This is a genomic window from Dactylosporangium sp. CA-139114, from assembly GCF_050955725.1.
In the GTDB taxonomy this organism is placed as follows: domain Bacteria; phylum Actinomycetota; class Actinomycetes; order Mycobacteriales; family Micromonosporaceae; genus Dactylosporangium.
The window spans coordinates 1,366,218-1,596,903 of record NZ_CP192080.1 but is presented as its reverse complement, the minus strand read 5'-3'; the positions used below and the strand labels follow the sequence as shown (position 1 = coordinate 1,596,903).

At 73.0% G+C, this 230,686-nt stretch carries 192 protein-coding genes, 2 tRNA genes, 1 pseudogene and 1 riboswitch (1 of these 196 running past the window's edge); of the genes and pseudogenes, 66 read left to right on the top strand and 129 right to left on the bottom strand.

Annotated elements, in window-relative coordinates; translation table 11 throughout:
• Positions 1–262 precede the first annotated feature (262 nt).
• The 8 genes from ACQP2P_RS07165 to ACQP2P_RS07130 all read right to left on the bottom strand — a co-directional run bounded on the left by ACQP2P_RS07165 (position 263) and on the right by ACQP2P_RS07130 (position 8,418).
• Positions 263–1,534, bottom strand: a complete 1,272-nt coding sequence (locus ACQP2P_RS07165; RefSeq protein WP_433614119.1) for a DivIVA domain-containing protein — start codon at positions 1,532–1,534, stop codon at positions 263–265.
• Positions 1,531–2,721, bottom strand: coding sequence for a 23S rRNA (adenine(2503)-C(2))-methyltransferase RlmN (gene rlmN, locus ACQP2P_RS07160; protein WP_433084328.1), 1,191 nt, complete (start codon positions 2,719–2,721; stop codon positions 1,531–1,533). The genes ACQP2P_RS07165 and rlmN overlap by 4 nt, the downstream gene beginning before the upstream one ends.
• 111 nt (positions 2,722–2,832) lie before the next feature.
• Entirely contained in the window at positions 2,833–3,999 is a 1,167-nt protein-coding gene (locus tag ACQP2P_RS07155) for a phosphatidate cytidylyltransferase (protein WP_433614118.1), read from the bottom strand.
• Positions 3,999–4,556, bottom strand: coding sequence for a ribosome recycling factor (frr, locus tag ACQP2P_RS07150; RefSeq protein WP_433614117.1), 558 nt, complete (start codon positions 4,554–4,556; stop codon positions 3,999–4,001). The genes ACQP2P_RS07155 and frr overlap by 1 nt, the downstream gene beginning before the upstream one ends.
• Entirely contained in the window at positions 4,553–5,344 is a 792-nt protein-coding gene (gene pyrH, locus ACQP2P_RS07145; protein WP_433614116.1) for a UMP kinase, read from the bottom strand. The genes frr and pyrH overlap by 4 nt, the downstream gene beginning before the upstream one ends.
• An 88-nt stretch (positions 5,345–5,432) precedes the next feature.
• Positions 5,433–6,260: a translation elongation factor Ts gene (gene tsf, locus ACQP2P_RS07140; RefSeq protein WP_433614115.1), complete on the bottom strand. Its 828-nt coding sequence runs from the start codon at positions 6,258–6,260 to the stop codon at positions 5,433–5,435.
• 21 nt (positions 6,261–6,281) lie between these two features.
• Positions 6,282–7,178, bottom strand: coding sequence for a 30S ribosomal protein S2 (gene rpsB, locus ACQP2P_RS07135; protein ID WP_433614114.1), 897 nt, complete (start codon positions 7,176–7,178; stop codon positions 6,282–6,284).
• A gap of 856 nt (positions 7,179–8,034) precedes the next feature.
• Complete coding sequence (locus ACQP2P_RS07130; protein WP_433614113.1) at positions 8,035–8,418, bottom strand: hypothetical protein; 384 nt, start codon at positions 8,416–8,418, stop codon at positions 8,035–8,037.
• 1,345 nt (positions 8,419–9,763) lie between these two features.
• Between ACQP2P_RS07130 and ACQP2P_RS07125 the strand changes: the two genes are divergently transcribed.
• Positions 9,764–10,906, top strand: coding sequence for a pyridoxal phosphate-dependent aminotransferase (locus ACQP2P_RS07125; RefSeq protein ID WP_433619028.1), 1,143 nt, complete (start codon positions 9,764–9,766; stop codon positions 10,904–10,906).
• A 5-nt stretch (positions 10,907–10,911) separates the two neighbouring features.
• Here the strand turns inward: ACQP2P_RS07125 and dprA are convergent, their stop codons facing one another.
• The 4 genes from dprA to ACQP2P_RS07105 all read right to left on the bottom strand — a co-directional run bounded on the left by dprA (position 10,912) and on the right by ACQP2P_RS07105 (position 15,133).
• Complete coding sequence (gene dprA, locus ACQP2P_RS07120; RefSeq protein WP_433614112.1) at positions 10,912–12,183, bottom strand: DNA-processing protein DprA; 1,272 nt, start codon at positions 12,181–12,183, stop codon at positions 10,912–10,914.
• Positions 12,180–13,694, bottom strand: a complete 1,515-nt coding sequence (locus tag ACQP2P_RS07115; protein WP_433619027.1) for a YifB family Mg chelatase-like AAA ATPase — start codon at positions 13,692–13,694, stop codon at positions 12,180–12,182. The genes dprA and ACQP2P_RS07115 overlap by 4 nt, the downstream gene beginning before the upstream one ends.
• Positions 13,694–14,047, bottom strand: coding sequence for a YraN family protein (locus tag ACQP2P_RS07110; RefSeq protein ID WP_433614111.1), 354 nt, complete (start codon positions 14,045–14,047; stop codon positions 13,694–13,696). Before ACQP2P_RS07110 ends, ACQP2P_RS07115 begins: the two co-directional genes overlap by 1 nt.
• Before the next feature lie 162 nt (positions 14,048–14,209).
• Positions 14,210–15,133, bottom strand: coding sequence for a bifunctional helix-turn-helix transcriptional regulator/GNAT family N-acetyltransferase (locus ACQP2P_RS07105; RefSeq protein ID WP_433614110.1), 924 nt, complete (start codon positions 15,131–15,133; stop codon positions 14,210–14,212).
• Between ACQP2P_RS07105 and ACQP2P_RS07100 the strand changes: the two genes are divergently transcribed.
• The 4 genes from ACQP2P_RS07100 to ACQP2P_RS07085 all read left to right on the top strand — a co-directional run bounded on the left by ACQP2P_RS07100 (position 15,132) and on the right by ACQP2P_RS07085 (position 18,601).
• Positions 15,132–15,518 (top strand): ACT domain-containing protein, encoded by a 387-nt coding sequence (locus tag ACQP2P_RS07100; protein ID WP_433614109.1) that lies wholly within the window; start codon positions 15,132–15,134, stop codon positions 15,516–15,518. The genes ACQP2P_RS07105 and ACQP2P_RS07100 overlap by 2 nt on opposite strands.
• Entirely contained in the window at positions 15,515–15,877 is a 363-nt protein-coding gene (locus ACQP2P_RS07095) for a hypothetical protein (protein ID WP_433614108.1), read from the top strand. The genes ACQP2P_RS07100 and ACQP2P_RS07095 overlap by 4 nt, the downstream gene beginning before the upstream one ends.
• 482 nt (positions 15,878–16,359) lie before the next feature.
• Positions 16,360–17,247 (top strand): tyrosine recombinase XerC, encoded by an 888-nt coding sequence (locus ACQP2P_RS07090; protein WP_433619025.1) that lies wholly within the window; start codon positions 16,360–16,362, stop codon positions 17,245–17,247.
• 196 nt (positions 17,248–17,443) lie between these two features.
• Positions 17,444–18,601: an aminotransferase class V-fold PLP-dependent enzyme gene (locus tag ACQP2P_RS07085; protein WP_433614107.1), complete on the top strand. Its 1,158-nt coding sequence runs from the start codon at positions 17,444–17,446 to the stop codon at positions 18,599–18,601.
• A gap of 29 nt (positions 18,602–18,630) precedes the next feature.
• On the opposite strand, the gene ACQP2P_RS07080 is transcribed toward ACQP2P_RS07085, so the two are convergent.
• The 20 genes from ACQP2P_RS07080 to ftsY all read right to left on the bottom strand — a co-directional run bounded on the left by ACQP2P_RS07080 (position 18,631) and on the right by ftsY (position 38,484).
• Positions 18,631–19,227, bottom strand: coding sequence for a M23 family metallopeptidase (locus tag ACQP2P_RS07080; protein WP_433614106.1), 597 nt, complete (start codon positions 19,225–19,227; stop codon positions 18,631–18,633).
• A 129-nt stretch (positions 19,228–19,356) separates the two neighbouring features.
• Complete coding sequence (locus ACQP2P_RS07075; RefSeq protein WP_033357832.1) at positions 19,357–19,677, bottom strand: DUF2469 domain-containing protein; 321 nt, start codon at positions 19,675–19,677, stop codon at positions 19,357–19,359.
• Complete coding sequence (locus tag ACQP2P_RS07070) at positions 19,674–20,420, bottom strand: ribonuclease HII (protein WP_433614105.1); 747 nt, start codon at positions 20,418–20,420, stop codon at positions 19,674–19,676. Before ACQP2P_RS07070 ends, ACQP2P_RS07075 begins: the two co-directional genes overlap by 4 nt.
• Position 20,421: 1 nt before the next feature.
• On the bottom strand, positions 20,422–20,880 hold the full coding sequence (locus ACQP2P_RS07065) for an NUDIX hydrolase (protein WP_433614104.1): 459 nt from the start codon (positions 20,878–20,880) through the stop codon (positions 20,422–20,424).
• Between the two features lie 21 nt (positions 20,881–20,901).
• The gene (lepB, locus tag ACQP2P_RS07060; RefSeq protein ID WP_433084293.1) at positions 20,902–21,543 is read right to left on the bottom strand and encodes a signal peptidase I; all 642 of its coding nucleotides are present in this window, start codon (positions 21,541–21,543) and stop codon (positions 20,902–20,904) included.
• Between the two features lie 21 nt (positions 21,544–21,564).
• Positions 21,565–22,422: a signal peptidase I gene (gene lepB / locus ACQP2P_RS07055; protein WP_433619024.1), complete on the bottom strand. Its 858-nt coding sequence runs from the start codon at positions 22,420–22,422 to the stop codon at positions 21,565–21,567.
• Positions 22,423–23,236: 814 nt separating this feature from the next.
• Entirely contained in the window at positions 23,237–23,596 is a 360-nt protein-coding gene (rplS, locus tag ACQP2P_RS07050; RefSeq protein ID WP_350621052.1) for a 50S ribosomal protein L19, read from the bottom strand.
• Positions 23,597–23,726: 130 nt separating this feature from the next.
• Positions 23,727–24,443 (bottom strand): tRNA (guanosine(37)-N1)-methyltransferase TrmD, encoded by a 717-nt coding sequence (gene trmD, locus ACQP2P_RS07045; protein ID WP_433614103.1) that lies wholly within the window; start codon positions 24,441–24,443, stop codon positions 23,727–23,729.
• Positions 24,440–24,988 (bottom strand): ribosome maturation factor RimM, encoded by a 549-nt coding sequence (rimM, locus tag ACQP2P_RS07040; protein ID WP_433619022.1) that lies wholly within the window; start codon positions 24,986–24,988, stop codon positions 24,440–24,442. Before rimM ends, trmD begins: the two co-directional genes overlap by 4 nt.
• A gap of 6 nt (positions 24,989–24,994) precedes the next feature.
• A complete protein-coding gene (locus ACQP2P_RS07035) occupies positions 24,995–25,252 on the bottom strand; it encodes an RNA-binding protein (RefSeq protein WP_033357826.1) in 258 nt (85 codons plus the stop codon).
• Complete coding sequence (gene rpsP / locus ACQP2P_RS07030; RefSeq protein ID WP_433084290.1) at positions 25,227–25,688, bottom strand: 30S ribosomal protein S16; 462 nt, start codon at positions 25,686–25,688, stop codon at positions 25,227–25,229. The genes ACQP2P_RS07035 and rpsP overlap by 26 nt, the downstream gene beginning before the upstream one ends.
• Positions 25,689–26,662: 974 nt before the next feature.
• Positions 26,663–27,286, bottom strand: a complete 624-nt coding sequence (locus ACQP2P_RS07025) for a DUF402 domain-containing protein (RefSeq protein ID WP_433619020.1) — start codon at positions 27,284–27,286, stop codon at positions 26,663–26,665.
• A gap of 484 nt (positions 27,287–27,770) precedes the next feature.
• Positions 27,771–28,421, bottom strand: coding sequence for a DUF402 domain-containing protein (locus ACQP2P_RS07020; RefSeq protein WP_433614102.1), 651 nt, complete (start codon positions 28,419–28,421; stop codon positions 27,771–27,773).
• 596 nt (positions 28,422–29,017) lie between these two features.
• Complete coding sequence (locus tag ACQP2P_RS07015) at positions 29,018–30,118, bottom strand: amidohydrolase family protein (RefSeq protein WP_433614101.1); 1,101 nt, start codon at positions 30,116–30,118, stop codon at positions 29,018–29,020.
• A gap of 361 nt (positions 30,119–30,479) precedes the next feature.
• Complete coding sequence (gene ffh, locus ACQP2P_RS07010; protein ID WP_433614100.1) at positions 30,480–32,018, bottom strand: signal recognition particle protein; 1,539 nt, start codon at positions 32,016–32,018, stop codon at positions 30,480–30,482.
• 160 nt (positions 32,019–32,178) lie between these two features.
• Complete coding sequence (locus ACQP2P_RS07005; protein ID WP_433614099.1) at positions 32,179–34,434, bottom strand: [protein-PII] uridylyltransferase; 2,256 nt, start codon at positions 34,432–34,434, stop codon at positions 32,179–32,181.
• Positions 34,435–34,461: 27 nt separating this feature from the next.
• On the bottom strand, positions 34,462–34,800 hold the full coding sequence (locus ACQP2P_RS07000; protein ID WP_190249674.1) for a P-II family nitrogen regulator: 339 nt from the start codon (positions 34,798–34,800) through the stop codon (positions 34,462–34,464).
• 27 nt (positions 34,801–34,827) lie between these two features.
• Positions 34,828–36,219, bottom strand: a complete 1,392-nt coding sequence (locus ACQP2P_RS06995) for an ammonium transporter (RefSeq protein ID WP_433614098.1) — start codon at positions 36,217–36,219, stop codon at positions 34,828–34,830.
• Positions 36,220–36,393: 174 nt separating this feature from the next.
• Positions 36,394–37,182, bottom strand: coding sequence for a phosphotransferase (locus ACQP2P_RS06990; protein WP_223101822.1), 789 nt, complete (start codon positions 37,180–37,182; stop codon positions 36,394–36,396).
• Positions 37,183–37,287: 105 nt separating this feature from the next.
• Positions 37,288–38,484 carry a signal recognition particle-docking protein FtsY gene (gene ftsY / locus ACQP2P_RS06985; protein WP_433614097.1) on the bottom strand — a complete coding sequence of 399 codons (1,197 nt, stop codon included), beginning with the start codon at positions 38,482–38,484 and terminating at the stop codon, positions 37,288–37,290.
• A 118-nt stretch (positions 38,485–38,602) separates the two neighbouring features.
• Here ftsY and ACQP2P_RS06980 point away from each other — a divergent pair, with 118 nt between their 5' ends.
• A complete protein-coding gene (locus ACQP2P_RS06980; protein WP_433614096.1) occupies positions 38,603–40,261 on the top strand; it encodes an alkaline phosphatase D family protein in 1,659 nt (552 codons plus the stop codon).
• Here ACQP2P_RS06980 and ACQP2P_RS06975 read toward each other — a convergent pair.
• Positions 40,248–40,682: an NUDIX domain-containing protein gene (locus ACQP2P_RS06975; RefSeq protein WP_433614095.1), complete on the bottom strand. Its 435-nt coding sequence runs from the start codon at positions 40,680–40,682 to the stop codon at positions 40,248–40,250. The two genes, ACQP2P_RS06980 and ACQP2P_RS06975, sit on opposite strands and share 14 nt — an antisense overlap.
• Before the next feature lie 43 nt (positions 40,683–40,725).
• Between ACQP2P_RS06975 and ACQP2P_RS06970 the strand changes: the two genes are divergently transcribed.
• Positions 40,726–41,208, top strand: coding sequence for a glutathione peroxidase (locus tag ACQP2P_RS06970; protein WP_433614094.1), 483 nt, complete (start codon positions 40,726–40,728; stop codon positions 41,206–41,208).
• A gap of 24 nt (positions 41,209–41,232) precedes the next feature.
• On the opposite strand, the gene ACQP2P_RS06965 is transcribed toward ACQP2P_RS06970, so the two are convergent.
• From ACQP2P_RS06965 to ACQP2P_RS06955, 3 genes are all read right to left on the bottom strand, one after another.
• Positions 41,233–41,850 (bottom strand): HAD family hydrolase, encoded by a 618-nt coding sequence (locus ACQP2P_RS06965; RefSeq protein WP_433614093.1) that lies wholly within the window; start codon positions 41,848–41,850, stop codon positions 41,233–41,235.
• Positions 41,847–45,419 (bottom strand): chromosome segregation protein SMC, encoded by a 3,573-nt coding sequence (gene smc / locus ACQP2P_RS06960; protein WP_433614092.1) that lies wholly within the window; start codon positions 45,417–45,419, stop codon positions 41,847–41,849. The genes ACQP2P_RS06965 and smc overlap by 4 nt, the downstream gene beginning before the upstream one ends.
• Before the next feature lie 240 nt (positions 45,420–45,659).
• On the bottom strand, positions 45,660–45,854 hold the full coding sequence (locus ACQP2P_RS06955) for a hypothetical protein (RefSeq protein ID WP_360369483.1): 195 nt from the start codon (positions 45,852–45,854) through the stop codon (positions 45,660–45,662).
• A gap of 297 nt (positions 45,855–46,151) precedes the next feature.
• On the opposite strand from ACQP2P_RS06955, the gene ACQP2P_RS06950 reads away from it, so the two are divergent.
• Both ACQP2P_RS06950 and ACQP2P_RS06945 read left to right on the top strand, forming a co-directional pair.
• A complete protein-coding gene (locus ACQP2P_RS06950; protein WP_433614091.1) occupies positions 46,152–46,793 on the top strand; it encodes a CAP domain-containing protein in 642 nt (213 codons plus the stop codon).
• Positions 46,794–46,819: 26 nt separating this feature from the next.
• On the top strand, positions 46,820–47,599 hold the full coding sequence (locus ACQP2P_RS06945; protein ID WP_433614090.1) for a spherulation-specific family 4 protein: 780 nt from the start codon (positions 46,820–46,822) through the stop codon (positions 47,597–47,599).
• Here the strand turns inward: ACQP2P_RS06945 and mutM are convergent.
• The 11 genes from mutM to ACQP2P_RS06890 form a co-directional block, all read right to left on the bottom strand.
• Entirely contained in the window at positions 47,535–48,389 is an 855-nt protein-coding gene (mutM, locus tag ACQP2P_RS06940; RefSeq protein ID WP_433084264.1) for a bifunctional DNA-formamidopyrimidine glycosylase/DNA-(apurinic or apyrimidinic site) lyase, read from the bottom strand. The genes ACQP2P_RS06945 and mutM overlap by 65 nt on opposite strands.
• Before the next feature lie 9 nt (positions 48,390–48,398).
• A complete protein-coding gene (locus ACQP2P_RS06935; protein ID WP_433614089.1) occupies positions 48,399–49,547 on the bottom strand; it encodes a mannosyltransferase family protein in 1,149 nt (382 codons plus the stop codon).
• Positions 49,531–50,310 (bottom strand): ribonuclease III, encoded by a 780-nt coding sequence (gene rnc / locus ACQP2P_RS06930; protein ID WP_433619018.1) that lies wholly within the window; start codon positions 50,308–50,310, stop codon positions 49,531–49,533. The genes ACQP2P_RS06935 and rnc overlap by 17 nt, the downstream gene beginning before the upstream one ends.
• 50 nt (positions 50,311–50,360) lie before the next feature.
• A complete protein-coding gene (locus ACQP2P_RS06925; protein WP_433614088.1) occupies positions 50,361–51,461 on the bottom strand; it encodes a phosphate acyltransferase PlsX in 1,101 nt (366 codons plus the stop codon).
• 13 nt (positions 51,462–51,474) lie between these two features.
• Entirely contained in the window at positions 51,475–51,648 is a 174-nt protein-coding gene (gene rpmF / locus ACQP2P_RS06920) for a 50S ribosomal protein L32 (protein WP_259861936.1), read from the bottom strand.
• A 6-nt stretch (positions 51,649–51,654) separates the two neighbouring features.
• The gene (locus ACQP2P_RS06915) at positions 51,655–52,221 is read right to left on the bottom strand and encodes a YceD family protein (protein ID WP_433614087.1); all 567 of its coding nucleotides are present in this window, start codon (positions 52,219–52,221) and stop codon (positions 51,655–51,657) included.
• Positions 52,222–52,309: 88 nt separating this feature from the next.
• Positions 52,310–52,810, bottom strand: a complete 501-nt coding sequence (locus tag ACQP2P_RS06910; protein ID WP_433614086.1) for a hypothetical protein — start codon at positions 52,808–52,810, stop codon at positions 52,310–52,312.
• A 90-nt stretch (positions 52,811–52,900) separates the two neighbouring features.
• Positions 52,901–53,386, bottom strand: a complete 486-nt coding sequence (gene coaD, locus ACQP2P_RS06905) for a pantetheine-phosphate adenylyltransferase (RefSeq protein ID WP_350621100.1) — start codon at positions 53,384–53,386, stop codon at positions 52,901–52,903.
• Positions 53,387–53,432: 46 nt separating this feature from the next.
• Positions 53,433–54,011, bottom strand: a complete 579-nt coding sequence (gene rsmD, locus ACQP2P_RS06900) for a 16S rRNA (guanine(966)-N(2))-methyltransferase RsmD (protein ID WP_433614085.1) — start codon at positions 54,009–54,011, stop codon at positions 53,433–53,435.
• 76 nt (positions 54,012–54,087) lie between these two features.
• Positions 54,088–56,295: an ATP-dependent DNA helicase RecG gene (recG, locus tag ACQP2P_RS06895; protein WP_433619017.1), complete on the bottom strand. Its 2,208-nt coding sequence runs from the start codon at positions 56,293–56,295 to the stop codon at positions 54,088–54,090.
• Positions 56,296–56,302: 7 nt separating this feature from the next.
• A complete protein-coding gene (locus tag ACQP2P_RS06890) occupies positions 56,303–57,916 on the bottom strand; it encodes a DAK2 domain-containing protein (RefSeq protein ID WP_433614084.1) in 1,614 nt (537 codons plus the stop codon).
• Between the two features lie 193 nt (positions 57,917–58,109).
• Between ACQP2P_RS06890 and rpmB the strand changes: the two genes are divergently transcribed.
• A complete protein-coding gene (gene rpmB, locus ACQP2P_RS06885) occupies positions 58,110–58,301 on the top strand; it encodes a 50S ribosomal protein L28 (protein WP_190249618.1) in 192 nt (63 codons plus the stop codon).
• Positions 58,302–58,365: 64 nt separating this feature from the next.
• On the opposite strand, the gene ACQP2P_RS06880 is transcribed toward rpmB, so the two are convergent.
• Positions 58,366–58,833, bottom strand: a complete 468-nt coding sequence (locus tag ACQP2P_RS06880) for a GNAT family N-acetyltransferase (RefSeq protein WP_433614083.1) — start codon at positions 58,831–58,833, stop codon at positions 58,366–58,368.
• Between the two features lie 21 nt (positions 58,834–58,854).
• Positions 58,855–59,817, bottom strand: a complete 963-nt coding sequence (locus ACQP2P_RS06875; protein ID WP_433614082.1) for a thiamine-phosphate kinase — start codon at positions 59,815–59,817, stop codon at positions 58,855–58,857.
• A gap of 141 nt (positions 59,818–59,958) precedes the next feature.
• On the opposite strand from ACQP2P_RS06875, the gene ACQP2P_RS06870 reads away from it, so the two are divergent.
• The gene (locus ACQP2P_RS06870) at positions 59,959–60,192 is read left to right on the top strand and encodes an Lrp/AsnC family transcriptional regulator (protein WP_433057384.1); all 234 of its coding nucleotides are present in this window, start codon (positions 59,959–59,961) and stop codon (positions 60,190–60,192) included.
• An 8-nt stretch (positions 60,193–60,200) separates the two neighbouring features.
• Positions 60,201–60,734, top strand: coding sequence for a DUF3515 domain-containing protein (locus ACQP2P_RS06865; RefSeq protein ID WP_433614081.1), 534 nt, complete (start codon positions 60,201–60,203; stop codon positions 60,732–60,734).
• Positions 60,735–60,827: 93 nt separating this feature from the next.
• Here ACQP2P_RS06865 and ACQP2P_RS06860 read toward each other — a convergent pair whose 3' ends face one another.
• The 3 genes from ACQP2P_RS06860 to ACQP2P_RS06850 form a co-directional block, all read right to left on the bottom strand.
• Positions 60,828–61,964: a cystathionine gamma-lyase gene (locus tag ACQP2P_RS06860; protein WP_433614080.1), complete on the bottom strand. Its 1,137-nt coding sequence runs from the start codon at positions 61,962–61,964 to the stop codon at positions 60,828–60,830.
• Between the two features lie 204 nt (positions 61,965–62,168).
• Positions 62,169–63,200: an NAD(P)H-dependent glycerol-3-phosphate dehydrogenase gene (locus ACQP2P_RS06855; RefSeq protein ID WP_433614079.1), complete on the bottom strand. Its 1,032-nt coding sequence runs from the start codon at positions 63,198–63,200 to the stop codon at positions 62,169–62,171.
• A complete protein-coding gene (locus tag ACQP2P_RS06850; RefSeq protein WP_433614078.1) occupies positions 63,197–63,979 on the bottom strand; it encodes a lysophospholipid acyltransferase family protein in 783 nt (260 codons plus the stop codon). The genes ACQP2P_RS06855 and ACQP2P_RS06850 overlap by 4 nt, the downstream gene beginning before the upstream one ends.
• A 73-nt stretch (positions 63,980–64,052) precedes the next feature.
• Here ACQP2P_RS06850 and ACQP2P_RS06845 point away from each other — a divergent pair, with 73 nt between their 5' ends.
• Positions 64,053–64,943: a hypothetical protein gene (locus ACQP2P_RS06845; RefSeq protein ID WP_433614077.1), complete on the top strand. Its 891-nt coding sequence runs from the start codon at positions 64,053–64,055 to the stop codon at positions 64,941–64,943.
• Between the two features lie 5 nt (positions 64,944–64,948).
• Positions 64,949–65,146, top strand: coding sequence for a cold-shock protein (locus tag ACQP2P_RS06840; protein WP_433614076.1), 198 nt, complete (start codon positions 64,949–64,951; stop codon positions 65,144–65,146).
• 373 nt (positions 65,147–65,519) lie between these two features.
• Here the strand turns inward: ACQP2P_RS06840 and ACQP2P_RS06835 are convergent, their stop codons facing one another.
• Positions 65,520–65,990, bottom strand: a complete 471-nt coding sequence (locus ACQP2P_RS06835; RefSeq protein ID WP_433619599.1) for a hypothetical protein — start codon at positions 65,988–65,990, stop codon at positions 65,520–65,522.
• Here ACQP2P_RS06835 and ACQP2P_RS06830 point away from each other — a divergent pair.
• From ACQP2P_RS06830 to ACQP2P_RS06820, 3 genes are all read left to right on the top strand, one after another.
• Complete coding sequence (locus tag ACQP2P_RS06830; protein ID WP_433619016.1) at positions 65,989–68,292, top strand: RNA degradosome polyphosphate kinase; 2,304 nt, start codon at positions 65,989–65,991, stop codon at positions 68,290–68,292. The genes ACQP2P_RS06835 and ACQP2P_RS06830 overlap by 2 nt on opposite strands.
• 93 nt (positions 68,293–68,385) lie before the next feature.
• Positions 68,386–69,912, top strand: a complete 1,527-nt coding sequence (locus tag ACQP2P_RS06825; RefSeq protein ID WP_433614075.1) for a CHAD domain-containing protein — start codon at positions 68,386–68,388, stop codon at positions 69,910–69,912.
• Positions 69,900–70,775 carry an NUDIX hydrolase gene (locus tag ACQP2P_RS06820; RefSeq protein ID WP_433614074.1) on the top strand — a complete coding sequence of 292 codons (876 nt, stop codon included), beginning with the start codon at positions 69,900–69,902 and terminating at the stop codon, positions 70,773–70,775. Before ACQP2P_RS06825 ends, ACQP2P_RS06820 begins: the two co-directional genes overlap by 13 nt.
• Before the next feature lie 61 nt (positions 70,776–70,836).
• On the opposite strand, the gene ACQP2P_RS06815 is transcribed toward ACQP2P_RS06820, so the two are convergent.
• From ACQP2P_RS06815 to leuC, 3 genes are all read right to left on the bottom strand, one after another.
• A complete protein-coding gene (locus tag ACQP2P_RS06815; protein WP_433614073.1) occupies positions 70,837–71,433 on the bottom strand; it encodes an HU family DNA-binding protein in 597 nt (198 codons plus the stop codon).
• Between the two features lie 136 nt (positions 71,434–71,569).
• Positions 71,570–72,157 carry a 3-isopropylmalate dehydratase small subunit gene (leuD, locus tag ACQP2P_RS06810; protein ID WP_433084232.1) on the bottom strand — a complete coding sequence of 196 codons (588 nt, stop codon included), beginning with the start codon at positions 72,155–72,157 and terminating at the stop codon, positions 71,570–71,572.
• A gap of 17 nt (positions 72,158–72,174) precedes the next feature.
• Entirely contained in the window at positions 72,175–73,593 is a 1,419-nt protein-coding gene (gene leuC, locus ACQP2P_RS06805) for a 3-isopropylmalate dehydratase large subunit (protein ID WP_433614072.1), read from the bottom strand.
• 49 nt (positions 73,594–73,642) lie between these two features.
• Here leuC and ACQP2P_RS06800 point away from each other — a divergent pair, with 49 nt between their 5' ends.
• The 3 genes from ACQP2P_RS06800 (at position 73,643) to ACQP2P_RS06790 (ending at position 77,275) form a co-directional block, all read left to right on the top strand.
• A complete protein-coding gene (locus ACQP2P_RS06800; RefSeq protein WP_223101757.1) occupies positions 73,643–74,329 on the top strand; it encodes an IclR family transcriptional regulator in 687 nt (228 codons plus the stop codon).
• 569 nt (positions 74,330–74,898) lie between these two features.
• Positions 74,899–75,162, top strand: a complete 264-nt coding sequence (locus ACQP2P_RS06795; RefSeq protein ID WP_433614071.1) for a hypothetical protein — start codon at positions 74,899–74,901, stop codon at positions 75,160–75,162.
• A 121-nt stretch (positions 75,163–75,283) separates the two neighbouring features.
• Positions 75,284–77,275: a hypothetical protein gene (locus ACQP2P_RS06790; protein WP_433614070.1), complete on the top strand. Its 1,992-nt coding sequence runs from the start codon at positions 75,284–75,286 to the stop codon at positions 77,273–77,275.
• A 241-nt stretch (positions 77,276–77,516) separates the two neighbouring features.
• Here ACQP2P_RS06790 and ACQP2P_RS06785 read toward each other — a convergent pair.
• The 6 genes from ACQP2P_RS06785 to ACQP2P_RS06760 all read right to left on the bottom strand — a co-directional run bounded on the left by ACQP2P_RS06785 (position 77,517) and on the right by ACQP2P_RS06760 (position 82,011).
• A tRNA-Glu gene (locus ACQP2P_RS06785) sits at positions 77,517–77,589 on the bottom strand.
• Between the two features lie 65 nt (positions 77,590–77,654).
• Positions 77,655–77,726, bottom strand: a tRNA-Gln gene (locus ACQP2P_RS06780).
• A gap of 74 nt (positions 77,727–77,800) precedes the next feature.
• Positions 77,801–78,589, bottom strand: coding sequence for a fumarylacetoacetate hydrolase family protein (locus ACQP2P_RS06775; RefSeq protein ID WP_433614069.1), 789 nt, complete (start codon positions 78,587–78,589; stop codon positions 77,801–77,803).
• 10 nt (positions 78,590–78,599) lie between these two features.
• Positions 78,600–79,838: an FAD-binding protein gene (locus ACQP2P_RS06770; RefSeq protein WP_433614068.1), complete on the bottom strand. Its 1,239-nt coding sequence runs from the start codon at positions 79,836–79,838 to the stop codon at positions 78,600–78,602.
• 786 nt (positions 79,839–80,624) lie between these two features.
• Entirely contained in the window at positions 80,625–81,182 is a 558-nt protein-coding gene (locus ACQP2P_RS06765) for a DUF305 domain-containing protein (protein WP_433614067.1), read from the bottom strand.
• Between the two features lie 70 nt (positions 81,183–81,252).
• Positions 81,253–82,011, bottom strand: a complete 759-nt coding sequence (locus ACQP2P_RS06760) for a lytic polysaccharide monooxygenase (protein ID WP_433614066.1) — start codon at positions 82,009–82,011, stop codon at positions 81,253–81,255.
• Positions 82,012–82,440: 429 nt separating this feature from the next.
• Here ACQP2P_RS06760 and ACQP2P_RS06755 point away from each other — a divergent pair, with 429 nt between their 5' ends.
• The gene (locus tag ACQP2P_RS06755; protein WP_433614065.1) at positions 82,441–83,262 is read left to right on the top strand and encodes an alpha/beta fold hydrolase; all 822 of its coding nucleotides are present in this window, start codon (positions 82,441–82,443) and stop codon (positions 83,260–83,262) included.
• Here the strand turns inward: ACQP2P_RS06755 and ACQP2P_RS06750 are convergent, their stop codons facing one another.
• Positions 83,263–84,168 carry a LysR substrate-binding domain-containing protein gene (locus ACQP2P_RS06750; protein ID WP_433614064.1) on the bottom strand — a complete coding sequence of 302 codons (906 nt, stop codon included), beginning with the start codon at positions 84,166–84,168 and terminating at the stop codon, positions 83,263–83,265. It abuts the gene before it with no gap.
• A 139-nt stretch (positions 84,169–84,307) separates the two neighbouring features.
• Between ACQP2P_RS06750 and ACQP2P_RS06745 the strand changes: the two genes are divergently transcribed.
• Positions 84,308–85,237: an FAD-dependent oxidoreductase gene (locus ACQP2P_RS06745; RefSeq protein ID WP_433614063.1), complete on the top strand. Its 930-nt coding sequence runs from the start codon at positions 84,308–84,310 to the stop codon at positions 85,235–85,237.
• Positions 85,238–85,651: 414 nt separating this feature from the next.
• Here ACQP2P_RS06745 and ACQP2P_RS06740 read toward each other — a convergent pair whose 3' ends face one another.
• Positions 85,652–86,107, bottom strand: coding sequence for a hypothetical protein (locus ACQP2P_RS06740; protein ID WP_433614062.1), 456 nt, complete (start codon positions 86,105–86,107; stop codon positions 85,652–85,654).
• A gap of 83 nt (positions 86,108–86,190) precedes the next feature.
• Positions 86,191–87,018 carry a 3-methyladenine DNA glycosylase gene (locus ACQP2P_RS06735; RefSeq protein ID WP_433614061.1) on the bottom strand — a complete coding sequence of 276 codons (828 nt, stop codon included), beginning with the start codon at positions 87,016–87,018 and terminating at the stop codon, positions 86,191–86,193.
• Positions 87,019–87,051: 33 nt separating this feature from the next.
• Between ACQP2P_RS06735 and ACQP2P_RS06730 the strand changes: the two genes are divergently transcribed.
• Complete coding sequence (locus ACQP2P_RS06730; RefSeq protein ID WP_433614060.1) at positions 87,052–88,389, top strand: PQQ-dependent sugar dehydrogenase; 1,338 nt, start codon at positions 87,052–87,054, stop codon at positions 88,387–88,389.
• A gap of 30 nt (positions 88,390–88,419) precedes the next feature.
• Here ACQP2P_RS06730 and ACQP2P_RS06725 read toward each other — a convergent pair whose 3' ends face one another.
• From ACQP2P_RS06725 to ACQP2P_RS06700, 6 genes are all read right to left on the bottom strand, one after another.
• On the bottom strand, positions 88,420–90,561 hold the full coding sequence (locus ACQP2P_RS06725; protein ID WP_433614059.1) for a glycogen debranching N-terminal domain-containing protein: 2,142 nt from the start codon (positions 90,559–90,561) through the stop codon (positions 88,420–88,422).
• 3 nt (positions 90,562–90,564) lie between these two features.
• On the bottom strand, positions 90,565–91,251 hold the full coding sequence (locus ACQP2P_RS06720; protein ID WP_433614058.1) for a hypothetical protein: 687 nt from the start codon (positions 91,249–91,251) through the stop codon (positions 90,565–90,567).
• Positions 91,252–91,280: 29 nt separating this feature from the next.
• Positions 91,281–91,538 carry a hypothetical protein gene (locus ACQP2P_RS06715; protein WP_433084197.1) on the bottom strand — a complete coding sequence of 86 codons (258 nt, stop codon included), beginning with the start codon at positions 91,536–91,538 and terminating at the stop codon, positions 91,281–91,283.
• Positions 91,535–93,097, bottom strand: a complete 1,563-nt coding sequence (locus ACQP2P_RS06710; protein ID WP_433614057.1) for a radical SAM protein — start codon at positions 93,095–93,097, stop codon at positions 91,535–91,537. The genes ACQP2P_RS06715 and ACQP2P_RS06710 overlap by 4 nt, the downstream gene beginning before the upstream one ends.
• Positions 93,094–93,462: a hypothetical protein gene (locus tag ACQP2P_RS06705; protein ID WP_433614056.1), complete on the bottom strand. Its 369-nt coding sequence runs from the start codon at positions 93,460–93,462 to the stop codon at positions 93,094–93,096. The genes ACQP2P_RS06710 and ACQP2P_RS06705 overlap by 4 nt, the downstream gene beginning before the upstream one ends.
• A 70-nt stretch (positions 93,463–93,532) precedes the next feature.
• Positions 93,533–94,291: a prolipoprotein diacylglyceryl transferase gene (locus tag ACQP2P_RS06700; protein WP_433614055.1), complete on the bottom strand. Its 759-nt coding sequence runs from the start codon at positions 94,289–94,291 to the stop codon at positions 93,533–93,535.
• A 74-nt stretch (positions 94,292–94,365) separates the two neighbouring features.
• On the opposite strand from ACQP2P_RS06700, the gene ACQP2P_RS06695 reads away from it, so the two are divergent.
• Both ACQP2P_RS06695 and ACQP2P_RS06690 read left to right on the top strand, forming a co-directional pair.
• A complete protein-coding gene (locus ACQP2P_RS06695) occupies positions 94,366–95,376 on the top strand; it encodes an endonuclease/exonuclease/phosphatase family protein (RefSeq protein WP_433614054.1) in 1,011 nt (336 codons plus the stop codon).
• Between the two features lie 115 nt (positions 95,377–95,491).
• The gene (locus ACQP2P_RS06690; protein ID WP_433614053.1) at positions 95,492–95,980 is read left to right on the top strand and encodes a hypothetical protein; all 489 of its coding nucleotides are present in this window, start codon (positions 95,492–95,494) and stop codon (positions 95,978–95,980) included.
• Positions 95,981–96,104: 124 nt separating this feature from the next.
• Here ACQP2P_RS06690 and cimA read toward each other — a convergent pair whose 3' ends face one another.
• Positions 96,105–97,706, bottom strand: a complete 1,602-nt coding sequence (cimA, locus tag ACQP2P_RS06685) for a citramalate synthase (protein WP_433614052.1) — start codon at positions 97,704–97,706, stop codon at positions 96,105–96,107.
• Positions 97,707–98,042: 336 nt separating this feature from the next.
• Here cimA and ACQP2P_RS06680 point away from each other — a divergent pair, with 336 nt between their 5' ends.
• On the top strand, positions 98,043–98,573 hold the full coding sequence (locus tag ACQP2P_RS06680; RefSeq protein WP_433614051.1) for a carboxymuconolactone decarboxylase family protein: 531 nt from the start codon (positions 98,043–98,045) through the stop codon (positions 98,571–98,573).
• Positions 98,574–98,871: 298 nt separating this feature from the next.
• Positions 98,872–99,141: a hypothetical protein gene (locus ACQP2P_RS06675; protein WP_433614050.1), complete on the top strand. Its 270-nt coding sequence runs from the start codon at positions 98,872–98,874 to the stop codon at positions 99,139–99,141.
• Between the two features lie 218 nt (positions 99,142–99,359).
• Here the strand turns inward: ACQP2P_RS06675 and ACQP2P_RS06670 are convergent, their stop codons facing one another.
• The 3 genes from ACQP2P_RS06670 to serA form a co-directional block, all read right to left on the bottom strand.
• Complete coding sequence (locus ACQP2P_RS06670; RefSeq protein ID WP_433614049.1) at positions 99,360–100,457, bottom strand: branched-chain amino acid aminotransferase; 1,098 nt, start codon at positions 100,455–100,457, stop codon at positions 99,360–99,362.
• Between the two features lie 283 nt (positions 100,458–100,740).
• Positions 100,741–101,769, bottom strand: a complete 1,029-nt coding sequence (locus tag ACQP2P_RS06665; protein WP_433084182.1) for a 3-isopropylmalate dehydrogenase — start codon at positions 101,767–101,769, stop codon at positions 100,741–100,743.
• 479 nt (positions 101,770–102,248) lie between these two features.
• Positions 102,249–103,859, bottom strand: coding sequence for a phosphoglycerate dehydrogenase (serA, locus tag ACQP2P_RS06660; protein WP_433614048.1), 1,611 nt, complete (start codon positions 103,857–103,859; stop codon positions 102,249–102,251).
• A 382-nt stretch (positions 103,860–104,241) separates the two neighbouring features.
• Between serA and ACQP2P_RS06655 the strand changes: the two genes are divergently transcribed.
• A complete protein-coding gene (locus tag ACQP2P_RS06655; RefSeq protein ID WP_433614047.1) occupies positions 104,242–104,673 on the top strand; it encodes a TipAS antibiotic-recognition domain-containing protein in 432 nt (143 codons plus the stop codon).
• A gap of 138 nt (positions 104,674–104,811) precedes the next feature.
• Here ACQP2P_RS06655 and ilvC read toward each other — a convergent pair whose 3' ends face one another.
• The 3 genes from ilvC to ACQP2P_RS06640 are packed head-to-tail and all read right to left on the bottom strand — an operon-like array spanning position 104,812 to position 108,216.
• Entirely contained in the window at positions 104,812–105,825 is a 1,014-nt protein-coding gene (ilvC, locus tag ACQP2P_RS06650; RefSeq protein ID WP_433614046.1) for a ketol-acid reductoisomerase, read from the bottom strand.
• A gap of 22 nt (positions 105,826–105,847) precedes the next feature.
• Positions 105,848–106,366: an acetolactate synthase small subunit gene (ilvN, locus tag ACQP2P_RS06645; protein ID WP_344613581.1), complete on the bottom strand. Its 519-nt coding sequence runs from the start codon at positions 106,364–106,366 to the stop codon at positions 105,848–105,850.
• Between the two features lie 14 nt (positions 106,367–106,380).
• A complete protein-coding gene (locus ACQP2P_RS06640) occupies positions 106,381–108,216 on the bottom strand; it encodes an acetolactate synthase large subunit (RefSeq protein WP_433614045.1) in 1,836 nt (611 codons plus the stop codon).
• Positions 108,217–108,430: 214 nt separating this feature from the next.
• Between ACQP2P_RS06640 and ilvD the strand changes: the two genes are divergently transcribed.
• Together ilvD and glyA are read left to right on the top strand one after the other, a co-directional pair.
• Complete coding sequence (ilvD, locus tag ACQP2P_RS06635; protein ID WP_433614044.1) at positions 108,431–110,284, top strand: dihydroxy-acid dehydratase; 1,854 nt, start codon at positions 108,431–108,433, stop codon at positions 110,282–110,284.
• Positions 110,285–110,301: 17 nt separating this feature from the next.
• Positions 110,302–110,388, top strand: a riboswitch (ZMP/ZTP riboswitch).
• A 16-nt stretch (positions 110,389–110,404) separates the two neighbouring features.
• Positions 110,405–111,643 carry a serine hydroxymethyltransferase gene (gene glyA, locus ACQP2P_RS06630; RefSeq protein ID WP_433614043.1) on the top strand — a complete coding sequence of 413 codons (1,239 nt, stop codon included), beginning with the start codon at positions 110,405–110,407 and terminating at the stop codon, positions 111,641–111,643.
• 50 nt (positions 111,644–111,693) lie between these two features.
• On the opposite strand, the gene ACQP2P_RS06625 is transcribed toward glyA, so the two are convergent.
• Positions 111,694–116,511 carry a hypothetical protein gene (locus ACQP2P_RS06625; protein WP_433614042.1) on the bottom strand — a complete coding sequence of 1,606 codons (4,818 nt, stop codon included), beginning with the start codon at positions 116,509–116,511 and terminating at the stop codon, positions 111,694–111,696.
• A gap of 221 nt (positions 116,512–116,732) precedes the next feature.
• Here ACQP2P_RS06625 and ACQP2P_RS06620 point away from each other — a divergent pair, with 221 nt between their 5' ends.
• Entirely contained in the window at positions 116,733–117,176 is a 444-nt protein-coding gene (locus tag ACQP2P_RS06620) for a PH domain-containing protein (protein ID WP_433614041.1), read from the top strand.
• A 5-nt stretch (positions 117,177–117,181) separates the two neighbouring features.
• Here the strand turns inward: ACQP2P_RS06620 and ACQP2P_RS06615 are convergent, their stop codons facing one another.
• Positions 117,182–118,099 carry a 2-hydroxyacid dehydrogenase gene (locus tag ACQP2P_RS06615; RefSeq protein WP_433619014.1) on the bottom strand — a complete coding sequence of 306 codons (918 nt, stop codon included), beginning with the start codon at positions 118,097–118,099 and terminating at the stop codon, positions 117,182–117,184.
• A 130-nt stretch (positions 118,100–118,229) separates the two neighbouring features.
• Here ACQP2P_RS06615 and ACQP2P_RS06610 point away from each other — a divergent pair, with 130 nt between their 5' ends.
• Both ACQP2P_RS06610 and ACQP2P_RS06605 read left to right on the top strand, forming a co-directional pair.
• The gene (locus ACQP2P_RS06610; protein WP_433614040.1) at positions 118,230–119,417 is read left to right on the top strand and encodes a PQQ-dependent sugar dehydrogenase; all 1,188 of its coding nucleotides are present in this window, start codon (positions 118,230–118,232) and stop codon (positions 119,415–119,417) included.
• Positions 119,418–119,602: 185 nt separating this feature from the next.
• Positions 119,603–121,114 carry a metallophosphoesterase family protein gene (locus ACQP2P_RS06605; protein WP_433614039.1) on the top strand — a complete coding sequence of 504 codons (1,512 nt, stop codon included), beginning with the start codon at positions 119,603–119,605 and terminating at the stop codon, positions 121,112–121,114.
• A 314-nt stretch (positions 121,115–121,428) separates the two neighbouring features.
• Here the strand turns inward: ACQP2P_RS06605 and gatB are convergent, their stop codons facing one another.
• The gene (gatB, locus tag ACQP2P_RS06600) at positions 121,429–122,922 is read right to left on the bottom strand and encodes an Asp-tRNA(Asn)/Glu-tRNA(Gln) amidotransferase subunit GatB (protein WP_433614038.1); all 1,494 of its coding nucleotides are present in this window, start codon (positions 122,920–122,922) and stop codon (positions 121,429–121,431) included.
• A 76-nt stretch (positions 122,923–122,998) separates the two neighbouring features.
• On the opposite strand from gatB, the gene ACQP2P_RS06595 reads away from it, so the two are divergent.
• Positions 122,999–123,175 (top strand): DUF4236 domain-containing protein, encoded by a 177-nt coding sequence (locus ACQP2P_RS06595; RefSeq protein WP_350624267.1) that lies wholly within the window; start codon positions 122,999–123,001, stop codon positions 123,173–123,175.
• Between the two features lie 11 nt (positions 123,176–123,186).
• Here ACQP2P_RS06595 and gatA read toward each other — a convergent pair whose 3' ends face one another.
• The 4 genes from gatA to ACQP2P_RS06575 form a co-directional block, all read right to left on the bottom strand.
• Positions 123,187–124,662 carry an Asp-tRNA(Asn)/Glu-tRNA(Gln) amidotransferase subunit GatA gene (gene gatA, locus ACQP2P_RS06590; protein ID WP_433614037.1) on the bottom strand — a complete coding sequence of 492 codons (1,476 nt, stop codon included), beginning with the start codon at positions 124,660–124,662 and terminating at the stop codon, positions 123,187–123,189.
• A gap of 3 nt (positions 124,663–124,665) precedes the next feature.
• On the bottom strand, positions 124,666–124,965 hold the full coding sequence (gene gatC / locus ACQP2P_RS06585) for an Asp-tRNA(Asn)/Glu-tRNA(Gln) amidotransferase subunit GatC (RefSeq protein WP_433084154.1): 300 nt from the start codon (positions 124,963–124,965) through the stop codon (positions 124,666–124,668).
• 68 nt (positions 124,966–125,033) lie between these two features.
• On the bottom strand, positions 125,034–127,106 hold the full coding sequence (locus tag ACQP2P_RS06580) for a putative bifunctional diguanylate cyclase/phosphodiesterase (protein ID WP_433619012.1): 2,073 nt from the start codon (positions 127,104–127,106) through the stop codon (positions 125,034–125,036).
• Between the two features lie 398 nt (positions 127,107–127,504).
• Positions 127,505–128,101 carry a dihydrofolate reductase family protein gene (locus ACQP2P_RS06575; protein ID WP_433614036.1) on the bottom strand — a complete coding sequence of 199 codons (597 nt, stop codon included), beginning with the start codon at positions 128,099–128,101 and terminating at the stop codon, positions 127,505–127,507.
• A gap of 71 nt (positions 128,102–128,172) precedes the next feature.
• Between ACQP2P_RS06575 and ACQP2P_RS06570 the strand changes: the two genes are divergently transcribed.
• Entirely contained in the window at positions 128,173–130,758 is a 2,586-nt protein-coding gene (locus ACQP2P_RS06570; RefSeq protein WP_433614035.1) for a LuxR C-terminal-related transcriptional regulator, read from the top strand.
• A gap of 821 nt (positions 130,759–131,579) precedes the next feature.
• On the opposite strand, the gene ligA is transcribed toward ACQP2P_RS06570, so the two are convergent.
• From ligA to ACQP2P_RS06535, 7 genes are all read right to left on the bottom strand, one after another.
• Positions 131,580–133,715, bottom strand: a complete 2,136-nt coding sequence (gene ligA, locus ACQP2P_RS06565) for an NAD-dependent DNA ligase LigA (RefSeq protein WP_433614034.1) — start codon at positions 133,713–133,715, stop codon at positions 131,580–131,582.
• Between the two features lie 38 nt (positions 133,716–133,753).
• A complete protein-coding gene (locus tag ACQP2P_RS06560; RefSeq protein WP_433614033.1) occupies positions 133,754–134,731 on the bottom strand; it encodes a methionine synthase in 978 nt (325 codons plus the stop codon).
• A 7-nt stretch (positions 134,732–134,738) separates the two neighbouring features.
• Positions 134,739–135,812 carry a tRNA 2-thiouridine(34) synthase MnmA gene (gene mnmA, locus ACQP2P_RS06555; RefSeq protein WP_433614032.1) on the bottom strand — a complete coding sequence of 358 codons (1,074 nt, stop codon included), beginning with the start codon at positions 135,810–135,812 and terminating at the stop codon, positions 134,739–134,741.
• Positions 135,813–136,473: 661 nt separating this feature from the next.
• Positions 136,474–137,406 carry a chitosanase gene (locus ACQP2P_RS06550; protein WP_433614031.1) on the bottom strand — a complete coding sequence of 311 codons (933 nt, stop codon included), beginning with the start codon at positions 137,404–137,406 and terminating at the stop codon, positions 136,474–136,476.
• 206 nt (positions 137,407–137,612) lie between these two features.
• Positions 137,613–140,417: a glycosyltransferase gene (locus tag ACQP2P_RS06545; RefSeq protein WP_433614030.1), complete on the bottom strand. Its 2,805-nt coding sequence runs from the start codon at positions 140,415–140,417 to the stop codon at positions 137,613–137,615.
• Positions 140,414–141,052 carry a hypothetical protein gene (locus ACQP2P_RS06540; RefSeq protein ID WP_433614029.1) on the bottom strand — a complete coding sequence of 213 codons (639 nt, stop codon included), beginning with the start codon at positions 141,050–141,052 and terminating at the stop codon, positions 140,414–140,416. Before ACQP2P_RS06540 ends, ACQP2P_RS06545 begins: the two co-directional genes overlap by 4 nt.
• Positions 141,053–142,240: 1,188 nt before the next feature.
• A complete protein-coding gene (locus ACQP2P_RS06535; protein WP_433614028.1) occupies positions 142,241–143,404 on the bottom strand; it encodes a cysteine desulfurase family protein in 1,164 nt (387 codons plus the stop codon).
• Positions 143,405–144,268: 864 nt separating this feature from the next.
• Here ACQP2P_RS06535 and ACQP2P_RS06530 point away from each other — a divergent pair.
• Entirely contained in the window at positions 144,269–144,859 is a 591-nt protein-coding gene (locus ACQP2P_RS06530; protein WP_433619010.1) for an RNA polymerase sigma factor, read from the top strand.
• Positions 144,813–145,772: an anti-sigma factor domain-containing protein gene (locus ACQP2P_RS06525; RefSeq protein WP_433614027.1), complete on the top strand. Its 960-nt coding sequence runs from the start codon at positions 144,813–144,815 to the stop codon at positions 145,770–145,772. Before ACQP2P_RS06530 ends, ACQP2P_RS06525 begins: the two co-directional genes overlap by 47 nt.
• An 88-nt stretch (positions 145,773–145,860) precedes the next feature.
• On the opposite strand, the gene ACQP2P_RS06520 is transcribed toward ACQP2P_RS06525, so the two are convergent.
• From ACQP2P_RS06520 to ACQP2P_RS06510, 3 genes are all read right to left on the bottom strand, one after another.
• Positions 145,861–146,799, bottom strand: coding sequence for an electron transfer flavoprotein subunit alpha/FixB family protein (locus ACQP2P_RS06520; RefSeq protein ID WP_433614026.1), 939 nt, complete (start codon positions 146,797–146,799; stop codon positions 145,861–145,863).
• 13 nt (positions 146,800–146,812) lie between these two features.
• Positions 146,813–147,592, bottom strand: coding sequence for an electron transfer flavoprotein subunit beta/FixA family protein (locus ACQP2P_RS06515; RefSeq protein ID WP_433084137.1), 780 nt, complete (start codon positions 147,590–147,592; stop codon positions 146,813–146,815).
• A gap of 257 nt (positions 147,593–147,849) precedes the next feature.
• A complete protein-coding gene (locus ACQP2P_RS06510) occupies positions 147,850–150,465 on the bottom strand; it encodes an ABC transporter permease (protein ID WP_433614025.1) in 2,616 nt (871 codons plus the stop codon).
• 38 nt (positions 150,466–150,503) lie between these two features.
• Here ACQP2P_RS06510 and ACQP2P_RS06505 point away from each other — a divergent pair, with 38 nt between their 5' ends.
• Genes ACQP2P_RS06505 through ACQP2P_RS06495 form a run of 3 tightly spaced genes read left to right on the top strand, consistent with a single transcriptional unit; the run spans position 150,504 to position 151,546 of the window.
• Positions 150,504–150,869 carry a YidH family protein gene (locus ACQP2P_RS06505; RefSeq protein ID WP_433619009.1) on the top strand — a complete coding sequence of 122 codons (366 nt, stop codon included), beginning with the start codon at positions 150,504–150,506 and terminating at the stop codon, positions 150,867–150,869.
• Complete coding sequence (locus ACQP2P_RS06500) at positions 150,866–151,159, top strand: DUF202 domain-containing protein (RefSeq protein WP_433614024.1); 294 nt, start codon at positions 150,866–150,868, stop codon at positions 151,157–151,159. The genes ACQP2P_RS06505 and ACQP2P_RS06500 overlap by 4 nt, the downstream gene beginning before the upstream one ends.
• Positions 151,160–151,186: 27 nt before the next feature.
• Positions 151,187–151,546, top strand: a complete 360-nt coding sequence (locus ACQP2P_RS06495) for a PLDc N-terminal domain-containing protein (protein WP_433614023.1) — start codon at positions 151,187–151,189, stop codon at positions 151,544–151,546.
• A gap of 10 nt (positions 151,547–151,556) precedes the next feature.
• Here the strand turns inward: ACQP2P_RS06495 and ACQP2P_RS06490 are convergent, their stop codons facing one another.
• Positions 151,557–152,441, bottom strand: coding sequence for a diacylglycerol/lipid kinase family protein (locus tag ACQP2P_RS06490; protein WP_433614022.1), 885 nt, complete (start codon positions 152,439–152,441; stop codon positions 151,557–151,559).
• Positions 152,438–153,220 carry a DUF1206 domain-containing protein gene (locus ACQP2P_RS06485; protein WP_433614021.1) on the bottom strand — a complete coding sequence of 261 codons (783 nt, stop codon included), beginning with the start codon at positions 153,218–153,220 and terminating at the stop codon, positions 152,438–152,440. Before ACQP2P_RS06485 ends, ACQP2P_RS06490 begins: the two co-directional genes overlap by 4 nt.
• A 66-nt stretch (positions 153,221–153,286) precedes the next feature.
• On the opposite strand from ACQP2P_RS06485, the gene ACQP2P_RS06480 reads away from it, so the two are divergent.
• From ACQP2P_RS06480 to ACQP2P_RS06470, 3 genes are all read left to right on the top strand, one after another.
• Positions 153,287–154,699: a phosphatase PAP2 family protein gene (locus tag ACQP2P_RS06480; RefSeq protein WP_433614020.1), complete on the top strand. Its 1,413-nt coding sequence runs from the start codon at positions 153,287–153,289 to the stop codon at positions 154,697–154,699.
• Between the two features lie 446 nt (positions 154,700–155,145).
• The gene (locus ACQP2P_RS06475; RefSeq protein WP_433614019.1) at positions 155,146–156,663 is read left to right on the top strand and encodes a phospholipase D-like domain-containing protein; all 1,518 of its coding nucleotides are present in this window, start codon (positions 155,146–155,148) and stop codon (positions 156,661–156,663) included.
• 51 nt (positions 156,664–156,714) lie between these two features.
• Positions 156,715–157,395 carry a phosphonatase-like hydrolase gene (locus tag ACQP2P_RS06470; protein ID WP_433614018.1) on the top strand — a complete coding sequence of 227 codons (681 nt, stop codon included), beginning with the start codon at positions 156,715–156,717 and terminating at the stop codon, positions 157,393–157,395.
• Between the two features lie 4 nt (positions 157,396–157,399).
• Here the strand turns inward: ACQP2P_RS06470 and ACQP2P_RS06465 are convergent, their stop codons facing one another.
• The 4 genes from ACQP2P_RS06465 to ACQP2P_RS06450 all read right to left on the bottom strand — a co-directional run bounded on the left by ACQP2P_RS06465 (position 157,400) and on the right by ACQP2P_RS06450 (position 163,248).
• On the bottom strand, positions 157,400–159,022 hold the full coding sequence (locus tag ACQP2P_RS06465) for an acetolactate synthase (RefSeq protein ID WP_433614017.1): 1,623 nt from the start codon (positions 159,020–159,022) through the stop codon (positions 157,400–157,402).
• Positions 159,023–159,047: 25 nt separating this feature from the next.
• Positions 159,048–160,784, bottom strand: coding sequence for an Hsp70 family protein (locus ACQP2P_RS06460; protein ID WP_433614016.1), 1,737 nt, complete (start codon positions 160,782–160,784; stop codon positions 159,048–159,050).
• A gap of 207 nt (positions 160,785–160,991) precedes the next feature.
• Positions 160,992–162,767, bottom strand: coding sequence for an Hsp70 family protein (locus tag ACQP2P_RS06455; RefSeq protein WP_433614015.1), 1,776 nt, complete (start codon positions 162,765–162,767; stop codon positions 160,992–160,994).
• 10 nt (positions 162,768–162,777) lie between these two features.
• Entirely contained in the window at positions 162,778–163,248 is a 471-nt protein-coding gene (locus ACQP2P_RS06450; RefSeq protein WP_433084116.1) for a DUF6232 family protein, read from the bottom strand.
• A gap of 64 nt (positions 163,249–163,312) precedes the next feature.
• Here ACQP2P_RS06450 and ACQP2P_RS06445 point away from each other — a divergent pair, with 64 nt between their 5' ends.
• On the top strand, positions 163,313–164,086 hold the full coding sequence (locus ACQP2P_RS06445) for an enoyl-CoA hydratase/isomerase family protein (RefSeq protein WP_433614014.1): 774 nt from the start codon (positions 163,313–163,315) through the stop codon (positions 164,084–164,086).
• A gap of 2,184 nt (positions 164,087–166,270) precedes the next feature.
• Here ACQP2P_RS06445 and ACQP2P_RS06440 read toward each other — a convergent pair.
• Entirely contained in the window at positions 166,271–167,056 is a 786-nt protein-coding gene (locus tag ACQP2P_RS06440; protein ID WP_433084112.1) for an ABC transporter ATP-binding protein, read from the bottom strand.
• Positions 167,057–167,135: 79 nt separating this feature from the next.
• Between ACQP2P_RS06440 and ACQP2P_RS06435 the strand changes: the two genes are divergently transcribed.
• Both ACQP2P_RS06435 and ACQP2P_RS06430 read left to right on the top strand, forming a co-directional pair.
• The gene (locus tag ACQP2P_RS06435) at positions 167,136–168,104 is read left to right on the top strand and encodes an ATP-binding cassette domain-containing protein (protein ID WP_433614013.1); all 969 of its coding nucleotides are present in this window, start codon (positions 167,136–167,138) and stop codon (positions 168,102–168,104) included.
• Between the two features lie 79 nt (positions 168,105–168,183).
• Positions 168,184–169,167 carry an ABC transporter permease subunit gene (locus ACQP2P_RS06430; RefSeq protein WP_433614012.1) on the top strand — a complete coding sequence of 328 codons (984 nt, stop codon included), beginning with the start codon at positions 168,184–168,186 and terminating at the stop codon, positions 169,165–169,167.
• Positions 169,168–169,197: 30 nt separating this feature from the next.
• Here ACQP2P_RS06430 and ACQP2P_RS06425 read toward each other — a convergent pair whose 3' ends face one another.
• On the bottom strand, positions 169,198–170,370 hold the full coding sequence (locus ACQP2P_RS06425; protein ID WP_433614011.1) for an ROK family transcriptional regulator: 1,173 nt from the start codon (positions 170,368–170,370) through the stop codon (positions 169,198–169,200).
• 198 nt (positions 170,371–170,568) lie between these two features.
• On the opposite strand from ACQP2P_RS06425, the gene ACQP2P_RS06420 reads away from it, so the two are divergent.
• On the top strand, positions 170,569–172,020 hold the full coding sequence (locus ACQP2P_RS06420; RefSeq protein WP_433614010.1) for a glycoside hydrolase family 3 protein: 1,452 nt from the start codon (positions 170,569–170,571) through the stop codon (positions 172,018–172,020).
• A gap of 177 nt (positions 172,021–172,197) precedes the next feature.
• On the opposite strand, the gene ACQP2P_RS06415 is transcribed toward ACQP2P_RS06420, so the two are convergent.
• A complete protein-coding gene (locus ACQP2P_RS06415) occupies positions 172,198–177,078 on the bottom strand; it encodes an NAD-glutamate dehydrogenase (RefSeq protein WP_433614009.1) in 4,881 nt (1,626 codons plus the stop codon).
• Positions 177,079–177,268: 190 nt separating this feature from the next.
• Here ACQP2P_RS06415 and ACQP2P_RS06410 point away from each other — a divergent pair, with 190 nt between their 5' ends.
• Positions 177,269–179,158 carry a penicillin-binding transpeptidase domain-containing protein gene (locus ACQP2P_RS06410; RefSeq protein ID WP_433614008.1) on the top strand — a complete coding sequence of 630 codons (1,890 nt, stop codon included), beginning with the start codon at positions 177,269–177,271 and terminating at the stop codon, positions 179,156–179,158.
• 606 nt (positions 179,159–179,764) lie between these two features.
• Here ACQP2P_RS06410 and ACQP2P_RS06405 read toward each other — a convergent pair.
• The 10 genes and pseudogenes from ACQP2P_RS06405 to ACQP2P_RS06360 all read right to left on the bottom strand — a co-directional run.
• Positions 179,765–180,949: pseudogene (locus ACQP2P_RS06405) on the bottom strand (arginase family protein); the annotation flags it as partial.
• Positions 180,946–181,842 carry a tetratricopeptide repeat protein gene (locus ACQP2P_RS06400; RefSeq protein WP_433614007.1) on the bottom strand — a complete coding sequence of 299 codons (897 nt, stop codon included), beginning with the start codon at positions 181,840–181,842 and terminating at the stop codon, positions 180,946–180,948. The pseudogene ACQP2P_RS06405 and the gene ACQP2P_RS06400, both read right to left, overlap by 4 nt.
• A gap of 22 nt (positions 181,843–181,864) precedes the next feature.
• Positions 181,865–182,719, bottom strand: coding sequence for an ABC transporter ATP-binding protein (locus tag ACQP2P_RS06395; RefSeq protein WP_350616081.1), 855 nt, complete (start codon positions 182,717–182,719; stop codon positions 181,865–181,867).
• 26 nt (positions 182,720–182,745) lie between these two features.
• On the bottom strand, positions 182,746–185,772 hold the full coding sequence (locus ACQP2P_RS06390; protein ID WP_433614006.1) for an ABC transporter permease: 3,027 nt from the start codon (positions 185,770–185,772) through the stop codon (positions 182,746–182,748).
• Between the two features lie 28 nt (positions 185,773–185,800).
• On the bottom strand, positions 185,801–188,776 hold the full coding sequence (locus ACQP2P_RS06385) for an FtsX-like permease family protein (protein ID WP_433614005.1): 2,976 nt from the start codon (positions 188,774–188,776) through the stop codon (positions 185,801–185,803).
• A gap of 107 nt (positions 188,777–188,883) precedes the next feature.
• Entirely contained in the window at positions 188,884–190,557 is a 1,674-nt protein-coding gene (locus ACQP2P_RS06380) for an acyl-CoA mutase large subunit family protein (protein WP_433614004.1), read from the bottom strand.
• Positions 190,558–190,630: 73 nt separating this feature from the next.
• Positions 190,631–191,275: an Asp23/Gls24 family envelope stress response protein gene (locus ACQP2P_RS06375; RefSeq protein ID WP_433614003.1), complete on the bottom strand. Its 645-nt coding sequence runs from the start codon at positions 191,273–191,275 to the stop codon at positions 190,631–190,633.
• 92 nt (positions 191,276–191,367) lie between these two features.
• Positions 191,368–192,021 carry an ATP-binding cassette domain-containing protein gene (locus ACQP2P_RS06370; RefSeq protein ID WP_433614002.1) on the bottom strand — a complete coding sequence of 218 codons (654 nt, stop codon included), beginning with the start codon at positions 192,019–192,021 and terminating at the stop codon, positions 191,368–191,370.
• Between the two features lie 154 nt (positions 192,022–192,175).
• Complete coding sequence (gene meaB / locus ACQP2P_RS06365; protein WP_433619007.1) at positions 192,176–193,132, bottom strand: methylmalonyl Co-A mutase-associated GTPase MeaB; 957 nt, start codon at positions 193,130–193,132, stop codon at positions 192,176–192,178.
• A 2-nt stretch (positions 193,133–193,134) separates the two neighbouring features.
• The gene (locus ACQP2P_RS06360) at positions 193,135–194,322 is read right to left on the bottom strand and encodes an acetyl-CoA C-acetyltransferase (RefSeq protein ID WP_433614001.1); all 1,188 of its coding nucleotides are present in this window, start codon (positions 194,320–194,322) and stop codon (positions 193,135–193,137) included.
• A 75-nt stretch (positions 194,323–194,397) separates the two neighbouring features.
• On the opposite strand from ACQP2P_RS06360, the gene mce reads away from it, so the two are divergent.
• The 6 genes from mce (at position 194,398) to ACQP2P_RS06330 (ending at position 203,859) form a co-directional block, all read left to right on the top strand.
• The gene (gene mce / locus ACQP2P_RS06355) at positions 194,398–194,865 is read left to right on the top strand and encodes a methylmalonyl-CoA epimerase (protein WP_433614000.1); all 468 of its coding nucleotides are present in this window, start codon (positions 194,398–194,400) and stop codon (positions 194,863–194,865) included.
• Positions 194,866–194,991: 126 nt separating this feature from the next.
• A complete protein-coding gene (ccrA, locus tag ACQP2P_RS06350; protein ID WP_433613999.1) occupies positions 194,992–196,341 on the top strand; it encodes a crotonyl-CoA carboxylase/reductase in 1,350 nt (449 codons plus the stop codon).
• 1,825 nt (positions 196,342–198,166) lie between these two features.
• The gene (locus ACQP2P_RS06345; RefSeq protein ID WP_433613998.1) at positions 198,167–199,405 is read left to right on the top strand and encodes a cell division protein DivIVA; all 1,239 of its coding nucleotides are present in this window, start codon (positions 198,167–198,169) and stop codon (positions 199,403–199,405) included.
• A 157-nt stretch (positions 199,406–199,562) separates the two neighbouring features.
• Positions 199,563–201,509 carry a hypothetical protein gene (locus ACQP2P_RS06340; protein WP_433613997.1) on the top strand — a complete coding sequence of 649 codons (1,947 nt, stop codon included), beginning with the start codon at positions 199,563–199,565 and terminating at the stop codon, positions 201,507–201,509.
• Positions 201,510–201,815: 306 nt separating this feature from the next.
• Complete coding sequence (locus tag ACQP2P_RS06335; protein WP_433613996.1) at positions 201,816–203,009, top strand: class I SAM-dependent methyltransferase; 1,194 nt, start codon at positions 201,816–201,818, stop codon at positions 203,007–203,009.
• A 19-nt stretch (positions 203,010–203,028) separates the two neighbouring features.
• Positions 203,029–203,859, top strand: a complete 831-nt coding sequence (locus ACQP2P_RS06330) for a glycosyltransferase (protein ID WP_433613995.1) — start codon at positions 203,029–203,031, stop codon at positions 203,857–203,859.
• 82 nt (positions 203,860–203,941) lie between these two features.
• On the opposite strand, the gene ACQP2P_RS06325 is transcribed toward ACQP2P_RS06330, so the two are convergent.
• Complete coding sequence (locus ACQP2P_RS06325) at positions 203,942–205,432, bottom strand: sugar transferase (protein ID WP_433613994.1); 1,491 nt, start codon at positions 205,430–205,432, stop codon at positions 203,942–203,944.
• A gap of 787 nt (positions 205,433–206,219) precedes the next feature.
• On the opposite strand from ACQP2P_RS06325, the gene ACQP2P_RS06320 reads away from it, so the two are divergent.
• The gene (locus ACQP2P_RS06320; protein ID WP_433613993.1) at positions 206,220–207,143 is read left to right on the top strand and encodes a glycosyltransferase family 2 protein; all 924 of its coding nucleotides are present in this window, start codon (positions 206,220–206,222) and stop codon (positions 207,141–207,143) included.
• Between the two features lie 81 nt (positions 207,144–207,224).
• On the opposite strand, the gene ACQP2P_RS06315 is transcribed toward ACQP2P_RS06320, so the two are convergent.
• From ACQP2P_RS06315 to ACQP2P_RS06290, 6 genes are all read right to left on the bottom strand, one after another.
• Entirely contained in the window at positions 207,225–207,554 is a 330-nt protein-coding gene (locus ACQP2P_RS06315; RefSeq protein ID WP_350616116.1) for a hypothetical protein, read from the bottom strand.
• A 119-nt stretch (positions 207,555–207,673) separates the two neighbouring features.
• On the bottom strand, positions 207,674–209,503 hold the full coding sequence (locus ACQP2P_RS06310) for a 3-hydroxyacyl-CoA dehydrogenase family protein (RefSeq protein ID WP_433613992.1): 1,830 nt from the start codon (positions 209,501–209,503) through the stop codon (positions 207,674–207,676).
• Positions 209,504–209,682: 179 nt separating this feature from the next.
• A complete protein-coding gene (locus ACQP2P_RS06305; protein WP_433613991.1) occupies positions 209,683–210,453 on the bottom strand; it encodes a maleylpyruvate isomerase family mycothiol-dependent enzyme in 771 nt (256 codons plus the stop codon).
• An 81-nt stretch (positions 210,454–210,534) separates the two neighbouring features.
• Complete coding sequence (locus tag ACQP2P_RS06300) at positions 210,535–211,035, bottom strand: DUF456 domain-containing protein (RefSeq protein WP_433613990.1); 501 nt, start codon at positions 211,033–211,035, stop codon at positions 210,535–210,537.
• Between the two features lie 43 nt (positions 211,036–211,078).
• Positions 211,079–212,065: an alpha/beta fold hydrolase gene (locus ACQP2P_RS06295; protein WP_433613989.1), complete on the bottom strand. Its 987-nt coding sequence runs from the start codon at positions 212,063–212,065 to the stop codon at positions 211,079–211,081.
• Positions 212,066–212,121: 56 nt separating this feature from the next.
• The gene (locus ACQP2P_RS06290) at positions 212,122–212,526 is read right to left on the bottom strand and encodes a DUF7144 family membrane protein (RefSeq protein WP_433613988.1); all 405 of its coding nucleotides are present in this window, start codon (positions 212,524–212,526) and stop codon (positions 212,122–212,124) included.
• Between the two features lie 100 nt (positions 212,527–212,626).
• Between ACQP2P_RS06290 and ACQP2P_RS06285 the strand changes: the two genes are divergently transcribed.
• Genes ACQP2P_RS06285 through ACQP2P_RS06275 form a run of 3 tightly spaced genes read left to right on the top strand, consistent with a single transcriptional unit; the run spans position 212,627 to position 214,275 of the window.
• Entirely contained in the window at positions 212,627–212,983 is a 357-nt protein-coding gene (locus ACQP2P_RS06285; protein ID WP_433613987.1) for a DoxX family protein, read from the top strand.
• A gap of 56 nt (positions 212,984–213,039) precedes the next feature.
• Complete coding sequence (locus ACQP2P_RS06280) at positions 213,040–213,543, top strand: MarR family winged helix-turn-helix transcriptional regulator (protein WP_433613986.1); 504 nt, start codon at positions 213,040–213,042, stop codon at positions 213,541–213,543.
• Positions 213,544–213,573: 30 nt separating this feature from the next.
• On the top strand, positions 213,574–214,275 hold the full coding sequence (locus tag ACQP2P_RS06275) for an SDR family NAD(P)-dependent oxidoreductase (protein WP_433613985.1): 702 nt from the start codon (positions 213,574–213,576) through the stop codon (positions 214,273–214,275).
• A 140-nt stretch (positions 214,276–214,415) separates the two neighbouring features.
• On the opposite strand, the gene ACQP2P_RS06270 is transcribed toward ACQP2P_RS06275, so the two are convergent.
• Positions 214,416–215,228: an alpha/beta hydrolase gene (locus tag ACQP2P_RS06270; protein ID WP_433613984.1), complete on the bottom strand. Its 813-nt coding sequence runs from the start codon at positions 215,226–215,228 to the stop codon at positions 214,416–214,418.
• Between the two features lie 104 nt (positions 215,229–215,332).
• Between ACQP2P_RS06270 and ACQP2P_RS06265 the strand changes: the two genes are divergently transcribed.
• Positions 215,333–216,838: an aldehyde dehydrogenase family protein gene (locus ACQP2P_RS06265; RefSeq protein WP_433613983.1), complete on the top strand. Its 1,506-nt coding sequence runs from the start codon at positions 215,333–215,335 to the stop codon at positions 216,836–216,838.
• Positions 216,839–216,848: 10 nt separating this feature from the next.
• Here ACQP2P_RS06265 and ACQP2P_RS06260 read toward each other — a convergent pair whose 3' ends face one another.
• Positions 216,849–217,481 (bottom strand): DUF4126 domain-containing protein, encoded by a 633-nt coding sequence (locus ACQP2P_RS06260; protein WP_433613982.1) that lies wholly within the window; start codon positions 217,479–217,481, stop codon positions 216,849–216,851.
• A 59-nt stretch (positions 217,482–217,540) separates the two neighbouring features.
• Here ACQP2P_RS06260 and nucS point away from each other — a divergent pair, with 59 nt between their 5' ends.
• Positions 217,541–218,200: an endonuclease NucS gene (gene nucS / locus ACQP2P_RS06255; RefSeq protein WP_433084045.1), complete on the top strand. Its 660-nt coding sequence runs from the start codon at positions 217,541–217,543 to the stop codon at positions 218,198–218,200.
• Positions 218,201–218,860: 660 nt separating this feature from the next.
• On the opposite strand, the gene ACQP2P_RS06250 is transcribed toward nucS, so the two are convergent.
• Complete coding sequence (locus tag ACQP2P_RS06250) at positions 218,861–220,843, bottom strand: protein meaA (protein WP_433613981.1); 1,983 nt, start codon at positions 220,841–220,843, stop codon at positions 218,861–218,863.
• Positions 220,844–220,912: 69 nt separating this feature from the next.
• Here ACQP2P_RS06250 and ACQP2P_RS06245 point away from each other — a divergent pair, with 69 nt between their 5' ends.
• The 5 genes from ACQP2P_RS06245 to ACQP2P_RS06225 all read left to right on the top strand — a co-directional run bounded on the left by ACQP2P_RS06245 (position 220,913) and on the right by ACQP2P_RS06225 (position 225,754).
• On the top strand, positions 220,913–221,770 hold the full coding sequence (locus ACQP2P_RS06245) for an ABC transporter ATP-binding protein (RefSeq protein WP_433613980.1): 858 nt from the start codon (positions 220,913–220,915) through the stop codon (positions 221,768–221,770).
• A complete protein-coding gene (locus tag ACQP2P_RS06240; protein ID WP_433613979.1) occupies positions 221,767–222,552 on the top strand; it encodes an ABC transporter permease in 786 nt (261 codons plus the stop codon). The genes ACQP2P_RS06245 and ACQP2P_RS06240 overlap by 4 nt, the downstream gene beginning before the upstream one ends.
• Positions 222,553–222,761: 209 nt before the next feature.
• On the top strand, positions 222,762–224,915 hold the full coding sequence (locus ACQP2P_RS06235; protein WP_433613978.1) for an ATP-binding protein: 2,154 nt from the start codon (positions 222,762–222,764) through the stop codon (positions 224,913–224,915).
• 40 nt (positions 224,916–224,955) lie between these two features.
• Entirely contained in the window at positions 224,956–225,255 is a 300-nt protein-coding gene (locus ACQP2P_RS06230; protein WP_433613977.1) for a hypothetical protein, read from the top strand.
• 28 nt (positions 225,256–225,283) lie between these two features.
• Entirely contained in the window at positions 225,284–225,754 is a 471-nt protein-coding gene (locus ACQP2P_RS06225; protein WP_433613976.1) for a hypothetical protein, read from the top strand.
• A 4-nt stretch (positions 225,755–225,758) separates the two neighbouring features.
• Here the strand turns inward: ACQP2P_RS06225 and murA are convergent, their stop codons facing one another.
• On the bottom strand, positions 225,759–227,042 hold the full coding sequence (gene murA, locus ACQP2P_RS06220; protein ID WP_433613975.1) for a UDP-N-acetylglucosamine 1-carboxyvinyltransferase: 1,284 nt from the start codon (positions 227,040–227,042) through the stop codon (positions 225,759–225,761).
• A gap of 28 nt (positions 227,043–227,070) precedes the next feature.
• Between murA and ACQP2P_RS06215 the strand changes: the two genes are divergently transcribed.
• Positions 227,071–227,643 carry a cob(I)yrinic acid a,c-diamide adenosyltransferase gene (locus ACQP2P_RS06215; RefSeq protein WP_433613974.1) on the top strand — a complete coding sequence of 191 codons (573 nt, stop codon included), beginning with the start codon at positions 227,071–227,073 and terminating at the stop codon, positions 227,641–227,643.
• A gap of 6 nt (positions 227,644–227,649) precedes the next feature.
• On the opposite strand, the gene ACQP2P_RS06210 is transcribed toward ACQP2P_RS06215, so the two are convergent.
• From ACQP2P_RS06210 to ACQP2P_RS06195, 4 genes are all read right to left on the bottom strand, one after another.
• The gene (locus ACQP2P_RS06210; RefSeq protein WP_433613973.1) at positions 227,650–228,105 is read right to left on the bottom strand and encodes a DUF2550 domain-containing protein; all 456 of its coding nucleotides are present in this window, start codon (positions 228,103–228,105) and stop codon (positions 227,650–227,652) included.
• A gap of 16 nt (positions 228,106–228,121) precedes the next feature.
• Positions 228,122–228,403 carry a F0F1 ATP synthase subunit epsilon gene (locus tag ACQP2P_RS06205; protein ID WP_433613972.1) on the bottom strand — a complete coding sequence of 94 codons (282 nt, stop codon included), beginning with the start codon at positions 228,401–228,403 and terminating at the stop codon, positions 228,122–228,124.
• A 263-nt stretch (positions 228,404–228,666) separates the two neighbouring features.
• Positions 228,667–230,100, bottom strand: coding sequence for a F0F1 ATP synthase subunit beta (gene atpD, locus ACQP2P_RS06200; protein ID WP_433613971.1), 1,434 nt, complete (start codon positions 230,098–230,100; stop codon positions 228,667–228,669).
• Positions 230,100–230,686, bottom strand: partial view of a F0F1 ATP synthase subunit gamma gene (locus ACQP2P_RS06195; protein WP_433613970.1) — the 3' portion only. It continues 340 nt past the right edge of the window; only the last 587 of its 927 coding nucleotides appear in the window; its start codon lies off the right edge, out of view; the stop codon is at positions 230,100–230,102. The genes atpD and ACQP2P_RS06195 overlap by 1 nt, the downstream gene beginning before the upstream one ends.

Sequence of the window (230,686 nt, the reverse complement as noted above, 5' to 3'; positions counted from 1 at the left end):
CTCGGGTGACCCACCGCGGACCTGGCAGCGACGGCGCGCCAGCGCCGAGCGGTGTCTGGCGGGAGCGACGGTCCGCACCCCCGCGGACCCGAGTCATGAACCGTCCGCCGGGTCCGACAATTCGGGCACCGTATGACCTCGACCGGTGACGCTGCGTGCCGATCGTCCGATCCTGAGCAAGTGTCATGTTTCGAACTGTGCGAATGACTGAGGGCGCGCCCGGCTCGGCCGGACGCGCCCTCAGTCTACGTTGTGCGTTCGGTCAGCGACGTCGCGTGACGATGTCGCGGACCTCCTTCAGCGCCGCGTCGACCTCGGCCTCGAAGTAGCCGCCGGGCACCAGGTTGAAGTGCGACGGGTCGAGGTCCCCGTCGGTCAGCGGGCCGCCGCGGCCGGTCAGCGAGGCCATCACGCCCTCGAACAGGCGGTCAACCTGGGCACGGTCGTAGCCGCTGCCGAAGCGGCGCAGCTGGAACGTGCGGCGCAGCTGGTCGATGCGGGCCACCTCGCCCGACTGGTGCTGGGGCGGGCCGCCGTAGGGATCGCCCTGGGGCGCGCCGTAAGGATCCCGCTCGGGGGGCGGGGCGCCGTAGGGGTCGCGGTCCGGTCCGGGGCCACCGTAGGCCGGCTCGGGCCGCTCCATGCGGATCTCGGCGGTCATGTCGGCCCGCGGGGCGCGCGGGCCCTGGTCGTAGCCGCGGTCGTCGTCGAAGGCGCCGCCGTAGGTCGGCTCGTCGTAGCGGCCGTAGCCGGGGCCACCGGGGCCGCCAGGACCACCGGGCGGGCCGGCCGGGGGCGGCGGCGTCGGGCGGGCCGGCAGGGGCGCGCCGGGCGGCGGGGGCGCGGGGCGCTCCATCGTGCGGTCGACCGGCCGGTCCATCCCCATCGTCCGGTCGGCGGGACGGTCCATGCCCATGGTGCGGTCCACCGGGCGGTCCATGCCCATCGTGCGGTCGGCGGGGCGGTCCATGGGGCCGCCCATCGGCGGGCCCATGCGGTCCATGCCGGGCGGCGGGCCCATGCGGTCGGGTCCGGGTGGGCCCATGCGGTCCGGGCCGGGGCCCATGCGGTCGGGTCCGGGGGGACCCATCCGGTCCGGGCCGGGCGGCGGGCCCATGCGGTCCGGCGGGGGCGTCATGCCGACCCGGTCGGGCATGCGCTGCGGCTCCATCCGGTCCGGCATGCGCTGCGGCTCCATCCGCTCGGGCATGCGCTGCGGCTCCATGCGCTCCGGAGCCATCCGCAGCTCGCCGCTGCGGGAGTCGAGGGCCCGGCCGAAGCCGCCGCCGCTGCCGCGCTCCTCGTGCTCGGCCAGCTGGCGCTCGACGCGGTCGAGGTGCAGGTCGACCTGCCATTCGTCGTAGCCGCCGAAGCGGACACGGAAGACCACGTCGTGGACTTCCTGCGCGCTCACCGGCGCGCCCATGGAGTCTCCGGAGAGGGTTGCCTCCACCCGGTCGAGGAACGAGTCGACCTCGTCGACCTTGTATCCCCGACGCATCGCACGGCGCCGGAACCGCTGACCCTGACTCACTGTGTCTCCTCGTTCGCTCGCCGTGCTAGCAAGCCGTTCTTACGCTCTCCCACCTTGCCACCTCCGGAGGCCGCAAGCTGCCCGCAGGCACCGTCAATCTCCCGACCCCTGGTGTCACGCACTGTAGTGGGAACACCGGCGGCCCGGAGACGCCGGACGAACTCCCGCTCCACCGGCTTGGGACTCGCGTCCCACTTGCTGCCCGGTGTCGGATTGAGCGGGATGAGATTGACATGCGCGAGACGGCCGGACAAGAGCCGACCGAGCAGATCCGCTCGCCACGGATGGTCGTTCACATCCCGGATCATTGCGTACTCAATGGACACGCGCCGACCGGTGCGAGCCGCATACTCGAACGCGGCATCAAGCACTTCGGCGACCTTCCAGCGTTGGTTGACCGGCACGAGCGTGTCGCGCAGATCATCATCGGGCGCGTGCAGCGACAGCGCAAGCGTCACCGACAGCCCCTCCTGCGTCAACCGGCGCATCGCGGGGACCAGCCCGACGGTCGACACCGTGATGTGGCGCTGCGACAGCCCGAGGCCCTCGGGAGCCGGTTCGGTCAGCCTTCGTACGGCCGCGATCACGCGGTTGTAGTTCGCCAGCGGCTCCCCCATGCCCATGAACACGACCCGGGAGAGCCGGTCCGGGCAGCCGGGCAGCGCGCCGCGCGCGGCCAGCCCCGCGAACCACACGACCTGGTCGACGATCTCCGCCGTGGACAGGTTGCGGGTCAGGCCGGCCTGGCCGGTCGCGCAGAACGGGCACGCCATGCCGCAGCCGGCCTGGCTCGACACGCAGACGGTGACCCGGTCCGGGTAGCCCATGAGCACGCTCTCCACGAGCGAGCCGTCGTGCAGGCGCCAGAGGGTCTTGCGGGTGGTGCCGTTGTCGGTGGCGAGCTCACGCACGGGCTCCAGCAGCTTGGGCAGCAGCGTCCCGGTGATCGCCTCCCGGGTGCGGGCCGGCAGGTCGGTCATCTCCTGCGGGTCGCGCACCAGGCGGCCGAAGTAGTGCGCGGAGACCTGCTGCGCGCGGAAGGCCGGCTCCCCGAGCTCGGCGACGGCGGCCCGGCGGCCGGCGAGGTCGAGGTCGGCGAGGTGGCGCGGGGGCAGCGCGGCGCGACGGCCGTCGGGGGTGGTGCCGGCCGCGCTGGGGGACAGGTTCAGTACGGGAAGCTGCGTCATGGCTTTTCCAGTGTCCCATGCCGCGCCGCATGATCTCCAAGACCGCCGAGCAGCACGGCCGGGCGACGCGTCACGGTCCGTCTACCGCGCGTTCACCCTCGTCTCGGCTGGTCATCGGGTCCACGGCACCAGGAAGGCCAGGACGGCGTAGGCGGTCGGCAGCGCCAGCAGGATGGAGTCCAGGCGATCCATCAGGCCGCCGTGGCCGGGCAGCAGGTTGCTCATGTCCTTCACGCCGAGGTCGCGCTTGATCAGCGACTCGCCGAGATCGCCCAGCACCGACGCGATCGAGACCGCGACGCCGAAGATCGCGCCGTGCCACCACAGGGCGCCGTCGACCAGCAGCGGCAGGGCGACCGCGCTGCCGGCCCCGGTCCACACCACCGAGCCCGCGAACCCCTCCCACGACTTGGCCGGGCTGACCGACGGGGCCATGGGGTGCTTGCCGAGGAAGACACCGGTGGCGTACCCCCCGGTGTCCGACAGCACCACGGCGAGCACGGTCACGAGGACCCGCACGCTGCCGTCGTGGGCCGGATAGGCGAGCAGGGCCGCGAAGGAGCCGAGGAAGGGCACGTACACGGCGATGAGCGCGCCGGCGGTCACGTCCCGCTGGTAGTGCGCGACACCGTCGGCGAAGCGCCACACGAAGACGAGCAGCAGCGTGGCCAGCAGGCCCAGCGGCAGCCGCTCGGCCCCGCCGAACCACGCGAGGCTGACCATGAGCGGCGCGCCGAGCAGGAGCGGGACCAGCGGGGGGCGCGCCTTCTGCACGCTGACGGCGCGGACCATCTCCCAGACGCCGACGGACACGGCCGCGATCACGAGGCCGAGGAAGAGCCACTTCCACACGAACAGGGACACGACGACGACGCCGCCGAGGCCGACGCCGACGCCGATCGCGGCGGGGAGGTTCCGGCCGGCCCGGCTCTTGCGGGGGGCGTTGCTCTCGGTCGCGGCTCTGCTCCCGGGTTCGGCGGCGGTGCCGTTGGCGGCGGCCTCCGCGGGGCGGGTGGGTGCCGCGCCCAGGGTGGCGGGGGGTCCGGGCGGCGCGCCGCCGTTGCGGTTCGTGGTTCCCGCGGCGGGCACGGTGCCGGGAGGCGTCGCGGGCGCGTCGTGCGCCGCGGGGGCGTCGGGAGCCGGGGCGGCGCCGTCCGGTACGAGATCCGGCTCTTCCGCTTGTGGCTCTTCCCCCGACCGTTCGGGCGCGGCACTGTGCTGCCGCGCCCGCGCCGACGACGGGTCGGGGGCCTTCTGAGCCCGGTCCAGATGGGCCATCAGACCTCGAGTAGCTCGGCTTCCTTGTGCTTGAGCAGCTCGTCGACCTGCGCGACGTAGCGGTGCGTCAGGTCGTCGAGCTCCTTCTCCGCGCGACGGCCCTCGTCCTCGCCGGCCTCGCCGTCCTTGACGATGCGGTCGAGCTCCTCCTTGGCCTTGCGGCGCACGTTGCGGATCGCCACGCGGGAGTCCTCGGCCTTGTTGCGGGCCACCTTGATCATGTCGCGACGCCGCTCCTCCGTCATCTGCGGCAGCAGGATGCGGATCTGGGTGCCCTCGTTGTTCGGGTTCACACCCAGGTCGGAGTCGCGGATCGCCCTCTCCATCGCGCCGATCTGCGACGCGTCGTAGGGCTTGATGATCGCCATGCGCGGCTCGGGGATCGCGATCGAGGACATCTGCGGCAGCGGGGTCGGGGTGCCGTAGTAGTCGACCATCACCTTGCCGAACATCGCCGGGGTGGCGCGGCCGGTACGGATGACCGCGAACTCCTCCTTGGCGTGCTCGATCGCACGATCCATCTTCTCTTCGGCCTCGAAGAGTGTCTCTTCGATCACGGGGTCTGTCCTCCTCGATCCGGGACGGGCTCGGCGGTGATGAGCGTGCCGATCCTCTCACCACTCAACGCGCGAGCGACGTTGTCCTCCCCCTCCGCGCCGAAGACCAGCATCGGCAGCGCGTTCTCCTGGCAGAGGCTGAACGCCGTCTGGTCCACCACCCGCAGCCCCTGCAGCAGCGCCTCGGCGAACGTGAGGCTGTCGAGCTTGCGGGCGGTCGGATCGGTGCGCGGGTCGGCGGTGTAGACGCCGTCGACGCCGTTCTTGCTCATGAGCACGGTGTGCGCGTGGATCTCCAGCGCGCGCTGGGCCGCGACCGTGTCGGTGGAGAAGTACGGCAGGCCGGCGCCCGCGCCGAAGATGACGACGCGGCCCTTCTCCAGGTGGCGGATCGCCCGCCGCGGGATGTAGGGCTCGGCGACCTGGGCCATGTTGATCGCGCTCTGCACGCGCGTGTCGATGCCTTCCTTCTCCAGGAAGTCCTGCAGCGCCAGGCAGTTCATCACCGTGCCCAGCATGCCCATGTAGTCCGCGCGCGAGCGGTCCATCCCGGCCCGGGAGAGCTCGGCGCCGCGGAAGAAGTTGCCGCCGCCCACCACGACGGCGACCTGCACGCCGCGGCGCACGACCGCGGCGATCTGGCGCGCCATGCCGCGCACCACGTTGGGGTCGACGCCGACGGCGCCGCCTCCGAACACCTCACCGGAGAGCTTCAGCACGACGCGCCGCGCCCCGAGCGGGACGGGGGTCAGGGACTGCCTGGCCGCTTCGACGGCGGTGTTCGTCATGTGGGCACCCTTCTGTCTGCTTGTGGAAAGGGGGTCACGGTCTCCATCCGGTGGACCGTGACCCCCTCACTGCTGTTGTACCCGCCGGTCAGGCCTGGCCGACCTCGAAGCGCACGAACCGCGTCACTTCGATGCCGGCCTCCGCCAGCACCTGCTTGACCGTCTTCTTGTTGTCGCTGACCGAGGGCTGCTCGATCAGGACGAAGTCCTTGAAGAAGGCGTTGACCCGGCCCTCGATGATCTTCGGCAGGGCCTGCTCGGGCTTGCCCTCCTCGCGGGCGGTCTCCTCGGCGATGCGCCGCTCGGACTCGACCACGTCGGCGGGGACCTCGTCGCGCGTGAGGTACTTCGGCCGCATCGCGGCGATCTGCATCGCCACGGCGCGAGCGTCGGCGACGGCCGCCTCGTCGTTCTTGCCGGAGAACTCGACCGCGACGCCGACCTGCGGCGGGAGGTCGGGGCTCTTGCGGTGCATGTAGATCGCGACCGGCTCGCCGAGCACCGCGATGCGGTTGATGACGAGCTTCTCGCCGATGCGGGCCGACTCGGCCTGCACCAGGTCGGCCACGGTGGCGTCGCCGAGCTTGGAGGCCAGCAGCGCCTCGACGTCGGCCGGCTTGGTCGCGTCGACGTGCGCCGCGAGCTTCTGGCCGAGCTCGACGAACGCCTCGTTCTTGGCCACGAAGTCGGTCTCGCAGTTGATCTCGACCAGACCCGAGCCCGAGTGCGCGACGAGGCCGTTGGCGGTGGTGCGCCCGGCACGCTTGCCGACGTCCTTCGCGCCCTTGATGCGCAGCAGCTCGACGGCCTTGTCGAAGTCGCCCTCGGCCTCCTCGAGCGCCTTCTTGCAGTCCATCATGCCGGAACCGGTCAGTTCGCGGAGCCGCTTGACGTCCGCGGCGGTGAAGTTGGACATGACTCTCTCTCGCTCTGTGGGTTACGCCTGGTTGTTCTCTTCGGCGGCCGGAGCCGCGGCGACGGGAGCCTCGGCAGCGGGGGCCTCGGCGGCGGGGGCCTCGGCAGCGGGGGCCGCCGCGGCGGGGGCGGCCTTGGCGCCACCCTCGAGCAGCTCGCGCTCCCACTCGGCGAGCGGCTCGTCACCGGCCACGACGCCCGGCTCGGGCTTCTGGTCGGCCCGGGTGGCCCGCCCGGAACGAGCGATCAGACCGTCGGCGACCGCGTCGGCGACCACGCGGGTCAGCAGCGCCGCGGAGCGGATGGCGTCGTCGTTGCCGGGGATCGGGAAGTCGACCTCGTCCGGGTCGCAGTTCGTGTCGAGCACGGCGATGACCGGGATGCCCAGCTTGCGGGCCTCGTCGACCGCGATGTGCTCCTTCTTGGTGTCGATGACCCAGATCGCCGACGGGAGCTTCTGCATGTCGCGCAGACCACCGAGGGTCCGGCTGAGCTTCGTCTGCTCGCGGGACAGCTGCAGGGTCTCCTTCTTGGTGTACCCCTGCGCGGTGCCGGTCAGGTCGAGGCTCTCGAGCTCCTTCATCCGCTGGAGGCGCTTGTAGACCGTCTGGAAGTTGGTCAGCATGCCGCCGAGCCAGCGGTGGTTGACGTAGGGCTGCCCCACGCGCGTCGCCTGCTCGGCGATCGCCTCCTGGGCCTGCTTCTTGGTGCCGACGAACAGCACCGAGCCACCCTCGGCCACCGTGTTGCGGATGTAGTCGTACGCCTTCTCGATGTAGTCGAGCGTCTGGCGCAGGTCGATGATGTAGATACCGTTGCGCTCGGTGAAGATGAAGCGCTTCATCTTCGGGTTCCAGCGGCGGGTCTGGTGCCCGAAGTGCACACCACTCTCGAGCAGCTGGCGCATGGTCACGGCCATGTCGGCGGGATCCCTTCGATCCTGGTTGTTCACGGCGAACCGGTCGGCCCGCCGTCCTGGCGCCCGGTCGTCGGCCGTCTCACCCTTCGCACGCGCGGTGGTGCACCACGCGTTCTCTCGGGACCAGGGCGGCCGCCGCCCCGGAATGCTCACCCGGCGCTGGGAATGCGGCGGGCTGGGGAGGGCGCGCGAGGTCGACCGCACGCTGTGCGGTCGCCGGTGAAAGTGTACGCGCCGGGCCCGGGCTTCCACGAATGCCCCCACTGACGTGTAGTTCGCCCGGCTGTAACCGTTTTGGGCTGGTCGCGTCGTTTGTCGTTCTTGGCCCGCTCGGCTCCATCGTCGCTCGCAGCCGTTTCGCGGCGCTTGCGGCTGTTGTGTGCCTCGGCGGGACTCTCGATGCGCCGGTCGCGACGTCACCTGCAACTGTGTCACGGTGCTTGCGCTCGGTTACGACGTCACGGCAGCGGTTTCGCGGGGGCTTGCGCTCGGCTACGACACCACGACAGTTCGTCTTAGCAGCACGTCTCAGCGCGTTTGCTGCTGCGACGTCGACGGCTGGCGGCCGCGGGCTCGCGCCCGGGCGACGGCCTTGACCCGAGGTCTTCGCCGCGCGGCTCGGGCAAGGCTGGCTCTCTACACCGCGCGGCTTGGGCAAGGCCGGCTCTCTACACCGCGCGGCTCGGGCGGGCCTGGCTCTCTACACCGCACGACTCGGGCAGGGCCCTGTTCACCGTGCGACTCGGGGGCAGGCCTTCATTCGCCTCTTCGCCCTTTTTTCGCGCGGTGCCGGTAGGGCCGGTTTCGTGGCCGCCATGCCTCTACCGGCTCGCGACTTTCGCGGCCGGCTGATGCCCTATGCGGCGAGCCCAGCCGCGACGAACAGCAACAACGCCACCGGCAGGTAGGCGAGCGGCGTCCGCAACCAGGCTCGCACCCCGGGCGCCGCCGCAGCCGCCCCACCGATCAGCCCATACAGCCCGAGCGAGAACATCGGCAGCGCCGGAATCATGAACATCCCGGCGAGCGTCGCCCCCGCGGGCACGTCACTCGCGGTCACGGCGTGGATGAACAGCCGCAGCACAGGCAGCTCGAACAGCACCGTCAACACCACCAGCACGACGGCGAGCCCAGGCCGCTTGCTCTGGTACACCGCACCGCCCACCTCCGCCCCGTACTGCTGCCGAGGCGCCGGCACGGCCGCGGTCAACGCCGTAGGACCGGCGAAGGCGTTCGGCATCGATCCGGTGCTCCCGCCCCCGCCGAGCACGCCCTCAGCCCCGGCCCCAACTCCGGCCCCGGCTGGCGCACCCGAGCCCGGCACTCCCGAAACGGGCCCACCGGACACCGGCCCGGCCGCTCCGGCCCCGAGCAGGCTGGTCGCACCGCCCCCGCCGATCCCGCCGGCCACTGCGACCCCTCCAGCTCCGCCGGCCATTCCGGGCCCGCCGGCCATTCCGGGCCCGGCGGCCATTCCGGGCCCGCCGGCCATTCCGGGCCCGCCGGTCGCTACGGCCGCTCCCGCCCCACCTGAACCGAGCGGCCCGGAGCTGGACGGCGTGATCGTCGGCAATCCCTGAATCGGCGACCCCGAGCTGGTGAGCCCCGGAATCGAGGCCCCAGCGAGCCCGCCGGAGGCACCGCCTCCGGAGACCGGCCGCTGCAACGCGCTGCGGTCGATGGCCTCGGAGCGCCGCGACCGGCTGACGAACTCCCCCGAATACTCACCCGAGTCACCGCCCCGCCCGAGGGCCGAGGCGCCGAACTGCCCGCTGGGGCTGTCGCCGTAGCTCAGCGGGTCGGCACCGTATCCACGGCCTCCTCCCCGCGGCTCCGGAACCCGGTACCCGCCGTCGTCGTACTCCCGCTCGTCCGCATACCGCGTCGGGGTGTACCCGCGGTCCTCGCTGTATCCACGATCCTCGCCGTACCCGCGATCCGAGTCGTCGCGGCCCCGCGAGCGCTCGTCCCGGCCCCGGTCACCGCGGCCGCGGTCGTCGTGCCCACGATCGTCACGGCGGTCGTCGTACCCGCGGTCGTCGTATCCACGGTCCTCCGGGTACCAGCGGGAATCCGCATCCGGGTCCGGGGAGAAGTTCCGGCGTCCATCCACGGTCCGTCACGGTAGGCCCTCGGCATGATCCTCGCCACCCGGCAAAGGTGCTTGTAATCTGCGTCGCTGCCGGCCCAACCACGCCCCGCAGCCCCTGACCAGGGCTCTCGGGATCGCAGGCGTTCCTCATGCACGCTCCGCGCTCCTGCCGCACCTGACGCCACATCCACGCCCGCGGCCCTCCCGCACGTGCCACCGCATCCACGCCCCGCGACCCTCCCGCACCTGCCACCGCCTTCACGCTCCACGGTCCTCCCGGACCTGCCGCTCGCCGGTCCGCATTCGGGGCCTTCGTACTCGCGTTCCTCCCCTGGCCAACCGATCCAGCCCTCGGCCCGGGGATGCTCGCCGAGCCCACCGGACCGCACCCGCATCGGCGCCCGCGGGGCCAGGACCACATCGGCCCGAGCGCCGCACCCGGCCGCATACTCGGGGGGTGACTGACGCCTCGCGTGATCCGCTCATCGCCCGCATGCGCCCGTTCGGCACCACCATCTTCGCGGAGATGTCGGCGCTCGCCGTGCGCACCGGCTCCGTCAACCTGGGCCAGGGCTTCCCGGACACCGACGGCCCGGCCGCGATGCTCGACGCGGCGGCCGCAGCGATCCGCGGCGGCCGCAACCAGTACCCGCCGGGCCCCGGCATCCCCGAGCTGCGCGCCGCGATCTCGGCCCACCAACGGTCCTTCTGGGGCCTCGAGTACGACCCGGACGGCGAGATCCTGGTGACCGCCGGCGCGACCGAGGCGATCGCGGCGAGCGTCCTGGCCCTGTGCGAGCCCGGCGATGAGGTCGTCTGCTTCGAGCCGTACTACGACTCCTACGCCGCATCCATCGCGCTCGCCGGAGCCGTCCGCCGCCCGGTCACCCTGCGGGCCGCCGAGGGCCGATACTCCTTCGACCCGGCCGAGCTGCGCGCCGCGTTCGGCCCGCGGACCCGCCTGGTGCTGCTCAACTCCCCGCACAACCCGACCGGCAAGGTCTTCACCGAGGCCGAGCTCACCCAGATCGCCGAGCTGTGCGTCGAGTACGACGTCCTGGCCGTCACCGACGAGGTGTACGAGCACCTGATCTTCAGCGACGCGGCCGCCCCGCACGTACCGCTCGCCGGCCTGCCCGGCATGCGGGAGCGCACGGTGCAGATCTCCTCGGCCGGCAAGACGTTCTCGTGCACCGGCTGGAAGATCGGCTGGGTATGTGGCACCCGCCCGCTGGTGTCGGCCGTGACGCGGGTGAAGCAGTTCCTGACGTACGTCAACGCCGGCCCGCTGCAGCCCGCGATCGCGGTGGCCCTGGAGTCGCCGGCCTCCTACTACCAGGAGTTCCGCGACGAGCTGCAGCGCAAGCGCGACCGCCTGTGCAAGGGCCTGACGGAGGCCGGGTTCGCGGTGTTGCAGCCCGAGGGCACGTACTTCGTCACCGCCGACATCACCCCGCTGGGCGGCACCGACGGCGTCGAGTTCTGCCTGGCGCTGCCCGAGCGCTGCGGCGTCGTCGCGGTGCCGACACAGGTCTTCTACGACGATGCCGAGGCCGGCCGACGGCTCGTCCGGTTCGCGTTCTGCAAACGCGACGAGGTCCTCGACGAGGCGGTCGCGCGGCTGCAGCGGCTCTGACCCGCTCACCACCCCTCCTCTCCGCCGGGCGGTCGGGGCTCCGCGCTCCCCCGGCGGCCCGCCGGGCGCCCGGCCGGCGGCGGTTCGCCCTCGACCGGACCGCGCGGCTCGCTGCTGAGCCGGTAGCCGTCCGGCCCCGACACCACGAACCCGAGCTCCTCCAGCAGCGGCAGATTCCGGCGAGCATCGCGCCCGCTGACCCCGGCCGTGGCGGCGATCTGCTCCGCCGTCGTCGCCCGCCGCGGCCGGACCGCGTCCAGAATGCGAGCCTGCAGCGGATCAAGGACGTCCTCGGGCCGCCCGGCCCCCTGGATCGGCGTGGCCAGCTCCCCGATGCTGCCGATCTCCTCGATGACCTCCTCGACCCGAGTCACCAGCACCGTGCCCGGCTGCCGCAGCTCGACGTGGCAGCCGACCGACATCGGCGAGTTGATCGGCCCGGGCACGACCATCGCGGTGCGTTGGAGCAGCCGTGCGTACCCGAGTGTGCTGCGCGCCCCGCTGCGTGACCCGGCCTCGATCATCACCGTGCCCCTCGTCGCCGCGGCGATCACCCGGTTGCGGGTCAGAAACCGCGTCTTGTGCGGGTGGGTGCCGGGTGGCCACTCGGTGACCAGCAGCCCCTCGTCGCCGATCTGCTCCAGCACCGCCGCGTTCGCCGCCGGGTACGCCTTGTCGATCCCGCACGCCAGCACCGCGACCGTCGCGCCGGCTCCGGCCAGCGCACCCCGGTGCGCGGTCACGTCGACGCCGAGCGCTCCGCCGGACACGACCGTGCACCCGCACTCCGCGAGCCCGTACGCGAACTCCGACGCGACATACGCGCCGTACCCGGTGATCGCCCTCGCGCCCACCACCGACACGGACCGCTCCAGCGTCTCGGCGAACCGCAGCGGTCCGCGCAGCCAGACACACATGGGCGGATCGGTGTCCCGGCGCAGCATGTTGCCCTCGCGGCTGGCCTTGACCAGATCGTCGAGCGCCGACGGCCACTCTTCGTCGACCGCGGTGACGATCCGCGCCCCGAGCCGCTCCGCCAGCTCCTCCATCCGCTCGGCGAGCTGCGTGCCCACGTCCGGCGAGCCCTCCACGCCGGAGCCGCGCACCCGCGCCTGCACCGCCCCCGCCAGCGCGCGCGAGATGCCGAACCCACCGACCACCCGAGCCAACGCCTCCTGTGCGCCGACCGAGCGCACGAGCACACCGAGCTCGCGGCATCCGGGCTCGACGAGCATCCCGAGCGCCATGCGCGCCACCCGCTCCTCCCCCGGCCTCATCGCACGGTCCTCGAACGCAGCTCGAGCGCTTCCCGCACGTCCGCCGCCTCGGGCCGCACCCGCCCATCGAGATCCGCGATCGTCCACGCCACCCGCACGGCTCGGTCAAAGCCCCGCGCGGACAGGCGACCGCGGTCCATCGCGTCGGTCAGTGGCCTCACCACCGGCCTCGGCAGGCGGAACCTGTGATGTCGCAGTAGCGAGCCCGAGACCTCGCCGTTCGACGCGGCCGCGGGCTTCCATCGCTCACCAGCAGCTTCGCGGGCCTTTTGCACTCGATCGGCGACTACCGCCGTCGACTCGACCTGCTCGGCGACGACGAGGGCGGCCGACCGGACGGGATCCAGGTCCACCTGGAGGTCGACGCGATCCATCAGTGGCCCGGAGAGCCTCGCCTGGTAGCGCCGCCGGACGATCGACGAGCACTCGCACAGCTTCTTGCCACCCGGCTTCGCGCATGGACAGGGGTTGGCCGCGAGGACCAACTGTGTCCGAGCCGGATACACGGTCTCGCCGTTGATCCGCCGCAGCCTCACCTCGCCCTCCTCCAGAGGCTGCCGCAGTGCCTGCAGCGCACCATTGGCGAACTCGGCACATTCGTCGAGAAACAGCACCCCGTTGTGGGCCAGGCTGATCGCACCGGGCTTGGCCAGCCCGCTGCCGCCCCCGACGAGCGCGGCGATCGAGGCCGTGTGATGTGGCGCCTGGAGCGGAGCCCGGCGGATGAGGCCACTGCCCGGCGGCAGCGCACCGGCGACCGAGTGCAGTGCCGTCACCTCAAGTGCCTCCTGATCCGCGAGAGGTGGCAGCACGCCCGGAAGCCGAAAGGCGAGCATTGTCTTACCCGCTCCAGGCGGACCGAACATCGCGACATGGTGTCGTCCGGCCGCGGCGAGCTCGATGACACGGCGGCCCCGCTCCTGGCCCAGGACGTCAGCGAGGTCGAGCGGAGCAGCCTCCGCCGGCGGCGCCTGGGGCGTCGGGTCAAGCAGATTTTCGGAGCCGTGCAGGTAGCCGATGATCCGGCCGAGGCTGTCGGTGGCGCGGACCTCGATGTCGGGGACGAGGCGGGCCTCGGTGACGTTCGCCAGCGGCACCAGAGCCAGCTCCTTCCCGGCCCGGCTCGCGGCCAGAACGGCCGGCAGCACCCCGCGAACCGGCCGGACGGTGCCGTCGAGCCCCAGCTCGCCGAGGATCACGGCGCCCTTGAGCCGTCCGATGGGCAGGTCGGCCCCGGCCGCGAGCACCGCGATCGCCACGGCGGTGTCGAAGCCGGAGCCGTGCTTGCGCACGTGCGCCGGGAGGAGGTTGACGGTGATGCGCGCCTGCGGCCAGTACGCGCCGGAGTTCTGCACGGCCGCCCGGACACGGTCGCGGGCCTCGCTCAGCGCCGCGTCCGGCAGGCCGGAGACGACGAGACTGGGCAGGCCGGGGGCCACGTCGGCCTCGACGACGATGACCTCACCGGCCACGCCGTGCAGGGCGACGGAGTAGACGCGGGCGTACCCCATCAGAACGCCCCACGCAGGTGCTGGATGGCCACGCCCCGGCCGACGAGCACGCCGATCACGTCGAACCGGACGCGTTCCCAGCGCACGTCGTTCGCGGCCAGCCACATCTGGGCGAGCCTGCGCAGGCGGCGGACCTTGGCCGGCACAAGCGCCTCGGCGGGCTGGCCGTATCGGGTGCTGCTGCGGGTCTTGACCTCGACGAACACCACGTCGGCGCCGTCGCGGGCGACCACGTCCAGCTCGCCCGCCGGGCTGCGCCAGTTGCGGTCGAGCAGGACGAGGCCCTGTGAGACGAGGTATCGGCAGGCGACTCGTTCACCGAAGCCGCCGACGAGCTGGTTGTGGTTCGTCATGCGGGCGACTCTCGCGGATCGGGGTGATCACTGCGTCGCGCCGAAGCCCAGACCTGTGGACAACGAGGTGCTTGTGGATAAGTTCGAGGGAGTTCGGTGATGTTGGTATGCGGGCGGGTCGCGGCGCAGGCCGGGCGGCTTGGGGCCGCAACCGGGCCGTCGTCAGAAAATTTTCCGCCAGTGCTGGTGTACGAGGTCCTGGCCGTAGGCCGGCTTGCGCTCCTCGTGATCGAGCTCGAACCCGGCTCGCTGGTACAGGCGGCGAGCGGCGCCGAGGATGTCGTGCGTGAACAGGACCATGTCGCGGTAGCCGGCGCTGCGGGCGAAGCGGACGCACTCGTCGACGAGGCGGCCGCCGACGCCGAGTCCGCGAGCCTTGGGCTCGACGAGCAACAGCCGGAGCTTCGCGGTCCCCTCACCCGCGCGGACGCAGAAGATCGAGCCGACGGGCTCGCCGTCGACCTCGGCGATCCAGCCGCGATCCCAGCGCGGGTCGTGCGACTCGGCATAGTCCGCGACGATGCGGGCGACCATCGCCTCGAACTCGTCGTTCCAGCCGTACTCCGCGGTGTAGAGCGCCCCGTGGCGCTGGACGACCCAGCCGAGGTCGCCCGGGCCCGGTGGGCGCAGCACGACCGTGGGCGCGGACGCCGTACGGTCGCCAAGGATCGTCTCGATGGCGTCCATGGCGCCGATGAGGCGCCGCCGGTCCACCTCCGTCACCGCACCCAGCAGGGCCGCCGCCTGCGCGTCCGAGCGCTGGTCGAGCTCGGCCTGGGCCGTCCGCCCGGCGTCGGTGAGGCGGATGCGCTGCTTGCGCGCGTCCGCGTCCGAGCGCTCCCGCACGACCAGGCCGTCGCCCTCGAAGCGGCCCAGGATGCGGCTCAGGTAGCCGGCGTCCATGTCGAGCCCCTGCCGGAGGTCCGCGACGTCCAGCACGCGCGCGGGCGCGGCGGCGAGCTCGTAGAGCACCCGGGCCTCGGCGAGCGAGTACGGCGAGTCGAGCAGTCCGGCCCGCAGCACGCCGATCAGGTTCGTGTAGAAGCGATTGAACCGCCGGAACGCGGCGACCGACTCGATAGTCATGCTTGACATCGTCATCAGATCCTTTGACGTTGTCAACGAATTCTCGGAAAGCCGGGCGACGTGGCGTCGTAACGGCCGGGAAACGCAGCGTCGTCAGGCTTGCCCCATGTCGCTACGTCACGTGATCGTCGAACTTCCCGACCGGCCCGGCTCGCTCGGCCAGGTGACCACGTTGCTCGGCCGCCTCGGTGTCGACATCCGCCAGATGCGCGTCCTCGGCCGCGACGGCACCGTGGCGACGGACGAGTTCGTGGTCAGCGTCCCCGGCCCGGTGATCGACCGGATGCTGCCGGAACTGATCGAAGAAATCCAAGGTGTACGCGTCCGGTCGATTGAGCCGACGCATAGCGATAGCGGGATATCGGGCGCTATCGTGGCGGTATGACTGCTCCGGTCGAGAAACTCGTGGAGCTGCTCGAGACGCTCCCGACCGCGACCCGCCAGGAGATCACCGCCTGGCTGCTCGGACGCACGGTGCCCATGGACCGCAGCGGGCTCTTCGCCACCGCGGCGCTGCGCGGCCGGAACCTCATCGGGCCGCCCGACCTCGGCCAGGAGTCGGCCTCCCACGGCGTCCTGGGTGGTTCGCTGCCGCCCGGTGAGGAGAGTCAGCTGGTCACGTTCCGGCTGCCGGCCGAGCGGCACGCCGAGCTGCGCGTGTGGTGCACCGAGCACGGCTTCACGATGGCGGCCGTGGTGCGCGGGCTGATCGAGCGGTTCCTCGAAGAGCAGCAGCGCCGTTGACTCCGCGCGAGGCATCGCCGGACGGCTCCGGCATCGACGCAGACGCGGGCGCGGACACAGGCGCGGGCGCGACCGCGAGCACCGACACCGCCACACGCGCGAGCGCTGACACAGACGCTGGCGCGGGCACGGGCGCTGGTACAGACGCGGGCGCGGGCGCGGACACAGGCTCAGGCGCTGACACCGGCACAGGCGCGGGCGCTGGCACAGGCGCGAGTGCTGGTGCAGAGACAGGCGCGGGCGCCGGCATGGGCGCCGGAGCACACGCGTCCGAGCGCCTGCGCGACATCACCGCGACGGCGCGGGCGAGCGCGGCGACGAAGGCCGGCACAGCGCCCACCGCCAAACAGCAAGGCGCGGCCGCGCGCGGACGCGGCTCCGCCCCGTCGCGTGGCGGCACCGCGGGCCGCAGCGGCGGACGTGGCCAGGCCGCCGCTCCCCCGCCCGGCACCGCCGAGCTGCACGAGCGGCTGCCCGCGAGCATGCGGGACGCGGTCGACGACTTCGCGCGGTACCTCGCGGCCGAGCGGAACCGGTCGGTGCACACCGTGCGGGCCTACGTCGGCGATGTCGTGTCGCTGCTCGACCACGCCGCGGCCGGAGGCGCGGACGCGCCCGCGGGGCTGAGCCTCGCGGTGCTGCGCGGGTGGCTCGCGCGGAGGCGCGCGGCCGGGGACGCCCGCACGAGCCTCGCCCGGCACGCCGCGGCCGCGCGGACGTTCACCGCCTGGGCCGCGCGCGAGGGACTCATCGAGACGGATCCGGGCCAGCGTCTGGCCAGCCCGAAGGCGCACCGGGACCTGCCGACCGTGCTGCGCGCGGACCAGGCGGAGACGCTGGTGACGTCGCCGTCGGGCCGCGCGGACGCGTTGGGGTTGCGGGACCGGCTGGTGCTCGAGCTGCTCTACGGCACCGGGATCCGCGTCAGTGAGCTGTGCGGCCTGGACCTCGGCGACGTCGACCGGATGCGCCGCGTCGTGCGGGTGGTGGGCAAGGGTGACAAGGAGCGCTCGGTGCCCTACGGGCTGCCCGCCGACGATGCGCTGACCGCCTGGCTCCGGCACGGCCGCCCGGCCCTCGAGGGTGCCGGGAGCGGTGCGGCGCTGCTGCTCGGCGCGCGCGGTGGCCGGCTGCAGGCGGGCTCGGCGCGGCGGATCGTCGACGCGTACGCGCGGGCGGCCGGGCTCCCCCACACCTCGCCGCACGACCTGCGGCACTCCGCCGCCACGCACCTGCTGGAAGGCGGGGCCGACCTGCGCTCGGTCCAGGAACTGCTCGGGCACGCGTCGCTGTCGAGCACCCAGATCTACACCCACGTGTCGATCGAGCGGCTGCGCGCCGCATACGAGCAGGCGCACCCGCGCGCGTAAAACGCGACGCACGCGGGCGAAAGGACGCGACGCACCCGGGCGCGAAGGACACGACGCACCCGAGCGCGAGAGACGCGACGCACGCATACGTGCAGGACGCGAGACAGGCGAGCGCGCAGGACGCGCGGTGGGCGAGCGGGATGGGTCCGCGGCAAGTAGGCGCGGGAGCCGGGGTGGGAGCCCTAAGATCGTGGATGTGTCCGCTCCCGAGCCGATTCCCGGTGCTCGGCTGCTGTTCTCGCACGACGCAGCCGTCGCGCACCTGAACCACGGCGCCTTCGGGATGGTGCCGGTCGCGGTCCAGCGGGCTCAGCAGCGGGTACGCGAGGAGATGGAAGCCAACCCGCACCGGTTCTTCGCCGTCGGGCTCGAGGAGCGCATCGCCCACGTGCGGCGGCACCTCGCCGCGTTCGTCGGAGCCGACCCCGAGGGCACGGCGCTGGTCGAGAACGTCTCCACGGCGACGTCGATCGTGCTCGGGAGCCTTGATCTCGGTACCGAAGACGAGATCGTGACGACCGATCACGGCTATGGTGCCGTCGACCTGGCGGTCGCCGCGACGTGCCGGCGCACCGGGGCGGTGCATCGGGTCGCGCGGGTGCCGCTGGAGGCCGACGACGCGGCGGTCACGGCGGCGGTGCTGGAGGCGACCACGCCCCGGACCCGGCTGGTGATCGTCGATCACATCACCGCCGCGACCGCGCGCGTGTTCCCGGTGCGGCGCATCGTCGAGGCGGTGCGGGAGCGCCGGGGTGAGCAGGTGGCGGTGCACGTCGACGCGGCGCACGTGCCAGGCGTCATCGACCCGCGGGTGAGTGACCTCGGGGCCGACTTCTGGGCCGGGAACCTGCACAAGTGGGCGTACGCGCCGCGCGGCACCGCGCTGCTCGCCGTCGCGCCCGCGCGGAGGGCACGCATCCGGCCGCTGGTCCTGTCGTGGTCCACCGAGGCCGGCTTCCCCGCGAACCTGGAGTGGCTCGGGTCGCACGACTACACGCCCTGGCTGGCCGCGCCCGCGGGACTGTTCGTGCTGCGCACGCTGGGCATCGAGGCGGTGCGGCGGCACAACACGGCGCTGGCGGAGTATGGGCAGCGCGTGGTCGCGGAGGCGATCGGCGCCGAGGTGCCGGCGGCGACCGGGCTGCCGATGACGGTGATCCCGCTGCGCCCGGGCGTGGCGAGCGACCCGGAGGCGGCGGCGGCGCTGCGCCGGCGGATCTCGGACGAGCTCGCGGCCGAGGTCGGGCTGGCGGCGTGGCGCGGGCGCGGGTATCTGCGGCTGTCCGGCCAGATCTACAACCGGGCCGAGGACTATCAGCGGCTGGCGGCGGGGCTGCCGAAGCTGCTCGCATGAGGCGCTCGAACGAGGCGGAGGAGCGCGGGTCAGTGCAGCGGTAGGAGGCGTACGGGCGCCGGGCGGAGCAGGGTCAGCGGGTCGAGGTACACGTTGCCGTCGGTTCTCAGACCCCAATGCAGGCATGCCGCCACCGGGCAGTTGGGGTGGCCCGGTCTCAGCGTGCCGAGGGGCGTTCCGCGCGAGACCGCCTGGCCCCGGACCACGGTCGCGGAGACCGGCTCGTAGGTGGTGCGCACGCCGCCGGGGTGCTCGACGCTCACCACCGGCCGGCCGCCCACCATCCCGGCGAAGACGACCGTGCCCTCGCCGGCGCTGCGCACGGTCTGGCCGGGGGCGCCCGCGAGGTCCACACCCCGGTGGCCCGCGGCATAACGGTCCGAGGGCGGCTCGAAGCCTCTCGTCACGGTCACCGGGCCGTCGAGCGGCGCCTGGAACACGCCGTCCGCCGGCGTCTCGGCCGGGGCCTCAGCAACGGCCTCAGCAGGGCCGGCCGCGAAGGAGGAGGCCGCGGCCCGCCTGGGCGTGGACAAGGCCGAGGCAGCGGCGGCGATGGCCGTGGAGGCCGCGGCGACGGCGGTGGCGGCGAGGACGAGGAGCCCGATGCGGGTCAAGTTCTTCAACATGGCCGCGAGCGTCGCGGATTCTGGCGGCCAGGGCAAACGCGATCTTGCCGCCTGTGGATAACCGACCCCGGCCTGCACAGGGACTGACAGGCCGGGTCGCGGTGTGCTAACGCACCCGCCGCTGACGCATCAGCCGCCGAAGCCGTTGTCGGGCAGCGAGATGTCGGGCTTCTCGAGCTCCTCGACGTTGACGTCCTTGAAGGTCATCACGCGGACGTTCTTCACGAAGCGAGCCGGCCGGTACATGTCCCAGACCCAGGCGTCGTGCATCTCGACCTCGAAGTAGACCTCGCCGTCCGAGTTGCGCACGTGCAGGTCGACCTGGTTGGCCAGGTAGAACCGGCGCTCCGTCTCCACCACGTAGGAGAACTGGCGGACGATGTCGCGGTACTCCCGGTAGAGCTGGAGCTCCATCTCGGTTTCGTACTTCTCGAGATCTTCGGCGCTCATCGCGGTCCGCCTTCCATAGCCACATTGTCGCCCACTTGCGCCGGAACCCGTGCGGCCTCGCCGGGCGCCACGCCGACGTTACCGCGCCGTGAGCCCGGCCGCCCCACCGCCGCCACGTTCGCGTAGGAGAAACGGTGCTCGGGGCACGGCCCGTGGGCCACGAGGGCCGCGCCGTGCACCGGGGTCGCATAGCCTTTGTGCTCGTTGAAGCCGTATTGCGGGTACGTCTCGTGCAATTGCTCCATGATCCGGTCCCGCGTGACCTTCGCCACGACGCTCGCGGCCGCGACGCACGCGGCGACCTGGTCACCCTTCCAGACCGCGAGGCCGGGGATGCCCAGGCCGTCGACCTTGAAGCCGTCGGTGAGCGCGTACTCCGGCCGCACCGACAGGCTCGCGAGAGCGCGCCGCATGCCGGCCAGGTTGCACACGTGCAGCCCGCGGCGGTCGATGTCGCCGGGCGGGATCACGATCGCGGTCCACGCCTCCGCGCGCCGGATCACCTGTTCGTAGACGCGCTCCCGCGCGGCCGCCGTCAGCAACTTGGAGTCGTTGAGCTCCTCGATCTCGCCGCGGCGGCCCTGCGGCAGGATGACGGCGCCCACGACGAGGGGTCCCGCGCAGGCCCCACGGCCCGCCTCGTCGGCCCCGGCGACCCGGTTGAACCCGCGCCGCTGCAGGGCCCGCTCGAGGGCCCACAGGCCCGCGGCGCGGTGCACGACGGTGCGCGGAGGCGCGAGCATCTCAGGCCACCTCCCGCAGCAGGCCGGGAAGGTCGGCGGGGTAGAAGCGCTCCGACGTCGCGGCGAGCTCGTCCGCCGACCACCACCTGGTGGTGTCGACGCTGGTCGCCTCGTAGTCCGCGAGGTGGGAGAGATCAGCGGTGAACGCCTCCGAGCGCACGACGAAGAACGTCTGCTCCTGCGAGTACCGACGGCCGTCGAAGGGAAACTCGACCCGATCGGTGCGGATGGGCCCGACCAGGTCGGACCCGGTGATGCGCAGCCCGGTCTCCTCGTAGACCTCGCGCACGGCCGCGTCGGCGAGCGACTCCCCCGCCTCCAGGCCGCCGCCCACGGTGAACCAGTAGCGGTGCTCGGGCCGCGCCGGGTCGCATCCGCGCATGAGCAGGACGCGCCCGGACGGGTCGAGCAGGAGCACCCGCGCCGCCCGGCGGTCGATGTCTGCCGCGGCCTCCGTCATACCGACGAGACTACGACGCAATCACTTGGAGGTCGGATCCGGCACCTTGTCGAAGGTGTCGGGGACGCTGAGCCACTTGGCCCGGTCGAAGGGCCAGAAGACCACGAAGGCCCGGCCGATCACGGCGTCCTCGGGGATCGTGGCCTGGTTGGGATCTTTCGTGCGGATGAAGTTGTACCGCGAGTCGCCCGAGCGGGACCGATGGTCGCCCATCACCCACAGGCGGTCCTTGGGCACCGTGACGTCGAACTGCTCCTCGCTCGGGAGGTCCTGCAGCCCGTCGGCGTTGGCGTAGATGTAGGACTCGTCCAGCGGCGTGCCGTTGACCGTGATGCGCTGCTTGTCGTCGCAGCACACGACGTGGTCGCCCCCGACGGCGATGACGCGCTTGATGAAGTCCTCTTCGGACGGGTCGTTGCGCCACGAGTCCGGCGCCGTGAAGACGATGACCTCGCCGCGATGCGGGGAGCGGAAGTCGTACACCAGCTTGTTGACGAGCACACGATCCTTGATGAGCAGCGTGTTCTCCATCGACTCGGACGGGATGAAGAACGTCTGCAGGACGAAGGCGCGTACGACGACGGCGACGATGATCGCCACGCCCAGCAACACCGGCAGTTCGCGCCAGAAGCTACTGGGCTTTTTGGTCTGCTCGTCAATCACGCCCTGAAGGGTACGTGCTCGTCACCATCGGCGACGCCTCAACCGCTCCTGACGCGCCGAACGGGTCGAAAGCGAGAACGAGACAGCGATCGGCACAAGTACCATATCTGGGACCAACGGATCGTTGTGCGCACGCGTGACATGCGGCCCGGGTGGCGGCAGAGCCTGCGGTTTCGGGACGTTCTTGAACGTGTCGGGCACGGGTAGCCAGCCCCAGCGGCTGCTCGGCCAGAGGATCACGAACGCGCGGCCGATGACGTTGTCGATCGGCACCTGGCCCTGGCAGCGCGAGTCCTGGGAGACGCCGCGGTGGTCGCCCATCACGAACATCTGCCCGGCCTGGACCTTGATCGGCCCGAACCGGCGCGCCGTGCACTGCCTCGGGTTCGGGGCGGCGTCCAGCGGGGAGTTGTCGTAGAGGTACGCCGACTCGTCGAGCGGATAGCCGTTGACCGTGACGCGCCCGTCGACGTCGCAGCAGGCGACGGTGTCGCCCGGGAGCCCGATCACCCGCTTGATGAAGTCCTTCTCACCCGGCTGGGAGAAGCCGACGAGGTCGCCGACGGTCTGGCCGAGCTCGGCGAAGAAGCCGGCGTTCTTGTCGACCTGGTTCTCGGGCGCCCACGTGTCCGGGCCGGTGAACACGACGACCTCGCCGCGCTCGGGCTCCCGCACGTCGTACAGCACCTTGTTGACCAGCACCCGGTCGCCGACGAGCAGGGTCTCCTCCATCGAGCCCGACGGGATGAAGAACGCCTGCACCAGGAACGTGCGGATGAGCACGGCCAGGCAGAACGCGACGATCAGCAGCAGCGGCAGCTCCTGCCACAGCGGCATGTTCTTGCGCTTGCGGCGGACCTTGCTGCGCCACGTGGACACCGAGTCGTCCTCGAGCGGGGCACCCCGGCGGGGCCGGGCACCCGAGCCCGTCGAGCGCTCGCCACGGTCATAGCCGCGTTCGTACCGATCCGCGCGCTCCCGCTCGCGACGTTCCCGCGGATCGTCGTATCCGGCCTCGTCGTAGCCGCGGTCGCGCTCGAACGCGCGGTCACGCACCATCGGCGGCTCGTCGCGGCCCCATTGGCCGCGCCGGGAGCCGTACGGGTCGTCGTCCCAGGATCGCCCGCGGTTCCAGTCGCCCTGGCCACCGCGATCGTCGCCGCGGCTCCAGCCGCGCTCCGGCTCGCGACCCCAGTCGCCCCGGCCGCCGCCGCCCGAGCTCCAGTCGTCGTCGCGCTGGTAGCCACCCCGGCCCGGCGCGAGGTCGCGCCTGGGCTCCACGTCACGACGACCGGGCACGACGTCGTTGCCGGGCGGCGTCTCGCTGCGCCCATAGGCGTCGCGGGCGTCACGCTGCCAGCCACCGTCGTAGGCGCGCTGCCCCTCTTCGGCGTCCGAGCGCCCCGGGGTCGACCAGTAGTCGTGGCCCGGGTAGCTGACGCCGCCGAAGGGTTGCTGCTGCCCGCGCCGTCCGCCCGCCTGGTCCAGGGGGCGATCGCGCGGGTGTTGGTCGTCGGCGCGATCGTCGTAACCATCGCGGCCGTAGGGGTCACTTGCCATCGGCGTCAGCCTAGATGCACAAGACCACTTTGGGGAGACCGGCTCCAGATGACCGAAAGATCCGGTCCCGGACGCGACGCAGGGAGGGTGCGCGCCGCGCCCCTCCCTGTCGGCGATCCAGCGAAGCCCGAGGTCAGCTGCTGACCTTGGTCTCGCGCTTCTCCTTGATCTTGGCCTTCTTGCCCCGCAGGTCACGGAGGTAGTAGAGCTTCGCGCGGCGCACGTCGCCGCGCGTCACGACCTCGATCCGGTCGACGGCCGGGCTGTTCACCGGGTAGGTGCGCTCGACGCCGACGCCGAAGCTCACCTTCCGGACCGAGAAGGTCTCCCGCAGGCCGGCGCCCTGGCGACGGATCACGACGCCCTGGAAGACCTGGACCCGGGACCGGTTGCCCTCGACGACCCGGGCGTGCACCTTGACGGTGTCACCGGCACGGAAGCTCGGGATATCGGTCCGCTGCGACTGTGCGTCCAGCGCGTCCAGCGTGTTCATCGCGGCTGTTCCTCGTCACTCAAGGCACGCCCGATCTCCGCGGCGCGCGAGGGTTTGTGATCATGGGTGCCGGACACGTCAGGCCGCGGCAACCTCACTACTTTGCCACATCGACGCGCAGAACCTGAAATCAGGCCCCTTGATCACCGTCGGAGGCCCGCCGTTCGAGGGCGGCGATGAGGTCCGGGCGGCGCTCGGCGGTGCGCTGCAGGGCCTGCTCACGGCGCCACCGCGCGATGCGGCCGTGGTCGCCCGAGCGGAGGATGTCGGGCACGTCCAGGCCGCGCCAGCTGGGCGGCTTGGTGTACATCGGCGCCTCGAGGACCCCGTCGGCGTGCGACTCCTCCACCAGCGAGTCGGCGTTGCCCAGCACGCCCGGAAGCAGCCGGGTGACCGCCTCGAGCACCACGAGGACCGCGACCTCGCCCCCGAAGAGCACGTAGTCGCCGAGGGAGACCTCGCTCACGCGCATCCGCGCGGCGGCGTGGTCGAAGACGCGCTGGTCGATGCCCTCGTAACGGCCGCACGCGAACATCAGGTGCTTCTCGCCCGCCAGGGCGCGCGCGGTCGCCTGGGTGAACGGAGCGCCGGCCGGGCTCGGCACGATCAGGTGGGTCTCGGGGCCGGCCAGCGCGTCGAGGGCCTGGCCCCACGGCTCGGGCCGCATCACCATGCCGGGACCGCCGCCGTACGGCGTGTCGTCCACGGTGCGATGGACGTCGTGCGTCCATCTCCGCAGATCGTGTACTGCCAGCTGGAGCGTCCCGTTCGCGCGCGCCTTGCCGATCAGGGACAGATCGAGCGGCGCGAGGTACTCCGGAAAGATCGTGACGACGTCGACCCTCATAGGTCGAAGAGGCCTTCCGGCGGGGTGATCACGATGCGCCGCCCGGGCACGTCGACCTCGGGAACGATCTCGCGCACGAACGGCACCAGGCCGGTGCGCCCGTCGGCGAGCCGCACGACGAGCAGGTCGTGCGCGGGCGCGTGGTCGATGCGCAGCAGCTCGCCCACGTGCTCCCCCGCGGCGTCGACGACGTCGAGCCCGACCAGCTCGTGGTCGTTGAACTCGTCCGGGTCGTCGCTCGGCGGGATCGTGGCGCTGTCCACGCACAGCAGGACGCCGCGCATGTCCTCGGCGAGGTTGCGGTCGTAGATGCCCTCGAAAACCACCAGGAGGCGGCCCTGGTGCGGGCGGACCGTCTCGATGGTGACCGTCGGCGGCGGCCGCCACGCGCCCGGCGGGACGGTCTGCAGACGCCGCACCGCCGTCGAGTCGGTCTCGAGGACCGACCCGACGGCGAAACGCTCAGCCGGCGCGTCCGTGCGCACGTCCACGACGACTTCGCCGCGGACGCCGTGCGCGCGGATGACCTGACCGACGACGAGCAGCATGCGTCAGTACGCGTCGACGATCTCGACGCGCACGCCGCGGCCGCCGATCGACGTGATGACCTGCCGCAGCGCCTTGGCCGTGCGGCCGCCGCGCCCGATCACGGTGCCGAGGTCCTCCGGGTTGACCCGGACCTCCAGCCGCTGACCGCGGCGGGAGTCGACCATCCGCACCCGGACGTCGTCAGGGTTGTCGACGATGCCCTTGACCAGGTGCTCGAGCGCCGGGCGCAGCACGTCAGGCCTCCGCGCCGGCGCCGGCACCGGACTGCTCCTCCGCCTGCGCGGCCGGAGCCTCGGCCTCGGCCTTCTTCTTCGGTTCGGCGGCCTTCTTCGCCTTCGGCGCGTCGGCGAGACCGGCGGCGGCCTGCGCCTCGGCCTCGTAGGCGGCCTTGCGGTCGGGAGCCGCGGCGCGGACCTTCAGCGGCTCGGCCGGGGCCGGCAGACCCTTGAACTTCTGCCAGTCGCCGGTCTTGGACAGGATGGCCTGCACGGCCTCGCTCGGCTGCGCGCCGACGGAGAGCCAGTGCTGGACGCGGTCGGAGTTGACCTCGATGCGCGAGGGCTCCTCCTTCGGGTGGTACAGCCCGACGAACTCGATCGCCCGACCATCGCGCTTGGTGCGCGAGTCGGCGACGACGATGCGGTACTGCGGGTTGCGGATCTTGCCCATCCGCAGGAGCCGGATCTTGACGGCCACTTGGTTGCTCGCTCCTGGATCTGTTGGAAGCCGAGCGACCGCCCGGACACCGTGGGGATGGCGCCGTCGGCTGCTCTGTTGGACTGGCGCGACGCCGGGTTAGAGGGCTCGGACGCACACCGGATACCAGCAGACCATTGTGCCAGACCCGCTACCGTGCGCAAAAACGACCCCGCGTGAGCCCATCCTCTCCCGCGCAACGGCCGCTTGTTCCATATTTCGGCCCTTTTCGCCGGTACCTCCAGTGCAGCCCCCGCCCCTCACCCGAATTCGACCGCCCGGATGCCCTCGACGATGAACGTTTCACGGCCGATCTCCGGAGCGGGTGGCTTCGCCGCGGCTGATCTCCCGAGCGGGTGGCCTCACGCGCGGCCGATCTCCCGCGCGGGGTGGCCTCGCGCGCGGCCGATCTCCCGCGCGGGGTGGCCTCGCGCGCGGCCGATCTCCCGCGCGGGGTGGCCTCGCCCACGACCAATCGCCCGCGCGGGTGGCCTCGCCCACGACCAATCGCCCGCGCGGCTGGCCTCGCACGGCTGATCCCGCACGTCTGGTCTCACACGCGGACGCGTGCGGCTGCCGCTCGGGCTGCGTCATCCGGAGCTCGGTCCGCGCCGCCGGAGGCCGACCACACTGCGGGGCCCGTTCGGCTTCGCTGCCGTGCCACCGGTCGATGACTCAGCCGTCGGCTCGCTCGGTTGCCCCGGTCGCGCGGACGCCCGGACGCCCGGACGCGCGGACGCGGACGCCCGGACGCGCGGACGCCCGGGCGCTTGGACCCTTGGACGCTTGGGAGCTTGGGCGCTCGCCCGACTGCCAGGTCGCCCGGACGTGCGGGTTCTTGGGTCGCTCGGACGCGCGGGTCTCTCGGGTCGCCCGGACGCGCGGGTCCGCTCCGACGCTGGCCTGCTCGGACGCGCGGACGCCCAGGTCGCTCGGGCCCGCCTGTTCGGACGCGCGGAAGCGCCGGGCGGACGTCAGCGAAGCGGGGGCCGATCCCAGCCGGCTTCGAGGCCGGGTAGCTCCCACTCGGGTGGCGGCATGAAGTCCGTCCAGGTGCCGTCGAACGGAAAGCCCCCCGCCTCGATCTCCTTGACGACCCGCAGGCCCTCCTCGCGCACCGCCGCCTCGTCCTCGACCCAGTACTGCTCCGGCAACGCGAGCCGCTCGAGGAACTCCTCCTCGTCCTTCCACTCCCAAGTACGGTCCGGCGCCACGATGATGTCGAGATCCTCGTCGGTCACGTCGACCCCGGACGCGGCCCCCGGATCGCTCCAGCGGATCGCCGGGCGCTCCAGGTTGACGTACCACCCGGTGAACTCGTCCGCATCGTTGCGAAACCACCACACCGAGTGCGCGGGATCGCCGGGCCGGTGCAGCTTCAGCACGCCCGGCCCGTCCCAGGTCCCCTGCTTGAGCGAGGTCCCGCGCGTGACGTAGTCGGCGAACGGCATCGTTCGCATCCCGTACCCGTCACCGGACACCTCGTTGACCACGGGAGTGTGCCGCGCGATCCACAGCAGCAACCCGCGCTCGTCATCGGACACGACGCGCGCGGGCCGTACCCACCCGATCCGCCCCCGCCGCACATTGCGATGCATGATCACCTGGCCGGGCGTGAAGACGACGCTCAACCGCGCTCCCTGGGTAGGCCCCGCCGCGCGGGGTTCCGGTGATATCTGAATTCACTCGCGCCCGGGAGCGGCCATACCCGGCTCGGGAGCGGTCACGCGGGCACTCAAGCCAGCTCGGAGACGGTGGACGCCCGCTCGGGAGCGGCCACACGCTCGGGAGCGGTCACACCCGCTCGGGAGCGGTCACGCGGGCACTCAAGCCAGCTCGGAGACGGTGGACGCCCGCTCGGGAGCGGCCACACGCTCGGGAGCGGCCACGCCCGCTCGGGAGCGGTCACGCGGGCACTCAAGCCAGCTCGGAAACGGTGGACGCCCGCTCGGGAGCGGCCACACGCACCCGGAAACGGCGGACGCCCGCTTGGGAGCGGTGACGCCCGCTCGGAAGCAGTCACGCCCGCCCGGAAGCGAGCAGTCGCGCCCGCCCGGAAGCGAGCAGTCGCGCTCGGGGTCGTCACGCCCGCTCCCGGGGCCGGTCCCAGCCCTCGGTCACCGGCTCCGGGATCGTCCACTCGTCCGGCGGCCGGAAGTCGGTCCACGTGCCGTCGAAGGGCCACTCCCCCGCCTCGATCAGCGGGACGATCGCGCGGCCCTGGGCCCAGACGGCGTCGGGGTCGCTCACCCAGTACGAGTCCGGGTGCGCCAGCCGCTCCTCGAACTCGTCCTCGTCCTTCCAGCCCCAGCGCCGGTCCGGCCAGATCCACATGTCGAGGTCCTGGTCGGTGAGGTCGATCCCCGCGACCGGGCCGTCATCCCAGGTGACTCCGGGCTCCTCGAGGTTCACGTACCACGCGCGGAAGCGCAGCTCGGCGTCGAACAGCCACCACACCGAATACGCGGCCCCGCGCGGGTGGAACTTCAGCGTGCTCGGCCCGCGGTACACGTCATGGATGATCTTCTTCGGCTCGGCGATCCACTGCTCGAACGGCATCCCGCGTGGCCCTTGGCCGTCCTCGTTGACCTGCCGGATGACGGGGCTGCCGGTCGCCAGCCAGAGGCGGGTGCCCTGCTCGTCGTCGGAGACCACGCGCGTCAACGGCGCCCAGACCAGCGTGTCACGCGTGAAATGCCGGTGCAGGACCGGTCTTCCGGGACGCAACGGCACGCGGTCAGTGTATCGGCTCCGCGCTCCCGAGCCCGCCCCGGACGGCCGCCTGGCAGGTCACACCGGGCGGCGACCGACCGGTGGCATCCGGCGCTCGGACGCGCGGCAGCGGCCCGGCGGGGGACGGTCGCCGCCGAATTTGCGGCACCCAGATCATGGCGGGTCGGCGAGGGCATCGGCGCAGCTCGCCGACCTGATTGCGAATCACCTGAACGAGGGACGGTCGGCGAAACGCGGACGCGCGGACGCGTCGCCCGGTCGGTGCGCGGATGCCCAGCAGACCGCCCGAACGCGCGGGCGCGTCGTCTGATCGGCGCGCGGAGAGCTCAGCGGATCGCTCGGCCAGCACCACGATGCGACAGGCCCGCACCACGATGCGACAGGGCCGGAGTAGAGCGGCCAGGCCGGTGCGGGGTGGACAGTCGGTGCTGGGTCAACAGCGCGGTGCGGGGGTGGTCGTGTCGGTGCCGGGCGCGCCGTCCAGTGCGGTGTCCACCAACCTTTGCCGGGTCCGCGACACAGCCGAACGAGCGCTCACGGCGGCCACCAACCCGGTCAACGTTGGCGGTCACCGCACCAGCCGGTGTTCGAAGGGGTCAGCGGACCACTCGGCCGCGCAGGACGATGCGGCGGGGCCGCAGCAGGGTGGTCAGGTCGGTGCGGGGGTCCTCGGCGTACACGACGAGATCGGCCAGGCCACCCTCGACCAGGCCCGGGAAGCCCAGCCACTCGCGGGCGCCCCACGAGCCCGCGCGCAGCACGGCCTCGGCCGGCAGGCCCGCCTCGCGGTGCAGCAGGAGCATCTCCTCGGCGGCCAGCCCGTGGTCGATGCCACCACCCGCGTCGCTGCCGACGTAGATCGGGACGCCGGCCTCGTGGGCGGCGCGCACGATCGACGGGAAGCGGTCGCGGAGGGTGAGCATGTGCCGGGCGTACGCCGGGAACTTGTCCTCCGCCTGGGCCGCGATGCCACCGAACGTCGCGATGTTGATCATTGTGGGGACGAGGGCCGTGTTGCGGCGGGCCATCTCGTCGATGTCGGACTCGTTCAGGCCGGTGCCGTGCTCGACGGAGTCCACGCCCGCGCGGACCAGCGCGGCGACCGACTCCTCGGCGAAGGTGTGCACCGCGACCCGCGCGCCCGCGGCGTGCGCGGCCTCGATCGCGCCGGCCATCGCGGCGACGTCCCACGCGGGGGCGAGGTCGCCGACGCCGCGGTCGATCCAGTCGCCGACGAGCTTCACCCAGCCGCTGCCGAGGCCGGCCTGGCGGGTGATCTCGCCGGCCAGGTCCGCCTCGCCGACCTCGACGCCGATGTCGCGCAGGTACCGCTTCGGGGGCGCGACGTGCCGCCCGGCGCGCACGAGGCGGGGGACGTCGGGATCGTCGTCGAGGGAGGCGTACGGGATCGGGGAGCCCGCATCGCGGATCGCGAGGACGCCCGCGTCGCGATCCACGACCGCGAGCGACCGCGCCTGGTCGATCCCGTCGGACGGCCGGCCGCCGGGCTGGATGCCCAGGTGGCAGTGGGCGTCCACGAGCCCGGGCAGGATGTAGCCCTCGTCCGCGACCGTGAGCGCACCGGCGACCGGCGTGAACGTCACGCGGTCGCCGACCAGCCAGAGATCGCGCCGCTCGCCGGAGGGCAGCAGCGTCCCCCGCACGTGAAGCGCCGGGCCGTCGCCACGCGCGGACACGCCGCGGGAGCCACCCGCGGACACATCGCGGGAGCCACGCGCGGACACATCGCCAGCGCTGACCACGGAAGCGCTGGCGGCGGGCACGGACGCGCTTCCGGCGGCGGGCACGGACGCACCAGCGGCGCCGCGCGCGGGCTCAGCGCCCGCATCACGGGAGCCACGCGCGGACACGTCGCCAGCGCTGACCACGGAAGCGCTGGCGGCGGGCACGGACGCGCAGCCGGCGGCGGGCACGGACGCACCAGCGGCGCCGCGCGCGGGCTCAGCGCCCGCATCACGGGCGGACGTGCCGGAGGAGTCGCCACCGCGCGCGGGGACGGCGTCGGGGCTACGGATGGGGCCGGATGCGGGCAGCGGGTCAGGAGTCCTTGTCACGCTTCTGCAGCTTCGAGAAGTCGATCTTCGGGAGCCGGAAGCCCGGGGGCATGCCCGCCGCGTTGGGGTCCATGGCGGCCGGGTCGAAGCCCGGGGGCAGCTGCGGCATGCCGCCGGCACCGAGGCGCGGCTGGCGCATGCCGGAGTTGCCGCCCTTGGTGCCCTTGCGCTTGTTCTTCGGGCTCTTGGTCGCCTTCCGGCGGGCGCCGGGCAGGCCCATCATGCCGCCCATCTGCTTCATCATCTTCTGCGCGTCGGCGAAGCGGGTGAGCAGCTGGTTGACGTCGGTGACCGAGACGCCGGAGCCGTTGGCGATGCGCACGCGGCGGGAGGCGTTGAGGATCTTCGGGTTGGTGCGCTCCTTCGGGGTCATCGAGCGGATGATCGCGGTGACCCGGTCGAAGTGCTTGTCGTCGATCTCGGCCAGCTGGTCCTTCATCTGGTTCATGCCCGGCATCATGGCGAGCACGTTGGCGATGGGGCCCATGCGGCGGACCGCCTGGAGCTGCTCGAGGAAGTCCTCCAGGGTGAAGTCCTGGCCGCCCATGAGCTTGGCGGCCATCCGCTCCTTCTCGTCGTCGGCGAAGGCCTGCTCGGCCTGCTCGATGAGGGTGAGCACGTCGCCCATGCCGAGGATGCGCGAGGCCATCCGGTCGGGGTGGAAGACGTCGAAGTCCTCGAGCTTCTCGCCGGTGGACGCGAACATGATCGGCTGGCCGGTGACGTGGCGCACGGAGAGCGCGGCGCCACCGCGGGCGTCGCCGTCGAGCTTGGAGAGCACGACGCCGCTGATGCCGACGCCGTCGCGGAACGCCTCGGCGGTGGTGACCGCGTCCTGGCCGACCATGGCGTCGATGACGAACAGGACCTCGTCGGGGTCGACGGCGTCACGGATGTCGGCGGCCTGCTGCATCATCTCGGCGTCGATGCCGAGGCGGCCGGCGGTGTCGACGATGACGATGTCGCGCATCTGGCGCTTCGCGTGCTCGATGGAGTCGCGGGCGACCTGGACGGGGTTGCCGGTGCCGTTGCCGGGCTCGGGCGCGTAGACCTCGACGCCCGCGCGGCCGCCGAGGACCTGCAGCTGGTTGACGGCGTTGGGGCGCTGGAGGTCGGCGGCGACCAGCAGCGGCTGGTGGCCCTGGCCCTTGAGCCAGCGGGCGAGCTTGCCGGCGAGGGTCGTCTTTCCGGAACCCTGCAGACCGGCGAGCATGATCACGGTCGGCGGGTTCTTGGCGAACTGCAGGCGGCGGGCCTCGCCACCGAGCGTCGCCACGAGCTCCTCGTGAACGATCTTGATGACCTGCTGGGCCGGGTTGAGCGCCTGCGACACCTCGGCGCCCCGCGCCCGCTCCTTGAGCCGGGCGATGAACGCCTTGACCACGGGCAGCGCGACGTCGGCCTCGAGCAGCGCCAGGCGAATCTCCCGCGCGGTCGCGTCGACGTCGGCGTCGGTGAGCCGTCCCTTGCTCCGCAGCTTCGAGAAGATGCCGGATAGGCGGTCACTCAGGGTGTCAAACACGGCGGATCCGTCCTCGGTGTAGGAGTCCCTTGAAGGGTACGCGACCGCGGACAGTGCGTCGCGGCCCGCGGCGCAGCGCGGTGGCGGAGCGTAAGAGGACGGAGAGCCACCAAGCGAAAGAGGGCATTAACCAAGGCCCGGGAGCGGGAGGCTGGGGAGGCTAGGCAGGGGTGGCGGCGGCGAGGACGGCTGACTCCACGCGTACGCGCGCGGGCGCGTCCCACTCGCCCTCCAGGTAGAAGGCGTCCACCACCTCGCCGCCGAGGGTGGAGATGCGCGCCGAGCGTACGTCGGCGCCCACATCCTCCAGCGCGCTCGCCACCCGGAACAGCAGCCCGGGCGTGTCCGTGGCGCGCAGCTCCAGCACCGTCGCGTCCGTGGCCGCCGTCGGGGGCTGCCACACCACGCGCGGGGGCGCGGAGGTGGTGCTCCGGCGGGCCGAGCGCTCGCGGGCGGCCAGGCGCTCGGCCACCGGCAGGTCGCCGGTCACGGCGCGGCGCAGATCGGACACGACGGCGTCGCGGTCGATGTCGCCGTAGCGAGGCTGGACGGCGCAGACCATGCGGGCGAGGCCGTCGACCGTCACGGTGTCGGCGGTCACCACGTCGAGGCGGTGCAGGGACAGGCAGCCGGCGACGGCGGCCAGCAGGCCGCGGCGGTCGGGGGCGGTCACCGAGACGGAGTCGGTGTCGAGCTGGACCGCCGGGAGCCGGGACGGGACGGCGAGCCGGGCGGCGGGCGAGGGCGGCGGGGCCACGACGCCGGTGTCCAGGGCGCGCTCGACGTGGCGCACGAGCTCGGCGATGAGCCGGCCCTTCCAGTCCGACCAGGCGGCCGGGCCGGTCGCGGCCGCGTCCGCGCGGGCGAGGGCGTGCAGCAGGTTGAGGGTGGAGGCGTCGCCCACGGCGCCGGCGACCGTGGCGATGGTCCGCGGGTCGGACAGGTCGCGGCGGGTGGCGGTGTCGGGGATGAGCAGGTGGAGGCGCACCACCTGCTCGATCTGGGCCACGTCGGCGGGGCTGAGGCCCAGGCGCTCGGCCGCGGCGGCGGCGATCGGGGCGCCGACGATGCTGTGGTCGCCGGGCAGGCCCTTGCCGATGTCGTGCAGGAGGGCGGCGAGGACCAGCAGGTCGGGGCGCTCGACGTCGCGGGCGAGGCGGGCGGCCTGGCGGGCGGTCTCGACCAGGTGGCGGTCGACGGTGAACAGGTGGACCGGGTTGTGCTGGGGCAGGCTGCGCACCCGGGCCCACTCGGGGAGCCAGTTGACGACGAGGCCGTACCGGTCGCAGGCCTCCCAGACCGAGATCATCGCGGGGCCGCTGCCCAGCAGCGTGAGCAGGGCGTCGCGCGCGGGGGCCGGCCAGGGGTTCGGCATGGGGCCGGCGAAGCCGCCGAGCCACTCCAGGGTGGCGTGGGCGATCGGCAGGTCCGCGCGGGCGGCGGCCGCGGCGACGCGCAGGGGCAGGGCCGGGTCCGGGCGCGGGGTGACGGCGGCGCGGGCGAGCACGACCTCGCCGCGCTGCTCGACCACGTCGCGGGCGAGGGGGCGGCGCTCGGCGTGGCCGCGGGTGCTCGGGGCGGCCCAGCGCTCCACGGCCCGCCAGGCGTCGTCGCTGGCGTAGGCGATGGTGCGGGCGGACTCGGCGATGCGGCGCAGGACGTCGTCACGGTCGCCGTAGCCGAGCACCTCGGCGACCTCGTCGCGGTCCTGGGCGAGGAGGCGGTCGACGCGACGTCCGCGCACCGTGTGGAGGGCGTCGCGCACGTCGAGGAGGGTCCGGTGGGCGCCGCGGACGGCGGGGCGGGGGCCGTCGGCGACCCCGGCGAAGCCGATGCCGCGCAGGACGCCGAAGTCGCGCAGGCCTCCGCGCGACTCCTTGACGTCGCCCTCCAGGAGGAACGCCAGCTCGCCGTGGGCCTTCCAGCGGTCCTGGGTGAGGGTGCGCAGCGACGGCAGCAGGTGGCGGGCCTCGCGGCGCCACTGGGCGACGGCGTCGGCGTGCAGCGTGGCGAGCATCTGCGCGTCGCCGGCGACGAGGCGGGCGTCGAGCAGGCCGAGCGCCACCTTGAGGTCCTGGCGGGCCAGGTCGAGGGCCTGCCCGGGGCTGCGGGTGGAGTGGTCGAGGGCGAACTTGGCGTCCCAGATCTGGTACCAGAGGAGGCTGCCGAGCTCGTCGGCGGCCGCCTCGTCGCCGGGACCGCCCGGGTGCAGCAGCACCAGGTCGAGGTCGCTGCGCGGAGCGCATTCGCGACGGCCCAGGCCGCCTACGGCGACGAGCGAGGCATTGGAGGTACAACCGCCGGCTTTTTGAAAGATCTCGACGAGCCACTCGTCGATCGCGTCCGAGCGCTCGGCTCGCGCGTCGGCGCCCGCCCCGGTGGAAAGGACCGGTGCGGGCGCCGACGGTTGTGTCATGTGATGAGGATAGAGATCAGCAGCGGCTTAGAGCGCGTCGAGCCCGCGCTCGCCGGTGCGGACCCGGACCACCTCGTCGACCGAGGTGACCCACACCTTGCCGTCACCGATCTTGCCAGTGCGGGCGGCGGTCACGATGGCGTCCACGACCTTCTCGAAGTCGAGCTCGTCGGTGACGATCTCGACCCGGATCTTGGGGACGAACTCCACCGTGTACTCCGCACCGCGGTAGACCTCGGTGTGGCCCTTCTGACGGCCGTAGCCCTGAACCTCGCTCACGGTGAGGCCCGCCACGCCGAGCGCGTGGAGCGCCTCCTTCACCGCGTCGAGCTGATACGGCTTGATGACCGCGGTCACCAGCTTCATGCCCATTCCCTCCGACATCCCTCGACGCTATCCGGCAACCTTTTCCGACGCCGGGGCTTCCGCCGCCGGCGCGGGGGCCTTGCTCGTGCCTACGCCCGCCATCGCGAACGCACCCGTGCCGCCACCGCTGCCGGTGCCCGGGGTGAGGTCGTAGGCGCTCTCCGCGTGCTCCGCGATGTCGATGCCCTCGACCTCGGCCTCGGTGCTGACCCGGAAGCCGACCGTCTTCTGGATGACGAAGGCGAGCACGAAGGCGATGGCGAACGAGTAGACGGTGACGATAGCGCTCGCGCCCGCCTGTGCGCCGAGCTGACCCACGCCGCCGCCCATGAACAGGCCGTTCTTGGCCCCGAGGGCGCCGCTGATGGCCGAGTTGAGCTTGTCGTTGGCGAAGAAGCCCAGCCACAGGGAGCCGATCCACCCGCCGACGAAGTGCACGCCGACCACGTCGAGCGAGTCGTCGAAGCCGAAGCGGTACTTGAGGCTGACCGCCAGGGCGCAGACGAGGCCCGCGACGAGGCCGAGCAGCACGGCCGCCCACGAGTCGATGAAGCCACAGGCGGGGGTGATCGCGACCAGGCCCGCGACCGCGCCGGACGAGGCGCCGACGAGGGTGGGCTTGCGGTCGCGGATCCACTCGACGATGACCCAGCCGAGGACGGCGGCGGCGGTGGCCACCTGGGTGTTGACGAAGGCGAGGCCGGTGACGCCGTCGACGGTCAGCTCGGAGCCGGCGTTGAAGCCGAACCAGCCGAACCACAGCAGACCGGCGCCGAGGGCGACGAAGGGCACGTTGTGCGGCTTCATGCTCTCCCGCGGCCAGCCGACGCGCTTGCCGAGGACCAGGGCGACACCGAGCGCGGCCGCGCCGGCGTTGATGTGCACGGCGGTGCCACCGGCGAAGTCGAGCGGGTGCAGCTTCTGGGCGATCCAGCCGCCGCCCCACACGTTGTGGGCGACGGGGAAGTAGACCAGCGTGGCCCAGCCGAACGCGAACAGCAGCCAGCCGCCGAACTTCGCGCGGTCGGAGATCGCGCCGCTGATGAGCGCGACGGTGATCACGGCGAACGTCATCTGGAAGACCATGAAGACGTACGTCGGGATGCCGATCCCGCTCGCGTTGTCCGCGGTCGCGCCCCACATCTGGTCGATGTAGGTCTTGCTGCCGAAGTACTGCCCGAGGTCACCGAACAGCCCACCGGCCGTGTCGGAGCCGAACGAGGCGCTGAAGCCGTAGAACAGCCAGAGGACGCTGACGAGCCCGATCGTCGAGAAGCTCATCATCATCATGTTGAGGACGCCCTTGGAGCGGTTCAGGCCACCGTAGAACAGTGCCAGACCCGGCGTCATGAGCAGCACGAGAGCGGTCGACACGAGCAGCCATGCGGTATGGCCGGTATCGATGGTCGCTGCAGGCACGCTGGCCTCCTAGTAGTCGAGATCCTCCCTCCCGACCTTCGAGGCAGCATTGCCCTTCAGCCGGTTGCGCGAGAGCTTCGCGGGCTCAGGTTTCGCGCACCGGCGCTGCGCGGTTTCTACCGCGTCACGTCATGTTTCCAGCGTGTGAAGAAGGGCTCACACTCTGAAAACGTCCTACCGCAGCGCGTACTCCAGTGTGTGCCGCTCATAATCGATGAGCCGCAGGTCACGCACGGGACGCCGGAGATGCCCCTTGTGCACGATGCGCACGAACGCCGGGTCCCCCGCGGCCGCCATCCGTCGAATTCCCTCGATGTGATCGACGATGCGTTTGCGAATGACGCGCACGAGGCGGTGCCGGTCGCGCGGGGTCAGGCCGTAGGCGTCGGCGAACATGCGCAGCCGGCGCGGGCGGTTCGGGCGCTTCCAGCCCAGGGTGTAGGAGTCGCGGTCGGAGAACAGCGGGACCCAGGTCCACGCGGCATACGCGACGTCGTAGATCCGCGCGCCGGGCGAGGCCAGGTCGAAGTCGATCAGCGACAGGGTCCCGTCCGGGCGCCAGATGACGTTGTGCGGGGCCGCGTCGTGGTGGCAGATGACCTCGGTGTCCGGCGGCGGGGGGCCGAACGAGCGCCAGACGGCGTTCGGGGGCGGCCGGAAGCCCGCCTGGGCGTCGTGGAACATCCGCAGCATGGTCGCGACGGTGACCATCGCCTCGTCGGTCACCCAGTGCGGGGCCAGCGGGTATTCGCCGCACTCCCCCTCGAGGTACTGCAGCACCTCGCGCCCGCGCTCGTCGATGCCGAAGGCGCGCGGGGCGCCGGTGAAGCCGACATACTCCAGGTGGCGCAGCAGCGCGTGCACCGCGGGGGTCCACGGCCCCGCGTTGCGGCGCACGGTGTCGCCCGAGCGCACCACGACGGAGGTGTTCCCGCCGTGGAGCGGGATCTCCTGCTGCGTCACGTCTTCGTCCTTCGCTGACCTGACCGGGGAACCGAGCTGTCCTGCCTTGCGCCGGCCGCCGGAAGTGCGCGGCCGGGCCTTACCGTCTCAAGGTACCGTCCGAGGTTACGCGTCCGCGCCAACGAGGGCGTCCACGAACTGTCGGGCATCGAACGGAGCCAGATCGTCGGGGCCCTCGCCCAGGCCGACCAGCTTCACCGGAATACCCAGTTTGCGCTGGACCGCGATGACGATGCCACCCTTCGCGGTCCCGTCGAGCTTGGTCAGCACGACGCCGGTCACATCGACCACCTCGGTGAACACCCGCGCCTGCTCCAGGCCGTTCTGCCCGGTCGTGGCGTCGAGGATGAGCAGCGTCTCGTCCACGGGCCCGTGCTTCTCCACGACCCGCTTGACCTTGCCGAGCTCGTCCATCAGGCCGACCTTGTTCTGCAGCCGGCCGGCCGTGTCGATGAGCACCGTGTCCACACCCGCGTCAATACCCCGTTTGACGGCGTCGAACGCCACCGAGGCGGGATCCGCCCCTTCGGGGCCCCGCACGACGTCGGCGCCGACCCGCCCGGCCCAGGTGGCCAGCTGCTCGGCCGCGGCCGCGCGGAAGGTGTCGGCGGCGCCGAGGACCACGGTGTGGCCGTCGGCGACGAGCACCCGGGCGATCTTGCCGCAGGTGGTGGTCTTGCCGGCGCCGTTGACCCCCACGACGAGCAGCACCGCGGGGCGGCCGTCGCGCGGGGCGGCGGCCAGGGAGCGGTCCAGGTCCGGCTGCAGCGCCGCGACGAGCTCGTCGGTGAGCATCGTGCGCAGGTCGGACGCGGTGGCGGTGCCGTGGACGCGGGCCCGCTCGCGCAGCTTGGCGACGATGTCGGTGGTCGCCTGGACGCCGACGTCGGCGCCGATCAGCGTCTCCTCGATCTCGTCCCAGGTGTCGTCGTCGAGCCGGTCGCGCGACAGCAGGGCGAGCAGGCCCTTGCCGAAGACGTTCTGCGAGCGGCTCAGGCGCGCGCGGAGGCGCACGAGGCGGCCGGCGGTGGGCTCGGGCCGCTCGATCTCGACGACGGGCGGGGCTTCTTCGACCGGAGGGGCTTCGACGACCGGAGGGGGTTGCTCGACCGGCGGAGCCTCGATGACCGGAGGAGCCTCGGCGACCGGCGGCTCCTTCACCACCACCGGGGCGGAGGGCTCCTTGGGCGGGGCCGACGGCGGCAGCGTCGGGGGCTTGCGGAAACGGGGAGCGATCAGCGCCAGTGTGGCCCCGATTATGACGACGAGCAGCACCAGGCCGAAGACGATGTACGACTCCATGGCAGGAATCCTCCCAGACGCGGCGCGCGGCGGCCTGCAGTGGCGCCGAGACGAGCCGAGCAGGATCATTCGGGATGCAGTCCGGCTCACCCCGCAATGCCCCGGAGGTCGCAACAGCATGTCCGAAACCGAGCTCGACAACGACCGTGGTCCGCTCGTGCTCGGCCCCGTCCTGCGGCGCGTCGAGGGCGACCGGGCGACGATCTGGGTGGAGACCGCGCACCCGGCGACCGTCGAGGTCGACGCCGGGCCCGCGGGCGGGGCGGCCCGGACGTTCAGCGTGCACGGTCACCACTACGCCCTGGTCGTGGTCGCCGGGCTGCCCGAGGGCGCGGTCACGCCGTACCACGTCAAGATCGACGGCACCCTGGTGTGGCCGCTGCCGGACGACCCGTGCCCGCCCCCGGTGATCCGCACCCGACGGCCGGGGGCTCCCGTGCGGCTGGTCTTCGGTTCGTGCCGCGAGGCGAGTCCGCTCAGCGTGACGCGCTACCCCCCGGACGCCCTCGACGCCTACGCGGGACGGCTGATCCAGTCAATCCGCTCGGACGCGCCCACCGAGTGGCCCGATCTCATGGTCCTGCTCGGTGATCAAGTCTATGCCGACGAGACCCCGGAGAAGATCCAGCGCTGGCTCAAGCGGCGCCGCAAGCAGCGCCGCGCGGACGCGCCCACGACGCAGGTGGTGGACTTCCACGAGTACACGAAGCTGTACCTCGACTCGTGGGGCGACCCCGAGATCCGCTGGCTGCTGTCGACCGTCCCGAGCGTCATGATCTTCGACGACCACGAGATCATCGACGACTGGAACACGTCGCAGCGGTGGCGTGAGCAGATGTCCCAGCTCAGCTGGTGGCCGCAGCGCATCCAGGCGGGGCTGGCGTCGTACTGGGTGTACCAGCACATGGGCAACCTGGCCCCGAGCGCCCTGGCCGAGTGCCCCATATACGCGGCCGTGAGCTCGGCCGGGGACGCGACGGAGATCTTCGACGACTTCGGCGCGCGGGCGGACCGCGACCGCGCGGTGGCGTACCGATGGAGCTATGCCCTCGACATCGACCGCACGCGCCTCATCGTGGTCGACAACCGGGCCGCGCGCGAGCTCGAGCAGGGCCGGCGCGCGATGCTGCCCGACAGCGAGTGGGCCTGGCTCGCCAAGCAGCTCCCGGGCGACTACGACCACCTGCTCATCGGCTCCTCGCTGCCGTGGCTGCTGCCGCCGGCCATCCACCACCTGGAGGCCGCGACCGAGCGGCTGGCGGAGTCCCCCCGGGGCTGGGTGGGGCGGTTCGGCGAGAAGCTGCGCCAGGCCGTCGACCTGGAGCACTGGGCCGCGTTCGGGCGCTCCTTCGACGCGCTGAGCGCCCTGCTGACCCAGATCGGCGCCGGGCAGGGCGGCGTGTCGCCCGCGCCCGCCACGATCAGCGTCCTCTCGGGTGACGTTCACCACTCCTACGCCGCGCGGGCCGACCTCGGGCCGGAGGTCGAGAGCGCGGTGCACCAGCTGACGTGCTCGCCGGTGCACAACGACATGCCGCGCCTCGTCCGGCCGGCGATGAAGTTCGGCTGGAACCCGCCGGCGGCCCGGATGATGCGCTCCCTGGCGCGCTCGGTGGGGCTGCGCAAGCCCGTCGTGCGGTGGCGGAAGACCGCGGGCCCGTACTTCGGCAACGCCGTCGGCCTGCTGCTGATCGAGGGCCGGTCGGCGCACGTGTCGATCGAGGGCACCCGGCCGGACAAGTCCCTGGGCGAGGTGGCGTCGCTCAAGCTGAGCTGACGCGCGGGTGCGTCACCGCCGGCTCGTTGAGGTCCGTCCACGTCCACAGCGTCGCCACCCGGGCCCGGCCGGTGAGATATGCCACAGCCGGCTCCCGGATCGGGGCGAACCACATGCGGCTCAGGCGGTCCACGGCCTCGGCCAGGGGCACCCACGCGCCCGAGCCGTCGTGCGGACCGACGCCGGTCACCTCGAAGCCCAGCATCTCGTACTCCACCCCGCCCGCGGGGTAGCGCGCGACCCACAGCAGCCGCTCGGCGAGCACCGATGCGTAGCCGGCCTCCTGACCGACCTTGGCCAGCAGCGGCTCCCCCGCCCCCACGGCGCCGCCCGGGAGCGCCCAGTCCGGCGGGTCGCTGATCAGCAGGACGTCCTTGCCCCGGCGGAGCACGGCGCCGACCGCGAGTTGGTGACCGGTCACGCTTTACCCTAGGCCGCGCGCCGCGCGGCATACGATCACGGGCATGAGCTTTTACGACGTCGAAATCGCCGACCTGCAGGGCAAGCCCCTCGATCTCGGCCAGTTCCGCGGGCGCCCGGTCCTCGTGGTCAACGTCGCGTCCCGGTGCGGCCTGACGCCCCAGTACGCCGACCTCGAGGCGCTGCACAAGGAGTACGAGGGCCGCGGCTTCTCGGTGCTGGGCGTGCCCTGCAACCAGTTCGCCGGGCAGGAGCCGGGCACCTCCGAGGAGATCGCCGAGTTCTGCAGCACCACCTACGGTGTGACGTTCCCCATGACGGAGAAGGTCGAGGTCAACGGCGAGGGCCGGCACCCGCTCTACGACCTGCTGACCCCGGTGCCGGACGCCGAGGGGCACACCGGCGACATCCGGTGGAACTTCGAGAAGTTCCTGGTCGCCTCCGACGGCACCGTCGCCGGCCGGTTCGGCCCGCGCACGGAGCCGAAGTCGGCCGAGGTCGTCCAGGCCGTCGAGGCCAGCCTCTGACGGCTCACCGGCCCAGCGGTCGAGCTACAGGCCCAGCGCCCGGCGCGGATAGCTGAGATCGTCGCCGGGCGTGTAGCGGTACGCCGTGAGGCCCGCCGCCCGCGCGCCGCGGATCATGCGGTCGGTGTCGTCGACCAGCAGGCAGCGCGGCGGCGGGGTGCCGATGAGGGCACAGGCGGCCTGGAAGTACTCCTTGGCGGGCTTGTGCACCCCGAGCTCGGCCGAGAGCGCGACCGCGTCGAACTCGCCGGTGAGGCCGAAGGACTCGAGCACGTCGCGGAACTCGATCGTCGAGTTGGTCGCGAGGCACACGGGCAGGCCGGCCGCCCGCACGTCGCGGACGAAGGCCAGGACGTCGGCCGCGACGTCGCCCGGGTAGACCTGCCACTCCGCCATCAGCTCGGCGGCGCGCTCGGGGCCGCCGACCCGCTCCGCGAGGTCCGCGGCCACGGTCGCGAGCCACTCGGCGCGCGTCATGCGGCCCGTGATGGCCGGCAGCAGGCGATCCCACTCGAGGGCGGTGTCGAGGACCGTCCCGGGCTCCAGACCGTACCGCTGCTCGATCTTGGCGTTCGTCGAGGGGTCGATCGTGCGCAGGACCCCGTCGAAGTCGATGAGCAGGGCCGTGGGCCGTTGGATCACGCTGCCTCTTCCGTCCGCAGGCGCTGGGAGATGACCTCCGTGACGCCGGATCGCATGGTGACGCCGTAGAGGGCGTCGGCGACCTCCATCGTGCGCTTCTGGTGGGTGATGATGATCAGCTGGCTGCGCTCCCGCAGCTGCTCGAAGAGGGTGATGAGGCGGCCCAGGTTGACGTCGTCCAGGGCGGCCTCGACCTCGTCCATGATGTAGAACGGGCTGGGGCGGGCGCGGAAGATCGCGCACAGCAGGGCGACGGCGGTCAGCGAGCGCTCGCCGCCGGAGAGCAGCGAGAGGCGCTTGATCTTCTTGCCGGGCGGCCGCGCCTCGACCTCGATGCCGGTCGTGAGCATGTCCTCCGGGTCGGTGAGCACGAGCCGGCCCTCGCCGCCCGGGAACAGCACCGAGAAGACCTGCTCGAACTCGCGCGCGGTGTCGTGGTAGGCGCTGGTGAACACCTCGAGGATGCGGTCGTCCACGTCCTTGACCACGGTGAGCAGGTCGCGGCGGGTGGCCTTGAGGTCCTCGAGCTGGTCGGAGAGGAACTTGTAGCGCTCCTCCATCGCCGCGAACTCCTCCAGCGCCAGCGGGTTGACCTTGCCGAGCAGGTTCAGCTCGCGCTCGGCCTTGGCGGCGCGCTTCTCCTGGGTGGCGCGGTCGAAGGGGACCGGCTCGGGCACGGGCCGCTTGTCCGCCTCGGCCGCGGCGACCTCGGGCGCGGTCGGCGGGACGGGCAGGTGCGGGCCGTACTCGGCGACGAGGGTGTCGGCGTCGAGGCCGAACTCCTCGGCCGAGCGGCTCTCGAGCTGCTCGATGCGCATGCGCTGCTCGGCGCGGGCCACCTCGTCGCGGTGCACGGCGTTGGTGAGCCGGTCGAGCTCGGCGGTGAGGTGCTTGGCGCGCCCGCGCACGTCGGTGAGGGCCGTCTCGCGCTCGGCGCGCGTGGCCGCGAGGGTGTCGCGGGTCTCCTGCGCCTCGGCGATCGAGTCGACGAGCCGCTCCAGGGCGAACGCGGCGCCGTCGGCCACGGCCTCGGCGATGCGGGCGCCGCGGGCGCGGGTGGCCTTGCGGGCGGCGGCGCGCTCCCGGGCGGCCCGCTCGGCGGCGGCCTGGCGCAGCAGCGCGTCCGCGCGCCCGGCGAGGGCGCCGACGCGCTCCTCGGCGGTGCGCACCGCGAGGCGGACCTCCATCTCCTGCTGCCGCGCGACCGGCACCTCGCCCGCGAGGTCGTCGCGCTCCTGCGTGGAGGGGTCCTCGTCGATCGGGATCTCCTCGGCCGCCGCCAGACGCTCCTCGAGGTCGGCGAGGCTGGCGCGGCCGGACTCCCGGGCCGCCTCCGCCTTGGCCTTCGCCGCGGCGTGCCGCTCGACCTCGGCCCGGGCCGACTTCGCGGCCGCGCCCAGCTCCGCGAGGCGGCGCGCGGCCGCGTTGCGGACGGTGTCGGCCTCCTTCTTGGCCGCGGCCGTCTCGGCGACGACCTGCTTGGCCGCGGCGGCCGCGGCGCGGGCCAGGCCGAGCAGCTCCCGCGCCTCGGCGACGCGCCCCTCGGCGTCGACCTTCTGCTGGCGGGCCTCCTCGACGGCCGCCTGGACCTCGATGAAGCTGTGCTGCTTGCCGGAGCCGCCGGCCGCGGCGTAGGCGCCGATGACGTCGCCCTCGGGCGTGACGGCGCGCAGCGCGGGCGCGTAGGACACGATGCGGCGCGCGGTCGCGAGGTCGGGGGCGAACACCACGTCACCGACGGCCCGCTCCAGGGCCGGGCGCAGCTCCTCCGGGGCGCGCACCAGGTCCATCGCCCACGCCGCGCCCGGGGGCAGCGGCACCCGCTCGACCGGCGGGGCGTCGAGCATCGGCGCGGAGGCGATGAGCAGCGCGGCGCGGCCGGCGTCGTCCTGCTTGAGCATCTCGACCGCGGCGACCGCGCCCTCGACGCCGGAGACGGCGACGGCGTCGGCCAGGGCACCCAGCGCGGCGGCGAGGGCCGCCTCGTGGCCGGCCTCGACCGACAGCAGCGCGGCGACGCTGCCGAGCAGGCCGGGCACGCGGTCGGAGCGGGCCAGCAGGGTGCCGGCCCCGTCCTTGCGGCGCAGGCCCATGGCGAGCGCCTCCTCGCGGGCCTTCCACTGCGCGGCGTCCTTCTCCGCGGCGCGCTCGGCGTCGCTGTGCTGGCGCACCTCGTTGTTGATCGCGTCGAGCTCGCGGGTCGCCTCCTGGTGGCGCATCTCCAGGTCGGCGTTGGCGTTGTCGGCGACCGACGCGCCCGCGCTCGCCTCGTCGTAGAGGCCCTGGGCCGCCTCCGAGCGCGCCTCGGCCTCGGCGAGCTGGACGGCGAGCCGCTCGATCTCGTCGCCGGCGGCGTTCGCGCGGGAGCGGGCGGACTCGACCTGGCCGGTGAGCTTGGCCAGGCCCTCGCGGCGGTCGGCGATGGCCTTGTGGGCCGCGACGATGGCCTTCTCGGCGAAGGCGAGGCGGCGCTCGAGGTCCTGGCGGCGCTCGACGGCCTCGGCGAGGCGCTCCTGGCTCGCCTCCAGCGCGGCGCGCAGCTCCTCCTCCTGCTCCCGGACCTTGTCGGCCTCGGCGGTGAGCTGGTCGGGGTCGCGCCCGGGCCGCTCGTCGACGGGAGCGGCGGCGAGGTTGCGGTGGCGCTCGGCGGCGAGCTGGTGCAGGGAGCGGTACCGCTCCTGCAGCGTCGACAGCTGGAACCACGTGTCCTGGGCGGCGGCCAGGGCCGGGGCGTCGGCGGCGTGCTCGGCCTCCAGGGCGGCCAGGCGCTCGTTGACCGCCTCGACCTCGGCCTCGACCTCCTCGCGCCGGGCGCGCAGGGCCGTCTCGTCGGCGATCTCGCGGTCGAGGGTCTCGCGCAGCGTGTGCAGGTCGTCGGCGAGCAGCCGCAGCCGGGCGTCGCGCAGGTCGGCCTGGATGCCCGCGGCGCGCCGGGCGACCTCGGCCTGGCGCCCGAGCGGCTTGAGCTGGCGGCGCAGCTCCGTGGTGAGGTCGCCGAGGCGGTTGAGGTTGGCCGCCATCGCCTCGAGCTTGCGGATGGCCTTCTCTTTGCGCTTGCGGTGCTTGAGGACGCCGGCCGCCTCCTCGATGAAGGCGCGGCGGTCCTCGGGCCGGGCGTGCAGGACCCCGTCGAGGCGGTTCTGGCCGACGATCACGTGCATCTCGCGGCCGATGCCGGAGTCGGAGAGCAGCTCCTGGATGTCGAGCAGGCGGCAGGAGTTGCCGTTGATCTCGTACTCGCTCTCACCCGAGCGGAACATGCGACGGGTGATCGACACCTCGGTGTAGTCGATCGGCAGCGCACCGTCGTTGTTGTCGATCGTGAGGGTGACCTCGGCGCGCCCCAGGGGGGCGCGGCTCGCGGTCCCGGCGAAGATGACGTCTTCCATCTTGCCGCCGCGCAGCGCCTTCGCGCCCTGCTCGCCGAGCACCCAGGCGATGGCGTCGACCACGTTGGACTTGCCGGAGCCGTTCGGCCCGACGACACAGGTGATGCCCGGCTCGAGCTTCAGCGTGGTGGTCGACGCGAAGGACTTGAAGCCCTTGGCCGTCAGGGTCTTGAGGTGCACGGATCTCCACGGTGTCGAGGTGTGTTACCGGGCAGGCTACCGCCGGGACACTACCCTCCCCTGCAGCACCGCACACCATAATGCGCGTGTCGTGGTCACGCAGCCCACTCGGGCCACTCGGATCACGTGCGCAACCAACCGGACGATCGGATCGTTACATGACTGCGCGCCGAGACCCAGAGGATGTCGGCGCGCGGGTTTACTGTGCAGTTCTGCGCGGGCTGCGGTGACCCGAAAACGTCAGGCCATCGCCGGCTCGGCGAGACGGACCAGGTGGTCCGCTTCCGATGCCGCCGCGGCGAGCCGGTCGTTTTCGGCACGGAGCCGAACGACCTCGAACTCGAGCGCCCGAACCTTGGCACGCAGTTGGGTGACCTCGTCGACAAGGCGCCGGTCGGGCGCGCTGCCTACGTGGCCGTAGAGGGCCTTAGCCATATCGTCTCCTTGTTAAGCGCAGCCGGTCGACTCCGGCAAACGCGCGCCCAGCACCCGCGACCGAAGCACAAGGGCATGAATGGGCGCGACTGGCGACCCCTCTATGTTCCTTCCGGGGCGCGACTTAGTCAAGCGCAGAGGCACGCCAAACGTGCTGGCCAGGGTGTTCTCACTCACCCGGGTGCGTGATCATCACGCCGCGCCGATCGTGGCAGTGTGCCACCGGTTGCCCCGCGGCGCCACTGCAAAGTAGCGTCATGTCCGGGAATTCTGGGGACGACGGGCCGGGAGAGTGCGATGACGGGTCTCACGGCGAGACTCGGCCCGACCGGAATCGCCGCCATCGTCACCGCCGTCCTCATCGTCTTCGGCCTCGGCGCCGTGATCGTCCCGTCGCTCGGCGGCGACGGCGACGCCTCCGCCCCGCACGCGGCCGGTCCCCCGCCCGACGCAGCGCCCCCGAGCCTCGCCGACACGAGCAATGCGCCCCCTCCCGCGCCGACCGCCGAGGACCCGACGCCGACCACGGCCCAGACCACGCTCGTGGCCGCGAACTTCAACACCGGCTACGAGGACCGCGTCGTGCAGCAGATCAACGGCGAGCGGCGCAGGCACCGGTGCGAGGCGTTGCGGGTCGACGGCAAGCTGCGCACCGCCGCCCGGGGGCACGCGGCGGACATGGCGGCCCAGGACTTCACCGGCGCCCGGGGCAGCGACGGCAGCAGCCCGCAGGACCGGATCAGCGCGGCCGGCTTCAGCGGCGGGTTCGCCGACGAGCTGACCGCCAAGGGCGGCGACGCCGGCGACGTGGTCAAGCGCTGGATGCACGACGACGACACGAAGGACATGCTGCTCGACTGCGACATCACATCGATCGGTGTCGGGGCCGCCATGCGCGGCCGCACGGCCTACTGGACCGTGGACACCGGCCGTGCTTGAGGGGGCCCAGCATCGTTAGTCCGGTCGTGGACCGGGTTCCGACGCTCCTGCCACTGCGGGCGCATCCTCTGGCCCGGCCACACGCATGGGAGATCGTCGCGAGACACGGTCCGGCGTTCACCGTCGTCGTCGACGTCGCGAGCGGGCCCGGCAGCGGCCGGGACCCGCTGTGGACCGCGGCCATGAGCCGTCTGGCCGCGGCGGGCGTCCGGCTGCTCGGCTACGTGGACGTCGACTACGGCACGCGCCCGGTCGCGCAGATCCGCGCGGACGTGTACCGCTGGAGCGGGTACCCGGTGCGCGGCGTGTTCCTCGACCGCACGCCGGTCAGCCCGTACGCGATCGGCCCGGTCGCGGTCGTCGCGCAGTCCGCCGCCCGCGCCGACCTGCCCGACGTGGTCCTGAACCCGGGTGAGCCGCCGGATGAGGCGTACCGCGATCTCGGCCTGCCGGTGTGCGTGTTCGACGGCAGCTGGCGGGAGTACCGGCGCTGGTCCGGCGAGGGCGCGCGCCCGGGCGACGGGCACCTGGTGCACGCCGTGCCGCCGTGGGAGCTCGACGAGGCCGCGCGGATGCAGGTGAGCCGCGGGGCCGGCTTCGGGCTCGTCACCGACCTCGGCGCGCCCGACCCCTACGCGGACCTGCCCGCCTGGTGCGGCCTCGTGCCCGGCCTGGCGGAGCTCGGCGCCGAGCGCGACCGGCCCACCCCGGCGCCCCGGCGCCCGCGCCCCTACCGCGCGCTCAGCGTGGTGCGAGACGGGGCCGCGGCTGGCAGCGCGGGCAGGAGTACGAGGACCGGTTCATGAACGCCTCCCGCCGGATCGGGCTGCCGCACCGGTTGCAGGGCAGGCCCTCGCGGCCGTAGGCGTTCAGGGAGCGCTCGAAGTAGCCGCTCTCGCCGTTGACGTTCACGTACAGCGCGTCGAAGCTCGTCCCGCCCTGCCCGATCGCCTCGTTGAGCACGTCGCGGACGTGGGCGAGCAGGCGGCGTACGACGGGCCGGGACAGCTGCGACGTGTCGCGCGCCCCGTGCAGCCGGGCCCGCCACAGCGCCTCGTCCGCGTAGATGTTGCCCACGCCCGAGATCAGCGTCTGGTCGAGCAGCGCCCGCTTGACCTCGGTGCGCCGCTTGCGCAGCCGCTCCACGAACACGTCGTCGGCGAACAGCGGGTCGACCGGGTCGAGCGCGATGTGCGCGAGCTCGCCCGGCAGCACGGCGCCCCCGAGCGAGACGCTCAGGCCGCCGAACGTGCGCTGGTCGACGAAGCGCAGCTCGGGCCCGTCGTCGTCGAAGGTGAGCCGCACCCGCAGGTGGATCTCGGCCGCGGCCTCGGCGGGCTGCATGAGCAGCTGGCCGGACATGCCGAGGTGGCCGACGAGGGCGTCCTCGTCGTCGAGGGGCAGCCAGAGGTACTTGCCCCGGCGCATCACCGAGCCCACGCGCCGGCCCGCGAGGATGCCCGCGAAGTGCTCGGGCCCGGGGACGTGGCGGCGGATCGCGCGCGGGTGCAGCACCTCGACCGTGGCGATGCGCCGGCCGGACACCCACTTGTCGAGGCCGCGCCGGACGGTCTCGACCTCGGGCAGCTCAGGCATGGAATCCCTCTAGATCGCGTAGTGCCAGACGGTGATCAGGTACGAGCCGTACCACAGCCCGAACGCGCCGCAGGCGGCCAACACTAGCGCCGCGGTGCGCGGCCGCGCGCGTCCGAGCGCCACCGCCGGCGGCACCAGGATCAGCAGCGCGGGGACGAGCAGGCGCGGCTTGGAGTGGTAGTACCCGGCCTGGCCGAGCACCAGGACGAGCACGATGAGGCCGTACACGGCCAGCGGCGGCCACACCCGCCGGACCAGCGCGACGACGGCCAGGATCACGACGCCGACGAGCATCCACGCGATGCTGACCTGGATCCAGCCGTCGCCGGCCTTGAACGCGTCGCGCAGGAACGTCAGCGTCGAGTCGCCGTAGTCGAACGTCGTGCCCCAGCCCGCGGTCTGGATGTCGAACCACGCGCGCAGGTCCCCCACCCGCAGCCCGACCCACAGCAGGTACGACGGCACCCCCGCCAGCGCGATGACGGCGCCCAGAATCGGCTTCCAGACCCCTCCCCCGGCCTCCCCGCGGCGCTGCTTGACGATCGCGATCACGGCGGCCACCGCGAGAGCGATCGCCGCGGCCGCGCCCGTGGGCCGGGTGAGCCCCGCGGCGAGCCCGAGGACGCCGGCGAGGAGCCAGGCGCCCCGGTGCGCGCACAGCAGCATGCCCACGACGAAGGCGGTGAACAGCGCCTCGGAGTAGCCCATCGACAGCGCCATCGACATCGGCTGCACGCAGAACAGCGCGGTGAGGGCCAGGCCGGTCCGCTCGTCGTAGAGCCGCGTGCCGAGCGCGCACAGCAGCACGGCCGCGACCGCGCCCGCGAGCCAGGACACCGTGATCGCCGCGGTGCCGTAGTCCAGGCGGGTGATGAGGTGCACGAGGCGGACCGTCATCGGGTAGCCGGGGAAGAACGCCAGGCCGTTGCCGGTCAGGTGGCCCTCGCCGTCGTAGCTGTAGCCGGTCGGGTAGCCCTCCTCGGCGACGCGGACGAAGTGCCCGCCGTCCCAGGCGAGCAGGCGGTCGCGGATCTTGTCGTCGGGTGACATCCACCACAACAGTGCCAGCTGCACCAGGCGGCTCAGCGCATAGACGCCCAGCGGGAGGGCGATGAGCGTGGTGCGGACGCGCTGGGTGATCTCATTGACCGGCGTCATCGTCGTCATCGGGGCGCGGTTCCTCGGCGGTGTCGGTCTCGGTGATGTCCGCGTTCGTGTGCCTGGCCTTGCTGCCCTTGTGCGTGTCGCCGGCCGCCTCGGCGATGGCGTACGCGGCGGACTCCGGCTGGACCCCGGACAGCTCACGCCAGGCCGCCTCGGCCGCGCGCTGCTCGGCCTCCTTCTTGCTGCCGCCCTGCGCCCCGCCGTAACGCTTCCCCGCGACGATCACCCAGGCGGTGAACCGCTTGGCGTGGTCGGGGCCCTCCTCGTCGATGCGGTACTCGGGCACCCCGAGCCCGCGCCCGGCGGTCAGCTCCTGCAGGCTGGTCTTCCAGTCGAGACCGGCCCCGCGCATCGCCGCCTCGGCCATCAGCCCGTCGAAGAGCTTGTGGATCACCTGGGCGGTGGTGTCGAGGCCGTACTGCAGGTAGATGGCGCCGATCAGCGCCTCCAGCGTGTCGGCGAGGATGCTGGCCTTGTCGCGGCCACCCGTCGCCTCCTCGCCGCGGCCGAGCAGCAGGAACGGCCCGATGCCGCCGGGCCCGAGCCGCCGCGCGACGTCCGCGAGGGCGCGCATGTTCACGACGCTGGCGCGTAGCTTCGCGAGCTGGCCCTCGGCCAGCTTCGGGTGGTTCTGGAACAGGGCGGTCGTGATGACCACCCCGAGCACCGCGTCGCCGAGGAACTCGAGCCGCTCGTTGGTGGGCAGACCCCCGTTCTCGTACGCGTACGAGCGGTGCGTCAGCGCCCGCTTGAGCATGTCCGGGTCGAAGTCGACGCCGAAGGCGGCCTCGAGGCTGTTCTGGTTCTTCACGAGCGCTCTCCCAGTGCGTCACGGATGGTGAGGCCGCCGGCCGAGGAGAGTTCGGTCAGCAGGTCGTCGGCGAGTGCCGCGACCGCAGGGGTGATGCGGTCGCGGTGAAGGCGTGCGGCGAGGGCGATACCGTCGGCGATCTCCGCACCGGCGGCCGAGCCGTGGCAGACGACGACGTCGCCGGCCACCCCGAGCAGCACGGCCGCGGCTTCGTGCCGCGCGTGCCCGTCGGGGCCGCTCTGCGCCGCGCCGTCGGGTGATCCGCCGGCCGCGACCGAGCGTTGCGCTGCTGCGAACGCCGGCCGAGCCACGGCCATCGCGCCCTCGAGGCCCTTGAGCAGGACGTTTCCGGTGAAGCCGTCGGTCACGACGACGTCGGCGGGGCCTCCGCGCGGTACGTCGAAACCCTCCACGAGACCGACGTAGCGTCCGCCCGCCGGCAACGGAATGTCCGACAGCGCGATCGACACCGCGCGGCGCAGCCGGTCGCCCTTGCCCGGCTCGCTGCCGATGGACAGCAGCCCGACGCGCGGGCGCGCGATGCCCAGGCCCACGGAGGCGTAGGCGGTGCCGAGGACGGCGTGCTGGACGAGCTCGAGCATGGTCGCGTCGAGGGTCACCCCGACGTCGATCAGGAGCACAGGCCCGTGCGGGGTGGGCAGCTGCGCGGCGAGCCCGGGGCGGCGCACGCCGCGCATGCGCCCGAGCACGTGCGCGGACGCGGCGACGGCGGCGCCGCTGGAGCCCGCGGAGATCATCGCGTCCGCGCGGCCGGTGTAGACCGCCTCCGCGGCCGCGCGCACCGACGTGGAGCGGCGGATGTTGCGCAGCGGCGAGTCGGCCATGCCGATGGCAGCGTCGATGACGCTGACACTGACGCGCTCGCGGTCGGTGACCGGGAGCGCGCCGATGACCTCGTCGGCCACGTCCCGTGGTCCGGCGAGGAGAAGATGGAGGTCTGGATCGGCGCTGCATGCGCGCAGAGCGCCGTCAACCACGACGGCGGGAGCCCCGTCCCCGCCGAGGAGGTCGACGGCGATCCGCGCGACGCCGGACGGGATTTCCCCGCCGTGCGGCGATCGGTCGGATCGCGTCACCCGGATCCGGTAATCAGACCTCGATGACCTGGCGGCCGTTGTACGTGCCGCAGACCGAGCACGCCGCGTGAGGCAGCTTGGGCGAGCGGCACTGCGGGCACGGCTGGGTGGAGACCGCGACGGCCTTCCACTGGCTCCGGCGCGACCGGGTGTTGCTGCGCGACATCTTCCGCTTGGGAACGGCCACGGGACCTTACTCCTCTGACGTCTTGATCTGGGACAGGGCGGCCCAGCGCGGGTCGAGCTGCTCGTGGGTGTGACCCTCGGGCAGTTCGTCGATCGGTGTCCCGCACTCGGGGCACAGACCTGGACAGTCTTCGCGGCACACGGGGTTGGCGGCCAGGGAGAGCACCACCGCGTCCCGCAGTGCCGGCTCCAGGTCGATCAGGTCGCCCTGCAGCCGTCCGACCTCGTCCTCGTCGGTCGTCTCGTCCGTCGTGCTGTGCTCGTAGGCATAGAACTCTTGGATCGGGACGTCCAGCGTGTCGCTGATCGGGCGTAGGCAGCGCCCGCACTCGCCGACCAGCGGGCCGGTGACGGTGCCGGAGACGAGCACGCCTTCTGACACCGACTCCATCCGTAGCTGGAGGTCGAGCTCGGCGCCCTGGGGCACGCCGATCAGCTCCAGGCCGAGGTCCTCGGGCGCCGGCACGCTCCGCCGCACCGCATGCAGAGCTCCCGGTCGGCGTGGGAGGTCTCTCGTCTCGAGGACCAGCGGCGACCGGGGATCCAGGTGCGGGTGCTGTGGTTGATGTGGCATCTTCAGACTCCGGCCAGGTAGGGCCGACGGACTAGGGTACCCGAGCGGCAGATCTCGCGTCGAATCGCCCCCAACGGTACCGCGCCCGTCAGAAGGGCAGCGGCCGGTCTTCCTCACCGTGCGGGGTGAACGAGCCGATCTCCCGCAGGGCGTGCATCTTGTCGCGCCCGCGCTCGATCGAGGCCAGCGACCGGGTGAGGAACTGCTCGAAGTTGGCCAGCGCCGTGTCGACGTAGTCGTCGACCTCGTCGCGCAGCCGCTGCGTCTCCGCGCGGGCCTCGTTGATCATCCGCGACGCCTCGTGCTCGGCCGAGACGACGATCTCGTTGATCGACACCAGGCGCGTGTGCTCGGCCTCGGCCTCGGCGATGATGCGCTCCGCCTCGCGCCGCCCGGCGTCGACGATCTTGTCCCGCTCGTCGAGCAGAGCACTCGCGCGCCGCAGCTCACCCGGCAGGTCGGCGCGCAGCTGGTCGAGCAGGTTGATCATGTCGGCGCGATCGAACACGAAGTTGCTCCGCGACATCGGCGCCGACCGTGCACTCTCGACCATCGCGATGATCTGGTCGATGCTCTCGAGCGGGTCCACCTGCGGTCACTCCTGTTCCAATGTCGAACGACGTAACCATCATGCGGCCCGCAAGCCCGGGCCGCTTCCATCGCCACTCGGGTTTCGCAGTTAGTTTCGGACCGAAGCGAATCGTTCACGCAGGCGATTCGCCACGAGATCGGGTACATGCGGCGAAACGTCGCCGCCCCACTTGGCGACCTCTTTGATCAGGCTCGACGAAACGAACGAGTACTTCGGGTTGGTCGGCATGAACAGCGTCTCGATGCCGCCCAGGCCGTAGTTCATCTGGGCCATCTGCAGTTCGTAGTCGAAGTCCCCGGCCACGCGCACGCCCTTGACGATGGCGCCGATGTCGTTGGCGTGGCAGAAGTCGACCAGCAGCCCCTGGAAGGCATCGACCCGGACATTGGCGTACGGCGCGGTCACCGTCGCGAGCATCTCCAGCCGCTCGTCGACCGTGAACAGTCCCGCCTTGCTCTGATTGATCAGCACCGCGACGACGACCTCATCGAACATCTGCGATGCCCGACCCACGATGTCCAGGTGCCCGTTCGTGACCGGATCGAACGAACCCGGACAGACCGCGCGCCTCATTGCACCAGCCCAAGCCTCATGAGCGGGGACCGTACCAAAGGATCGCTTAACCCGTGCGCAAGCCGTCCTGATCAAGTCGGGCGTACCACAGCGCGGTCTCGCCGTAGCGCCGCTCCGCGACCGCGCGCAGCCCGTCCGGCCAGGCCATCGGCGCGCCGCGGCTGGAGCGCTCGACCACCACGACGGCGTCCGGGGCGAGCCAGCGCGCGGCCAGCGCCTCGAGCACCGCGCGGACGCGCTCGTCGGTCACGGCGTAGGGCGGGTCGATGAACACGGCGTCGTAGGCCTCGTCCGGTTCGCCCGCGAGCAGGCGCTCGACCTTGTCCGACACCAGTCGTACGCGTCCGGCCACCCCGAGCGCCGCGATGTTGCCCCGGATCACGCGGGCCGCCTTGGCGTCGGCCTCGGCGAGCAGCACGTGCACGGCCCCGCGCGAGCACGCCTCGAGCCCGACCGCGCCCGAGCCCGCGTAGAGGTCGGCGAACCGCGCCCCGTCGAGGTCGAGCAGGTTGTCGAGGCTGCTGAACAGCGCCTCGCGCACCCGGTCCGACGTGGGGCGCGTGCCCTGCCCGGCCGGCACGGTCAGCCGGCGGCCACCGAGCGCTCCGGCCACGATCCGCGTCACACGATCCACAGTAGGCGGTGACGTACGCCACTCCGCGCCGCGTCCTCGGCCCCCATCGTGCTCGATGTGATCCGCATCACCCCTTTTCGAGGTACTCGGCCCGCTCCTCGTCCACCAGCCGCGCGATCGTCGCGGCCAGCGCCGGATGCCGCTGCAGCTCCCGGTCCTGCGCGATCAGCTCCGCCGCCTCCGCGCGGGCCTCCCCGATCAGGTCCGCGTCGCGCAGGAGCGACAGCAGGCGCAGGTGCGAGCGGTGCCCGGACTGCGAGGCTCCGAGCACGTCGCCCTCGCGGCGCTGCTCCAGGTCGAGCTCGGCCAGCTTGAACCCGTCGGTGGTCGAGGCGACCGCGTCCAGGCGCGCCCGCGCGGGCGTGCCCTCGCCGGACTCGGTGACGAGCAGGCACAGGCCCGGCGCGCTGCCCCGGCCGACGCGTCCGCGCAACTGGTGCAGCTGGGAGACGCCGAAGCGGTCGGCGTCGAGAATCATCATCATCGTCGAGTTCGGCACGTCCACGCCGACCTCGATGACCGTGGTGGCGACGAGCACGTCGAGGCGGCCCTCGGAGAAGGTACGCATGATCGCGTCCTTCTCCTCGGCCGGCAGGCGACCGTGCAGGACCCCGATGCGCAGGCCGTGCAGCGGCCCCTCCTCCAGCTGCGGCGCGACGTCCAGCACCGCGACCGGCGGGCGGCGCCCGTCGTCGTTGGTGGGCGGCACGTCCTCGCCGTCGGACTTGGCGGCGTCGCCGATGCGCGGGCACACGATGTAGGCCTGGTGCCCCTTCGCCACCTCCTCGCGCAGCCGCCGCCAGCCCCGGTCCAGGAACGCGGGCTTCTCGGTGACGGGCACCACGTGCGAGGCGATCGGCGAGCGCCCGCGCGGCAGCTGGCTGAGCACCGAGGTCTCCAGGTCGCCGAAGACGGTCATCGCGACCGTGCGCGGGATCGGCGTCGCGGTCATGACGAGCACGTGCGGCGGCTGGTCGGCCTTGGTACGCAGGGCGTCGCGCTGCTCGACGCCGAAGCGGTGCTGCTCGTCGACGACGACGAGGCCCAGGTCGGCGAAGTCGACGCCCTCGTAGAGCAGGGCGTGGGTGCCGACGACGATCCCCGCGGTGCCGCTGCGCAGGTCCTCGAGCACCTTCCGCCGCGCGGCCGCGCCCAGGGACCCGGTCAGCAGGGTGACCCGGGTCGCCTCCGGCGCGGCGTCCAGCTCGCCGGCGCGGGCCATCGCGCCGAGCAGGTCGGTGACGTTGCGATGGTGCTGGACGGCCAGCACCTCGGTCGGGGCCAGCATCGCCGCCTGGCCGCCGGCGTCGACGACCTGGAGCATGGCGCGCAGGGCGCACAGCGTCTTGCCGGAGCCGACCTCGCCCTGCAGCAGGCGGTGCATCGGGTGGGCGCGCTCCAGGTCGGCCGCGATCTCGTCGCCGACGTCGCGCTGGCCCCGGGTCAGCTCGTACGGCAGGCCGGCGTCGAACGCCGCGAGCAGCCCGTCGGCGCGGCGCGGGCGCGGCACCGCCGGCCAGTCCTCGGCGCGCTTCTTGCGCTGGATCAGGGTCAGCTGGAGCGCGAACGCCTCGTCCCACTTCAGCCGCCTCCGCGCGACGGCGAGCGACTGCTGGGACTCGGGCCGGTGGATCTCGCGCAGCGCCTTGTCCAGGGAGCTCAGCCGCCGCGTCGCGCGCGTCGAGGCCGGCACCGGGTCGGGCGTCGGCGGCAGCACGTCGAGCACGGTGCGCACGGCCGCGGCGATGCGCCACGTGGGCACGCGCGCGGTCGCGGGGTACACGGGAATGATCGCCCCGGCGAACTCCTCGACCGCCTCCTCGCCCTCGCCCGCGTCGAGCAGGACGTAGTCGGGCTGGTTGAGCTGCAGCTTCTGGTTGAACCGGCCGACCTTGCCGGAGAAGAGGCCCCACCGGCCGGGGCGCAGCTGGTTCTCCCGCCACGGCTGGTTGAAGAACGTGACGCTGATCTCGCCGCCGCTGTCGTCGCCGATGACCGCCTCGACCAGCGAGCCCCGCTTGCCCCGGGTGTTGCCGCGCTGCTGCACGAACTGCCGGGAGTTGACGCGTTTGACCTGCCCGAACACGGTGACGTCGGTGTCGATCTCCAGCGCGCGGATGTCGGTGTGCTCGCCGCGCTCCTCGTACCGGCGCGGGAAGTGGTACACGAGGTCGCCCACCGTGTGCAGGTCGAGGTGCTCGGCGAGCAGCTTCGCGCCGTTGCCCCCGAGGACCTTCGACAGCGGTGTGCTCAGGTCGATGTCGGCCAACTCCAGCTTTCCTCTACTCGACGCCCACCAGGAGTGGGTAGTGCGGCTGGCCCCCTTCGTAGCACTGGACCTCCACGAACGGCCACGAGCCCTCGACATGGGCGCGCAGGGCCGCGCCGAGCCCCTCGGGCGCGTCGCGGCCGGCGATGAGCGTGACGAGCTCGCCGCCGCCGGCGAGCATCCGGTCCAGCAACCGGCAGGCGGTCTGCGGCAGGTCCTGGCCGATGAGGTTGACCTCACCGTCGACGATCGCGAGCACGTCGCCGGGCTGGCAGCGCCCGGCGACCGTCAGCGCCTCCCGCCCGGCGATGGTGACCTCGGCGGACCGGCACCGCGCGGCCGCCTCGGCCATGGCGATCACGTCGTCCTCGAAGCGCCGCGCCGGGTCGCGCACGGCCATGGCGGCGAGGGCCTGCACCGGCGAGCGGGTGGGCACCACGCCCGCGCGGACGCCGGCGGCGCGCGCCTCGCCCGCGGCGGCCGTGGCGACGGCCAGCACGTTCGCGTCGTTGGGCAGCACGACGACGCGCTCCGCCCCCGCGCGCACGATCGCGTCGAGGAGCTGACGCGTGGACGGGTTGCCGGTGAGCACCGTCGCCCCCTCGGCCGCGAGCAGCTCCGCGAGCTCGCGCCCGTTGCACACGACCACGACGGCGCGGTCGGGGTGCCCGTCGCCCTCGCCCGCCGGGGCGGCGGCGTCCGTGCGCGCCGCGATCTGGTCCTCGAAGCGGGTCACGGTGATCCGGCTCGGGCGCCCCGCGGCGATGCCGGCCTCGATCGCCGCCCCGACGTCGTTGACGTGCACGTGGACGTGCCACGTCGGCTCGTCGCCGACGATCACGAGGGAGTCGCCGAGCGCGGTGAGGGCGCCGCGCAGCGTCTCCACCGTGTCCGCGGGCGCCTCGAGCAGGTACTGCACCTCGTAGGCGAAGTCGGCCGACCCGGTCTCCCGTTCGGCGGTCGCGCCCGGGCGGCCACCGGCCGGTACGGCCGCCATGACCGGGCCGTCGGGCGGCTCGTCGCCGGTCAGGGTCTCCACCAGCGCGTCGAGCAGCACCACGAGGCCGCGCCCGCCCGCGTCGACGACCCCGGCCCGGGCCAGCGCCGGCAGCTGCTCGGGCGTCCGCGCGAGCGCCTCCCGCGCGCCCTGCGAGGCCGCCCGGGCCACGGCGACCACGCCCCCGCGCGCCGCGGCGGCGACGGCGGCCTTCGCGGCGGCGACCCCGACGGTCAGCACGGTGCCCTCGACCGGCGCGGCGACCGCGTCGTAGGCCCCGCGGGCCGCATCGTCGAGCGCTCCGGCCAGCACGGCGCCGGTCACCGGGGCCGCGCCCGCGCGCTCCAGGCCGGCCGCGAGCCCCTTGAAGAGCTGGGCCATGATGATCCCCGAGTTCCCGCGCGCGCCGAGCAGCGCGCCCCGGGCCGCGCCGCGCATGGTCTCGGCGGCCGTCGCGCCCACCGCCGCCTCGACGGCCGAGGACATCGTGAGCACCAGGTTGGTGCCGGTGTCGCCGTCCGGGACGGGGTACACGTTGAGCGCGTCGATCTCGGCCTGATGGCGCCGCAGCGCGGCCAGGCCACCGGCACACCACCGGCGGACGGCAGCGGCGTCCACACTGTCTGGCACGCGGCCGAGCCTAACGGTGAAGCCGGTCATTCCCCACCGATGCGGGCGCCGACTGGGCCGATTGGGTGTCGAGGGGTCGGATCAGGTAGCCTTACCGGGTTGCCCGCCGTTCACCCGGCCGGTGACGCCTGGAACGAGAGCCGCGGCGCGGGTCCGTTCCGCTCCGAGACTGCAATCAACCCAGGAGATCCCCGTGGCTAGCGTGTGCGACGTCTGCGGCAAGGGACCGGGCTTCGGCCACAACGTGTCCCACTCGCACCGGCGGACCAACCGCCGTTGGAACCCCAACATTCAGACGGTGCGCACCCCGGCCGGTGGCGGCACCACGCGGAAGGTGCAGGTCTGCACCTCCTGCCTCAAGGCCGGCAAGGTCGTCCGGGGCTGACCCCAGGCACCGCGAAAGGCCCCGTGACACGGTCACGGGGCCTTTCGTCGTGCCCGGGCCGGGGTCAGAGGTCCCGGCCGAACGAGCGGACCTCGGGGTAGCCCTTGTAGTGGCCGAAGTCCTCGATCCGCACGTATCCGCTGCGCTCGTACAGCCCGATCGCCTCCGGCTGCGCGGTGCCCGTCTCCAGCCACATCCGCTTGCGGCCCGCCGCCCGCGCGGCGTCCTCGACGGCACGCAGCAGCGCCTTGGCGATCCCGAGGCCGCGGAACTGCGGCGCGACGTACATGCGCTTGAGCTCGGCCGTCGTCTCGTCCTCGGCGAACGTGCGGAAGCCGACGCAGCCGGCCGGCACGTGGTCCACGTAGGCGACGAGGAACGCCCCCTCGGGCGGGTCGAACTCGACGGGCTCGACGGGGGTGGAGTCGCCCTCCCCGCCGTACCGCTCGCTCAGGTCCGCGAGCGCGGCGGTGGTCAGCTCGGACGCGACCCGCGCGCCGTAGCGGGTCATCCGGATGTCGATCTCGGTCACGAGCGCCGAGCCTACCGGCCCTTACCGGAAGTGATCCCAGCCCGGGGCCCCGCCCGTGTAGCGGCGACCGTCCACGGTCACGCCCTCACCCGCCGTGAACATGCTGGCCGTCACCACGGAGCCGACGACGAGCCACTCGTCGCCCAGCTCGACGCCGGGCGGGAAGGTGGCCGCCAGCGCGTGGTCGTCGCCGCCGGCGAGCAGCCAGCCGTACGGGTCGACGCCCAGCGCCGTCGCGGCGGCGTGCATGGCCTCGGGCACCGTGAACGCGTCGCGGCGCACGTCGATGCCGACGCCGCTGGCCGTGGCGATGTGGCCGAGATCGGCCAGCAGCCCGTCGGAGATGTCGATCATGGACGTCGCGCCCATCCGCGCGGCGACGGGGCCGAGGTGGTACGGCACGTCGGGGCGCCGGTGCGCGTCGACGAGCAGCTTCGGCGAGCGGAAGCCACGGGAGAGGATCGTGTACCCCGCCGCGGCGTGCCCGATCCGCCCCGCGACGGCCACCACGTCGCCGGGGTGCGCGCCCGAGCGCAGGACCGGCGCCTGCCCGTCCAGGTCCCCGAGCGCCGTCACCGCGATGGTCAGCGTCGGGCTGGACGACGTGTCCCCGCCCACGACCGTCGCGCCGGTCTTCGCCGCCTCCGCGGCCAGGCCGTCGGCGAGCTCCTCGGCCCACGAGATCTGCAGGTTCGCCGGGGCGCACAGGGCCACCAGGAGGGCCGTGGGCCGGGCCCCCATGGCCGCGATGTCGGCGAGGTTGGCCGCGGCCGCGCGGTGCCCTACATCACGCGCGCTGGACCAGTCGCGGCGGAAGTGGCGCCCGTCCACGAGCACGTCGGTGCTCGCGACGACGCGCGCGTCCGGGGTCGCGACGATCGCCGCGTCGTCCCCCGGTCCGAGCTGCACCAAGGGCGACGCCGCCCCGAGCCGGGCCGTCACCCGTGAGATGAGCCCGAACTCTCCGGCGGTTGCTACGGTCACCCGTCCTCCAAGCTGATGCTCGATAGTGTCGCCGACGCCGCGTGTCATGGCATGATCACGCACGGCGGTTGATTGCCGATTCCATTCTTGCGGTAGGTTGACGCCTGATCAGCGTGCGGACGGCAGGGAGGGAGTCGTGTCGTGGTACAGGCATACATCCTGATCCAAACAGAGGTCGGCAAGGCCCGTGACGTGGCCACGGCCATTCAGGGGCTCAACGGGGTGGTCCGCGTCGACGCGGTCACCGGGCCGTACGACGTCGTGGTCCTCACCGAGGCCCGCAACATCGACGAACTGGGTCAGCTCATCGTCTCGAAGGTCCAGCTGGTGCCGGGCATCACGCGCACGGTCACCTGCTCGGTGGTGCACTTGTAGTGCCGAGCGTGACGAGCCCGGACGCGCCCGCGCGCCCCGCGCCGAGCCCGGCGAAGCTCGCGACCTTCGCCGCACTGCCCCTGGCGCTGATCGCGGGCCTCGTCGCGTTCTGGGTCCTGGGCGGCTTCCCGTCGGCCCCCAGCACCGCACCGGTCTCCGCTGAGGCGCCCCGGCTCGACTCTTCCCCGGCCGCGGTGTGCCGCGCGCTGGTGTCCCGGCTGCCCGAGGACCTCGGCGGCCTGCACCGTCGCCAGGTGACCGCCGGCAGCGAGCAGAACGCCGCGTTCGGCGACCCGGCGATCGTCCTGTCGTGCGGCGGTGCCGCCCCGGCGGTTCCGCCAAACCCGCAGCTGCTGGGACTGTCGGACGTATGTTGGTACGCGGACGAGCAGTCCGGGCGGACGGTCTGGCACACCGTCGACCGCCAGGTCCCGCTCCAGGTGGTGGTTCCGAAGGGCGCCGAAGGCTCGTGGCTGGTGAATCTTTCACCGGCGATCGTGGCCACCGTTCCGTCCGCGCCGGCCGGCGACCTGCACTGCTGAGTCCGGCGGCGACCGGTACCCGGACGGCGCCCTGCGCAGCAACCTCCACCTCGCCTGACCGCACCGCTGCCACGAGCACGCCGCGCGGTGGCGTCAGCCCAGCGCGGCGTCCAGTGCCCGGCGCACGTCGGCGACCAGGTCCTCGGTGTCCTCGACCCCGCACGAGAAGCGCACGAGCCCCTCGGGCGCGTCGTCGCCCCACTGCGCCCGCCGGTCCGCCGAGGAGTGCAGGCCGCCGAACGACGTCGCCGCGAACACCAGCTCGGACGCGTCCAGGAAGCGCTCGACGGCCGCCTTGTCGGCCAGCACGAACGTCACGACGCCCGGGATGCGGCGCATCTGCCGGGCCGCCGCCTCGAACGCGGGGTCGCCCGGGCGCCCGGGCCACCGCACGGACGCGACCGCCGGGTGCCCGGCCAGCAGCTCCGTCACCGCCGCGGCGTTGGTCGTCTGGCGGCTCAGGCGCAGGTCGAGCGTCCCGAGCGAGCGGTGCGCGAGCCACGCCTCGAACGCGCCCGGGATGCCGCCCGTCCGCGCGCGCCACGTGCGGATCGACTCGACCAGCTGCGGGTCGCGGGCGCAGACGTAGCCGAGCAGCATGTCGGAGTGCCCGGTCAGCGCCTTGGTGGCCGAGGCGACCGAGAAGTCCGCGCCGTGGTCGAGCGGCCGCTGCCCGAGGGGCGTCGGCGTGGTGTTGTCGACCGCGACGAGGCCGCCGCCGGCGTGCGCCCGCGCGGCGAGCCCGGCGATGTCGCACACGTCGAGCCCCGGGTTCGAGGGCGTCTCGAGCAGCAGCAGCCGCACGTCGTCCAGCGCCGGGTACGGTCCCGCCGTCGGCATCGTCCGCACCTCGATCCCGCGCCCGGGCAGGTGCTCGCCGGCGAAGGCGCGGGTCAGGAAGTAGCCGTCGGAGGGCAGCACGACGGTCTCACCCGCGCGCAGCGTGGCCAGCAGGACCGCGGTGACGGCCGCCATGCCGGAGGCGAAGACGACGCACTCGCCGCCCTCGAGGTCCCCGATCGCCTTCTCCAGGTTTCGGTACGTCCGGTTGTCCGACCGCCCGTATCCGTCCACGCCCGGCTTGGGGCCCGCGACCGGATCGAGGTGATACGGCGCCACGAACACCGGCGACGGCAGGAACGGCTCCCCCACGACGGCCGCCGGCACCCCGGCGTGCACGACCCGCGTCCCGTCCCCGCGCCCGGGCGTACCGCTCTCGCTAGCGTCCACGCTGCTGTCCCCCTTCATCAGGCGTCTCACTCCCCCACGCTCGCTCCGCACGCGCGCCGCCACCCGCCTCCGCGCGGAGGCGTTGCCGCCCTCGCTGCCCTCGCCGCGCGGAGGCGCCGTCGCCGTGCGGGGGCATCGTCGCCCTCGCCCCGCGGAGGCGCCGCCGACCGGGGCGGGCAGGTGCTCGGGTGCGGGCGAGCCGCGTCACTGACCGGTCGACGGGACGCCCGGGCGCTCCGGCTTCGTCTCGCGGGCCATCAGCGCCGCCAGGGCCTTGAGCGGGTCGACGCCCTCGTGGCAGACCTGCTCGACCTGCTCGGTGATGGGCATCTCCACGCCGACGCTGTGCGCGAGGTCGCGGATCGACTTGCAGCTCTTGACGCCCTCGGCGGTCTGGCGGGTCGCGGCCTGCGCCTGCTCCAGGGTCTCGCCGCGGCCGAGGCGCTCGCCGAACGTCCGGTTGCGCGACAGGGGCGACGAGCACGTCGCGATGAGGTCGCCCAGGCCGGCGAGGCCCGCGAACGTCATCGGGTTGGCGCCGAGCGCCGCGCCCAGGCGGGCGGTCTCGGCCAGGCCGCGCGTGATCAGGGTCGCCTTGGTGTTGTCGCCGAACCCGAGCGCGGAGGCCATCCCGTAGGCCAGCGCGATCGCGTTCTTCACGGCGCCGCCGAGCTCGCAGCCGACGACGTCGTCGTTGGTGTACGGCCGCAGGTAGCGCGTGCTGATCGCCCGCTGGACGAGCTCCGCGCGGCGGATGTCCCGGCAGGCCACCACGGTGCCCGCGATCTGCTCGGCGGCGATCTCCGGGGCCAGGTTCGGCCCGGTGACGACGGCGACCCGCTCCGGCTCCACGTCGGCGACCTCGACGATCACCTCGCTCATGCGCTTGAGGGTGTCGAGCTCGATACCCTTCATGAGGCTCACCAGCGTCGCGTCCGCGCGAATGGTGCCGCGCCACGCGGAGAGATTGACGCGCAGAGTCTGCGACGGTACCGCCAGCACGACCAGATCCGCCCCGTCGACCGCCTCGAACGCGTCGGAGGTGGCCGTGACCGCGCCCGGGAGCCACGTCCCGGGCAGGTAGTCGGGGTTGTGGTGCTCGTCGCGGATGGCGGCGACGAGCTCGGGCCGGCGCGCCCAGACGGTGACGGAGGGCGTGCCGGCGTCGGCGAGCACCTTGGCGAACGCCGTGCCCCAGGAACCCGCCCCGAGGACGGCCGCGCGCTGGATGCTCATGCCGTCTGCTCTTCGGGGCGCTGGGCGGGCCGCGGCTCTTCCGGGAGCTGGGCGGATCGCCGCTCGTCAGCGCCCGGGGCGGAGCGCTTCGGGGTCCACAGCGGCGGCGGGGTGCCGCCGCGGATCTCCACCAGCATGTCGCGCAGGTGCAGCATGATGTGGTCGGTGATCTGGTTCAGCGTCTGGGCCGTCGGCGGCGCGCCCGACCAGGCCGACAGGTCGATCGGCGGGCCGGTGACGACGGTGACCTTCGCGCGCGGGAACAGCTTGAGCTTCTTCGTCCGGGGGTCGTAGATCTGCTCCGGGCCCCACATGACGATCGGGATCATCGGGGCGCCGGTGTCCAGCCACAGCCGCGCCGCGCCGGTCTTGCCGCGCATGGGCCACAGGTCCGGCTCCCGCGTCGTGGTGCCCTCGGGGTAGATGACCACGGCCTCGCCCGCGCGGACGCCCGCCCGCGCGGCCTCGAGCGCCTTCACGGCGTCGGTGGTGCCGCGGCGCACCGGGATCTGGTGGACGGCCTTGAGCAGGTAGCCCAGCACCGGCACCTCGAACAGGCTGGACTTGGCCAGGAACGACGGCCACCGCCCGGCGTCGAAGATGTAGTGCGCGACGGCCAGCGGGTCCGCGTGGGAGATGTGGTTCACGACGATGATCACCCCGCCGTCGCCCGGGATGTGCTCCATCCCCCGCCAGGTGCGGCGGGTCAGCACCTGGATCGCGGGCTTGACGGTCATGACGGCGAAACGCCGCCAGAAGCCGAGCCTCCGGCGCACCATCTCACCCTCCCCTCACGGTTCTGCTGCGAATCATGCCACTGCCAGGCGCCCGGTGGCCGTGTCAGGATGGCTCATGCATTGCCACGGCCAGCCGACGACCCATGCGACGGCGCCCGAGCGGGTGGCCGCGTGGGTCGCGGTGGTCCCGGTCAAGCCGCTGCGAGCGGCCAAGACGCGCCTGCGGGGCGCCGTGCCCGAGGCCGTCCACCCCGATCTCGTCCTCGCCATGGCACGCGACACGGTAGCCGCCGCGCTCGCCTGCCGCGTCGTCGCCCGCGTCGTGGTCATCTGCGACGACCCGGCGGTGTGCGCGGAGCTGACCGACCTCGGAGCATTCTGCCTGCCCGACGCGCCCGCGGCGGGCCTGAACGCGGCGCTCGCCTACGGGGCCCAGGCCTCCTGGCCGACCGATCCGGTTGGCGTCGGCGCGGACGCGCAGGTCGGCCGGCCGGAGCCGGGCGCTCGCGGGGACCGGTTCCCGGAGGCGCGGGAGCCCGGCACCGATGCGGCGGGGCGCATAGATGCCGGCTTGGACGGTCGCTCGGACACCAGCTCGGACGGCCGCTCGGGCAGGGGCCCGGACGGTCGCCCGGGCAGCGGCTCGGATGAGGCCGGGGACGTGGGGCGGAGGCTGGGCGTGGTCGCGCTGACCGCCGATCTGCCCGCGATGCGGCCCGAGGATCTCGAGTCGGCGCTGGTCGCGGCCGCGCGGGCCGGGCGGCGGGCGTTCGTGCCGGACCTGGAGGGCACCGGGACGGTGCTGCTCGCGGCGCCGGCCGGGGAGGCGCTCGCGCCGCACTTCGGGCCCGGGTCCGCGGCGGCGCACCTGCGCTCGGGCGCGGTACGGCTCGATGGAGCCTGGCCGAGCCTGCGCCGCGACGTCGACACCGCGGCCGATCTCGATGCCGCGGCGCGACTGGGGCTCGGCACACATACCGGACAAGTTCTCTGCACGGTAGCGTGATCGGTATGCAGGGCACGGTCGCGACGTTCGATGACGCGAGTCGCACCGGGACGGTGCTGCTCGACGACGGGGTCGAGGTGCGCTTCCCGGCCGCGGCGTTCGACGCGTCCGGGCTGCGTCATCTGCGGCTGGGCCAGCGGGTGCGGCTCGACCACGACGATGTGGGCACGATCACGAAGGTCACGCTGCCCACGCTTCCGTAGGGGTCGGGCAGCGCGAAGTCTCGCCGGGCCGGCGGGCGCGACGATGTGGGCACGATCACGAACATCTCGCGGTCAACGTCCCGTCGAGGCCAGGCAGCGGGAAGTTCATGTTCAGACCGGCACAAACGGGCCATGATGATCCGGTGGACGAGAGCCCAACCGGTCGAAGCCGCCCGCGCAGCGCCGCCCTGCGGCCCGAACCGGAGAGTGCGCCGCCCAAGACGACGAGGCCCGCTGGGGACGGGGCTCCGGCCCGGGCTCGTCGGGCCACCAAGGCCGCGCGCCCGGCGCCGGCCGACGAAGCCACGGTGAGCGAGGTCACGGTGAACGAGGCCACGACGGAGTCGGCGAAGGCGTCCGAGCGGGTGCCGACTCAGAAGTCCCCGACGAAGGCGCCGGTGACCAAGCCGGCCGAGGCCGCCCGGGCCGAACCCGCTCCCACCGAACCCGCGGCTCCCACCCGGGCCGCAGCCCCCACCAAGCCCGCGGCTCCCACCCCGGCCGCAGCCCCCGCCGAGGCCGCCGCGGCGACCGAATCTGCTGTGGTCGAGCTGGGCACGAGCGCGACGAAGCCGGCCGCCACCGCGCGCCCGGCCGCCCGGCCTGCGGCGGCCGCGAAGGCAACGACTCCGGCCCGGCCTGCGGCCACCGCCAAGGTCACGAGCGCGACCACGAAGCAAGCGCCTGTCGTGGCCAACGGAGCGGCCCCGGTCAAGCCGCCGACCACCTCGGCCGCGATCAAGCCGGCAGCCGCCGCCACGAACGCAGCCGCCTCCACCAAGCCGGCGACCACCGCCGCCGAGAGCACCGCCGCCGAGAGCACCGCGGACGGCACCGCTGCCATGCCGGCGAGCGACGGACCGCCAGCGGCCACCGCGAAGCCGGTAGGGAGCGCCGCACAGGGCACGAGCCGGCCCGGGGCAGGCGCGGGTGAGCCTGCGGCGGCTCAGGACGGTGCGGCGGCTCAGGACGGTCAGCGGGCGAACGAGACGGGCGCGGACGCGATCGAGGGGGACGCGACCGCGCGCGACCGGGATGCCGTCACGGCGTGGTTCGGGTCCGAAGGGAGCGCTGTGCAGGTACCGGAGGAAGAAAAGCCGCTGCCGGAGGACCGGTATCTCAACCGTGAGCTGTCGTGGCTGGACTTCAACGCCCGGGTGCTGACCCTCGCCGAGGACCCCGCGACGCCGCTGCTGGAGCGGGCCAAGTTCCTGGCCATCTTCGCCAGCAACCTCGACGAGTTCTACATGGTGCGCGTCGCCGGGCTGAAGCGGCGGCTGCAGACCGGCCTGCCGGTGCGCCGGCCCCCGGGCTTCCTGCCGCCGACGGAGCAGCTCGAGCAGATCGCCGAGCGCACCACGGGGCTGATGGCGCGCCAGTCGCGGGTCTTCGCCGAGGAGATCGCGCCCGCGATGGCGGCCGAGAACATCCACATCGTGCGCTGGACGGAGCTGGACCCGGCCGAGCGCGAGCGGATGCGCGCCTCGTTCCGCGAGCAGATCTTCCCGGTGCTCACGCCGCTGGCGGTCGACCCCGCGCACCCGTTCCCGTACATCTCCGGTCTGTCGCTGAACCTCGCCGTCGTGGTGCGCGAGAAGGACGGCGGCCCCGAGCTGTTCGCGCGGATCAAGGTGCCCAACAACGTGCCGCGGTTCTTCGCCCTGCACGCCGCGCGCGACGGGGCGCGGGTGATGCGGTTCCTGCCGGTCGAGGAGCTCATCGCGGCGCACCTCGGCCAGCTGTTCTCGGGCATGCAGGTGGTCGAGCACCACCTGTTCCGCGTCACACGCAACGCCGAGGTCGAGCTCGACGAGGACCGCGACGAGGATCTGCTGCAGGCGCTGGAGCGCGAGCTCGCGCGGAGGCGCTTCGGGCCGCCGGTGCGGCTGGAGGTCGCGGCGTCCATCTCCGACCACGTCCTCGAGCTGCTCGTCCGCGAGCTCGACATGGACTCCCACGACGTGCTGCGCGTGCCCGGGTGGCTGGACCTGACCGCGCTGTGGGAGGTCTACAACGGCGTCGATCGCCCGGATCTCAAGGACCCGCCGTTCGTACCGGCGACGCACCCCCACTTCGCCGAGGGCGAGACGCCGCGCAGCGTCTTCGCGCGGCTGCGCGACCACGACATCCTGGTGCATCACCCGTACCACTCGTTCTCCACGAGCGTGCAGCGCTTCATCGAGCAGGCCGCGGCCGACCCGAACGTGCTGGCGATCAAGCTGACGCTGTACCGCACCAGCGGCGACTCCCCCATCGTCGACGCGCTCGTCGACGCGGCCGAGGCCGGCAAGCAGGTCGTGGTGCTGGTCGAGGTCAAGGCGCGCTTCGACGAGAAGGCGAACATCGGCTGGGCGCGGACGCTGGAGCGGGCCGGCTGCCACGTGGTGTACGGCCTCGTGGGCCTCAAGACGCACACGAAGACGGCCCTCGTGGTGCGCCAGGAGGGCAACCACATCCGCCGCTACTGCCACATCGGCACCGGCAACTACCACCCGAAGACGGCGCGGCTCTACGAGGACTACGGGCTGCTGACGGCCGACCCCGAGGTGGGCGCCGACCTGACCGACCTGTTCAACGTGCTCACCGGTTACAGCCGCCAGACGTCGTACCGCCGCCTGCTGGTCGCCCCGCACGGCGTGCGCCGGGGCATCATCCAGCGGATCGAGCGCGAGGTCGCGTACGGCGCCGACGGGCTCGTCCAGATCAAGGTGAACTCGCTGGTCGACGAGGAGGTCATCGACGCGCTGTACCGGGCGAGCCGCGCGGGGACGCGTGTGGACCTGATCGTGCGCGGCATCTGCGCGCTGCGCCCGGGCGTGCCGGACCTGTCGGAGAACATCCGGGTCCGCTCGGTCCTGGGCCGGTTCCTCGAGCACTCGCGGGTGTTCCGGTTCGGCCACGGCGCCCGCGCGGAGTACTGGATCGGCTCGGCCGACCTGATGCACCGCAACCTGGACCGCCGCGTGGAGGCGTTGGTCCAGGTGACCGACCCGGCCGCGATGGACGAGCTGCACCGGGTGCTGAGCCTGATGATGAGCGACGACACCGGCGCCTTCGAGCTCTCGGGCAACGGCGAGTGGCACCGGCGGCCGGGCAAGAATCCGCAGGAGGCGCTGCTGCGCCGCATCGTCGACCGGGTGGAGTGAGCCCGGCGGCCGGGCAGGAGTCGACAGGAGACGCTGCCGCGCCGCATCGTCGACCGGGTGGATGAGCCCGTCTGACCTCTTGAGGGTGACTGGATGCTGGAGGAAGAGCGCAAGTACCTCGCCGACGACGGGTTCACGATGCCTGACCTCGGCGCCGCCGGCCGGGTCAGTGCGCGGGAGCCGGTGACGCTGCGCGCGACCTACTACGACACCCCCGAGCGGCTGCTCGCGCGCCACGGGGTTTCGCTGCGGTACCGCAAGGGCGACGCGTCCGCGAAGGTGTGGACGGTGAAGCTGCCGTCCTCGCGGGCGGGGATCCGCCATGAGTACTCGAGGCCGTCGCAGGGCTCGGGCGTGATCCCGCCGCAGCTGCTCGACCTCGTCACCGCCTACCGGCGCGGGCGCCCGCTCGGCCCGGCGGCGGTCCTGCGCACGGCGCGCACCGTCTACGAGATCACCGACGCCGGCGGGCGGCTGCTGGCGGAGGTCGCCGACGACGCGGTGAGCGTGCTCGACGGCCGCGAGGTGGTGCTGCGCTTCCGCGAGATCGAGGTGGAGCGCGCCGGCGGCGACCGGCGGCTGCTGGACGAGATCGAGGAGCTGCTGCTGGCCGCGGGCGCGCGGGCCGGCGCGTTCGTGGCCAAGCACGTGCGCGCGATGGAGGCGGCCGCGCCGCTGGACGCGCCGGTGCTGGCCGCGCCCGCGCGGCGGCGCACCGCGTACGCGGGTGACGTGGTCACCGGGGCGATCCGCCGCGACGTGGCGCGGATCTTCAAGCACGATCCGTTCGCGCGGCTGCGCGAGACGATGCCCAACGGCGACACCCCGGTGCACCAGATGCGGGTCGGCACCCGGCGCCTGCGCAGCGACCTGCAGACGTTCCAGGCGCTGCTCGACCCGCTCTGGACGGCCAAGTTGCGCGGCGAGCTGGCGTGGCTGGCCGGCGCGCTCGGGGGCGCCCGCGACGTGGAGGTGCTGCGGGAGCGGCTGCACCGCACGGCCGCCGCCGACCCGCTCGTGCCGGCCGACCCGCGCGCGGTGGCGCGGATCGACGCGGCGCTGGCCGCCCGGCAGGGCGCGGCGCTGCGGGAGCTGGACGGGGCGCTGCGCTCGCGGCGGTACGTGAAGCTGCTCAACGCCCTCGTCGGCGCGGTGGAGGCGCCCCGCCTCGCCCCGCCGGCCTGGGAGCGGGCCGAGGACGTCCTGCCGGGCATCGTGCGCAAGCCGTGGCAGCGCCTGGTCGAGGGCGGTGGCGGCGTGGTCGGCGCGGGCGAGCTGACCCCGGACCTGCCCGACGACGACTGGCACGAGGTGCGCAAGCGGGCCAAGCGCGCTCGCTACGCCGCGGCCGCGGTCGCCGCGGTCGTCGGCCCGGAGGCGCAGCTGCTGGCCAAGGCGGTGGCGCGGGCGCAGGGGGTGCTCGGCGAGCACCAGGACGCGGCGATCGCCGCGGACGCGTGGCTGGCGGCGGCCGCGGCCGAGCCGGGCGACCACGACCTCGCGGTGACGGCCGGGCGGCTCTTCGAGCGCGAGCGCGCCGCGGTGACACGGGCCCGCGCGGACTTCCCGGCAGTGTGGGAGACGGTCCTGGAGGATAGGAACATCGCATGGCTGAAGTGAACTCGGTGGTCCGCGCGGCGGGCGGCGTGGTGTGGCGGCGGTCCGCCGATGGGGTCGCGGAGATCGTGCTGGTGCACCGGCCGCGGTACAACGACTGGTCCCTGCCGAAGGGCAAGCTCGATCCGGGCGAGCACGAGCTGACCGCCGCGGTGCGGGAGGTCTTCGAGGAGACGTCGGTCGAGGCGGTGCCGCAGGTGCGGCTGCCGTCGGTGCGGTACCTGACCGGGGAGCCGGGTGTCGAGAAGAGCGTGGACTTCTGGTCGATGCGCGCGATCTCCTGGGCGCCGCGGGCGGCCGACGACGAGATCGAGGAGGCCCGGTGGGTGCCCGCGACCGGCGCGCACACGCTGCTGAGCTACGCGCACGACCGTGGGGTCGTGCGCGCCTTTCTCGACGTGCCGCCGGTGACCGGGGTGGTCGCGCTGGTACGCCACGCCAAGGCCGGCAAGCGCAAGGAGTGGACGGGTCCGGACGCCGAGCGGCCCCTGGAGGCCGCCGGGGAACATGATGCGCAGGGCCTGAGCGGCCTGCTGAAGCTGTTCCGGCCCGACCGGGTGGTGTCGGCCACCCCCCTGCGCTGCCGGCAGACGGTGGAGCCACTGGGGCTGCCGATCGCGGTCGACCCGGCCTTCGACGAGCTGGCCGGGGTGGAACCGGCCGTGGAGGCGCTGTCGGCTCTGGCGCTGCAGGGCGGTACCACCGTGGTCTGCAGCCAGGGAAAACTCATGCCGCCACTGCTCACCGCGCTCACGAAACGGGCCGACGTCAACTTCCACACCCGCAAGGGCTCCGGCTGGGTGCTGTGTTTCGCGGGCGGCCGCCTGGTCGGGCGGGATCGCCTCGCGCCGCTGACGCTGCGATAGCGCCCGGCACGGCGAAAGGGCGGCCCCGCAATCGCGGGACCGCCCTTTGTTGTTGCTTTACCTACTTGGCGGCGGCCTTCTTGGCCGGCGCCTTCTTGGCGGCGGTGGTGGTCTTGGCGGCGGCCGTGGCCGTCGTCGTCTTGCGAGCCGTCGTGGAAGCGGCGGCGCGGGTCGTCTTGGCGGCGGCCTTCTTCGCCGGGGCGGCCTTCGTGGCGGCCTTCGCCGGCGCGGTCTTGGTGGCGGCGGTCTTGGCCGGAGCGGCCTTCGCCGTCGTCGCCTTCGCGGTGGTGGCCTTCGCCGTCGTGGCCTTGGCGGTCGTCGCCTTCGCGGCGGTGGTCTTCGTCGCGACGGCCTTCTTCGCGGCGGCGGCGGCCTTCGGCACCTTGCCGCTGGCGACCATCTCGCGGAAGCTGGCGCCCGCGCGGAAGGCGGGAACCGACGTCTTCTTCACCTTCACCGCTTCACCGGTGCGCGGGTTGCGGGCGGTTCTCGCACCGCGAATGCGCTTCTCGAAGACACCGAAACCGGTGATGGCAACCTTGTCGCCCTTGGTCACGGCGGCCTGGATCTCGGCCAGCACCGCGTCCAGCGCCGCGTTCGCCGACTTCTTGTCGCCCAGGCGAGCGCTGAGCGCCTCGATGAGCTCGGCCTTGTTCACGTTTCCTCCCGTACCAGAATTGAAGTCCCTGTGGGCAAGGTATCCCAACGCACACAGGATACAAACATATGACGGAAAAGAAATCGTTGTGGAGTAACGGATTCGGCCGGAGGCTCATCGAGACGCCCTGCGAGGGCTAGTGAACGACGGGTGTCCACTCCGGACGGCCTTGTTCGAACTCGGTGATAGCGCCTTCGTGGCGAAGGGTGAGGCCGATGTCGTCGAGGCCTTCCAGCAGCCGCCAACGACTGAAATCGTCCAGCGGGAAGTCCCATTCGTGGGCGCCCGCGCGCAACTGGCGACTCTCGAGGTCGACCGTTACCTCAAGCTTGGGGTCGGCCTCGATCGCAGCCCACAGGGTCTCGATGTGCTCGCTGCCGATCTCGACCGGCAGGAGGCCGCCCTTGAGCGCGTTGCCCCGGAAGATGTCGCCGAAACGCGGCGCCACGACGGCCCGGAAACCGTAGTCCTGCAAAGCCCAAACGGCGTGCTCACGCGATGATCCGGTGCCGAACTCGGGCCCGGTGACGAGGATCGAGGCGCCCTCGTACGCGGGATTGTTGAGCACGAATTCGGGGTCCGAGCGCCAGGCGTTGAACAGTCCGTCGGCGAACCCGGTGCGGGTGACGCGCTTGAGGTAGACGGCGGGGATGATCTGGTCGGTGTCCACGTTGGACCGGCGCAGCGGAACGGCCGTGCCGGTGTGGACGGTGAACTTCTCCATGAGTGTCCGTGTCCCTTTTAGTTCAGGTCGGCAGGGGCGGCGAGATGACCGGCGACGGCGGTCGCGGCGGCAACCGGAGGCGAAACCAGGTGGGTTCGGCCACCGCGGCCCTGGCGGCCCTCGAAGTTGCGGTTGGAGGTCGAGGCGGAGCGCTCGCCGGGCTTCAGTGTGTCGGGATTCATACCGAGGCACATGGAGCAGCCCGCGAAGCGCCACTCGGCACCGGCCTCGGTGAAGACCTTGTCGAGGCCCTCCTCCTCCGCGGCCGCGCGCACGGACGCGGAGCCGGGCACGACGAGCATGCGGACGCTCTCGGCGACGCGGCGCCCGCGCAGCACGTCGGCCGCGGCGCGCAGGTCCTCGAGCCGGCCGTTGGTGCAGGAGCCCAGGAAGACCACGTCGATCGCGACGTCGCGCAGCGCCGTGCCGGGGGTCAGCGCCATGTACTCCAGCGCCTTCTCCGCCGCGGCCCGCTCCGCGCTCTCGGTGAAGTCCTCCGGGCGGGGCACGAAGCTGCCCAGCGGCGCGCCCTGGCCGGGGTTGGTGCCCCAGGTGACGAACGGGGTCAGCTGGGAGATGTCCAGCGTCACCTCGGTGTCGAACTTGGCGCCGTCGTCGGTGCGCAGGCTCGACCAGTACTCCTTGGCGCGATCCCAGGCCTCGCCCTTCGGCGCGTACTCGCGGCCCTCGATGTAGGCGAAGGTCGTCTCGTCCGGCGCGATCATGCCGGCCTTGGCGCCCCACTCGATGGACATGTTGGAGATGGTCATCCGACCCTCCATGGACAGCTTCTCGATCGCGGGGCCGCGGTACTCCACCACGTGCCCGCGCCCGCCGCCCGTGCCGACCTGGCTGATGAGCGCCAGCACCAGGTCCTTCGCGGTCACGCCGGGGCCGAGCTCGCCGACGACGTTGACCGCCATGGTGCGCGGGCGCGCCTGGGACAGCGTCTGGGTCGCCAGGACGTGCTCGACCTCGGAGGTGCCGATGCCGAACGCGAGGGCGCCGAACGCGCCGTGCGTTGAGGTGTGCGAGTCGCCGCACACGATGGTCATGCCCGGCTGGGAGAGTCCCAGCTGCGGTCCCATGACGTGGACCACGCCCTGCTGGGCGTCGCCCAGCGAGTGCACGCGGATGCCGAACTCCTCGGTGTTGCGCCGCAGCGTCTCGATCTGCGTGCGCGAGACCGGGTCGCTGATGGTCAGCAGGTTGTCGGTCGGCGTGTTGTGGTCCTCGGTCGCGATCGTCAGGTCGGGCCGGCGCACCGGCCGTCCGGTCATGCGCAGGCCGTCGAAGGCCTGCGGGCTGGTGACCTCGTGCACCAGGTGCAGGTCGATGTAGAGCAGGTCGGGCTCACCGGCGGCGGACCGCACCACGTGCGCGTCCCACACCTTCTCCGCCAGCGTTCGCGGCTGCTGTCGTGCTTCTCCCACCATCTGGACATCCTAAAATTTGGGAGGTATGTTTCGGTCTGTGGGACACAGTATGAGCGGTGTCGGCGTGCTCGACAAGGCGGTGGTCATCCTTGCCGCCTGCGTCGACGGCGCCAGCCTGGCGGAATTGGTCGAACGGACCAAGCTTCCGCGCGCCACCGCGCACCGCCTGGCGCAGGCGCTGGAAATCCACCGCTTACTGGTTCGTGACGCGCAGGGGCGCTGGCGGCCGGGCCCGCGGCTGGGTGAGCTCGCCAACGCCGCGCCGGACGTCCTGCTGACCGCCGCCGAGCCGATGCTGACCGCCCTGCGCGACGCGACCGGAGAGAGCGCGCAGTTGTACCTGCGCCGCGCCGACGAGCGGCTGTGCGTGGCTGCGGCCGAGCGGGCCAGCGGTCTGCGCGACACCGTGCCGATCGGCGCCGTGCTGCCCATGACCGCCGGCTCGGCCGCGCAGGTCCTCCTCGCGTGGGAGCCGCCCGAGGCCGTGATGCCGCTGCTGCCCCGGTGCAAGTTCACCGGGCGAACCCTCGCGGAGGTGCGGCGGCGGGGCTGGGCGCAGAGCGTGGCCGAGCGCGAGCCGGGCGTGGCGAGCGTGTCCGCGCCGATCCGGGACCGCACCGGGCGGGTCATCGCGGCGATCAGCGTGTCCGGGCCGATCGAGCGCCTGGGCCGGCGGCCCGGTGACCGGCACGCGATGGCCGTGGTGCGCGCCGGGCAGCGCCTGTCCGGCCTGTAGACCCCTCACCTTCGACCAAGCCCCCTTCGGCCAAGCCCTCCCCCTCGACGTCGACCGGCCCGGACCTCCGCGTCCGGGCGGTTTCGCGTGGCCGGGCGCGAGCGGGTTGCGGGCGCGCTTGTTGCGGGGTGCGCAGCGCGCGGGTGCGCGGCTTGCGGGGCGCGGCGGGCGGATTGCGGAGCGCGCGGGGCGCGGGCAGCGGCGGTCCTCGACCCGCCGATCCTGGCGGTGTCGGTTGCGGGGCGCGGCTTGCGGGACGCGGCGAGCGGGTTGCGGAGCGCGAGGGGCGCGGGTTGCGGGGCGCGGCGAGCGGGTTGCGAAGCGCGCGGATTGCGAAGCGCGCGGGTTGGGGGCGCGGCCGGCGGGTTGCGGGCGCGCGGGGCGCGGGTTGCGGACGAGCGGGTTGCGGACGAGCGGGTTGCGGACGAGCGGGTTGCGCGGCGCGCGGACGCGCCTACGATCGGCGGGACGTGCCGTGCGGAGTTCCCGGGTGTACCGGCGCGCGGGCGCGTACTGCATCGGCGGATCCGGGGCGCGGTCCCGGAGCGCATCAGCTGGAAGGAACGCCAGTGCCCGAATCGACGACACCCGCCAGCCCGGAGCCGGACGGCTCGGCCGGCCTGCACGCCTCACCCTCGTCGGGGACGCCGTCCAACCCGCCCGGCAACGGCCCGAGCGGCCCGGACGCGCCCGACTCCCCCGCGACGCCGACGGAACCGCAGACCCCGCCCACGCCGTCGGGTGGCGGCAGCAGCCGCGGCGGCTGCATGTCGATGATCATCGCGCTCGTCGTGTTCATCGCGGCGATCCTCGGCATCGCCACGCAGCTCTAGATCGCGTCCGCGCGCCGGTCCGGAGCACGGCCCCGCGCGCCCGCGCCGCCGACTCGGCGGATTCATGACCGTGCACTCCCCCGCTAGCATCTCGGTCACATCCAGCGGGGGAGGCACAACCATGTCATCGACGGACGATCCGTCCCAGCCGGGCACCACCGAAGAGCCGCCCGGCACTCCTGAGGAGCCGCCCGGCACCACCGAAGAGCCGCCCGGCACTCCTGAGGAGCCGCCCGGCACTCCTCAGGAGCCGCCCAGCGCCACCGAAGAGCCGCCCACCGGCGGCGAGGCGGCCGAGCACTCCGACACCCAGCCCGCCGAGGCCGAGCGCCCCGCCTCCGGGAGCTTCACGCCCGTCGACGCCGTGCTCACCGGCGCGATGTCCGCCGACGGCATGCTGGCCGGCCCCGGCGGGGCGGAGGCGCCCGCGCGGCCGCGGCGGCGCCTCGCCCTCCTGCTCGGCGCCTCGGCCGTGGTCGTCGCGGTGCTGGCGGCGGGCGCGGCGTACGCGGTGCTGCAGCGCTGGGACAAGCCGACCGGCGCGCTGCCGGAGGAGCGGCTCCCGGCCTCGGTCGCGGCGTTCGCGCGGGTCAACCTGACGCCGGGGCTGGGCCAGCGGGTCAAGTTCGAGGAGCTGCTGCGCAAGAGCAAGGGCGCGCCCCCGGACCTGGACGGGCTGGAGCGCGAGCTGTTCGAGGACCTTCGGGCGCCGGTGACGTACGCGGATGTGGCGCCCTGGTTCGACGATCGCATCGGTGTCGCGATGTGGGCCGCGCCCGCGCACCCGGACCGGGCGGTGACCCTCGTCGCGGCGTCGGCGCGGGACGAGCAGCAGGCGCGCGGGTCGCTGGACGCGCTGCAGCGCCGGCGCGGGACGGACCACGTGGGCTTCGTGGTCGAGGACGGGTACGTCCTGCTGGCCGTCGGCGACCTGGACGCCCAGGGCACGGCGACGGCCGCGGCCGCGGAGGCGAAGCGGGCGCCGCTGGCGAAGGACCCCGGGTTCCGCGCCGCGATCGCGACGCTCCCGGGCGACCAGCCGGCGATCGGCTGGGCCGACCTGGCGAAGGCGAACCGGCTCAGCCCGGAACTGGGCGAGGAGTACGTGCCGAGCCTGATCGGCGGGGTGGGCTTTGTCGAGGACCCGGTCGCGGGGCCTGTCGCGAGGCCCGGCGCGGGGCCTCTCGCGGGTCCGAGCACCTCGCCGCGACCGGCCGACGTGCCGGCCCTCGACCCGCACGGGGTCGCCGTCTTCGGCCTCCGCGCGGCCGACGACGCCCTCGAGGCGACCGTGCGGCTCATCGGGGTGAACGGGCTGCCGCTCGGTACCAATGCCGGGAAAACGGACGTCGTGGAGGCTCTGGGCGGCCTCTCCGGCGATGCCTCGGCCGCGGGCGTCATCGCGGGGCCGCTCGGTGACCTGACGAAGGTGCTGGGTCCGGGCGCCGCGTATCTCCCGATGAGCCTGTTCGGCACGGCGATGCTGCCGCCGGGCCCGCTCGGGGAGAGCGACCGGGGGGACCTCGGCGGCCCGGGCGACCTGCCGCCGGGCTTCGTCGTGGCCGACCCGGAGACGATCAAGCGGTACATGCGGGAGCACCCGGAGATGTTCGCGGACGTGCCGGAGGGCGACCTGCGGATCATCACCGGCGATGAGGTGGTGGAGCGGCTGCGGGTCGGGGCGCAGCCCGACAAGCTCGCGGCGGCGCTCGCGTCCGGGCTGGGCGCGGCGCGGACGGTGTCGTTTGCGGTGGCCGGGAAGGCCGGCGAGGAGTCGCCGGAGACTCCGTTGCTGCTCGATCTGCGCATGGCGGACGCCGCGGCGGCCGCGCGGACGCAGCAGGAGCTCGCGGACCTCGCGAAGTTCACCAAGGTGAAGTGTGAGCAGCACGAGGACCACGTGGTGCTGCGCTCGGACGCGTACGCGGGTGGGACGTCGCGGCTGGCGGACGATCCGCTGTTCCGGCGCGCGATGGCGGGCGCGGTCGCGAGCCCGGTGGCGGCGGTGTACCTGGCGGGGTCGGCGGTCGGCGAACCGGTCCGGGCGGTGGGGGTGACGGCGGGGCGCGCGGGCGCGGACACCGTGCTGCAGGCCCGGCTGGTCGTGGCCTAGAACGTGCGCGAGGCCCGGCTGGGCGTGGCCTGGACCTGCGCGACGCCCGGCTGTCCGTCGCCTGAACCTGCGCCACGCCCGGCCGGTCGTGGCCTGAACCTGCGCCACGCCCGGCTGTCCGCCGCCTGAACCGAGACCGGGGGCCTGGGGATCACGTCCCCGAGCCCCCGGGCCGGTCCCTGAAAACACAACAGCCGCTTCGAGGTCTGACTCCTCGAAGCGGCTGGATCGTGCGCATCTGTAGCCCCGACCGGATTCGAACCGGCGCTACCGCCTTGAGAGGGCGGCGTCCTGGGCCGCTAGACGACGGGGCCCCAGTACTTTCCTTACGTGCTGACGTGCGGTGAAACACTACCAGTACCGCGATCTTGCTGCGGCGCTGGGGTACCAGGACTCGAACCTAGACTAACTGAGCCAGAATCAGTCGGGCTGCCAATTACCCCATACCCCATTGGCGCTTACCGCGCCGGAAGAGAACTTTACCGGAGAGCCCCTTCCACGCCAAATCGGTTGTCGCCAACACGCCTAATCCAAGGTCAAAGCCTTGTTGCTGAGCGCGCCGATCCCCTCGATCGAGACCACGACCTCGTCGCCGTTGACGATCGGGGAGACGCCGGCCGGGGTGCCGGTGAGGATCACGTCGCCGGGCAGCAGCGTCATCACATGTGACACATATGACACGATCGTCGGCACGTCGAACACCATGTCCTTGGTCCGGCCGAGCTGGCGGACCTCCTCGTTGACCTCGCAGCGGACCTCGACGTCGCTGACGTCCACGCCGGTGACGATCCACGGGCCGATCGGACAGAACGAGTCGAAGCCCTTCGCGCGGGTGAACTGAACGTCCTTGCGCTGCAGGTCGCGCGCGGTCACGTCGTTGGCGCAGGTGTAGCCGAAGATCGCCGCGGCCGCGCCCGCGCGGTCGACCCGCCGCGCGCCGGTCACGCCGATGACGACGGCGAGCTCCGCCTCGTGCTCGACCTGCTGCGACTGCGGGGGCAGCCGGATGGCGTCGTTGGGCCCGATGATGGACGTGGAGGGCTTGAGGAAGAGCAAGGGCTCCTTCGGGACGTCGTTGCCGAGCTCGGCCGCGTGGTCGGCGTAGTTCCGCCCGACGCACACCACCTTGCTGGGCAGGATGGGCGAGAGCAGCCGCACATCGGCGACGGCCCAGCGCTGGCCGGTGAACCGGAGCTCCCCGAAGGGGTGGCCCTCGATCTCGGCGACGGTCAGCCCGGACGCGCCGGCCGACGACTCGCCTTCAACGACCCCGAACGACATGCCACTGCTGTGGGCGAAACGAGCGATACGCACGGGTTGAAATCTACTCCCCGAGCACGTGACGCTCCACGAACGCGTTGCGGAAGGTGCCCGCCGGGTCCAGCCGCGCGGCGAGGGCGGCGAAGTCGCGCCCGCGCGCATACCCGGGCGCGTGCCGGAACACCTTGCCCCAGTGCGGGCGCGGGGCGAACGGCGCGAGTGCCGCTTCGAGCGCGTCAACCGCCCCAAGAACAAGATCATGATTCGGTACCCACGTGAAGTGCAGCGCCACGCTGTCGCGCTCGAAGTGCGGGCTGAGCCACATCGAGTCCGCCGCGACCGTGCGGATCTCGGAGATCTGCAGCGCCGGCACGACCTGGTCACGGACCCGCTCGACGGCCGCGAAGGCCGCGACCGCGTCCGCGCGCGCCACGAAGTACTCGGTCTGCAGCTCCTCGCCGCTGCTCGGGGTGAACTCGAGCTTGAAGTGCGGGAGCCGCTCGTGCCACGGCCCGGGCGCACCGCCCTGCTCGGTGCAGTGCTCGGGCGACATGACGGCGATCGGGTGCCGCTTGCCCGCGGCGGGGACGGCGCCGAACAGCTCCGCGGGCGCGGGCGCGTCCTCGTCGCGCCGCTTGAGCCAGACCTGGTCGACGGTGTCGCCGCGCCAGCTGGTGAAGAGACTCACGCTGTACGCCGCCGACGCGATCTCGTCCCAGTGCGCGTCGAGCTCGGCGCGCGGGAGCTGTTCGTAGACGTGCTGGCTGATGCGGTACCGCGGCTGGATGTCGAGCGTGACCCGCACGACGGCGCCGAGCACGCCGAGCGCGACCACGGCACCGTCGAAGTCCGCGTCCCCGCGCCGCAGCGACACCAGCTCGCCGCCGCCGGTCACGATGTCGACGCCGGCGACCGCGGTGGCCAGGTTGCCGAGCCCGGCCCCGGACCCGTGCGTGCCGGTCGCGACCGCGCCCGCGACCGAGATGTGCGGCAGCGAGCCGAGGTTGTGCAGCGCGTAGCCGTCGGCGTCCAGGCGGCGCGCCAGCTCGCCGTAGCGCACCCCGCCCGCGACGCTGACCGTTCCCGCGCCGGCGTCGATGCGGATGTCGGCGGGCAGCCCGCCCACGCTGAGGAGGTCGGCGTCGGTGTCGGCGATCGTGTTGAACGAGTGGCCGGTGCCGAGCACCCGCACCCGCTCCGCCCGGGCGACGATCTCCTGCACCTGCTCGACGCTCGCGGGCCGGTGCACCCGCGCGGCGCTGAACTCGATGTTGCCGGCCCAGTTCCGCAGCCGCTCGCTCATTTCTGCCGCCTTCCAGCCCCTACGAAGCCCCGTGCTGCCCGCCACGGTAACGACCTCGGGTGACTTCCGCCTCCGCGCGCGTCCTCGGCGCCCGCTTCGACGCTCCGATAGGGCCGCTCGCCTGCACCGCGCTCGGCTCGGGCCGGTTGACGGTCTCCGCCCGCGGCGTCTCGCCTCCGCGCGGTCCCTCGCCTGCGTATCGGGCATGCCGACGGTCGCGGTAGGGCTGCGGTGCGCGCGGGCGCGGGCAGACGGTGCGCGCGGGCGCGACACGGGCGGGAGCGCGGCGCGGCGCGGCACAGACGGTGCGCGGGCTCGGGGCGGCGCGCGGGCGCGGGGCGGCGCAGCACAGACGGTGCGCGCGGGCGCGGGGCGGCGCAGCACAGACGGTGCGCGCGGGCGCGGGGCGGCGCAGCACAGACGGTGCGCGCGGGCGCGGGGCGGCGCCGGGGCGCGGGGGCGCGGGGCGGCGCGGGGGCGCGGGGCGGCGCGGGGCGGCGCGCGGGCGCTGGGCAGACGGTGCGCCCGAGCGCGACACAGGCGGGAGCGCGGCGCGGCGCGGCACAGACGGTGTGCGGGCGCGACACAAGCGGTGCGGGTGCGGCGTGTCCATGGCGGTTGACCCGCGGACGGATCGACTGCCAGCCCGCGAATGGATCGGCTGCCGGCACGGGAACGGCTTGGGTGCCAGCCCGGGAACGGATTGGGTGCCGTGGCCGCGCGTTGCCCGGTGGGCGCCGGGCAACGCGCGGCGGCTCGGGGCGGCGCCGGTGGGCGGATGCGGGGTCAGGCGGGCTGGTTGAGGTACCGGAGCATCTGCTGGATCTCGGCGGTGCGTGACTCGTCGATGCGCTTGGCCAGGTCCAGCGCCCCGGGGTTGACTCCGGAGCCGGTCTCCATGCGCGCGATCTCGATCGCGTTGTGCTGGTGCGCGATCAGCAGGTTCAGGAACTTCGTCTCGAAGTCCGCTCCGGTCGCGGCCCGCAGCGCCTTGATGTCGTCCGGGTTGGCGCCGTGCGCGCCGCCGTGGCCGGCGTGCGCGGACGCGTCGGCGTTGGGCGGCTGGCCCCATGACTCGAGCCAGACCTGCATCGTCTTGAGCTCGTCGGTCTCGGTGGCGTCGATCGCGGCCGCGAGGGTGCGTACGTCCTCGCGTGCGGCCTTCGTCCGGGCCAAGCGCACCATCTCCAGGGCCTGGCTGTGGTGGGCCGCCATCATCTGGCTGAACATGACGTCGGTGTCGTTGAAGACGCGTTGCTCGGTTCCTGCCGGGGCGGGCTGGGCCGGGGCGGCGGCGCAGCCCGCCAGCAGGAACGTCGCGAGCAGGAGCGCGATGCGTTTCATGAGTCTCCCTGCGCGCGGGGGCGTCCCGGGGGTGCCGGGACGCCGCCCTTCTTTCAGCGGTACCGGATGATCAGACGCGCTGCCACAGAGCCGGGACGTTGGGCGGTTCCCAGCCGGGGATGGCGGTGTGCGCCTGGCGGCACTGGTACGTCACGCCGTTGTACGTGACGCGGTCGCCGACCTTGTACGCGGTGCCGGCGGCCCAGGTGGTCGTGCCCGTCGGCGGCTGCGAGGTCGGGGAGGTGGACGGCGAGGGGCTCGGACGCGTCGGCGACGGCGACGGCTGGGTGGGCGTCGGCGTCGGGTTCCCGCCGCCGGTGCCGACCTGCAGGTCGACGCACGAGTAGAACGCGTTGCCGGTGTCGGCGATGTTCCAGCGGGCCAGCACCAGGATGCGGCCGGTACGGCCGCCGAGGTTCACCGTGTGGGAGACGGTCGCGTCGGGCTGACGGTTGCCGCCGTCGATGTTGGCGATGCGGGTGCCGCCCACGAAGTACTCGAAGTTCGTCGTGGTGTGGCGCGCGGTGAACACCCACGTGAACGTGACGGTGTTGCCGACCGACGTCGCGGGCCAGCCCTTGTTCGGGTCGTCCAGCTCCGCGAACCGGCTGTTGCCGCCGCTGCAGCTCGTCAGGCCCTTCGGACCTTCGACGCTCTGCGGTTCGTAGACGATCTCGCCGCAGTTGGCCACGCGGCCCTGGGCGCACATCGCCTGGCGGCTGGGGGGTGAGGAGATGTACCCGTGCGCGGACGCGGGTGACGCCGTCACGAGGAGTGCGGCGGCCACGGCGGCCAGCGTGAGAGGTACCGCAGCGATCGCTTTACGCATTCAATCGCTCCTTCCAACGGTGGGGGGTGATGCCGCCCAATGTAAGGGAAGGATTGTTAACAGTAAATAACCTTTATGAATATTGGTCGATGGAGCGCTCTCACTTCAGGTAGGGTTGACCACCCTTTAAGGTGCGGCCGTGCGCGAGACGCGGCCGTGCGCGAGACGCGGCCGTGCGCGAGACGCGGCCGTGCGCGAGACGCGGCCGTGCGCGAGACGCGGCCGTGCGCGAGACGCGGCCGTGCGCGAGACGCGGCCGTGGGTGCTTCCGTGCGGGCGCCTCGCCGCTTCGCGGCCGGATGCCCGGCACGACATCACGCTCGTGCGCCGGCCACGCGTCCGCGCGGCCACCCCGGTGGGCGAGGTTCGCTCTCCCGATCGCGGGCAGGTCAGCACGGACCCGTCCGAGCCGGTTCGCGAGGAGACGTCATGCCCTACATCGCCACGTCCGACGGCGCGCAGATCTTCTACAAGGACTGGGGCTCCGGCCGCCCGGTCGTGTTCAGTCACGGCTGGCCGCTCAACGCCGACGCCTGGGACAGCCAGATGATGCTGCTCGCGTCGCAGGGCTTCCGCGCGGTCGCGCACGATCGTCGCGGCCATGGGCGATCCACGCAGACGTGGTCCGGCAACGACATGGACACCTACGCCGACGACCTCGCCGAGCTGGTGGACCAGCTCGGGCTCACCGACGCCATCCTGGTCGGGCACTCCACCGGCGGCGGCGAGGTCACCCGGTACCTCGGGCGCCACGGCACGTCGCGCGTGGCGAAGGCGGTGCTGGCGGGGGCCGTACCGCCGCTGATGCTCAAGACCGACGCCAACCCCGAGGGCACTCCGCGCGGCATGTTCGACAAGATCCGCTCCGGGTTGCTCGCCGATCGCTCCCAGTACTACCGGGAGCTGAGCCGTCCGTTCTACGGCGCCAACCGGCCCGGCAGCAACGTCTCGGACGGCCTGCGCGAACAGTTCTGGCGGCTGAGCATGCAGGCGGGGCTCAAGGCCGCGTACGACTGCGTGCGCGAGTTCTCCGAGACCGACTTCACCGAGGACCTCAAGCGCATCGACATCCCGGTGTTCGTCGCGCACGGCGACGCCGACCAGATCGTGCCGATCCAGGCCGCGGCCCTCAAGTCCGTGCTGCTGCTCAAGAACGCGAGCCTGAAGGTGTACCCGGGCGCGCCCCACGGCATCAGCGGCACCTACGAGGCCGCGTTCAACGCCGACCTGCTCGCGTTCGTCCAGGACTGATCACGAGCCTTGGCCAGCCGGTTCACCGAGGTCGTCCAGCGTCGCGAGGAGGCGTTGCACCACGGGGGTCGCGGTGCGGACGTTCCAGGCGAGGCCGATGTCGACCGTGGGAGTCGGCGGGGTGAGGCGGCGCAGCACCACGCCGCGCAGCCGCAGCGCCTTCGCGCGGCCCTCCGGCACCGCCGCGACCACGCCGCCCGCCGCGACCGCGCGCAGCAGCTGCTCGTCGTCCGGCTCGTAGCGGACCAGGTTGAACCCGGACGGCCACACCTGCGCGACGATGCGGTCGAACATGCCGGGGCCGTTCTCGCGCGGCCACATCACCGCCGGCTCCCCCGCGACCTCCTCGCGCGAGACCCGGCGCAGGCGGGCCAGGCGGTGCCCGGAGGGCAGGGCCAGCCGCAGCTCCTCGGTGTCGACCAGCCGCCAGTGGATGCCGGGCTCGTCGAGCGGCGGCCGGACGAATGCCGCGTCGTACCGCCCCGCCAGCAGTCCCGCGACGTTCGGCGCGTGCCAGCCGGTCTCCGGCAGCACCTCGACGTGCGGGTTCTGCGCCCGGAAGCGTTCGATCAGCGCGTCGACCCGCCCGCCGCGGGCCGATCGCGTGTACGCCAGCCGAATCCGCCCGTCCTGCCCCCGCGCGGCCGCGTCGATGTTCTCCCGCGCGGCCCGGGCCTGCGCGAGCAGCAGCGTGGCCTCGGCCGCCACGACTTCGCCGACGGCGGTGAGCGAGCACCCACTCGGGTGGCGTTCGACGAGGCGGGCGCCGACCTCGCGTTCGAGCGTGCGGATCTGCTGACTCAGCGCCGGTTGGGCGATGCACAGCTCCTTGGCCGCGTGGGTGAAGTGCAGCTCCCGGGCCAGCACCACGAAGTAGCGCAGCCGCCGCAGGTCCAGCGGTTCCATCGGGCGAGCATAGGGGCGGGCGCGACGGGTGGTCCAGGTGTGCGGAGGCGGCCTCGCTCGCGGGCCATAAGCGTGGCTTATCGCGCGATAACCCGCGCGACCTGGACAAAGTCGGCCGGCCACTGGTTGCCTGCACTGCATGGATGACGTGACTGTTGTCGGTGCCGGGGTCATTGGACTGACGTGTGCGGTGCGGCTGCTCGAAGCCGGGGCGCGGGTGCGGGTCGTCACGGCCGACGAGCCACTGCGCACGGTGTCGCGCCTCGCGGCGGCCGTCTGGTACCCCACGCACACCGCGGCTGATCCGCGGGTGCTGGTGTGGGCGCACAGGACGTACGACGTGTTGATGGCGCAGGCGGGTGACGGCATTGCCGGCGTCGCGCCGCGGCCGACGCGGATGCTGCTGCGCCGGCCCGCCGGCACGCCGTGGTGGGCCGCGGCGGTGCCCGGCTTCGCGACGCATCCGGGCGAGTGGCGGTTCACGGTGCCGTCGGTGGAGATGGAGGCGTACCTTCCGTGGCTGGCCGAGCGCGTCCGGGCGCTGGGCGGCACGATCATGCTCGGGCGCGTGGAACACCTCGCGGACCTGGGCGGGCAGGCGGGCACCGTGGTCAACGCGACCGGGCTGGGCGCGCGGACGCTCGCGGATGACGCGGCGATGTTTCCGGCCCGGGGGCAGATCGTGGTCGTGGCCAATCCGGGGATCGAGACGTCGGTGCGCGATGAGGAGCATCCGGACGGCATGACGTACATCCATCCGCGCTCGCGCGACGTCGTGCTCGGCGGGACGTTCCAGCCCGGCGACTGGAACGAGGCGCCCGAGCCCGCGACGTCGGCCGCGATTCTGCGACGGTGTGCCGAACTCGTGCCCGAGCTCGCGGGCGTGCGGCCGCTGTGGGAGGCGGCCGGGCTGCGGCCCGCGCGGGAGGGTGGGCCGCGGCTCGAGGTGGACCCGCAGCGGCTGCCGGGCGGCACGCGCGTCGTGCACTGCTACGGCCACGGGGGCGCGGGCGTGACGCTGTCCTGGGGGTGCGCGGACGAGGTCACGGGCCTCGTGGCGCGCAGCTGAAGCCGGCTGCGCGAGGCAACTGCAAGCAGGCCGGCCCCTGGAGAAGCCGCACGGATGACGCGCGGGAGCGGGTAGAGCACGATCATGCGCATCGTGGTCGGCTTGCCCGCCCCGTCGGGCCCGAGGAATCCGGTGACCGGCCCGGGGCGCACGGTGCACGACAGCCCGTCGACGGCGGCACGTCGAACGCGACGGCCGCGTCCCGCGGGCCCCGAGGATCGCCGTAGCGCTTCGTGAGGCCGACAGCCTCGATCATCGCCGCGGTGGCCGGTGCGCCCCCGCGCGGACGCACCGTCTCGTCACCGCCGCGCGCGGGTAGGTGGCCGAACGAGGCCGGCTCCCGCGCGGGCGCGCCGTCGAAGCGGAGGTAGCAGGGTGCTGCTGTGGCGAGGCTCTGCGCGGCTGGGAGCCCGCTCAGCCGCGCGTGTAGGTCAGGTCGAAGTCCTTGGACCACGTGAGGCCGTCCTGGGACATCTCCCAGTACGCGTCGATGCGCTTGCCGTCCGCGGCGATGGTGCCGGTGAAGCGCTGGTTGAAGCCCTCGGCCGCGCGCCAGATGCGCCACATGCCGCCGTCGACGTCCATGCCGTAGGCCCGCAGCACGCCGCGCGCGTCGGAGTACAGCATCGTGAAGGTCTTGCTGCCGTCGTCGTAGCCGATCAGCGACGTCGTCGGGAAGGGCGAGTTCTCGATCCACTCGCGCAGCGCCTCGTCGCCCGGCGGGTCCGCGTCCGCGCGCTGCACGAGGAACTCCCCGTCGTCCGCCCACGCGAAACTCGCCCAGCCGCGCATGGTGACCTTGCCGTTCACGGTGGCGACGGTGTCCCACATGCCCAGCAAGGGCCCCAAGCGCCGCCGTACCTCACTCATCGCCACTCCCCGGATCCGAGTTCCCGCCAGAACATGAACCCGACTTATACACCAGGCGCCCGCGCCCGGACTCCTCCCGGCGGTCAGTCGGCGACGGCCTCCAGGAGCCTCTCGCACTCGGCGATCAGGCGCGCCCGCAGCGGTGCGGCCCGCTCGGCGAAGGAGCGCTGCGCCTCGACGTAGCGGGCGCGGCCGTCGGGGGTCTCGATGCGCACCGGCTCGTAGCCGAGGTCGGCCAGGTCGTAGGGGGAGGCGCGCATGTCGAGCGTGCGCACGTCGCGGGCGAGCTCGAAGCAGTCGGCGATGAGCTCGGCGGGCACGAGCGGGGACATCTTGTAGGCGTGCTTGTAGAGATCCATGTTCGCGTGCAGGCAGCCGGGCTGCTCGTTGGCCGTCTGGGACTCGCGGGTCGGCCGGAGCAGGTTCAGCGGGCGCGCGGGGGCGGTGTAGAAGCGATACGCGTCGTAGTGGCTGCACCGGATCCGGCTACCCTCGACGACCGCGTCGGTGCCGGCCGGGCCCAGGCGCAGCGGCCACGCGTTGTGCCGCACTTCGTCCTGGGTTTGGCGGTACACCATCGCCCACTCGTGCAGCCCGAAGCACCCCAGGTGCGGCGTCCGGGCGGCGGTGGCGACGAGCAGGTCACGGATCCACGCGATCGCCTCCGCGCGGCGGGCCGGCACGGTCGCCGCCTCCGCGCCCGAGCCGGCGAGCTCCACGCCCGCGCCCGGGTGCCAGCGGCGCAGCTGGGCGGGCCGGTAGGAGTAGTACGTGAACAGGAAGTCCTCGACCGGGTGCTTGCGCCCGAGCCGGCGGCGGGCGAGGTGCGGCTCGATCCACGCGTCCACGCGCGCCTCGTGGGCGGCGCGGCGGGCCTCCCAGGTCGGCCGGTCCAGAACGGTGAGCTGCACCGTACAAGTTTACGAAGGGGTAGCGTCGGGGCCATGCGCAAGCTCGCCGCTCTGCTGCTCGCCTGCTCACTGCCCCTCGCCGCGTGCACGGACGCGCCCGGCGGGTCGGCCGAGCCCGCGACCACGCGACCGGGGACCGCGGGCGCGTACGGCACCGCCGCCCCGCCGGCGCTCGGGGCGCCGACCCGGGTCAAGGTCGACGTGCCGCCCGGGCTCGGGGCCGCGCCGTTCAACCAGGACCGGTACCTGCAGCTGCCCACCGGCTGGAAGGCGTCCGTCTACGCGCGGGTCGACAAGGCCCGCTTCATGGCCCTGACGCCGAGCGGGGACCTGCTGGTCTCCCAGCCGGGCGCCGGAAAGGTGCAGCTCGTGCGCGCGGGCGCGGTGTCGGAGTTCGCGACGGGCCTGCGCCAGCCCCACGACATGGTGTTCGCACCGGTCAACGGGCAGACGTTCCTGTTCATCGCCGAGTCGAACCGTGTCGTGCGGTACCCGTACACCAACGGCGACACGAAGGCGGCCCACGGCGAGGTCGTCGTCGACGGGCTGCCCGACACCAGCACGCCGGAGCTGCGCGGCACCTACGCGCACGTGCTCAAGAACATCGCCGTGCACGGCCAGACGCTGTACGTCTCGATCGCCTCCACGTGCAACGCCTGCGTCTCGGACACCGAGAGCGACCCGCAGCGGGCGGCGATCTACACGTACGCCGCGGGCGGCACGAACGCGTCGCGGCACCTGCTCGCCCACGGCATCCGCAACGCCGAGGGCCTCGCCTTCCGCCCCGGCTCCGACGAGCTCTGGGTCGTCGTGAACAACCGCGACAACACACTCGTGCCGGACGACCGCGACGTCGACGGCGACGGCAAGTCGGACAAGGGCAAGCGCATGCCCGAGTTCGTCGACGACTACCCGCCCGAGGAAATGATCAAGGTCCGCGACGGCGGCTTCTACGGGTGGCCGTTCTGCAACCCGAACAGCGACAACGGCCTGCGCAACATGGGCTTCCTGCGCGACTACGAGCTCAACCGCGACGGCTCGAAGGCCGACTGCGCCAAGGCCGACCCGATCGACCTGGGGCTGCCCCCGCACAGCGCGCCGCTGGGCCTGACGTTCTACAACGGCGCGGCGATCGTGCCGCTGCACGGGTCGTGGAACCGCACGAAGCCGGCCGGCTACAAGGTGTTGTTCATTCCGTGGACGGCGAACGGCCCGGGCGACCCCGTCGACCTGGCGACCGGGTTCGTGGGCGCGGACGGGAAGTGGTGGGGACGGCCCGTGGACGCGGCGGTCGACACCGATGGGACGCTCCTGATCAGCGACGACGGCAGCGGTACCATCCTGCGCCTGACGCCTCCGCGCGCCGGCTGACGCTCGGGCCGCCGCGGAGGCACGCAGGCGCTAGGTCGGGCGGGCGATCCGGGCCGGGCGCCCGTCGGCGTCGTGGAACGTCACGCCGACTGGTCCATTGTGGACCGTCACCTCCCCCGCGGCCGTGACGCTCACGTCCAGTTCGCCGTCGGCGACCTTCAGGCCCCGGACGCGGTACGCGCCGACCGGGGACGGGGCGAGCGGGGCGAACGTGATGCGGCCGGCGGGTACGTCGACGTCCAGGCCCAGCAGGGCGATCAGGATCGCGGGCGCCGCGGCGGCGGCCCAGGCCTGGGGGCGGCAGGCGACCGGGTACGGCGTGGGCCGGTCGTCGCCGCCGTACAGCTCCGGCAACCGGTACTCGAACCGCTCCGCCGCGGCCAGCAGGGCCGTGATCACCGCCGACGCCTCCGCGCGGTGGCCGTCGCGCGCCAGGCCCAGCAGGGCGATCGCGTTGTCGTGGGGCCAGACGGAGCCGACGTGATAGGCGAGGGGGTCGTACGCGGCCGAGGCCGGCGACGCCGTGCGGATTCCGAACGGCGAGCGCAGCCCCGCCAGGTGCCCGGCCACGGTGGCGCTCTCCTGCGGCGTCAGCAGCCCGGTGCCCAGCAGATGGCCCATGTTCGACGCCACCAGGTCGACCGGGTGGCCGTCGCCGTCCAGGGCGATCGCCGGATACCCGCCGGGGCACCAGAACGCCGCCCGGAAGCGGGCGCTCAGGTCGTCCGCCCAGGCCCGCCACCGCTTCGCCTCGTCCGCCGCGGACTCGGCTCCGGAGCCGCCCGCGTCCGCGTCCAAGGCGGCCGGGCGCGCAGGGTCCGAGCCCGTGCCGGCCCCCTCCGCGAGCCACGCATCCAGGCTGGCCAACCCGGCAAGGGGCCCCACCGCGCCGGCGAGCCGCGACGACGCCGGGCGGGGAGGCGCGCCGTCCGAGAACTGCTCGATGAGCCAGGCGCCGTCGAGGGCGGCACGGTACGCATACGCCTGCACCTCGCTCAACGCGATCGGCCCCCGCGCCGCGCGGCCGTCCGCGTGCTGGATGGCCTCCGCCGAGTCCTTCCAGCCCTGGTTGGACAGGCCGGGGCCGCCGGTCGAGTGGGTGATGAAGCCGTCGTGGCGCCGCAGCCAGGCCAGGGCGCGGCGGACGTTCGGCAGCAGGGCGCGGACCGCCGCGGCGGGCATGCCCCAGCGGTAGGCCTCGGCGAGGGTGCTCACGAAGAGCGGGGTGGCGTCGACCGTGCCGTAGTAGGTCGGGGGGAAGCTCGGGGCGCTGTCGGCGCGGCGCAGCTCGTGCAGGATGCGGCCCGGCTCCTCCTCCGTCGCCGGGTCGTCGGCGGCGCCCTGGCGGTCCGCGAGGGCGCGCAGGGTGCCGGCGGCGACGTCGTGGCCGAGCGGGAGGGCCAGGCGGGCGGACCACAGGGCGTCGCGGCCGAAGAGGGTCAGGAACCAGGGGCTGCCGGCGGCGTAGTACGCGTCCGCGCCCTCGGTGCGGCGCAGCGCGTCGAGGTCCTGCACGCCGGTGCGCACGAGCGCGTCCAGGCGAGGGTCCTCGGCGGCCACGCGCAGGGTGCTGAACCGCTTGGGCCGCGCGATCGGCGGGATGTCGGTGCGGGTCACGCGCAGTTCGGCGGACCAGCCGGCGCCCGGGGGCACGACCGCCCGCCACTGCAGCGTCGCCTCCGTGCCCGCGGTCGTCACGGCCGCCGGCGGCGTCGCCTCGATCCGGACCGACATGCCATCGGCCGAACGCCATTCGAGCTCGGGCGAGACGGTGCCGGTCACGTCGGCGACGCCGCCCGCGCGGACGACGCCCAGCGGTGCGAAATCGGTCGCGGCCTGCACCCTCACCGTGACCGTGAGCGGCTCCGAAGCGGCGTTGGCCAGCGTGATGGTCTCCGTTGCGCCCGTCGGCTCCGCCAGCCGGTCGCGCCGCAGGGTCAGGGCGGAACCGTCCACTACCGCGGAAAAACGCGCCGACGCGGCACCCGTCCGGTGCGCCTCCGACGCCACGGGCTCGGCGCCGTCGACCGTCACGCGCCAGTGCGACAGCACCCGGCGGTCCTCCACGTAGAGGCCGTCGGCGCCGCCGGACAGGGTGCCCGAGGGCGGCGACAGCCACGTGGCGGGCGCGGCCACGCAGGTGAGGTGCTCGTGGACGTCCGGCGGGCGCATCCCTCAGCCGCCGATGACGTTCACGGCCCGGGCCACCACCAGCAGGACCGTGACCAGGGAGACCACGGACTCGGCCAGCATCAGCAGCTTGGCCCGCACGGTCATCGGCATCGTGTCCGTCGGGCTGAACGCGGTCGCGTTGGTGAAGGCGACGTAGAGGTAGTCGAAGAAGCCGGGCTCCCAGTCGTGGGGCGCTAGGTCCGGCACCTGCATCTGGGTGAACAGCAGGTCGGGGTGGGGGGTGTCCGCGTCCGCGCGGGCGGCGGGACCGCCGCGGTCGATCTCCCAGAACCACAGGGCGAACACGATCACGTTGGTGAGCCAGATCGCGGCGCCCCACAGCAGCAGGTGGGCGGGGGGCAGCTCGCTCTGGTGCTTCTCGAACAGCGCCCGGACGAGCAGCCACACCGACCAGGCGGTGACGACGGTCAGCAGCGCGACGAGGCCGAGCGCGAGGGGGCGCAGGACGCGGGTCTCGCGGTTGATGCGCAGCGGGTTGACGACGACGATCACGAGCAGCGCGGCGCCCTCCAGGCCGGGCAGCAGCCAGCGCGGGCGCGGCGCGAGGTCGGCGGGCAACACCAGGTGGATGACGATGGCGATCGCGATGACGAGCGCGGCGGGCCAGCGCTGCTCCGCCTCCGTGCGGCGCAACCAGCCGGGCACCGGGGCGGGCGGGAGATCACTCACAGATGCCAACCGTAGACCTGCGCGGACGGTCAGGCGAGGAGGTGGTACACCCGCCAGCCGATCGCCACGAAGCCGGCCAGCGCCAGGACGCCGAGGTAGGCCAGGACGAGGCGGGTGTCGCGCAGCACGCACTTGGACCGTGTGAGGCCGCGGCGGCGCGCCCGCACGTACCCGGCGAACCCGAGCAGCGCGAAGCCCACCACCGCGATCGGCCCGAGGAGCCACGCCAGGGCCGCGATCGTGGCGTACACACACAGCCGCAGCGGATCGTAGGGCTGCTCCGTCATCGCGCGGCCGCGCGTGGCAGGCGCTGGGCGGACAGCGCGGGCCAGGCCTGCACGGCGCAGAACGGCGCGCACTGGTCCTGCGGCCCGGACTCGCCGGTGCGGCGGGTCGCGACGTGCACGCAGCACTGCAGCAGCCGCTCCTCGATCATCGTGTGCATGTCCATGAAGGGCTTGACGGTGATGCGCTTGACCCGCTCCCCCAGCATCTTGCGCAGCCGCCGGCGGCCGCCCGGCAGCGACGCCGAGACGAGCGTCGTGAGCGTCGAGATGCCCAGGTCGCAGTTCTCGCAGATGTCACGCCACAGGTCGCCCACGTCCGGGTGGGACAGCGACGACTGCTCCGAGAGCAGCCCGAGCAGCGAGTCCTTGACCGCGCCGCGCAGGGCCGCGGGGAGCTGGACGTCGGCGATGCGGTTGGCGACGAGGTCGGGCGCGAGGTCGAGGAACTCCAGCAGCCGGTCGTGGCCGATGAGCTTGGTCATCGACTGCCACTGGCCCGCGTCGTCGCGCAGCATGTACCCGACCGAGCAGCAGTGCGGGTGCGAGCAGGGCAGCGCCGTGAGGTCGCGCCAGGTGACCAGGTCGCCGGTCTGCGGGCCGAGCCGCGCGAGGACGCCGGTGTGGGTGAGCCGGTCCATCGGGTCGATCGGGCCCGAGCGGCCGGAGCCGAACTGGGGCTGCAGGGAGACGCCGCCGACGTACGGGGTGTCCAGCGCCCGCTTCACGACCGCGCCGATCTCGTCGTCGTTCACGCCGAGCGCGCAGGTCATGGTGAGCGTGGTGAAGATGCCGCGCGCGGAGAGGCGCTCCACGGCCTGGTCCTTGAGCCGGCGCAGGTCGGCGCCGCGGTGGTGGCGGGCGGCGCGCTCGGACACGCCGTCGTACTGCAGGTAGACCTCGACCCGCTCCCGGTGCTCGGTGAGGAGGTCCAGCAGCGCGTCGTCGCGGGCGATCCGCACGCCGTTGGAGTTGACGAGGACCCGCACGACGTTGCGCCGGCCGACCTCGTCGAGCAGCTCGGCGAGCCACGGATAGAGGGTCGGCTCCCCGCCGGAGAGCATGAGCACGTCGATGCGGCCGTTCTCCCGCGACAGCTTCGTGTCGACGCCGGCGAGCACGTCGGCGAGCGGCACGGCGCCCTCGATGGCGGGCGAGGAGTCGGTGAAGCAGGTCGGGCAGCGCAGGTTGCAGCTGTCGGTGAGGTCGGCGAGCAGGATGCAGGTGTGCTGGGTCTGCATCTCCGGCAGCCCGGCGAGGTAGGCCGACGGGACCGGGGCGAAGTTGCCGGCCAGGTCGGGCACGTGGGTCTTCGTGGGGGCGGTCCAGCGCTCGAGGTACCGCAGGATCTGCGGCTCCTCGTCGTAGAGGGTGCGCACCAGCCCGTGCGAGGGGCAGCCGCGCTCGAGCCAGATCCGCCCGTCGCGCTCCGCGAGCCAGCCCGAGAGGCGCTGAACGGTCTCCAGCGGACGATCCGGCCGCTCGGACGCGCAGGAGGGGCAGAACGCGTTGACGTAGCGGTGGATGCGGTCGCCGCGCAGTGGCATTCCGGAGGAGGTCATAGGTGTCCTTGGTGCAGGACGGCGAGGCACACGCCGATGCCGACGACGGGGCAGAGCAGGACGCTGGCGCCCCATCCGATGAGCAGGCCCAGGCCGATGCCGCGGTCCTTGCGCACGATCCAGACGATGCCGAAGGTGAGGCAGGCGGCGAACAGCGCGACCTGCAGCGCGATCTCCAGCCACACGCCGATCAGGCCGCTGTTCGGGTCGGAGCCGGTGTTGCCCACCGCGACCGCGCCGACGCCGATCAGCACGGCGACGAGCTGCGCGCCGAACACGATGCCGATGCCGGCGAACACGCGCCCGGGCCGGATGGGGCGGTCGGGCCCCGGCATGGGCGGCGGGGGCGGGACGGTGAAGCTCATGACGCCTCCGTTTCGCTCCGGCGCCATGAGCCGGCCCCGTGTTCGGCCCCTCGGCTGCGCTGCGGACCGCTCATGTCGCCTCCACGCGCTTGTGGGACCAGACGAAGCGCCCCAGGGTCAGGGGCAGCAGGGCCAGCAGGAACAGCTGCGAGCGGGTCAGGCCCGCCCACACGACCTCGTTGCCGCGCACGAACTCGACGCCGAAGCGGAACGCGGCGTACGCGGCGAGGTAGTACGTGAACATGCGCCCGGGCGCGGTGACCCGCTCGCGCAGGGCGACGATGGCGGCGAACGCGGCCAGGTGGAACAGGATCTCGTAGACGAACGAGGGGTGCAGCGGCACGCCGGCGGGCACGTGCACGGCCGCGGCCTGCGCCTCGTCGAGCCGGATGCCCCAGGGCAGGCGCGTCGGGGTGCCCGGCGGCTCGGCCAGCAGGCAGCCGATCCGGCCGACCGCCATGCCCGCGGCGACGGCGGGGGCGAAGAGGTTGCCCGTCTTGTGCGGGTACCCGCCGATCCGCTTGCCGAGCAGGGCGCCCAGGTAGGCGCCGAGGAGCCCGGAGAGGATGCTGCGGTTGCCGTACGCCCACTGCTCCAGCAACGGGGCGTTGTCGCGCGGGTCGAGGTGCTGTGCCCAGGTGCCCAGCCGCGCGAGGATCGCCCCGCCGACGAGGGCGCCGGCCAGCACGTACCAGAGGCGCTCGTCCTCGGCCCGGCGCCGGCGGATCTCCCGGAGCAGCACGAGGGCGGCGATCCCGACACCGAGCGCCACGAACACGTCGTGGGACAGGATCGCCACCGGGCCGATCCGCATGATCACCGGGTGCACGGTTGCCGAGCCTAGTGCCATCCGGGCGCGCCCGGGCGCGTCTGGCCCTTGCGCCGCTGCCCTACCCTGATGGAATGGCCACCACGCAGGACACCCTGCCGTTGCTGCCCGAGAAGCCGGTCAAGCGGCGCAGCCGGTCGTGGAGCATCGTGATGTGGCTGCTGGCGGTGCCGTTCGTGGCCTGGGCCGCGCTGCGCCTCCTCGGGCTCGACAGCGGCTTCCCGGCCGTCCAGCTCATCGCCTTCACGCCCTACGTCGCGGCCGCGTCGCTCGTCCCGCTCGTCGTCGCGCTGCTGACGAAGCGGGTCTGGCCGGCCGTCATCACCGCCGTCGCGACCGTCGCGCTCGCGGCCTGCGTGCTGCCGCGCTGGATCGCCGACAGCGACCCGGGGCCGCAGGACGGGCCGGGGCTGCGGGTGCTGAGCGTCAACATGCTCATGGGCGGCGCGGACGCGAGCACGATCGTCGGCCTGGTGCGGGATCTGCACGTGGACCTGGTGGCGCTGCAGGAGTACACGCCGGAGGCCAGGGCCGCGCTGAACACCGCGGGGCTGGACGCGATGCTGCCCAACGCGGTGTCGTACCCGCGCCCGGGCGTGACCGGCTCCGCGGTCTACAGCCGTTTCCCGGTGACCGACCTCGGCTACCGCCACTTCCCGAGCGACTTCGGCCAGGCCCAGGCGGGCGTGGCGGTGCCGGGCGCGGCGGACGTGCGGGTCGAGTCGGTGCACCCGTGCGCGCCCTCGGACGCGCACGGGGCGGCGTGCTGGGAGCACGACATCGTGCAGGAGCCGGCCGCGACGCCGGAGGGTGCGGTGAACCTGCTCATCGGCGACTTCAACGCGACGCTGGACCACGAGAAGTTCCGGGCGGTGCTGGACAAGGGCTACCGGGACGCCGCGGACGTCGCGGGGGCCGGGTTCGCGGCGTCGTGGCCCTTCGACGAGCGCTGGTTCATCCCCGGCGTGGTCCTGGACCACGTGGTGGCGGACAAGCGGGTGGGCGTTCGGAAGGTGTCCGTGCACCGCATACCCGACAGCGACCACAAAGCGGTCTTCGCCGAACTCATCCTGCCGAAGGGCTGATACCGGCCGAACGTACCGAAGGCGTACCTCCGGCTATACGCGGTTCGTTGGCCGGGAGTACCTTCACGTACGGATCGGGCCCCCGCCCGAGTGAAGACCACGTTGGAGCGGATGGGTGACACGTACGTTTCGCGGCCTCGCGCTCGCCATTGCCGTCCCGCTGGTGCTGGGCGCGGCGGTCGCCTGCTCGGACAAGCAGGACGGCAAGGCGGACCCCGCGTCGGACCGGCCGACGGTGGAGGTGACCGCGCAGCCGCAGGACGCGCAGTCGGCGCAGGTGACGGCCGAGCAGGTGTTCGACAACCTGTCGGACGGCGACTGGGCCGGCGCCTATGACCTGTGGACCGACAGCGCCAAGTCGGCGATCGGCAAGGACGCGTACATCGACCTGGTCGCCACCTGCACCGGGCAGCAGGGCGAGTACCAGGTCACGGGCGTGACGCCGGTGGACGACTCGACGGCGACGATCAAGTGGACGCACAGCCCCGCCGCCGGGACCGGCCAGACGACGGGGCAGAGCACGGTGAGGTACCAGAACGGGCTCTGGCGTTTCGAGCCCGACGCCGCCGCCCTCGCCGCCTACAAACAGAGCAAATGCCCATAGATCATGGCTCGGGTCCGCGTCAGTAGCTGACCGTTGCTCCCGCCAGACAAAAGGGCGGTCCCGAGGGCCTTCGGCCGGAGGGACCGCCCTAGCCGTGTCCGCGGTGTCAAGGGCGAAGAACGCCTCAGACGCGGACCGCGTGCGAAAGGCCGTAGGTCAGCGCGTCGACCAGCGCCTGCCAGCTGGCCTCGACGACGTTCTCGTGCACGCCGACGGTGGTCCAGTCGTCCCCGGTCGCGTGGGTCTCCACGAGCACCCGGGTCACCGCGCCGGTGCCGTGGCTGCCCTCGAGGATGCGCACCTTGTAGTCGGCGAGCTGGAAGCGGCCCAGCTCCGGGTAGTGGCGGGTGAGGGCGACCCGCAGCGCCTCGTCGAGCGCGTTGACGGGGCCGTTGCCCTCGGCGGTGGCGATGACCCGCTCGCCGCGGACGCGGACCTTCACGGTCGCCTCCGACACGACGGCGCCGTCCTCGCGGTGCTCGACCAGCACCCGGTACGACTCCAGCGCGAACGGCTTCGGCAGCGCTCCCCCGGCCAGCTCGGCCCGGGCGAGCAGCTCGAACGAGGCGTCGGCGGCCTCGAAGGACCAGCCGCGGGCCTCGAGCTCCTTGACCCGGTTCGTGACCCGCGACAGGGCCTCGGGGTTGCCGGCCAGGTCAACGCCGAGCTCGCGCGCCTTGAGCTCGATGCTGGCCCGGCCGGCCATCTCGGTGACCAGGATCCGCATGTCGTTGCCCACGACGACCGGGTCGATGTGGTTGTAGAGCACGGGATCCACTTTGATCGCGCTCGCGTGCAGGCCCGCCTTGTGAGCGAACGCTGACGACCCGACGTAGGCCTGGTGGGTGTCGGGTGCGATGTTGGCGATCTCGGCGATGGAGTGCGAGACGCGCACCATCTGCTCGATGCACCCCTCCGGTAGGACGGGCATGCCGAGCTTGAGCTGCAGGTTGCCGACGACGGCGAACAGGTCGGCGTTGCCGGGGCGCTCGCCGTAGCCGTTGGCGGTGCACTGGAAGTGCGGGACGCCGGCCTCGACCGCGGCGACGGTGTTCGCGACCGCGCACGACGTGTCGTTCTGGCAGTGGATGCCGAGCCGGGCCACGGCCTCCTCCGCGCTGACCCCGAGCGCGACCGCGAGCCGGTCCTTGACCTCGGCGACCGTGCGGGTGATCAGGGAGGGCAGCATGCCGCCGTTGGTGTCGCACATGACGGCGGCCTCGGCGCCGGCGGCGAGCGCGGCCGCGGCGACGGACGCGGTGTAGTCGGGGTCGAAGCGGTACCCGTCGAAGAAGTGCTCGCAGTCGAGGAAGACCCGGCGGCCCTCGGAGACGAAGTACTCCACGGTGTCGCGGACCATCGCGAGGTTCTCCTCGCGCGTCGTGCGCAGCGCGCGCTCCACGTGGCGGATGTCCGACTTGGCCACGAGCGTCACGGCGGGGGTCTCGGCCTCCAGCAGCGCCCGGACCTGGGGGTCGTCCTGGACGCGCACGCCCGCCTTGCGGGTGGCGCCGAACGCGACGAACACCGCGTGTTTGAGGTTGAGCTCCGTGCGCGCCCGGCGGAAGAACTCGGTGTCCTTCGGCATGGCCCCCGGCCACCCGCCTTCGATGAACCCGACGCCGAACTCGTCGAGCAGCCGCGCGACCGCGAGCTTGTCCACGACCGAGTAGCTGATCGCCTCACGCTGGGCCCCGTCGCGCAGCGTCGTGTCGTACACCTGCATGGTTGTGCTCCTTTGGCGGGAAGTGGGGGCCTTCGGGCTCGGCGGGCGGGTCGGGGCCAACAAAAAGACCCCCCGCAAATGCGAGAGGTCTGCGCGTCCGGCGGTGGTTGCCGGGCGCGCTAGGGGCCAATAATGAGCCGAGTCACGTTCGGTAGCTTGCCACCAACCGGCGTTCCGTGACACGTGATTCCGGATTTTGAGATCCGGGGTGATCTGCTTCACGATTCACCCTGTTCGTCACGTCCCCGTAACGAGCGTCGGTCAAGGTTGGAGCCAGTCCGGTACGACGCCCCCGCCCGGGGGCGTTGATCACCGTTGGTGAGGGGGTGAGGTGACATGTCCATCGAGACGCTGAAGGCGGCGGTTCCGCCCTACGCGCACGATCTGCGGCTGAACCTCGAATCCATCCTCGCCACGGAGCTGCTGACCGAGCGTCAGCTGTGGGGCGCCGTGCTCGCGAGCGCGATGACGACCCGCAGCGCGACGGTGATCCGCGAGGTCACCGGCGAGGCGGCCGGCCGGCTCAAGCCGGAGGCGATCGAGGCCGCGAAGGCGGTCGCGTCGCGGATGGCCATCCACAACGTCTACTTCCGCGCCAAGCACCTCATCGGTGACGAGGCGTACCAGAGCCTGCCCGCGCGTCTGCGCCGTCAGGTCTCCTCCACGCCCGGGGTCGGCGCCGCCGACGTCGAGGCGTGGTCAGTGGCAGTATCCGCGATCACCGGGTGCGGGGTGTGCCTGGAATCGCACGAAAGATCGCTTCGTGGTGCAGGGGTGTCCCGCGAAGCGGTCGACGAGGTGTTGCGCGTCGCCGCGGTTGTTCACGCGCTGGCGGTAACCCTCGATGCAGAGGCGGCTTCCTTCTAGGAGCTTTCCTCTTGTACGGGTGTCGGAGTGGCGGCTCCGGCACCCGTACGCATTTTCCGGCCCCGTTCGCCTGTACCCCGCTCGTGCAAGTTGCGCACAGCGTGTCTGCGTCAGTCGCGGATTCACCGTTACCGTTGCTATCGGCACATCCGGTGCGCAATCGGGTGCCCAATCAGTCTCGGGGTCTTTTGGGGGCGCAGCATGTTCGACTCTCGGGTCTTCGGGGGCGCGGCATGACCGACGTTCGGTCCTTAGCGGGCCACGGCATGATCGGCTCTCGGGTCTTCAGGTGCGCGGCATGATCGACGAGGTACCGCGCGAACCGGTCGAGCCGCCCGTGGATCCGCCGCTCGGCTGCGCCGACCCGATGCTGTGGCGCGTGGCGCGCGCCCTGCGCGACGCCCACCGCCCGCGGACCGACAACTTCTGCGAGTGCAAGGCGTTCTGGCCGTGCCCGGACGCGCAGCTGTCCGAGGAGGCGCTGCAGCTGGCCTACGATCGGCCGTCGCCGCGGAGCTTACGGCCGGCGACGGGGCGCAACTCGAATCTGGGCCGCTGGTCGGCGTAGGACGGTGTTGCGCCGGATATGTCGGCCGCTTCGCGGCCGAAGCGGCCAACATATCCGACATTTACCCTGACCGGCGATATATGCGCGGCTCACGTGTGGTGCATTGATCGCACTCGGCGAGCGCCTCGAAACGGCGGCGATTGCCCCGATTCGGAAAAGTCCGGAACAGCACAAACGGCGCCGGGAACGAATCCCGGCGCCGCCGTGTGAACGATGCATTACAAGACGCGATGGACCCAGCCGTGCGGATCCGGCGCGGCGCCGCGCTGGATGGACACGAGCTGCTCCCGCAGCCCCATCGTCACCTCGCCGGCCTTGCCCTCGCCGACCGTGAACTCCCCGTCGGCGTCGCGGACGGTACCGATCGGCGTGATGACCGCCGCCGTCCCGCACGCGAACGCCTCGCGCAGCCGGCCCGAGTTGGCGTCGGCGCGCCACTGCTCATACGAGTACAGCTCCTCGCGCACCGCATGCCCCCGGTCCGCGGCCAGGCGCAGGACCGACTCGCGGGTGATGCCGGGCAGGATCGAGCCGGTGAGCGGCGGCGTGCTGATCGAGCCGTCGTCGAACACGTAGAACACGTTCATGCCGCCGAGCTCCTCGACGTATTTCTGCTCCACCGCGTCGAGGAAGACCACCTGGTCACAGCCGTGCTCCATGGCCTCGGCCTGGGCCACGAGGCTCGCGGCGTAGTTGCCGCCGCACTTCGCCGCGCCCGTGCCGCCGGGGGCCGCGCGGGTGTACTCCCGCGACACCCACACGCTCACGGGCTGCACGCCGCCCTTGAAGTAGCTGCCGACCGGCGAGGCGATGACCAGGAAGAGGTACTCCGAGGACGGCTTGACGCCCAGGAAGACCTCGCTGGCGTACTGGAAGGGCCGCAGGTAGAGGCTGCCCTCCGGGTCCGTCGGCACCCAGTCCCGGTCGGCGCGGATGAGTGCCTCGAGGGAGTCCAGGAAGAGCCGCTCCGGCACCGGCGCCATCGCCAGGCGCCGGGCCGAGTCGCGGAACCGCGCCGCGTTGGCGTCGGGGCGGAACATCGACACCCCGCCGTCGGCCGTCCGGTAGGCCTTGAGCCCCTCGAAGATCTCCTGCGCGTAGTGCAGCACCGCGCTCGCCGGGTCCATCGGGATCGGGCCGCGCGGCTCGACCCGGGCGTCGTACCAGCCCTTGCCCTCGGCGTAGCGCACGGTGACCATGTGATCGGTGAAGATCCGGCCGAAGCCCGGGTTGGCCATGAGCGCGGATCGCTCCGCGGCGGCTACGGGCTGGGGATTCGGACGAATCTCGAAATCGAGCGTTTCACCGCCGTTCATGCATGCCTCCACAAAAGGTCGCGGTGGCACGCTCACGCCGCGTGCCGTGCCGCCAACTTACCCGAACGGACGTTCAATCGCAGCCAGCGCGCGGAGGTTCCAATGGTGTGGAGGATTCCGGCGTTGAGCCCGGGCCGATCGGCCCGGGCTTTCCCTCGTTCGACGCTGTGCAGACGGGGTGTGGCCCTGCTGACGCGTGGTGGGTCGGGCCACCGCGGCCGCGAGCCGGTCGCCGATCGCGGCACCGGCCTCGTCGCCGACGGCCTTGGTCATGCGTGGTGGGTCAGGCCACCGCGGCCGCGAGCCGGTCACCGATCGCGTCGGTGGACAGGGCCGAGCCGGGGGTGCGGCCCGCGACCTCGTTGCCGACGGCCTCGGTCACGCGCGCGGCCGCCTCGGGGTGGCCGAGGTGGTCCAGCAGCAGCGCGGTCGAGAGCACCGCGGCCGACGGGTCGGCGACGCCCTTGCCGGCGATGTCGGGAGCCGACCCGTGCACGGGCTCGAACATCGACGGGAACGCCCGCTCCGGGTTGATCGAGCCGCTCGCGGCCAGGCCGATGCCGCCCGTGACGGCCGCGGCGATGTCGGTGAGGATGTCGCCGAACAGGTTGTCGGTGACGACGACGTCGTACCGCTGCGGATTCGTGACCAGGAACATCGCGGCCGCGTCGACGTGCTGGTATTCGGTCTCGATGTCCGGGAACTCGCCCTTGACCGCGTTGAAGGTCCGCGCCCACAGCCCACCGGCGTGCGTGAGCACGTTGGTCTTGTGCACGAGCGTCACCTTGCGCCGCGGGCGCTTGGCCGCCCGGGCGAAGGCGTCGCGGATGACGCGCTCGACGCCGTGGCGGGTGTTGAGGCTCTCCTCGGTGGCGACCTCGGCCGCGGTGTCGGGGTGCAGGTTGCCGCCGGCGCCGACGTACAGGCCCTCGGTGCCCTCGCGGACCACGACGAGGTCGATCTCGCCCGGCTTCACCCCGGCCAGCGGGCTGGTGGTGCCCGGCCAGAGGCGGGAGGGGCGCAGGTTGACGTACTGGTCGAAGTCGAACCGCAGCTTCAGCAGCAGGCCCCGCTCCAGCACGCCCGGCGGGACGCTGGGGTCGCCGACCGCGCCGAGCAGGATGGCGTCGTGGCCGCGCAGCTCCTCGAGCACGCTGCCGGGCAGGACCTCGCCGGTGCGGTTGTACCGGGCGGCGCCCAGGTCGTAGTCGGTCGTCTCGACGCCGGGCAGGACCACGCGCAACACCTTGAGCGCCTGCGCCACCACCTCGGTGCCGATGCCGTCACCGGCCACAACCGCGATCTTCGCCACCTCTGACCCCTTTCGTAGACCGCTCAACCGTACGCCGCCGTCCTATTCCGTGGACGCGCGTCCCGCTTCATGAGAACACGCGGGGTGATGCCGGGCCGGTCACGGCTGCGTCGGCCCGCGGTGACCGCTCGCGACCGGGCGGGCCACGTGCTCGCCACCGCGGTCACGCCCGCGTGCAGCCCACTCTGCCATTCGCCCTCGCGCGACGATGAGGCACCCACTCCGCCCCGCGTCCGAGCGCTCCCTGCCGCACGCCCCCGAGCGCCGTCGTGCCGTCGCCTGACGCCCCCAAAGCGCCGTCGCGCCGCGTCCGAGCGTCGCCGCGCGGTGTGCCGGTGCCCCCGCCCGCGCGCCCCGCGCCACCACGCATCGCGCCCGCGCGCCCCGCGCCCTAGCGCCCCGCGCCACCGCGACAGGGCCGCGCAAGGAATGAGGGCGGGGAGCGCCGCCACGCTCCCCGCCCTCGTAGGAGGAAAGTCCTAGTCGGCGGACAGGTCCGCCGTGCTCGCGGCCGTCGCACCGATGGCCTGCTGGGCCTCGCCGAGCAGATCCGCCGCCACCGCCTGGTCGACGGTCAGCGTCATGAGCGCCTCCCCGCCGGCCTCGCGCCGAGCGACCTGCATCGAACCGATGTTGACCCCCGCGGAACCCAGTATCGACCCCACCGTGCCCACCACGCCGGGGCGGTCGGCGTAGCGGAAGAACAGCAGCACGCCCTCCGCCGCCAGCTCGAGACTGAAGCCGTCGATCTCCGTCAGCTTCAGCGCCTCACGCGGGCCCGCGACATACGTGCCGGACACCGAGGCTACCCGCCCGTCCGGCAGGGCTCCACGCACGGTCACCAGGTTGGGCTGGTCGGATGAGTCGGTGAAGACCGCGAGTGCTACTTCGACCCCGCGGTCGGCCGCCAGATGGGGTGCGTTGACGTAGGTCACCTGCTCCGCCACCACGCTGCCGAACAGGCCCTTCGTGGCGGCCAGCCGCAGCACCGACACATCGTGTCTGGCCACCTCGCCGTGCACCTCGACGGTCACCGACGCCGCGATGCCGCCCGCGACCGCGGTGAACACGGCGCCGAGCTTCTCCGCCAGCGGCAGCAGCGGGCGCACCTCCTCCGCGACCATGCCGCCGACCTGGACGTTCACCGCGTCCGGCACGAACTCGCCGTCGAGGGCGAGCTTGACGGAGCGCGCGACCGCGAGCCCGGCCTTGTCCTGCGCCTCGACCGTGGAGGCGCCCAGGTGCGGGGTGGCGACCACGCTGTCGAAGGCGAACAGCGGCGAGGCGACGCACGGCTCCTTGCTGAACACGTCGATGCCCGCGCCGGCCACCCGCCCGTCGGCGATCGCGTCGGCGAGGGCCTGCTCGTCGATGAGGCCGCCGCGGGCCGCGTTGATGATGCGCACGCCCGGCTTGACGATCGACAGTTCGCGCACGCCGATCAGCCCGACGGTCTCCGGCGTCTTGGGCAGGTGGATCGAGATGAAGTCACTCTCCCGGAGGAGTTCGTCCAACCCCAGCAGCCGTACTCCGAGCCCCGCCGCGCGCGCCGGCTGGATGTACGGGTCGTAGGCGACCAGCCGGACCCCGAACGCCGCCATGCGCTGCGCGAAGAGCACACCGATGCGCCCGAGCCCGATCACTCCGACGATCTTTCCGGACAGTTCCACGCCGGTGTACTTCGAGCGCTTCCACTCCCCCGCCTTCAGCGCCGCGGACGCGGCGGCGGTGTTGCGCGCGACGGCGAGCAGCAGCGCGACGGCCTGCTCGGCCGCGGAGACGATGTTCGACGTGGGCGCGTTGACGACCATGACGCCGCGCGCGGTGGCGGCCGGCACGTCGACGTTGTCCAGGCCGACCCCGGCGCGGGCGACGACCTTGAGCCGAGGCGCCGCGGCCACGGCCTCGGCGTCGATGCGGGTGGCGCTGCGAACGATCACGGCGCTGGCGTCGGCGAGCTCGGCCAGCAGCGCGGGGCGGTCGGTGCCGTCGATGTGACGAACCTCGTAGTCGTCGGCGAGCACCTCGAGAGCGGACGGAGCCAACTCCTCGGCGATGAGCACCACCGGGCGGTCAGGAGGGAGGGTCATGGGACCTCGACTTCCAGGCTTCGGTTGGCGTCGGCTGCGGGGCGCGCGACACTGCCCGCCACGCACTGGGGGGAAACCGCGACGGGGCCGGGCGGACGGCCTCTTCAGGCGATGGTAGGCCCGCCGCCCCACCCCTTCCCGGCCCAATGAAGTGAGCGCGATCACAGGCTGGGCCGGCCAGGCCCCGCGCCCGCGCGCCCGATATCCCCGTGTAAGAGCGCTTTCCCACCCGAACACCCCACGGCCCCGGCTCCCGCGCGGCCGCCATGCACACGCGCACGCCACAGCGCCGCGCCCCCGCACGGCGGTCCGGCCGCTCGGCTCGGATGTATCCGCGCCGCAAGGTTGACTCTCCAGCGACTGGAGACCTCAGGCTGATGGCATGACGACGAACCTGACACCCGAGGAGAAGCGGGCCCTGTTCGGCTCCTTCGATCCCGATCAGCACGCCGAGGAGGCCGAGCAGCGCTGGGGCTCCACCGAGGCGTACCAGCAGTCCGCCCGCCGCACGGCGCAGTACACCAAGGCCGACTGGGAGCGGATCAACGCCGAGGCGGCCGAGAACACGGCGCGGTTCGCCGCGGCGTTCGACAGCGGCGTCCCGGCCGGCGACGAGCGGGCCATGGATCTCGCCGAGGCGCACCGCCAGCACATCAGCCGCTGGTTCTACGACTGCTCGACCGAGACCCACCAGGGGCTCGGCGAGATGTACGTGTCCGATCCCCGGTTCACCGCGAACTACGACACCGGGCACCCGGGGCTCGCGGCGTACATCCGCGATGCCATCCGGGCCAACGCGGCCCGGATGAGCTGAGCCGGCTCCTCACCACCCACGGACGCCGGGATTCCTGGCGGGAGCGACGGTCCGCAGCCGACGCGGACCCGAGCCATGAACCAGCGCGGCCCCTCTCGAAGCGAGAGGGGCCGCGTTGTCGCGGATCAGGCGGTCTGGTCAGGCGGTCTCGGTGATGGGGCGGTCGACCCAGCTCATCATCGAGCGCAGCTGCTTGCCGGTCTCCTCGATCGGGTGGTTGGCGCCCTGCTCGCGGTACTTGGTGAAGTTCGGGCGGCCGGCGTCGTCCTCGGCGATCAGCTCGCGGGCGAACTCGCCCGACTGGATCTCGCCCAGGATGCGCTTCATCTCCTCCTTGACCCGGGCGTCGATGACGCGCGGGCCACGGGTGTAGTCGCCGTACTCGGCGGTGTCGGAGACGCTGTAGCGCATGCGGGCGATGCCGCCCTCGTACATCAGGTCCACGATGAGCTTGAGCTCGTGCAGGCACTCGAAGTAGGCGATCTCCGGGGCGTAGCCCGCCTCGGTGAGCACCTCGAAGCCGGTCTGGACCAGGGCCGACGCGCCGCCGCAAAGCACGGCCTGCTCGCCGAAGAGGTCCGTCTCGGTCTCCTCCTTGAACGTGGTCTTGATCACGCCGGCGCGGGTGCCGCCGATGCCGGCCGCGTAGGCCAGCGCCAGCTGCAGCGCGTTGCCGGTCGCGTCCTGCTCCACCGCGACGAGACAGGGCACGCCCTTGCCGTCGACGAACTGACGGCGGACCAGGTGGCCCGGGCCCTTCGGGGCGACCATGCACACGTCCACGTCCGCGGGGGGCGTGATCAGCCCGAAGCGGATGTTGAGGCCGTGGCCGAAGAAGAGCGCCTTGCCGGCGGTCAGGTTCGGGGCCACGTGCTCGGAGTACAGCGAGCGCTGCACCGTGTCGGGCGCCAGGATCATGATCACGTCTGCCTCGGCGCTCGCCTCGGCCGGGGTGAGGACGCGCAGGCCCTGCTCCTCGGCCTTGGCGCGGCTCTTGGACCCCTCGGGCAGGCCGATGCGCACGTCGACGCCGGAGTCGCGCAGGCTCAGCGCGTGGGCGTGACCCTGGCTGCCGTACCCCAGCACCGCGACCTTGCGGCCCTGGATCAACGACAGGTCGGCGTCGTCGTCGTAAAACACCTCGGCGGGCATGTGCTTGTTCCTTTCGAGAATTTCAGGAGGCGGCGCGGAGCGCCGGACCGGTCGTGATGGAGCGGGAGCCGCGGCCGATGGCCACGACGCCGGACTGGACCATTTCCTTGATACCGAACGGCTCCAGGTCACGAAGCAGCGCGTCCAGCTTTTCCGACGTGCCGGTCGCCTCGATGGTGAGGGCGTCGGCGGCGACGTCGACCACGCGGGCCCGGAACAGGTTCACGGTCTCGAGGACCTGCGAGCGCACCGGGCGTTCCGCGCGCACCTTCACCAGCAGCAGCTCGCGCTGCACGCTGGCGGTGGTGTCGAGTTCGACGATCTTCAGGACCTGCACCAGCTTGTTGAGCTGCTTGGTCACCTGTTCCAGCGGGGATTCGTCCGCGTTGACCACGATCGTCATCCGGGAGACCTCGGGGTGCTCGGTCTCGCCGACGGCCAGGGAGTCGATGTTGAAGCCGCGGCGGGCGAACAGCCCCGCGACGCGAGCCAGTATGCCGGGCTTGTTCTCCACCAGGACGGAGAGGGTGTGCTTGGCCATGGTCGGTGCTACTCCTACACGTCGTCCTGGTCGAACGCGGGACGGACGCCCCGCGCGAACATGATCTCGTCGTTGCTCGTGCCGGCGGCGACCATCGGCCACACCATCGCGTCCTTGCCGACCACGAAGTCGATGACGACGGGCTGGTCGTTGACCTTCATCGCGGCCTCGATCGTCGCGTCGACGTCGCGCTTGGTCTCGCAGCGCAGCCCGAAGCAGCCCAGCGCGTCGGCGAGCTTCACGAAGTCCGGGATGCGGTGCTTGTGGGTGCCGAGCTCCGTGTTGGAGTACCGCTGGTCGTAGAAGAGCGTCTGCCACTGCCGGACCATGCCCAGGTTGCCGTTGTTGATGACGGCGACCTTGATCGGGATGCCCTCGAGCGCGCAGGTGGCCAGCTCCTGGTTGGTCATCTGGAAGCAGCCGTCGCCGTCGATCGCCCAGACCACCTTGTCCGGCCGGCCGACCTTGGCGCCCATCGCGGCCGGCACCGCGTAGCCCATGGTGCCCAGGCCGCCCGAGTTGAGCCAGGTGGCCGGGTGCTCGTACTTGATGAACTGCGCGGCCCACATCTGGTGCTGGCCCACGCCGGCGGTGTAGATGGCCTCCGGGCCGACCAGCTTGCCGATGCGCTCGATGACGTACTGCGGCGACAGCGTCCCGTCCGAGGGCTCCTCGTAGCCCAGCGGGTAGCGGCCGCGGATGTCGTCCAGGGTCGCCCACCAGTCCGTGAGCACCGGCTTGCGCCCGGCCGCGTGCTCGGCCGCGACGGCGGCGAGCAGCTCCTCGATCACGTGCTTGGCGTCGCCGACGATCGGCACGTCCGCGGTGCGGTTCTTGCCGATCTCGGCCGGGTCGATGTCGGCGTGGATGACCGCCGCGTTCGGCGCGAACGTCGACAGCTCGCCGGTCACCCGGTCGTCGAACCGCGCGCCGATGGTGATGAGCAGGTCCGACTTCTGCAGCGCGTAGACCGCGCCGACCGAGCCGTGCATGCCCGGCATGCCCATGTGCTGCGGGTGCGAGTCCGGGAAGGCGCCGCGGGCCATCAGCGTCGTGACGACCGGGGCGCCGGTCAGCTCGGCCAGCTTCAGCAGCACCTCGGAGGCGTGGGCCTTGATGACGCCGCCGCCGACGTAGAGCACGGGGCGCTTGGCCCCGGCGATCAGGCGGGCCGCCTCGCGGATCTGCTTGCCGTGCGGGTGCAGGGTCGGGTGGTAGCCGGGCAGTTCCAGGGTGGGCGGCCACTTGAACGTGGTCTTGTTCTGCAGCACGTCCTTGGGGATGTCGACCAGGACGGGGCCCGGGCGGCCGGTGCCGGCCAGGTGGAACGCCTCGGCGAGCACCCGGGGCAGCTCCTCGCCCGACTGGACGAGGTAGTTGTGCTTCGTGATCGGCAGCGTGATGCCGGCGATGTCCGCCTCCTGGAAGGCGTCCGTGCCGATCGAGCCGGAGGCGACCTGGCCGGTGATCGCGACCATGGCGACCGAGTCCATGTAGGCGTCGGCGATCGGGGTCACCAGGTTCGTCGCGCCCGGGCCGGAGGTGGCCATGCACACGCCGACCTTGCCGGTCGCCTGCGCGTAGCCGGTGGCGGCGTGGCCGGCCCCCTGCTCGTGGCGGACCAGGATGTGCCGGACGTTCTCGGAGTCGAACAGCGGGTCGTACGCCGGGAGGATCGCGCCGCCCGGAATGCCGAACACGACGTCGGCGCCGAGGGCCTCGAGCGAGCGGACGAGTACCTGCGCCCCGGTGAGCAGCTCCGGCTGGGCCTTCTTGTCGACGGCCGGCGCGGTGGCGGGCGGTGCGGGGTGCCCCCGGTGGGCGAGAACTTCTGGCGTGGGTCTCGTCATCGCTTTCGCACTTTCGCTCGAAGGTGTCTAGGCAAGGCTCCGGACATGAAAAAACCCCACGTGCTCGGCACGGGGGGCTAGCGCGCTGACGGCAGACGTCGGCGCGCTAGATGATAAGTACTCGGAGCGACCTCGACGACATGAGCCCACTTTGGCGCATCTCACGGCCTGAGTCAACCTATCCCAGGATACGGAACGTGTCAGACTCGCAGGTATGCCCGAGCTGCGGTCCAAGACTTCCACTTCTGGTCGCAACATGGCCGGCGCGCGCGCCCTGTGGCGCGCCACCGGCATGACCGACTCCGACTTCGGCAAGCCGATTGTCGCCATCGCCAACAGTTTCACGCAGTTCGTGCCGGGCCACGTCCACCTCCGCAACCTCGGCATGATCGTCGCCGACGCGGTTGCCGAGGCCGGTGGGGTCGCCAAGGAGTTCAACACCATCGCCGTCGACGACGGCATCGCCATGGGCCACGGCGGGATGCTCTACTCGCTGCCCAGCCGCGAGCTCATCGCCGACGCCGTCGAGTACATGGTGCAGGCCCACTGCGCCGACGCCCTCGTGTGCATCTCCAACTGCGACAAGATCACGCCCGGCATGCTGCTCGCCGCCCTCCGCCTCAACATCCCCACCGTCTTCGTCTCCGGCGGCCCCATGGAAGCCGGCAAGACCATCTCGATCGAGGGCGTCGTCCACGAGAAGGACGCCAAGCTCGACCTCATCGACGCGATGATCGCCTCCGCCAACGAGTCCGTCACGGACGAGCAGCTCGGCCAGATCGAGCGCTCCGCCTGCCCGACGTGCGGCTCGTGCTCGGGCATGTTCACCGCCAACTCCATGAACTGCCTGACCGAGGCGATCGGGCTGGCCCTGCCGGGCAACGGCTCGACGCTGGCCACGCACGCGGCGCGCAAGGCGCTCTTCGAGCGGGCCGGATCGCTGATCGTCGACCTCGCCAAGCGCTACTACTTCGCCGACGACGCCTCGGTGCTGCCGCGGGCGATCGCCTCGCGGCCGGCCTTCGAGAACGCGGTGGCGCTGGACGTCGCGATGGGCGGGTCCACCAACACGGTGCTGCACCTGCTGGCCGCCGCCCGGGAGGCCGAGCTCGACTTCTCCGTGGCCGACATGGACGGGATCTCGCGCCGCGTGCCCTGCCTGGCCAAGGTGGCGCCGAACACGCAGAAGTACCACATGGAGGACGTGCACCGCGCCGGCGGCATCCCCGCCATCCTCGGCGAGCTGTCGCGCGGCGGGCTGATCGACGAGTCCGTCTGGTCGGTGCACTCCCCGACGTTCCGCGAGTGGATCGACGAGTGGGACATCCGCGGCGGCAAGGCCTCGGAGCAGGCACTCGAGCTGTTCCACGCCGCGCCCGGGGGCGTGCGCACCACCGAGCCGTTCTCCACGCAGAACCGGTGGAACTCGCTCGACACCGACGCCGAGAACGGGTGCATCCGCAGCGTCGAGCACGCCTACACCAAGGACGGCGGCCTGGCGATCCTCTTCGGCAACCTCGCGCCCGACGGCTGCGTGGTCAAGACGGCCGGCGTGCCCGAGGAGAACCTGACGTTCTCCGGCCGCGCGAACGTCTTCGAGTCCCAGGAGGCGGCGGTCGACGGCATCCTGGCCAAAAAGGTCGTGGAGGGCGACGTCGTCGTCATCCGGTACGAGGGGCCCAAGGGCGGCCCCGGCATGCAGGAGATGCTGTACCCGACCAGCTTCCTCAAGGGCCGCGGCCTCGGCCGCGCCTGCGCGCTGATCACCGACGGGCGCTTCTCCGGCGGCACGTCGGGCCTCTCGATCGGGCACATCAGCCCGGAGGCGGCCGGCGGCGGCCTCATCGCGCTCGTCGAGAACGGCGACCGCATCGACATCGACATCCCGAACCGCTCCATCCAGCTCGTCGTCGGCGACGAGGAGCTGGCCGCGCGCAAGATCGCGCAGGACAAGCGGGAGCGGCCCTACACCCCGCTCGACCGCGAGCGGCCGGTGTCGGCGGCGCTGCGGGCGTACGCGTCGATGGCGACGTCGGCGAGTGACGGAGCTTACCGCCGGGTTCCGTAACTTCCACTAGGATGTGCGTCAGTCATCGCGACTGGCGCACATCAAGGTGGAACCGACCACCGGGGAGCTTCCGATCGCGGGCACCGCGCGCCTGGGTGTCCCGACGTATCAGGAGGCTGCATGTCTTCTTTGCGCTTGGTGGATCCCGAGCTGGCCGCGCTCGTCGAGGGCGAGGAGCAGCGTCAGCACGACACGCTGCGGATGATCGCCTCGGAGAACTACGTATCCCGGGCCGTCCTCGAGGCGACCGGCTCCGTGCTGACCAACAAGTACTCCGAGGGTTACCCCGGGAAGCGGTACTACGAGGGCCAGCGCTTCATCGACCCCATCGAGGAGATCGCGATCGCGCGGGCCAGGCACGTGTTCGGCGTCGAGCACGCGAACGTCCAGCCGTACTCGGGCTCGCCCGCGAACCTCGCCGTCTACCTGGCCCTGGCCAAGCCCGGCGACACCGTCATGGGCATGGCGCTGCCGATGGGCGGGCACCTCACGCACGGCTGGCCGGTGTCGGCGACGGGCAAGTGGTTCCGGCCGGTGCAGTACTCGGTCCGCCGCGAGACCGGCCGCGTGGACCTCGACGAGGTGCGTGACCTGGCGCTGCGGGAGCGCCCGAGGCTCATCTTCTGCGGCGGTACGGCCATCCCGCGCACGATCGACTTCCCGCGCTTCGCCGAGATCGCCCGCGAGGTGGGCGCCGTGCTCGTCGCGGACATCGCGCACATCGCCGGCCTCGTGGCGGGCGGGGCGCACCCGTCCCCGGTCGGGCACGCCGAGATCATCTCGACCACGACGCACAAGACGCTGCGGGGCCCGCGCGGCGCCATGCTCATGTGCACCGCGGAGCACGCGTCCGCCATCGACAAGGCCGTGTTCCCGGGCCTGCAGGGCGGCCCGCACAACCACACCACCGCCGGGATCGCGGTCGCCCTGGGCGAGGCTTCACACGATTCCTTCAAGGTGTACGCCCAGCAGGTGGTCGCCAACGCCCGCGCCCTGGCCTCGGCCCTGCTCGAGCACGGGTTCGACCTCGTGTCGGGCGGCACCGACAACCACCTGCTCCTGCTCGACCTCACCGGCAAGGGCATCGGCGGCAAGCCGGCCGCGAAGGCCCTCGACCGCGCGGGGATCGAGACGAACTACAACACGGTGCCGTACGACACCCGCAAGCCCTTCGACCCGTCCGGTCTGCGCCTGGGTACTCCCGCGCTGACCACCCGCGGCCTCACGGAATCCGCGATGCCCCAGGTGGCCTCGTGGATCTCCCGCGCCGTGGACGCCGCCCTGAAGTCGGACGACGCCGCGCTCGACGTGATCGCCGGTGAGGTTCGGGAGCTGCTCTCGGCCTACCCGCTGCGCTGACGCCCGAGGGGGCTCCGCGCTGCGCGGCGCCCCCTCGTTCGGCCGTTCGATCACTTCCGGCGCAGGAACCTGCGGGTCTTCTCCTTCGGCTCCTCGTCGAGGTTGAGCTCGAGCGGCGCGAGGTCCTCGAACGCGGAGAGCTGCTGCTGCTCGCGCTTGCGCTGCTCCGGGATGCGCTCGCCGTCGTTCCAGCCGTCGTTGCCGGGCTCCTCACTCCGCGGTGCGGCCCCGTCCCAGCCCTGGTTGGGCGGCGCGCCGCGGTCCCAGCCCTCGTTGCCGGGCTCCTCACTCCGCGGTGCGGCCCCGTCCCAGCCCTGGTTGGGCGGCGCGCCGCGGTCCCAGCCCTCGTTGCCGGGCTCCGCGCTCCGGGGCGCGGCGGGGCCGTCCCAGCGCTCGCCCGGCTCGGAGCCCCAGGCGCCGGCGGTCTCCTCCGGGCCGTTGCGCTCCTTCTTGTCCTTGTCCTTGTTGCGCCCCCAGCGGGACTTCTTGGTCTTCTCACCGCTGCCGCCCCCACCGTCGGCGACGGGCGGCGGCACGGGCGCCTGCGCGGGCCCGTCCCACCAGGCCTCTTCACCGCCGCGTCCAGCGGGCGGCGGCGCGTCCTCCCGCGGGGGCCGCTGCGGCCGGGACTCCCACGCGTCGGTGGTACGCCCGTTCCGGCTCGGCCACGCCTGAGTGGCCGGCTCGTCCCGGCCGGACGCCTGAGCCTCCCACGGCTGGGTGGTCGCGGCTCCCCCGGCCGCGTGGTCGGGCTGAACCTGGGCCTCCCGGCCCGAGGAGGGGTGCGGGGCCCACGGCTGGCTGTTCCATCCACCGGCGGCCGGGGCGGCGGGCTGGCCCTGCGCGTCCGGCCCTCTCCCGGCGGGGCTCTCGGACCTGGGGTCCCATGCGTCGGCGGCACGACCACTGCCGGCCTGGCCCTCCCACGCATCGGCGGCACGCCCGCTCCCGGACGCTAGCTGACTCTCCCACGCGTCAGTGGTACGCCCGTTTCCGGACGGAGCCTGGCCCTCCCACGCGTCGGTGGGACGCCCGCTCCCAGACGCTGGCTGACGCTCCCACGCGTCAGTGGTACGCCCGTTTCCGGACGGGGCCTGGCCCTCCCACGCGTCAGTGGTACGCCCGCTCCCGGACGGGGCCTGGCCCTCCCACGCGTCAGTGGTACGCCCGTTTCCGGACGGGGCCGCGGTCGGCTGCCCCATGCCCGTCATCGGATCGGCGTCGGCAGCCGGCACGCTGGGCCAGCTCGCGGTCCGCCCCTGCTCCCGAGCGTCGACGCTCTCACCCTCGGGCGCCTGCTGCCGATCCCGCCGCCGAATCGACCGCGACGCGGCATCGGACGACTCCCAGGACCGCCGCAACTCGAGCGGCTTGGCGACGAGCTCGGGCGCGTCGCCGTCGAACAGACTGCCGGTAAAGGCCGCCCGCTCGGGTCGCCGCCGCGCCTCTCCGGCCGCCGGCTGCTGCTCGCGGCCCGGCTCCGAGTTCCGCCAGTCTTCACCACCGGCGGCCCCCGCCTGAGGCGCCGCGAGCCAGTCACCGGACGGCCCGGCCTCCGCCCCGGGCTGCCAGTCAACGGACGGCCGCGCGGACGCGCCGCTTTCGCCCGCCGGCTGCCATTCCACGGACGGCCGCCCGGACGCACCGTTCTCGCCCGCCGGCCGCCACTCAACCGAGGGCCGCCCGGACGCACCGTTCTCTGCCGCAGGCTGCCACTCAACCGAGGGCCGCCCGCTCGCACCGTTCTGTGCCGCAGGCTGCCACTCGACGGACGGCCGCCCACTCGGCCGCGCCTCATCGGCACCACGCCCGGCCGCGGGCGCCTCGCCGGCTCGCCACTCCACGGACGGCCGCTGCGACGGACCCGCCTCGGACGCGGACCGCCACTCCACGGACGGCCGCTCGGGCGCGGCCTGCCACTCGACCGAGGGCCGCTCGGGCGCGGACGCATCGGGCGCGGACCGCCAGTCAACCGACGGCCGCTCGGGCGCGGACGCATCCGGCGCGGATTGCCACTCGACCGACGGCCGCACGGGCGCGGCCTGCCACTCGACCGACGGCCGCTCGGGCGCGGAGGATTCGGGCGTCCGCCAGTCCACCGGAAGGCGCTCGGCTCCCCGCGACTCGGCCGGCGGCGGCCACTCCACAACCGGCCGCTCGTCCGCCCGCCCCGCGTCCTGGGAGTCGGACGCCCACGGCTCCCGACCCGTCGTACTCCAGTCAGCAACCGGCTCGGGCGCCCGCGTCTGCGCGATCGGCTCGGGGGCCCGGCGATCCCGCCACGGCTCCCGCACTGGCTCGGGAGCCCAGTTCTCACGCCACGAATCGGCCACCGGCTCCGGAGTGCGCGCCTGCCGCCACGAAGGCTCGACCACCGGCTCGGGGGCGCGGTTCTCACGCCGTGAGTCGGCGACGGGCTCGGGCGTGCGCGTCTCCCGCCACGAGGGCTCCACCAAGGGCTCGGGAGCGCGCGAGTCGCGCCACGTCTCCGCTACCGGCTCGGGAGCGCGGTTCTCGCGCCGCACATCCGCGTTCGGCTCGGGAGCGCGGGAGTCGCGCCACGAGTCCGCGTTCGGGTCGGGAGCGCGCGAGTCACGCCAGGTCTCCGCTACCGGCTCGGGAGCGCGGTTCTCGCGCCGCACATCCGCGTTCGGCTCGGAAGCGCGGAAGTCGCCGCTCGCATCGGTGGTGCGCGTCTCGCGCCATGCGTCCGCGCGGGCCGGCTCGGGGTCGGTGGTGGGGTCGGGCCAGTTGCCCGCGTCGTACGCCACGGGGAAGTCGTCCGCCGACTCGCTCGACCAGCGGAAACGCTCGCCCGGGGCCGGGGTCTCGCCGCCCATCGGGGACCAGGCACGCCGCGCGGAGGCGCGGGCGTCGGGATCGGAGGTGTCCTCCGCGGCCCAGGCCGCGAGCCGGCTGGCCGAGTCGTTGTCCCAGTTTCCGACGAGTTCGCGGGTCGAGCGGGCCTCCCACGAGCTCTCGGGGCCGTCGTCGCCGCGCGAGGAGACATCCCCGTCGGCGGAGGCACCGTCGCGGGCGGCGCCACCATCGCGGGCGGTGGCACCATCGCGACCGCGCGCGGAGGCGTCGTCGCCCCGGCGGGAGGAGGCTTCGCCGTTCGGGCGCGCGGAGGCGTCGTAGCCGCGGTCGAAGCCGGACGCCGCGCCGAAATCCGGGTCGCGACCGTGGTCGCGGTCGAAGCCGGACGCCGCGCCGAAGTCCGAGTCGCGGCCGGTACGCGCGGAAGCGCCGAAATCCGCGTCGCGACCGTGGTCGCGATCTAAGCCGGACGCCGCGCCGAAGTCCGAGTCGCGGCCCGCACGCGCGGAAGCGCCGAAGTCCTGGTAGCGGTCGTGGTCGCGGTCGAATCCCGACGCCGCGCCGAAGTCTGCTTCGCGGCCCTCATGCCCGGGGGCGCCGAAGTCCGAGTCGCGGCCGGTGCGCGCGGGGGCGCCGTAGTCGGCGTCGCGGTCGCGGCGGGACGGGGCGCCGAAATCCGCGTCACGGTCGTGATCGCGGTCGGAGCGGGACGCTGGGCCGAAGTTGGAATCGGCATGGGAGCGCAACGCGGCCTCCGGGGTAGCGGGGTCAGGTCCGTTGCCATCCATGGGTGGCTCGGGGGCTGGCTCGGAGCCCGCGATTGTGGCATCCGCATGCTCGCCGCGGGCTGCGGCGCTCTTGGCCAGGCGACTCAGGCGCGCGCGCATGACGCCGTTGCCCGGGCGCCAGGCGGTGGTGGGGGCGGTGGGTTCACCGGTGCCGCCCAGCACCGTCGGCATGCCCGCCGCGGCGGACGGGCCCGAGGGCGAGGACGCCGCGGCGGCGAACGCCGCGTCCGTGGGCGACGTCGCGTCCGAGCGCTCGTCGGACGACGCGGTCGCCTCGCGGGCGAACGTGCGCGGGAGCGACAGGGGCTCCGGCAGCTCGTTGCCGGCCGCGAGGACGAGGAGGCGCTCCATGACGTGCAGGTCGACACGGTAGGGCTCGGCCGCCAGCCAGCGCCCGGCCGCGTCCGCCATCTCGTGGGCGTGCACGAGGTGCAGGTGCTCGCCGGGTGCGACGGAGATCACCAGGTCCTCGGAGACGTCGCCGCGGGAGGGGGCGACCACGAGGTACCCCCGGACGGAACCCCCGACCTTGGCCAGCTGCTCGCGCCAGGTGTGCACCTCCGCGGCCAGGCCGTCGACGTCCTCCGAGCCGGGCACGAACAGGCGGCCGCCCCGTAGCACCTGGCCCGCGGCGTCCATCGTGAACTCGCCGTGGGGCCAGACCGTCGGCAGGAACAGCGCGACGCGGCGGCCGGCGGAGACGAGATGCGTGCAGCCGCCCTCGCCCAGGGCGAAGAAGCGGGAGCTCGGGATGGCCTCGAGCTCCTTCAGGCGCGGGAGCGTGTCGTCGGGCTTGCCCCACCAGCGGCGCCCGCTCACGGCCTCGTCGATGGAGGACCGGGACACCCGCCGCGCGTCCAGGAGCAGGGCGGAAAGAAAAGAGCCCGCCAACGGTACGACATAAGCGAGATTGATCCCGATGAAGCCCAGCACACCGGGGAGGTCGAACCAGCTGTCCGGCAGGCGGCCGCGCGTGGCCACGCCCCAGGCGACGGCGCCCGCGGCGATGGTCAGGATCGCGAAGAGCGGGAAGCCCCGCAGCGTGAGCACCACCACACCGGCGAGCGCCAGGATCGCCGCGGCACCCCACAGGATGCTCAGCTCCTTGATCCCCCAGCCGGCCACGGCCAGCGCGACCAGGACGGACACGCCCAGCAGCCCGGCGGCCACGGCTCCGGTCGGGCGCACGGCGACGCGCTTGCTGCGCTTGATGCCCTCGGCCCACGGGGCGGGTGCGTTTCGACGGAACGTGGAGGTCACGTTCTGCCCTCCCCCCGCGGGCAGGCTCCCACAAAGCCGGACATACTGTCGCGGATCGCTCGACGAGCCCCCCGGCCGGTCGCGATCTCGTCTGACACGGCACCGAGCGTAACCCCGGCCGCCCGTGGCGGCGAAGGGCGGCCGTTCTCATCCCCCACGGCGCTCAGTATGCCCGCCCGGGCGCCCGGGGGCAGTTCCTCGAAAGGTGGGAGGATGGCTTCGTGAGCAACCAGGTCAAGGTCAAGTTCCGGCGCAGCGCAGCCCTCGCCGTGGCGGCGGGCATCACTGTGATCGGCGCCATTCCGCTGCTCGCCGAGAGCGTCTGGTTCCTGCTGGTGCTGCTGGTTCCGCTCGCCGTCGCCATCTGGGCCTGGCGCGCGGGAACCGACGTCGACGAGCGCGGGTTCACGGTGCGCGCCCTGTTCGGCCGCCGCACGGTCCCGTGGAACGCCGTGGACGGTCTCGTCGTCGACGGCGCGCGGGTGCAGGCGCGGCTGGCCAACGGCCACCTGGTGCCGCTGGACGCCGTGCGCGCCGCGGACGTGCCGCGCCTGATCAAGGCCAGCGGACAGCCCCTCGAGACCGACCGCCCCGCGGCCCCCGCCGGCGAGGACGACGCGGACGCGGCGGACGACCCCGAGCGCGCCGCGCAACCTGCCGGCTAGCGCGCTCAGTAGCCGTCGGTGACCACGTTGGCCAGGGGCTCCGCCGCGAGGAAGCGGCGCAGCTGGGAGGCGGCGAGGGTGTAGCCGCGGCGCCACAGGCCCGGCACCGAGCCGGCGACGTGAGGCGTGATGAAGACGTTAGGAAGGCGCCACAGTTCGTGGTCGGGCGGTAGCGGCTCGGGGTCGGTGACGTCCGTGGCGTAGGCGATCCGGCCGGTGCGCGCGGTCGCCGTCACGGCCTCGGTGTCGACCACCGGGCCGCGGGCGGCGTTGACGAGCAGGGCGCCGTCGCGCAGGTGGGACAGGAACTCGCTGGAGACGAGGCCGCGGGTCTCGGGCGTGAGCGGCACCAGCAGCACGACCACATCGGCGTCGGGCAGCAGCCGGGGCAGCTCCTCGACGCCGTGCACGCCCTCGCGCGGGCGCCGCGCGACGCGGGTCACCTCGACGTCGAACGGGGCCAGGCGCGCCTCGGTCGCGCGGCCGATCGAGCCGGAGCCGACGATGAGCACGCGCTTGCCGGCCAGCTCGTCCGTGCGGCGGTACGCCCACTCCCCTCGCTCCTGCGCCCGCGCGAACGACGGGAACTCGCGCACGCACGCGAGGACGGCCCCGACGACCCACTCGGCCGTCGAGGAGTCGTGCACGCCCCGGGCGTCGCAGAGGGTCACACCCGCCGGGACACGGCCCGTCCACGCGTCCGCGCCCGCGCTGAGCAGCTGGATGACCCGCAGCTTCGGCATCTGCTGGGTGATCGCGGTGACCTCGGGCTTGACCAGGAACGGGGGCACCCAGAAGGCCACGTCGTCCGGGTCCGACGGCAGCTCTCCCGGCGCCGGCATGACCTCGACGACCGCCTCCCGCGGCGCGGCCGCGGCGCGAAGGAGCTGCGAGCCGTACTCGTGGGCGACCCAGATCTTCAGCATGCGCTCGATGATGCAGGCCCCCGCGGCAGGGGCAAAACGACGCGTGCGGTGATATGCGCGAGACGCGCGGGGTGGGGAACGACGGTGGAAAAGGTGGCTCCCGCGCGGCAACGCTACGCTTGGCCGGGTGAACGCCCGGACGCACCGTTCTGCCCGCCGGCCCGCTGGTCGGAGCCTCGCCGTGCTCTGCGCGGCCGCGGCGGTCCTTGCCCTCGCGGGGTGCTCGTTCGGGCCACCGCCGCCGGACGAGCTGGGATCGCCGCCGAAGCTTTCGCCGTACCCGTCGCCGTCGAGCTCAGGCGGCAGCGACGAGGGCGGGGCCGAGGTCTCGATCACCGTGCTGGCCAAGGGGCTGGCGGTGCCGTGGGGCATCGCGTTCCTGCCGGACGGCTCCGGCCTGGTCACCGAGCGTGACAGCAAGCGACTGCTCAAGGTCGGTAAGGAGACCACGTCCGACGGCATGCTCGTGGCGGAGCTGCAGAAGATCGACGCCGCGGTGCCGGGGGGCGAGGGCGGACTGCTCGGGATCGCGGTTTCGCCGCAGTACGACACGGACAAAACGGTATTCGTGTACTACACCGCCCAGGACGACAACCGCGTCGCCAAGCTGACCCTCGGGCAGGCGCCGGTGCCGATCCTGACCGGGATCCCCAAGGCGGGCATCCACAACGGCGGCCAGCTGCGCTTCGGGCCGGACGGATTCCTCTACGTGGCCACCGGCGACGGGAACAAGCCCGAGTCCGCCCAGGACCTCAACAGCCTCGGCGGCAAGATCCTGCGCATCCAGCCGGACGGGAAGCCGGCGCCCGGTAACCCGTTCGGCACCGCCGTGTACAGCTACGGACATCGCAACGTGCAAGGGTTCGCGTGGGACAAGAACCAGCGCATGTACGCGATGGAGTTCGGGGCCAGCGATGCCGACGAGCTCAACGTGATCGAGGCGGGCAAGAACTACGGGTGGCCGGCGGTCGAGGGCCGCGGCACCGACCCGAAGTTCACCAACCCGATCATGACCTGGAAGACCGCCGACGCCTCGTGCGCGGGGCTGGCCTACCTGAGCGGCTACCTGGTGACCTCGTGTCTGAAGGGGCAGCGGATGTACGTCATGCAGGTCACCGAGGCCGGCACGCTCCTGGGTGCGCCGGTGCCGCTGCTGCAGGACAAGTACGGTCGCCTCCGCGCGGCCGCGGTCGCGCCCGACGGCAGCCTGTGGGTCTCCACGTCCAACAAGGACGGCCGGGGCGCGCCGAAGGCGGATGACGACATGCTCCTGCGCCTGGTGATCAGCGACGTCGGTGAGGCCGGCAAGAGTTGATCTCGCCGTTCCGCCGTCGCACCGCGCTGGCCGCCCAACGCGCCCGTCGCCGCGCGACCATCATGGCCGCCGGTCGCCGGCGGCACCCGTCCGGGCCCGGGAGCGGCCGCCCCCGGGCGCCGAGGCACCCGCGCCTGCGGCGGATCGGCCGCGGGCTGCTCGTGGGCGCCGTCGCGGTCGTCGGAATGATCATCGGCGTCGAGCTCGGCGGGACCACGACGCAGGACATCGGGCCCTTCCGCGCGCAGCTCTCGCTTGTCCCGTCGTGGCACGGCGACACCTCGGTGGAGATCCCGCCGCTGGGCTCGCTGGAGCTGAACAGCCACGACGGCCCCGTGCACCTGCGCATCCGGCTGGAGTCGCTGGACGAGGCGCGCACCCGCGCGTTCGCGGCGAAGACCGGCAACCTCGAGCAGATCAGCCACGACGCGGTCGACCAGCTCAGCCTCGGCGTGCGGCGGCTGGCGCTGCAGACGGCGGGCTGCGGCCTGCTCGGCGCGATGATCCTGGTCGCGCTGGTGTTCCGGGCGCGGCGCGAGACGGCGGTCGGGGGCCTCGTGGTGATCGGGGTGCTCGCCTCGACCGGGGCCGCGACGCTGCTCACGTTCAACCCCGCGGCGATCCAGGAGCCGACGTACCGCGGCCTGCTCGTCAACGCCCCCGCCATCATCGGCGACGCGAAGCGGATCACCGACCGGTACGAGGAGTACCGCTCGCAGCTGCAGAAGCTGGTGCTCAACGTCAGCAAGCTCTACGGCACGATCTCGGCGCTGCCCGTGTACGAGCCGGACAAGAGCACCACCAAGGTCCTGCACATCTCCGACATGCACCTCAACCCGGCGGCGTGGGGCGTCGTGCGCTCGGTCGCGGATCAGTTCGACATCGACATCATCGTCGACACGGGCGACATCAACGACTGGGGCAGCGAGCCCGAGGCGTCCTACGTCAACGTCATCGGCGATCTGAAGGTCCCGTACCTCTACATCCGCGGCAATCACGACTCGGCCGTCACCGCCGCCGCGGTCGCGCGGCAGCCCAACGCCACGGTGCTCGACGACACGATCGTCTCCGTGAAGGGGCTCACCTTCGCCGGCATCGGCGATCCGCGGTTCACGCCGGACAAGTCGACGAACGAGTCGAACGACGAGCAGCACCAGCAGGTCGTGACCTCGGGCGACATCCTGGCGGAGAAGATCCGCTCCAGCGCCAGGCCGGTCGACGTCGCGATGGTCCACGACCCGGTGGCGGCCCAGGAGCTCGCCGGGCTCTGCCCGCTGGTGCTGGCCGGGCACAAGCACGAGCGCTCGATCACGCGCCTCAACCCGAACCAGGGCGCCGCCGCGCCGGCGGCGGTGCCGGTTCCCGCGACGTCGCCCTCGGCCCCGGCCTCGGCGCCCGCGGCCCTGCGGGCCCTGCAGGAGCGCACCCTGCTCATGGTGGAGGGCTCGACGGGCGGGGCGGGGCTGCGCGGGCTGGAGAGCTCGAAGCCCTTGCCGCTCGCGCTGTCCATCCTGTACTTCGACAAGGACCGCCACCTCTCCGCCTACGACGACATCCAGGTCGGGGGCACCGGGTTGACCGAGGTGGCGCTGCAGCGGCACATCGTGCAGCCGGACACCAAGGGCGCTCCGACACCGGCGCCGTCCGTGTCGTCGTCGTCCTCGTCGCCGGCTCCGTCGCTGAGTCCTACGCCGTAGGGCTCGTTTGGACGCGAAACGTCCTGCGCTGCGAGAGCCGGAGCCGGGCGCGGCGCTGCGAGAGGGCGAAGCGCGAGAGCCGAAGGCGAGAGCGGCTCTGCGAGATGCCGAGGTGCGAGCGCCGGAGCCGGGCGCGCGGGGAGCTTCGGGGCGGCTGGGAGTCGCGGCAGGAGGTACGGCGGGTTTTCGTCCTTGGCACCGCGGGCCTGGCTGGGCGGTCCCTTCCGGCCGAAGGCCCTCCGGGACCGCCCATTTGTCTGGCGGGAGCAACGGTCCGCAAGTGACGCGGACCCGAGCAAAAACGGAACGAAACGTCAGGACAGCCGGGCGATGATCAGCTCGCGCACGGTCTTGGCGTCCGCCTTGCCGCCCGTTGCCTTCATAACCGCGCCGACCAGGGCGCCCGCGGCCGCCACCTTGCCCTCGCGGACCTTCGTGGCGATGTCCGGGTTGGCGGCGATCGCCTCGTCGACGGCCTTCGTCAGGGCGCCCTCGTCCGAGACGACCTCCAGGCCGCGCGCGGTCACGACCTCGGACGGCGTGCCCTCGCCGGCGATGACGCCCTCGAGGACGACGCGCGCGAGCTTGTCGTTGATCTTGCCGCTGTCGACCAGGGACTGCAGCTCGGCGACCGCGGCGGGGGTCACGCCCAGGGCGTCGAGCTCGGTCTCGGTCTCGTTGGCGCGGCGGGCCAGCTCGCCGAGCCACCACTTGCGCGCGGACGCGGCCGACGCGCCCGCCTCCACCGTCGCGGCGATGAGCTCGACGGCGCCGGCGTTGATCACCGACTGCATGTCGAGGTCGCTGAAGCCCCACTCGGACTGCAGGCGCTCGCGGCGCACGCGCGGGAGCTCGGGCAGGGCCGCCCGCAACTCCTCGATCCACTCGGCCGGCGGGGCGAGCGGGACGAGGTCGGGCTCCGGGAAGTACCGGTAGTCCGTCGCCGTCTCCTTGCTGCGGCCCGAGGTCGTGTCGCCGGTGTCCTCGTGGAAGTGCCGCGTCTCCTGGATGATCGTGCCGCCGTCGGTGAGCACGCCCGCCTGGCGGATGATCTCGGAGCGCACGGCGCGCTCGACGCTGCGCAGGGAGTTGACGTTCTTCGTCTCCGTGCGGGTGCCCCACGGCGCGCCCGGGCGGTTGAGCGAGGTGTTCACGTCGCAGCGCATCGAGCCCTGCTCCATGCGCACGTCGGACACGCCCAGGGTGCGGATGACGTCGCGCAGCTCGGCGACGTACGCCTTGGCGATCTCCGGCGCCCGGGCGCCCGTGCCCGGGACCGGCTTGGTCACGATCTCGACCAGCGGGATGCCGGCGCGGTTGTAGTCCACGAGGGACTCCGTCGCGCCGTGGATGCGCCCGGTCGCGCCGCCGACGTGCAGCGTCTTGCCCGTGTCCTCCTCGAGGTGCACGCGCTCGATGCCGATGCGCACCATCTCGCCGTCGACCTCGACGTCGAGGTAGCCCTCGACGCACAGCGGCTCGTCGTACTGGCTGATCTGGAAGTTCTTCGGCATGTCGGGGTAGAAGTAGTTCTTGCGCGCGAAGCGGCCCCACGGCGCGATCGAGCAGTTCAGCGCGAGCCCGATGCGGATCGTGGCCTCGATCGCGGCGCGGTTGGCGACCGGCAGGGCGCCGGGCAGCCCGAGGCACACCGGGCAGACCTGGGTGTTGGGCTCGGCACCGAACCCGGTCGGGCACCCGCAGAACATCTTGGTGTTGGTGCCGAGTTCGACGTGCGTCTCCAGGCCGATGACCGGCTCGAACGCGGCCACCGCCTCCTCGTACGACAAGTGCGTCACGGTGCTCATGAAGTGCCTGCTTTCAGCCTTGGTGTATCAACGCACGACATTGGGTATCCCTCGCACACCTGGAAGGAGCGACGTCATGCCGGTGCAGTTTCGGAAGAGCAAGAAGATCGGCCCGTTCATTTTCCACTTCACGCAGGATGGATTCTCCTCGTGGAGTTTCAAGCTGGGCCCCTGGTCGTGGAACTCCCGTAGCAAGAAGAACCGCGTGGACCTCCCCGGCCCGTTCTCCTGGCGCCAGGGCAGCCGGGGCTGATCCGGCCGCGGTCACAACGCCGGCGGGACGAGTGGCGGCAGCGCTGACTCCAGCGCGGCCGCCACTCGGTACATCCGGTCGTCGGCCATCGTCGGAGCCATGATCTGCAGCCCGACGGGCAGCCCCTCGCTCGTGCCGGCCGGAACCGAGATGGCCGGCCCGCCGTAGAGGTTCGACGGGATCGTGTAGAGGTCCGCCAGGTACATCTGGTACGGGTCCGAGGTGCGCGAGCCCAGCGGGAACGCCACGAACGGCGTGGTCGGCGCGACGAGCACGTCGGCGGCCTCGAACGCGGCGGTGAAGTCGCGCGTGATCAGCGTCCGCACCTTCTGGGCCTGGCCGTAGTACGCGTCGTAGTACCCGGCCGACAGCGCGTAGGTGCCGAGGATGATGCGCCGCTTGACCTCCGGGCCGAAGCCCGCGTCGCGCGTGAGCGACATGACCTCTTCCAGCGAGTGCTTGCCGTCGTCGCCGGTGCGCAGGCCGTAGCGCACGCCGTCGAAGCGCGCGAGGTTGGACGAGCACTCGCTCGGCGCGATCAGGTAGTAGGCCGGCAGCGCGAACTTGAAGCTCGGGCACGACACCTCGACGATCTCCGCGCCCAGCTTCACCAGGGCGTCGACCGACTCGCGGTACGCCGCGGCGACCCCGGGCTCGGCGCCCTCGCCCGCGAACTCCTTCACCAGGCCCAGGCGCACGCCGCTCAGGTCGCCCGTCGCGCCGAGGCGCGCCGCCGCGACGACGTCCGGCACCGGCCGCGGGATCGAGGTCGAGTCGCGGGGGTCGTGGCCACCGATGACGGCGTGCAGCAGCGCCGCGTCCTCGACGGTCCGCGCGCAGGGGCCCGGCGTGTCGAGGGACGAGGAGAAGGCGATCAGTCCGTACCGCGACGTGCCTCCGTAGGTCGGCTTCGCGCCCACGGTGCCGGTGACGGCGGCCGGCTGGCGGATCGAGCCGCCCGTGTCGGTGCCGATGGCCAGCGGCGCCTCGTACGCGGCCACCGCCGCCGCCGAGCCTCCGCCGGAGCCGCCCGGGATCCGCGTGGTGTCCCAGGGGTTGTACGTCGGGCCGTAGGCGGAGTACTCCGTCGAGGAGCCCATCGCGAACTCGTCCATGTTGGTCTTGCCGACCATCACGAGCCCGGCTTCGCGCAGGCGCGTCATGATCGTCGCGTCGTACGGCGGGCGCCAGCCCTCGAGGATCTTCGAGCCCGCGGTCGTGGGCACGCCGCGCGTGGTGATGACGTCCTTGACGCCGATCGGCACGCCGTCGAGCGGGCCCAGCGCGGCGCCCTGGGCGCGGCGCTCGTCGGTGGCGCGGGCGGCCTCGAGCGCGCCCTCGCGGTCGACGTAGAGGAACGCGTGGACCTTGTCCTCGACGGCCTCGATGCGCTCCAGGTGCGCGGTCGCGACCTCGACGGCCGAGACCTCCTTCGCGTCCAGGCGACGGCCCAGCTCGGCCGCGGACAGCTTGGTCAGGTCACTCACGGCTCAGGCCTCCTCGTCCAGGATCCGCGGGACGCGGAAGCGGTTCTCCTCGGCGTCGGGCGCGCCGGCCAGCGCGTCCTCGCGCGCCAGGCCGGGGACGACGACGTCATCGCGGTACACGTTCGTGAGCGGCACCGAGTGCGAGGTCGGCGGCACGTCGGCGGCGGCGACCTCGCCGACCTGGGCGACGGCCTGCAGGATCACGTCGAGCTGCCCGGCGAAGGTCTCGAGTTCTTCATCGGTGACGGCAAGCCGCGCGAGGCGCGCGAGATGCGCCACCTCCTCGCGGGAAATCGTGGCCATCGGCGCGCTTCTCCTTCAGATCGTCGGCTCGGGACGCAGCGTGACATGCGCGCGTCAACCCGACGAGTCTATTTCGTGGTGATGACGGGGCGTGCGGCAGTCTTGGACAGCCAGTCGAGCAGGCGATCCGGCGGCATCGGACGGGCGAAGTACCAGCCCTGCGCGACGTCGCAGCCGGCCTCCACCAGCATCCGCCAGGTGCGCTCGTCCTCGACGCCCTCCGCGACGACGCGCAGGCCGAGCGCCCGGGCCAGATCGATCATGGAGCGCACGATCGCGGCGTCGTCGGGGTCGGTGGCCACGCCGAGCACGAACGAGCGATCGATCTTGACCTCGGCCAGGGGCAGACGGCGCAGGTGGAGCATCGAGGAGTACCCGGTGCCGAAGTCGTCCAGCGCGATCGCCACCCCGAGCTTCTTGAGCCGCGCGAGCGTGGTCAGCACCCGGCGAGGGTCGGCCATCAGCGCGCTCTCGGTGATCTCCAGCTCCAGCCGCGACGGGTCGACCGACATCTGGGCCAGCCGCGCCGCGATCCGGTCCGCGATCTCGCCGGTGTGCAGGTCGCGCACGCTGACGTTCACCGCGACGCGCACGCCCTCGGCCGCGGGCGCGGTGTCGCGCCAGGCCGCGAGCCGCCCGATCGCCTCGTCGATGACCCGCAGCGTCAGCAGCCGCATCACCGGGCTGTGCTCGGCGACGCGGATCAGCTCCTCGGGGTCGATCGGGCCGCGCTGCGGGTGGCGCCAGCGCAGCAGGGCCTCGACGCCGACGACCGTGCCGGTGGCGAGCTCGACCTGCGGCTGGTAGTACAGCTCGATGCCGCCCTGCGGCCCCGACTCGAGCGCCTTGCGCAGGTCCGCGAGCAGGCTGAGCCGCTCCGGGGTGTTGTGGTCGGACTCGGGCGCGTAGACCGCGAGGTTGTCGCCGCGGCCCTTGGCGTCGTACATCGCGACGTCGGCGTGCCGCATGAGCTCGGCGAAGTCGGCGCCGTGCTCCGGATACACGGCCACGCCGACCGACGCGCCCACGTCGATCGGCAGCCCGTCGAGCAGCACCGGCTCGCCGAGCGCGGACATGATCTCCGCGGCGCACCGGCGCGCGCCGGCGACGTCGCGCAGATGCGGCACCACGACCGCGAACTCGTCGCCGCCGAGCCGCCCGACCAGGTTGTCGGCCCCGGACGCGCGCGCGGCCGCGGTGAGCCGCTCGCCGACCTCGACCAGCAGCCGATCCCCGACCCGGTGCCCGAGCGCGTCGTTGACCTGCTTGAACGCGTCGAGGTCGAGCAGCAGCAGCGCGAGGCGCCGCTCGGCCGCCCCGCCCTCGGCCCGCTCGGCGTGCTCCTGCAGCCGGGCCGCCACCTCGCGCTCCAGCGCCTTGCGGTTCGCCAGTCCGGTCAGCGGGTCGAGGCGCCCGGCCCGCGCCCGCTGGGCCGCCAGCTTCGTCATGCGCCGGACGGCGAAGAGCGACAACAGCGCCAGCGGTACCAGCAGTGCGTCGACGTGCGCCGCCGCGACCAGCCCCGGGGCGGACAGCAGCAGCGCCCCGTTCGGCAGCGCGTCGTTGCGGACCGCCCGCGAGAACACGGCCCACCAGCGGCCCCCGAAGCGCAGCCACAGCGCCGTGGAGACGAGCAGGTTGTTCACGATGAACCAGGTCACGGCCGCGGCGAGCACCCACGCGATCCCGCCGGTGTCCAGCAGCGCGTGGGCGTCGCCGCGCGGCCCGGGGGGCAGCAGCATCCCGGCGGCCAGGAACGACAGCATGTACTGCGCGGCGTTGAACGCGGCCCGCCAGAGCGCATGCTTGAGCCAGACCGCGGCGACCACGACGGCGACGAGCTGGACGGCGACGGCGGGGGCGCAGCCGTAGGCGATCAGTACGGCGAACGTGAAGCACACCGACGGGAACGTCTGGATGTTCTCGTCGCGCAAGCCCTGCACGAACGGCGGCGTGTCGGCGATGACCGCGAGCCCGGCGAACACCCAGAACGCGGCGTCGAGCCGAATCCCGTCCCGCAGCTCGTGCACGAAGCTGCCCACGAGCAGCAGCGCCGCGACCGCGACGACGACCGCGACGTACGCGAAGAACCGATGACGATGCCGAGGCGGCGCGACGTTGCGCAGCGCGCTCTGCTCCATCCGTTCCCCCCGCTCGTGCACCAGGCCGGCCGTACCGATTCGGACGCCTTGCGAGCCTGCACCCTCCCCGAGGGAAATTTCCGGAAAGGATGCCGAATCGATGCAGAACAGGACCCGCAATCAACCGACCGGGCGATACCCCAGTAGACAGATCAGCTTGAATATCCCCGCCGCGTGACGACGACCAAACTTTCCGTGACGATTCCGCATTGACTACGATTACCTTGAGTGCACATTACGGATACGACTCCGATCGATTACGCTCCGCCGCTTTCTTGCACCCCGATCGGACTCGGAGCGGTCAGCGCGCGACGGCCGCGTGAGCGAGTCGACGCTGTGAGGCCTCCCAGGCGGCCTCCCCGGGCCACGGTTGGCTCGTGGCCCGGGGCAAAGGGCGGTCAGCGCGCCCGGTCGTACAGCAGGCAAACCGCTCCGGAGTCGGTACTGGCGAGATCGGCGAGCGTCCACCCACTCGCCGGCAGGCCGTCCTCGAACAGCCGGGCGCCGCCGCCGGCCACGGCCGGGCACAGCGTGATGCTCAGCCGGTCCACCTCGTCCGCGGTCAGGAGCGCGCGGATGATGCTCGAGCTGGCCAGGATCACGATGTCGCTGCCCTCCTGGGCGCGCAGCCGGCGGACCTCGGCGGCCGGGTCGCTCGCCACGACCCGCGTACCGCTCCAGCTCGGCGTGGTGCCGGGCAGCGTGGTGGAGAAGACCACCTTCTCCACGTCGTTGAGCCAGGCGGAGAACGCCCGGTCCCGCGGATCGGCGTCCTCGTTGGCGGCCACGCCCGGCCAGAATCCGGCGAAGCCCTCGTAGTTCTTGCGGCCCAGCAGGGCCGTGGTGGCCTTGCCGGTGACCGCGATCATGTGCTCGCGGGCCGCGTCGGTCATCGCGTGCGGGACGATCCACCCCATGTCGTAGTCGCCGGCGGGGCCGTTGATCCGGCCGTCGAGCGAGAGGGAGATGTTGGCAACAACTCGGCGTGTGTTCATGGGGACAAGCCTGTTGGATGGCGCGGCCCGGAACATCTGCCACCTGGGAGATATGCGGGATACTCGCTCGGGTGAGATCTATCCGGCACGCTCCGCCCGAGCTGGCCGCCTTCGTGGGACGGGCGGAGGAGCTGGCCGCGCTCGACCGTCTGGCGGTGCCCGGGCGGCTGCTGACCCTGGTCGGGCCTGGCGGGTGCGGCAAGACCCGGCTCGCGCTGCGGCTGGCCGCCGGGTTCCGCGTGGAAGATCCGCAGGACGCCTGCTGGATCGGGCTGGAGGAACTGTCCCACCCGGACGACGTGGCCGACCACATCGCGGCCACGCTGGAAGTGACCGACGTGCGGGAGTTGCGCGACCGCCGCTTGCTGATCGCGCTGGACAACTGCGAGCACGTGCTCAACGGCGTGGCGGCGGCCGTTGCCGCGCTGCTCGGCGCCTGCCCGGGCGTGCGCGTGCTGGCCACCAGCAGGATCCCGCTGGGGGTGCCCGGCGAGCGGACCTGGCCGGTACCCCCGCTGTCCCTGCCCGACGCGCTCGCGCTGTTCCTGGCGCGCGCGGAGCATCCCGTGGAGCAGGATCAGCGGGGCGCCGCCCGGCGCATCTGCGACCGGCTCGACCGGCTGCCGCTGGCGCTGGAGCTGGCCGCGGCCTGGACCGCGACGCTGACCCCGGCCCAGATCGCCGGTTCGCTCACCGACCCGTACGCCATGCTGGAGGGCGGCAGCCGCACCGCACCCTTCCGGCAGCGCACCCTGGCCGAGTCGATGCGGTGGAGCCATGACCTGCTCGGCGTGCCCGAGCGGGTACTGTTCCGCCGCCTTTGTGTCTTCGAGCCCGGCTTCGACGCCGGCGCGCTGCGCGTCGCGGCGGCCGGCGACCTGGATGAGCCGGCGGCGCTGCGTGCCCTGCGCGGCCTGATCGGAGCGTCGCTCGTCATGGCGGACACGACCGGGCCCACCGCGCGGTACCGGATGCTCGCGACGGTCCGTGACTACGGCCTGGCCCGGCTCGCCGAGGCCGGGGAGACCTCGGCCGCCCGCGACGCGCACCTGAACCTGCAGCTGGCCACGCTCACCGAGCTCGCTCCCGTGCTGAATACCGACCGTGAGGCGTGGCGGACCCGGATCGCCGCCGACTACCCGAACCTGCGCGCCGCGATCGAGTGGGGACTGGCGCGGGACGATCCGACCGACGGCCGCCGGCTCGCGGCCGGCCTGGCCTGGCTGTGGCACGACGAGCAGTACGGCCGGGAGGGGCTGCGGCTCATGCGCCAGGCGGTCGAGCTGGGCCGGGACGAGCGCACCTCGTTGCAGGCGGAGTGCCTGGTCGGCCTGACCATGGTGGAGCTCACGTCGGAGCCCGGCGGCCCGCCGTATCCGTCCGTGCGCGCCGCGCTGGAACTGGCCGAGGAGACCGGCGCGGCGGCCGCGAGCCGGCTGGCCAGGTCGATCGCCGCGGTCGGGCTGCTGGCCCTCGACCCGGACCAGGCGCGGGAGCAGGCGCTGCGGGCCCGGACCGAGGCCGCCGCCGCGGGTGACGTGTTCGTCGCCGGGGCATCGGCCGCTCTGCTGGGCCTGTTGCACCTGCTCCGAGACGAACACCGCGCCGCGACCGACCTGCTCGCCCCGGCCGCGGCCGCGCTGCACGCCCTCGGCGACCGGGGCGTGGCCTCCTCGGCGCTGACCTGGCTGGCCCTGGCCGCCGCCCAGCTCGGTCACCTCGAACGGGCGGCCGGCCTCGCGAGGCAGGCCGTGACGACGGCGGCGCCGCTGCGCGAGGTCCACCGCATCGGCCTCGCCCGGGCCACGCTGGCGGAAATCCAGACCAAGCAGGGGTTGTACTCCGCCGCCGCGGCAACGCTGGCCCCGCTCGATCCGTTCACCACCGGAGCCGACGCCGTGTACGTGCCCGGTTGGGGCCGGGCCCATGCGCTGGTCGCCCTGGCCGTCGATCAGGTGGCGCAGGCGCAGGACTGGCTGGACCGGGAACAGGCATGGGGAGCGCCGCCGACCCCCGCCGGCCAGCTCGTCCGCGCCCGGGCACTGCGCCGTGCCGGCGACACCGCCGCCGCCAAGGAGGTGCTGGCTGCGCTGCTGACGTCCCCGCTGCCGTCGATCCGCGCGACGGCGCTCGCCGAGCAGGCGGCCGCCCTCGCCGAGCACGGGGACGCGGCGCTGGACCTGCAGCACGAGGCATTGCGCGTACGGTCGGCGCACGAGCTCACGCTGGACTGCGTGGACAGCCTGGAGGCGATCGCCGCGCTGCTGGCCGACCGGAACCTGGCCGGCGTGCTGGCCGGCGCGGCCGAACAGGCGCGCGAGGTGGCCGGGTACCACGGCGAACCCGCGCCGCTCGCCGAGCCGTACCCGATCGAGGCGGTGGAGAAGGGCCGGACGATGGAGCTGAGCGACGCCGTGGCCCTGGCGCAACGTGCCCGCGGCCCGCGCGGCCGGCCCGCCTCCGGCTGGGACAGCCTCACCCCGACCGAGCGGTCCGTGGTGGACCTGGCCGCGCAGGGCCTGAGCAACCCGGACATCGCCGCCCGGCTGTACATCGGCCGCGGCACGGTCAAGACCCACCTGGCCCACGTGTACGCCAAGCTGGGCGTGGCCAACCGCACCGAGCTGGCCCGGCTGGCCGCCGAACGGCGGGGCTAGTCCCAACCCGAGCCAGCTTCACCACCGCCCTGCACGCCGCCGACGACCAGATCGTGCCAGCCGCCGGCGTCATCGCCGACACCGTCATCGACCTAGTCGGTGTCATCGGTGAACGCGTCCTGGCCAACCTGCTAGCAGAACGCCGCATCCGGACCAAAACCTGCACCCGACGCCTGGTGACGGAGGGCCGCTCGAACGGCGGCGGTCGCGACGCGGCTGCGGCTCGCCGAGCGCACGGTGGAGGCGCACGCTGAAGCTCCTCGACGCCGAACGCACGAGCCGTCACTGCGCGAGCACAGGAAACCGCCGCCTCCGTCGCAGCGCCCGGCCCTTCCCCATGCGCGGCGCCGGCCTGAGCGACCCCACGGCCGCTCCTGCCCAGGCGCGGGAGGTCGCCGCACCCCTACTCGGCCGCCGCCGCTCTCCGCTTCTGCTGCGGCGCCCACCGGCTGAGCCGCCACCCGCTCCGTCCGCGGGCGCTGGGGGCAGTCGCCGGCGCTGGGTGCTGCCCGTTGGCTTGGTCCTGACCCGCCGAGCCAGGCCGAAGTCCGGAGTTCGCGACACCCGGGCCGGCCCACGGCCCGCGCGGCCGCGGATAGCTTTGGAGCCGCCGCCCTCCGCCTCCACCGCAGCGGCCAGGCCCTTCCCCGTGCGCACCGTCCGCCTGAGCCAGCCGACGCTTCACACCCGGCCATGAGCAGCCGTCGTGCCCTACTCGGCTGCGGCGCCCATCCGCAACGCCCGGCCCTGCCCGTGCACGGCAGCCGACCGACGCCGAACCCATGCGCCACGCCTGCTCGGGCGTGACAAGCCGCCGCGCCCTACTCGGCTGCCGCGGCCTCCGCCTTCGCGGCGGCCTCGGCGTCCGCTGCCGCCTCCTCGTCCGCCGGCTGAGCCGCCGCCCGCGCGGCGTCCGGGCCCTCGGTGAGCAGGACGTCGAACCCCGCCTCGTCCAGGATCGGCACCTTCAGCGACGCCGCCTTCTCCGCCTTCGAGCCCGGCGACTCCCCCACGACCACGAAGTGCGTCTTCTTCGACACGGAGCCCGAGACCTTGCCGCCGCGGGAGGTCACCGCCTCGGTGGCCTGGTCGCGCGAATACCGCTCCAGCGACCCCGTCACCACCACCGTCACGCCCTCGAGCGGGCGCGGGCCGGTGTCGACGCGCTCCTCCTCCATGCGTACCCCGGCCGCGGCCCAGCGCTCGACCCACGCGCGGTGCCAGTCGACCGCGAACCAGTCGTGCACGGCGCGGGCGATCGTCGGCCCGACCCCCTCGACGGCGACGAGCTCCTCGGTGGTCGCGTTGGCGATCGCTTCCATCGACCCGAGCGAACGGGCCAGGGCCTGGGCGGCGGTCGGCCCGACGTGGCGGATGGACAGCGCGACGATCACCCGCCAGAGCGGGCGCTGCTTGACCTCCTCGAGGTTGGCCAGCAGGTTGAGCGCGTTGGTGCCGAGGGCGCCGTTCATGTTGACGAAGAACGGGGACTTGGCGAGGCGCTCGGCGTCGATGTCGAACAGCTCGCTCTCGTTGGGGATCACCGACTCCAGCAGCGCCGCGGCCGCCTCCCAGCCGAGCGCCTCGATGTCGAGGGCACCGCGGGCGGCCAGCCCGAAGAGCCGCTCGCGCAGCTGGGCCGGGCAGTGCTGGGCGTTGGGGCAGCGGATGTCGACGTCGCCCTCCTTGCCCGGGGCGAGGGCCGTCCCGCACGACGGGCACTCAGCCGGCATCACGAACGCGTGCTCGGAGCCGTCGCGGCGCTCCACGACCGGGCCGAGCACCTCGGGAATCACCTCGCCCGCGCGGCGGATCACGACCGTGTCGCCGATCAGCACCCCCTTGCGCACGACCTCCTGCGCGTTGTGCAGGGTCGCCTGCCGCACCGTGACCCCGCCGACGAAGACCGGCTCCATCACCGCGAACGGCGTGACGCGCCCGGTCCGCCCGACGTTGACCTGGATGTCGAGGAGCTTGGTCATCGCCTCCTCGGGCGGATACTTGAACGCGATCGCCCACCGCGGCGCCTTGCTCGTCGAGCCGAGCCGGCGCTGGATCGACATCTGGTCGATCTTCACGACCACGCCGTCGATCTCGTGCTCGAGCTTGTGCCGCCGCTCCCCGTACTCCGCGATATACGCCCGCACCCCCGCCATGTCCTCGCACACCCGGTATCGGGCCGAGGTCGGCAGGCCCCACGCGCGCATCAGCTCGTAGGCCTCGGACTGGCTGGCCGGGTTGAACCCCTCCCGCGCGCCGAACCCGTGCACCAGCATCCGCATCGGCCGGCTCGCCGTGATGTGCGGGTCCTTCTGGCGCAGGCTGCCGCTGGCCGCGTTGCGCGGATTGGCGAACGGCCGCTCCCCCGCCGCCACCTGGGCCGCGTTGACCTCCTGGAAGCCCTCCAGCGTGAAGAACACCTCGCCGCGCACCTCCAGCAGCTCGGGCACGTCGTCGCCGGCCAGCTGCTCGGGGATCTCGCGGATCGTGCGGGCGTTGAACGTGATGTCCTCGCCGGTGCGCCCGTCGCCACGGGTCGCGGCCCGGGTGAGCCGCCCGTGCTCGTAGGTCAGGTTCAGCGCCAGCCCGTCGATCTTGAGCTCGCACAGGTATCGCGGCGGGCTCCCCGCGTCCCGCTCGACCCGCTCCGCCCAGGCGTCCAGCGCCGGCTCGTTGAGCGCGTTGTCGAGGCTGAGCATGCGCTCGCGATGGTCGACGGAGGCGAACTCGGTCGAGAACGTGCCGCCGACCCGCTGGCTGGGCGAATCCGGCGTGACGAGCGCCGGATACTGCTGCTCGATCGCCTCCAGCTCGCGCATGAGCCCGTCGTAGACCGAGTCGTCCACCGCGGGCGCCTGCAGCACGTAGTAGCGGTACTGATGCTCGTCCAGCTCACGAGCCAGTTCCGCGTGCCGCTCACGCGCCTCGACGGTCGGTTCGGACTCAGCGTCGGTCATGGCTGAGAACTTACCCCGCGGGTACGACAAAAACTGCGTCAGTCCAGGTCAGCCGTCAGACGCCGACCGGCCTCGCGGACCGCTGTGAGCGCGGAAGTGATCCGGGCCTCGCCCGGCAGTCCGCACGGCGGCGTCACGACCACCTGCGCGGGCAGGGACTTCGGCGGGAAGCCGAGTTTGCGCCACAGGTCGCGCACCTGGTCGGCCTGCGCGGCGGCCGTGCTCCCGGACACGCCCGCGAACAGGCCCATCCCGGCGTCCAGCTGCTCGCCCAGCGCGTCGAGGTCGCGCAGCAGCGACAGGTCGAGGGCCACCCCGACGGCGCCGGCCTCGCGCAGGAGCGAGAGCGGTACCGACGCAGCACAGCAGTGCACGACGACCGGGACCCCGGCCGCGGCGATGACCGCCGACAGCGCCGACCGCGCGACCGACGGGTCCACGGACCGCAGCGTCCCGAACCCGCTCTCGGTCGGCACGCGTCCGCCCAGCACCGCCGGCAGCGACGGCTCGTCGAGCTGCAGCAGCACGCTCGCGTGCGGGAGCCGGGCCTTGACCTCCGCCACGTGCAGGCGCACGCCCTCGGCGAGCGACGCCGCCAGGTCGCGCGCGGCGCCGGGATCGCGCAGCACCTGCCCGCCGATGGGCAGGCCCAGCGACGCGGCGAGCGTCCACGGCCCGGGCACCTGCACCTTGAACGTCCCGGCGAACTCGCCGGCCTGCTCCGTCATCTGGTCCAGGTCGCGTTCGAGCAGGTCGCGCGCGACGCGCAGGTCGTGGCCGGGCCGCGCCGCGACACGCCACCGCGCGGCGTACAGCTCGATCGGCAACTCGGTCAGGAACGCGCCTCCGCGCCCGATCATGTCCGCCCCGGGCCCCCGCGCGGGCAGCTCCGGCAGGTGCGGCAGGTCGGGCAACTCGCCGAGCACGACGCGCTGCGCCTCGGCGACGTCGGTGCCGGGCATGGAGCCGATGCCGGTCGCCGCCCCGACCGGCCAGGGGAATGAGGTCACTGCCACTCCATGGTCACGAGGTGTGCGAGATGGTGGCCGACCCGAGCACGATGTCGCCCTCGGGTGAGGGCTCGTAGCAGACGATGGCCTGCCCGGTGGCGATCCCGCGCGCGGGGCGCCCGAGCGCGGCGACGAGGCGGCCCTCCTCGAGCCGCACGGTCGCGGGCAGCGTCTCGCCGTGCGCGCGCATCTGCACCTCGCACGCGACCGCGCCGTCGGACGGTGCCGTCCACACCGGCCGCTCCCCGACCACCGTCGACACGTCGAGCGCGGACGCGGGCCCGACGGTCACCGTGTTCGTCACGGGCGTGATCGACAGCACGTAGCGCGGCTGACGGTCCGGCGCGGAGACGCGCAGGTCGAGCCCGCGGCGCTGGCCGACCGTGTACGCGTAGGCGCCCTCGTGCCGCCCGATGACGGCCCCGCTGGTGGCGTCGACGATGTCACCGGGCGCCTGCCCGAGCCGCTCCGCGAGGAAGCGCTTGGTGTCGCCGTCGGCGATGAAGCAGATGTCGTGGCTGTCGGGCTTGTCGGCGACGGCGAGCCCGCGCGCGGCCGCCTCCGCGCGCACCTCGGCCTTGGTCGAGTCGCCGAGCGGGAACATCGCCCGGTCCAGCTGCGCGCGCGTGAGGACGGCGAGCACGTAGGACTGGTCCTTGGCCAGGTCGACGCTGCGCCGCAGCAGCCCGTCGCCGCCGAGCCGCGCGTGGTGCCCGGTGACGACGGCATCGAACCCGAGCGCGACCGCGCGATCGAGCACCGCCGCGAACTTGATCTTCTCGTTGCACCGCAGGCACGGGTTCGGCGTCCGCCCGGCCGCGTACTCCGCGACGAAGTCGTCCACCACGTCCTCATGGAACTGCTCCGCCATGTCCCACACGTAGAACGGGATCCCGATCACATCGGCGGCCCGCCGGGCGTCCCGCGAGTCCTCGAGCGTGCAGCACCCGCGCGCGCCCGTGCGGTAGGTCTGCGGGTTGCGCGCCAGCGCGAGGTGCACGCCCGTCACGTCATGCCCGGCCGCAGCCGCCCGAGCAGCCGCAACGGCCGAGTCGACCCCGCCGGACATCGCCGCTAGCACTCTCACGCTCCCAGCGTACCGGCGCGCGGAGGCGTATTTTCCGGGGCGGCTTTCCATGGCTCGGGTCCGCGTCAGTGACTGACCGTTGCTCCCGCCAGACAAATGGGCGGTCCTGAGGGCCTTCGGCCGGAGAGGACCGCCCAGCCGGGTCCGCGGGGCAAGGACAAACCCGCACCGTCCGCCTCCCCCACCGCGGACGCTGGATGCCCACGCACGGCCGCCGACTCGGCCCCTTGCCGACGCGTGGCCGCGGCTCGCGGGCATCACGCCTGGGCGCGCCGGCTCGTGGGCACGACGCGTGGGCGCGGGCGCGGCTCGTGGGCGACGCGTGGACGCGGCGTGGGGCGGAACGCGTGGGCGCGGACGCGGCCTCGTGGGCGCGTGGGTTCGGCGCGTGGGATGCGGCTCGTGGGCGCGCGCGGCCGGCGCGTGGGCGCATGGAGGCGGCGGGTGGACGTGGGCGCGAGGCCCGGACGCCGCACGCCCGCGTGGACGCGGCGTGGGGCACGACGCGTGGGCGCGGACGCGGCTCGTGGGCGCGTGGGTTCGGCGCGTGGGGGCGGCGCGTGGGTGCGTGGGGCGGCGGGTGGACGTGGGCGCGAGGCCCGGACGCCGCACGCCCACGCGCGGACGCGGCGCGTGGGCGTGGGTGGGTGTGGGCCGGCGATCAGACCGAGATCTCGTAGGTGTCCCCGTACACCCGCCACCGCAGCGGCGGATCGAGATCGAAGTTGCGCGCCGCCAGGAACACGCGCTGCGCGTCCTCGACCCGGCTCTCGTCCTCGTGCGCCTCCTCGGCCTCCATCAGCCCCACGCGGGCGTTGAGGAAGGCCTCGAGGTACGCCGCCTCGTCGCCCCCGCGCGCCGGAGGAGCCGCCTTGGCCGCCGCGGCCCGCCGCAGCTTCGCGAGTCCGTTGGCGCCGTGCATCACGATCGCGTCGTAGTACATGAACTGTCCCAGCACCCGCAGCCCGTCCTGCTTGGCCTGGCTGAGCGCCGGGTTGAAGTACATGCGGTCCCGCTCGGCGTCCTGAGCGGCCCGGAACGCGGGATCGGCCGCGGCCGCCTTCCAGTCCGCGGTGAACGTCGGATCGAGCCCGGTGTGCGCGGCGCTGCCGTTGAGCCGCTTGAGCGCCGGCAGATACTTCGCGAGCTTGTTGCCCGGCGCGGCGTCCGTGTAGCGCTGGATGACGGCGCGCATGTCCCCGGTACCGCTGCAGAACCCGACGATCCCGCCCGTGTACCCCCGCCCGTCGTGAATGTCCTCGATGTAGCCGTACTGCGCCGTCCAGTCGAGCGTCGAGTTCTCCGCACTGGACACCAGCCTCATGGCGATGTCCTTCTTCTGCGGGTCGGACAGATCCCCGGCGGCCTTCTGCATCGGCCCGACGCGCACGGAGCGCCGCCCATCCGGGCTGCTCTGCACCGTCGCACTGTTCCCGGGCGTCGGCACACCGGCCGGCGACGCGTGCGCCGCGGTCTGCTCGACGCCCCCGGCATCCCCGCCTTCGGGCGCCCGTACCGCAAGCGAGGCCAACGCGAGCGACGCCACGATGAACGCCGCGGCGCCGAGCCCCCGGCGCAACGAGATGCGCGGCACTCAGTCCACCTCCCCTTCGACCGCAGCGGGCGGCAATCCCCGCACGACCACGGCCGAATGCGACCGCAACACTCAGTCCTCCTCCCCTCGACCCCGGCCGGCGGCGATCTCCGCCCACCCGAGGCCGAACGCAACCGCGGCACTCGGTCCCCGATCTCGACCGAGCGGCAATCCGCGCCTGGCCGAGGCCGAATGGACCGAGGCGCTCAGTCCTCTTCCCCGTCGGCCTCGGCCGCCCGGGACCGCAGCACCGAGGAGTACGACGCCGCGTACAACACGGCCGTGTGCTCGGAAACCCGATGCCCGGGCGCGGAGGCCTGCGGCACCTGGGCGACCCCGCGACTCTGCGAGCCCTCGCCGTCCTCAGGCACCCGCTCCCGCGCGGAGGCGTCATCGCCCCGCCGCCAGGACCCGGCCCCCTCGCCGCCGCCGTACGCGGATTCGCGGCCATTGCCGCCCCGCGCCCCGTACCCGTCGCGATCGCCCCGCGCGGAGGCCTCATGACGCGGGCGCCCGGACTCGAACCCGCCGTCGTTCCACAACCCGGACCGGTCGCGTCCGGACGCGGGCCCGCCGCCGTCACTCCACGACCGAGACCGGTCCCGTTCGGACCCGAACGCGTCCCCGCCCCCACGCGCGGAGGCGGTCACGTCGCGGCTCACCGAGGCGAAGCCGTCGCCGACCACCGGTGCGCCGTCCTGAGCCGCGGCCGACGAGCCGTGCGCGGACGTCCTGTAGACGGACCCGGGAGCCGCGGACGGGCGCGCGGACGCGACGGGCTCGGACGCGGCCGGCGTCTCCGGGGCGAGCCCGTCGGACGCGGCCGGGCCGGCAGGCGCGGCGGGTGCCGAGGGCTGGGACGGGATCGGGGCGCTCGCGCCCGCCGAGCCCGCGCGGTGCAGCTTGTGCCACCGCAGCCGGGCGCCGGTCAGCGCCGTGCCCAGGGACTGGATGAGGACGATGTACATCAGCTGGCGGTACACGAACTGCTGCAACGGCAGCACCCAGAGCGGCCGCAGCCTCTCCTTGTCGAGGCGGAACGCCACGATCGCGGTGAGCAGCTGCATCAGGAACATGGCGACCCACGAGATCGTGGTGATCTGCCAGCTGGAGAAGAACAGGCCGTAGACGAGCAGGATGTCGATCAGCGGGGCGAGCAGCGGCAGGGCGATGCCGAAGAACGCGATGAACGGCAGTCCCACGCGACCGAAGCGTCCGGACGGGCCGCGGTCCACGATGGACCGGCGGTGCTTCCACATCGCCTGCATCGTGCCGTAGCTCCAGCGGTACCGCTGCAGCCACAGCTGCCGCAGGGTGCTCGGGGCCTCGGTCCACGCGCGGGCGCGCTCCTCGTAGACGACCCGCCAGCCCGTGCGGCACAGCGCCATGGTGGCGTCGGTGTCCTCGGCGAGCGTGTCGTGGCTGATGCCGCCGATGTCGCGCAGGGCCTGCCGGCGAAACGCCCCGATGGCGCCGGGGATGGTGGGCATGACCTGCAGGAGGTCGTACAGCCGGCGGTCGAGGTTGAAGCCGATGACGTACTCGATGTGCTGCCACCGCGCGACGATGGACTCGCGGTTGCCGACCTTCACGTTGCCCGCGACCGCGCCGACAGACGGGTCGGCGAACGGCTGGACGAGGTGCCGTACCGAATCCGGCTCGAACACGGTGTCGCCGTCGACCATGACGATGATGTCGTGCTTGGCCAGGGCGACGCCGACGTTGAGCGCGTTGGGCTTGCCGCCGTTGGGGATGCGCACGACGCGCACGTTGGGCAGCCCCATCGCCACGACCAGCTCGGAGGTGTTGTCGGTCGAGCCGTCGTCGACGACCACGACCTCGATGCCGCCGGGGTGGTCGCCGCCGGCGAGGGAGCGCACCGCGGCCTCGATGCCCTCCTTCTCGTTGTAGGCGGGCACGATGACCGACACCGGCTCCTCGACCGGCGGGCCCCACTGCCACGTCTTCGCGCGCCGCTTCCGCGCGTGGCGGCCGGCGAGCAGGAACAGCGCGACCGTGCGGCCGATCGTCAGGATGCCAACGATCAGGAACAGGACGCGCAGCAGTTCCATGATCCAGTCGGCCACCGAGACGGCGGTGACGAGCGCGAGGGCGCGGCGCTGATCGGTGGGGGTCGCGGGGGCCTCGAGCGCGACGCTCTGCCCGGCGAGGGCCTTGGTCAAAGCCCCGGAAACGGTCGTGAAGGTGTACCCGCGCTGCTGCATCATCGGGATGAAGCGGTCGAGGGCCTCGACGGTCTCCTTGCGGTCGCCGCCGGCGTCGTGCATGAGCACGATCGAGCCCTTGTCGCCCTCGGGCGTCGCGCCGCGCACGATCGCGTCCACGCCCGGGCGGCTCCAGTCGCGGCTGTCGGTACTCGTCATGATCGCCAGGTAGCCGAGGCGCCCGGCGTCCTTGATGAGCGGCCAGTTCGCGTCGTCGATGGCGTCGGCGCTGGAGGAGTACGGCAGGCGCAGGAGCGCGGACTTCTGCCCGGTGGCCTTGACGACCGCGAGCTGGGTCTGGGAGTACTCCAGCTCGCGCTGCCACTGCGAGAGCTGGTCCAGGCGCGGGTGCGTGAAGCTGTGGATGCCGATCTCGTCGCCCCCGCGCGCGAGCTCGGTCACGATGTCGGCGTGCCGGGTCACCTGCGTGCCCACGACGAAGAACGTCGCGTTGACCTGGTGCTTGCGCAGCACGTCCATGATCTGCGGCGTCCACTTCGGGTCGGGCCCGTCGTCGAACGTGAGCGCGATGGTCTTGTCCGGCATCGCGTAGGAGCGCACCTGGTTGTTGCGGGTGTCGATGATCGGGCCGCCGTCGACGATCTCCTGCGGCACGGTCGTCTGGCTGCCGGCGTTCTCGCTGTGGTCGGCCGCGAACTCGGCGTTGACGTACGCCTCGACGAACAGCACGCCCGCGAGCATGCTCAGCAGGACGATGCCGAAGACGAGGCGGGGGTACGAGAACCGCTTCCGCGCGCTCTTCGCGGCCCTCCTCCTGCGGCTCACGCCGCGCCCAGGCTCGCGGTGGCGCTGGGTGTCGCAACGGTACCGGTGGAGCCCTCGCCGCCGCCGACGACGCTCGTGGCGATCGGCGTCGCGGCCGGGAGCCCGCCCGCCGTCTCACCCACGGGCACCGTGCCCGCCGAGCGCGTCGGCGTCGCGCCGGTCGTCGGGATCTCGCCCGGGAGCGCCGTGCCGGCCTCGCTCGTGCGCGGCGTCGGCTGAGCCGTCGTCGGGTCGGTCGTCGGCTCCTTGGTCTTCGTGGCGGTGGGCATGGGCTGTGTCGTCGGCCCGCTGCTCGGCTGCGTCGTCGGCGGGGCGTCCGTCGCCTCCGCGGGCGGGGGTGTCGTCGCGGTCGTACCGGGGCCGGGCCCCCCGGGCACGGTGCCCGACGGCGCCGGAAGCGCGCCGCCGGGGACCGGCTGACCGGTCGCGTTGATCTTCTTCGCCGTGGTGAGCGCGGACTTCTTGACCGCCGGCGTGTTCTTGGCACCCGGCTGCGCCGCGGGCTGCCCCTCGTCGAGCACCGGCAGGTTGTTCACCAGATCCGGGAACGGCACCAGCTGCTGCGGCTTGAGCGGGCCTCCGGCCAGGCTCGTGGCAACCAGGGCCCCATAGACGAGCGTCGCCGCTGCGAGCACCCCGAAAACGATTCGGATTCGCTTTCCCCGGCGACCCGAAGCATCGACGAATACCGGCGAAGAAAGATCGTTATTGGCGATGATGTCGGTTGCTTCATCCATGGAAGGGGTTTCGACAGACACGGCGCAAACATAGGGTGAACGGCCCACTTAAGGCGCAGGAAATGCGTCAAAGAAAGGCCGTAACCAAACCCGCTGCCGCGCTAGCTGGACATATTTGCCGCCGTCGGTGCCGAATCACCCAATCGGATTCACCCCGACGACCGACCTCGTACGGTGCCTCTCACCGACGCCTCACCCTCCTGGAAGCCGTTCGGATGAGGTCGTTCCGGCTGATCAGCGGCCATGTTCGGCCCGGTCGCCGAGATCGTTCCGCGTGCGCGCTCGCCGCCCGGATTCGTGACTCAACCGCTCTCGCGTTGATCGATTCCGGGCGCACCGCCGCGCGGGACCGCGCCCGCGGGCGCCGAGTGCGCCACCTACCCCACCAGCGCTCATGGCGACACCGCACGCTCCTGCCGACACGCACGCGACCGCGCGGAGCGCGAGAACGGCCGGCGCCGGCTCACGCGACCGCGCGGAGCGCGACAGCGGGCAGCGGGCAGCGGGCAGCGCCAGGCCACGCAACCGCCCGGGACCGCACCCGCGGGCACCTTGCGCACCACTCACCAGCGCTCTCGGCGACACCGCACGCTCCTGGCGACACGCACGCGACCGCGCGGGGCGCGAGCGCGGGCTGTGCCGGCTCACGCGACCGCGCGAGACCGCGCCCGCGTGCGCCGTGTGCGCCACCCACCAGCGCCCACGGCGACATCGCACGCTCCTCGCGACACGCACGCGACTGCGCGGAGCGCGAGAACGGCCAGCGACAGCTCACGCGACCGCGCGGGACGCGAGCGCGGGCAGCGCCGGCCCACGCGACCGCGCGAGACCGCGCCCGCGGGCGCCGTGTGCGCCACCCACCAGCGCCCATGGCGACACCGCACGCTCCTCGCGACACGCACGCGACCGCGCGGAGCGCGAGAACGGCCAGCGCCAGCTCACGCGACCGCGCGGGACGCGAGCGCGGGCAGCGCCGGCTGTCGCCGCCGCGGAGATGCCGGGGCGCGCGGACGCGCGGATGCCCGGGTCGGGCGTTGTTGAGCAGCGCCTTCGGCGGCCGGCCGACGCATCCGCGCGCGGGGAGCGTCAGCGGCTCTTCGTCGCCGCCCGATGGGCCCGCTCCACGGCCGCGGGCAGCGCCGCGACCAGCGCGTCCACGTCCGCCATGGTCGACGTGTGGCCCAGCGTGAAGCGCAGCGAGGAGCGCGCCCGCGCGTCGTCGGCGCCCATGGCCAGGAGTACGTGGGAGGGCTGCGCGACCCCCGCCGAGCAGGCCGAACCCGTCGAGCAGGCGATGTCCTGGGCGTCCAGGAGCAGCAGCAGCGCGTCGCCCTCGCAGCCGGGGAAGGAGAAGTGCGCGTTGCCCGGCAGGCGGTCGGACGGGTCGCCGTTGAGGATGGCCTCCGGTACGGCCGCGCAGACCCGCTCCACGAGAGCGTCCCGCAGGCGCCCGATCCGCTCGGCCGACTCGCGCTGGGTCTTGACCGACAGCTCCAGGGCGACCGCGAACGCGACGATGGCCGGCACGTCGAGGGTGCCGGAGCGCACGTCGCGCTCCTGGCCGCCGCCGTGCGCCAGCGGCGTGCAGTCGATCTCGCGGCCGAGCAGCAGGGCGCCCGCGCCGATGGGGCCGCCGAGCTTGTGGCCGCTGACGGTGAGCGCGGCCGCGCCGCTGGCGGCGAAGTCGACGGGCACCTGGCCGACGGCCTGCACCGCGTCGGTGTGGAAGGGCACGCCCGCGCGGGCGGCCAGCGCGGCCAGCTCGGCGACGGGCTGGACGGTGCCGACCTCGTTGTTGGCCCACATGGAGGTGACGACCGCGACGTCACCGCCGGCCAGGACCTCCTCCAGCGCCTCCGGGTGGACGCGCCCGGACGCGTCGACCGGCAGCCAGGTGACCGCGGCGCCCTCGTGGTCCTCGAGCCAGGCCACGGAGTCGAGCACGGCATGGTGCTCGACGGAGCTCGCGACCACGCGCCTACGGCCCGCGTCGGCGGCGCGGCGGGCCCAGAAGATGCCCTTGACGGCGAGGTTGTCGCTCTCGGTGCCGCCGCCGGTGAAAATCACCTCCGAGGGCCGAGCCACCAGCGAGGCGGCGATCCGCTCGCGCGACTCCTCGACCCGGCGGCGGGCGAGGCGGCCGGGGGCGTGCAACGACGAGGCGTTGCCGACTTCGCGCGCGGTGGCGACGTAGGCGTCGAGCGCCTCCGGGAGCATCGGCGTGGTGGCGGCGTGGTCGAGGTACGGCATCGAGGCCAAGCCTAACGGCCGGGCACCCCTTACCTTCCGTCCGGTGGGTCGGCGATCGCCACGCTCCCGCGCGCCGGCGGCGCCCGACCGCCCGGGTGAGGGCACCGGCTGTAACGGGCGCACGCGATCCCGCGCGGACGCGGCCGACCCATCGATTCGGAACAATGCTGGTCGCGGCCCCGGTCCGGCCACCCGGACGCGGCGAGCTGGTCACGAAGCGTGATGATGACAGCGCGGTGCGCCCTCATTCTCGCCATCTGAAGAGATTTTCGTCGCTCGCCGCATCCGCGGCGCCCCCGGGCGCCGAATGCTCGGTCAGGAACTCCCCCCGTGACTGCGCTAGCTTCAGGACGTGCCCGTGCGATGGTGGCGACCGCGGCATCCGGGCGGGCCCCGGTGAACGCCCGGCGCCCGCGCGGCGACGACGGCTTCGCGGAGCCGTCCCGCACCCCGGACGAACCCAACCCGCGCGAGGGCTTCGCCGGGCCGTCCCGCACCCCGGACGAACCCAACCCGCGCGAGGGCTTCGCCGGGCCGTCCCGCACCCCGGACGAACCCGCCCCGCGCGACGGAGGCCTCCTCCCGCCTCCGCGCGCCGACGAGCCGCCGGCCGACCGGCGGAACGCGACCGCGCACGACCGGCACAACGGCAGCTCGTGGGAGGCCGGCCCCGAAGCACGCGACATCCCCGAAGAACGCGAAATCCCCGAAGCGCGCGACGCCGGCCTCACAGGGCCCCAGAAACAGCACGACGCCAGCCTCACAGGGCCTCAAAAGCAGCACGACGCCGGCCTCGCAGGGCCTGAGGAGCAGCACGACAGCAGGCGCGAGGTGTCGAACAGCGGCGTCCGCGCGCCGGACGCGCTGGACGAGCGCGACGACGGGTTCGCGGAGCGGTTCCGGGCCGGGGACGAGCGGGCTCTGCGCGCGGCGTACGAGCAGTTCGGCCCGGCGGTGTATCACCTCGCGGTGCGCGGCGTCGGCAGCGTCACCGACGCCGAGGACGTCACGCAGGCCGTGTTCGTCGCGGCGTGGCTCGGGCGCGAGGGGTTCGATCCCGCGCGCGGGTCCATGCTCGGCTGGCTGCTCGGCATCGCCCGGCGCAAGGTGGTCGACCAGATCCGCGCGTCCGCGCGGGACGGGCGTATCGGCGAGGCGATCCGGCGGCTGGCCGTGCCCGAGCGCGACGGGGCCGGGGACGCGCCGCCGGAGCGCATCGTCGATCGGCTCGTGCTCGCCGACGAGATGGCCCGGCTCCCGGGCGAGCAGCGGCGCGTGCTCGAGTTGGCGTTCTACGACGACCTGACCCATCCTCAGATCGCCGCGCTCACCGGCCTGCCCCTCGGCACCGTCAAGAGCCACCTGCGGCGCGGGATGGCCCGGCTGCGCAGCCGATGGGAGGTGGACGGTGCCGCATCTGGAGCCCGAGCGGCTGGTACTCCTGGCGCTCGGTGAAGAGACCGTCGAGCAGCACGAGACCGGGCACCTCGACGCCTGTGAGCAGTGCCGCGCGGAGATGGACTCGCTGCGCAACGTCGCCGGGCTGGGGCGGCAGGCCTCGCGGCTGCGTGCGCTCCCGCCGCCACCGGAGCACGTCTGGCAACGCATCCGCGCGGAGCTCGCCGCGTCCGGCCGGAACCAGCCCCCGCCCGCCGTGAGCCTGCACAGCGACCCGCCACCCGCCCGACCCGAACCCGCGGCAGCCCCAAACGACCTGCACAGCGACGCACCACCCGCCCGGCCCGAACCCGCGACAGCTCCAGACGACCTGCACAGCGGCCCGCCACCCGCCCGGCCCGAACCCGCGGCAGCCCCAGACGACTTGCCCGCCCGGCCCGAACTCGCGGCGGCTCCGGGCGGCGCGAAGGCGCGAGAGCCGGGCGGAACCGGCGCGCGGAAGCGGCAGAGGAGCCCTCGGTGGCGGGTCACCGTCACGGTCGCAGCCGCGGCGGCCGTCGTCGGGGGGCTGCTCGCGGCCGGAGGCACGGCAATGTGGCTGCGGCGCGGCGAGACCGCAGCCGGCTGCCGGGCGCAGGACGCGCGCGTCACGCTCCAGCCGCTCCCGGGCGCGCCCGCGGGGGCCGGCGGGTACGCGTGCCTGCGTGTGGTCGACGGGGAGCGGCGGCTCGTCGTGCACGCCGAGGGGATGCCCGTGCGGGACGATGCCGACTACGAGGCGTGGCTGCTGGACCGGGACGAACCCACCGTGCGCATGGAGGCGCTCGGGGTGCTCGGCAAGGAGTCCGAGCTGACGGTGCCGGCGTCGCTGGATCTGTCGAGGTACGACATCATCGACATCTCGGTCGAACCGCACGACGGCAATGCCGCGCACTCCGGGCTGAGCATGCTGCGGGGCACCCTGCGCTGAAAAAGCCACGAACAAAAGCCACGAACACACGAACACACGAAAGCGCCCGCCGCGGATCAGGGCGGCGGGCGCTACGCGTACAGGGCTGTTACTTGCGCTTGCGAATCTCGTCCGCCGCCTGCGGCACGACCTTGAACAGGTCGCCCACCACGCCGAAGTCGGCGAGTTCGAAGATCGGCGCCTCCGGGTCCTTGTTGACCGCGACGATCGTCTTCGACGTCTGCATGCCCGCACGGTGCTGGATCGCGCCCGAGATGCCCAGAGCGACGTACAGCTGCGGCGAGACCGTCTTGCCGGTCTGGCCCACCTGGAACTGGTGCGGGTAGAAGCCGGAGTCGACGGCGGCACGCGAGGCGCCGACGGCGCCGCCGAGCAGGTCGGCGAACTCCTCGACCAGCTTGAAGTTGTCCGCGCTGGCCAAGCCGCGGCCGCCGGAGACGACGATCGAGGCCTCGGCCAGCTCCGGGCGGGCGCCCTTGGCCTCGACCTTGCGCTCCACGACCTTCGCGAGGCGGTCGCGGTCGGTCACGTTGACCTCCACGGCCTCCACCGACGGGGTGGCGGGCGCGGGGGTGGGCGTGAGGGAGTTGGGCCGGACGGTGACGATCGGCAGGCCCTTGGTGACCTTGGACTTGACGATCGTGGAGCCGGCGAAGACGACCTGCGTGGCCGTGCCGTCGGCGTCCAGCCCGACCACGTCGGTCAGCACGCCGTTGTCCAGCTTGACCGCGACGCGGGCCGCGATCTCCTTGCCCTCCTGGGAGGAGGCGAGCAGGACCGCCGACGGGGAGACGCGCTGGATGAGCTCGGCCAGGACGGTGGCCTTGGGCGCGACCAGGTATTCGTCGAGGTCCGCGCCGGACGCGGCGTAGATCTTCGCGGCGCCGTACTCGCCGAGCTTGTCCGCGACCGGGGCCGGGTCCCCGAACACGACCGCGGAGACGTCGCCGCCCAGCGTGCGGGCGAGGGTGAGCATCTCGAGAGTGACCTTCTTCAAACTCTCGACGACGACCAGAACTTCAGCCATGTGACGTCTCCCCTTACACGAACTTCTCGGAGGCGAGGTACTCGACGAGCTTCACGCCGCCGTCGTCGCCCGCGTCGACCTTGTTGCCGGCCTGGCGGGGCGGGCGCTTGCTGTGCTCGACCACGGCGCTCGTCGCGCCGTCGAAGCCCACCTCGCCGGCCTCGACGCCCAGGTCGGCCAGCGACAGGGTCTCCAGCGGCTTCTTCTTGGCCGCCATGATGCCCTTGAACGACGGGTACCGCGGGTCGTTGATCGTGTCCCAGACGCTCACGATCGCGGGGGTCGCGGCGGTGACGACCTCGTAGCCCTCGTCGGTCTGCCGCTCGATCGTCAGCTGTGAGCCCTCGACGGTGACCTTGCGCGCGCCGGTGAGCGCGGCGATGCCCAGCCGCTCGGCGATCATGTGCGGCATGACCTGCACGCGGCCGTCGGTCGACTCGGCGCCGCAGATGACCAGGTCGGCGTTCTGCCGGGCGATCGCCGCGGCGAGCACCTTCGACGTGGCGACCGCGCACGAACCGTGCAGCGCGTCGTCGGCGACGTGGACGGCCGAGTCCGGGCCCATCGACAGCGCCTTGCGGATCGACTCCGTGGCGCGGTCGGGACCGACGGTCAGCACGACGACCTCGCCGCCGTGCGCCTCCTGGAGGCGCAGCGCCTCCTCGATGGCGTACTCGTCCATCTCGTTGATCACATTGTTCGCCGATGCGCGGTCGACGGTGTTGTCGTCACTGCGCAGGTTGCGCTCCGCACCGGAGTCCGGCACCTGCTTGACGAGTACGACGATCTTCATCGTGGTCCGAGGTCCTCCTGCTTGACAGTCACCGCGCCGTCGCTGGTGACATGCGCCCCACGTTACGGCTCAAGGGAAGTGGTACTAGGTTGCCCTCCCGTATGTTACTGGGCAGTAGGTTCGCGGTGCGGGTGAAAAGCGTCACGAATCGGGCGCACCCTGGACCGCGGGGGTGGGTGAAATGTCGCCTAAAACGGTCATCTTCGAGCCGCAACGCCCGCTGTCGGCGGCGGTCGCCCAGCACGCTGCGGAATTGGTCACACACCGGCGCCGCGAGGCCCCGGACGACCATCTGTGCACGTGCGGACGCCTGCGGGAGTGCTGCGTCTCCGACGCCGTTCGCGAACTGTGGCACGCGCCGAGGCAGTAGCCGGCAGCAGCGCGGCGAGCGCCGCCGCGGCCGTGGCGAGCAGGGCATACGAGCCCAACCGGCCCACCGGGATCACGGGGTGACCGTGGCCGTACTGCCCGATGAGCCCGAAGGCCGCCGCCGACCCCGCGAGCACCCCCAGCCCGATCCCGGCCACGGCGCCGATGACGGCCATGAACACCGCCTCCAGCACCAGCATCCCCCGCAGCTGCCCGCGCGACAGGCCGAGGGCGCGCAGCAGGGCCGTCTCCCGGGTGCGCTCCAGCACCGAGAGCGCGAGCGTGTTGGCGATGCCGGCCAGCGCGATGACGATCGACATGCCCAGCAGCGCCGAGAAGACCAGCAGCTGGCGGTCGAGGCTCTCGGTCACCTTGGCCCGCCACTCGGCCTGGCTGGACACCTGCAGCCGGGTCCGCTCGCGCACGGCACCGTCCACCGCCGCCCGCGCCGTCTCCGCCGGCACCCCCTCCGCGGCCTTGACCAGCACGGAGTCGGGCCCGCCGGCGCCGAACACGGCCGCGTAGTCGCTCCAGTCCAGCAGGATCTCGCCGGTCGAGGGCGCGTCGTCGTAGACGGCGATCACGCGCAGCGGGCGGCCCTCCAGCGTGATCCGGGCCCCGACCCCGGCGCCCACCGCATCCGCGAGGGAGCCCTTCAGCGCCACGGTGCCGGGCCCGAAGCCCGCGACCGAGCCCCGCATGACCTCCGGGCGCAGCACGGTGTCCAGCGCGCCGGGCTCCATGGACCACGCCTCGGTGGGCCGGCCCCGCACCTCGGTCCGGTGGGCGCGCGCGGCGGCCACGGCGGCGAACTCGGGGCGCCCGCGCAGCGCGTCGACCACGGGGGCGGGCACGGCGGGGGTGCGCTCGTTGAACACGAAGCCGCCGGTGACGACGTAGTCGACCGCGAAGTTCTCGTCGAGCTCGCGCTCGGACTGGGCGCGGGTCGTGGCCAGCAGTACCGCGAACAGGCTCATCAACGCCAGCCCGACCGTCAGCGCGCCCGTGGTCGCCGCGACCCGCTTCGGGTTGCGCCGTGCCTCCTGCACGGCCAGCCGCGCGGGCGCACCGAGGACGCGGGCCGGCAGCCACCCCACCCAGGCCGTGAGCGGGCCGATGACGAAGGGCCCCGCGGCGACCGCGGCCGCGAACAGCCCGATGGCGCCCAGGAACACCACCGGCAGCCCCAGGAACCCCGGCGCCCGCGTGCCGCCCGCGACGAGCAGCGCCCCGCCGCCGGCCAGGATCCGGGCCGCCCGCAGCCGCGAGCGCCGGTGCCCGGGCACGGCCGCCTCCAGCGGCGCCGCCGACAGCGCGGCCATCGGCGGGACCCGGCTCGCGGTGCGCGCGGGCAGCAGCGACGCCAGCACGGTGCACAGGGTGCCCGCGAGCAGCGCGGCGAGCACCGTGGCGGGGCTGACGACGAGGTGCTCGACGCGCACCGACTTGCCGAGCGCGTCGCGGCCGACCAGCAGCACCCAGCCGATCGCCACGCTGATCGCGAGCCCGCCCACGGAGGCCACGAGGCCCACGGCGAGCGCCTCGAGCACCACCGAGCCGAACAGCTGCCGGCGGGACGCGCCCACGCAGCGCAGCAGGGCCAGCTCCCGCACGCGCTGGGCGACGAGGATCGAGAACGTGTTGGCGATCACGAAGACCGACACCGCGAGCGCGACGAGGCCGAAGGCGAAGAGCACGACCAGGAAGCCGTTGACGTACTTCGCCGCCGCCGTCGCGTACACCTCGCGCAGCCGCTCGCCGCCGAGGACCCGCGCCCGGGGGCCGAGCCGTTCGCGCAGCGCGGCGGCGAGCGCGTCCTCGCCCACGCCCGGCCGCGCGGCCGCGACGACCTCGGCGTAGCCGTACGCGCCCGCGACCGAGCGCATGTCACCGGGGGTGAGCGCGGCGACGCTCAGGCCCGCGAAGCGCTTGTTCGCGCCGAGGTCGAACGAGCCGACCAGCGTCAGCGTGACCTCGCGGCCGTCGACGCCGATCACGTGCACGGCGTCGCCGGCGCGGAAGCCGTAGGCCCGGGCCGTCGACGCGTCGATCGCGATCTCGCCGTCGCGCCGCGGCAGACGGCCGCCGGCCACGTCGAACATGCTCAGGCTCGGCTCGCCGGGCGTGGACACGGCCCAGCCGACCTTGCCGAAGTTGGCGATCAGGCGCCCGTGCGGGTCGAGCATCGACAGCCGCTCCGCCATCCGCCCGTCCGCGCGGGCCACCTGCGGCAGGCCACGCACCGCGTCGAGGTCCTCGAGGCCGAGGCGGCGGCTGCTCTCGCTGAACCCGGAGGACTGCTCGCCGAACGGCACCCACGCCGGGCCGGCCGACGCGTCCACGTTGCGGGCCGCCCGGGCGAGGTCGTCGAAGAACGCCGCGCGCGCCGTGTCGCCGTAGACGAGGGTCCCCGCGAGGAATCCCACACCGATCATGACGGCGACGGCGCTCAGCACAAGACGTACCTTGTGAGCACGCAGCCCGGCGAGCGTCGTACGGAGCACGAGGCGACTGTAGTGAGGGGGACTGACGAGCCATGACCATGTGGTCGGCGATCCGATCCTGGTTCGACCCGGACGAGGTCCGCTCGGAGGGCACCACCCCCGACTACCGCTTCTCGCTGGCGAACGAGCGCACGTTCCTGGCCTGGATGCGCACCGCGCTGGCGCTGATCGGCGGCGGGCTCGCGGTCGCGCAGTTCCTGCCCGAGCACCGCCTGCGCATCGTGATCTCGGTCTCACTGCTCGCACTCGGGGGCCTCGTCGCGGTCCGGGCGATCGACCACTGGGCCCGCAGCGAGAAGGCGATGCGCAAGGGCGAGGCGCTGCCACCCTCACGCTTCCCGGCCATCCTCGCGCTCGTGGTCACCGCGGGCGCGGCCGCGCTGCTGCTCGCCACGCTGCTGTGAGCGACACGCCCCCGGGCGCCCAGCTCGAGCGCACCCAGCTGTCGTGGCGGCGGACGCTGGTCTCGGTGACGGCGGTCGCGCTGCTGCTCGCCCGGCTGGCCGCGGTACACCTGCGAGATCTGGCGGCCGCGTGCGCCCTCGCCGCCGTCGGGCTGGTCTGGGCCGCCGCCGTGGCGCTCGCGCTGCGCCGGATGCGGTCGGTGGCCACCCCGATCGGGCGGGAACTGCCGTGGATGGTCGCGCTCATCCTGCTGTACTGCGCGATGGGCACCCTCTTGCTGGTGTCATGACCCCCGTTGCTGCGTCATGATGGCGCCATGGGACGCGCACTGCCCTTCTTGATCGTGCTGGTCGTGACGCTGTACGCGCTGATCGACTGCCTCTCTTCGGAGCGCGAGGACATCCGCGGGCTGCCCCGGCCCGTGTGGGTGCTCGTGATCCTGCTCGTGCCGGTCGTCGGCCCCGTGGCGTGGTTCTTCGCCGGGCGCCCGGTGTCGCTGGAACAGCGCGCGGGCGTCGTCGCGGGCGGGCGGGCCCGCAAGAAGGTGGCCGCCCCCGACGACGACCCCGACTTCCTGCGCGGCATCGACACGGCCCAGTCGCGCAAGGACGCCGAGCTGCTGCGCCGGTGGGAGGAAGACCTGAAACGCCGCGAAGACGACAATCCGGGCGCGTAGCCCGGATCGCTCACGGCACGCAGACGACCAGCGCTCCGGGCCGGACACGTGCGGCCAGCCGCCGCGCGGGCGCGATCACGTCCCCGTCGAGCTCCCGCGGCTCGTCCCGCGCCGCGTGGATCTCGACGGATCGCGCCCGGAACGTCTCCAGCCCGTGCGTGGCCGGGCCGCGCCGGAGCAGTACGCCACCCGCCAGCCGCACCCAGTCCCCCACGTGGCGGGGAGTCAGCACCGCGACGTCCAGGCAGCCGTCGTCCGGCTCGGCGTCGGGCAGCAGCGGCAGCCCGCCCTGCAGCCTTCCGACGTTGGCGACGAGCACGCTGGTGGCCCGCCGGTGCAGCCAACGCCCGCCGTCGAGGCGGATGCGCACCGAGGCCCGGTGGCGGGTGAGATTGCGCAGCCCGGTCGCGACGTAGGCGGCCCAGCCGAAGCGCGCCTTGGCCGTGTCGGGCGTGTCGCCGACCATCGCCGCGTCGAAGCCCATGCCCGCCATCACGGCGAACACGCCCACGCCCTCGACCTCCCCCACGTCGATGCGGCGCCGCGTGCCGGTGATGGCGACCGCGACCGCCTCGGCGACGTCGCGCGGGATGCCGAGGTTGGTGGCGAGCAGGTTGCCGGTGCCGGAGGGCACGAGCGCGACCGCGATGTCGGTGCCGGCCAGCTCCCCGGCGACCGCCATCACGGTGCCGTCGCCGCCGCAGACGAGCACGACCTCCACCCCGGCCGCCGCGGCCTCGCGGGCCATGCCGCAGCCCGGGTCCTCGGGCGTCGTCTCCAGCCACAGCGGCTCGGGCCAGCCGGCCTCGGCGAGCGCCCCGCACAGCTCACGGCGGCGCTCGTCGAGGTCGAGGACCTTCGACGGGTTGATCACCACCGCCGACCGGACGCTCACGAGCCGACCTTGCGGTACTTGGCCTGGAAGAAGCAGTAGACGCCGAACGCGGCCACGCCGAGCGCGACGGCGAGGAGCAGGAACTTGCCGAACGGCTGCCCGGCGAGGGTGTGCAGGGCCGCGTCGAGGCCCCGCGACTTGCCGGGGTCGTTGGTGACCGCCGCGTCGATCAGCAGATAGCCCACGATGCCGAAGGCGATACCCTTGGCCGCATAGCCGATCTGCCCCGCGCGGATGGCCGCCTGGCGCCCGTGCGCCCCGGCGAGGCGCAGCTTCTTGGCGAACTTGCGCTTGAGGCCGTACCACATCATCCCGATGCCGAACCCGAGCACGACGAGCCCGGCCAGCCCGACCAGCCACGCCCCCGCGGGCTTGGCCATGATCCCGGCGGCCGCCGCCTGCTGCTGGTTGGCGCTGGACGCGGGCGCGCCGAGCACCACCTTGCCCGCCGTCCACGCCAGGGCGCCGTAGACGACCACCCGGGCGCCGGAGGAGACGCGCTCGAAGACGCGCTCCTTGCCGTGGCTGTCGCGGTGGCCCCAGACGGCCAGGATGGCCTGCCACACCGCGAGGGCCACGAGACAGACGATCACGAACCACAGCAGCACCTCACCGAAGGGCTGCTCGGCGAGCTTCTGGAAGGCGCCGGACTGGTCGCCCTCCTGCCCGCCCTGACCGAACGCGATCTGCGCGGCGACCCAGGCGAGGGCGAGGTGCAGCAGCCCGTAGCCGATGAACCCGACCTTCGTCAGGTACTTCAGGAGATCGTTGTTCGTCATGTTCTGCCAATCCCCATCCTGGGCATGTTGGCAAACGTGAGACGTGACAAGGCGACTCTGACCAGAATGACAAGTTTCGGCGTCGCGGCCCTGCTGTTCAGCCTCCTGGTGATCGCCGTGCGCGTGCGCTGGCTGCCCCTGGAGTCCGTGGACCGCGGGGTCGCCAACGGCCTCAACGCCTGGGTCGCGCCGAGCGCGTTCCTGGTGCACCTGATGGGCGGGATCAGCCGGCTGGGCAGCTTCGGCGTGCTCTCCTGGCTGATCGTGATCGCCGCCACGGTACTGCTGGGGCGCCGCCGATACCGCCTGACCGGCTTCCTGCTGGCCACAGCGCTCGGCGGGCTCGTGCTCGACCCGGTGCTCAAGCACGCCGTCGGCCGCCTGCGGCCGGTGGTCGAGCAGCCCGTCGCGCACGGGGGCGGCAACAGCTTCCCCAGCGGGCATTCGCTGAACTCGTTCATATGCTACGCCGCGCTGCTGCTCGTCTTCCTCCCGGCGCTCAAGCCCAGGTGGCGCCGCCCGGTGCTCATCGCCGTCGGCGCGATCGTGGTCCTGATCGGCTTCAGCCGGCTCGCGCTCGGCGTGCACTTCGTGTCCGACGTGCTGGGCGGCTGGTCGCTGGGCGTGGCGTGGGTCGGGCTCTGCGCGGCCGCGTTCGAGCTGTGGCGGTACGAACGCGGCCAGAGCGTCACCGCCCCGCTGGCCGAGGGCCTCGAGCCCGAGGCCGCCGACGACCTCCGCCCGACCGAGCAGCACCCGCACGAGCCGGAGCGGGCCGGGCACGGGCGCGCCTGGGTGCTCGCCGGGCTCGGCGTGGCGTGGGTGCTGACGTTCGGGGCGCTGGTCGCGCTCGGCCTCCCGCTCGCGCACTACCGCGACGGCAACGGCAACATCCTGGGCGACCGCACGATCCCGCACTGGTTCGCCGGGCACCGCGCGGACATGCTCGGCCACGTCACGATCGTCGGCAGCGAGGTCGGCAACACCCACGCGATCCTCGCCATCGGCCTGGTCATCGGCGCCCTCGCGCTCGCCGTCGTCCGCCGCTGGCGCCCCGTGATCTTTCTCGTCACGGTCATGTTCGGCGAGCTGAGCCTGTTCCTGGGCGCGGCCGCGATCGTCGGGCGGGCGCGCCCGGACGTGGAGAACATGGACGGGCCGATGCCCACCTCCAGCTTCCCGTCCGGCCACGTCGCGGCGACGATCTGCATCTGGGCCACCGCGGCCGTGCTCGTCCTGCCGCGCACCCGCGCGTGGTGGCGCTGGCTGTTCGTGGCCGCGGCGGTGCTCATGCCGCTGTGGGTGGCGGTGTCGCGGATGTACCGCGGCATGCACCATCCCACCGACATCCTGGGCAGCTGCGTGCTCGCCGGGCTCTGGGTCACCGCCGTGTGGTGGCTGCTGCGGCCCAACCGCGACCTCGCGGCGGAGCCGGACCCCGCGCGGAAGCCGGAGCTGGCCGAGGCGGCCGCGGCATGAGCGGTCCGGAGCGAAGCGGAGGGGCCGCTCATCAGCAGCACAGCGAGACGCTCGTGCGGCCGGAGCGAAGCGGAGGTCGCATGAGCGGCCCGGAGCGAAGCGGAGGGGCCGCTCATCAGCAGCACAGCGAGACGCTCGTGCGGCCGGAGCGAAGCGGAGGTCGCATGAGCGGCCCGGAGCGAAGCGGAGGGGCCGCTCATCAGCAGCACAGCGAGACGCTCGTGCGGCCGGAGCGAAGCGGAGGTCGCATGAGCGGCCCGGAGCGAAGCGGAGGGGCCGCTCATCAGCAGCACAGCGAGACGCTCGTGCGGCCGGAGCGAAGCGGAGGTCGCATGAGCGGTCCGGAGCGAAGCGGAGGTCGCATGAGCGGCCCGGAGCGAAGCGGAGGGGCCGCTCATCAGCAGCACAGCGAGACGCTCGTGCGGCCGGAGCGAAGCGGAGGTCGCATGAGCGAGTGGTTCCTGAGCGCGGAGGAGCGGGGCAACCCGCACACCCGGCTGGCCCCGTGGACCGACGGCAACGCGGTGCGCCCGCTCATCGACGGCCGCGAGTACTACGACGCCCTCCTGCCCGCCATCCGCGGCACCCGCCGCGGCGACCTCATCATGTTCACCGACTGGCGCGGCGACCCCGACCAGCGCCTCGACGGCGACGGCACCGAGGTGTCCCGGGTGCTGTGCGAGGCGGCCGAGCGCGGCGTGATCGTCAAGGGCCTGGTGTGGCGCTCGCACTTCGACCGGCTGCAGTTCAACGAGGAGGAGAACCAGCACCTCGGCGACGAGATCGAGGCGGCGGGCGGCGAGTGCCTGCGCGACATGCGCGTCCGCGCGGGCGGCTCGCACCACCAGAAGTTCGTGGTGCTGCGCCACCCGGGCCGCCCCGAGCGCGACGTCGCGTTCGTGGGCGGGATCGACCTGTGCCACAGCCGGGGCGACTCCCACGAGCACGAGGGCGATCCGCAGGCGATCACGATGGCGCCGGTGTACGGCCCCCACCCGCCCTGGCACGACGCGCAGGTCGAGCTGCGCGGCCCGGCCGTGGGGCAGGTCGAGGCGACGTTCCGGGAGCGCTGGACCGATCCGACCCCGCTGTCGCGCAACCCCTTCTTCCGCCTGCACGACCGGTTCTACCACGAGGACACGCACCCCGATCCCCTGCCGGAGCAGCTGCCGGACCCGCCGCCCGCCGGAGATCTCAGCGTGCAGCTGCTGCGGACGTATCCGCACAGGCGCTCGGGCGCCTACCCGTTCGCCCCCGACGGCGAGCGCAGCGTGGCCCGCGGATACCGCAAGGCCGTCGCGCGGGCGCGGCACCTGATCTACATCGAGGACCAGTACCTGTGGTCGCCCCAGGTCGCCGAGTGCTTCGCCGACGCGCTGCGCACCACGCCGGGGCTGCACCTCGTCGCCGTCGTGCCCCGCCAGCCCGACGCACCGGGCAAGATCGGCAAGATCCCGCAGCTGTACGGCCGCGAGCGCGCCCTCGCGATACTCGACGAGGCCGGCGGCGACCGCGTGCACGTGTTCAGCCCCGAGAACGCCGACGGCACGCCGATCTACGTGCACGCCAAGGTGTGCATCGTCGACGACGCCTGGGCGACCGTCGGCTCCGACAACGTGTCGCTGCGCTCGTGGACCCACGACTCCGAGCTCACGTGCGCGGTCGCCGACCCTACCGGGCGGTACGCACAGTCGCTGCGCCGGCGGCTGGCCCGTGAGCACCTCGGCACCGACATCGACGGCGATGACCACGAGACGTTCATCGGCGCCTTCGAGCGCGCGGCCACGGAGCTGGAGCGCTGGTACGCCGAGGGCCGCACTGGCCCCCGGCCGCACGGGCGCGTGCAGCGCTACGAGGCACCGCGCCTGAACTGGTGGACCCGGCAGTGGTCCGGGCTGCTCTACCGCTTCGTGCACGACCCCGACGGACGCCCGCACGGCATGCGGCGGGCGGGTGCCTTCTGACGGTTTTGTGCCGTTCACGCTCCGGTCTCTTCGCCGTGCTCCCATCGCGTGATGACCGCGTGGCAACTCGCCTGCATCGACATGGCAGGCACTACGGTGCGTGATGACGGCCTGGTCGAGCAGGCCTTCACGGTGGCCTTCGCCGGGGAGGGCGTCGCCCCCGGCACCGCCCGGCACGAGCGCATGCTCGCCGTCTTGCGCAAGACGATGGGGCAGAGCCGGATCGAGGTGTTCCGCCTCCTGCTCGACGGGGACGAGCAGCGGGCCCAGGCCGCCAACGAGACGTTCGAGGAGGCGTACGGGCTGCTCGTCGACGACGGCGCCGTGCTGCCGATCCCGGGCGCCATCGAGGCGATCAAGACGCTGCGCGCGAACGGCGTCAAGGTGGCACTGACCACCGGCTTCGCCCGGGCCACCCAGGAGGCGATCATCGACGCGCTCGGCTGGTGGGGCCAGGTCGACCTGGTGCTCTCCCCCGCCGACGCCGGCCGCGGCCGCCCCTTCCCCGACTTCATGCTCGTCTCGGCGCTCAAGCTCGGGGTCGAGGACGTGCGCCGCATGGTCGTCGTCGGCGACACGCCCCTGGACCTCATCGCCGGCCGGCGCGCGGGCGCGGGCCTGCTCGTGGGCGTGCTCACCGGGGCCGGCGACCGGCAGGCGCTGCTGGCCGCCGGCGCGCACGAGGTCATCGGCTCGATCGGCTCCCTGCCCCGGTTGCTGGGGCTGGAGTAAGCGGCTACGCGAGGTTCGACGAACGCGGGTAGGCGTCCTCGGGGTCCGTCAGGACGTTCACGAGATAGGGCACCCCGGCGGAGAACGCGCGTCCGAGCGCCCCGGCGAGATCCCCGGGCTTCTCGACCGTCTCCCCGGCGCCCCCGAGCGCCTTCACCACGTCGTCGTAGCGCAGCCCCGGCTGCAGGTCGGCCGCGAGGTCGTAGCCGTAGATCTGGCGCATCGGGTGCTTCTCCAGCCCCCAGATGCCGTTGTTGCCGACCACGATCACGACCGGCAGCCGGTGGCGCACGAGCGTCTCGACGTCCATGAGCGAGAAGCCGGCCGCGCCGTCGCCCATGAGCACGCAGATCTGCCGGTCGGGGTAGGTCACCCGCGCCCCCATCGCGTAGCCCATGCCGGTGCCGAGGCAGCCGTACGGCCCCGGGTCCAGCCAGGTGCCGGGCCGCGCGGGCTCGAGGTACTTGCCGGCGTAGGAGACGAAGTCCCCGCCGTCGCCGATGGTCACCGCGTCCTCGGCCAGCACCTTGCGCAGCTCGCCGTAGACGCGGCTGGGCTTGATCGGGTCGGTGTCGGCCTCCAGGGCCTCGGTCTCGCGCCCCCGGGCCGCGTTCTCCGCGGCGCGCAGGGTCGCGATCCACTCCTCGTGGTCCGCCACGAGGCCGCCGTACGCCGCGAAGGCCGACAGCACCAGGCGCAGATCGCCCGTGGGCGCCGCGGCCGGGGTGACGTGCGCGGCCCGCTGCGAGGGCGCGTCGGTGACGTGCACGACCTGGGCCCCGCCGAAGTCACCGAAGTTCAGCCGGAAGTCCAGCGGGGTGCCGACGACCGCGACCACGTCCGCGCCGCCGAACGCGGGCTTGCGCGCCCGCGCGAACGCCAGGGGGTGCCCGGGCGGCAGGCAGCCGCGTCCCATGCCGTTGGCGAAGACCGGAATCCGCAGCGCCTCGGCGGCCTCGCGCAGCGCCGCGGTGGCGTCGCCGGCCCACACGTCCGATCCCGCGACGATGACCGGGCGCTCGGCCGCGGCCAGCAGGCTCACGGCGCGGTGGACCTCGTCGGGGTCGGGCTCATCGGACGGTACGACTGCCGGATCTTGTTCTTGGATACCGTCCGCGGTGGAGAAGACCACCTCGAGCGGCAGGTCGACGAAGACCGGCCCCCGGTGCGGGGTCAGCGCGGTGAGCGCGGCCGCGCGCATCCGCGCGTAGACCTCGTCGGTGGAGAAGATGGTCTCCGCGTGCTTCGTGACCGCCCGGACGATCGGGAGGTGGTCCATCTCCTGCAGGCTGCCCGAGCCCCAGCGGAACTGCGGCGCGCGGCCGCCGAGCACGACCACGGGCGCGCCGTTGAACATGGCACTGGTCAGGCCGGAGACGCCGTTCGTGACGCCGGGGCCGGCGGTGAGCACGGCCAGGCCCGGCCGCCGCTGCAGCTTCGCGACCGCCTCGGCCGCGAAGACCGCGGACTGCTCGTGGCGCACGTCGACGACGCGCACGCCGGCCCGCTTCGCCGCGTCGTACAGCGGGAAGACGTGGCCGCCGGAGAGGGTGAACATCTCGTTGACCCCGAAGCCGCGCAGCGCCGCCAGCGCGAGGTCCCCGCCGTGCCCGTCGATCGTCGTCATGCGCGAATCCTACTCACGTTCGCCGCTACGAGGGGTTCGAGTGCAACCACTCCTGCAGCAGCGGGGGCAGGTGATCGGTCGTCAGGTAGTACGAGATCACGCCGGCGACCAGCGGAACGGCGACGAGCAGCACGACCACGAACAGCACGCGGAAGAACCGGGCGGCCGGGCCGCGGCGCGGCTTGCCGCCGGAGTACACGTGCGCGTGGTCGGCGACGCGCTGCGGCTGCGGCTGCGGTCTCGGTGGCTGCGGCGGCTGCCGCTGGGGCGTCTCGTTGCGGAAGGCGCGGCCGTATTCGTCGTAGCGCGTCACCGACTCGGGCACGCCGCCGCCGGAGCCGTAGACGCGCCCGGCGCTCACGGGCCGGTTCGGCGGCGCCGAGACCGGCGGCGACGACACCGGGGGCGGCGACGAGACCTGGGGCGGCGCGGAGACCGGCGGCGGCACGGAGACCGGGGCGACGGGCGGCGTGTGCGGCCACATCGGGCTCTGGGCGGGCGGGGCCGAGACCGGGGTGCCGAACCGGCTCGGGGGCGGCATCGAGAACGCCGGCGGCGTGGAGACCGGCGGGGCCGAGACCGGCGGCTGCACCGCCTGCTGCTCCGGCCGCTCCCACGGGAAGCCCGGCACCTGCGGCAGCACGCCCGTCGACGGGCCCGGGGCGGGCTGCGCGCTCGGCTGGGTGGACTTGGAGCCGGTGAGCATGCTGCCCTCGGCCACGACGAGCTCCGGCTGCTCGATCGCGGTCGGCGCGGTGCCGAGCATGCGGTGCAGCAGCGTGGCCACGAGCGGCATCCGGCTGGAGCCGCCGACCAGGAACACGCCCGCGACCGAGCCCTCGGCGAGCTGGGCCCAGCGCATCACGCCCTGGGTCACGCGCACGGTCTGCTCGATCATCGGCCGCGCGAGGGTCTCGAGCTCCTCCCGCGTCAGGTGTACGTCGAAGTTGAGCAGCGGAATCGTGAGGTCCGACGCGGGCTGGCGGGAGAGCCGCTCCTTCGCCACCCGTGCGTCGTCCCACAGCAGGCGGCGGTGCCGGCGGTCCTCGACGGTCTGCGGGCTCATGAGCCGCGACCACTCCTGCGGCGCGCGCGGCTCGCAGATGGTGCCGATGTGCTTGACCACGGCGTTGTCCACGTCGATGCCGCCGATGTCGTCGCGGCCGTCGACCGCGAGCGCCTCGAAGCCGTCCGCGGTGCGCGCGACCACGCTGGCGTCGAACGTGCCGGCCCCGAAGTCGTGCACGACCACGACCGAGCCGATCTTCACCTCGTGGCCGAGGACCTGGGTGAAGTAGGCGGCCGCCGCGACCGGCTCGGGCACCAGGCGCACCCGGCCCAGGCCCGCGGCCTCGGCGGCGTCGGCGATCGCGAGGCGGCGGGTCGCCCCCCAGGACGCCGGGATCGTCACCGTCGCCTCCGGCACGACGTCGCCGACCGTGCGCACCCACTCGTCCCGGACCCGGCGCAGGACGGCCGCGATGAGCTCCTGGACCGGCACCTCGCGGTCGCCGAGCAGCACCGTGCCGTCGTCGATGCGCCGCTTCGGGTTGGGCTCGAAGCGGGCCGGCTCCAGGCGCGCGCTGTGCACGGCGTCGCGGCCGACGATGATCGCGCCGCCGGGCTCGGCATAGACGGCCGAGGGCAGCAGCGGCGACCCGTCGAAGATGAGGGGCCGGGAGCGCCCGTCCGGCCACCGCACGACGGCGACGGTGTTCGAGGTGCCGAAGTCGACCCCGAGCCGGATCCCTGGCGTAGGCATGCCGTGCAGTCTAGGCCGCGCTCACGACCCGGCCTGCCTGTCGGCCGGCTCCAGGGCAGCCGCCGTCGCGCGCGCCTGGCGGCCCGGGCCGCCGCCCGGACGTCCGGGGCACGCTCACGACCCGGCCTATCTGTCGGCCGGCACCAGGGCAGCCACCGTCGCGCCCACCTGGCGGCCCGGGCCGCCGCCCGGACGTCCGGGGCGCGGTCACGACCCGGCCTGCCTGTCGGCCGGCTTCGGGGCAGCCGGTTTCGGGGGGCGCCGCGTCCAGCGCCTCGACGCGGGCAGCAGGAGCATCGCCGTCGACAGGCCGAACACCACCGCGGGCACGAGCGTCCAGGGGCCGCCACCGGGCGGGGTCAGCGCCGCGTTGCTGACGGCCACGACGAGGCAGAGCGCGAGGGGGTACCAGTGATGCCCGCTCGCCGGCCGCCGCGCCCGCATGGCACCGTTGATGAGCAGCGTGCCCGCGACCGCGCAGATGCCCGCCCACTCCAGGGCATCGGTGGTGAGCTGGTCGATGCGCGCCTCGTCCCACTCGGGCGGCGGGTTGTCGCGCAGGAGCTGCGGCAGCCCGGCGGCGAGCAGGAGCAGGCCGGTGAGCAGGTAGAGCAGGATGCCGTAGGTCGTCATGAACGCCGCCGGCCAGCGGATCGACCACGGGCCCTTGCGGACCGGGATCGGGGCCACGGGGTAGTACAGGATCTGCGGTGGGGGCGACGGCAGGTAGACGGGCCGCGGAGAGACCGGGTACGGCGGCGGCATCGGGCTGACCGGGACCGGGCTGGCCGGCATCGTGCTGGCGGGTGGTGGGCTGGCGGGCAGTGGGCTGACGGGCGTCGGGCTGACCGGACGCGCGGGTGGCGTCGCGGGCGAGACCGGCAGCGCCATCGGCTCGGAGCGCGGCGCCTGCTCCGGCACGATCTGGCCGGTCTTCGTGGTGCGCACCGCCTTGCCGACCAGCACGGCGCCCTCGGCGACCACCATCTCCGGCTGCTCGATGGTCACCGGCGCCCGCCCGAACTCGCGGTGCAGCTCGGTCGCGACCAGGGGCATCTGGCTCCCGCCGCCGACCAGGAAGATGCCCGCGACCCGGTCGGCGGCCAGCCGCGACAGGCGCAGCGTCTCGGCGAGCGAGCCGACCGAGCGCTCCACCAGCGGCCGGGCGGCGTGCTCGAACTCTTCCCGCGTCACCGGTACGTCCACGTCGAGCACCGGCACCATGACCGTCACCGATGCGGCCCGCGACAGCCGCTCCTTGGCCTCCCGCGCCTCGTCGCGCAGCCGCCGGCTCGCGCGCGGGTCGGCGCTCACCCGGGCCCAGTCGTCCGCGGGGAGGGCCCGGCTCACGAGCCCGACGACGAGCTCGTCGAAGTCGAGGCCGCCGAGGTCGTCGCGTCCGCCAACGGCGCGCACGTCGAAGCCGGCCGCGGTCCTGGCGACCACGCTGCCGTCGAACGTGCCCGCGCCGAGGTCGTACACGACGACGCCCGAACCCACGGGAACCATGTGCTTCAGGACGCTCACGAAGTAGGTGGCCGCGGCGACCGGCTCGGGCACCAGCACGGCCCCGGGCAGCCCGGCCCGGCGCAGGGCCTCGTGCAGCGTCGCGCGCCGCGTCGAGGCCCAGCCGGCCGGGTGAGTGACGGTCACCGCGCCGGGCACGCCGCCGGCGGTTCGGGAGAACTCGGCCAGCACCCGCAGGAACACCGCGGTCATCATGTCGGCCACCGCGACCGTCTGCTCCCCCAGCAGCACCGACCCGTCGTCGATGCGGCGCTTCGGGTTCGGCTCGAACCGCTCGGGCGCGCGGCGGGCGGCGTGCACCGCGTCGCGGCCCACGACCAGCCCCTGCTCCTCGAGCGTCACGGCGGAGGGCAGCAGCGGCGAGCCGTCGAACAGCAGCGGGCGGGTGCGGCCGTCGGGCCAGCGGGCCACCGCGACCGTGTGCGACGTGCCGAAGTCCACGCCGAGGGCCACCATGCCGCGCAGTCTAGGCGGACTGCTCGACCGCCCGCTGGAGCGCTCGATAGATCTGCCCGAATTTGGGGGCGTCGGTGGTCGAGTAGATCATCGAGTCCCCGTCGGTGGTGCGCACCCAGATCTCGTGCACGCCCTTGCCGTGGTCGTGGGCGCGGTCGAGCAGGTCGAGCAGCCCCTCCAGGCAGAACGCGACCACGCCGCCGATGACGATCACGGCGAGGATGCCGCCGGCGATGTACATCGTGCGCTGCTCCCCGCGAAAGTCGATCCGCCGAGCCGCCATCGCGGCCGCGACCAGCAGCCCGATGACGAGGAGCACGGCGCCGCCGCGGGTGCCGATCATGTACGCCCCGTGCCGCAGCCGGCCCGTGCGCTCGTGCCAGATGTAGGTGAGCGTGTCGAGGGGATACCAGGCTTCAGCGACGCGCACACCGCCGGAGCTGATGTGCACCACGTTGTCGCGGTAGTACGTGGTGGCCATGGCACCTCAGACGGTACAGGCGAATACGCTCCGGGCAACGACAACGACGTTGAGGAGACACAAGGTGACTTCTTTGGTCAGGCTCGAGGCCGCGGACGGCATCGGCACCATCCGGCTCGATCGCCCGCCGATGAACGCCCTGAACATCGCCGTGCAGGAGCAGCTGCGCGCGGCCGCCCAGGAGGCGACCGCACGCGACGACGTGCGCGCGGTGGTCATCTACGGCGGCGAGAAGGTCTTCGCGGCCGGCGCCGACATCAAGGAGATGGCCGGCATGGGCTACGCCGAGATGTCCGCCCGCGCGGGCGCGCTGAGCTCCGCCTTCGACGCCGTGGCACGCATCCCGAAGCCGGTCGTGGCCGCGATCACCGGCTACGCCCTGGGCGGCGGCTGCGAGCTGGCCCTGACCGCCGACTGGCGCGTCGCCGCGGAGGACGCCCAGCTGGGCCAGCCGGAGATCACCCTGGGCATCATCCCCGGCGCCGGCGGCACCCAGCGCCTGGCCCGCCTGGTCGGCCCCGCCCGCGCCAAGGACCTGATCATGTCGGGCCGCTTCGTCCCCGCCCCCGAGGCGCTGGCGATGGGCCTGGTCGATCGCGTCGTACCGCGCGCCGACGTCTACGAGGCCGCCCTCGCCCTCGTCCGCCCCTACGTGAACGGCCCGGCCCTGGCCCTGCGCGCCGCGAAGCAGGCGGTGGACGGAGGCCTGGAGATGGACCTCGCCTCGGGCCTGGCCTGGGAGAGCCAGCTGTTCGCGGGGTTGTTCGCGACCGAGGACAAGGCCGAGGGCATGACCGCCTTCGTGGAGAAGCGCAAGCCGTCCTTCGGGGGCCGCTGAGTCTCAGCCGCATCGGGGCGCCGCGACTCCAACGGATCCGGCGCCCCTCGCCACCCCCGCGCGGGCGGTACGGCCCGCGCCGCGACTCCAACGGAGCCGGCGCCCCTTGCCGCCCCGCGCGGTTGGTACGGCCCGCGCCGCGACTCCAACGGAGCCGGCGCCCCTCGCCACCCCCGCGCGGTTGGTACGGCCCGCGCCGCGACTCCAACGGAGCCGGCGCCCCTCGCCACCCCCGCGCGGGCGGTACGGCCCGCGCCGCGACTCCAACGGAGCCGGCGCCCCTTGCCGCCCCGCGCGGTTGGTACGGCCTGACCTCGCCACCGTCGCGCGGCTTCGACCCGCAGGGAGCCCACTGATTCCGGATTGCCGAATGATGACCCGCGGCTTCCGGTTCCAATTGTTCACCATTTGCGCCGAGGCATGTGACGGGATCGCGGGGTTCGGTCGCGGGCTGGGATAATTTTGGCATGGGGCAGATGCAGTTGTTCAGTTCTCGGGAATTGGCTGCTATGCGGGATCGGACAAAGGCGCGGAATTGGTGGCCGGGGAAGGACGAGTTCCGCCGGGAGGCTCAGCGGCGGCGGGAATGGGGGCTGGCGAGACGGCATGCGGAGAAACTGCGCCGCCTCCACGGTCCTGCAGGAACCGCCGGGTCTCGTCCACACCAAATCGTCGGGGAAAATCGCGCCGGCGTCCACTCGAAACTCGCAGCCGCGCTTCCCGGACGCAACGATTCCGCGCATCCGGGCCGCGTAGTTTCACCGCCGGATCGCCATTGCGTGACGCCGGCCGCCGAACGCGATCCGAAATCGACTGGGACACCATCGCCCCATTCACGATCAGTCCGACCTGAACCTATGGCAACGGCGCGGCAGTCGAACAGTCGGACCCGCTTCGACGGTCCCCGCCATATCGGATTTTTCGCCTGTCAGGGTGTTTGTCGCTTCCGTCAGCATGGATCGCCCATCGTGATTGCGCACCCTCGCGAACGCGGGGCAGACACCCACGGACGGCGGCACCCGCACGGAGACGAGCCGCGGCGCGGCCGCGAGGCTGACGCAAACGCAGTGGCCACCTGGGGCACAGGCTGGGTGCGGCACACAGACACTGCGGCACGCAGCCGTGCGACGCAAACGTCACGCCGCGAGGGCGCGGGCGCCACGGGGCACGACGCACGGCACGGCGCACGGCGCACGGCGCGAAGGAGAAGGCGCGAAGGAGAAGGCGCGAAGGAGAAGGCGCGAAGGAGAAGGCGCGAAGGAGAAGGCGCGAAGGAGAAGGCGCGAAGGAGAAGGCGCGAAGGAGAAGGCGCGAAGGAGAAGGCGCGAGGGCGCGGACGCGAGGGGCCAAGGCGCCACGGCGCGAAGGTGCGAACGCCACAGAGCCGCAGCCGGCAGCGACGGCACGGGACGGACACGGCGCACAGCCGGAACGGCACAGCGCAGCGCAAACGCCACTCTGCGAGGCGACGACACGACGGCGCGGACGCCACGGCCCGAGCGCGAGGGCGCGGACGCCGCGACCCGAGCGCGGACGCGCGGCACACGCGGCGCGGACGCGCGGCACACGCGGCGCGGACGCGCGGCACACGCGGCGCGGACGCGCGGCACACGCGGCGCGGACGCGCGGCACACGCGGCGCGGACGCGCGGCACACGCGGCGCGGACGCGCGGCACACGCGGCACGGACGCGCGGCACACGCGGCACGGACGCGCGGCACACGCGGCGCGGACGCGCGGCACACGCGGCGCGGACGCGAGGCACACGCGGCGCGGACGCGAGGGCCAACTTCAGCCCGGGGTGGACTTGACACAAAGGCGCAGCGCACGCCACGGTGCGACGCCAACACCACGGCGCGAGGACGCGGTCCCACGGCACGTCAGCGGGCACGGGCGGCGCGGACGCCACGGCGTGAGGGTGCGCGGCCTTGATGGCCCGGACGCCACCGGGCGTGGGCGCGGACGTGACGGAGCGGCAGCAGGCATGGCCAGCGCGGACGCGACCGGACGCGGCGCACGAACGCAGCGGCACAGGGCGCCAGCAGGCGCGAAGGCGCGAAGGCGCGAAGGCGCGAGATAGGCGCGGCGCGGACGTGAGGGCGCCTACGACAGCGCGACGACGCGGCAGCAGGCGGCGCGCAACCCCGAACGCCACCGGTGGCGAAAGCTCGGCGGCAGGTGGGCGCTACGCCTCGGACTGGGCGTGGAAGCGGCCGTCCACCGTCGTGAGCTTCAGTGGCATGCCGAACGCCTTCGACAAGTTGTCGGCCGTGATTGTGTCGTGCAGCAGGCCCTGCGCCACCACGCCGCCCTCGCGCATCAGCATGGCGTGGGTGAAGCCGGGTGGAATCTCCTCCACGTGGTGGGTGACCAGCACGATGGCGGGAGCGTCGGGGTCGGCCGCCAGATCGGCCAAGCGGCGCACCAAATCTTCCCGGGCGCCCAGGTCCAGACCGGCCGACGGCTCGTCCAGCAGCAGCAGCTCCGGGTCCGTCATGAGGGCCCTGGCGATTTGTACCCGCTTGCGCTCACCCTCCGACAGGGTGCCGTAGACGCGGTCGGCGAGCGCCGCGACCCCGAGCTGGTCGAGCAGGGCCAGGGCGCGGCCCTCGTCCATGCGGTCGTACGCCTCGCGGTAGCGCCCGACCACGGCCCACGACGCGGTCAGTACCACGTCGCGCGCGGTCTCCTCGAAGGGTAGGCGCAGGGCGTTGGAGGAGAAGCCGAGGCGGGTCTTGAGCTCGGCGATGTTCGTCCGGCCCAGCTGTTCGCCCAGCACGGTGACCGTGCCGCTCGACGGGTGCATCCGCGCGCCGGCGAGGTTGAGCAGCGTGGTCTTGCCGGCCCCGTTCGGGCCGAGGATCACCCAGCGCTCGTCCAGCTCGACCTGCCAGCTCACCGATCGGATGAGATGGTTGCCGTTGCGGGTGACCGTCGCATCGTCGACGGCGATGACAAGGTCATCTGACACGTGCCAATCCAATCACGCCGCACATATCGACGACTGGCGGGGCCACGCCGACGTGACGAAGGCCGTATTCTGCGCTCCGATGACACCCGCACTGGAAATCGACGGTCTGGTCAAGACGTACCAGAGCGTGTTCGGCCGACCGCGCGCCGCGCTCGACAAGCTTGACATGCTGGTCGAACCGGGACAGATCCACGGGTTCCTGGGACCGAACGGCTCGGGCAAGTCCACGACGCTCAAGACACTGCTCGGCCTCCTGCGCGCCGACGGCGGGCACATGCGCATCTTCGGCGAACCCGTGCCGCGGTTCCAGGCCGCGATGGCGGCGCGGGTCGGCGCGATCGTCGAGGCGCCGGCGTTCTTCGGCAACCTGACGGGGTACAAAACCCTCTCCCTGCTGGCGAAGGCCGGCGGGGTGCCGAGGCAGCGGGTGGGGGTCGTCCTCGACCAGGTCGGGCTCGCCGATCGCTCCGAGGACATGGTGCGGTCCTACTCCCTCGGCATGCGCCAGCGCCTCGCGGTCGCGTCGGCGCTGCTGAAGAACCCGGACCTGCTCATCCTCGACGAGCCCAACAACGGGCTCGACCCCGCGGGCGTGCGCGAGATGCGGGATCTGCTGCGCGGCCACGCGGAGCAGGGCAAGACGGTCGTCATCTCCAGTCACATCCTGGCCGAGATCGCCCAGATCTGCGACTCCGTCACGATCATCTCCCGCGGCCGTACGGTCGCCGCCGGCCCGGTCTCCGAGGTCCTCGCGGTCGCGGACAAGGGCTCGTACCGTGTGCGCGTCGACGACCACCAGCGCGCCGCCCAGATCCTGACCGAGGCGGGCGCGGACGTGAGCATCACCGGCGACCACCTCGTCGTGCACGACCTCGCGGAGCCGGCCTGGGTGTCGTACACGCTGGGCGTCCACGACATGTGGGTGCGCGAGCTGTCCCCGGTCGCGCAGCTGGAGGACGCGTTCCTGACCATCACGGGCAGCGGCTCCCGCGGCTCCTTCCGGCCCGTGGACGACTCCGAGCGGACCCCGCAGGAGCGGCCGGCATGAGCGGCACGCAGCGACGCGCAGTGGCCACGCATCAGGGAGGCGGGCCGAACGTACGCCGGAGCGAAGCGGAGGTGTCGGCATGAAGCACCTGTTCGCCGCGGAGTGGTCGCGGCTGTTCGCCCGCCGCATCACCCTCGTGACCGGGGTGCTCGTCGGCACGCTGCTGGCCTTCCTCACGTTCGGCTTCACCCTCACCGGCAGCAGCCCGACCGCGGCCGAGCAGGCGGCCGCCGCGGAGCGCGCCGGCCCGCTCGCGCAGCTGTGGGACCAGCGCACCGAGCACTGCGGCCGCGTCCAGAGCGGCCTGGAGCAGGCCGAGCCGGGCGAGGACCTGCCGAAGGCGTGCGACTACGGCCCGCGCCCGACCGCCGACTCGCTGCTGGACTACGGGTTCTCGTTCCACCGCCAGTGGCCGTCGCTGTACTACGGTGCCGCCGTCCTGTTCGCCCTCGCCGGCTTCGTGCTGGGCGCCTCGTTCGTGGGCGTCGAGTGGAGCTCCGGCGGGATGTCCGGTCTCCTGCTGTGGGCCCCCCGCCGCGGCGCCGTGCTGGGGGCGAAGCTGCTGGCCGTCGTCTCCGGCGTCGCCCTCATGACGGTCGTGTACCTCGGGCTGTGGACCGCCGCCTTCCTGGCCCTGGCCCCGGGCGGCGAGAACGTGAGCCGGATGAGCGCGCCCGAGTTCGGCTCGCTGCTGCTCACCGGCCTGCGCGTGGTGTTCGTCGCCATGGCCGGCACCGCGCTGGGCTTCTCGGTCGCGTCGATCGGCCGGCACACGTCCGCCGCCCTCGGCGCCGGCATCGCGTACCTGCTGCTGTGGGAGTTCGGCAGCACCGTCGTCTTCACCGTGGTCGAGACCACCGACTACGCGGAGCCGTACCGCCTGTCGAGCTACGCCCGCGCCTGGCTGAGCCTGGGCGTCCTGCCCGACCCGAACGCCACCGCGACCGTGGCCCGGTCGACCTTCAGGGCGACGTGGGAGACGGGCGGCCTGGTGATCGCGGCGGTGGTGACCGCGGTGGCCGCCGCGGCCTTCCTCGCCATGCACCGCCGCGACGCCCGCTGAACGGCTGAACGGCTGAACGGCGTGAAACTTTCACGCCGTCGAGCCGAAGACCTCCTCGCGCACCGCGTCCAGACCCGTCAGGATCGCGCCGTGCAGCACCGGCTCCGAGGACACCTCGGTCGCCACCACGCGCGGTGAGACCACGGCGATCGCGGCGACCTCGTGCTGCACCCGCTGCGCCAGATCCGCCCCGCCGGCCTGTCCCACGTCGCCCGCGAGGACCACGAGCTCAGGGTCCAGCACGAGGCCGACCGAGGCGACGCCGAGCGAGATGCGCCGCGCCAGCTCGTCGAGGAACGGGCTGCCCGCGGTGCCGGCGGCGATGGCCGCCCGGACCGCCTCCGCCGCCCCCGCCGACTTGAACCCGTGGGTCTTGGCGATCGAGCGCACCGCCGCCGCGTCGACCAGGGTGCGGAAGCCGTTCTTCGAGCGCCGGGACACGTCGCGGCTGATCTGGGTGCCGGCGACCGGTAGGTATCCGATCTCGCCCGCGGCCCCGGCCGAGCCGCGGTGCAGGCGACCGCCGAGCACGACCGCGGTGCCGACGCCCCGGTCCAGCCAGACGAGCACGAAGTCCCGCGCGCCGACCGCCGCGCCCGAGTGCTGCTCGGCGATCGCGGCCAGGTTCACGTCGTTCTCGAACATGACGGGGCGGCCGAGGTCCTCGCGCAGGGCGGTGAGCAGGCCGCGGTGCCAGCGCGGGAGGTCCCAGGCGAACGTGATCTCGCCGCTCTTGGGGTCGACGAGGCCGGGCGTGCCGAGCACGATCCGCCGGATGCGGTCGATCGGCGCGCTCGCGGCCGAGGCCGCCTCCACGACGGCGGCGTGCACGACCTTGACCGGGTCGTCGCCGTCGCCGATGGACACGTCGGTGCGCCCGACGATGGCGCCCGTGATGTCCGCCACCCCGGCGACCACGTGCGCGGGGCCGGCCTCGACGCCGACGACGAACGCGGTGGAGGGCACCACGGCGTACATCTGGGCGTTCGGCCCCCGCCCGCCGGCCTGCTCGCCGACGCGGGCCACGAGGCCGCGCTCCTCCAGCCGCTCGACCAGCTGCGACGCGGTGACCTTGGACAGCCCGGTCAGCTCGCCGAGCTGCGCTCGGGTGAGGGGGCCTCGGCTCAGCAGCAGCTCGAGGGCGGCACGATCGTTGAGGGCGCGCAGCAGGCGAGGCGTGCCGGGCAGTCGGGCGGAACTCATCGTGACGAAGACCCCTAGTATTTAGGAAACTTTCCTATTAGCGTGCCACAAGCAACCTATTCGCAGAGCGTACGGCCGGACCCACCGGTCGGCCTACGCACAACCGGTCAGAAAGCTCTTACGATCGTGGATAGCGCACCGGAACGAGTGTGCGGCGCCCGCGCCGTACCCGCGCCCGCGCTGAGGGGGGAACCAAACGTGTCGACCGATCCCGGACTCCACCGGCTGGCCATGGGCACGCTGCTGGGCGCCTTCCGCGGGGAGGAGGCCCCGGCGTGGGCCCTGGACCTCCTCGCCGAGGGGATGGCCGGACACCTGCTCTTCGGCTTCAACATCGTCGAGCGCGACCAGCTCGCGAAGCTGACCGCGAGCCTGCACGCCGTGCGCGACGGCGTGCTCATCGCCATCGACGAGGAGGGCGGCGACGTCACCCGCCTGGCGCACCGGGCCGGCAGCCCCTACCCGGGCAACGCCGCGCTGGGCGCCCTCGGCGACCCCGCCGTCACCCGCAGGGTGTACCGCACCATCGGCGCCGAGCTCGAGGCCCTCGGCATCAACCTCAACCTCGCGCCCACCGTGGACGTCAACACCGCCGACGACAACCCGATCATCGGCACCCGCAGCTTCGGCGCCGACCCGATCGCCGTCGCCACGCACACCGCCGCCGCCGTGCTCGGCCTGCAGGGCGCGGGCGTCGCCGCGTGCGCCAAGCACTTCCCCGGCCACGGCGCGACGCTCGCCGACTCGCACCGCGAGCTGCCGACCGTGGACATCGACCCGGCCCTGCTGCGCGGCCGCGAGCTGCCGCCGTTCGTCGCCGCGATCGAGGCCGGCGCCAAGTCGATCATGTCCGCGCACATCCGCGTCCCCGCGCTCACCGGCGACGCCCCCGCGACCTTCAGCCGCGCGGTGCTCGTCGACCTGCTGCGCGGCGAGCTGGGCTTCACCGGCGTCGTGGTGACCGACGCGCTGGAGATGCTCGGCGCGGCCCGCTACGCCGGCGGCATCCCCGAGGGCGCGGTGCTGGCCCTGGCCGCGGGCGCCGACCTGCTCTGCATCGGCGCCGACATCGACGAGCAGATCACGCGGGCCTGCGCGGACGAGATCGTCGCGGCCGTGCGCGACGGGCGCCTGCCGCTCGCCCGCCTCGAGGAGGCCGTGGCGCGCGTGGCCGACCTGAGCGCGTGGACGCGCAGCGGCGACCGCACCGACCGCGAGGAGCCGGGCCTGGGCTACCCCGCGGCCCTGAGCGCCGTGCGGATCGAGGGCACCCACGACCGCGCGACCGCGCCGCTGATCGTCCAGCTCGAGTCCGAGTCGTCGATCGCCGCCGGCCGCGTGCCGTGGGGCCTCGGCCCGCACGTCAACGGCACCGAGCAGCTGCGCGTCGTGGCCGCCCAGGCGGACCCGGCCGAGCTGCGCGCCCGCGCGGGCGCCCGCCCGATCGTGGTGGTCGGCCGCAACGTGCACCGCCTCCCGGGCGCCCGCGCGCTGGTGGAGACGCTGGCGCAGACCCACGCGGTGACCGTGGTGGAGATGGGCTGGCCGTCGTCGTGGCGCCCGAGCGGCGCGAAGGCGTTCATCACGACCTGGGGCGCGAGCCACGCCAACGGCCGCGCCGCCGCGGAGACGCTCGGCCTGGCCGCATAACCGCCAAAGCCGAAAACCCAGAAGCCAAAAGGCAAGAACGAAGAGCCACAAGCTTCCTGCTCGGGTCCGCGTCACCTGCTGACCGTTGCTCCCGCCAGACAAAAGGGCGGTCCCTGGAGGGCCTTCGGCCGAAAGGGACCGCCCTAGCCGTGTCCGTGGTGCCAAGGACGACAGCCGCTACGCGGCTGAGGCCCGCACCAGGGTGCGGATCTGGCGCAGCAGCACCGACAGCGCCGCCAGGTCTCCGGGCGACTCCCCGAACTCGCCGATCGCGTTACGCGTCCGCGCGATCGAGGTCGCGTTGCTCTGCTCCCACTCGTGCACCCGCTCCTCCGGGTCCACCTCCGGCGTGGTGGCGTTGAGCACCTCCGCGGTGAGGGCGGCCAGCGCGGCGTAGAGGTCGTAGCGCAACGCCATCCGGGCGAGCGTCTGCCACCGGTCCTCGCGCGGGAGCGCCGAGATCCGCGACAGCAGATCGTCGACCCGGAAGCGCTCGGAGAGCAGGTAGTAGACGGTCGCGACCTCGTTCACGTCGCGGTCCGTCGTGGACGCGACCTCGACGATGTCGAGCAGGCCGAAGCCGTACATGATCCGCGTCGTGCTGTCCGCGATCTCCTCGGGCAGCCCCAGCTCCCGCAGCCCCTCGGTGTTGGCGTGCAGCGCGTCGCGCTCCCGGCCCCGGAACAGCGTGTCCAGCTGCGGCAACAGCCGGGCGATGCCGGGCTTCAGCCGCGCGATCTCGGCGGGCACGTCGATCGGGAGCCGCCGGTTGGAGACCAGCCAGCGCACCGCCCGGTCGAGCAGCCGCCGCATCTCCAGGTAGACGGCGGTCTGCGACTTCGTCGGGATCTTGTTGTCGAGCGACTCGACGGCGCGGCGCAGCTCCGACAGCCCGTACACCTCGTTGACCACCACCGAGGCGCGCAGCACGTCCGCGGCCCCGGCGCCGGTCTCCTCGGAGGCGCGGTGGAAGAACGACGTACCGCCCTGGTTCACGGCCTCGTTGACGATCGCGGTGGTGACGATTTCGCGGCGCAGCGGGTGCTCGGCCATCGCCTCGGCGAAGCGTTCCCGCAGCGGCGTCGGGAAGTACTCGACCAGGACCTTGTTGGTCCACGCCTCGTCGGGCAGGTCGGAGTCGAGGATCTCGTGCTCGAGCACGATCTTCACGTAGGACAGCAGGACCGCGAACTCGGGTGAGGTGAGCCCGACCCCGGTGGCGGCCCGCTCGTCGAGCTCCTCGTCGCTGGGCAGGCCCTCCAGGGCCCGGTCGAGCTGCCCGCGCCGCTCCAGGTCGGCGATGAGCCGCTTGTGGACCGGCAGCAGCGAGCGCGACTGCGCCCGGGCGTTGCCCAGCGCGGTGGCCTGGTCGTAGTTGTCGCGCAGGACCAGCTCGCCGACCTCGTCGGTCATCTCGGCCAGCAGCGGGTTGCGCTCGGCCGCGTCCAGCTCCCCCGCGGCGACCGCACGGTCGAGCAGGATCTTGATGTTGACCTCGTGGTCGGAGCAGTCGACGCCGGCCGAGTTGTCGATGAAGTCCGTCGCGATGCGGCCGCCGTTGAGCGCGTACTCGATACGGCCCCGCTGGGTCAGGCCCAGGTTGCCGCCCTCGCCGACGACCTTCGCGCGCAACTCCCGGCCGTTGACCCGCACATAGTCGTTGGCCTTGTCACCGACATCGGCGTGAGACTCCGCGGTGGCCTTGACATAGGTGCCGATACCGCCGTTCCAGAACAGGTCCACGGGCGCGGCGAGGATCGCGTGCATGACGTCGTTCGGGGCGAGCGGCCCGGTGGCCGTGATCCCCAGCACCGCCCGGGCCTGCTCGGAGAGGTTGACCGACTTGGCCGTGCGCGGGTAGATGCCGCCACCCTCGGACAACAGCGACCGGTCGTAGTCGTCCCACGAGGAGCGAGGCAGATCGAACATGCGCCGCCGCTCGGCGTAGGAGGTCGCCGCGTCCGGGGACGGATCGATGAAGATGTGCCGGTGGTCGAACGCGGCCACCAGCCGGATGCACGGCGAGAGCAGCATCCCGTTGCCGAACACATCCCCCGACATGTCACCGACACCCACCACCGTGAACGCGCACGCCTGCGTATCCACACCAAGCTCACGGAAATGCCGCTTCACCGACTCCCAGGCACCCTTGGCCGTGATCCCCATCTTCTTGTGGTCATAGCCCGCCGACCCACCCGACGCGAACGCATCACCCAACCAGAACCCGTACCGCACCGAAATCTCGTTCGCGATGTCCGAAAACGTCGCCGTACCCTTGTCCGCCGCCACCACCAGATACGGATCATCCGGGTCATGACGCACCACATCCGGCGGCGACACCACCTTCCCACCGTCAAGATTGTCCGTCACATCCAGCAGCGCCGAAATGAACAACTGATAACACGCCACAGCCTCGTCACGGTCACCCGGAAGCTGCTTCAGCACAAACCCGCCCTTGGCCCCCGTCGGCACGATCACCGCGTTCTTCACCATCTGCGCCTTGACCAACCCCAAGATCTCCGTACGGAAATCCTCCCGCCGATCCGACCACCGCAGACCACCACGCGCCACCGAACCGAACCGCAGATGCACACCCTCGAACCGCGGCGAGTACACGAAAATCTCAAACCGCGGCCGCGGCGCCGGCAGATCCGGAATCGACTGCGGATCCAGCTTGAACGCCGTATACGACTTCGGCCGCCCACCATCCCCACGCTGGAAGAACGACGTACGCAACGTCGCCTGAATCAGATGCAGGAACGAACGCAGAATCCGATCCTGATCCAGGCTGGTGACCTCGTCGAGGTCGGCGTTGATCGCGGCGACGAGCTCCTTGGACTGCACCGAGCGGGTCGCCTCGGACAGCTGCAGCCGCGGGTCGAACCGGGCGGCGAAGAGCGCGACGAGCTTGGAGGCGACGGCCGGGTACGCCAGCAGGGTCGTCTCCATGTAGTCCTGGGAGAAGACGGTGCCGGCCTGGCGCAGGTACTTCGCGTAGGCCCGCAGCACCACGACCTCGCGCCAGGTCAGCCCGGCCTTGAGCACCAGGCTGTTGAAGCTGTCGACCTCGGCCTCGCCCCGCCAGGTGGCCGAGAACGCGTTCTCCAGGTGGGGCCGCACGTCGGCGATGGCCCGGGAGTCGGGCGGCAGCTGGAGGCCGAAGTCGTACAGGTAGATCGTCCCGTCGGACCGCACGACCTCGTAGGGCCGCTCGTCGGTGACCCGCACGCCGAGGGAGTGCAGCACCGGCAGCACGGCCGAGAGCACCATGGGCTCGCCGTAGCGGAAGACCTTGAAGCGGATGTCGGACTCGTCCTGGCGCCGGCGGTACACGTGCATGACGAGCTGGCCCGGCTCGTCGAGCAGCTCCAGCTTGGCGACGTCCTTGACCGCCTCGTAGGGCGTGTGCTCGTCCTTGTACGTGTCCGAGATCGCCCCGCCGTAGCGCTGGTACAGCACCTTGGCCTGGTGCTCGTCGTTGAGCTTGCGCTCCAGCACCAGCCGGAAGTCGTCGTCCCAGAGCCGGGTCGCCTCGGAGAGCCGCTCGGTGAGGTCGTCGACGTCGACCCAGCCGGGCGGGTTGCCGGGCTCGGTGCGCACGATGAAGTGCACGCGGGCGAACTTGGACTCGCTCACCCGGGTCGTGTAGTCCACCCCGACGCCGTTGAGCTCGGCGAGCAGGATCTGCTGGATGCGCAGCCGGTTCGCGGTGGTGAACCGGTCGCGGGGCAGGTAGACCAGGCACGAGATGAAGCGGCCGTAGGCGTCGCGGCGCAGGAACACCCGCAGCTGACGGCGGCCGGCCAGGCGCAGCACGCCCATGACGGCCTTGTAGAGCTCGTCGGTGCCGATCTGGAACAGCTCGTCGCGCGGGTACGTCTCGAGCGTCTCCATCAGGTCCTTGCCCGAGTGCGAGCGCGGCGACAGGCCGGAGCGCTCGACCACCTCGGCGACCTTGCGCTTGACCACGGGGAGGTCGCGGACGCTGGTGCGATACGCCGCCGAGGAGAACAGCCCGAGGAAGCGCCGCTCGCCGATCACGTTGCCGTCGGCGTCGAACATCTTGAAGCCGATGTAGTCCAGGTAGGCCGAGCGGTGCACGGTGGCGCGGGAGTTCGCCTTCGTGATGATGAGCAGCCGCTTCTCCAGCGCCTTGGCGTAGGCCTCCGCGGTCATCGAGGACAGCACCCGCGGCTGGACCCGGTCCCCGCGCAGGATGCCCAGGCCGCTGCCCAGGACCGCCTGCAGCAGCTCCTCGCCGTTCTCGCCGCGGATCAGCCTGTACTGCCGGTAGCCCAGGAAGGTGAAGTGGTCGTCGACGAGCCAGCGCAGCAGCTCGACCGAGTCCGTGATGTCCTTGTCCGGCACGGGCAGCTGCGCGGAGCCGAGCTCGTCGGCCAGCGCGAGCGCCTGGGTGCGCATCCTCGGCCAGTCCTCGACCGCCTCGCGCACGTCGTTGAGCACCCGGGCCAGGTCGGTGCGCAGCTCCTCCAGCTCCGCCTCGTCGCGGATGCGGTCGACCTCGATGCGGATCCAGCTCTCGACGATGTCGCCGGCGATCGCGTCCTCGGGCTCGACCCCGACGCGGACGTCCTCCAGCGCGCCCAGCGGGGCGCGGCGCACCACGACGAGCGGGTGCACGAGCAGGTTGACGTCGATGTTGCGCGACGACAGCGCGCTGGTGACCGAGTCGACCAGGAACGGCATGTCGTCGGTGACGATCTCCACCGCGGTGCCGCCGGTGACGCTCAGCCCCAGGCGCAGCTTGAGCTCGCCGGGCACGCGCTGCTGCGCGAGCTCCCGGTGGGACGCGGTGGCGTCGACCATCTTGGCGACGTTGCAGGCGGCCAGCTCCTCATCGGGAACCAGGCGCCAGTAGGCCCCGACCAGCTCGGGATCGGCATCCCGCGCGGTGGCCAGCACGACCGCCTCCGCGACCAGGTGCTCCGCGTTGGGCACTGACTGCTCCAGCTCGTCGTCTTCGATCGCGTCGGGATTTCGCGCGGCGCCTAAGTCCCGCGTGTCGTCCTTCACCGGGGTCGCCCCAGGCCGATTCATCGGTTGTTCTCCCCTCGCCCACGTCGTTGTGGGTTGTCCGCCCTCAGCCTAAGACTCTGCGGGAGGTTCGCCTCAGTCCGGTTCACCATCGTCGTGTACCCGATCACGCGGGGCTCGGCGTACTGAATTGTCCCGCTTGTTCGATCTTGGGGCGTGCAGAACCGAGCTTTCATGACGCAGAATCGCCCCCATGGCCGTTTCGATCCGTCGTGTCACCGCACTCGCCGCCGCCCTGGCGCTGCTCGGCACATTGCCCGCGTGCTCCAGCAAGCCGCCGGACGACTCGCTCAAGACGTTCCTCGGGGCCTGGGAGCAGGGCAACCTCGCCGGGCTGAAGTTCTTGGGGCCGGACGGCAAAGCCCTGGCCGGCGACGCCGCGCAGAAGCTGTGGACGACGGTCGCGGGTGACCTGGCCGCCAAGCCGCCGAAGCTCACCCTCAAGGGCGCGCCGGTGGTCAAGGACGACAACAGCAGCGCCGTCGTGCACGTGGCCTGGCCGGTGGCCGACTCGACGTGGGAGTACGACACCACGGTCGACGCCAAGCGGGTGGACAAGGAGTGGCGGGTCGTCTTCGGCGCCAAGACCATCAATCCGAAGTTCGAGGCCACCGACAAACTTTCGATCCGTAAGACCGCGGGGGCGCGCGGCAGCATTCTCGACGGTTCCGGCCAGCCGATCGTGAGCAGCAAGCCGGTCGTGATCGTCGGCGTGCAGCCGCGCTCGATCACCGACATCAACATCGTGGTCAGGAATCTGACAGACGCGTTCAAGCAGGCGAACGTGGACGTCGACGTGTCGGGCCTGCCGGCGAAGGTGAAGAGCGCCGCGCCCGACGCCTTCGTGCAGATCGTGACCCTGCGCAAGGAGGTCTACGACCCGATCGCGAACAAGCTGAACTCGACCCCCGGCGTGATCGCCCGCAACTCGACCCAGGCCCTCGCCCCCTCCGCGCAGTTCGCCCGCGCCCTGCTGGGCACGACCGGCGAGGTGACGAAGGAGATCATGGACAAGAACCCCGGCAAGTACCAGATCGGGGACGTGGTCGGGCTCGGCGGGCTGCAGCAGAAGTACGACTCCGTCCTGCAGGGCAAGCCGGGCGTCAAGGTGATCGTCTCCATGCCGCAGGGCACGCCCGACAAGGAGTTCTTCTCCTCGGACGCCACGACCGGCGGCACGGTGAAGCTCAGCCTCGACCAGAACATGCAGAACGCGGCGGAGCAGGCCCTCGCGGGCGACACGCGACGCTCGGCCCTGGTGGCGATCCGCATCAGCGACAACTCGATCGTCGCGGTGGCCAACGGTCCCGGCGCGGCCGCGAACAACTTCGCGCTCGTCGGCCAGACCCCGCCCGGCTCGATGCTCAAGGCGGTCACCGCGCTGGCGGTGCTGGACAAGGGCATGACCGGCGAGTCCGTCGTGAACTGCCCGAAGACGCTCACGGTCGACGGCCGCACGTTCAAGAACTCGCACGACGAGGAGCTCGGCAGCGTACCGCTGCGGACCGACTTCTCGAAGTCCTGCAACACCGCGTTCGCCTCGCTCGCGCCCCAGATCGCCCCCGACGGGCTGGGCAAGACGGCCCAGACGCTGGGCCTGGGCATCCCGTGGGACCTCGGGGTGGACGTGTTCACCGGCAAGGTCTCGGTGAACGGCTCCAAGGCCGAGCAGGCGGCGGCCGCGTTCGGCCAGGGCACCAACCTGGTCTCCCCGGTCATCATGGCGGCCGCGGCGGCGGGCATCGCCCGGGGCCAGTGGAAGCAGCCCCAGCTGGTGCTGGAGCCGGCCCCCAAGAGCCCGGCGGCCGACGGCCCGCAGCTCAACCAGGCCTCCGTCGACGCCCTGCGGCAGATGATGCGCGAGGTCGTCACCGAGGGCACGGCGAGCCAGCTCAAGGGCCTCTCGGGCGACCTGCGGGGCAAGACCGGCACCGCCGAGTACGACAACGATCCCGCGCACACCCACTCCTGGTTCATGGGCTACCGCGGCGACATCGCCTTCTGCGTCTTCGTCGAGAACGGCGGCGCCTCGACCGCGGCGGCGGTGCCGATCGCGGGCAAGTTCTTCCAGACCATCGGCTGAGGCGACCGCGCCCGGGCTCCCGCATCCATGACGGGGGCCCGGGCGCGCTCAGCTCGTGGTCTCTTCCTCTTCGACCGGCGTGCGGGCGGCGGGCACGACATCGGTGAGCGGCGACTCGGGCGAGTCCTCGACCCCGCGCCGGGCGGCCTGCGCGGGCACGAACGGCCCGCCGGCGCGCTTCAGGCCCCCGGGCCCGATCGCGTCGCGAGGCAGCGAGTCGAGCGAGAGCGAGGAGGACCGGCTGTACAGCCCGAGCAGCCGGGCCGGCTTCTCCGGCGCGGTTTCCCCGTCCACCCCAACGGCCACGGCTTCCGGCTCAGGCGCAGCTTCGGACTCGAGCCCGGCTTCCGGCTCGGGCTCGGCTGCGAGCTCAGCCTCGGCCGACGCCGGCTGGTCCTCGGGCTCGCCGGGCGACTCCCTCGCGGCCCACTCGTCCCAGCCCCGGGCGCCGGCGGTCGGCTCCGCATCGGGGCCGTCCGCGTCGTCGTCGGCCCCGGCATCCGCAACCGGCTCATCATCGACCGGCTCATCGTCAATGGGCTCATCGTCAACGGGCTCATGATCCTCGGCCACGCCGCGATCGATCTTCGCCGCCGCCCCGGCGAGCAGCGCACTCGTCCCCGCCCACCCCGCGCCGTCGGACATTTCCGACACGTCAGAGATGCGGGGAGCGACGTCGACGAACCGCGGCACCGCGCCGGCCTCGGCGGGCGAGTGCCCGTCCGGCGACGGCATCAGCGGCGGCAGGGCGGCCGGCGGCCGCGGCGTGGCCAGCGGCGGCGCCGAGATCGGCGGGGCCGACACCGGGTCCGCGAACGGCGGCGCCGAGATGATCGGGTCCGGCGACGCCGCCACGAGGGCCGAGGACGTGATGAGCGGCTCGAGCCCGGCGACGAGCACGTCCGTGACCTCCGCCGCGTACTGCCCGTCCGGGTCGTAGTCCGGGTCGAACACGGTGACCTGCGCGCCCAGGCAGCGCGGGTCGCTGACGAGCCCGCTGAGCAGGATCTCCAGCTCGCGATAGGCGATGCCGCCGACGTCGGGGGCGTCCACCGCCGGCATCACGGCCGGGTCGAGGACGTCCACGTCGACGTGCACCCAGAAGCCGGCGCAGTCGCGCAGCTGCTCGCGGGCCCACTGCGCGGACCGGGCGGCCCCGTTGGAGCGCAGCTCGGGCACGGCGCGGGCGACGATCCCGGCGGCCTGCAGATCGAGGCGGTACTCGTCGTGGGTGCGGATGCCTAGGAGGGCGACGTCGACGTCGCGGAAGTACGGCCGGCGCTGCTCGATCGAAGCGAGGTTGGCCTGCCCCCGGCCGGTCGCGAGGGCCAGCGCCTCGCCCGCCGCGGCGCCCACGTAGGAGGCGTTGCCCTCGTGGCGGAAGTCCGAGTGCCCGTCGACGTAGACGAGGCCGATGCGCCCGCCGGCCTCGTTCTGGTAGCGGCGCATGGCCAGGCCGGCGCCGAGCAGGATCGAGCAGTCGCCGCCGAGCACGAGCGGGAAGTCGCCGGCGTTCAGGACCGAGCCGATGCGGTCGGCGAGGCGCTTGACGAACACGGCGATCTCGGCCGACTGGGCCACGCCGTCGCCGGGCTGCCACCCCGCCGGGTCATACCGCGGCGGGGTGATGCAGCCGGCGTCGCGCGCGCCCAGCCGGGTCAGCAGGTTGTGGTCGCGCAGCGCGCCGGGCGCCTTGGCGCAGCCGGGCACCGAGGTTGCGGTCGGTGGCCGTAACCCGAGGTTGCTCGGCGCGTCGACGACGGCGATGCGGCGCACGGCGGCCGCCGTCAGAACAGCGCGCTCGCCAGTGCCCGGCGGGCCTTGGCGACGGCGGGGTCGTCGGGGCCGGCGATGGTGAACAGCGAGAGCAGGTGCCTGCGCACCGACTCGCGCTCCTCGCCGGCGGTGCGGCGGACGAGCCCGACGAGGCGGGTGTAGCCCTTGTCGGCCTCGCCGGTGAGGACCTCGACGTCGGCGGCGAGCAGCTGCGCCGGCAGGTCGTCGGGCGCGTCCTGGGCCGCGGCGAGCGCGCCGGCCAGGTCGACGCCGTCGGTGCGCCGCAGCAGGCCGACCTGGGCCAGCCCGGACTCGGCGGCGATGTCGTTCGGGGTCTCGTCGAGGATCTTCTGGTAGGCCGCGGCGGCCGCGTCGAGGTCCCCGTCGGCCATGGCGTCGTCGGCCGCGAGCAGCCGCGGGTCCTCGGGCCGCTCGACCTCGACGCCGGCCGCCTTCAGCACCGCGTCGATCCACTGGCGCAGGTGCGGCTCGGGCAGCGCCTGGTTGAAGGCGTCGACCGGCTGCCCGCCGACGATCGCGACGACGAACGGGATGTTCTGGATGCGGAACATCTGCGCGAGGCGCGGGTTCGTCTCGACGTCGACCCGTGCGAGCGTCCAGGCGCCCGCGCCCTCGGCCGCGAGCGCGGCCAGGAGCGGGGAGAACTGCTGATCCGGCGCGCTGCCGGCGACGTAGAAGTCGATGACGACCGGCGCGGTCAGCGAACGCTGGATGACGTCCTGCTGGAAGCTCGCCTCGGTGACCTCGATCACGTTGGCGCCGGCCGGGGCGCCCGCGTGGGCATCGGGGGCGGGCCGCGCCGCGGCCGCGGTGTTGCGAGCGGCCAGGGCGCCGAGGTCCACCGCCCCGCGGGTGAAGATCGACTGTGACTGGCGTGGGTCGGTCATGGCCCTAGTTTTGCACGCGCCCCTAGTGCTCTGCCGCAAGTGATCGGTCGGATCCACCCGCTACCAGTGTGACGGCCCCGTCGATGTGCTCGACGGTGAAGAGCGTGCCGGGCGGGAAGTCGCCGAGAACCTCCGGCGGCAGCTGGACCGTGCCGTCGCCCGCCACCACCGCGAAGTCCTGGCCGTCGCGGCCCTCGGCGCCGACGCGGCCGTCGCGGATGGTCACCGCGCGCCCGAGCCGGGTGCCGACCTCGCCGTCGTGGGTGACGACGACGATCGTGGTGTTGCGCTCGCGGTTGACGGTCTCGAGGGCCTCCAGGACCTCGTCGCGGCCGTGCGTGTCGAGCTGGCTGGTGGGCTCGTCGACGAGCAGCAGGCCGGGGCCGGCCGCGATGCCGACGGCGAGCGCGGCGCGCTGCCGGGCGCCGGGGGCGAGCTCGTCGATGCGGGCGCGGCCGAGGCCGGGCAGGCCGACGAGGTCGAGGATGCGGTCCGGGTCGTCGAGCTTGATGCCCTCGGTGCGGGCCGCCCGCCGCTGGGCCAGCCAGATGTTGCGGTGCAGCGACGCGTACGGCAGCAGGTTGCGCGCCGCCCCCTGCAGCACGACGCCGATCTCGGTGCCCCGCAGCCGGGCGATCTCCCCGTCGGAGAGCTTGCCCATGTCGTACGTGCCGATGTTGACCCGGCCGGCCGACGGGCGCATGAGCCCGGCGAGCAGGGCGATGAGCGTCGACTTGCCCGACCCCGAGGGCCCGACGAGCGCGAGTGTCTCGCCGGGGCCGATCGACAGGTCGACGCCGGCCAGCGCCACCACGTCACCCGCCTCGGCCCGGTAGATGTGCACGACCCGCCGGCAGGCGACCGCCAGTCCGTTCATCGCGTCCCCATTCCCATCGCGGTTCCTCAGCGCTTCAGTGTCGCGGCCGCACGCAGTCTCGCGCCGGCGACGAGCGCCGCGACGGCGAGCAGGACCGCGGCGGCTCCCCAGGCGACGGCGACCGGCAGCGGCGAGGGCCAGTATGCGGCCTGGAAGCCCTGGGCGTCGTCGCTGAACACCGGAAGATACTCGCGCACCAGCAGCCAGCTGGCCAGCGCCGCGAACGGGGCCAGCACGACCGCGGCGCCGACCAGCGCGAGGTAGCCGCTGGCGGCCGCGTCGCGCCGGGCGATGCCCTGCGCGCGCAGGGAGCGCATCTCCCCGGCCCGGCGCTGGCGGTCGAGGCTCGAGACCAGCCACAGGGCGCCGATGGCGAGGATCACCCCGAGCACGCCGGCCAGCTCGTGGAAGCGCAGCGCGATGGCCGGCCCCTGCTCGTCGAGCGCGTCGCGCACCGGGCCCAGGGGCCGGTCGAGGCTGATCGTCAGGCCCTGCTTGCGCAGCTGGTCCACGACGTCCGCGGGCGCCTTCGGGCCGAGGAAGATCTGCGGGTACAGCGCGTCGCCCCCGTCCGTCGCGAGCCGCTCGGCGTAGTCCAGGTCGACCAGCCCACCGCCGTAGCCCAGCCGCGGCACGGTCTCGACCTCGCCGGCGAGCCCGATGGGCTGCAGCGTCCCGTCCAGGCCCGCGATGTGGTCGCCGAACCCGGCGGTGCGGGCCGCGATCAGGGGCAGCGGCGCGGGCACGTCCGTCGGCATGACCCGCATCACGGTGTCGGCGCCCTTGTAGTTGGAGATCTCGGCCCGCAGCCCGTCCTGCTGCGCGGTGAGGGTCGGCACGAGCAGCTTCGGCCCGGGCGTGTCCGGCACCCGCCAGCCGTCGGCCTGGGCGAAGCCCGCCTCGTCGACGATGGCCTTGCCGTGCTGGCTGAGGCTGTGCAGCACGACGTCGGCGTCGAAGCCGCGCGCCTCGGGCTGCTCCATCTCCAGCGCCGCGAGCCGGCAGCCGTTGACGCACATCGGCAGGTTGCGCACGTAGGTCTTGCGGCCGGTGCTCACCTGTCCCAGGTCGACCCGGCCGACGTCGGAGCCGTCCTTGGGCACCACGACCGCGACCCAGTGCACGCGGAAGGCGTCGACCAGGTTGTCGATGCTCACGTCGAGCGACAGCTCCTTGTTGTCGACCTCGATCGTGTCGCGCCCGAGCGGCGGGTGCAGCAGCTCGGCCGCCTTCTGCGCGGACAGCCGCGAGTCGTCCCACAGCGCGGTGGCCGCGAGCGCCTGGCTGTCGACGGCGAGCACCGGCGGCGTGGCGTCCTCGGTGACCGGCAGCATCGCGGTCGCCATCGCGAACTGCCCGTGCGGGTCGACGGCGCGGACCTTGGACAGCAGCGCGGCCCGGCTGAGCGGGTCGACGGTGAGCACGCGGGGCGCGCCGAGCTGCACGCGGGCGCGGTGGTCGCGGGCGTCGGCGGACGCGCTGGCGGCGGTGGAGGCGAAGACCAGCAGGCCGATCGCGACCACGAAGAGGGCCAGGATCCGCTGGGTGCCGGGGCGCCGGGAGAGCGCGTAGGCGGCCAGCATCGGCCCGATCCGCCCGCGCCGGGCGGCCCGCCGCCCGACGCGCTCGGCCACGGGCAGCACGAGCCGGGCCGCGACCAGGGCCACCGCGATGACCACGGCGGAGGGGGCGACGAGCGCGAAGCCGGTGAGCCCGCCACCGCCCCGGCGCAGCTGGACGACGGAGACGACGGCCAGCACCACGACGACGACCTCGAAGACCGGCGCGCCCCAGCGCGAGATCCGGCTGGGCACGTTGCGCAGCAGGTCGACGGTCCGCTTGGCCAGTTCGGCGCGCTGGGCGAGCAGCGCGGCCAGCAGCGCGCCGGCCAGGGCGACGGCCGCCCACCAGTTCAGCCCGGCCTTGATCGGCACGTCCGAGGAGGTGCTCAGCAGCGCCCAGGCGGCCAGGCGGACGACGTAGTGGCCGAGGAAGAACCCGGCGACGGCGCCGGCCAGGATCGGCACGATGCTCTCGCCGGCCGCGAGCCACCAGCGCCGCGGGACGGTGAGCCCCCGCAGCGAGAACAGGCCGAGCTCCCGGCGCCGTTCCTGGGTCGCGGAGGCCACGGCGATGAACAGCACGAACCAGCAGAGCAGCACCAGCGGTACCGCCGCCACCGGCACGACCTCGGCCACCAGGCTCCGGTCGCCGTCGATGCGCTTGAGCAGGGCCGGCAGCCCGGTGCTGACGACCGCGTGGCCGGGCAGCGCCTCGAGCTTGCTCTTGCCGTCCTGGACCTGCGCGCTGATGCCGTCCAGCGACTCCCGGGTGATGGCCGAGTCGTCGATGACGACGTCGAGGGCCTGCTTCTCCGGGCCGTGCTCGAGCGCCTCCAGCGTTAGGCGGCCGGCGAAGGCGGGCTCGGTGGTGAACCGGGCGCTCGGGCGCGGGTTGAAGTAGTCCAGGTCGGACCAGTACTGCTCGGCCTTGTTGCGGGGGTCGTAGGAGCCCACCAGGGTGAGCGAGGCCCGCTTGCCCCGCTCGACGAAGTCACCGCCCAGGGGGTCGATGGTCGCCCAGGCGGCCTCGAACACGTCGCCGATGTGCAGCCCGAGCTCCTGCACCTGGGCCGTGCTGAGGACGACCTCGGTCTCGCTGACGAAGCACCGGCCGGCGGTGATGCGCAGGTGGGCGCAGACGCCGTCGCGGTAGACGAAGCGCGGCGCGATGCTGTTGGCCTGCGGCGCCGGCGGTGGGATGAGGATGTCGTACTCGGTGCTGAAGACGCTGGCGAACCCGCTGCCGTTGAACAGCTGCGGCAGCAGGTTCTCGAAGTCGTGGTCCGTGGGGGTGGGCGAGGTCCGCCGCGCCTGCACGACCCGCTCGCTCGTCGTCGCCGCGGCCACCTGGCTGTGCACGACCGCACGGTCGGCGGTGGTGGAGTAGACCGGCGCGCTGACGGCCGCGGCCATCGCGAACACGGCCAGCAGGAACGCGGTCAGAGCCTGCCCGGGCCGCGCCCGCACCATCGCCAACGCGAGACCGATCATGCCGCCACCTCCGCAAGGTCCCCACCGCTCACGGCTTGCTCCAACCGTCGGCGAAGTAGGGCAGGACGTCGCCGATGTAGGCCCGTATGACGGCGGCCAGGATCAGCCCGAATAGCAGCGAGGTGAGGGCCAGCACGAGGTACCCCTCGACGCCCACGCGTTTGACCATGCGGGCCGACGCGCCCTGGGCACGCAGGGCGCCCAGCTCGCGGGCCCGCGGCCGGCGCTCGACGGCGGCCACGACGACCGCGGCTCCGATCGCCAGCGCCAGCCCGACGATCGCCGAGAGCAGCATGAACTGCAGGGTGAGCGGCGGGCCGAAGGACGCGTACCGGTCGGCCGTGCCCGCGATCGACTCCTCGCCGAGCACGATCAGCCCCTGGTCGCGCAGCAGCCGCGTGATGTTCGCCGGGGCGCTCGAGTTCAGCCACACCTGCAGCGACTCGCCCGCCCCGAAGTCCGCGCTGAGCCGGTCGGCGTACTCCAGATCGAGCAGCACCCCCTTGGTCCCCAGCTGCGGCAGGGCCCGTGCGGTCGCGGCGACCTCCTCCGAGATCGACACCGAGCCGAAGCCGACCCGCTGGTCGCCCACGAGCCGCTGCTGCAGCCGGGTGGCCCGCACGCTCGGCAGCGGGGCCGGCGTGTCCAGCGGATACACGCCGGGGTCGTTGGTGCCGCCGTTGCGCTGCGGGGCGACGGTCAGGCGCAGCCCGTCGCCGACCGGCGTGGCCACCAGGTTGGGCGGGTTGCCGTTCACGCCCAGCCGCCAGCGGGTCCGGTCGGCGAGCAGGTCCTTGCCCAGCACCGGCTGCCCGCCCGCGGTCGCGCCGTGCACGACGACGTCCACGCCGGTTCGGGCCGCGAAGAAGACCTTCTGCTCCGCGGTCGACTGCACCAGCTGCAGCGAGCTGAGCCGGCAGCCGGGCGCGGTCGCGCAGGCCGGCAGCGATGCCCGCAGCGTCGCCCGGCCCGAGGCGAGCGGGCCCAGCCGCGCCGCGACCCGCTGGCCCTTCGCGTCGGCGAAGACGACGTCGAGGTAGACCACCCGGTCGCTGTCCCCGTCGATCTGGCCGGTGAGGTCCACGGCAAGGTCGCCGCCGGTCATGGTCACCGGCGCCGGGGCGTCCGGGTGCAGCAGGGCCGCGGTCTGGACGGCGCCCAGCCCGTACTCGGGCCGCCAGGTCGCCACCGCCGCCAGCCGCGGGCTGTCGACCAGCAGCACCCGGTCGCTGTTCGAGCGCACCGAGGCCACCGCGGCCATCGCGTATTTCCCGGCCGGGTCGGCGGCCCGGACGGCGTTGAGCAGGGCGAGCCGGTTCTCGGCCCGGACGGTGAGCACCCGGTCGGCGCCGATCTCGAGCTCGGCGCGGGTCTGCCCGTCGGTGCGCCCGGCGTTCCAGGTCAGCGCGGAGGTGGTGAGCAGGGCCACGGTGGCGATCATGAGCGCGGCGAGCCGGTGCACGCCCGGCCGCCGGGCCAGGTAGATCGCGGTGAGCGCGCGGGCCGGGTGGCCGTGGCGCAGCGCCCCCTCGACCGCGCGCCCGGCCGCGAAGGTGATCAGCCGCGCGGCCACCAGCGCGAAGGCCAGCGCGGCGAGCCCGGGCGCCAGCAGCGCGAGGCCTGCGGCGTCGCCCTCCGCACGGTGCTTGACCTGGTAGACGGCGACGACCGCGAGCACGACGAGCAGCAGGTCGAACAGGTCGCGCCAGACGCGGCTGCGGGCCGAGGCCTGGCGCAGCAGCTCCGAGACGCTGGAGGACAGCGCGCGGCGCTCGGCCAGCAGGGCGGCGAGCAGCGCGCCGAGCACGGCCAGGACGACCGCGCCCACCGACAGGGCGAGCGCGAGCGCGTTGACCTCGGTGTCCTGGATGGCGCCGGTGACCGCGGTCGCGCCGGCCCACCCGATCGGCAGCCCCAGCACCGCGCCGACCAGCATCGGCAGCGCGCTCTGGCCGCCGACCAGGGCCCAGGTGCGCATGCGGGTGGCGCCGCGCAGCTTCACCAGGCCGATGTCCGGGCGCCGCTCCTCGCCGGTGTACTTGACCGCGAGGTACAGCGCGAACCAGCACAGCACGAGCAGCTGGAAGGCGCCGACCGGCACGCCCAGCGACACGAGCCGGCGATCGCGCTCGACCTTGTCGATGGTCACCCGCAGCTGGGTGTTGAGGGTCAGCCGGTTGTTGCCGGCCTCGACGGTCGCCCCGGCCAGCCGCGAGCTGACGTCCCCGGGCGCGTTGTCGACGAGCAGCTGCGGCTCGGCCACCATGTCGGTGATCGTGCGGACGGCGACCCCGGCCGGGGCCAGGCTGTGGTCGAACAGCGCGGGCGCGGCGAGCACGGCGTCGTCGACCGGCTCGGTCATCTCGGGCGGGGCGCCGGTCGGCAGCTGCTTGGCGACGAGGTCGTTGTTGCTGCTCCAGAACGGGGCGCTGGGGTCGTCGGGGCGGTAGACGCCGACGACCTTGAGCGGCAGCGGCCGGGTCAGCTTCGGCGTGACGTAGGTCAGCGTGTCGCCGGCCTTGACCCGCAGCCAGCGGGCGGTGCGGTAGCTGAGCGCGACCTCGTCGGCGGCGGCCGGGCAGCGGCCCTCGAGCGTCGCGTGCGAGCAGGCGTCGGTGCGCACGACGAGCTGGGAGTCGGAGGTGCGCTCCTCGTTGCCGCCGCCCTTGGCCGCCTGTGAGCTGCCGGTGGTCGGGCGGCCGTCGAGATACGCCTCCGTGTACGTCACGAAGCCCGACAGCCCCACGATGCGCTGGGTCAGCTGGGCCTGGGCGGCGATCTGCGCCTCGACGGACCCGCCCTCGACGGGGCCCTCGCCGATCGTCTCCAGCGACCGTTCCTGGATCGGCGCGTGCTCCACGTGCCGGTTGGCGATCCGCTCCGTCGAGGCCAGCACATACCAGGGCGCGGCCGCCGCGGCCGCGGCCGCGAGGGTGCTGAGCAGCACCAACGTCAGCGCTTGGACACGGCGGGCCCGCAACGCTGCGAGCACGACTGCCAGCAAGGCCCCTCCCCCGAGGTCTAGTCGTTCGTAAGAAGACCAGCGGGGGAGGGTGCCGGTTGCGAAGTTACGTTGCGGTTCGGTAACGCCAGAGGGCTGGACCGGTGCGGCTAGAAGCGGGCCGGCTCGCGGTAGATGCCCCACTCGTCCTTGAGCGCCCCGCAGATCTCGCCGAGCGTCGCCTCGGCCCGGGCCGCGTCCAGCATCGACGGGATCATGTTCTCCTCGCCGCGCGCGGCCGCGACCATGCGCTCCAGCCGCTCCTTGACCGCGGCGTTGTCGCGCTGGGCGCGCCGGGTGGCGAGGAGCTTGTTCTGCTCCAGCTCGACCTCGTGGGAGACGCGCAGGATGTCCAGGTCGCGGGTGACCGAGCCGGTGTGCACGTTGACCCCGACGACGCGCTTGTCGCCCTTCTCGACCGCCTGCTGGTAGGCGAAGGCGGAGTCGGCGATCTCGCTCATGAACCAGCCGTCCTCGATGCCGCGCAGGATGCCCGCGGTGATCGACCCGTTGTGACCCATGTCCCGGATGCGGGCGAAGATCGCCTCCGCCTCGGCCTCGATCTTGTCGGTGAGCGCCTCGACGTACCAGGACCCCCCGAGCGGATCGGCGACGCTGGTGATGCCGGTCTCCTCCATGAGCACCTGCTGGGTGCGCAGGGCGATCTCGGCGGCCTCGTCGGTCGGCAGCGCGAGGGTCTCGTCCAGCGCGTTGGTGTGCAGCGAGTTCGTGCCGCCCAGCACGGCCGAGAGCGCCTCGACGGCGGTGCGCACGACGTTGTTGTACGGCTGCTGCGCCGTCAGCGAGACCCCGGCGGTCTGGGTGTGAAAGCGCAGCCAGAGCGCCTTCTCGCTGGTGGCGCCGTAGACGTCGCGCAGCCAGCGGGCCCAGATGCGCCGCGCGGCGCGGAACTTGGCGATCTCCTCGAAGAAGTCGATGTGCGCGTCGAAGAAGAAGCTGAGCCCGGGCGCGAAGGTGTTGACGTCCAGTCCGCGGGACTGGCCCAGCTCGACGTAGCCGAAGCCGTCGGCGAGGGTGAACGCGAGCTCCTGGGCGGCGGTCGAGCCGGCTTCGCGGATGTGGTACCCGGACACGGACAGCGGCTTGTAGCGCGGGATGTTCCGGTTCGTGTACTCCATGAGGTCGCCGATGAGGCGCAGGTGCGGCTCGGGCGGGAAGAGCCACTCCTTCTGGGCGATGTACTCCTTGAAGATGTCCGTCTGCAGCGTGCCGTCGAGCCGCGAGAGATCGGCGCCCTGCCGCTCGGCCGCCACCAGGTACATGCAGAAGACCGGCACCGCGGGCCCGGAGATGGTCATGCTCGTGGTGACGTCGGCCAGCGGGATGCCGTCGAAGAGCACGTCCATGTCGGCGGCGGAGTCGATCGCGACGCCGCAGTGGCCCACCTCGCCCAGCGACTGCGGCTCGTCGGAGTCGCGGCCCATGAGGGTGGGCATGTCGAAGGCCACCGAGAGGCCCCCGCCACCCGCGCCGAGCAGCATCTTGTACCGCGCGTTGGTCTGCTGCGCGTTGCCGAACCCGGAGAACTGGCGGATGGTCCACGTCCGGCCGCGGTACCCGGTCGGGTGCAGGCCGCGCGTGTACGGGTACTCGCCGGGCCAGCCGATCCGCTCGAAGCCGGGCACGTCGGCGCCCTCGGGCGGCCCGTACACGGGCTCGACCCGCGTGCCGGACAGCGTGGTGAAGTCGGCGTCGCGCTTGCGGGCCTCGTCGTAGCGGCGCTGCCAGCGGGCGCGCCCCTCCGCGATGTCGTGGGCATCCATACCACGATGCTAGCGGGCCACCTGAACGATCGCTAAGGCCCGCGCCCCTCGACGCGGGCCTCGCCGATGCCGCCTACTTCGCCGCCTTGTCCCGCTCCTCGACGTGCACGTCGTCCACGACGATGTCCACGGCGGTGACCTCGAGGCCGAGCAGGTTCTCCACCGAGCCGATGACCTGCGTGCGCACCTTCTCCGCCACCGAGTACACGACGTAGCCGTACTCGATCACGAGCGTCACCCGCACCGTGGCGTTGCGGCCCTCGAGCCGCACCGAGACGCCCCGGTTGCCGTTCTCCCGCTCGTCGTCGCCGAGGCCGATGCGGTCGCGGACCGCGGCGAACACCCGGGCGACGTCGCCGCCGAGGTCGTAGACGCCCTCGACCTGCCGCGCGGCGATGCCGGCGATCTTCTCCACCACCTCGTCGGCGATGGTCGTGGTGCCGCGGTCGGCGGCCAGCTCCGCGTTGTTGCGCAGCCGGTCGACCACCTGCGACGCGACCCGCCCGGAGGCGGCCGCGGTGCTGGCCGCCAGCTCGCCGACCCGGTCCGCCGCGCCGGCCGCGAACGTGGTGACCTTCTCGGCCGCGTCGTCGAAGCGGGAGTGCTCCTGCTCGGGCGCCCCGGCCTGGGCCGGCACGACGACGCCCGAGGCCGGCTCGACGGTGGCGAGCGCGTCGCCGGTGAGATCGGGGTCGTGGATGTCGGTGGTTTCGCTCATGATCACTACTCCCCAGAGTCATGAAAAACGCGAGCAGCGTACTCGCGAATCAGACCCCGGAGGTGGCTTGCGTCACGGCGAAGACAGTGCGGTCAGCCGCGCACCAGCTGGGCCGCCCCGTCGGAGAGGTGCAGCTCGCGGTCGCAGGCGGCCGCCGCCTCCGGGTCGTGGGTCGCGAACACCACCGCCGCGCCCCGCCGGGCCTCCTCCTGCAGCAGCTCCATCACCTTCTGCCGGTTGGTCGCGTCCAGCTCGCTGGTCACCTCGTCGGCCAGCAGCACGTCGCCGTGCAGGGCCAGGCCCCGCGCGATCGCCGTGCGCTGCTGCTGACCGCCGGAGAGCTCCTCCACCAGCTGGTCGGCCTGCGCGGCGAGACCGAGCCGCTCGAGCGAGGAGACCGTGGCGCGCCGGGCGTCGGCCGGGGCCGAGCCGCCCGCGATCATGGCGACCTGGATGTTCTCCTGGGCGGTGAGGATCGCGGCGAGCCCGTTGTCCTGCGGGATGAGCACCACACGCTCCGCGACGGCGTGGTCGCGGTCGCGCAGCGGCGTGGCGTCGACCGTCACGACGCCCTCGGCCGGGCGCAGCAGGCCGGCCATCGCCCACAGCAGCGTGGTCTTGCCCGCGCCCGAGGGCCCGGTCACGGCCAGGATCTGGCCCGGGGACACGACGACCGAGACGTCGCGCAACACAGGGTGGTCCCGCTCGTACGCGACCGTGACCCCGTCGACCGTCAGCGTCTTCACTGCAATCCCTCCACGTTGGCTCCACGTCCTGCGGCAGGTGCACCGTACCGTCCGGCCCGAGCGCCAACCGCCGACGCTCACCAGGAGAGAGTCGCCGCGGCCGCCGCCGGTTGCGTCCGCGCGGCGGATCGGCGCGCCGGTCGATCCGTGGACACTAGCCGAGCTGGGCCAGCAGGGCAGCGGCCGCGGCGTGGGGGTCGGCGCGGCCGGCCGCGACGTCGCGGGCCAGCGTGGCGAGGGCGTCGCCGCGGCGCAGGTCCTTCATGCGGGCCCGCAGCGTGCCCAGCGCGATCGCCTCGATCTCGGCCTCGGCCCGCCGCACCCGGCGGGCGTCGAGCTCGCCGGAGTCGTGCAGGTGCGCCCGGTGCGCCTCGATCGCCTCGACCAGCTCGTCGATGCCCTCACCCCGCGCGGCGACGCAGCGCACGACGCGCGGGCGCCACTGCCCGGGGGCGCGCTCGCCGAGGCCGATCATGTTCTGGATGTCGCGGTAGGTGGCGTCGGCGCCCTCGCGGTCGGCCTTGTTCACCACGAACACGTCGGCGATCTCCAGTACGCCGGCCTTGGCCGCCTGGATCGCGTCGCCCATGCCCGGGGCGAGCAGCACGACGGTGGTGTCGGCCAGCCCGGCGATCTCGACCTCGGCCTGGCCGACCCCGACGGTCTCGACCACCACGGGGTCGCAGCCGGCGCCCTCCAGCACCCGGGCCGCCTGGGGCGTGGCCGCCGAGAGCCCGCCGAGGTGGCCGCGGCTGGACATGGAGCGGATGTAGACGCCGGGGTCGGTGGCGTGGTCCTGCATGCGCACGCGGTCGCCGAGGATCGCGCCGCCGGTGAACGGGCTGGACGGGTCGACGGCGAGCACCCCGACCCGCCGCCCGGCCTTGCGCAACGCCCGGACGAGCTCGTTCGTCGTCGTGGACTTGCCCACGCCCGGCGATCCGGTCAGCCCGATCACCGCGGCCGTGCCGGTGTGCGGGGCGAGCGCCGCCGCGATGGCCGGCAGCGCCTCGTCACCGTCCTCGACCAGGCTGATCAGGCGCGCCACGGCGCGGGGGTCGCCCTCCCGGGCGGCCCCCACGAGCGCGGGCACGTCGCGCGAGCGGCGGATCGTCACTGCTTCGGCACGCGCAGCAGCAGCGCGTCGCCCTGGCCGCCGCCCCCGCACAGGGCCGCCGCGCCGAGGCCGCCGCCGCGCCGGCGCAGCTCCAGGGCCAGGGTGAGGGCGAGCCGGGCGCCGCTCATGCCGATGGGGTGGCCGAGCGCGATCGCGCCGCCGTTGACGTTGACGATCGCCGGGTCGATGCCGAGGTCGGCGGTGGACTGCACGCCGACGGCGGCGAAGGCCTCGTTGATCTCGACCAGGTCGAGGTCGGCGGTGCTCAGCCCGGCCTTGCCCAGCGCGTGCTTGATGGCGTTGGAGGGCTGGCTGGTCAGCGAGTTGTCCGGGCCGGCCACGTTGCCGTGGGCGCCGATCTCGGCGAGCCAGGTCAGGCCCAGCTCCTCGGCCTTGGCCTTGCTCATCACGACCACGGCGCAGGCCCCGTCGGAGATCGGCGAGGAGGTCGCGGCGGTGATGGTGCCGTCCTTGGTGAACGCCGGGCGCAGCTTGGCCAGGCTCTCCGCCGTGGTCTCGGGCCGGATCTGCTCGTCGTCGGCGACGACCAGCGGATCGCCCTTGCGCTGCGGGATCTCGACCGCGACGATCTCCTCGGCGAAGTGGCCGTTCTTCTGCGCGGCGGCGGCCTTCTGGTGGCTGGCCGCGCCGAACGCGTCCTGGGCCTCGCGGGTGATGCCGAGGCGGGCCACGTGCCGCTCGGTCGACTCGCCCATGGAGACCTGGTCGTAGGCGTCGGTGAGCCCGTCGAGGGCCATGTGGTCCTTGATCACCACGTCGCCGTACTTGTACCCCTGCCGCTGCCCGGTCAGCAGGTGCGGCGCGTTGGTCATCGACTCCATCCCGCCGGCCACGACGATGTCGAACTCGCCCGCGCGGATGAGCTGGTCGGCGAGCGCGATCGCGTCGAGGCCGGACAGGCACACCTTATTGATCGTGAGCGCGGGGACGTGCATGGGAATCCCGGCACCCACCGCGGCCTGGCGCGCGGGGATCTGCCCGGCGCCGGCCTGCAGGACCTGACCCATGATCACGTACTGCACCTGCTCCGGCGCCACCCCCGAGCGCTCGAGCGCGGCCCGGATCGCGATCTCGCCCAGTTTGGTGGCCGGGAAGTCCTTGAGGGCGCCGAGCAGGCGGCCCATCGGCGTGCGGGCGCCGTTGACGATCACCGACTGAGTCATCGCAGGAGACCTTCCGAGAGAAGGTTCACATCGCATCGTCGCGACCTGAACGTTGGATCAGTTCAGACTATCGCCATGGAGACCTCGGCCCAGAAGTTGGATATATCACCCATCGGCATCCAGCGCATCGACCACGTCGGCATCGCCGTGGCGGACCTCGACGAGGCGATCGCGTTCTACGGCCGCGTGTTCGGCATGCGCTGCGTCCACGAGGAGACCAACGAGGAGCAGGGCGTGCGCGAGGCCATGCTCTCGGTCGGCCCGACGCCCGAGGGCGGCTGCCTGCAGCTGCTCGCGCCGCTGTCGCCGGAGTCGACGATCGCCAAGTTCCTCGAGCGCAGCGGGCCGGGGATGCAGCAGCTGGCGTACACCGTGACCGACGTGGACGCCGCGTGCGCCGCCCTTCGCGAGCGCGGGGTGCGGCTGCTGTATCCGCAGCCCCGGCGCGGCACCGCCGGCTCCCGCATCAACTTCGTGCACCCCAAGGACGCCGGCGGCGTGCTGGTCGAGCTGGTGCAGCCCGCTGATGCAGTTTCTCACTAGCGCCTTCCGCGCCTAGTTACCGATCAGTAACGTCCGGCCCGGGGATCGAGATGTGTGGACGGTCCCCATGGTCGTCGGCCGCCGTGTGCGGCGACGCTTCCTCACCGGACGTTAGGAGCGCCAGCGATGCAGCACATCCTCGACGCGATCATGCAGGCGGAAGGGGCCGCGGACCCGGCGGCCGAGCTGCGGGCGGTGGCCGGGCTGCCGGTGCCGGACAGCTACCGGGGCGTCGTGGTGCGCGCCGACGAGGCGGCCATGTTCGACGGGCTCGAGACGCGCGAGAAGGACCCCCGCAAGTCCCTGCACGTGCAGGAGGTCCCCACCCCCGAGGTCGGGCCGGGCGAGGCGCTCATCGCCGTGATGGGCTCGGCGGTCAACTACAACACGGTGTGGACCTCGATCTTCGAGCCGGTTTCGACGTTCGGGTTCCTGCGCCGGTACGGCAGATTGAACGCTCTCGCCGCGCGCCACGACCGGCCCTATCACGTGGTCGGCTCCGACGCGGCCGGCGTGGTGCTGCGCGTCGGCCCCGGGGTGAGCAAGTGGAAGCCGGGCGACGAGGTCGTCGCGCACTGCCTGAGCGTCGAGCTCGAGGACGCCGCCGGGCACGACGACACGATGCTCGACCCGCAGCAGCGCATCTGGGGCTTCGAGACCAACTACGGCGGCCTGGCCGAGCTGGCCCTGGTCAAGGCCAACCAGCTCATGCCCAAGCCCGCGCACCTGTCCTGGGAGGAGGCGGCGTGCCCCGGCCTGGTCAACTCGACGGCGTACCGCCAGCTCGTCTCCCACCACGGCGCCCGGATGAAGCAGGGTGACGTCGTGCTCATCTGGGGCGCGTCGGGCGGGCTGGGCTCGTACGCGGTGCAGTTCGCCCTCAACGGCGGCGCGACGCCCGTGTGCGTGGTCTCCAGCCCGCAGAAGGCGCAGCTGTGCCGGGCGATGGGCGCCGAGCTGGTGATCGACCGCTCCGGCTTCCGCTTCTGGCGCGACGAGCACACCCAGGACACGGACGAGTGGAAGCGCTTCGGCGCCGAGATCCGTGCGCTGACCGGCGGCGAGGACCCCGACATCGTCTTCGAGCACCCGGGCCGCGAGACGTTCGGCGCCAGCGTGTTCGTGGCGAAGCGGGGCGGGACGATCGTCACGTGCGCGTCGACCTCCGGGTTCGCGCACCAGTACGACAACCGGTATCTGTGGATGCACCTCAAGCGCATCGTGGGCTCCCATTTCGCGAACTACCGGGAGGCGTGGGAGGCCAACCGTCTCATCGCCCGGGGGCGCATCCATCCGACCCTCTCCCGGGTGTACTCCCTGGAGCAGACCGGGCAGGCGGCCTACGACGTGCACCGCAACCTCCACCAGGGCAAGGTCGGGGTGCTGGGCCTCGCCCCGTCGGAGGGCCTCGGTGTTCGCGACGCCGCGCTGCGCGCCCGGCACGAGCCGGCCATCAACCGCTTCCGCAACCGCTGACCCTGCGCCACCCGGCCCCGCTTCCGCGCAACCGCTGATCCCCGGCCACCCATACCCGCTTCCGCAATGCTGACCCCGGGCCACCCACACCCGCTCTTGCCCGCGCCCGGTTGCCCCCGGGCGCGGGCGGGTCGCCCGCGCGGGGCCGGTCCCGACCGCGCGGGCACGCGTTCCTCCGCCGCCGACCTCCGGCGCGGCGCGGAGCTGGGCGCAGCGCGGAACCGGGCGCAGCGCGGAACCGGGCGCAGCGCGGAACCGGGCGCAGCGCGGAACCGGGCGCAGCGCGGGCGCAGCGAAGCCGGGCGCAGCGCGGGCGCAGCGAAGCCGGGCGCAGCGCGGGCGCAGCGAAGCCGGGCGCAGCGCGGGCGCAGCGAAGCCGGGCGCAGCGCCGCGGAACCGGGCCCAGCGCGGCGCGGAAGCGGGCGCAGCGCGGAGCGGAAGCAGGCGCGGCGCGGAGCTGGGCGCAGCGCGGAGCTGGGCGACCCGCGGACGCAGCGCGCAGCGCGGACGCAGCGCGGAACCGGGCACGGCGCGGGCGCAGCGAGGCCGGGCGCAGCGAAGCCGGGCGCAGCGCGGAGCGGGCGCAGCGCGGAGCGGGCGCAGCGCGGAGCGGGCGCAGCGCGGAGCGGGCGCAGCGCGGAGCGGGCGCAGCGCGGCGCGGGCGCGGGGCGCAGCGCGGCGCGGACGCGGGGCGCAGCGCGGCGCGGACGCGGGGCGCAGCGCGGAGCAGCGCGGACGCAGCGCGGAACCGGGCACGGCGCGGGCGCAGCGAGGCCGGGCGCAGCGCGGGCGCAGCGAAGCCGGGCGCAGCGCGGAGCTGGGCGCAGCGCGGAGCTGGGCGCAGCGCGGAACCGGGCGCAGTGCGGCGCGACGTGGGCGCGGCGCGGCGTGGGCGCGGCGTGGCGTGGGCGCGGCGCGGAACCGGGCGCAGCGCGGAACCGGGCGCAGCGCGGCGCGGGCGCGGCGCGGCGCGGGCGCAGCGCGGCGCGGAAGCGGGCGCAGCGCGGCGCGGAAGCGGGCGCAGCGCGGCGCGGAAGCGGGCGCAGCGCGGAGCTGAGCGGCGCAGCGCGGAGCTGAGCGGCGCAGCGCGGAGCTGGGCACGGCGCGGGCGCAGCGAGGCCGGGCGCAGCGCGGCGCGGAACCGGGCGCACAGCCGGGCGCAGCGCGGGACCGTGCGCAGAGCCGGGCGCGGCGCGGAACCGTGCGCAGAGCCGGGCGCAGCGCGGAACCGGGCGCAGCGCGGCGCGGAACCGGGCGCAGAGCCGGGCGCGGCGCGGCGCGGAACCGGGCGCGGGACCGGGCGCAGCGCGGGCACGGCGCGGGCGCAGCGCGCAGCCGGGCACGGGGCGGGCGCAGCACGGAACCGGGCACGGGGCGGGCGCAGCGCGGAGCCGGGCACGGCGCGGGCACAGACGCGATGCGCGCGCGGAAACGGCGGGGAACGGGCACGACCAGGCGCGGACGCGGACCTGAACGGCGCGAAACGGAGCGGGCACGGACCGGACGCGGACCCGGGCGGCGCGGGCGTAGGGCGGGGCGTGGCGCGGGCCGCGACGGGCACGGGCGCGGCGTGGGTGCGGACTCGGCACCCGCGCGGTGCTCACCCGCGGTCGCTCGATCCCCCACTCGCACGGTGGGGATCAAGCACCCCCGCGCTCCGGTCGTCCGGCCATTCGCGCCGGACGTCGCGCTCATCTCGCCACGCCCGGAACGCGTGACAAAAACGCGGCGTGTCCTGGCCTGGGAAAGTTGACCATGAGGGCTGTGCGGAAGATAGCCGTTCCACCCTTGCGAACTCCCCCGGGTGGTCTGCAAGTATGTGCCAATGCCCCAGCAGCAGTCCTCGGTTGACTTCTTCCAGAACGGCTCCGATCACGAAGAGCTGAGTGTTGTCCTGCGCGGTTACGACCGTCAGCAGGTCGACAGCAAGCTGCAGCGCCTCACCGCGCAGATGCAGCAGGCCAATCAGGCCCGCGAAGAGGCCGAGGGCCGACTCGCCGAGGCCCAGCGCCGGGTCCGTCAGGCCGAGCAGCGCCTCGGCACGATGGAGCAGAAGCTCAGCGACACCAACAAGCAGCTGGAAGAGAACAACCGGCCGACGCTCTCGGGGCTGGGCACGCGGGTCGAGCAGATCCTGCGGCTGGCCGAGGAGCAGGCCAACGACCACCGGGGCGAGGCCAAGCGCGAGTCCGAGGGCATCATCTCCGCGGCCCGGCTGGAGGCCCGTGAGATCACCGACAAGGCGCGCGCCGAGTCGGCGGCCATGAAGGCGACCGCGGAGCGCGAGGCGGGCAACCTGCGCACGGCCGCCGAGCGGGAGGCCGCCGAGGTCCGGGTGCAGGCCCGGCGCGAGGCCGACACGCTGCGGGCGGACGCCGAGCGCGAGACCAAGCAGCTGCGCACCGCCACCGCGCACGAGGTCGCCGAGCTCAAGGCGACCGTCGAGCGCGAGGTCGCCACGCTGCGGGCCACCGCCGAGCGGGAGATCACGCAGCTGCGGGCCAAGGCCGCTCGGGAGGCCGAGGAGAAGCGCGCCGAGGCGACCAAGCTGCTCACCGACGCCCGCGACAAGCGCGACAAGGACCTGCAGTCCCTCGCGCTGGAGATCGCCGAGCGGCAGGAGAAGGCCGAGCGCGACGAGTCCGCGCGCCACGCCTCCGCCGTCGCCGCCACCCAGAAGCTGGTCACCGAGGCCGAGGGGCGCGCCCGGGCGGCCGAGGACCGGGCCAAGGAGATCGAGCAGCGCGCCGAGACCCGCCGCGTCGAGTCCGAGCGGGCCGCCGCCGAGACCGTCGACAAGGCGAAGAACCTCGCCGACAAGACCGTCAACGAGGCCCGCGCCGAGGCCCACCGGGTGCTCAGCGAGGCCCGCGCCGAGGCCGAGGAGACGACGCAGCGCGCTCGCCGCGAGGTCGAGGATCTCACCCGCCAGAAGGACGCGGTTACGTCGCAGCTTGGGCAGATGCTCTCCGGCCTGGCCGGCATCATGCCGACCGCGCCGCCGGCCCAGGGCGGCGGCGACAAGAAGGGCAAGTCCGGCGACGGCGAGAAGGTCTCCGCCTGACAGCAGCGGGTCGCGGCGATCGTGCCGCTTCTCAGGATTGCGGGCCGCTACCGAAACCGGACCGATTGCAATCATTCACGGGGAGTTCGATCGCACGTCCCGTCACGCGCAGTGTGTAATTGCGCGTGGCGGGACGTTGCGTGTGAGGATGGGTGTTATGTCAGACGGCGGCGACCTCTTCAACGCGGGCACCGGGGTGTCCTCGGAGCCAGACTTCGAAACGGCGATCCGCGGATATCGACGTGACCAGGTCGACAAGTACTGGACGCAGTCCGAGAACGAGATCGCCGCGCTGAAGCTGGAGAACGAAGAGGTGTGGGGCCAGGTCCAGGCCCTCGCCTCGCAGGTCCAGGATCTCCAGATGGAGCTGCAGGAGCTGCGCCGGCACGCGCCCGGGCGCGGCGAGGTCGTCTCGTTCCGCCACCTCGGCCCGCGGGTCGAGCAGATCCTGGGCCTCGCCGAGGACCAGGCCGCCGACATCCGCGCCGGCGCCGTGCAGGAGATCGCCGGCCTGCGCGCCGAGGCCGAGCGGCTGCTCGCCGATGCCCGCAACCGCGCCGCCAAGGCCAACGAGGACTTCGAGCTCGCCCTCGCCGCCCGCCGCGCGGAGGAGGAGCGCTCGGTCGCCCACCGCCGCTCGTCGCTGGACGCCGAGGCCCGCGCGATCGAGGACCGCGCCGCCCACGCCCGCGGCGAGGGTGAGCGCATCATCGCCGCCGCCCAGGCCGAGGCCCAGCGCATCAACCAGGCCACCATCGCCCAGCTCGAGCAGGCCCGCGCCGAGAACGAGGCCCACGCCCACCAGGTGCGCACGGCCGCCGAGCAGCACGCCGCCGCCGTCAAGAGCGAGGCCGACCAGCACGCCCACGCCGTGCGGGCCGCCGCCGAGCAGGAGACCGCCGGCGCCAAGTCGCACGCCGCGGCGCTCGTCGCGCAGGCCCAGGAGGAGGCGGCCACGCTCGCCGCCCGGGCCAAGCACGAGGCCGACACGCTCACCGCCCAGGCTCAGCAGACCGCCGCGGCCGTGGCCGCCAAGGCCCAGGAGGCCGCCGAGGCGGTCGCCAAGCAGGCCCAGGAGCACGCCGCCGCCGTCGCCGCGCAGGCCCAGGAGGCCGCGGCCGCCCTCGCCGCCCAGGCCGAGGCCGCCGCCGCCGAGGCCGCCGAGCAGGCCCGCCGCAAGCTCGAGGCCGACACCGTCACCGCCAAGCAGGCCGCCGACGCCGAGGTCGCCAACCACCGCGAGACCCTCGAGCAGCAGCTGCGCGACCTGCGCGCCGCCCACGACGCCGAGCTCGCCGAGCTGCGCGCCGCGGCCGCCGCCGAGGCCGAGTCCCTGCGCACGGCCGCGGCCGCCGAGGCCGACTCGCTGCGCGCCGAGGCCGCGACCCACGCCGAGACCGTCAAGGCCGAGGCGGCCACGCACGCCGAGACGGTCAAGGCCGAGGCGGCGACCCACGCCGAGGCCCTGCGCGGGGAGGCCGCCATCAAGGCCGACGAGGCCCGGAAGGCCGCCGAGGCCCTGAAGGCCGCCGAGACCGCCCGCGCCGCCGCCGAGGCCGAGACGGCCGAGATCCGCGCCGCCGCCGACACCGAGGCCGAGCAGTTCAAGGCCCGCATCGCCGCCCTGGAGGCCGAGGCCGACTCGCTGCGCGCGGCCGCCGCGGAGGCCGAGACCCTGCGCGCGACCGCGTCGGAGGCCGACTCCCTGCGCACCGCGGCCGCCGAGGCCGAGACGCTGAAGGCGAAGGTGGCGACGCTGGAGGCGGAGGTCGCGGCCGCCCAGGCGGCGCTGGAGTCCGCGAAGGCCGAGGCCGCCGAGGCGCTCAAGGCCGCCGAGGCGCTCAAGGCCGCGGAGGCGAAGGCCGCCGAGGCGAAGGCGGCAGAGCCCAAGCCGAGCACGAACGGCAACGCGAAGTCGAAGGCCCAGGGCGCCAAGGCCACGAAGCCCGAGGAGACCAAGGCCACGAAGGCGGAGGAGCCCAAGGCCGCGAAGGCGGAGGAGCCCAGGACGGACGGGGCCGAGCTCGACGAGGAGCTGACCGCCGCCACCGCCGCGCTCCCGGCCAACGGCAAGGTCACCGTCGAGGCCAACGGCACCCGCTGACCAAGGCCACCCCGGCAACCAGCCTCGGTCGCATCACTCGGCCGGAGAAGTCGTAGAATGCTGGCCGCCGAACCATACGCGCGCGACCAAGCACAACGAGCCAGAGCAGGCCCGCGCGGCACAGCACGACGAACGAGCGGCGCCGCCACGCAGACGTGTAAGTCAGGAAATCGACAGACGACACCGCGGCCGTCTGGCGACCCATAAACTCACCTCCCACCCGTCGACGATCGGGAGCTTCGCTATGCGCGTGCTCGTCACTGCCCATGACCGCCGGGAAGCCGGGCACGAGCGGCGGGTGTCGGCGTGACCACGGAGCACGTCCCCCGCGTCTGTGACGCCTGCGACGAGGACAAGCTCGTCCCGTTCGCCGAGCTCGGCGACGTCCCGGTCCTCAACGGCGTGCACTGGGAGGCGCACGGCGACGCCGTCGCCTCGCCGACCGGCCGGATGACGCTCGCCGCCTGCCCCCGCTGCGCGTACGTGCGCAACATCGCGTTCGAGCCGGACCGGCTGGCGTACGACACGACGATGGACACCAGCCGGTACTTCTCCCCCGCCTTCCAGCGGTTCTCCACCGAACTCGTCGAGAACCTCAACGAGCGGTACGACCTCAACGGCAAGCTCGTGCTGGACATCGGGTGCGAGCAGGGCGAGTTCCTCAAGGAGCTCACCCGGATCGGCGGGGCCACGGGCGTGGGCTACGACGCGCGGTACGCCGGCGAGGAGGGCGAGCAGGGCGCCACCACGTTCCACAGCGCGCTGGCGCCCCGCAAGGACGGCCTCCCACGGTACGACTTCTTCACCTCCCGCCACTGGTTCGAGCACCTCGACGACCCGCACGAGTTCCTGGTCGACCTGCGTGAACAGGCCGCCGGGCGCGAGGTGTTCGGCTACGTCGAGGTCTCCGACGCCGCGCACGAGCTCGCCGGCGCCGGCTGGGAGGTCACGTACCCGCGCGTGTCGTACTTCGGCGCCTACGCCCTCGCGAGCATCTTCGGCCGGGCCGGCTGGACGGTCGAGTCGACCGGGACGCTGTTCTCCGGGATGTACCGCTACATCGAGGTCTCGGCCAACCGCCCCCGCGCCGGCGGGCACGTCGCGCACACGGGCGAGCTGCCCTCGCTGCGGGCGCGCGACAAGCAGCTCGCCGCCGGCGCCGGCTTCGCGCAGCGGCACCACGCCGAGCGGGAGCGCTGGCGGGCCACCATCGCGCGCCTCGACGCCGAGGGCGCCAAGCCGGTGCTGTGGGGCGCCGGGTCGCGGGGCGTGCAGTTCCTGGCCCTCGCCGACCGCGAGCTCGCCCTGGCCGGCGTCGTGGACCTCAACCCGCGCAAGTGGGGCCGGTTCCTGCCCGTCACAGGGCACCGGGTCGACCCGCCGTCGTCGCTGACCGCGCTGCAGCCGAAGGCGGTCGTCATCACCAACCCGGCGTACCAGGAGGAGATCGCCAAGACCCTCGTGGAGCTCGGGGTGGCCGCCGAGATCCACGTCGCCTGAGCGGCGGGCACCGGCGACCATGGTCAGCATCGTCATCCCGGCCCACAACGAGGCCGCGGTCATCGGGCGCAACCTGAAGCGGCTGCTCGAGGGCGCCGAGCCCGGCGAGTTCGACGTCATCGTCGTGGCCAACGCGTGCGGTGACGGCACCGCCGAGGCCGCGGCCGCCGTGCCCGGCGTGCGCGTGATCGACACGCCGGTGCCCGGCAAGGTGCCCGCGCTGCGACTCGGGGACGAGGCCTGCCGGAGCTTCCCGCGGCTCTACCTCGACGCCGACGTCGAGCTGACCGCCGAGTCCGTCCGGGCCCTGGTCCGGGCCTGTGCCCGGCCGGGCGTGCTGGCCTGCGCGCCCGTGCCCGAGCTCGACCTCGACCGGGTCGGGCCGATCGCACGGCGCGTCCACCGGGTGCACCACCGGCTCCTCACCCCGACGCGCGCGCTCGCCGGGGTCGGCGTCTACGTGCTGACCGAGGCGGGCCACGCACGGGTCTTCCCGATGCCGGATGTGATCGCCGATGACGGCTGGGTGCACACCAGTTTCGCCCCCGACGAACGCCTGGTGGTGTCCGAGGCCCGGTCTTTGGTGCGCCCAGCTCGTACCGTCAGATCGCACCTGAACCGAAGGGTCCGCGTCCGCCGGGGCAACCGCCAGCTCGCCGCCCTGCGGCGGCCGCACTCGACCGGCGGCGAGGGCGGGCCCGGCCTGGGCTCGCTGGCGGGTCTGCTGCGCCGCCGCGAGGTGAGCCCGCTCGACGCGGCCGCCTACCTCGGCGTGCTCGTGCTGGACCGCACGCTGAGCCGGGTCCGCCGCGACAAGGGCGGCTGGGGCAGCGACCTCAGCACCCGCTGAGACAGCAAAACCCCGGCGGCCCCAGCACCGCTGAGACGAAAAAATCCCCGGCGAGCGGGCTCGCCGGGGTCGTCGTGAGCGTTCAGTAGGCGCCGGTGCCCCGGACGACCGCGCTCGCGGTGCGGGCGAGGATGCGCAGGTCGAGCAGCGGGGACCAGTTGTCGACGTAGTTGAGGTCGAGCCGCACCGACTCCTGCCAGGACAGCTCGGAGCGGCCGCTGACCTGCCACAACCCGGTCATGCCCGGCTTGACCAGCAGGCGGCGGCGCACGTCGTCGTCGTACTCGGCGGCCTCCGACAGCAGCGGCGGGCGCGGGCCGACCATCGACATCGTGCCGTTGATGACGTTGAGCAGCTGCGGCAGCTCATCGAGCGAGGTGCGGCGCAGGATCGCGCCGACCTTCGTCACCCGCGGGTCCCGCTTCATCTTGAACAGCAGGCCCTCGGTGTGCTGGTTGAGGTGCTCGATCTCCTGCCGCAGCTTGTCCGCGTCCTTGACCATGGTGCGGAACTTGTAGCAGGTGAACTCCTTGCCGTTGATCCCGGCGCGCGGCTGGCGGAACAGGGCCGGCCCCGGGCTCGTGGCGCGGATCATGATCGCCATGACCAGCATGAACGGCCCGGCCAGGATCAGCAGGATGCCGGCCAGCAGGCGGTCGAGCACGTTCTTGACCGCGCGCTGCGGGCCGGTGAGCACGGGGGCGCGCACGTGCAGCAGCGGGCCGCCGCCGCTGGGCAGCACGGCGACGCGCTCGGGGGCGACCTCGGGCAGGGCCGGCGCGACCAGCAGCTCGATGTCGTTGTCGGAGAGCTCCCAGGCCAGGCGGCGCATCTTGTACGGGTCCATCTCCAGCGGCAGCGCGACCAGCACCGCCGTGCAACCCGTGCTGAGTGCGGTGCCGGCCACGTCCTTGAGGTCGTCGTACACCGGGATGGAGTGAGCGGTGACCTTGCGGGCCTGGTCGAGGTCGGTGATGCAGGCGCCCGCGACCCGAAGGCCGTACGAGCGGTCGCGGCGCAGCGCCGTGAGGAGCGTGACGACCGAGTCGGCCGGGCCGATGACCAGGGTGCGCTGGCGGACGTATTCGCGCTGCACCGTGCGCAGCACCGCGAGCGTGGCGTAGCGGCCGGCGATCGTCAGGCCGGCGGCGACGGGCACGGCGACGATGATCGGCTTGAGCAGGTACAGCAGGTCGAAGAGCACGCAGATCGGGGCCAGAATCGCGACCGCGATCACCGCGGCGCGCAGGCTCCGGTAGATCATGCCGGTGCGGTTCTCCAGGAACCACCGGTCGTACATGCGGTTGCCCGCGAGCAAGAGCAGCCAGAACAGTCCGAACACGGTGACGGAGTACACGGGCGCGACCCCCACGCCCGGTGCGACGAATGCCCCGCCCATCAGGTCGCCGGCCATGAACAGTACGACGGTCGTGATGGTGAGCGTGACAGCCAGAGTATCGCCGAGGAACGCAACGAGGAGATTGCGCCCGGTCGACCTGAGCCGGCGCCGCTGAACTCCTGGGAAAGCCGCCATCACCGCGGTCTCGACCGTGGCCGAATCCGCCAGAACCATCCCAACCCCCTTACGTGCTGCTCAATCCACTTATCGAAGGTGAAATGCGGTGGCGTTCGTCACCTTGACTGCCGTTGGGCGGCCGAACCCCAGCGGTAAGGTACCGAGGAAGCCGCCATAACGGGAACCATCGTGCCGCATTCCCGACGTGGCTGAAGGTGCTATTGACACCACCGGTGCTGCACCTTTGCCGAAAGCATCGTCCAATAAGGGAAAAAAGGACAAGACGCCGCCCGCGCGCGCGAAACTTCTCCGAAAATCACGCTGCGTCGCCTTAATTGACTTCTATGCCGGACTTAAGGATCGCGTAGTGACGGCGACCTATCAAATCTGGCGGCGATGACCAGGCCGAACGCTTGATCACCGATCGACACCGCATGATCACCGTCCGTTCTAGCGCCATCACGCACCGCAGGGGCTTAAACCGAGCGTCACCGTCAAGCCGTCACCCCGGCCGCCATCGAGCATTGCGTTCGTTCCCCGTTTCCGGCTGCAGTCCGTTTCAGGCCCGCAAGGCAATGGTCCGAGGAATGTTTGAATGCATGAGCACAAATGGCCGGCCGGGCTTTCCTGCGCCGCCGTCGAGAGGATAGCAGCGACACGCCACCCGGCGGCAGTCAGACCCGGGCGAAGTTCATGTCCAAAATCTACGTTTTCGCTGCTCGCAGGGCCGATCCTCCGGAATGTCACCCGCCGGATCGGCCAAGCTCCCTCGGTACTTTCGGCTCGTGTCACCCCGGCCGCCGGTACCATCCGGGAAGCTTCAGCCTCGCCGTGGGAGCCACTCGTGAGCAGTAGCCAGCCAGCGCCGGTCGTCAGCATCGTCTCCGTCGCGCACAACGCGCGTGCGGGTCTGCTGCGCGGACTCGGCGCGATCCAGTCCGGGACCGAGGTGCCGGCCGAGATGATCGTGGTGGACAACGGATCCACCGACAACACCGCGGCCGCCGTGCGCCACGCCTTCCGCGACGTCACCCTGATCCGCCAGGACGAGCCCCTGCCGGCGCCGGCCGCGCTGAACCTCGGGGCGGCGAGCGCCCGCGCGCCGTGGCTGCTCTTCCTCGATCCCGGCCTCGAGCCCGTCGGCGACGCGGTCCGCACGCTGCTCGAGCACGCGGGCTCCCACCCCGACGAGCGGCTCTGCACCGGCCGCACCCTGCGCGACGGGGTCGACGACGGCCGCACCGTCGAGGCCGCACCCTCCCTGCTGGGCACGGCGTGCCTGGCGCTGAGCCTGCCGTTCGACCCAGAACGGCTGCCGCGGCTGGACCGCTCGATCGGCGGCGCCGTGCCCGCCCTGACCCCGCGGATGCTGCTCATCGAGCGCGATCTGTGGGACATGCTGGGCGGCTTCGACGAGCGCCTTCCCACGGCGGACCTGTCGGTCCGCGCACGAGCCCTCGGCGCCCGCCCGACCCTCGTTCCCGACGCGCGGATGACGGCGAACCCGCCCTCGCCGCGCCCGGCGCGCCTGGTGAGCACGGCCCTGCTGACCGAGCGCATGGCCTTCGCGCACCGGCACCTCACGCCCGGCCGGACCCGGGCGATGGGCCTGATCCTGAGCGTGGCGGCGCTGGCCCGCTCGGTCGCGGGCGAGCCGTGGCGGTCGATCCGCCGCCGCCGGTCGACGTGGCTGTCCTCGCAGGCGCCGATGCCGTTCGTCGCCGTGCAGACGCGCTCGTTCGTGCGCCGCGACCTTCCCCAGCCTTAGCGTGCTCAGCCCGTGCTCCCGGGCCCTTCGTCCGCTCGACCGCCCTTCGCACGCCGGCGGCTCGCCCGGTGTCCGCGCTGCTCAGCCGTAGCGGGGCGCGCTGCGGCTACGCTGGATGTTGGGCCCGCGCCGGTCGCGAGCGCGCCAGCACCCGGTGTGCCAGTGCCGCCGATCGGTCAGGTCACCGCGCTCGTCCGCGGGCCAGGCCACGAGGTGCGGCACGCCCGGCCCGATCTCCTGGTCGCAGCCCGGGCAGCGGTACGCCTTCGTCGCCCCGCCCGCCGGGATGTTGCGCACCTGCCACTCCCCGTCGCTCCACTGCTGCACGGCGCCGACGCCCCGCTTGACCCGATCGAGATCGATCGGCGGCGGTGCGTCGTCGCGCTTGGGGTGGTTGCGCCGGGGAGACACGTGCCCAGCCTATCCGCCCCTCGCCATCGGCTCTCCCGCCCGGCTCACGGGACTCGCGGCCGGCAACCCCGCCACGCCCGCATTCGTGCCTCGGCCCGCGACCGGACGCGGCCGGCCGGTCAGCTTCTGGAGTAGTCGCGGAAGCCGCGGCCGGCCTTGCGGCCCAGGTAGCCGGCCGTCACCAGGTGCTCCAGCAGGGGCGCCGGGGCGAAGCCGGGCTCGCGCAGCTCGAGGTACAGCTCACGCTGGATGGCCAGGGCCACGTCCAGGCCGATCACGTCGAGCAGCTCGAACGGGCCCATCGGATAGCCGCAGCCCAGCTTCATCGCGTGGTCGATGTCGTCGGCGGTCGAGTACGAGGCCTCGACCATTTTCACGGCGTCGTTGAGGTACGGGAACAGCAGCGCGTTCACCACGAACCCGGAACGGTCCGCGCACACGACCGGGTGCTTGTCCAGGGCCCGGCAGATCGCGGTGGCGGTGGCGACGGTCTGCTCGCCGGTGCGGATCGTGCGCACGACCTCGACCAGCCCCATCGCCGGCGCCGGGTTGAAGAAGTGCAGGCCGACCACGTCGGCGGGGCGCCCGGTGGCGACCGCGAGCTCGATGACCGGCAGGCTCGACGTGGTGGTCGCGAGCACGACGCCCGGCTTGCAGATCTCGTCCAGGGAGGCGAAGAGGGCCTTCTTGACCGACAGCTCCTCCACGACCGCCTCGACGACGAGGTCCACGTCGGTGAGGTGCTCGATGGTCGCGGACCAGGTGACCCGGCCCAGCGCGGCGTCGCGCCCGGCCTCGTCGAGCCGGCCGCGCACGACGGCCTTGTTCAACGACGTCTTCAGCACCTCACAGGTGCGGCCGGACTGCTCGGCGCCGCGGGTCACCGAGACGACCTCGAACCCGGCGCGGGCGAAGACCTCGATGATGCCGGTCGCCATCGTGCCGGAGCCGACGACCCCGACCTTCGCGACCGCGCCCGCTCCCACCGCCGCCAGACCGTGCGACGCAGCCACCGCCTCGCCGGACGCCTTCGGCCCCGCGGCCGCGAGGCCGGTGAACTCGTCGGGCACGACGACGGGCGAGCCCGGCTTCTCATACGTGTAGAAGCCCCGCCCCGACTTCCGCCCCAGCAGCCCGGCCGTGACCATCTGCTTGATGAGCGGCACCGGGGCGTGGCGGCGGTCGCGGCCGCCGCGGCGGTACATGGTGTCGAGGATCTCGTACGCGGTGTCGAGGCCGATGAGGTCCATGAGCGCGAGCGGGCCCATGGGCAGCCCGCAGCCGAGGCGCATCGCGGCGTCGAGGTCCTCGCGGGTGACGTACTTCGCCTCGAGCAGGGACACGGCCTGGTTGAGGTAGCCGAACAGCAGCGCGTTGGCGATGAAGCCGGCCCGGTCGCCGATGGTCACGTCGACCTTGCCCAGCCGCGCGCACAGGCCCTCGATGTCGGCGACGACGTCGTCGGCGGTGACGACCGTCCGCACGACCTCGACCAGCTTCATGATCGGCGCCGGGTTGAAGAAGTGCATGCCCACGACCTGGTTGGGGCGGCTCGTGGCGACCGAGATCTCGGTGACGGAGAGGCTGGACGTGTTCGTGGCCAGGATCGCCTCGGGCTTGCACACCCGGTCGAGCTCGGCGAAGATCCGCTGCTTGAGCGCGAGCTGCTCGGGCACCGCCTCGATGACGAGGTCCGCGGCGTGCAGCGAGGGCAGCCCGACCGCGAACGTGACGCGGCTCAGCAGCTGGTCGCGCTCGGTCTCGGAGAGTTTGCCCTTGCGCACGGCCCGGTCGACGCTGCCGCGCAGGGTCTGCTCGCCGCGGCCGAGCGCCGCGTCGCTGACCTCGACGGCGAGGACGTCGATCCCGTTGCGGGCGAAGACCTCGACGATGCCGGCCCCCATGGTCCCGAGCCCCACCACCCCGACGGATGCAAACTCGCGCCCCATGCGGCCGCCCTCCCTAACGATGACTCAGGTCCCGGCCGAGTCTGCCACGCCGACCCTCGTCGATCCGACATCGTGTGGCGAATCCCCCTCGCGGCCGCGAAGCGCGAGAGACCGAGGCGCAAGCAGCAGAAGCCGGAGCAGCAAGGCGCGAGGGGGGCGAGCAAGAGCGGGAGGGGAGGTCAGGTCCAGCGGATCGTGGCCCGTTCGCGCCAGAGCGACAGCACCGACTCGTTGCCCTCGACGTCGAGGTCCGCGGTGGAGCGGCGGTTCCACAGGGCCAGGTAGAGCGCGCTCGCCGGGCCGCGCAGGGTGCAGTCGGCGCCGGGGGTCGAGCCGCGCGTGATGGTGGCGCCCGCGGGGGTCATGGTGACCGTCCACGCGTGCGGGCCGTCCGCGGTGGCGCCGTCGAGGGCGTGGACCGACAGGGTGCAGGGCGTCTCGGCGCGCAGGCGGCGGCCGCGTGTGCCGTAGAAGCCCATCAGCAGCTCGTCGATGCCGTCAAGGCCGAGGTCGGCGTCCACGCCGGCGATGTCGCCCACGGCGCCCTCCAGGTCGGCGCGGTGGATCGTGGTCTCGTGGGCCTGGCGGCGGGCCCAGAAGGCGAGCGGCGACCCGGCGGGCAGGAAGTGCCAGCAGGGGGTGTCGGCGGGGGCGGCGCGCAGGGTGTCGACGAGCGCGGTGTGGCCGGCCTGGAACCAGTCGAGCAGCGCCGGGTCCGCGGGGAAGGGGCCGACCGCGTCGGCCTCCTCGTCGTCGGTCAGGACGCGGGTGCGGCGGTCGCGGACGTAGGCGGCCGCCCAGCGGTGCACGTAGCCGACGTGCTGGACCAGCTCGCGGACGGTCCACTCGGGGCAGGTCGGGACCGGGGCGTCGAAGCCCGCCTCCTCCGCGGCGTCGACGAGATCCAGCCCGGCGCGCTCCAGGACGTCGATGTGCCGACCGATCTCCATGCCGACACAGTGCCACACGGGTACGACATTTTCGGTCGGCTACCGGATCGACGAGGACGCAACCGGGGGTCAGGCCCCGACCTACGCGACGAAGACGCCGGCGAGCCAGATGGCCGCGATGATCAGGCCGGTCGCCAGCTCGATGAGCATCGACAGCCCGGCCGCCTTCAGGGCGTGCTTCGTCGAGCCCCAGGCCGCCCGCGAGTCGTGGTGGCGGGCCAGCTCCACGAGGAAGATGGCCAGCACGAAGCCGATGACGAGCCCCACCACCGGGATCAGGAAGAAGCCGATGATCCCGCCGACCCCGCCCAGGAACAGGGTCAGGTTGGACACGCCGGCGCGCTTGAGGTTGCGGCCCGGCACGAGGTACTTCGCCAGGAACCCCAGCGCGAGCACCACCGTGGCCGCGATCCCCACCGCCCACCCGGTCGCCCCGTGCCCGCCGAACACGGCCCACGCCGCCACGCCGGCCCAGCACAGCACCAGGCCGGGCACCATGGGCACGAGCACCCCGATCAGCCCGACGATCACGCAGATCGGGGTGATGACGGAGACCAGGCCGCTGCTGTCGGTCGCATCCACACGCAACACTGTGCAGCACACCGCGGCCCGGCGCATCCGAACGTCAGGCCCCGACGACCTCCCGCAGCGCGGCGGCGAACTCCTCCGGGCGCTCGACGTGCGGGCTGTGCCCGACGCCCGCCCACGCCAGCTCGCGGTAGTTGCCGTACCGCTCCAGCACCGCCCGCGTCTGGCCGATCATCGGCTGCGGCGGGCACGCGTCCTCGCCGGGCCACCCGGGCACGAGGCCCATCTTGCCCAGCTGCGCGAGGTCGAAGAACGAGGTGTCGGAGACGATCGCGTCCAGCTCCCCGCGAATCCAGGTGATCGGCGGCTTCTCGGCCAGCTCGACGATCCCGGACAGGTTCAGCCAGCGGGGCGAGAGGGTGTTGAGCACGCCCTTGGTGCCGGGCCCCTGGCCGGGCCAGTTCTCGCTGGGGGTGCCGTCGCCGGGGTAGTTCGCCTCGCCGATCGCCGTGGTCAGCATGCTGTCGAGGAGGAGCTCCTCGTCCGCCCCGAAGTCGAACCCGGGCGCGGCGTAGAACGCGCGCATCACGTTGCGCGGGCTGGTCTGCTCGTCGGTGCCACGGTCCTTCGCCTCGAGCAGCCGGACGAAGTCGGGGTTGGCCGAGGCGCCGCCGGTGCCCGCGAAGTCGGGCGTGGTCGGGGTGCCGTCGAGGTCGCGGGTGCCGCCGAAGCCGTAGGGCGAGACCGGCGCCTCCAGCACCAGGGCGCCGATGTGCGCGGGGTGGTCCAGCAGCAGCTGCATCGCCACGCCGCCGCCGAGCGAGTGGCCGACCACGGTCACCTTGCCGCCGGCGGCGAGCTCGGCCAGCAGCGGGGCCACGTCGTCGGCGAAGTCGCGCACCCCGCGGGTCGCGTCGATGGGGAGGGCGGGGCTCTGCCCGTATCCGCGCAGGTCGGGCAGTGCCAGCCGCCAGTGCTCGGGCAGGTGCCGCACGAGCGGCTCCCAGAAGGCGGACGAAGAACAGTTGCCATGAATCAGCAGGACGGGCGGGCCGGTCTGCGGCCCTCTGGTCGTGACGTGCATCACCGCATCGTGGCATCGGACTGTGGGCCGGTCACATGTGGCCGGCCCACACACTGTCAGCTCAGCACGGCCTCGTCATGCCCATACCGCGTCAGCGCCCAGATGACCGCCACGTCCGCCGCGATGATCAGCATCGACCACAGCGGGTAGTACGGCAGGAACACGAAGTTGGCGACCGCGCTCAGCGAGGCCAGCACGATGCCGAGCACCCGCCCCCAGAACCGCCCGGCGAGCACGGCCCCGCCCCCGAGCGCGACGATCACGCCGAGGGCGAGGTGCACCCAGCCCCAGGCGACGATGTTGAAGCCGAAGAGGTAGCTGTCGGCGAGGATGTAGAAGGTTCGCTCGAAGATCGCCGTGAGCCCGACGATGATCTGGAAGATGCCGACGACGAGCATCATGCTCCCGCCGAACACGGCGAACCCGGTGACCCAGCGGGACTGCCGGTGCAACGTCTCCATGCGCACACGGTGGGCGCCCACCGGATGAGCCCCCATCACCCGGCGGCGGGGAACGCGTGAATACTTGACGCTTCAATCATATGTGCCCACAATCCCGGGCATGAACATTGTCCTCTGGGTGCTGCAGGTGCTGCTGGGCGTGGCCTTCCTGGGCGCGGGCGCGATGAAGGCCTCACAGCCCGTCGAGAAGCTGGGCAAGAACATGACCTGGGTGCATCGGTACAGCCCGGGCACCGTCAGATTCATCGGCGTCATGGAGATCCTCGGCGGCCTCGGGCTGATCCTGCCGTGGGCCACCGGCATCGCGCCGATCCTCACCCCGCTCGCCGCCGTCGGGCTGGCCGTCATCATGCTGCTGGCCGTCGTGGACCACGCGCGCGCCCGGGAGTACCCCATGATCGGCATCAACGTGCTGCTCGGCGCCCTCGCGGTGATCATCGCGATCGGCCGGTTCTGACGCCTATCGGACGCGTCGTTGGCTCAATCCCGCAAGATCCGGGCACCATGGAACCCATGACGGACGAGCCGCGATGGCTGGACGACACCGAGCGGCACGCTTGGATGTCGCTGCTGGCCGTCGTGCTCGTCGGCTTCCCCGAGCTCGAGCGCACGTTCCGGCCCCACGGCCTGGTCCACGTCGAATACGGGCTGCTGGCCGCGCTCAGCGGCGCCTGCGACGGGCTGCGCCTGTCCGACCTCGCGGGGCAGATGAACATGTCGGCGAGCCGCCTGAGCCACCGCATGCGCAAGCTCGTCGACCTCGGCTACGTCGAGATCTCCGGCGACGCCTGCGACGGGCGGGTCAGCATCGCGCGGGTCACCGACGCCGGGCGGGCGTTCGTCGAGCGCGTCGCCCCGGCCCACGTGGCCGACGTGCGCCGGCTCATCTTCGACCATCTCGACGAGGCCCAGACGCGGGCCCTGGCCGATGCGCTCGGCGCCGTCGCGGGGAAGCTCGGCGACACCTGTCCGGGCGCGCCGAAGGGACCACCCGTCCCCGGCGCACGGGCCATATAAATGACCCCGCGACAGGAATAGAGTGACCGCATGCGTGCCGTCGTGATCACCGGGGTGTCCCGCGGCCTGGGCGCCGCTCTCTTCGACGTGTCCATCTCGCGCGGCGATCGGGTCCTCGCGATCGGGCGGCACTTCACCGAGCAACAGCAACTCTTGCGCGACGAGCGGCCCGGGGACGTCACCCTGTTCTCGACCGACCTCGCGGACGCGCACTGGCTGCCGGACTACGACATCATGCGCGGCTTCCTGCGCGAGGCCGACGAGGCCGTGCTGATCCACAACGCCGCCGTCGTCGAGCCCATCGGCGCCGTCGGCCGGCTCACCACCGAGGCCATCACCAACGCGATCGCGGTCAACCTCACCGCCCCGGCCGTGCTCACCAACACGTTCCTGCGGGCCGCCCCGGCCGACGCGCGCAAGCGGCTGCTGTTCGTCTCCTCCGGCGCGGCGCACCGGATCATCGACGGCTGGGCGCTGTACTGCACCACGAAGGCGGCCGGCGAGACCTTCTTCGAAGTCGTCGCCTCGCAGACGCGCGACGACGAGAAGGTCAGCGTCGTGAACGTCGACCCCGGCCAGATGGACACGCACATGCAGGAGAACATCCGGCGCGCGGCCGCCTCGGGGGCCTACTTCCCGGGCCAGCAGCGGTGGGTCGACGCGCCCGCGGAGGGCCGGCTCGCCGATCCCCTCGCCGTGGCCGAGCGGATCATCAAGGAGCACGCCTCCTGAGCGCCGGGGGCGCCGAAGCGCATCGGACGATCAGGGAAGGGTGACCAGCCGCGGGCCTGGCAGCGACGGCGCGCCAGCGCCGAGCGGTGTCTGGCGGGAGCGACGGTCCGCACCCCCGCGGACCCGAGTCCTGGACCTTCCTACGACAGCACCGCTCTGAGCTTCGCCGCGAAGGGCGCCGCGTCGCCGAAGCCGCCGTGCCCGCCGGGGAACTCGGCCACCGCGGCCTCCAGGCGCGCGCCGAGCTCACGGGCGCAGCGGTTGGGCGGCTCCCCCGTGCTCGCCGCGCCCACGGCGGGCACGATCCGCACCGGGCCCGAGCGCAGGCCGTCGAGGTCGGGCACGAACGTGGCGACGGGCGGGATCTCGTACCGCACGAAGAACTCCATGTTCGCCTCCATCCGCGCCGCGAACTCGGGCGAGGGCGGGGTCCCGGGCGTGCCGTCGTCGCCGTGCATGTCCATGGCCGCGCCGAAGACGCCCATCGCGGCCCCGACCCCGCCGTCGCGGTAGGCGTCGGACACCTCGGTCATCACGCTGCGCCAGGAGTCGAAGTCGGGCAGCAGCTCGAACAGCGGCGGCTCGTGCGCGACGACCGTGCGGACCATGCCCGGGTACCGCGCCGCGAGCTCCAGCGCGATCACCGCGCCCGAGCTGTTGCCGAACACGTCGGCCGGCTCGTCCTCGGTCACGCCGACGGCGCCCAGCACGCGGTACGCGTCGTCGGCCTGCTCCTCGAGGATGATCTCGGCCGGTGGGCCGTCGAGCACGCTGCGCGAGTTGCCGCGCCGGTCGTAGGTGACCACGGTGTACTCGCCGGCGAGCCGGTCGGCCAGGGCCGCGAAGCCCTCGGCGTCGTAGATGCCGCCGCAGATCAGCAGCAGCACCGGGCCGCTGCCGCGCACTTCGTAGTACAGGGTCGCGCCGGGTACGTCGAGCTTCTCGGTCTTCACGGTTCCTCCTGCGGTCGTGGTACCCGATGGTCGGAGCCGGGCACCGCATCTCGACGGCCGATCAGGGCCTACTCGTGAGTAATTTCCGGGTTTACACTCGCGCCATGACCGTCACGCGAACGCCCGGCGTCCCCGCCATCGACGAGGGCTCGCTGATCTCGACCAACCCCGCCACCGGCGAGGAGGTCGGCCGCTTCCCGGTCGCCTCCCCGGATTCTCTCACCGACGCGGTGGCCCGCGCGCGTGACGCGGCCGCCTGGTGGGGTGGTCTCGGGTTCGGCGGGCGCCGGCGGCGCCTGCTGGCGTTCCGCAGTGTGCTCGCCAACCGCCTGGACGAACTGGCGGCGCTCATGCACCGGGAGGGCGGCAAGCCCCGGGCCGACGCGCTCGTGGAGGCCATCGCGGCGATCGACCACATCGCGTGGGCCGCGCAGCACGCCCGCAAGGTGCTGGGCCGGCGCCGGGTGGGCAGCTCGATCCTGCTCAAGGAGCACACGTCCTACCTCGAGTACCTCCCCTTCGGCGTGATCGGGGTCATCGGGCCGTGGAACTACCCGATCCTGACGCCGATGGGCTCGATCGCCTACGCGCTCGCGGCCGGCAACGCGGTGGTGTTCAAGCCCAGTGAGTACACGCCGGCCGTCGGCCAGTGGTTCGTGGACCGCTTCCACGAGGTCGTCCCCGAGCACCCTGTGCTGCAGATCGTGCACGGCCTCGGCGACGTGGGCGCGGCCCTGTGCCGCAGCGGGGTCGACAAGATCGCGTTCACCGGCTCGACCGCCACCGGCAAGAAGGTCATGGCCGCGGCCGCCGAGTCCCTCACCCCCGTCCTGCTGGAGTGCGGCGGCAAGGACGCGATGGTCGTGGCGGCCGACGCCGACCTGGACGCGGCCGCCGCCTCCTGCGTGTGGGGCGGGCTGACCAACGCCGGTCAGACGTGCGTCGGGATCGAGCGGGTGTACGTCGCCGAGCCGGTCTTCGACGACTTCCTCAACCGCGTGGTGGCGCGCGCGGCGAAGCTCAGCGTCGGGGCGGAGCCGGGCTCGGACATCGGCCCGATCACCATGCCGTCGCAGATCGACATCATCCGCCGGCACATCGAGGACGCCCTGACCCGCGGCGGCCGCGCGGTCCTCGGCGGCGCGGAGGCCGTCCAGCCGCCCTTCGTCAACCCCACGATCCTGGTGGACGTGCCCGAGGACGCCGCGGCGGTGCAGGAGGAGACCTTCGGCCCGACGCTCACCGTCACGCGGGTCCGCGACGCGGCCGAGGGCGTGCGCCGGGCCAACAGCACCGGCTACGGCCTGGGCGGCGCGATCTTCTCGAAGTCCCAGGGCCTCGACCTGGCCCGCCAGGTCCGCTCGGGCATGACCTCGGTCAACTCGGCGCTCACCTTCGCCGGCATGCCCGCGCTGCCCTTCGGCGGCGTGGGGAACTCCGGCTTCGGCCGCATCCACGGCGCGGACGGCCTGCGCGAGTTCACCCGCCCGAAGGCGATCGTGAAGCGGCGGGGCCCGACCGTGCTGGCGGCGATGACGTTCGACCGCACCGAGAAGACCATGCAGCAGATCGTCCGCGTGGTGAAGCTGGTGCACGGCCGCAGCAGGTAGGGCGTGGCCGTTAGGGGGCCGGGCGGTATCCCTGGGCGGCGGCCCACTTCGCGGCGGCCTTCTCCTCCTTGCGCTTCTTCCGGCGTCGCATCAGCCAGCCGAAGCCCAGGAACAGCAGCAGCATGAAGAGCAGGACCACGATCGGCAGGACGATCGCGATCACCGACAGGAAGACGCTGAAGAAGTCCTCGATGGTGCTCACGATCGGGGCGCCGAAGCCGACCGTCGTGGCGTTGACGACCGGGCGGGAGACGGCCTTCATGCCGTGCACGCCGAGGGATATCGCGCCGCCGACGACTATCGGCACCCATTGATGGCTCGTGAAGAACGACCCCGGGTCGGTGACCGTGACCGTCTCGGAGCTCGACGCGGCGCCGAAGGCCAGGCCGCCGGCGGTCGGGCGGATGAACGTCTGGATGACGTCGTTGACGTGGTCGAGCATCGGCACCTTGTCGGCGACGAACTCGATCGCCAGCAGGATCGCGACGATCGTCAGCGTCCAGCCGTTCTCCATCCACTGCCAGTTCGACGGCAGCGTGATCAGGTCGGTATACCGCGCGAGCACGCCGATCGCCAGCAACGGGATGTAGGCGTTGAGCCCGGCCGATGTGGCGAGGCCGAGACCCGTCAATGACTCCAACACTCCCCAAGCATGACATCGCGTTGCCAGTCCCACCCGGTGGGCGGGTTAGGCTGTCGGCCGTGCGTCTCGTCATCGCCAAGTGCTCGGTCGACTACATCGGCCGGCTCACGGCCCACCTCCCGCCCGCGACCCGCCTGCTGCTCATCAAGGCCGACGGGTCGATCTCGATCCACGCCGACGACCGGGCGTACAAGCCGCTGAACTGGATGAGCCCGCCCTGCCGGCTCGAGGAGTCCGACGGGCTCTGGCGCGTGGTCAACAAGGGCGGCGAGGAGCTGCGCATCACGATCGAGGAGATCCTGCACGACAGCTCGCACGAGCTGGGCGTCGACCCGGGCCTGGTCAAGGACGGGGTGGAGGCGCACCTGCAGGAGCTGCTGGCGGCGGCGCCGGAGACGCTCGGGGCGGGCTTCACGCTGGTCCGCCGCGAGTACATGACGGCGATCGGCCCCGTCGACCTGCTCTGCCGCAACGGCGAGGGCGCGACCGTGGCGGTCGAGATCAAGCGCCGCGGCGAGATCGACGGGGTGGAGCAGCTGACCCGATACCTCGAACTGCTCGGCCGCGATCCCCTGCTCGCGCCCGTGTCCGGGATCTTCGCGGCGCAGGAGATCAAGCCGCAGGCCCGGGTCCTGGCCGAGGACCGCGGCATCCGCTGCGTCGTGCTGGACTACAACGCGCTGCGCGGCGTGCAGAAGGACGAGCTGACGCTGTTCTGACGCCGGGCCGGCACGGGCTCGATCGGGCCGCCGACCACCGCGCGGCCACCTTCGCAGGCCGCGCCACCTCAGCCGCGCGGGGCGGCCGGGGGCGGCGACGAGGCCGGCGCTCGCAGCCGCGCACCCGCAGCTGCCACCGTCGCACGCTTGCAGCCGGGCACCGGGCGGCCACCTCCGCACGCCGCCGCTGCACGCCCCGCCACGCCACGCCACAACCGCACGACCGCCGCAACCGCTCGCCGCAACCGCGCCACCGCCGCCGCACGCCACGCCACGCCACAACCGCACGACCGCCGCAACCGCTCGCCGCAACCGCGCCACCGCCGCCGCACGCCACGCCACGCCGCAACCGCACGACCGCCGCAGCCGCTCGCCGCAACCGCGCCACCGCCGCCGCACGCCACGCCGCAACTGCATGACCGCCGCCGCTCGTCGCACACGCGCCACCGCCGCAGGACGCCTGCCCGCAGCCGTGGCGAATCCGGCGCCGCATCGAGCAGCGCCCCGATCAGCAGCTCGTCACAGGAGAGCGGTGCGTCGCAACACGCAGGTGCCGCGCGAGGAGCATCCCAGAAATCGGCACGAATCGCATTTATCCCCGGACAGGGTATAAATGCGAAAAGTCCGATCACGAAGTGTCGGACTTTTCGGAAAAGCCAGTCAGAGGTTGTGCGCCTCCCGCACCACGGTCACAAGCTCGTCCACCACATCGGTGATGGCGAAGTCCTTCGGCGTGAAGACCCGCGCCACGCCCGACGCACGCAAGGTCTCCGCGTCCCCGGGCGGAATGATCCCGCCGACCACCACCGGCAGGTCGCCCAGCCCCGACGCCCGCAGCCCCGACAGCACCGACGCCACCACGGCCAGGTGGGACCCGGACAGCACCGAGAGCCCCACCAGGTCCACGTCCTCCTCCACCGCCGCCGCCACGATCTGCGCCGGTGTGAGCCGAATCCCCTGGTACACCACCTCGAAGCCGGCATCGCGCGCCCGCACCGCGATCTGTTCCGCGCCGTTGGAGTGTCCGTCCAGCCCGGGCTTGCCGACCAGCATGCGCAGGCGGCCGGTGCCGAGGTCCTCGGCGGTGCGGCGCACGCGGGCGCGGACCGCGTCCAGGTTCGCCGTCGGCGTCGAGAGCGCGGCGGTCAGGCCGGTCGGGGCACGGTACTCGCCGAACACCTCCCGCAGGGTCCCCGCCCACTCGCCGGTGGTCACGCCCGCCTCGACGCACGCGAGCGTGGCCGCCATCAGGTTGCCCTCGCCGGCCGCGGCCGCGCGCAGGGCCTCCAGGCACGCTGTCACGTCGCCGCGGGCGGAGCGCCAGGCGGCGATCGAGGCCACCGCGGCCTGCTCCACGGCCGGGTCGATCTGCTCGATCGCGGCCGCGCCCGCGGCCAGCAGCGGGGACGGCTCGGTCTCGGTGAAGCGGTTCACGCCCACGACCACGTCGTCGCCGCGCTCCAGGCGGGCGCGGCGCTCGGCCAGGGAGGCGACCAGGGCGCTCTTGAGGTAGCCGGACTCGACGGCCGCGACCACCCCGCCCATGTCCAGCACGCGCCGCAGCTCCTCGGTCGCGCCGTCGACGATCTCACCGACCAGCGCGTCCATGACCTTCGAGCCCTCGAACAGGTCCGGGTACTCCAGCAGATCCGACTCGAACGCGAGCACCTGCTGCATGCGCAGCGACCACTGCTGGTCCCACGGCCGCGGCAGGCCCAGCGCCTCGTTCCAGGCCGGCAGCTGCACGGCCCGGGCCCGGGCGCCGCGGGAGAGGGTCACGCCGAGCATCTCCAGCACGATGCGCTGCACGTTGTTCTCGGGCTGGGCCTCGGTCAGGCCGAGCGAGTTGACCTGGACGCCGTAGCGGAAGCGGCGCGCCGAAGCGTCCGCCACGCCGTAACGGGAGGCCGTGAGCCGGTCCCACATCGCCGTGAAGGCGCGCATCTTCGCCGTCTCCTCGACGAAGCGCACGGAGGCGTTGACGAAGAACGAGATCCGGGCCACCACGTCGGTGAAGCGCTCGGGCGCCACCTGGCCGGAGTCGCGCACGGCGTCGAGCACGGCGATCGCGGTCGCCAGCGCGAAGGCCACCTCCTGCACGGGGGTGGCCCCGGCCTCCTGGAGGTGGTACGAGCAGATGTTGACCGGGTTCCAGCGCGGGCAGTTCGCGACGGTCCACGCGATCGTGTCCGTGGTCAGGCGCAGCGACGGCCCGGGCGGGAAGATGTGCGTGCCGCGGGAGAGGTACTCCTTCACGATGTCGTTCTGCGTCGTCCCCGCCAGCCGGGCGAGCTCGACGCCCTGCTCCCGGGCGCAGGTCACGTAGAGGGCGAGCAGCCACATCGCCGTGGCGTTGATCGTCATCGAGGTGTTGGCGCGCTCCAGGTCGATGCCGCCGAAGAGCTCGCGCATGTCGCCGAGGTGCGCGATCGGCACCCCGACGCGGCCCACCTCGCCCCGGGCGAGCTCCGCGTCGGGGTCGTAGCCGGTCTGCGTGGGCAGGTCGAACGCCACCGACAGGCCGGTCTGGCCCTTCGCCAGGTTGCGGCGGAACAGGGCGTTGGAGGCGGCCGCCGAGGAGTGGCCGGCATAGGTGCGCATGACCCAGGGACGGTCGCGCTCGGGAAGCCTCTCATCGACCATACGCAGCACCCTACTGAAGGGTAACCAGGGGTCGCCGGTGAAAGTTGTCACCCCACTAGAGTGAGTGCCGTGGCGGATGCGATCACGGTGCGCGGGCTGCGCAAGGCCTACGGCAAGGCGGTGGCCGTCGACGGGGTCGACCTCGACGTGCGCGACGGCGAGGTGTTCGCGCTGCTCGGCCCGAACGGGGCGGGCAAGACGACGACGGTCGAGATCCTCGAGGGGTTCCGGCACCGCACGTCCGGCGAGGTCACGGTGCTGGGCATCGACCCGCAGCGCGGGGACGCGGCCTGGCGGGCGCGGGTCGGCGTCGTGTTGCAGAGCACCGGCGAGTTCGACGACCTGACCGCGCGCGAGGTCGTCCACCACTTCGCGAACTACTACCCCTCCGCCGCCGACCCGGACGAGATCATCACCCGCGTCGGGCTGGCCGAGAAGCAGCACGCCCGCACCCGGACGCTCTCCGGCGGCCAGAAGCGCCGGCTCGACGTCGCCCTGGGCATCGTCGGCCGGCCCGAGCTGCTGTTCCTCGACGAGCCGACGACCGGCTTCGACCCCGAGGCCCGCCGGGAGTTCTGGGGGCTGATCCGCGACCTCGCCAAGGCCGGCACCACGATCCTGCTCACCACGCACTACCTCGACGAGGCCGAGGCCCTGGCCGATCGCGTGGGCGTGCTGGCCGGCGGGAAGCTCATCGCCGTCGACTCGCCCGGCCGGCTCGGCGGCCGCGGCGACGGCGGCGCCACGGTCGGCTGGCACTCCCCCGACGGCCCGCGCAGCGAGCGCACCGACAGCCCGACCGCCGTGGTCGCGCGCCTGGCCGAGCAGTTCGGCGGCGAGGTGCCGGGCCTGACCGTCACCAGACCGAGCCTCGAGGATGTGTACCTGCGGATGATCGGCAGCCCCCAAGAAGTGAGCAAGGAATGACCACCCTGCGGCTCGGCCTCCTGCGGGGCGGCCTGGAGATCAAGCAGTTCCTGCGCAGCCGCGAGTCGGTGGTCTTCACCCTCGCCTTCCCGCTCATCCTGCTGTGCGTGTTCGGCGCGGTCTTCGGCGGCGAGATCGCGACCGGGGTCACCTTCACCCAGTACTTCGCGGCCGGCATGATCGCCGCGGGCCTGCTCGCCACCGGGTTCCAGAGCCTGGCCATCCAGATCCCGATCGAGCGGGAGAAGGGCATCCTCAAGCGGCTGCGCGGCACGCCGATGCCCCGGGCCGCCTACTTCATCGGCAAGATCGTCATGGTGCTGGCCATCGGCCTCGTCGAGACGGTCCTGCTCGTCACGGTCGCGACCCTCTTCTTCGGCGTCAAGCTGCCCGCCACCGGCGAGAAGTGGCTGACCTTCGTCTGGGTGGCGCTGCTGGGCATCACCGCCTGCACGCTGTGCGGGATCGCGTTCTCCTCGCTGGCCCGCTCGGGCCGCAGCGGACCGGCCGTCGTGACCCCCGTGGCGATCGTGCTGCAGTTCATCTCGGGCGTCTTCTTCCAGTACACGGAGCTGCCGAGCTGGATGCGCGGGATCGCCTCGGTCTTCCCGCTCAAGTGGATGACCCAGGGGATGCGCTCGGTGTTCCTGCCCGACTCGTTCGCGGCCCAGGAGCCCGCGGGCAGCTGGCAGCACGGCACGATCGCGCTCGTGCTCGGCGGCTGGATCGTGGTCGGGCTCGTGCTGTGCCTGCTGACCTTCCGCTGGACCGAACGCGACTGACCGAACGCGACCGACCGAACGCGACCGAACGCGACCGAACGCGACCGACCGAACGCGACTGACCGAACACGACCGACCGAACGCGCGAGCGAACGAACGGTTCTTGCCACCGCGGACGCCGGGATTCCTGGCGGGAGCAACGGCCCGCCGGTGACGCGGACCCGAGCAAAAATCCTGCATTGCACCCGTGCACTGCCGATCAGCGTTGGGTGACGGGTCGGCTCGGCAAGGCGGTCCGCCGGGTCGGCCGCACCGGTGCCCTGGCGATCACCCTCGTGCTCGCGCTCGGCCTCGGCGCGTCGTGGCAGGCGGCGCACGCCATCCGCGACGGGCAACGAGAGCGCGCGCAGGGCGTCCTGGACCGCGCGGCCACGCTCTCCGACGCGTCCGTGCGCTCGGAGATCCACCGCTACCTCGACACGCTGCGCACGGTCGCCGCCGCCGTCGGCTCGCACGACGAGCTCACCGCCGGCGACTTCGCCGCGACCACCGCCCCGCTGCGCCAGGCCGGGCTCGTCGGGGCGACCTCACTGGTCTTCATCGTCGCCGCGGACGACACCCAGATCACCTCGGTGCAGGACTACTGGCGCGACCGTGGCGCCCCCGACCTGCAGCTGCACGCCCAGGGCAGCGGCCACGAGCACCTGTTCACCATCTTCACCCGCCCGCTGGACACCTCGGCCGTCCTGCCCTCCGGCACCGACCTGTCCCAGGCGGCCGAGCCGACCACCGCGCTGTGGGAGTCGCGGCGCTCCGGCGAGGCCGCCGTCTCCGACACGTACGTGCTGCTGCGCGACCGCGGCCTGCCCCCCGACCGGCAGCAGCTGTCGTTCGTGCTCGCCGCGCCCGCGTACGGCGATCCGGCCCCGGACGGGCGGCGCGAGTTCAAGGGCTGGGTCGTGCTCGGCCTGCGCGGCCAGGACTTCATCGGCGGGGTGCTCACGCGGGCGACCCAGGGGCAGGCCGACGCCGAGCTGTGGGCGCAGAACGGTGGCGGCCAGGAGAGCCGCGTCGCCCGGCTGCACCAGGCCGGCCAGCACCCCGACATCCGGCGGGACCTGCACGTGCAGATCGCCAACCGGGAGTGGCGGCTGGTCGTCTCGGTCGACGCGGCGAAGATGGGCGGCTCGGCGCCGATCCTGCCGCTCGTCGTCGGGCTCGGCGGCACCGTGCTCACGCTGCTCGTGTGCGCGATGCTGTGGGCGCTCGCGGGCGCCCGCGGGCGGGCCGAGGAGCGGGTCGTGGCCGCGACCGCCGGGCTGTGCGCCGCCCAGCGCACCGCCGACAACCAGCTCGCGCTGCTCAACGGCATTCTGGACCGCATCAGCGACGGCGTCGGGGTGGTCGACGCCGACGGGGCGTTCATCGTGCACAACCCGGCCGCCCAGGCCATGCTCGGGCGGACGCTCGACGGCGACGAGCCGGGGGCGTCGCGCTTCCTGCGGCCCGACGGCGTCACCGAGTTCCCGGCGGACGAGCTGCCCCTGGCGCGCGCCCTCGCCGGCGAGTCCACCGACCGCGTCGAGATGATCCTGCGCGGCCCGGACCGGCCCGACGGGATGTTCCTGTCGGTCAGCGGGCGGCCGCTGGACCACGACGGGCAGCGCGGGGCGATCGTGGTGTTCCACGACATCACCGAGGCCCGCGAGCGGGAGGCCGACCTCGCCGCGTTCGCCGGGATCGTCGCGCACGACCTCAAGAACCCGCTGACCGTCATCGGCGCGCACGCGGAGATGGGCCGCGACGCGCTGCCGGACCGGCCCGACCAGGCCTACGACAGCCTCGAGCGCGTCGGGGCGGGTGTCGTGCGGATGCGGCGCCTGATCGACGATCTGCTCGCGTACGTCACCGCGCGCGACGCCGCCCTCAAGCCGTGCGAGGTGGACCTCGGCGAGCTCGTGGCCGACGTCGTCGCGGAGCGGATCGGGCACCTGCGGGTGCGGCCGGACGTGTACGTCGGCACGCTCCCCCGCGTCGAGGCCGATCCCGCGATGCTGCGGCACGTGCTGGACAACCTGGTCGGCAACGCGCTCAAGTACGTGCGGCCGGGCCGCGTGCCGAAGGTCGACATCAGCGCCCAGCCGTCCGGCCCCGGCTGGGTCCGCGTGGAGGTCGCCGACCGCGGGATCGGCATCCCCGACGAGGACAAGCCGCACGTGTTCGAGTCGTTCCACCGGGCGCACACCGGTCAGTCGTACGGCGGGACCGGCCTCGGCCTCGCGATCTGCCGCCGCATCGTGGACCGCCACGGCGGCACGATCACGGTGACCGACAACCCCGGCGGGGGCAGCCGCTTCAGCTTCACCGTCCCGGCCGCGGTGCCCGTGGCGCCCGAGACCGTGGACGCCCACGAGTACGCCTAGAAGGCTCCGATACGTGATCAACTGGTGGCAGACTGTGCATGTGCCCCTCATGTACCTCGCGGGATGGGCCGCTTCCGCCGGCGTGCTGGCCGCGCTGCTGCTCATCATCCGGCTGCTGAAGTACGGCGTCCCCGTCTCGCCCCCGCCGCGCCCCTCGGTCGACTACGGCCTGCTCCGCACGGTGTCGATGGTGGGCGACCTGGCCTTCGCGCGCGATGTCCGGGACCGCCTGCGCAGCAACGGCGTGCGCGCGACCCTGGCCACGGGCCCGGACGGCATGGTGCGCATCCTGGTCTTCGCCGACGAGCTGGACCGCGCCCGGCGCCTGATCAGTTCCTAGCCGCGCCGCGCCGCGCTACGGTTCGACGGTGACGAATACGCCCCGCGAGGCGGAGAGCCGCATCGGCCCGATCGGCGCACTGCTGTGCCGGCTCGTGTTCCTGGCCATCTGCCTGCCAGGCCCGATCCTGCTCATCGACGCCCTGAAGTTCGGCCCGCCCCTGTCGCCCAAGGAATTCTGGGGCCTGCTGGCCGGCGACCTGCTGGTGACGGCCGCCGGGATCGGCTTCGGCGTCTTCGGCTGGCGGCTCGTCACCCGCTCGCGCCGCGACGCGCGCCGCCTGGCCGTCGCCGGCGTCGACGCGACGGCCGAGATCCTGACGGTGGCGAACCACCTCGGCGGCGAGGACCCCGGCCTGGAGCTGCGCCTGCGCATCAGCGGCCCCGGGTTCGCCACCTTCGAGGCCGACACGATCCGCCCCGACGACCCGGCCCTGCGGCCCGGCGCGGCGCTGCCCGCCGTGGTCGACCCCGCCGACCGGCTCTTCCGGGTCGGGTAGCCGGTCAGAAGTCGAACTGGTCCGGCGGGGCGACGGAGCGCTCGACCTCCACGCCCAGGGCGCGCAGGTCCGACTCGAAGCTCGGGTAGCCCCGGTCGATGTGGTGCACGTGGCGGATCTCCGTGACCCCGTCCGCGCACAGCCCGGCGATCGCCAGCCCGGCCCCCGCGCGGATGTCCGTGGCGGTGACCGGGGCCCCCGACAGCCGGTCCTTGCCCCGCACGACCGCGTGGTGCCCGTCGGTGCGGATGTCCGCGCCGAGGCGGGACATCTCGTTGATGAACATGAAGCGCCCGTCGAAGATGTTCTCGGTCACCAGCGACGAGCCCTCGGAGACCGCCGCCAGGCCCACCGCCATCGGCAGCAGGTCCGTCGCGAAGCCCGGGAAGGGCAGGGTCACCACGTCGACGGCCTTCGGCCGGCCCGGCATCACCACGCGGAACGAGTCGGCCGCGGTGGTCACCTCGCCGCCGGCGGTCACGACCTTGTCCAGCGCGATCTCCAGGAACACCGGGTCGATGCCGTGGACGGTCACGTCGCCGCGGGTCATGGCGGCCGCGAAGGCCCACGTGCCGGCCACGATCCGGTCGCCGACGGTGCGGTGCTCGACCGGGTGCAGCTCCGGCACGCCCTGCACGACCAGGCGCGAGGAGCCCGCCCCCTGGATGTCGGCGCCCATGTCGGTCAGCATGCGGCAGATGTCCACGATCTCGGGCTCGCGGGCGGCGTTGTCGATCTCGGTCCGGCCGTTCGCGAGCACGGCCGCCATGAGCAGGTTCTCGGTCGCGCCCACGCTCGGGAAGTCCAGCCAGATGGTGGCGCCGTGCAGCTTCGGGGCGGTGGCGATGACGAAGCCGTGCTCGCCCGAGATGTCGGCGCCCATCCGGCGCAGGCCCTCGACGTGCATGTCGAGGCCGCGGGAGCCGATCGCGTCGCCGCCGGGGTGCGCGACGCGCACGTGGCCGCGGCGGGCCAGCAGCGGGCCGAGCACGCAGATCGAGGCGCGCAGGCGGCGCACGAGGTCGTAGTCGGCCTCGGTGCCGAGCTCCTCCGGCACGTCGATGGTGACGCGGTCCTCGTCCTGCTCGACCTCGCAGCCGAGCCGGCGCAGCACCTCCGCCATGATGGCGATGTCGGTGATGCGCGGCACGTTCGTCAGCACGCTGCGGCCGGTCGCCAGCAGCGCCGCCGCCATCAGCTTGAGGGCCGAGTTCTTCGCCCCGACCACCGATACGTCACCGGCCAGCCGGGCGCCGCCCATCACACGGATCACGTCCACGTCCGCCATCGTAGGGGGATTCCGTACCGTGAAAACCATGGCCATTCACCTCACGCGGATCTACACGAAGACCGGAGACACCGGCACGACGGGACTGGGCGACTTCTCGCGGGTGTCGAAGACCGACCCGCGCCTGGTCGCGTACGCCGACGTCGACGAGACCAACGCCGCGATCGGTGCCGCGCTCGCGCTGGGCGCGCTCGACGAGCGGATCGCGACGGTGCTGCGGGCCGTGCAGAACGACCTCTTCGACGTCGGGGCGGATCTGTGCAACCCCATCGCGGCCGACCCGCCGCACCCGCCGCTGCGCGTGACGGCCGAGCAGGTGGAGCGCCTGGAGCAGTGGTGTGACGAGTTCAACGAGGAGCTGCCCAAGCTGGACTCCTTCATCCTGCCCGGTGGCACCCCCGGGGCCGCGCTGCTGCACGTGGCCCGGACGGTGGCCCGGCGGGCCGAGCGCAGCGCCTGGGCGCTCTGGGAGGCCGATGCGCGACGGACCAACGAGATTGCGCTGCAGTACCTCAACCGCCTGTCGGACCTGCTGTTCATCCTGTGCCGCACGGCCAACCCGGGCGGGGACGTGAAGTGGGTGCCCGGCGGCGAGCGGTAGACAGGCTCAGCTCGCTTTGTAGCGGTAGGGCCGCGTCTCCGGGGTCGAGTCCCCCGGGGGCGCCGCCTCGACCCAGGACAGGAAGCCGGTCAGGGCCCGCTCCGCCATCGCGATCTCGACGGGCGACTGGCGGCTGACGCACCGGACGATCACCCAGTCGGGCGGCAGCACGAGCAGCTCGGCCGCGTCCGGGGCACGGCGCCGGTCGACGGCGAGCCCGCGCCGGGAAAGCACTCGGCGCGGGCCCGGCCAGAAGCTGAAGATGCGATACCACCGCAGCTCGTCGCCGGCGAACCGGGCGAGCCCGGCCGACCAGCCGCGACCGGGGATGATGGTGCTCAGGCGCACGCCGAGCTCGATGGTGCCGCCCCGCCGCGCGATCACGACCCGGCGCAGGAACAGCAACGCCAGGGCAGCGAGCAGGATCAGGACCGCGATGCCGATGCCCTCGACGATCCTCACCTGCGCCGCCCGGCCGTCAGTGCGCTGCGGAGGCGGTGGCGGGGGTGCAGCTCTCGGCGAGGACCGTCACGCCGGTGCCGGTGACGGAGATGAACCCGCCGGCGACGTCGTAGGCGAGTTCCTGACCGTTCTGCTTGATGCGCACCTGGCCCTCTTCGGCGAGCTGGCCCAGGAGCGGTTCGTGGCCGTAGAGGACGCCGAGCTCACCCTCCGTCGTGCGCGCCACGACCATGTCCGCGTCGCCGGACCACACTTTTTCCTCGACGGATACGAGCTCCACGTGCAGCTGCCTCGCCACGCTAGTTACTCCTCGTGTGCGCGATTCGGTTTGGACGAGTCTAGTCAATGATCCGACGCGCCGAGCAGTGGGCCTCACCACGTTGGCACACCTGGTGAAGCGCGTTTGCCACGCCGCGCGCGGAGCCTCGGCTCGAACACTTCAGAGCGTGACGCACGTCACCGCCCAGCGAAGTGGCTTTGCCGAAAATTGCAGATGTTCATCAACAAAGGAGAAGGCGCGCCACCGGCCCGGCGACGCGCCCTCCCGAAGACCGACGAAGGTCAGTCCTTCATCAGGTCGTGCGCCTTCTTCTCGAGGTCCTCGAGGCCACCGCACATGAAGAACGCCTGCTCGGGGAAGTGGTCGTACTCGCCCTCGCTGATCTTCTTGAACGCCTCGATCGTCTCCTTGAGGGGGACGGTCGAGCCCGGGATGCCCGTGAACTGCTCCGCGGCGTAGGTGTTCTGCGACAGGAACCGCTCGATGCGGCGGGCCCGGGCGACCGTCACCTTGTCCTCTTCGGACAGCTCGTCCATACCGAGGATGGCGATGATGTCCTGCAGGTCCTTGTACTTCTGCAGGATCCGCTGCACCTCGCGGGCGACCGTGTAGTGCTCGATGCCGACGAACTCCGGCGCGAGGATGCGCGAGGAGGACGCCAGCGGGTCGACGGCCGGGTAGATGCCCTTGTCCGAGATCGACCGCTCGAGGTTGGTCGTCGCGTCGAGGTGGGCGAACGTGGTGGCCGGCGCCGGGTCGGTGTAGTCGTCGGCGGGCACGTAGATCGCCTGGAGCGAGGTGATGGCCTTGCCCCGCACGGAGGTGATGCGCTCCTGCAGCAGACCCATCTCGTCGGCCAGGGTCGGCTGGTAACCGACGGCGCTCGGCATACGGCCGAGCAGCGTCGACACCTCGGAGCCGGCCTGCGTGAACCGGAAGATGTTGTCGATGAAGAGCAGCACCTCCTGGTTCTGCACGTCACGGAAGTACTCCGCCATGGTCAGCGCGGAGAGCGCGACGCGCAGCCGGGTGCCCGGCGGCTCGTCCATCTGGCCGAAGACCAGCGCGGTCTTGTCCAGAACGTTGCCCTCTTCCATCTCCAGGATGAGGTCGTTGCCCTCACGGGTGCGCTCACCCACGCCGGCGAAGACCGACGTACCACCGAAGTTGCGGGCGACACGGGTGATCATCTCCTGGATGAGCACCGTCTTGCCCACGCCGGCGCCGCCGAACAGGCCGATCTTGCCACCGCGCACGTAGGGCGCGAGCAGGTCGAGGACCTTGATGCCGGTCTCCAGCATCTCCGTCTTCGGCTCGAGCTCGGCGAACTTCGGGGCCGGGCGGTGGATCTCCCAGCGGTCCTTGATCTCGAGCTTCGACTCGTCGGCGTTGAGGACCTCGCCGAGCGCGTTGAACACGTGGCCCTTGGTCACGTCGCCGACCGGCACCGAGATGCCCGCGCCGGTGTCGCGAACCTCGGCCCCGCGGACGAGACCGTCGGTGGGCTGCATGGAGATCGCGCGCACCATGTTGTCCCCGAGGTGCTGGGCAACCTCGAGCGTCAGCTTCTTCGTGCCCTCGGAGAGGGTCACGTCGACGTGGAGCGCGTTGTAGATTTCGGGCATGGCGTCACGCGGGAACTCGGCGTCGACGACCGGGCCGATGACCCGGACCACGCGGCCGACCGCGGTCTTCGTGTCTGCTGGTGCAGTCATCACACATCACTTCCCGCCGCCGCCAGCGCGTTGGCGCCGCCGACGATCTCGCTGATTTCCTGGGTGATCGCCGCCTGCCGCGCGGAGTTCATCTCGCGGGTGTACCGCTTCAGCAGGTCGTCGGCGTTGTCGGAGGCGCTCTTCATGGCGCGGCGGCGGGCGGCCGACTCGCTGGCCGCCGAGTCCAGCAACGCCGCGAAGATGCGCGTGTTGATGTACTTCGGCAGCAGTGCCTCGAGCAGCGCCTCGGCGTCCGGCTCGAACTCGTACGCCGGCAGTGGCCCGCTGACCTCGGTCTCCTCGACCTCCATCGGCGCGACGATCCGCGCGACCGGGGTCTGGGTCATCAGGGAGCGGAACTGCGTGTGGACCATGTACAGCTCGTCGATGCCGAGGATGCCGTCCGGGCCCGGGCCGTCGACCGAGTCGTCGGCGCCGTTGACGAAGGCCTGGATGAGCGTCTCGCCGATCTCCGACGCGTTCTCGTAGCGCGGCTGCTCGGAGAAGCCCGTCCAGCTCCCGGCGATCTCACGACCGCGGAAGCGGTAGTACGCCACGCCCTTGCGACCGGCGACGTACAGCGCGA

Coding starts and splice junctions, on each gene's coding strand:
- ACQP2P_RS06725 (WP_433614059.1), bottom strand. CDS start 90,561: ATGCGCCCGCCGGACGTCCACGAGCACCTCACCTGCGTGGCCGCGCCC.
- ACQP2P_RS06580 (WP_433619012.1), bottom strand. CDS start 127,106: ATGGAGCAGAGCGCGCTGCGCAACGTCGCGCCGCCTCGGCATCGTCAT.
- ACQP2P_RS07025 (WP_433619020.1), bottom strand. CDS start 27,286: ATGCATCGCAATGTGCGGCGGGGGCGGATCGGGTGGGTACGGCCCGCG.
- ACQP2P_RS06360 (WP_433614001.1), bottom strand. CDS start 194,322: ATGACTCAGTCGGTGATCGTCAACGGCGCCCGCACGCCGATGGGCCGC.
- ACQP2P_RS06915 (WP_433614087.1), bottom strand. CDS start 52,221: ATGCCACATCAACCACAGCACCCGCACCTGGATCCCCGGTCGCCGCTG.
- ACQP2P_RS07075 (WP_033357832.1), bottom strand. CDS start 19,677: ATGAGCGCCGAAGATCTCGAGAAGTACGAAACCGAGATGGAGCTCCAG.
- ACQP2P_RS06520 (WP_433614026.1), bottom strand. CDS start 146,799: ATGGCTGAAGTTCTGGTCGTCGTCGAGAGTTTGAAGAAGGTCACTCTC.
- ligA (WP_433614034.1), bottom strand. CDS start 133,715: ATGACCGACGCTGAGTCCGAACCGACCGTCGAGGCGCGTGAGCGGCAC.
- ACQP2P_RS06505 (WP_433619009.1), top strand. CDS start 150,504: ATGTGGTCGGCGATCCGATCCTGGTTCGACCCGGACGAGGTCCGCTCG.
- ACQP2P_RS06330 (WP_433613995.1), top strand. CDS start 203,029: ATGGTCAGCATCGTCATCCCGGCCCACAACGAGGCCGCGGTCATCGGG.
- ACQP2P_RS06395 (WP_350616081.1), bottom strand. CDS start 182,719: ATGAACGGACTGGCGGTCGCCTGCCGGCGGGTCGTGCACATCTACCGG.
- ACQP2P_RS06950 (WP_433614091.1), top strand. CDS start 46,152: ATGACGGGTCTCACGGCGAGACTCGGCCCGACCGGAATCGCCGCCATC.
- ACQP2P_RS06595 (WP_350624267.1), top strand. CDS start 122,999: ATGCCGGTGCAGTTTCGGAAGAGCAAGAAGATCGGCCCGTTCATTTTC.
- ACQP2P_RS06675 (WP_433614050.1), top strand. CDS start 98,872: ATGATCGACGAGGTACCGCGCGAACCGGTCGAGCCGCCCGTGGATCCG.
- ACQP2P_RS06750 (WP_433614064.1), bottom strand. CDS start 84,168: ATGGAACCGCTGGACCTGCGGCGGCTGCGCTACTTCGTGGTGCTGGCC.
- rlmN (WP_433084328.1), bottom strand. CDS start 2,721: ATGACGCAGCTTCCCGTACTGAACCTGTCCCCCAGCGCGGCCGGCACC.
- ACQP2P_RS06755 (WP_433614065.1), top strand. CDS start 82,441: ATGCCCTACATCGCCACGTCCGACGGCGCGCAGATCTTCTACAAGGAC.
- ACQP2P_RS06400 (WP_433614007.1), bottom strand. CDS start 181,842: ATGACCGACCCACGCCAGTCACAGTCGATCTTCACCCGCGGGGCGGTG.
- ACQP2P_RS06380 (WP_433614004.1), bottom strand. CDS start 190,557: ATGGATGCCCACGACATCGCGGAGGGGCGCGCCCGCTGGCAGCGCCGC.
- ACQP2P_RS07125 (WP_433619028.1), top strand. CDS start 9,764: ATGCGCCCGTTCGGCACCACCATCTTCGCGGAGATGTCGGCGCTCGCC.
- ACQP2P_RS06240 (WP_433613979.1), top strand. CDS start 221,767: ATGACCACCCTGCGGCTCGGCCTCCTGCGGGGCGGCCTGGAGATCAAG.
- ACQP2P_RS06825 (WP_433614075.1), top strand. CDS start 68,386: ATGCTGGAGGAAGAGCGCAAGTACCTCGCCGACGACGGGTTCACGATG.
- ACQP2P_RS06715 (WP_433084197.1), bottom strand. CDS start 91,538: ATGACGGAGCAGCCCTACGATCCGCTGCGGCTGTGTGTGTACGCCACG.
- rplS (WP_350621052.1), bottom strand. CDS start 23,596: ATGAACACGCTGGACGCGCTGGACGCACAGTCGCAGCGGACCGATATC.
- mce (WP_433614000.1), top strand. CDS start 194,398: ATGGAGACCTCGGCCCAGAAGTTGGATATATCACCCATCGGCATCCAG.
- pyrH (WP_433614116.1), bottom strand. CDS start 5,344: ATGACGAACACCGCCGTCGAAGCGGCCAGGCAGTCCCTGACCCCCGTC.
- coaD (WP_350621100.1), bottom strand. CDS start 53,386: ATGAGGCGCGCGGTCTGTCCGGGTTCGTTCGATCCGGTCACGAACGGG.
- ilvD (WP_433614044.1), top strand. CDS start 108,431: ATGCCCGAGCTGCGGTCCAAGACTTCCACTTCTGGTCGCAACATGGCC.
- ACQP2P_RS06465 (WP_433614017.1), bottom strand. CDS start 159,022: ATGACGACGATCGACGGGCACGGCGGGGACCTCGCGCTGGCGGCGCTG.
- ACQP2P_RS06325 (WP_433613994.1), bottom strand. CDS start 205,432: ATGGTTCTGGCGGATTCGGCCACGGTCGAGACCGCGGTGATGGCGGCT.
- ACQP2P_RS07090 (WP_433619025.1), top strand. CDS start 16,360: ATGCGGGACGCGGTCGACGACTTCGCGCGGTACCTCGCGGCCGAGCGG.
- ACQP2P_RS06845 (WP_433614077.1), top strand. CDS start 64,053: ATGCATTGCCACGGCCAGCCGACGACCCATGCGACGGCGCCCGAGCGG.
- ACQP2P_RS06305 (WP_433613991.1), bottom strand. CDS start 210,453: ATGGAGATCGGTCGGCACATCGACGTCCTGGAGCGCGCCGGGCTGGAT.
- ACQP2P_RS06495 (WP_433614023.1), top strand. CDS start 151,187: ATGGGACGCGCACTGCCCTTCTTGATCGTGCTGGTCGTGACGCTGTAC.
- ACQP2P_RS06800 (WP_223101757.1), top strand. CDS start 73,643: ATGAGCGGTGTCGGCGTGCTCGACAAGGCGGTGGTCATCCTTGCCGCC.
- ACQP2P_RS06670 (WP_433614049.1), bottom strand. CDS start 100,457: ATGAACGGCGGTGAAACGCTCGATTTCGAGATTCGTCCGAATCCCCAG.
- murA (WP_433613975.1), bottom strand. CDS start 227,042: ATGGCGGACGTGGACGTGATCCGTGTGATGGGCGGCGCCCGGCTGGCC.
- ACQP2P_RS06855 (WP_433614079.1), bottom strand. CDS start 63,200: ATGAGCATCCAGCGCGCGGCCGTCCTCGGGGCGGGTTCCTGGGGCACG.
- ACQP2P_RS06515 (WP_433084137.1), bottom strand. CDS start 147,592: ATGAAGATCGTCGTACTCGTCAAGCAGGTGCCGGACTCCGGTGCGGAG.
- cimA (WP_433614052.1), bottom strand. CDS start 97,706: ATGCAGGTGTACGACACGACGCTGCGCGACGGGGCCCAGCGTGAGGCG.
- ACQP2P_RS06390 (WP_433614006.1), bottom strand. CDS start 185,772: ATGATCGGTCTCGCGTTGGCGATGGTGCGGGCGCGGCCCGGGCAGGCT.
- ACQP2P_RS06605 (WP_433614039.1), top strand. CDS start 119,603: ATGATCATCGGCGTCGAGCTCGGCGGGACCACGACGCAGGACATCGGG.
- ACQP2P_RS06745 (WP_433614063.1), top strand. CDS start 84,308: ATGGATGACGTGACTGTTGTCGGTGCCGGGGTCATTGGACTGACGTGT.
- ACQP2P_RS06310 (WP_433613992.1), bottom strand. CDS start 209,503: ATGGGGCGCGAGTTTGCATCCGTCGGGGTGGTGGGGCTCGGGACCATG.
- ACQP2P_RS07005 (WP_433614099.1), bottom strand. CDS start 34,434: ATGACACAACCGTCGGCGCCCGCACCGGTCCTTTCCACCGGGGCGGGC.
- ACQP2P_RS06710 (WP_433614057.1), bottom strand. CDS start 93,097: ATGACCTCCTCCGGAATGCCACTGCGCGGCGACCGCATCCACCGCTAC.
- ilvN (WP_344613581.1), bottom strand. CDS start 106,366: ATGGCCAAGCACACCCTCTCCGTCCTGGTGGAGAACAAGCCCGGCATA.
- ACQP2P_RS06250 (WP_433613981.1), bottom strand. CDS start 220,843: ATGGTCGATGAGAGGCTTCCCGAGCGCGACCGTCCCTGGGTCATGCGC.
- ccrA (WP_433613999.1), top strand. CDS start 194,992: ATGCAGCACATCCTCGACGCGATCATGCAGGCGGAAGGGGCCGCGGAC.
- ACQP2P_RS06935 (WP_433614089.1), bottom strand. CDS start 49,547: ATGACGCCGGTCAATGAGATCACCCAGCGCGTCCGCACCACGCTCATC.
- ftsY (WP_433614097.1), bottom strand. CDS start 38,484: ATGGAGTCGTACATCGTCTTCGGCCTGGTGCTGCTCGTCGTCATAATC.
- ACQP2P_RS06475 (WP_433614019.1), top strand. CDS start 155,146: ATGAGCGAGTGGTTCCTGAGCGCGGAGGAGCGGGGCAACCCGCACACC.
- dprA (WP_433614112.1), bottom strand. CDS start 12,183: ATGAGGCCGGGGGAGGAGCGGGTGGCGCGCATGGCGCTCGGGATGCTC.
- ACQP2P_RS06830 (WP_433619016.1), top strand. CDS start 65,989: ATGCCGGCGAGCGACGGACCGCCAGCGGCCACCGCGAAGCCGGTAGGG.
- serA (WP_433614048.1), bottom strand. CDS start 103,859: ATGACCCTCCCTCCTGACCGCCCGGTGGTGCTCATCGCCGAGGAGTTG.
- ACQP2P_RS07095 (WP_433614108.1), top strand. CDS start 15,515: ATGACTGCTCCGGTCGAGAAACTCGTGGAGCTGCTCGAGACGCTCCCG.
- ACQP2P_RS06695 (WP_433614054.1), top strand. CDS start 94,366: ATGGCCACCACGCAGGACACCCTGCCGTTGCTGCCCGAGAAGCCGGTC.
- ACQP2P_RS06770 (WP_433614068.1), bottom strand. CDS start 79,838: ATGAGCGAGCGGCTGCGGAACTGGGCCGGCAACATCGAGTTCAGCGCC.
- ACQP2P_RS06290 (WP_433613988.1), bottom strand. CDS start 212,526: ATGGAGACGTTGCACCGGCAGTCCCGCTGGGTCACCGGGTTCGCCGTG.
- ACQP2P_RS06955 (WP_360369483.1), bottom strand. CDS start 45,854: ATGGCTAAGGCCCTCTACGGCCACGTAGGCAGCGCGCCCGACCGGCGC.
- ACQP2P_RS06980 (WP_433614096.1), top strand. CDS start 38,603: ATGTCCGAAACCGAGCTCGACAACGACCGTGGTCCGCTCGTGCTCGGC.
- ACQP2P_RS06765 (WP_433614067.1), bottom strand. CDS start 81,182: ATGAAACGCATCGCGCTCCTGCTCGCGACGTTCCTGCTGGCGGGCTGC.
- ACQP2P_RS06215 (WP_433613974.1), top strand. CDS start 227,071: ATGGCCATTCACCTCACGCGGATCTACACGAAGACCGGAGACACCGGC.
- ACQP2P_RS06850 (WP_433614078.1), bottom strand. CDS start 63,979: ATGGTGCGCCGGAGGCTCGGCTTCTGGCGGCGTTTCGCCGTCATGACC.
- rpsB (WP_433614114.1), bottom strand. CDS start 7,178: ATGGCCGTGACCATGCGCCAGCTGCTCGAGAGTGGTGTGCACTTCGGG.
- rnc (WP_433619018.1), bottom strand. CDS start 50,310: ATGCTCAAGCGGGCGCTGACGCACCGCTCGTACGCGTACGAGAACGGG.
- ACQP2P_RS07105 (WP_433614110.1), bottom strand. CDS start 15,133: ATGACTATCGAGTCGGTCGCCGCGTTCCGGCGGTTCAATCGCTTCTAC.
- ACQP2P_RS06835 (WP_433619599.1), bottom strand. CDS start 65,990: ATGGCAGCGGTGCCGTCCGCGGTGCTCTCGGCGGCGGTGCTCTCGGCG.
- ACQP2P_RS06425 (WP_433614011.1), bottom strand. CDS start 170,370: ATGAGTTCCGCCCGACTGCCCGGCACGCCTCGCCTGCTGCGCGCCCTC.
- ACQP2P_RS06485 (WP_433614021.1), bottom strand. CDS start 153,220: ATGACGAACAACGATCTCCTGAAGTACCTGACGAAGGTCGGGTTCATC.
- ACQP2P_RS06470 (WP_433614018.1), top strand. CDS start 156,715: ATGACCGCGTGGCAACTCGCCTGCATCGACATGGCAGGCACTACGGTG.
- ACQP2P_RS06655 (WP_433614047.1), top strand. CDS start 104,242: ATGACGACGAACCTGACACCCGAGGAGAAGCGGGCCCTGTTCGGCTCC.
- ACQP2P_RS07080 (WP_433614106.1), bottom strand. CDS start 19,227: ATGTTGAAGAACTTGACCCGCATCGGGCTCCTCGTCCTCGCCGCCACC.
- ACQP2P_RS06680 (WP_433614051.1), top strand. CDS start 98,043: ATGTCCATCGAGACGCTGAAGGCGGCGGTTCCGCCCTACGCGCACGAT.
- ACQP2P_RS06375 (WP_433614003.1), bottom strand. CDS start 191,275: ATGAGCGAAACCACCGACATCCACGACCCCGATCTCACCGGCGACGCG.
- ACQP2P_RS07115 (WP_433619027.1), bottom strand. CDS start 13,694: ATGGGGTACGCCCGCGTCTACTCCGTCGCCCTGCACGGCGTGGCCGGT.
- ACQP2P_RS07155 (WP_433614118.1), bottom strand. CDS start 3,999: ATGGCCCATCTGGACCGGGCTCAGAAGGCCCCCGACCCGTCGTCGGCG.
- ACQP2P_RS06535 (WP_433614028.1), bottom strand. CDS start 143,404: ATGCCGTACCTCGACCACGCCGCCACCACGCCGATGCTCCCGGAGGCG.
- ACQP2P_RS06285 (WP_433613987.1), top strand. CDS start 212,627: ATGAACATTGTCCTCTGGGTGCTGCAGGTGCTGCTGGGCGTGGCCTTC.
- ACQP2P_RS06345 (WP_433613998.1), top strand. CDS start 198,167: ATGCCCCAGCAGCAGTCCTCGGTTGACTTCTTCCAGAACGGCTCCGAT.
- leuC (WP_433614072.1), bottom strand. CDS start 73,593: ATGGTGGGAGAAGCACGACAGCAGCCGCGAACGCTGGCGGAGAAGGTG.
- gatB (WP_433614038.1), bottom strand. CDS start 122,922: ATGAGCACCGTGACGCACTTGTCGTACGAGGAGGCGGTGGCCGCGTTC.
- ACQP2P_RS06340 (WP_433613997.1), top strand. CDS start 199,563: ATGTCAGACGGCGGCGACCTCTTCAACGCGGGCACCGGGGTGTCCTCG.
- ACQP2P_RS07100 (WP_433614109.1), top strand. CDS start 15,132: ATGCTTGACATCGTCATCAGATCCTTTGACGTTGTCAACGAATTCTCG.
- tsf (WP_433614115.1), bottom strand. CDS start 6,260: ATGTCCAACTTCACCGCCGCGGACGTCAAGCGGCTCCGCGAACTGACC.
- mutM (WP_433084264.1), bottom strand. CDS start 48,389: ATGCCTGAGCTGCCCGAGGTCGAGACCGTCCGGCGCGGCCTCGACAAG.
- ACQP2P_RS06450 (WP_433084116.1), bottom strand. CDS start 163,248: ATGGCCACCACGTACTACCGCGACAACGTGGTGCACATCAGCTCCGGC.
- ilvC (WP_433614046.1), bottom strand. CDS start 105,825: ATGCCCGCCGAGGTGTTTTACGACGACGACGCCGACCTGTCGTTGATC.
- ACQP2P_RS06790 (WP_433614070.1), top strand. CDS start 75,284: ATGTCATCGACGGACGATCCGTCCCAGCCGGGCACCACCGAAGAGCCG.
- ACQP2P_RS06760 (WP_433614066.1), bottom strand. CDS start 82,011: ATGCGTAAAGCGATCGCTGCGGTACCTCTCACGCTGGCCGCCGTGGCC.
- trmD (WP_433614103.1), bottom strand. CDS start 24,443: ATGAGGGTCGACGTCGTCACGATCTTTCCGGAGTACCTCGCGCCGCTC.
- gatC (WP_433084154.1), bottom strand. CDS start 124,965: ATGGCCACGATTTCCCGCGAGGAGGTGGCGCATCTCGCGCGCCTCGCG.
- ACQP2P_RS06730 (WP_433614060.1), top strand. CDS start 87,052: ATGCGCAAGCTCGCCGCTCTGCTGCTCGCCTGCTCACTGCCCCTCGCC.
- ACQP2P_RS06740 (WP_433614062.1), bottom strand. CDS start 86,107: ATGAGTGAGGTACGGCGGCGCTTGGGGCCCTTGCTGGGCATGTGGGAC.
- ACQP2P_RS06480 (WP_433614020.1), top strand. CDS start 153,287: ATGACAAGTTTCGGCGTCGCGGCCCTGCTGTTCAGCCTCCTGGTGATC.
- ACQP2P_RS06705 (WP_433614056.1), bottom strand. CDS start 93,462: ATGAGCTTCACCGTCCCGCCCCCGCCGCCCATGCCGGGGCCCGACCGC.
- ACQP2P_RS06410 (WP_433614008.1), top strand. CDS start 177,269: ATGGCCGTTTCGATCCGTCGTGTCACCGCACTCGCCGCCGCCCTGGCG.
- ACQP2P_RS06435 (WP_433614013.1), top strand. CDS start 167,136: ATGACACCCGCACTGGAAATCGACGGTCTGGTCAAGACGTACCAGAGC.
- ACQP2P_RS06820 (WP_433614074.1), top strand. CDS start 69,900: ATGGCTGAAGTGAACTCGGTGGTCCGCGCGGCGGGCGGCGTGGTGTGG.
- atpD (WP_433613971.1), bottom strand. CDS start 230,100: ATGACTGCACCAGCAGACACGAAGACCGCGGTCGGCCGCGTGGTCCGG.
- ACQP2P_RS07065 (WP_433614104.1), bottom strand. CDS start 20,880: ATGACGGAGGCCGCGGCAGACATCGACCGCCGGGCGGCGCGGGTGCTC.
- ACQP2P_RS06970 (WP_433614094.1), top strand. CDS start 40,726: ATGAGCTTTTACGACGTCGAAATCGCCGACCTGCAGGGCAAGCCCCTC.
- ACQP2P_RS06455 (WP_433614015.1), bottom strand. CDS start 162,767: ATGGTGGCCCTCGGCGTGGACTTCGGCACGTCGCACACGGTCGCGGTG.
- ACQP2P_RS06415 (WP_433614009.1), bottom strand. CDS start 177,078: ATGAATCGGCCTGGGGCGACCCCGGTGAAGGACGACACGCGGGACTTA.
- ACQP2P_RS07070 (WP_433614105.1), bottom strand. CDS start 20,420: ATGCTCGCGCCTCCGCGCACCGTCGTGCACCGCGCCGCGGGCCTGTGG.
- ACQP2P_RS06295 (WP_433613989.1), bottom strand. CDS start 212,065: ATGCACGTCACGACCAGAGGGCCGCAGACCGGCCCGCCCGTCCTGCTG.
- ACQP2P_RS07110 (WP_433614111.1), bottom strand. CDS start 14,047: ATGACGAACCACAACCAGCTCGTCGGCGGCTTCGGTGAACGAGTCGCC.
- ACQP2P_RS06460 (WP_433614016.1), bottom strand. CDS start 160,784: ATGCCTACGCCAGGGATCCGGCTCGGGGTCGACTTCGGCACCTCGAAC.
- ACQP2P_RS07130 (WP_433614113.1), bottom strand. CDS start 8,418: ATGCCGAACGCCTTCGCCGGTCCTACGGCGTTGACCGCGGCCGTGCCG.
- leuD (WP_433084232.1), bottom strand. CDS start 72,157: ATGGAGAAGTTCACCGTCCACACCGGCACGGCCGTTCCGCTGCGCCGG.
- ACQP2P_RS06575 (WP_433614036.1), bottom strand. CDS start 128,101: ATGAACACACGCCGAGTTGTTGCCAACATCTCCCTCTCGCTCGACGGC.
- ACQP2P_RS06430 (WP_433614012.1), top strand. CDS start 168,184: ATGAAGCACCTGTTCGCCGCGGAGTGGTCGCGGCTGTTCGCCCGCCGC.
- ACQP2P_RS06275 (WP_433613985.1), top strand. CDS start 213,574: ATGCGTGCCGTCGTGATCACCGGGGTGTCCCGCGGCCTGGGCGCCGCT.
- ACQP2P_RS06280 (WP_433613986.1), top strand. CDS start 213,040: ATGACGGACGAGCCGCGATGGCTGGACGACACCGAGCGGCACGCTTGG.
- ACQP2P_RS06640 (WP_433614045.1), bottom strand. CDS start 108,216: ATGACGAGACCCACGCCAGAAGTTCTCGCCCACCGGGGGCACCCCGCA.
- ACQP2P_RS06265 (WP_433613983.1), top strand. CDS start 215,333: ATGACCGTCACGCGAACGCCCGGCGTCCCCGCCATCGACGAGGGCTCG.
- ACQP2P_RS06840 (WP_433614076.1), top strand. CDS start 64,949: ATGCAGGGCACGGTCGCGACGTTCGATGACGCGAGTCGCACCGGGACG.
- ACQP2P_RS07000 (WP_190249674.1), bottom strand. CDS start 34,800: ATGAAGCTGGTGACCGCGGTCATCAAGCCGTATCAGCTCGACGCGGTG.
- glyA (WP_433614043.1), top strand. CDS start 110,405: ATGTCTTCTTTGCGCTTGGTGGATCCCGAGCTGGCCGCGCTCGTCGAG.